Origin of the sequence: Exiguobacterium sp. s57, assembly GCF_018617685.1 — a bacterium.
Classification (GTDB): domain Bacteria; phylum Bacillota; class Bacilli; order Exiguobacteriales; family Exiguobacteriaceae; genus Exiguobacterium; species Exiguobacterium marinum.
Genome location: NZ_JACSKR010000002.1, coordinates 57672 through 288357 on the forward strand (window position 1 = coordinate 57672; position 230686 = coordinate 288357).

Below are 230686 nucleotides of genomic sequence, written 5' to 3' on the forward strand. Positions count from 1 at the left end.
CCGGGATTCGTGGTGGCTATGAGATGCTACCAAATCGCTTGTTGCCGCCCCTTCACCTCCGTGAACAAGAAGCCGTCGCCCTTTACCTTACGCTCAAATGGATGGAACAAATCTCCGACGTGCCATTCGGTGATATAAGAAATACGCTGTCCGACTGGTACGCGAACGAATTACCGCAAGACTTGGAGATGAAGATTCATCGCTTGGAACGAAACATCCTATGGCTCGGGAACAAACAGATTCCTAAGGCTCCGTTCACAAAAGACATCTATCAGGCGGTCGAACAAAGAAACCAGATTGAAGTGACGTATCGAACGACGAAAGGTCAACGCACGTTCACCATCGCACCGATTGGCATGGCACTCCTTGACTTGAAGTGGTACGTCTTCGGGCTCTCCGAACGAGGACTCCGTCAATATCGGGTTGATCGCATCGAAGCGGTACAATTGCTGGAAGAAACGTTTGAATCCGAAGACTTGGTGACATTACTACAGGCAAGTGACGAACGGGGCGGTGTGACCGTTCAACTCGAACTGACGCCACTCGGTCGTCGTTTACTTGAAGATGTATTACCCGATATCGAGGAGAAGAATGAGTGGGATGTACCTGAGGAAGAGCTGCCGTTTTTGTCGAGACAGCTATTGAAGGCTGGAGCGGAAGTTGAGGTGAAAGCGCCGAGTGCGTTGCGGGAGATGATGAAGGAGCATACAAAACGCCTTGCCGCATTATACGTATAAAGACTGAAATGGCCCAACCTTTGAGGTTGAGCCATTTGTCAATTTGCTTCATCCATTTCCTTGTGGATCCGTAACAATTCATTTTTGTATAGGTCAGAACGACCTCCAAAAATCGCTTGAATGTTGTTTTTCACTTTGACGACTCCCGCCGCCCCAAGTGCTTTTAATTCGTCTTCATCGATTTGAGAGACATCTCTCACTTCAACACGTAGTCGTGTGAAGCAAGCGTCGATATCGAGAATGTTCTCTCGGCCCCCAAGTGCCTCCTCAATCGCGAGTGCTGTCATTTGAATCGCTGACTGACCTGACTTTTTATCATTGTAATCTTTCCGTGTATACAGTTTCGCTTCTTGTCCACCTCGACCAGGTGTCGCCAAGTTCCACTTCTTGATGGCGAATGTAAAGATACTATAGTAAACGATGAAGAACCCAATGCCGACGACGATATTCATCCACCAACGCGGTGTTCCTGGTAAGACGTTCACTAAAATATAGTCAATCAACCCTGATCCTCCAGCCCAACCGATATGTGTATCGAGCGCATACATGAGCGCGAAGGAAATCCCCGTCAACACGCTATGGATGACATACAGGATTGGTGCCACGAATAAGAAAGTGAATTCAATCGGTTCTGTGATTCCTGTTAAAAAGGCTGTACCGGCTGCGGCAATCAACAACCCTCTTACAACGGGGCGTTTGTCCGGATCAGCCTGACGATACATCGCGAGCGCCGCCCCGAGTAAACCAAACATAATGATTGGGAACTTACCAGACATGAAGCGTCCCGACGTCACTTCAACACCCTCAGCAATCTGGGCGAGGAAAATATACTGATCACCGTTCACTACCGCATCACCGACCGTTGCTGTTCCACCGAGAGATGTCCACAGGAACGGGGCATACCAAATATGATGTAATCCTGTCGGAATCAATAACCGCTCCAACATTCCATATAACCCTACGTATGCAGGATTAGTCGCATCACTTGCGATGACATTTGCCATTGAAGTCAATGCCGATTGGATCGGTGGCCAAATGAGCATCATGACAAATCCAAGTAAAATGGAGAAGAAGACCATCACAATCCCGACAGAACGATCACCTGCAAAAAAACCTAAGACTTCTGGCGGATTGAACGTATGGAACTTTTTATATACCCAAACTGCGAGCAAACCGACCGCAATCCCTCCGAGCACACCGGTTTCAAGCGAAGGAATACCAAGTAACATCCCGTATTCCCCACTCTCAGCAGCCATTTCTGCCGTGATGCCGAGTGAGATCGAGATTGTCGTATTCATAATGACATATCCGACGAGTGCTGCGAGTGCGGCAATCCCTGATCCCCCTGACAAACCAACTGCGACCCCGATGGCAAAAATGATTGGTAAGTTCGCAAAGATGCTTAGACCGATTTGTAACATCCCAGCACTGATTGCTTCTACCGTTCCGTTCTGTAAAAAAGTCCAACTATCTGCTAAAGGGCCTGTGAGTGCTGCACCTAGTCCTAGCAAAATTCCGGCAGCCGGCAACAAAGCGACCGGTACCATGAGCGCTTTCCCGAACTTTTGAAAAACTCCAAACCATTGACTCATTCGATTCACTCCTCATCTTGTAAGCGTTATCAATCTAGACAATGAGAAAGGGGATTTTCTCCCCTCTCTAGTTACCGCATCGCTACTGTCTCACCCGATTTTAATTCTGGCCAGTACGTTCTGTTTTCTTCAATCAAATCATCTAAGATTCGACGAGCCACCGGTGCATCGACGACTGTACGATTGAGCGTGAGCGCTTGAAGTGCTTTTTCGTAGCTGTTCTCAAAATACGCATCGACGACGAGTTGTTCATACGCTAGTTGCCCTTCAATCATGCCTTTATAGAAACGTGGGATTTTCCCGACTGCGAATGATTTTGGACCACGATTTGTGAGCATCGCCGGTACTTCAACCATCGCATCGTCTGGTAAGTTCGAAATGATCCCGTCATTTTTCACCATGACGATGAAAATATCACCGTTATTGTAGGCTAACGATGCCGCAACTCGAATCATATAACAACCGTGAATATCGACTTCTAGGTGGACGTTCTCGAGCGAGTTGTCCGCAATGATTTGGTCACACATCGAGAAGACACGTTCTTGACGGCCGTTGATCACTTGTCGTGCCCGTGTGTTCGTGACGTCCTCTTTTTCTGCCATATCAGATGGATACAAGTAATATTGAAGGTACGTGTTCGGCAAGTACTCTGGGAAGTCTGTAAGCATCTTCTCGACTTGCTTGAACGTCTTGATCCACGACGGATCATTCGCAATCTCTGAATCTTCTGGAATGAAGCCGTCTTCTAAAATGGCACGTTTGATATCTTCCGTTAATTCATTTCCTTCTTTATCAAAGATGCCTGTAAACCAGCCAAAGTGATTCAGTCCGAAATATTCCGGGACGAGATCCCAAATCTCTTTACCTAGAATTTTCGCATAGCTCACCATAATTGCTGCCGGCATATCACAAATATTTAATATTTTTTGATCGTCCGGGTACGCACGTTTGAGCGCCTCGGCGACAATCGCAGCAGGGTTCGTATAGTTTAAGATCCAGCCATCCGGTGAGCCGGCGCGAATGTCAGAGATGAGTTCAATCATATCTCCGATCGAGCGCATCCCGTATGACATTCCGCCCGGTCCACACGTTTCTTGTCCCACCACGCCATGACGAAGCGGAATCTGTTCATCTTTTTCGCGCATCTCCAAGCCACCTGTCCGAATCTGAACGAAGAAGAAATCCTTATCTTTGAAGGCATATTCTTTGTCCGTCGTGTATTCGAACGACTCAAGTTCTGGATAATGCTCACGCAAGATGACTTCACTCGCTTTCGCGACACGTTCTTGACGTAATTCATCTGTATCGTAAAACGTGATGGAACGAAGTGGGAAGTGTGCTTTCTCCTCAATCAAACTCATGATCATGCCGATTGTGTACGTACTACCTCCACCGACGACGACGAGACGCTGTGGTTTTTTCATATGTGCGTTCCCCTTTCAATACATATCTAATTGATTACAATACAAATTTAATACATATTATTTAAACCGTCAACACCTTTTTGAAAACGTTTTATTTTTGTATACTATGAGTAATGAATGTATGAGATCAGGAGGTTATCCACATGAAAGCCAAATCTCCGCTATACCAGCGGATTGCTCAACAGATGCGCACGTTTATCGAGGCAGGCGATTGGGTTCCCGGTGAAGCGATTCCGACAGAAGCACAACTCGTCGAGGAATTCAAAGTAAGTCGAGTGACCGTTCGACAAGCCGTCAAACTACTTCAAGAGGAAGGTCTGCTTTGGAAACGACAAGGAAGTGGCACGTATGTACAATCCGAAAAGATTGAACATAATATGTACGAATTAAAAAGCTTCACTGAGGACATGAAACGGGAAGGAAAGGAAGTCACGAGTAAAGTACTCACTTTCACCGTTCAACCTCCGACTGAAAAAATAAGGGAAATACTCGAACTCGACGAAGATGCTCTCGTCTACTACATTCGCCGTCTACGCTTTGCGAACGGAGAGCCGCTCATTGTCGAAGATACGTATCTTCCGCTCCAATTGTTCCCGGATTTAACGTACGAGGTAATGACACGGTCGAAGTACGATTACATTGAAAACGTCAAGAACTTGAAGATTGCCGACAGTGTTCAAGAATTTATCCCGGTCTTACCGGCGAAAGAAATTGCTGAAATGCTTGAGGTGAGCGATCGAACGCCAATACTAAAAGTCGAACTTTATTCATTTCTCATGGACGGTAGTCGATTTGAGTTCACCGAAACCTATTTCAAGAGTGAAGAGTATCGTTTTATCATCCGAGCCGGTCGGAGACATGAAACCACAAACACCCAGTGAATCCGACGATTCACTGGGTGTTTTAAAATGCTAACTTATATACTTCAACATTTAACCTACAGACTTATGCTATTCCAGCTGCTTTACGGATTCGAATAGACGTTCAGTATTTTTAGAACTACTCGTCAGGTAAATGATTTCTAACAAGCTATTTTATGAACCGATTCGATGGAAAGATCGATTGCGACCAGTTCGTGGAAAAGTGGTCACTTCCCGCGAGGAAGAGGGATCGTCTCGTATGGGATTGCAGCCCTCGATTTCTTAGAACTTCTTCTTTACGTCATACAGGCCATTTCACGATTGTTTTTTCGCTTTTTTGGATAAGAAAACCCCTCAGATTCCTGAGGGGTCCAACATCACATATCCAAATCTGTGAACGCGAGCGGAACGAGCTCCCCGAGCGTCACTTCTTTCACATCGGCGTTGCCGTTTGTGAGGAGTACTTTGAAGTCAGGATCGCCGAACTCGACCATGACTTGGCGGCAGATGCTGCAAGGTGGCAAGAAGTCTTCCGTGTCACCAGACACGGCAACCGCTTCGAAGTCACCTTTTTTGTATCCTTGAGCGACTGCTGTGAAGATGGCTGTGCGCTCCGCACAGTTTGTTGCTCCGAACGAAACGTTCTCGACGTTGACGCCGTCGATGACCGTACCGTCCTTCATGAGAAGTGCCGCGCCGACGCGGAACTTCGAATATGGTGAATACGCATTGTCCTTCGATTGGCGTGCGCGTTCGACTAATTGTTGTTGGTTCATCTAAGTCATTCCTCTCGAATATCGAATGAACTGATGCCAGTCCCCATGCCTCTCATTTTTAGGCAGGATTTTTAGCATACACCCACCCCGAAGAGAAGTCAACGACTTTTTACAAACGCTTTCATGAACAAACAAAAAAAGAAGGAACTCTCGCTCCTTCTCCCCTCTGTTTCCCCTTTATACCAACTCAAGTTGCGCGACAGCCGCCTCTTCCGTTTCCGTCTGCACGTGATGACGACCGATTGGAATGACGGAAGGTGAACCGGATACCGGGTCACACATGACCGAGCAGCGAAGGTTGAAGACCCGATGGATCAAATCACACGTGATGACGTCCGACGGCTTCCCTTCTGCAATCAACTTCCCTTTATCGAGTGCGAAGATATAGTCCGCATAACGCGCCGACAAGTTGATATCGTGCAGCACCATGACGATCGTCGTCCCGTACTTCCGGTTCAAATCCGTCAACAAATCGAGAATTTCGACTTGGTACGTGATATCGAGATATGTCGTCGGTTCATCTAAAAAGAGGACGTCCGTCTGTTGGGCAAGTGCCATCGCAATCCAGACGCGTTGACGCTGTCCGCCTGACAACTCATCAATCGGACGGTCCGCGAACTCGGTGATGTTCATCATCTCCATCGCTTCAGCGACAGCCTCGTAATCGGCTTTCGTCCATCCCTTCAAGAATGATTGATGCGGATAACGACCGCGACCGACGAGATCGGCGACCGTGATCCCTTCCGGTACGACCGGGGACTGTGGCAACATCCCGAGGACACGCGCTAGCTTTTTCGGTGCCATCTTCGAGATCGGTTTATCGTAGAGCGTCACTTGACCGGCAATCGGTTTGATGAGGCGTGCCATCGTCTTCAGTAGCGTCGACTTCCCGCAACCGTTCGCACCGATGATGATGCTGATCTGATTGCTCGGAATTTCAAGGCTGATATCGTTCAAAATCATCTTGTCCTCGTATCCTGAGGTGAGATGTTCCACTTTCATAATGGATGCCATTTAGAAGTCCCCTTTCTGGTTCATCCGAATCAACAAGTATAAGAGATAAGGCGCGCCGATGATGCCGGTGATGACACCGACCGGATAACGTGCCATGAAGGCGAATTGTCCGACGAGGTCAGCCGCGAGCACTAAGATAATCCCGACAAGCGCCGCTGGGAGGATTCCCGCATGGTTCATTCCGACGAGACGTTTCGCGATGGGCCCTGCCAAAAAGGCGATAAAGGCGATTGGGCCCGTCGTCGCCGTCGCAAGCGCGAGCATGAACACTGCAGCAATGATGAGAAGCAACCGGGTCTGGTTCGTATTGATCCCGAGCCCTGTCGCCGCCATCTCCCCGAGCTCGAGCATTTCGAGCTGACGAGTGAGTAACAGGACAATCGGTAAACAGATGAGCACTGTTATGATTAAAGGCGGCAACTCCTCAAGTTTCGCCCCATTTAAACTTCCTGTCAACCACCGCATGGCCATCGCGACATCGTTTTGTCGACTGATGAGCAGTAAGTAATTGATGACCGCTGTCAGCATCGCCTGAATCCCAATCCCGACCAAGACGAGACGACCGATGGAAAACGCGGCACCTTTCGATAGAAAATAAATCACGAGCACGGTGACGAGCCCTCCGATAATCGAGGCAATCGAGATGATGGCCTCACTCGACTGAAGGACGACGATACAGAAGACAGCCGCCGCACTCGAACCGGTTGTGATCCCGATGACGTTCGGGTTGGCGAGCGGGTTACGGAGCATCGTTTGGAAAATCGTTCCCGCGACCCCGAATGCCGCTCCGGCGAAGACGCCGGCGAGCATACGCGGGAGACGAAGTACCTCTACGGCGAACGTCGCTCCTTTTACGTCTTCCCCGAGCAAGACGCGGATGACATCTTGAACGGGATAAATCGTATTACCCAACATGAGCATTAACCCGCTCAATAAAATCGCGATGACGGTCAAGATAAGCGTCATGCCAACATAACGACGGCGACGCTTCATCCGTCCTTGTCTGATTTGTTCAATCGCTGGTTGCATCATAGTCCTCGTACTTTCACTTTCATTGTCAATAGAATCAAGATCGGAGCCCCGATGAACGCCGTCACAATCCCGACCTCGAGCTCCCCCGGGCTTCCGAGCAAACGTCCGATGACGTCTGAGAAGGTCAGAATAATTGCACCGGCTAGAGCAGACATCGGCATGAGATAACGCTGATCCGGACCGAGCACGAGTCGAATCAAGTGCGGGGCGAGAAGTCCGATAAACCCAATCGGTCCGGCGAGCGCCGTCGCCGCCCCGCAAAGAATGACGCCTGCGAACGAGGAGGTCAGTTTCAGCGTCCCTGTCCGAACGCCGAGACTTTTCGCCATCTCTTCCCCGAGCGCGAGCGCGTTCAAGGAAGGCGCTGTTACGACCGCGATCACGAGACCGATCAATAAGAAAGGTAAAAACGTATAGATCGAATCGATGTTTCCCGCACCGACACTCCCGACTTGCCAAAAACGGAACTGGTCCATGACGTTCGAACGTGGGATCATGAGTGCCATGACGAGTGATGATAACGCCGCACTCGTCGCCGCACCTGCCAAGACGAGTTTGAGCGGAGTCGCCCCGCCTCGACCGAGCGAACCGATGCCAAAGACGAAGATGGCCGTCAACAGCGCCCCGACGAGCGCGAACCAGATGAACGCACTCGCTGTCGAGATGTTAAAAAACGCGATGCCGATGACGACGGCGAGCGCAGCTCCTGTGTTGACCCCGAGAATGCTCGGGTCAGCGATCGGGTTACGCGTCACAGACTGCATGAGCGCCCCCGCCACACCGAGTGCCGCCCCGCACATGAAACTGAAGATTGTTCGGACGACCCGCTCTCGGACGATGTCCGCTTCATACGACTGAACAGCCGGGCGAAATAAACCGTCCAGCAGTTCATTCCACCCGACTGTCCGTGAGCCGAAGGCAAGGGATGCCAAAATGCACAGCACCGTCAATACGAGCGTCCCGATGAGAAGAAGTGGAAAGTGTTTTGGCGTGTGCATCTGTTTGATTTGTGATTGCATCATTTTACTTTCGCAAGGGCATCCGATACGCGTGAGACGTACTCATCAATCGTATATTCGATTGAGAGTGGCGTCGGTGTTCCAGCCGCTGCGAGTGGTGTGTTGTCTTCGATCAAGACGACCGAACCACGCTCGATGGCTGGTACTTTACTGTAGAGCGGGTCTGCTTGAAGCGCCTTCAACGTGTCTTCATTTCCGTAAGTGACGAAGATGTCGACGTCATTCAAGATGTCGGCGTTCTCTTTACTGAGTTCAAGATAGAAGCTATCTGCTTTTTCCGCTTCATCTAAAATGTTTTGTGGATACTCCATACCGAGCTCTTCAATGAAAGCACCTCTAGGGTCACCCGTTGTGTAAATATAGAATTTTGAAAGGTCTTCCGCGCTCATCGAAACGAAAGCGGCTTTTTTACCGGCAATCTCAGAAACGGCTGTCGCCTTGTCTGTAATCAACTGCTCCGTGTCTTTAATCAATTGTTCGCCTTCTTCACCAAGTCCCATCGCGAGTGAGTCATAGCGAACCATGTCTTGCCATGATGTGACCCAAGGTGTCTCTTTGTAAGCGACGACCGGTGCGATTTGGCTGAGCGTGTCATAATCTTCTTGCGTGATGCCTGAGTAGGCCGCTAAGATGACGTCCGGATTTGAATCGGCAATTGCTTCAAAGTCTAATCCATCTGTATCTTGATAGATGTTCGGGTTCTCTTCCCCGAGCGCTTTCAACTTCTCAGCTGTCCATGGAAGCATGCCGCTGTCATCTTGGACACCGTAGTTCGCAGCCGAGAGTCCGACCGGTACAACGTCGAGCGCAAGTGCGACGTCATGGTTCCCCCATGAAATCGTAGCGACACGCTCTGGCTTTTCTTCGATGACCGTCTCACCGAATGCATGCTCAATCGTGATCGGATAACCTTCTGCCGATTCCTCTGTACCTTCATTCGTGGAAGCGTTCTCAGCTTCTTCTGAACCACAACCGGCTAAAATGAGTGCAAACGCCGAAGCGAAGACGAACATATGTAACCACTTCTTCATTGTCTTGTTCACGTTATTTTCTCCTTTTCGAACTTCTCTGTATTTTGTCGATACTGATAATCATTATCATTTATGAGTATAGACGTGCATCTAAGTCATGTCAACCGCTATTCGGCAAAGAAATATGAAAAAACCTGTCTTTTTAGGACAGGTTGATTACAACTCCCGATGGCGTCGCATGACATCAGCAATCGGTTCATCTTGTTTTTCAAGCTCTGATACAATCCGTTCATGATCCATATCATTTCGATTTTGACTTAATTTGAACGTCGCCTGCACGTCAGTGATCTCAATCCGAAATCCGACGACACCGTGCATTTGTCGCTTTACCGGTTCTGATAATGTATCCCAACGCACTGCATGCTCACGTTCCCCTTCATGCTCGTGAAGTAATCCTGCTAGTTCCTCAACCAACTCGTTTTCATTGAGAATCGTCGCACGCCCATACACGTGTACGGCTTGATAATTCCAAGTCGATACGTCTTCGTGCCCGTACCAGGATGCTGATACGTATGCGTCCGGTCCTTGGAAGATGACGAGGACCGTCTGTTCTTCAATCGTTCGCCACTGTGGATTCGCTTTTGACACGTGAGTCGTCAGTTGACCGTTCACCTCGTCAAATCGTAAAGGAACGTGCGTCGCAATCGGTTTGTCCCCGTCATGCGTGACGATGGTACCGAATGGATGGGCATGGAGAAACGCATGGATGTCTTTTTGGTTACTTGCGATATACTGTTTAGGGATGTACATTAAATTCCTCCTATCTTGTTAGCTGGCTTACAAACAAACTGAGCATGACATGTTAGGATAAAAACCTCACTAAAATTAAAACGCGAGGAGGAACACCATTGTCTACACTTTTAAATTTACGCGACAAGGTCCCTGACTTCAATTTACCAGATGTATCTGGAAACACATTCTCTCTTTCAGACTCGATTGAGCAACACGACGGATGGCATCTTATTATATTCTTCCGCGGTGCCTGGTGTCCGGTCTGTGTCCAAGACTTAAAAGAACTTGAAAGCCAACAAGGCTATTTCCAAAATAAAGACATTCGTCTCGTGACGATTTCGACCGATAAGATAAAAGATTTGAAAAAAATGGTCGACGACAACGCACTTAATTTCCCTGTCCTTCAAGATGAGTCACTCGATACGCTCCTCAATTATGGCGTGCACTACCATGGGGCCGATGCGCCATATCACGACCATGGCGAACATGGAGAACCTGCTTATTATCTCATTGATGAGAGCGGACAATTGTTGTATCAACAAATCCAGACAAGCCCGTTCGGTAGACCGACCGCAACTGAACTCCGAAAAATTATCCAGTATATTCAAAAAAATCTTAAATGAGAAAGTGGCGCCAGTATGGCGTCATTTTTTTCTTGATTGTAAGACTGGTTACAGAATTATCGAATCATACACGATACCCTTATCTTATCAAATCAGACGAAATGAAGAAGATGAAACGGTATGTGGTCAACAGCGTTATCAGTGGAGTAATTGGCTGGATTTTGTTCGGGCTATTTATGCAGATAATCGGTATGGGGACAAATCGTGCGAATGTATTTACACCTGATCAGCTAATGAACCTCGGGACACATCTCTTCTTCTCAATTGTCTTGGCCATCGTTTTTAAATTACGCACCGAAAAACAAGTCGCACCAAAAGCAGCCGTGCGCTAATGGAGGAAAGCACATGAAGATTACAACGGAGCAACAATTCGAACAACTTATTTCATCTAACCAGTACACAATCGTCAAGTTCTATACGGACTGGTGTCCAGACTGCAGACGGCTAGACGCCTTTATGCCAGACATCACATCGATACTTGGTGATGTTCTGGTGCATACTTTGAACAAAGACGAATTAGCCACCCTATCTGAACGCGAACAAGTGATAGGGATTCCGAGCCTTCTCGTTTACAAAAACGGTGAAAAAATTGGACATCTTCATAGTGCAAACGCAAAGACACCAGGAGAAGTCACCGAGTTCCTTTCGGCATACGTCACATCATAATAAAAGGGAGCCATTCGCTCCCTCTTTGTTTATTTCATTGACTCCAGCTTGTCCCACAGCAATTTTCCGGAGAAAACCCGAGTTTCATAAATGAGAGTTGGTAGCACAAATTCACGGGTCAGACTACGAAGTTCTTCGATATAGCACGGGTACTCGAATAAATTTTTTTCGATGAAAGAAATACCTAGCTGTTGTAAACGGTGTTTGACGAAGTGTGAACGAGAACAACCGTCAATGGTATAAAGTTGAATCATAAGGCTCCCCCCTTTTTTTTATTTTATCGTTTACAATGAATTTAAACCGTAAGACAGATTACAAGAAAGAAGTGACATAGATGGATAAATTAACATTACTCTCTCACATCAGTCTCTTCGAAGAGCTCCCGATGCAGGAATTAAAAGTAATCGATGCGATGAGCCAGATGCGTCCTGTCAAAAAAGGGAAAATCATCGTGGCACCGGACGCTCCGTTTCCCGCACTCTTCTTGTTGAAAGAAGGACAAGTCCGCCTCTATCGAATGAATCAACACGGAAAACAATTCACTGTAGACATCTTGACGAGCGGAAATATTTTCGGCGAAACGGCGACGCTAGCGTTGACCGATGACGACTTGTACGCCGAGGCGATGACGGATACATATTTGTGCACAATTAGTGTTGAAGAGTTCGAACAGTTCATCGAGAAAAATCCAAAAATCGCCTTAAAACTGATTAACATCCTCTCCGAACGACTAAAAGACGTATACGCGCTCAGTGAAAAAATTGCCCTGACCGACGTGAAATACCGCATCCTTTATCTCCTCCTAAAATTGAGCGAGAAAAGTGGCGAGCGGAAAAAAGAGTGGCAGACAATCAATATTAAACTGACTCATGCCGATATCGCCGCCATGGTCGGGACAACACGTGAAACGACGAGTGTCATTATGTCTAACTTGAAGAAAGAAGGGTATATCAAAAAAGGACTGCGACTATCCATTCACGCAGACAAAGTGAAACAGGCGCTACAAGACCTTTAGGAGGAAATTTGATGAAACCCACAATTAAAGCAATCGTCTTTGACGTATACGGCACATTATTCGACGTCCATTCCGTGAAGGACGCCTGTGAACAAGAGTTCCCTGAAAAAGGAGCAGCTATCAGTCAAGTGTGGCGAACGAAACAACTTGAGTATTTCTTTTGGCGGCACATGATGGGACGGTATGAAGATTTCGATACAGTGACCCGGGACGCACTCCGTTACGCGCTCGACGTGCATGATGCAAAAGCGACGGATGAAATCGAACAACATCTGATTGCATCGTATGCGCACCTCACCCCGTATGAGGAGGTCGAGTCGGTCCTAAAAGAGCTGCATGACGTGAAGACCGTCATCCTTTCGAACGGGACAGACGAGATGCTCGAGGTATTGCTTCAAAACGCCGGACTTACCGACTATTTCGATGAAGTCGTCAGCGTCGACGGCATCAAACAACCAAAACCAACGCCAGCCGCCTATATGCATTGGTTCAAGACGTCCGGTCTTCGTCGTGACGAGGTGCTCTTCTTATCGTCGAACGGATGGGACATCGCCGGGGCGAAAAACTTCGGCTTCCATGCGGCCTGGATCAATCGAAACGAGTTGCCGTTCGAAGCGTTCGATGTGGAGCCGGATGAAATCTATGAAGCTTTGAATGGAATTCTGGAATGGGTGTAACCAGCTTCGCTCGAAATATGAGAAAATAAAGAAAACATGACCGAAACGAGGGAGACACATGGCACATCGCATCTACACGACAAGCTTTGCGAGCGTCTATCCACACTACGTCGAAAAAGCCGAACGAAAAGGACGAACGAAGGAAGAGGTCGACTCGATCATCGAGTGGTTGACGGGATATGACGAGACCGGACTCGAGCGTCAACTTGCGGACGAAGTAGATTTCGATACGTTCTTCGCTTCGGCACCACACCTAAATGAAGACCGTACCCTCATCAAAGGCGTCGTTTGTGGTGTACGTGTCGAAAACGTCGAAGAGCCACTCATGCGCGAGATTCGTTACTTGGATAAACTCATCGATGAGTTGGCGAGGGGCAAGAAAATGGAGAAGATCTTACGAGGAGGCGAATCATGATGGACGTGACGACACTCGTGGACGAGGCACGACTTGATTCTTTCATTCATCTGATTGAGGTCATCGATGAGCATCTACCAGAAGGGTTTGAAAAGACGACCGATGGACATGGGATTCATTACGTCGTCCCACTCGACACATATCCATCCGGGTATCATGTCACACCTCATACTTCCTTACCATTCATCAGTGTAATCGCTCAAAACGTCATATCGGACTCTATCATATGGGCATTTACTCCGATCCTGAATTGCTCGCTTGGTTCAAACAGGAGTATGCGAATCGCGTCCCGACAAAGCTCGATATGGGCAAAAGCTGTATTCGCTTCAATAACGTGAAACGGATCCCGTTTGACTTGGTCGGGGAACTCGTCGAGAAGATGACTGTTGAGGAATGGATTCAGCGCTACGAAGGAAGCCGAGACTAACGCTTCGGTTTTTTCGCACATTCGTATTCTTTCATGAGCTGAGTTTACGGTATGCTTAGAAAAAAGGAGGGACGCCTCATGCCACGTTGGCTAAAAATCACTTTGTTTTTACTCGTATTCGGCACGTTGTTTTATATCACTCATTTCCATTATGAGTTGCGTCCGTCTGACATCCGGGACATCGTCTTATCATTTGGATTTTGGGGTCCACTCTTCTTTATTTTTCTTTATGCCATCGGGCCGGTCGCCTTTTTACCGACATCTGTGCTGTCACTTGGAGCCGGTCTCGCGTTCGGCGTATGGCCAGGAGTCCTCTATATCATCATCGGTGCGACCGCTGCTGCGACGACCGGTTACGTTATGGGGCGCTTTTTCGGCCGCTCGGTTATCAATGTTGACCGTTATCCGTGGTCGGAGAAGCTGTTCACCCAGATGGTACGCCGCGGTTTCTTATATGTGTTCGTCTTACGACTGATCCCCCTCGTCAGTTTTGACTTACTCAGCTACGCCGGCGGAATCTCACGCGTCCGTTTCCGTGCCTTCGTCCCGGCGACCGTGCTCGGCATGATTCCGGGGACGTTCGCTTATAGTTTTCTTGGGGCAAGCCTCGCTTCAGGTAGTGTCACCACGATTTTTATCGCCGCGCTCGTCTTCACCGGGTTGATTGTTGTCACATATATCTTCCGTGAGCCTGTTAAAAAGTGGCTTGGGTTGAATTGAAAACTCATGAAAAGGAGCATCATGCTCTTTTTTTGTGCCGTGAACGTGTAAATAGAATAAACTTCTGTGAACTTCTTCCGATATGTATAGAGCTACAACAAATGAAAACGAGAATGTGAGGAAAGAAACATGAGTTTTACGAAACGAAATCAGTTGATGTTGTTGACGACGTTATTGATTGTAATGACGTCGGTTGTCGTCCATGTGCTTCACCGTTTCACGGAATTTGCTTATACGTATACGATTTTACGAAACGGCGCAGATGACTATGTGTATTCAAGTGTGACGTGGGTGCTCTTCGCACTCCCACTCATCTTCTTCGGAATGATGCTCGTCAGCCTAAAAAGAGAAGGTAAGACGTTCCCGTATTGGATAATGCTCACGCTCACCTTCGCGAGCATCTCGACGGTAGCCGGTGGACAAGGACTCGTTGAATATCACTTCTCGATTTTTGTCGTCTTGGCGATTTTGTCGTTCATGCGTCGAATCGACTTGATTTTATATAGTGCAGGCATCTTCGCAGTCCAACATTTGGCGGGATACTTTTTATTCCCGGCACTCATCTGCGGGACGAGTGATTATCCGTTTAGCTTATTGCTCGTCCACGCTGTATACTTGATTTTGCTCAGTGCCGTACTCGTCGCCCAGATTCATTTCCGCAACAAGGAAACGGAACGTGTCGAGGCGCACGAACAGGAGACGCGACAGTTATTGCGACAAGCGATTCAAGACGTCAGTTCCCTCGTTCAGTCTTTGAATAATCACGCGGAAGAACTCGAATCGGCTGCCAACCAGTCACTTGAATCTGGTGAACAGATCGCCATCACTGTCGACCCGATTGTCGCGCACGCCTCGTCTCAACAAGCTTCCATGGTGCAAGGGGCTGATGAAATTCAATCGATTCGTTCCCTGACAGCACTCATCCAGGAACGGATGGCGCAAACGGCAGCAGCCTCTTCCCGCATCGCCAAAGACGCCCTCTCTGGGAATACGGATATGCGTCTCATGGAAGAAAAAGTACATGAAATCATCACGGAATCCGAGCAACTCAAGCAGATCGTCGCAACGATGATAAATCGTTCCTCTGAAATCCAAGGCATCTTGCAGCAAGTCGGCTCAATCAGTGAACAGACGAATATGCTCGCATTGAACGCATCCATTGAAGCGGCTCGTGCCGGAGAAGCTGGTCGTGGCTTTGCCGTCGTCGCTTCTGAAGTTGGGAAGCTCGCCGCCCAGTCACGTGAATACGCATCCGAGATGACCCGTGTCCTCGGTGGATTGATGGATGATACGACGGTCGTGTCGAAATCGGCTCACCTTTTCAAACAAGCAACAGAGAACTGTCAAACCGTCACGAATGACGTGACGGCCGTCTTCGGTCGCCTCACTGAAGACGTGTCAGAAATCGATGCACAAATCGCGTCGATTCAAGAAACGAGACAACTCGTGACCACGCAGATGGAGACGCTTGAAACACGCCTCGAATCAACGAAACACGCTTCAAGCGAACTGCAACAACAGATTCATCACGTGGCCGCCGCAACGGAAGAACAGGTCGCCGTCCAAAAAGAGCTCAGTTCGATGTCAGACCGTCTTGCCATCACGGCGAACGTACTTGAAGATGTGACGACACAACTCGAAGATCACGCATCACGCACGTAATACAAATGCCCTCGACCAAGCGGTCGGGGGCATTTGTATTATCGGTCGAGTAATTGACGAATTCCTTCTTGAAGCGGTGTGACCGGACGTCCGAGAACCGGTTCAAAGTCGCTCTCGTGAATCTCGAGCGTTCCTTGACGGATGCTTCGTTGAATGCCAGCAAGAAGTGCGACCAGGTCATCGGGCATCCCTGCCCCACGCATCGTCTCTTCGTATGCCTCGAGGCTCAGCTCTTGCATCATCACTTCACGGCCTAACACTTCACTGAGTGCGTCTACAAGATCTTGCTGGGTATGAAGTGGTCCAGACAATTCATAGACAGCACTCTCCTGCTGTTCTTTCAACAGGACATTCGCCGCAGCTTCTGCATAATCTTGTTGCAGTGCCCAACCGACTTTCCCGTCCCGGGCCGCCGTGATCCATGGGGCTCCATCAAGTACAGCTTGCATACTCGACAACTCGTTCTCTAAGTACCAGTTGTTCCGTAAGAACGCGTAAGGTATCCCTGATTCCACGATTGCTTCCTCGGTGACGACGTGTGGAGGTGCCATCAAGTTCTCACTGTCTGTCGCATCGGCGAGACTCGTGTAGGCGATGAATGAAACACCAGCCCGTTTTGCCGCCTCGACCGCGTTCGTATGTTGACGAATCCGCGTGTCGTTATCACCATCTGCCGAGATAATCAACAGACGCTCGACACCTTTGAACGCTTCATCGAGTGTGTCCGGCTGATCGAAGTCACCATGTCGCACATCGACCCCGCGCTCTTTGAGTGAAGCGGCTTTCTCTGGATTCCGTACACTGACAGCTAGATCACTCGTATCAATTGATTTGAGTAGCTCCTCCACAATTTTTGAACCTAGTTTACCCGTTGCTCCGGTGACTAAGTATTTCATGCGGCCATCCCCTTTCTCATGCTTCAGAATATATTCCCGTTCTCTACATGCAATTAACTCGATAACAAAATAACACTTTACTTCAAGTTCATATGAACTTAAATTAATGATATAAAGGTTCGCATGAACTTAAAAGGAGGAATTGTTGTTGACCCTACTTATCGGGTTTTTACTCATCGTCATCTTTATGCTCGCGCTTGACCTCGGGGTGTTTCACCGCAAGGCACACGAAGTCTCGCTCCGCGAGGCGTGGACATGGACGTTCGTCTGGATTGGATTTGCTTTTGTTTTTGGAGGATGGTTATTCTACACGCAAGGCAGTACGGCCGCGACGGAATATGCGAGCGTCTATTTCATCGAGAAGGCACTCGCGATCGATAACGTGTTCGTCTTCTCACTCGTTTTCGCCTATTTCGCCATCCCGCTCAAGTATCAGCACAAAGTGTTGTTCTGGGGGATTCTCGGAGCGATTCTTTTCCGCGCCGTCTTCATCGTCGCTGGGGTATCGTTGTTAGAAAACTTCGGTTGGGTCTACTACGTGTTCGGAGCGTTCCTCGTCTATACGGGTTGGGTGATGTATAAAAATATCGGGAAAGACGAGTCGCTCGAGGAGAACAAGACGATTCGTTGGCTCGAGCGACGCCTTCCGATCACACAAGACATCTCGTCTGGAAAGTTCACGAAACGCATCAACGGGAAGTTGTTCTTCACGCCGCTTTTCATCGCGCTCATTTTCATCGAGTTGTCGGATATCGTCTTCGCTGTCGATTCAGTCGCCGCGAGCTTCGCGTATTCGCGTGACCCGTATATCATCTTCTATGCGAATATCATGGCGATTCTTGGACTTCGTAGTCTCTACTTCGTTCTCGCCAACTTGATCGATCGCTTCTATTACTTGAAGCACGGCCTCAGTTTCATGCTCGTCTTTATCGGGGCGAAGATGATTTTAGGTGATGTGTACAAGATGCCGATCTGGATGTCGCTCGGAACAATCGTTCTCGTCATCTTGATTAGCGTTCTCTATAGTTTCTACAAAACGAAACCTAGTTCGGCCAAACACGTATAATGAATCAATCGATCCATTTCGTCGGTGTTCTTTCTTTGAAATTCTCGGGTAATCATTGAGGTGCACAACTACAGAAAAGGGGATTCACTATGTTTGATCGGATTGGCCTCATGAGTATCGGTCTCGTCTTCGGGATCATCCTCATCTTACTCTTCAACAACTTATTCGGATTAGTGTTCGGTGTCGTTCTTGGCGCGAGCCTCATCGTTGCCAACCAATTCGGACGAAACAAACGAACAACGATCCACTAACCAAAAAGCACGCTCCCCCATCGATTGGGGAGCGCGTGCTTTTGCGTCAAAACATCGTATATGGATTGATACTGTTGGCAGGAGCTGAACTGCTATATACATAGCTGTTCCGGTGTACTTCGAAATGGAGATGGTTCCCGAACGAGTTGCCGGTATTTCCGACGGCTCCGATTGTCGCCCCTTTTGTGACCGTCTGTCCATTGACGACATGGAGGCGGTCGAGGTGTGCGTATACCGTGATGTAGGTTTGGCCATTTAACTGATGGGTCATCATGATGTGATTCCCGTACGCCCCGTAGTTTCGGGAGACAATGACTTGTCCAGACGCGGCTGCCACGACCGGTGTTCCTCTTGGAGCAGCCAAGTCGATGCCGTTATGGAACGTATAACCGTACTGCCCGCTCGCAGGACCATACTTTTGTGTCAACGTCCCTTTTGTCGGGATGATCATTTTTGCAGTCGATGTCGTTGAAAGCGTGGAGACACTATACTTCTTCACATATGTACTCGATACGTAGCGGGATGTCCCGTTGAAATTGATTTTCGTCCATCCCCCGCCCACGCCGAGATATTTGAACGACTGTCCCAACTTCGCGCTACCGACAATCTTATACGTCGTGCCCGGACCCGAACGGACGTTTAAACTGTTGGTCGTGACTTTGACATAATACGTGGTCGCCGCTTCAGCAGGGGTACTGGCTGGAGTGAAGATTACCATGGTGAGTAAGACTGCACAGAAGAGGGAGAGCATCTTTCGTTTCATGTTATGGTAAATCCTTTCAATTATGTATTTAAATTTTTTTATTTTTTATATTATCTTGATGAAAAAATTTTACCACCAAAACGAACCGACAAATATGTCATTTATATTTCAAATAAAGGAAAACAAATTCTAACTTAATTCCCTTATTTTTCCTTAAGACAAAAAACATACACAGCCGATCGGCTGTGTATGTCTGTTAATCTTGATTCTCTTCTGCGTTCTCTTCCTCATCCTCTAAATCTTTAATCAACTGCTTCATCTCTTCGATTTCACGGCGCTGTGCCTTGATGATTTCTTCCGACAGTTCTTTGACGCGCGGGTCTTCAATTTCAGCGCGTTCACTTGTCAAGATGGCAATCGAGTGGTGCGGGATCATCGCTTTCATCCAACTGACATCATCGACGGTCGTCTGGCTCCTAACGAGCCAGAGTGAGGCACTGAAGACGAGGGCGCTGACACCTAGAATGATAAAGTTAAGGGTTTTATTCTTATACATTCCCCACATGAAAAGAAGCATGACGAATGCCATGACTGATCCCATGATGAGTGCCATATATAACCTGGTCTGACTAAAGAAGATATGATTGATTTGAAAGACGTTCAAATACATGAGCCAATACATCAGGAATGTCGAGACTGCAATCATAATTCCAAATTTACCGTACGATTTCATTTCGTTCACCCTTTCTTAAGTTATGTGTGTAGAAATAGTTTTACCTACCTGTATTAAACTCAAACCTAAATATTCTTATGCTTGATGTGTTCTTCTAAACTTTCACTTCTTTTTCACAAACGTCGGGTACACTAGTGAAATTGAGATTATGCAAAGAAGGGGAACGACAATGCAAGAGCTGACGTTACGTGACGTATTGGCAACACTGGATTCTGTCTTATCTTGGTCGTATCTCGACCGTCCTGAAGAGATGGCGATTCGCGGCATCGGAACGACACCAGAAAAAACAAAAAAAACTTTTTTATATGTATGCAAACGTCCAATTAATGAACGGGGTGTCGATTTAGTGAAGGCAGCCATTCGGAACGGGGCAGTCGCCATTGTCACGGATCGCCCGATTGACGCGAGAGTGCCCGTCATTTACTGTCGAGACGTCGCACGCGCATGTGAACAACTACAGACTCTTTTTGCCACGGAAGGAAATCACGCGAAGCACGCGGAACGATAATAATAGGAGTAAAGAAAGGAGGAGTACAAGATGAAGATTCTCATTGTAGACGATGAAGAAAAGATGAGACATTTGATTCGTCTGTTTCTTGAGGGTGACGGGTACTCTTGCATCGAGGCGAGCGATGCTCGTTCCGCACTCGACAAAATCGAAGAGCGTCCGGATCTCGTCCTTTTAGATATTATGATGCCAGAAGTAGATGGGATCTCACTTTGTCGTCAGTTAAAAACGATGGACCCGGCATTACCTGTCGTCTTATTGACGGCACGTTCAGACAATGAAACGACCATCCAGGGATTAGATGCCGGAGCGGATGATTACGTCACCAAACCGTTCGATGGGAACGTGCTCCTCGCCCGTATTCGCGCCGTCTTACGTCGGACCCGTGTCGTCAACATCCAATACGGACCACTTCGTTACGATGAGGAGAGCGGACGCGTTTTGTATGAAGAACAAGAGATTGTCCTCACACCGAAAGCGACGGCCATCTTGAAACTGTTCCTTCAGCACCCGAATCGACTCTTCAATCGCCTAGATTTATTTGATCTCGTCTGGCCCTACTCTGCAGAATCCGACCCTCGCACAGTTGATGCGCATATTCGTATGATTCGAGAAAAGTTAGGAGATGCAGGATTTCCGATTGATGATTATTTAAAGACGGTATGGGGACGTGGATATCGATGGACCGAGGAGCGTTCCGGATGAAGCGAAGTCGTAACAGTCTACCGTTTCGCATCAGCCTCGTCTTTCTCCTATCAACCCTATTGATTGAAGGTGTGTTGTTTCTTCTCCTCTATCACACGCTTCTCGGCGAACGCGTTGTAGAAGAAATCAATCGCCTCGAATCTCGGGCCGAGAGCCATGCGAGCGTATTAGCAATGAATTTTTCCGAAGAGACGATTGATCATGTAGCGACCATGGAAAGTGAGACCGATACGAAAGTCGCCATCACTGATCCCACGCATCATCTTCTTCAGACTTCACGCTTCTTTCCCCAAGTCCTTGCCGATACAGTCGATTCTAAAAAACAAACTGGTCCCTTCGACGACACGACTGTCCTAGAGGACGACTGGGAAAACGAACCGTATTTGAGCGTTCGTACGCCAATCACAGATGATACCGACAGACGGTATGGATACGTCTATATGTTTTTACCGACCGAAATCATTCATGGAATTAGCCATCGGCTCCAGTGGCGATTCCTATATATCACGGCGATCGCGCTCGTAACGACCGTCTTGACGTTCATCCTCTTGAGTCGATTGATTTCAAAACCAATTCAATCATTGAAACAAGCAACGGAGAACGTATTGACAAACCCAGACGATTTACAGTTACCGACGAATCGTGTCGACGAAATCGGTGAATTAGCGCGTGCCATCGAATCGATGTCAGTGGAACTATCAAGACTACGGCGGGAACGTCGTCAGTTTTTATCCGACCTATCGCATGAAATCAAGACCCCTCTCACTTACTTGAGGGGTTACGCCGAAATCGCTTCGAAAGAAAGCACGCCCGAATCATTACGCAAACAGTCGATTCAAACGATTTTAGATGAGAGCCGGTCGCTCACAGAGCTCGTCGAAAATGCGTTTCAATTGGCACAGCTCGATGAAAACACATTCTTGTTGCACCGAGAAGAAGTGACCGTCACGACGTTTTGTGCGGACTTACGTCGAATGCTCGATACGATGTTCCGGATGACGACGATTCACTTCGATGCTGCACCGAACACGGGACAACAAGACATCCCTCTTACATTGGATCGGCACCGGATGCTCCAAGTCTTCCGCTCCATCGCCCATAATGCGATTGAACATAGTGAGGCCTCTCATGTCTCCCTACGCTCAAACGTCACGGACACTCACCTGATCCTGACCATTACAGACAATGGGAAAGGCATTCCTGAAAAAGATTTACCTCACATTTTTGACCGCCTGTATCGTGTGGAAAAATCACGGTCCCGACAGACCGGTGGCAGTGGACTCGGACTCGCCATCGCTGACCAAATCGTCAACCGTCACGGCGGAGAATTGACAGTCACGTCTGACGCATCGGGCACTTCTTTCACCATCATGCTTCCACTCGACAAAAAGACGCCTATCCTTTAATGGAAAGGCGTCTTTTGATCAGTTGAGCTCACCTTTGTCGAGGCGCATCTCCCATTCCCCGTCTGTAAACTCATATACGCTGTTATCCGATGTGACGAGCAACATGCGCTCCTCTTTGACTGCCAATTTGATTGGCACAGCATCCGCTTGAAGCTTTGGAAGGTTGAACGTCTCTGTCGACTCATCGTCTAAGTTGAAACGAACCCCTTCGAAAGAACCATCTGTCTGTCGTACGTAGGCCAACTGCCCCTCATCCGCTCCGACCGTGACAACTTGTTCTGCTTCAACAAGTGGCTCGAACGAATCTCCAGAGTCATTCGAAACGAGGATGCCGGACGGCCCGTACAAGAAGACGCGCTCCGCATCCGTCGCATCGGCGACGATACCTGCCACTTGCGCTTCCTCTATTCCTTGCACCTGCATCGGTTCAAATGAGCTCCCACCATCGATGGAACGATAAAATCCCGGTTCTAGCTCCGAGGTCGCTTCTTCCAGATAAACGTAGAGTGTACCTGTGGCATAACCGGCGCTCATATAGTGAAAATCTGCCTCGCCTTCAAGCGACCGACTCTCGAGTACCACCCCATGATTTTTTCCATGCATGACCCCAAGTGGATTTTTGAAATCTGTCCGACGATCGGGGTGACCGCTCGCATAAAATCCATCCTCGACGACTTCAAACCCCATATAGTCATGGCGATTTGTCGGAAGCGTATACCAACCGTCTTCTCGATATTCCATCAACCCGGCATGAGTTGCGATGACAGGACGTTCGTCGTCTTGCCAAAATCCTGCCCCGTGGATGTGGGAGACCATTTCATCCGCTCCCACGCGTTGCCACATGTCCTGTGTCGCTGTCGTTTCGTTTTCTGATTGATTTGTATCCGATGGTTCCTCTTCTGCTCCACACGCCGACAAGAGCAGGGGAGTCAGTAATAGTGATAGCATAAACGTTCGTTTCATCTCAATCCCTCCATCATTAGCATCCCATCTAGCATACGTGCTAAAGATGAAAAACTTGTTAAATCTTCAAAAGTCGAGCGTTGATAGCGACAATGACAGTACTTAGACTCATCAAAACGGCACCGATGGCTGGTGATAGGATAATACCTATTGGCGCCAACACGCCCGCAGCGAGTGGGATGGCGACGATGTTGTAACCAGCGGCCCACCACAAGTTTTGAATCATCTTCCGATACGTGTTTTGTGAAAGTTCCAAAATCGATAGGACATCTTTCGGATTGCTGCGGACGAGGACGATGTCTGCCGTCTCGACAGCAACGTCTGTCCCGCTCCCGATTGCGATTCCGACATCAGCTTGCGCTAAGGCCGGGGCATCATTGATCCCATCTCCGACCATCGCTACTTTGCTGCCATCTTTCTGGACGTCTTTTACCTGGTTCGCCTTGTCGTCTGGCAATACTTCGGCATACACGTCATCGATACCGAGCTGACCCGCGACCCAATGCGCGACCTTCTCGTTGTCCCCCGTCAACATGATGGAGCGGATGCCTTTTTCACGAAGGGCCTCGACGGTCTCCTTCGCCTCTTCCCTTACTAGATCGGCCATCGCAATCATACCGACCCATTCACCGTCCTTCAGGACAAAGACGACGGTTTTGCCTTCTTCCGATAATCGCGTGAACGTTTCTTCATCGATTTGAATATGTTGATCACGGATATGACGTGGACTGACGACTTGTATGTGCGCACCGTCAACAGTTCCTTCTAATCCGATACCTGTCATGGAGCCAAAATGATCTACAGCGTAGAGCTTCAACTCCCGTTTTTCTATTTCTCTCAATACTCCTTGTGCGAGTGGATGTTGCGACTCACGCTCAACCGATCCTGCAAGTTGTAACACGTCTTCTTCCGTATAAGACGAGCTCGCCTGTACGTCCGTGACGCCGAAATTCCCTTCCGTCAACGTACCGGTCTTATCAAAGATGACGGCATCGAGTCGACGTGCTTCTTCAAATTGGGTCCGATTACGGATGAGAAGACCTTGTTTCGCCGATAGCGCTGTCGAAACTGCGACGACGAGCGGTGTCGCCAGTCCGAGTGCATGCGGACACGAGATGACCATGACCGTCACCATCCGTTCGACCGCCGTCCCTACCGAGTAGCCGAGCATGAACCAGATGGTGAATGTGATGACTCCAGCAGCAATCGCGATGTAGAACAAATATTTCGCCGCACGGTTTGCCAAGTTTTGAGCCCGTGACTTCGATTTTTGTGCCTCACTCACCAATTCAATCACTTTTGACAAGTACGTACTTTCTCCCGTACCGATCGTTTCAATCGTCAAACTCCCTTCTTGGTTGATGGAACCTGCGATGACGTCCTCACCTTCGGACTTTTCGACCGGGACCGATTCACCTGTCAACATCGACTCATCGATTGTCGTCTGCCCTTTGATAATCTTCCCGTCTACCGGAACCTGTTCCCCTGGTTTGACGAGAATCCGATCTCCTTCTTTAAGCTCAGAGATCGGGACGTCTTCCGTCTCTTCCCCGTTGATGCGATGCGCCTCGTTCGGTAACAGTTGGACGAGTTGCTCCAACGCATTTGACGCCCCCATGACCGAACGCATTTCAATCCAGTGACCGAGTAGCATGATCACAATCAGTGAAGCGAGTTCCCAAAAGAAGTCATGTCCACTTCCGTATCCAAAGACGACAGCGGCACTATAGAAGTAAGCGACACTGATTGCCAAGCCGATCAGCATCATCATACCCGGGCTACGATCCCGCAGCTCATCCACACTCCCTTTTAAGAATGGCCATCCACCGTATACATACACAATCGTCGCTAAGACAAACAAGATTGTTTTTTCAAATGGAAAATCAAGTTCAAATCGAAGCCATTCTTGAATCATATCCGACAACAGGAGGATCGGAATCATCAAACCGAGCGAAACAAAAAAGCGCCGTTTAAAGTCTTCAATCATATGTTCATGTCCATGTCCTCCGTGATGAGAATCATGACTCTCTTCATGGCGTTCATGATGTTCGTGATGTTCATGCTCCATTATTCATCCTCTCCTTTATACGGATGATATACCCCTAAGCGGTATATCAATAAACGAATTTGGGCTTTCATGTTTCTTTCACAATTAAGTGGTAAAACAAAGTAAGGACTGAATAATAAAGGAGTGTTATAGGATGAAATCAAAAGGAATATGGTTCCTATTAACGGGGATATTGATCGGGATCATTCTAGTTCTACTGTTCGTCTTATTCAATGGAAGATGGAACATGAACAATATGAATCATATGTGGGGCGACAATTCAACGTTTGAACAGATGGATGATAATATGATGGGCAACGATGTAATGACAGGAAATGGCGGACCGATGGGACACGGAACGACGCAAGCAATCGAGGCATCTGACGAACCGGAACAATCGCTTCCGATTCCCTCCCCCTTGAAACCAGACCGCGTCACGGACAGTACCGTCTATTATACGGTAGTAGCAGATGAAGGAACGTCACGGTTCTTTCAAAATGGAAAATCGACAGAAACGCTTGGATATAACGGGAACTTACTCGGACCGATGCTCGAGCTCCCAAAAGGAAAGACGGTCGTGATTGATACAATCAACCGATTGGATGAACCGACAACGTTCCACTGGCACGGTCTTGTTATCCCTGCCGAAATGGACGGAGGGCCGCATCAAGCTGTAGCAGCGGGTGACCGTGCGCAAGTTCGACTCGATATCGACCAAGAGCCGAGTACGCTTTGGTTTCACCCCCATCCGATGGGCGCAACAGCTGAACAAGTTTACAAAGGGCTCGCCGGTCTTCTTTATGTGACCGACGATGCACAGAGTGGTCTCCCGAATGACTATGGTGTCGACGACATCCCGCTTATCGTACAGGATCGGCTCTTCACAAAAGATGGTGAACTTGACTACGATGCTCATATGAACGTCGACGGGACGACGGGCGATACGATTCTTGCGAACGGAGCCATTAATACAACGTTTGATGTCCAGACCGAAACGCTCCGAGTCCGCCTTGTCAATGGTTCGAACGCGCGCGATTTTGACTTTACACTATCGAACGGGGAAAACATGACGCAAATCGTGGCAGACGGCGGGCTGTTGGAACAACCGGTTTCTTTGAAGACCATCTCGTTGACACCAGGTGAACGGGCCGAAGTGTTGATTGATTTTTCAGAAATAGAAGATGATGTCGCCTTAGAGGCTGATGGAGTATCTTTCACTACGTTTCGTGTTGGTGAACTCGACAAAACGTCCATCGATATACCAACGAGCAAGAAAACACTGACTCCAGTGAATACGAAAACAGACCGTCAGCTCACCTTGTTCGGGATGGGGAACATGGTGTCCATCAATGGCGATACGTATGATCCAGACCGAATCGATATAAAAGTGAAACAAGGGGACACAGAGATATGGGAAATCGAGAACAAACCAGACATGATGGGCGGGATGACGCATCCCTTCCACATTCACGGTGTCCAGTTCCGAATCATCAGTCGAGATGGCAACCCACCAGCCGATTATGAGAAAGGTTGGAAAGACACGGTAGCCGTCGCTCCTGATGAACGGGTAAAAATTGAACTTACCTTCACCGAAACCGGCACGTTCATGTATCATTGCCACATCCTCGAGCATGAAGAGAACGGGATGATGGGACAATTAAATGTGACCGAATGACCTAATACCTCTCCGTTCACTCAACGGAGAGGTATTTTGCATGTCCGTCCCAATTTCGGTACGTTTCTGTTAGGACTATCGCCTGTATAGGGATTCCTGCTCAAATGTCGTATACTAGTTGTGAACGACTGTACAAATGATTGCGAGGAGGTAGGTTGATGCGCCGATTTCGTAGGGTAGTACAAAAGCGATCCGCTCGTCAAAAACAGGAACGTCACACGTTCTCCATCGCTTCCGTTGTGGAAGAAGTGCAGGATGCGATGTGTTATATCGATTTTTCGAAACACCGTCTTTATACGAATCACCTGCTTCGTCACTGGTGCCCTTCGATGATGACACAATCGTTCACTTCCATGGAAACGTTAACTCGTTTCCTCTATACAGTTTTTGAAGAGCATGGAGCAGATATGGCGCAAGTTGCGCACATGATTCAAGAATTGCTCGAGTGCGAGACCGAGACATGGCCAAGCATGACGTCACGACGCGTTCGGTTTGATGACCGGACGCTATACCTGATCTTCAACTTCACCCGAACACCAAGAGGCGTCTTCATCATGTGGCGTGACCAAACCGAAACCGTTCGCTTTGAAGAACGAAGAAACGCGTTTATCGCTGAACTGTCCCATGACTTCCGTACCCCTCTGACTGCCATTCATGGCTATACTGAATTGTTGATGAACAATCATGATGGTAATGAAAAAACGTCCAAAATGTTGCGACATGTCAAAGAAGAGGCAGAGCGGTTAGATCGACTCGTCGATAACTTCCTCGATTATCAAAAAATTGATTATTCGGCAGAACAACTGACCGTCACAACCTTTCCCCTTCTTCCTTTGCTTAAAGACATCACGGAGAGTTATCAGGCCATGTCACCAAATCATGAAGTGACTTACACTGCTCCTCCCATCCATATTCAAGCAGACGAAGAAAAACTGAAACAAATGCTCCATAATCTGATTGGAAATGCGATTAAATACTCCCCTGAAGGAGGAACTGTGCACACACAGGTCGAGGATCAGGCAGGTATCGTCACCTTATCCGTCTCTGACACAGGAATCGGAATTCCAGCGGATGCACTTCCATATGTCTTTGATGAATACTATCGTGTCGATTCGAAAGCCCATCACACCATTAAAGGAACAGGGCTCGGTCTACGTATTTGTAAGCGGATTGCCGAGGCCCATGGTTGGGGAATCCATGCGGACTCCGTTTATGAAGAAGGTACGACATTCACGATTGAATTGCATGCACGTCACGCATCTTCTTATGTTCGTACGCCACCATACGCGAAAAGGTTCGACTGATACTTTTGACCAGCCGAACCTTTTTCATGCGACTTCTTTCACTGGAATGTCACACTCCACCTGTGCCGCCCGCATCGCGCGTGCCCGCTTATGGAACAAGAAGAGCAGCGTCAGCGTCCCGAGTGTCGAGATGACGTACGGCAGGACCCCATCGAGCTCGAAGCCGATCGGCGCCGTCAAGATGTAGAACCAGACCGCATACAACATGAACGTCCCCGGAAGGAGCGCGATGTAGTGGTTGCGTCCTTTGATATAGAGATACATCGCCCCGACGAAGAGCGCGATGACCGCCGTCGTCTGGTTCGCCCAGTTGAAGTACTGCCAGAGCATCTGGAAATCCATGTTCGTGAGCACGTATGAGATCGCGAAGAGTGGGAGCGCGATCCAGAGGCGTGACGAGAACTTCTTCTGTGCGATCGACAAGTAGTCCGCGATGATCATCCGAGCGCTACGGAACGCCGTGTCGCCTGACGTGATCGGCAAGACGATGACACCGAGGATCGCGAGCGTCCCGCCGATACTGCCGAGCATGAGCGTCGCCACCTCCTGGACGACGAGTGCCGGCGTCCCTGAATTGATGAGCCCGAGCAATTCGCCCGGCTCGAAGATGGCCATCGCCGCCCCGGCCCAGACCATCGCGATGACCGCCTCGGCGATCATCATGCCGTAGAAGATGGAGCGGCCGTTGCTCTCTTTCATCGTCGTCCGCGAGATGATCGGCGACTGTGTCGCATGGAAACCGGAGAGCGCCCCGCACGAGATCGTGAAGAAGAGAAGCGGCCAGATCGGCAGGCCGTCCGGGTGCATGTTCGTCAATGTCATCTCCGGGATCTTGTAGCCCTGTGCGAACAGGCTGACCGCGATCCCGATGGCGCTGACGACAAGGAGCGCCCCGAAGAACGGGTAGATGCGTCCGATGATCTTATCGACCGGCAGGAGCGTCGCCAAGATATAGTAGGCGAACACGCCGAAGATGACGAACATGAGCGTCGAGGCGTCCCCGTCGAACAAGTTGTTGATCATGTTGCTCGGCGACGTGACGAACACCGTCCCGACGAGTAAGAGAAGTAAAAGTGCGAACCCGTTGACGACATGTCGGAGCGAGCGCCCGAGGAACTTCTCCGCGAGCTGCGGCAAGTGTGCCCCGTTGTTCCGCAGGGAGATCATCCCGGTCAGATAGTCGTGCACCGCCCCGGCAAAGATCGACCCGAACACGATCCAAAGGAAGGCGACCGGTCCATAGAGCGCCCCCATGATCGGCCCGAAGATCGGTCCGACGCCGGCGATGTTGAGCAATTGAATCATCGAGTTCCGTTTCTTGCCCATTGGCACGTAGTCGATGCCGTCCCGGGAAGCGTAGGCGGGCGTCGTCCGCTCCTCCTTGATGCCGAACGTCTTCTCGACGTAGCGACCGTATACGAGATAGCCAAGTAATAATATTCCTAAAGCAATGAAAAATGTAATCATGTAGGATGCCTCCATTAACGAATGAATTGATTTATTGTGAATAATATCACATAAACAATATAGCAAGAGTTTTTCCCTTTGAATAGACAGATTGTTCATTTTTTCACATGTTTATTTATCTGTTCATTATTTGGACAAACCTCATGGTTGAGCCATTTTCATGAAAGCGTTCTCGGAATTGCATGAAGGATTGCATTTGCGGGAATAAGGATGGCAGGACAAAGAAAGGGTGACAAATCATGAAACAACGTGGATACTTATCGATTCCGGTCGCTGTTGTGTTCGCTGTCGTCTTCGGTCTTACACTCGACAACTGGTGGCTCGGGATTGGGATTGGCATCGCCATGTTCTTCGCGTTTCGAGGTACGAAGAAAAAAGCGTGAAGACCATATGATTTTTGCACATCTTACGATTGACATTATTTTGCAGACTGCTACGGTTAACGTATAGTCTATGAAAAAGGTCGTGAAAGAATGACGCTCACTGTTCTATTGCTCAATGCCTGTGTCGCATTCACCGGGTTTTATGTGATTTCAAAAATTTATCACTCTTCTCTATTTAATTCACAGCGTCTCCGTGGCTTCATCATCGGTTTGATGGCAGGTGCGCTAGGTCTTTTTTTAATGTATAACGCCGTTGAAGCCAATGACACAGTTCGTGTAGATTTACGTCACCTACCACTCGTCTTACTCGCTTTTTACGGAGCCCGGTCTCCATTGTTGATTGCCACACTTGTTATCGCGAGTACGCGTTTCTTGTTTGGAGTGACCGAGCAGGCTGTGATTGCCTTTATCGCGACGTTCATCGTCAGCATCGGCATGCTTTGGATTCACCGACTTTTGTTAGAACGCCTCTTCCTGCAAAGCATCTTCTTAAATATATGGGCGCTCTTTATCATCTCCATCGCCATATTCATCAATATGGGATGGGGTCCTGCTTTTGTCTCCCTCGTTTTGACCATTTGGATGGTCGGCATGCTCGTCGGGCTGCTCTCGAGTACGCTCACGATTGATTTAGAGAAGACGACTCGACGCGCGCTCGAGTATAAGCAATCTTCCGAACGAGACCACTTGACCGGATTGTTCAATCGTCGAGTTTGGGATCGTTATACCGCCACACTTGGAGAAGAAGATCGTACCTACAACGTCCTCGCTCTCGACATCGATCATTTCAAACAAGTGAACGATACATATGGTCACGGTAATGGTGATCTCGTCTTGCAACAGTTTGCTGACATCCTTAAGGTGGAGACACGTGCCCACGATACGGTCGCTCGCATCGGCGGAGAAGAATTCGTCATCTTGATGTACGACTTGACCCCAAAAAAAGTGGATAAAGTGGCTAATCGCATTCGGGAACGAATTGCCACTGAAGTATTTTATTTAAATAACTTTCCTCCGATTCAAATCACTACATCTGTAGGTGTCGCCCATGGTACCGCCCTTTCCATCAAGCGTATGGTCGACCTTGCGGATTCAGCGCTCTATCAAGCGAAGAACGAAGGACGCAATCAAGTCGTCGTCTCGACTTATGAAACACCAGAACCAATCATGACATGAATGAACCCAGCTCCCTCTATTGAAGGAGCTGGGTTTTCGGTTTGCTTATTTCACGAACCGTTCGACTTCATCCGTCATGATGGCTGAAACCGGAAACGGAGGTAGGTCCTTCACGTTGTTGATTGTGTAGAGACGTGCCTCAAGTGACGTGTGCCTCATGTCTTCCCATGCAGTTGAACCGATAAACTCAACCTGAGCGTGAATCGCCTCGGCCCGAATCGTTTCAGCAAACGAGACGATGTCCGATTCTCCTGTGAGCGTCAAGACCGCAAGACGTGCGTGGGGCGCCACATCCCGCATTCGGACGAGCGTCTCCCGATTGAATGAGGAGAAGACAACTCGATTAGTCAGCTGAAACTCGTTGACGGCGAGCCAAGCGAGGCGTTCGATGCCCGGATAGTCTAGTCGATCCGTCTTCAGTTCAATGTTCAGCGTGACGTTGCTCCGTTCAATCAATCCGAGCACCTCTTCTAACGTCGGGATACGTTCGTACCCGTCAATCTTCAATTGACGTAGCTCCTGAAGTGCCATGTCTTTTACCCATCCGGTCCCGTCTGTCGTCCGGTCGACGGTCTCGTCATGAATGACGACGAGGCGACCGTCCTTTGATAACTGTACGTCCAGCTCGATTCCGTCCACATACGGGAGAGCCGCCTCGAACGCCGACAGCGTATTTTCCGGGTAATTGGCGCTATATCCACGATGTGCGTAAATCAACATGTCACTGCCCCAAGGTGGAAGTCGTCTCGTCAGCCGCACGCTTCAATGCCTCTTCGACCGACACGCCTTGATACAAACTTTCCATCGCGTTGACGACGCTTTGACGTGATTGCGGGAATGTCGAGATGAGCGCACCTTGTGTCGCCGGTGACGCCTTCGTCTCACTGAGTTGGTCGACCGTCACTTTGAGCTGTGGATATTTCGCCCACATCTCTTTCACGACTGGTTCGTTGTACGCTTCAGGATTGATGGCGAAGTATCCTGTATCGACATGCCACTGCGCTTGTGCTTCCGTTGATGACACATGCTTCATGAACTCCCATGCACCTTCTTTCGTTTCGTCAGCAATCCCGTCACCCATCCAGAGTGAAGCCCCTCCAATGACGACACCTTGACGATCTGCTTCATTCGGTACTGGTAAATACGATGCGCCGATTTCAAAGTCTGCGTTGTCCGCAACGGTCCGGATTCCTGCTGACGAATCAAGATACATGGCGACTTTTCCAGATTGGAATGCCGCACGCATATCGTCCCAGTTCTGACCGACGTTTAGGAACGTCTCCTCATCGTACATCTCTTTAATGAGGTTGAACGCATTCTGACCTTCTTCCCCGTCGAACACCGCCTTCGTCGGCTCATCGCTTCGTCCGTTATCGTTGTCGACGTACAGCCCACCTTGTGCAGCCACGAGCTGTTCAAAGAACCAACCATAGTTGAGCATCGTGAAGCCGGTCTGACCGTCCGTCGTCAACTTCTTCGCCGCCTCTTTCAACTCGTCATACGTCCGTGGCGCCTTCTCAGGGTCGAGCCCTGCTTTTTCAAACGCCTCCTTGTTATAGATGAGGACCGGTGTTGATGAGTTGAACGGCATCGAGTATTGTTTGCCATCGACCTGATAGTAACTCAAGATATTCTCTTCCCACACACTCGTGTCAAAGTCCTCTTTGTCGATGAACTCCTGAACTGGTGTAATCTTGTTCGAGTCGATCATGTATTTCGTCCCGACCTCAAACGTCTGCATGATGGCAGGCGCGTCTTCCGAGCCGGCGACCGCATTGAACTTCGTCAGCGCTTCCTCGTACGTTCCTTGAAAGATTGGCTTCACTTCATAGTCGTCTTGCGAAGCATTGAACGCATCGACCTGACTGTTTAATGCTGTCTCCAAGTCACCGCTCATCGCGTGCCAAAAGACGACCTCTGTCTTTCCTTCTTCCGTCGTCGCCGCGACCGGCGCCGCTTCTTCACTTCCACATGCCCCGAGTAGTAACACCGAACTTGCCAACCCTGCGAATAATCCAAGCTTTTTCATTTGTCATGTCCCCCTATTATTTGATTGCGCCTTGCGTCAACCCTTCTTGCAAGTGCTTTTGTCCTGCGAATAACAATAAAAGTGTCGGAATGATAATCAAGATGACCGCCGCCATGACGACGCCCCAGTCCGAGGCGACCTCGTTCGACTGCATCTGCTTGATTCCGATTTGGACCGTCCTCGCCTGTTCCGTGTTCGTGACGAGAAGCGGCCATAAGTACATATTCCAAGTCGTTAAAAAGCTATACACTGACAATGTGACGAGCGGCGTCTTCGAGACCGGCAAGACGACGTTCCAAAAGAAACGGAAGCGACTGATTCCGGCAATTTGGGACGCTTCGTACATCTCATATGGAATCGTTTTAAACTGTTGCCGAAGTAAGAACGTCCCGAATGCAAGTGCGAAGAACGGCACAGACAGTCCCCAGACGCTATTCAGCCAGCCGAGCGACTGGATTGTCAAAAAGTTTGGCACCATCGTCGCTTCCCACGGCACCATCATCGTCGCCAGGAAGAGCATGAAGATGAGCCCTTTTCCTTTGAAGTCGATGAAAACAAAGGCGAACGCCGCTAGACTCGACAAGATGACCTGTCCGACCATCACGAGGAGCGCGACGATCAAACTGTTGAGCAGGTATGTCGTCATCGGGATGCGCTCGAACGCGGCCACATAGTTTTCAAATGAAGGCTCACGTGGAAGCAGATGTCCTTGGAGCACTTCCTTTCCGTCCATCAGACTGATCGAGAATGCGTACCCGATTGGAAACAGCATGACGGCGGCACTCAAGATGAGTAAGACATATACGCCTACATTCCGTAATCTCATTGGTAATGCACCTTCCTTTCGACCAGTTTGAACTGGAGCCATGTCAACAGAAGGACGGCAATAAACAAGAGCACGGCCTGGGCACTGGCACTCCCGACGTTGTAGTTGATGAACGCATCTTTATAGATAGCATAGACGATGACGTTCGTCGCATTCGTCGGTCCGCCTTTCGTCAACAAATCAATCTGCCCGAACGTCTGGAAGGCGTTGATGAGTGAGATGATGCTGACGAAGAAGAGTGTCGGCGACAACATTGGGATCGTGATGGCGCGAAGTTGTGTCCAGTAACTTGTCCCGGCGATGTCCGCACTCTCGTATAGCGTTCGGTCAATGTTTTGCAGACCTCCGAGCAGAATCAAGAACGTGAAGCCGATGTTCATCCAGACGGTCGCGAGCGACACGGAAAGAAGCGCATATTGTGGATCAAGGAGCCACTGGACGCCACTTGCCCCCACCGCCTCGAGGAACCGATTGAAAATGCCAATCGACGGATTGTACATGAACATCCAAATGACCGATGATGCTGCGACGCTCATCCCCATCGTCGCCGAAAAAGCCGTTCGGAAGATGCCGATTCCTTTCAAGTTCTCATTGGCGAGGAGTGCGAGACCGAGCGCAACGAGAATCGTGAGCGGGACCGTCAAGAGAACGAATCCAACCGTCGCCTGAATGCTTTGCCAAAATGCCGCACTCGTGAACAGATTGCTGTAGTGCCCCACTCCGACAAATTCGAGTGGTGTCCCTTGTGTGTCGGTTCGGAAAAAACTTAAATAAATCGTTCGCAGAAGCGGGTAGACAAGGAAGACACCAAACAAGACGATAGACGGAGACAAGTACAACAATCCGCTCGCTGCGTCCGACAGTCGCGTGCGGACTTTCTCTCTCGGTAAGGCGACCGTCATTGGAACACCTCCAACGCCTCAAACAGTTTCGGTTGCCTTGGCTCAATTCGTTGCCCGGTCGCATCAAATAACGACATCTGTTTCGGGTCCACGTAACACGCCATTTTTTCTCCGACAGTGAGCGGCCATTGTCCTGGCCATTTCGCCAGCCATTCATTGCCACCGACATCGAAGGCAAGAATCGTCTCGGTCCCGAGTACTTCGATGTTTTTCAACTCTGCATAAAACGTCACGTCTTCGTCTGCCGGTTTGATTTGTTCCGGACGTACGCCGAGCGTCGCCTCTGACATTTCTGTCAATGCGTTCGGATGGAACAGACGTCCGTCCGCTGCCATCCACCCTCTCTCTTGTCGGGTGACCTCTACTAAGTTCATCGGGGGCGATCCGATAAACGAGGCGACGAACGTGTTCGCTGGTTTATTGTATAGGTCGAGCGGCTTTCCGACTTGTTGTACCTCCCCTTCATTGATAAGCATGATGCGGTCCGCCATCGTCATCGCTTCGACTTGGTCGTGGGTGACGTAAATCATCGTCAGCCCTAATTTTCGCTGCAGCTGACGAATCTCTGAACGCATCTTCGCCCGTAGTTTCGCATCCAAGTTCGAGAGCGGCTCATCCATCAGGCAAATCGGTGCCTCTGTCACGATCGCTCGTGCCAACGCGACCCGTTGCCTCTGACCACCTGAGAGCTCGCGCGGCTTCCGTTTCATATAATCGGTGAGTCCAAGTGTCTCGGCCGCCTGTAGGCACCGCTCTCGCTGCTCGAGTTTCGTCAGTCCTTTCGTATGTAGACCGAACGTAATATTTTTCTCAACCGTCATATGTGGGTAGAGAGCGTAGTTTTGAAACACCATCGACAAGTGACGCTCACTCGGCTTCATCCCGTTTGCCGCCACGCCGTCGATACGAAGTGTGCCGCTCGTGATCGATTCGAGCCCGGCGATCATCCGAAGCATCGTACTCTTCCCGCAGCCGGAAGGACCTACGAGTGCGAAGAACTCCCCCGCTTCAATCGTCACATCAATCCCTCGAATGACTTCCGTCTCTCCGAATGATTTTGCCAATTGTTGTAGTTGTATTGATTTCATGCTAATTCCTCCTTTCGACTTTGTGCGTGCCAAAGTCGTTCATCCCCAGTCGATACGGCGAATGCCCCGTGATCGAGGGCGCGATGCACGTCAATCGGTTGACGAATCATACCACCCGTCACAATCGGAAAGGAGACTTCCTGGGAAATCTTTTCGACGACACTCGGAATCAAACCGGGCATCAGTTCGATCGCATCCGGTTGTTGTGCCTCGGCGAGCTTGAGCCCGCTCGCGACCGCATCCGAGTCGACGAGAAACAGTCGTTGTACCGTCAACAGTCCCGCCCGCTTCGCATGCTGAAGGACCGACGCTTTCGTCGTGACAATCCCGTCGGCGCCGACACGTTTGGCGAGGTAATCGATGCCATCCCGGTCGAGGCTAATTCCATTGATTCGCTCGGCATGGAGGAAGACCGTTCGATTCTCTCGCTTTAAGTGCGCCACATAGCGGTCGAGCGTGCTGAGCGTTCCCATCATGAGAAACGTCGTCGTCACATCCGTTTTTAAAAACGCTTCGATTTGTTTCGGACTCTTGATGGAGGCAATCATCCGTTCTTGTCCGATTCGTGCAATCGCTTCATTCACTTGGATCATCCTTTCTTGAAAAAAAGGACCAACAGAAACGACACGTCATCGACGTACGGGCTTCTGTTGGTCTCTCAAAGGTTCTACCGGTAACTATTCACTTGGAGTGAGGGGGTCTCACAGCTCCTATCGTAACGAACGATTGTAAAGCTACCATAAAGGAATCGCTAAGTTTCATGAAGGAAACGTAAAAAAACCGATTCACGGGGAATCGGTCAACGTCTGTTCAGCTTTCACTAAGATCTCGGCTTTCACGTCATTGTCCCGCCCTTGCCAATTGCGGACCATCATCTTCATCCGCTGATTTTTCGAGAATCGTTTCTCGTGACGATCAATGAAGCGCCAGTAGAGGGCGTTGAACGGACAAGCATCGTCCTCGGTCGTATGTTTCGGGTTATATGGGCAATCTCCACAGTAATCACTCATTCGGTCGATATACTTCCCAGAGGCAACATATGGTTTCGTGGCAAGTTTCCCGCCGTCCGCATGGAGGGCCATCCCGAGCACGTTCGGTAAGACGACCCAGTCATAGGCATCGATATACATCTCATTGAACCAGTCGCTCGTCTGTTTCGGTGAGATTTCAAACAACGTCGCGTAGTTTCCGAGCACCATCAATCGCTGAATGTGATGGTTGTGGGCATGTGCCACAACTGGCTTTAGACTTTGATGCAGACAGTTCAAGTCCGTCTTCGCGTCCCAAAAGAAGGACGGTAAGTCGCGTTCATGCTTGAACGTGTTCACTTCTTCATAGCCCGGCATGACGGCGAGGTAGACGGCGCGCATATATTCCCGCCAACCGAGGATTTGGCGGACGAATCCTTCAATCGATGACAAGGGAGCATCTGCCTCACAAGCCGCCTCGACGACTTCATGTGGCGTCAACAGACCGATGTTGATGGCAGCCGACAATAGGCTGTGTGACATCTCCGGTTCATCTGCCATCATCGCATCTTGATACGGACCGAACGTCTCGAGCCGCTCTTTCACGAATCGATTCAGTGCCCGTCTCGCCTCGGTGTGTGTGACCGGCCAGTGAAACGGTTTCACCTTCCCCGGGTGATCCGAGAATGTCGACTCGACCTTTTCGATGACGTCTTTCGTGATCGCGTCGGGGCGGAAATGGATAGCGGACGGAAACGACAGTCCTTCTTTCGGTGGTTTTCGATTTTCTGCGTCAAACGACCACTTCCCGCCACGCGGCTTCCCGTCTTCGAGCAAGATATCGAACCGTTTCCGCATCAGACGATAAAAACGATCCATCCGCCACGGCTCATTCCCGAGTGTCTCGGTCGCTTCATCTTTCGATAAATAGAAGAGCGGGACATCCGTATGTTCGACAAGGTGATGTTTCTTACCGAACTGTTTCAGTTTTTTCGCCATCGGTTCGTCCGTGACGGCAGTGACATGAATTTCGTCCGGATTGTACTGTTTCACATGATTGTCCCATGCCTCTTGGAATGAATCCGCCTCGTGATAATCTATGGTATACCCTTTGTCACGTAACTCTTCCGCAAAGTGTCGCATCGCCGAGAAGATGAGGACGAGCTTTTGTTTATGGTACGGACGCCATGTCGCGCGTGATGTCGCCTCAATCATGACGATGACGTCATCTTCTTGTATATCCTTCAGCATCGCAAGCTCGTGCGAGAGTTGGTTGCCGAGTATCCAAAATGAACGCATGTTGTTGACTCCTTTGTCTCATCGATATGCTACAATCGAGCTACTCTTGAAATGAGGTGACAGATGCTCTCGTAAGTATTCAAAAACTGGGTGGACAGCCAATACGAAAATCCACGCGGTCCCGTCGAAAATATATCGGGGAAAAGACGGTGCGCCAACACCGCATCGAAGTCGAGTGGACAATCGAACAGCTACAGATGTATCCAAACACCACCGTGCTCGAGCTCGGATGTGGGGCTGGTGATGCAATGGCGACGATTCTTCAAAAGCGGGAGGATGTGAATGTGATTGGCTTCAACCGCTCGAAGTCGCTCATCGCTTCTGTCGAGAAACGTAATGCTACGTCCATCCAAAGGGGACGAGCTCGCTTGATTATCGTACGATCGCAGTTACGGGACGCAAACCGAATTCTTAATCAGTACCCGTTTTTTAGTCACAAAAGACGCCCCGCTCTTTATTCATCATAAAGAACAGGACGTCATTTGTGTGTGTTGAATCGGTCGACGATTTGTAATGACCTTAGTCAACGATTCCTGCTGCCGTAAAGTCATATCGAATTCTTGTACCAGCAGTACCCGCTATCGCTCCTTTTAAAGAAGAGATATCTGTAATAACCGCTTCACGTTCAGAGTCGTCTTGAATAAATTGAAGAGCCGCTTCTACCTTTGGCAACATACTCCCTGCCATAAAATGATTCTCTTCAATCAACTGTTCAAGTTTTGAAGTGGTCACTTCTTCTAACTTTTCCTGGTTAGGTTGGTTGAAGTGAAGACATACGTTAGGGACACCCGTGATAATCATGAGATGTGTCGCTTGAATTGATTGAGCCAACTGCGCTGCCGCAAAATCTTTATCGATGACCGCTTCCACTCCATGTAGCATATATTGTTCTCTAACGACAGGAACTCCACCACCTCCAGCGGCAATGACGAGATGACCGGCACGGAGTAAATCTTGAATGACTGGTGCTTCCACGATTTGAACCGGTTTTGGACTCGCTACCACTTTTCGATATCCTCTTCCTGCATCCTCGACCACCACCTCACCTCGAGCTCGCATATGTGATGCTTCCATTTCATTGTAGAAAGGACCAATCGGTTTGGTTGGTTGGGTAAATGCCTGATCTGAAGCCTCCACTTCTGATTGAGTGATCATCGTGACGACTTGACGCTCCATTCCGCGACGAGATAACTCATTTCTCAGTAACTGTTGGAACCAATATCCAATCATTCCTTGAGTCATTGCACCACATGTTCCCAAATCCATCGCCGGTGTTTTTTCCGAATCCGCGATTTGTTGTTGAATCAGTATCGCACCGATTTGTGGTCCATTGCCATGACTCAAAACAACTTCGTGCCCTTCTTCGATTAAATCAGCAATGTGACGTACCGTTTCAGTAATTGCTTTACGTTGTGCGGCCGCAGAACCGTCATCTGTTAAAATGGCATTCCCGCCAAGGGCAATCACAATTCGTTTTTTCATCTAACCATGTCCTCCATTTCATATTTCAAGGCTAAATAGATTCCTAACGCCGTATCTTGGCCTGATGAGCTACCAAACTCAATCAGTCGTTCCCAATCACTCTGCCAGTCGGAAGGTGATCGTGTTAAAAGTGCCGTGATTAGTCGGTTCAGTTCGTTCGTATATTCCCCACGTAGTGCTGCTTCATAATATGCGACTGAACTTCGGGTCGTTCGATATTTGGCGCTTGATACATAGTCCACCTGCCATCCCATCGGTCGCCCTAACACTTCACATACTGCCATATAGCCAACAATCACATCGTCACCACTCGGGGTTAACCCTTTTCCGTAACCGATAAGTTGCTTCCCTTTTTCCTGACCAATGTTCGACAAATAATCATATAACGGCTGTTCTTTTTCTCGATAAGCTCGACTCCAATCGTGTCCAAGTTTTTTTAGAAATCGATTCATCTCTTCGATATTTCTTTCGAATTGAACAGGATCGGGCTTGATTCGCTCTACTTTCATTCTCATCACTTGGTTCGGATAAACTGTCACACCAGTCGAAATATGATGGATGGTCGCTCCCGTCCCAACAAGTAAACAATCGCCTACTCTCCATTTCAATTGATCCACCGTCTTCATATGGATACCGAATGGCGCGTATCCATTCTTTGTCGTTCCAATATAGAGTAGGTTTGCGCCTGCTCGGATATTGTAGCCCGTTTGAAAGACGGCTTCGACTTGAAGAGGATGAAATGCATCATGCAAGAGAGAGGCAGCATACGAGCTGTATACCGCCCCAATTTGAATCATGCGTGCTGAACCAACCCTAATTTTTCAGCATATGCTTCAAGCGCCTTTTCGAAGCAAGCGAGCGGTGCTCGCACGGTACCTGCACCAACTTGTCCGATTCCTGGGTTTTTATGCGCAATGCCTGTATTGATGATTGGTGTGATTCCAGTTTCCACAACTTTTCGAATATCGATTCCTACGCAAGCTCCTTGGAAGTCCCAAGATGGAATGCTTAAGTTTGAATTGTGCCGATCGCAAATTTCAATCATCTCTTCACTAATCGCTTGGGCCTCACTGGCTCCTGCCCGACCTAAGAAACGAGTGACACCGGGCGCGGCTACCATCGCCATTCCCCCGACACCATATGTTTCAGTAATCGCACTGTCTCCGATATCTGGGTTGGCATCGTCTTGGCTATATCCTGTAAAGAATAAACCTTCTGGTGTATTCACCGGAGCTGTAAACCATTCGTCCCCCATACCACTGATTCGAATACCGAACTCTTTTCCGTTTCGCGTCATCGCCGTCACAATCGTGCCTGCCTCATGCTGACGCGCCTCGTCTAGTACGGCTTTACATGTCGCCATCATCACGTTCAAGAAAAATTGGTCGGTGTCCGCAAGGAACTGTAAAACATCTCGACGTTCCGTATCTTCAATCTCTGCCAGCATTAAATATGGCGCTAATTCTTTCAATAAGAGAACAGAAGCTGCAATATTTCGTTGATGGAACTCATCGCCCATCGTGATCGCTTTTGAGATGATGACGTTTAGATTGACACCTTCACCTGTTTCTTTTAATGTTTTTGAAAGAACTGGACCGAGTACGTCTTTCATCCAATGTAAACGTGAAATGACCTCATCGTCGTTTGCACCAAATCGCATCACTTTACCGATTCCTTCATTCATCGTGCAATACGCTTTGGCGCTGCCGTTACGGTTTTCAACGACGAGAACGGGCATGTGTCCCGATGTGATCCCTCCCATTGGACCAACGGCATTGACATGATGACAAGGTGTAAATGTCACTTCTCCCCGTTCAAGCATCTGTTCCGCTTCTTCATAATCATCTGTCCATTGTTCGAATATGACAGCCCCGATGGCTGCCCCTTTCATCGGTCCCGTCATCTCGTGATAAGCAATCGGCGGACCAGCGTGTAATAATACTTTATCTTTTAAAATCGGGATGACCGTGTGGGCCGGAACGACATCCGTCAAAAATGGCTGACCATTTAAAATGGTTTGTACGACTTTTTCATTTGCTTCTTGAATCATAGCTCCGATACTCATTTGTTTTCCTCCTCAAGACATGAGCGCGAGTAAGCGCTGAAGATGTGGTTTTCCGCCTGCAGTCGGTTGCCAGTTGTATTGCACACTTTGCCCTCCCTCATTCGTTACTGCGTCTGCGAATGAGCGAAGTCCTAAGTTAATCACTTTTGGTGCACGTAACAGCTGTTGAATGGCTTCCGACGACTCCACTTGCGGTGTATTCCGTTCAATCGACGGCATTGTTTTCTCCTCGAATTTTGGTACAGGTTTTCCAATCATATGAAGGGCGTACTCAACAGCTGCGACATTACTCTCGGCGACAAAGATACCCGCTGATTCAAAAAGTTGTTTTTGAGCACTATAACGTTGTGGATCTTGCTCGGTACCACATACGTTGACGATGACATGAACGTTTGGTCGTGACGTCTGTAGTGCTTGTAACGTTGGAAGCAATGCGCCAGCCATATTTTCATGAGAACCGTATCCGAGAACATTATCTAATAGGAGTACGATCGAATCGTCCGTATCGCAGTAGCGATTAATAAAATCGATGCGCGTTGATGGATCAATCATTGGATGCGGTTTACCTTGGGTATAGACGTCATCTCCTAAATCGATGACGACATTTCCTTCATAATCGAATGAGAATCCGTCACGATGTTCTCGGTCTGCCTCTACGCTAAACGAGAGCGCAAGCAAATCAGCAGTTTCCGCAGCTAACGTTCCGCCTGAGAACAGTCCGACAATCCGTGTCGCTTCGTTTGAGACCTGCTCCATTCGTTTCCGTTCAGTCGTCGACTTTCCAAGTGCCAGTAATGCTGCTTCTTCTGATGTATCTGCGTAAATCACGTGATGTTTTGGTGCGAGACCATGTTCACCGACAAAGAAAGCCACGACCGGTTTTGTCACCTGTTGAAGAAGCTGTTCAATCTCTTCTCGCACTTTCTTAGCAGGTGGTTTCGAAATCACGACAATCGTATCTGTCGACGCATCTTGTTCGAGGGCTCGTATACCCGCCTTCATCGAAATTCCACCAATCTCCGTAGACAGGTCACGTCCTCCCGTTCCAATGGCATGCGATACGCCACCACCGAGACGATCAATCAACGTCGCCACTTCTTGAATCCCTGTTCCGGAAGCACCCACAATACCGACACGCCCTGTTTGAACGACGTTCGTGAACGCCAGAGGGATTCCCGCAAGTGAGGCAGTCCCACAGTCTGGACCCATGACCAACAATCCATTTTGATCAGCAAATTGTTTTAATTCGCGTTCGACTTCAACGGGAACGTTGTCACTGAAAATATGAACATTCAGTCCTTGATTGAGCGCCTTTCTTGCCTCGTATTCTACATATTGTCCAGGAATCGACAATAAAGCCAAGTTCGCATCGGGCAACTCTTCCAAAGCACCTTTCCAAGAACGAGCTTCTTGTTTATCTCCTGAATCTTGTTTCGTTTGATTGTTCAAGAAGTCGTGAATGGCGGTCAATAGTCGCTCTGTCTGATCTGTTTCTGAATCTACAACGATACACATATCCTGAGGTGTCGCTGTTTCTAATTCACTTGTGTAAAAACCTGTACTTTTGAAAATATCAAGGTTCGCTGGCGTTCCCATCATGATTGAGACTTTATTGATTCCTTCAAGACTCGAGACATGATTGGACAACACCATGAGTGTCACCGAATCTTGGTACGTATTTTCTTGAATGATTGTGGTTAACATACGCTTCTCTCCTTACGCTTCCGTCGGATTGACGGTTTCTTTTGTGAACAACATGGCAATCATCCCGATGACGAGAAGGACAGCTGCCAGATAAAAGCCTGTTTGCATCGACCCAGACTGGTCAACCAAGTAACCGGTGATATACGGTGCAAGAATCGATGAGGTCATTCCGACAAAGTTATAGACACCAAATACGGTTCCATATACTTTTTTCGGTGCGTTATTCGCTACGAATGAAAGAAGGACTGGGTCAAGTGCTAACTTTCCAGTCAACCCGTACAAGATAAGCGCCGCAAACAAAAGCGGTGTACTTTCTACGAATACGACGGCGAATATCGAAGCAATCGATAGAGGAACGAGCACAAATACGAGCGGCTTCTTCTTGCCCATTTTGTCTGACAAGTATCCAATCAACAGTGCCCCTGGGATTGAAGCCCATGGAACGAGAGATGAGATAAATCCAACATCACTTCCTTGGAACCCACGTTCGACTTGCAAGTACTGTGGTAGCCACGTGAGAATCATGAAGAAGCCGTAAAGTGAACAAAATACCATAATGAACGTTGCAAGTAAGTTTCGATTTTTAAACAAGCTCATGATAGAGAAATCTGATTTTTCTGCTGTTGCCTCTACACGCTCTGGACGTTTTTCTTTGATGACAAACCAGATTAAGACCCCGGTTAAAATTGTCGGGATTGTCATGAAGTAAAACGGCGTACGCCAACTCATTCCAAGTTCGAGCGTCAAATAACTTGATGAGATGTAACCGAGCGAAATACCGAGTGCCATACCACTGTTGATAATAGCTGTTCCGATAGTCAAAAATTGCTTTGGAATGGCTTCAGATGACAGGGCATATTGCGGACCGTAATACGTTCCTTCGCCAAGTCCTGTGATTGCTCGGGCAATCATGAACAAGAGAAATGTTGTAGCGAATCCAGTAATTCCGGTAAATAATCCGAAAAGAATGAAGCCTGGCACTAAAATACGTTTCCGTCCAAACTTATCGCCAAGTGAACCAGAAGGGATTTGGGCGATGGCGTACGTGAGGAAAAAGACACTGTTAATCAAACCGAGCTGAGCGTTATTCAACCCGAACTCTTGAGCCAAGTTCGGCATGACCGGATTCAGGATGGTCCGGTCCGCATACATAAACATCCAACCTAGGAAAAAGACGGCGACGACTTTCCACCAATACGGGATGCGCTCTCGCTTGGGCTCCAAGACGGGTTGAGAAACTGGGGATGTACTCATTGGGTTACTTCCTTTCTATTTTTGATATCGCTTACATTTATACTTTACGTCTCACTCCATAAGAAACGCATAAATAGAATGAGGGTCTTCGTAACAATTCCATAAAAAAACGCCCGAAGGCGCTTATGAGAGTAAGGCGTAGCCGATACCAGGATACGTCTTTAGTTGATTCGCCGCTTCTGTTGCCCCGGCAGCTTTCAATTTTTTTCGGATTCGACCAATGGTAACTCTCAAATATTCGACCTCTTCTCCGTATTCAGGTCCCCATACCGATTGCAAGAGCTCTCGATGTTGAACGACTTGATCTAGATGCTTGCCCAATTCGGATAATAAGGAGAATTCGTTTTGAGTCAACTTGACTTCCTCCCCTCGGTGAAACACTCTATTTCGTAAACGATCTATCTCAACACCTTTAATGTGAACAGTCATTTCCAGTACTTCTTCGGCAACGGATCTCCGAAGCACCGCTTTGACTCGTGCAAACAATTCTTCAAGTGCAAATGGTTTGGTCAAATAATCATCTGCCCCTAAGTTCAATCCATCTACTTTATCTTTGGATTGACTTCGAGCTGTCAACAAAATAACAGGGATATCCGACACGGTACGTAGACGACGCAGCACTTCAAATCCGTCCATTCGAGGCATCATAATATCGAGTAAGACCAAATCAAACTGATTCCGTTCAATTTCCTCTAAAAACTGACTACCGTCGATATATTGTTTCACTTCATAACCAAGCGAAAGTAAATTTGCCGCCACAAAACGTGCGATTTTCTTTTCATCCTCAACTATGGCAATTGTCGGCATTGCTTAGTCCTCCCCTTTTGGCATTGTTAGAAAGAATCGGGTTCCATGACCTAACTCACTCTCGACTCGAATATTCCCACCGTGGGCTTCAATGATTCCTTTGCAAATTGCTAACCCGAGACCGGTCCCGCCTTTTCGTCTCGTTGATTTCATTTCTACTTGATAAAAGCGATCAAAAATCCGATTTACATGATCGTGACGAATGCCAATCCCTTGATCTTCAATGACGAGTTGCCAAGACTCGTTTGTCTCTTCTGTCAGAATCTGAATCTTGGGTGAACCGTCACTGTATCGAACCGCATTCGTCAATAAATTGACGAGTACTTGCCGAAATCGATTAAAATCGACTTCGACTACGGTTGGTCCATTCCATTCGTACGTTGTATATTCTTCAATTTGCAGCTCTTTTATGATGGCTTTTACATAAGGGATGAACAAGACCGCTTCAAGTTCAACAGGAAAGTTTCCAGATTCAATTTTAGTGATGTCTAACCAGTCATCAATAAGTTGACGGATTCGTTGCGCATCTTCTTGGATCCCTTGTAACAATTCAGTTCGGAACGAGCTATCCCATGAGACGTCGGTCCTCATCAACGTTTCGATGCTTCCACGAATGTTTGTGAGCGGTGTTTTAAATTCATGAGATGCTAGTGAAATTAAATTATCCTTTAATTGATCGATTTCTACTTCACGAGTGACGTCGCGCACGATGTATCCTTGTCCGATAGTGTCGGATGAGCCAATCACTGAAAACGGTTGTACGTGGAAGATTTGATCGTCAATAAATAATCTAGAGATGTCTTTCTCATCACCATAGAGCTTCATAACCGTATCCCAATCCTCCACTTGATCAGATTGAGATAACTCGAAATTCAGCTCCATAAAGCGGTTCACATACTCAATTTCTCCACTTTCATTTAACACGATTACACCTTCGGACATACTACTTAATGTCGCATTCCACAAGGCGTTCTGTTTTGTCGTCTCATCGACCAACACTTTATTATCGAGAAGGATGGAAAAAGCATCACTAAGTGTGTGTAAAAAAATTTCTTCTCGCTTAGAGATGGTTTGATCGGCTGTTAATCCGACCAATAACATGCCACCTGCACGTCCTCCAAAATATAAATGGTTCGTATAAAACCGATAACCTTTTTGCTGTGCATCTAAAAATTCACACAAGCTCTCTTGTGATAAGATTGCGTCTTTTGAAATGACTTGATTCGGCAAGGAGACAAACAAAGGATATGGCAAAATAGATGCCATATCTTGTAATGTACTTTGTACAAGTGAAATGATGTTCGGCGCATGACGAAACGATGTCATAAATTGATTGAGCGCCTTTAGCTCTAAGTTATTTTGTTCTAATTCTTTCGTTCGGCGAGATACCTTTTCTTCTAATGCCTCATTCAATTGACGTAAATTTTCTTGGCTCTCCCGAACATGTTCGGCCATATGTTCAAAACGTTTAGCCAATTCAATGATCTCTTTCGGGGCACGAATGGATTGCAAGTGCCTAACGACGTGAGAGGGTTCGTTGTGTTCAACGAGCAGTTCGGTTTGATTCATAAAATCCGCAAGCGAACGATTTAGTTTACGGGAAAGTATAGAGCCTAGGATAAACATAATGGTCGCAATCATTAAAAATAACAATGTGTTTGGAATAATTGTTTTTATAACAGAAGCCACTACACTTTCCACCGGACGAGCAATCCAAACCGTCCATCCATACTCGGGTACCACTTCATATGTGACAAATTGAGACTGCTGTTTTTCTTCATCAAAAACTCGCCAAACATTTCCCCACATTCGCTCTCCATGCTCATCCGGATTCATCGTAACCGCTTTCACTTCTTTAGACGGGTATGTGTTTGGATGGAACACAATCTGATCTCGATCATCCACGACTACCGGAAATTGTTCTTGATTAAAATTGTTGGCAATCAAGGTCTCTCCAATCCCTTCTAAACTTAAGGCACCTAATATGTAACCTGACATATCATCTTCTTCGGAGAATATCGGTGTTGCAATGACAATCAAAGGTTTTTGGCTACCTCCACGTCCTTGGAATACATGAGAGACGTATGTGTCTCTCGTCATTTGAAGTTGTTTGAAGTAAAAACGATTACTAAAATCAAGCCCGATATTAGACTGTCCGTCCCCATTTACTTTCGGTGAAAAAGCGATGGTACGTCCGCCCTCATCAGCGATATATAAATTCTCAAAGCGTGGATTGTGCGTTTTAATATGATCAATCATCTCCTGTTCAACAGCTACAGATGAACCTGTTGAACGAAGGGTTTCGACATTGTCTGCAGTCGTTTGAATAACTTGTCTACTTTGCTCAATGTAATCATACACAATCGACTGCATTTGTTTCGTGGCCACTTCCTGTTGTACAAACTCTTCTTTCACACCTTGTATGGTATCGAATAAATAGATAACTAAAGAAAAGAAACCTGAGACAATAATGAGTAAAATAAAATCAAATAACAATCTCCCCCGAAATGTTTCTCGCATACGACGGACTCGTTTCATTCTTTTCACCACCCTATAAAAAAGATTAGCACGCTTTATATTTTTTTAAGTTGCTCCTTCATATTTTTTATGTTTTTGTTATGACGGTGTTGTGACGGATTATGCTATTCCTGCTGTATCCTTTACTCAAATACAGCAGGAAAAAGCGGTCTAGATATCTGAATTCTAGACCGCTTCATAATTTGTCATATGTTTTTCAAGCTCTGTACTGGCAATGTTCTCTTTTCGGACTCTCACTTAAGGTGCAAATCAATCGAAAGTCTATATATATCTTTCCAAAAAACTTATGAACTCTTCAAACTGGAAGCGAGTGCCTCATCAAACCGTGCGGTAATTTGATGCGGGCGAGTAATCGCTCCACCTACGACGACAGCATATGTTCCTAAATTCACACAACGCTTCGCCATCTCAGGTGTCAAAATATTCCCTTCTGCGATAACCGGTCGAGACACGTGGTGTAACACATCTTTTAGAAACTTGAAATCATCATGGTAGAGGAGAGATCCGTTTGTCTCTTTTGTATATCCATGTAGCGTTGTCGAAATATAGTCAAAACCAAGACGATCCGCTTCGATACAATCGTTGAGTGTTGCACAATCCGCCATGATTGCCTGTTTCGGATAAATCGAACGAATGGCATGCACCAACTCTTGAAGCGTCACCCCGTTCGGTCGGAGGCGTTGTGTCGCATCGAGGGCGATTACGTCCACGCCGACTTCAATCAACTCTTCGACTTCTTTCATCGTTGCCGTGATAAAAACGTCACTGTCTTCATAGTCACGTTTGACGATGCCGATAATCGGAACAGCGACCTGTTTTTTAATTTCTTGAATATCTTTCGCTGAATTGGCCCGAATTCCTTTGGCGCCACCTTGAACGGCCGCGATGGCCATCCGTCCCATAATGAACTCACTATGGAGCGGTTCATCTTCTAAAGCCTGGCACGAAACAATCAATCCAGTCGGTAATGTTGTCATACTGATTATTCACTTCTTTCTTTTAAACGATCAAGCGCTTTAAGCGTTCGCATATAGTGCGCTTTTAATGCTTCATTCGTCTCCATCAATGTTTTCGTCACCGCATCCGCCGTAAAGAGAAGCGGGAGTTGGGTATTAATCAAGAATGCCTCTCCTGACGCACCGGCGGTCAACAAACGATAGTCGGCAAGCTCGGCAAGTGGCGAATGCTGATATCCGACGAACGCGACTGTCGTACAGCCCGATTCTTTTGCGAGTTGAACGGCTTGGACGACTTCTCGACTTTCTCCACTGTTTGAGAAAGCAATGACCAAATCTTCTGCAGTGACAATCGACGCGTCCATGACCATGCTATGACTATCAAAAGCCGTAGTTGCCAACAGTCCCATCCGTCTCAACCTGTATTCCATCTCTTGAGCAACCAGTCCAGCGTTGCCCAATCCATACAAATGGATGGAACGGCTCGAAGTAATTTCCTTACAAATAGCGAGCAACTCGTCTTGATCAATCAAATGAGCGGTTGTCTGAATCAATTCAATATATGATCGCTGCATCGGTTCGAGCGAAGTTGTTTGGGGCAAATTCGTTTCCGTCAACGTCTTTTGCATCATGAGCTTCAGTGAACTATAACTTCCCACTCCGATTTTTTTGCAAAACCGCGTGATGGTTCCTGGAGAAGTCGTAATCGCATTTGCTAAATCGGTAATGTTCATTTCGATTGCCTCATTCATGTTTGCCATCAGATAATCCGCAATCTTTTTCTCACTGTCTGTCATTTCTGAATACACGTGCTTCATTTGCTCCCACACGGTTCTTCCCTCCAACACATTTGTTATTCGCCCCGGCCTAACGCCTCTTGGACTTCATTCTTAATAATTGTAACAGAAGGACCGTAGATTACCTGAATCCCATTCCCTTTTTGAACCACCCCGTGCGCGCCTGTCTCTTTCAACAAGTCTTCACGGACATGTTGATTGTCGTTAACGGTAACGCGGAGGCGTGTCGCGCAGCAATCGACCGTCTCAATATTGTCATCGCCACCTAGTGCCGCAATGATGGCTGTTGTACGACCTGATGCTGCGATGTCTGCCGTCTTCGCTACCTCATCCGAGCGTCCTGGTGTCATGAAGTTGAACTTCGTGATTAGGAAGCGGAACGTAACGTAGTAGAGCAAGAACCAGAAGGCACCGATGACCGGTACGAGCATCCAGTTCGTCTTGTCATTCCCTTGTAAAACCCCGAATAAAATAAAGTCGATGAATCCTCCGGAAAACGTTTGACCAATTGTAATCTCAAAGATGTGAGCCATCATAAAGGCAAGTCCATCAAAGATGGCATGGACCAAATAGAGGACTGGCGCCACGAATAAGAACGCGAATTCGAGCGGTTCCGTGATTCCCGTCAAGAACGATGTGAGTGCGGCAGAAAACAAGAGACCGAATACGACTTTCTTTTGCTCTGGTTTGGCACAGTGATACATCGCAAGCGCTGCACCGAGAAGACCAAACATCATCGTGATGAATCGTCCAGACATGAAACGCGCTGTCCCCTCATAGAACTGTGTCGTATTTGGATCAGCCAATTGTGCGAAGAAAATCTTTTGTGTTCCTTCAATCAATGTACCGTCGATGACCATTGAGCCCCCGAGTCCAGTAGTCCAAAACGGAATGTAGAAAATATGGTGCAACCCGAATGGCCCAAGCATCCTTAGGACGAACCCATAGATGAACGTTCCAATATAACCTGTTTTCTCAACGATACCACCTAGTGAGAAAATCCCATTCTGTACCGTCGGCCAAATGAAATAGAGTCCAATCCCAACACCAATCGCCACGAATGATGTAATAATCGGCACAAAGCGTGATCCGCTGAAGAAGCCGAGAAACTGTGGAAGTACTTGCTTGTTATAGCGGTTATGCAAGAGTGCCGTGACAATCCCAATCAATATCCCGCCAAACACACCGGTTTCGAGTGTTTGGATTCCAAGTGCCATTCCTTGACCGGCACTTGCTAAGTTCGTTTCCATCAACTCTCCTGTAATCTGAAGCATAGCGTTGATGGTCGCATTCATAATCAAATAACCAAGCATTGCCGCCAAACCGGCCGTTCCTTTATCAGACTTCGCAAGTCCAACAGCGACACCGATAGCAAATAATACAGCCAAGTTCGCAAATACAATCGAACCTGCGGCTGCCATAATCGTGAACAGATGTTGCAACCAGTCGATGTCAAGAAACGGATATGCTTGTACCGTATTTGGGTTAGACAATGCGCCCCCAATCCCTAACAATAGTCCTGCTGCCGGTAAGACAGCAATCGGCAACATGAACGATTTCCCGAATTGTTGCGCTCGTTCAAAGAGACGTGACATGAATAATTCCTCCTTAAAATCATTTTCACCTGAATCATAATACGAAAAATATTTTAATGCAAGCGTTTACGGTAAAAAAGATTTTAAAAAAGAGTGACCACTTTGGGCCACTCAAGATTATCCCCGACTCTTCCGCGTCAACGTCAATCCACCAAATCCACTAATCACGGCGATGTAAAATCCTAAATCGTAAAACCAGCCCGTGTTATTCACTTCATAAACACGGTACGTATCATTGAATAACCCTAAGATAAGTGAGATCGGTGCAATCCATCCATGCCAAATGCCCCAGAAAAAACCTGCCGGGTCTGTCGTGTACGTTCCATCACCCGGTACACAGCCTCCAAGCAATGTGACGAGCGTCAACATAATGAGTATGATACCAAATCGTTTCATCGTCCATCCCTCCTGTTATGTGTATTCCCGTTTCTCGAAAAAAAGCACTGACAAACGTCAGCGCCAAAGTTGAACCGTGTTCGCAAACTCGATATCGGTCGAGAGTTCACCGTCCAGCGCATGAATATCGAAGTCTTCCCCGTCGAGCCACTTTTGGAAGTCGAAGATGAACGGGTCGCGGTCCCCGCCGAGCGCAAACCATGTCTCGAGTGTTTCCGGGAAATAGGCGGCCGTGTGAATCGTCCCGGCCCAACTTTTATAAAGTTCAGAGAAGACTCCTTTATCGGAGTCGTTCATGAGACGAAACGCGCTTTCCGCATCTTGAATCAAGTGTTGCACCACTTTGATTTCCATCATGCGACGCGTGGAATCATCAAGGTGGTAGCGATTCTCATGTTGCAATAGTTCGAAATGATTCGTGCAGATATTTGATTCGCGGACTTGAATGTCACGGGGCGTCGCCTCAATCACACGTGTTTTCGACGACTTGTCATGAACGACGTACGTAAATGAGCCGCGATGCGGAATCTCTTTTAATAAGTCGACCGCTTCTTCCACCGTCGCGCATGTTTCGAGAATGATGCGTCCGATCATCTGACAGACGAAGCCGTCTCCAGGTCGACGACGATTGATGAAGTTATAGCCCATGGCGAGTCCTTTTTCATTCATCCCGTCCATCCGACCCGTAATGCGAGAGACCGGTCCGATGACTGCATATCCATCATCGGGCTGAAAGACGTTGTAACGTCCGTCATACGTCATTGGATGGTAGTCGTAATTGCGGACGAGAAAGTTATCTCCCGTCAGAATCGAACATCCGCTGATTGGATTATTGACGCGGAAATGCCCGAAATGAAGCAGTGTATCATTGAGTGATAATTTTAGCTCATCTTGGAGGCCAATCAACTCTTCCCAAATCTTTGGAGCGAACTCCTCAAAAGCAGCCCTCGCCTCTGTGGCATCAATCTCAAATCGGGGGACACGTAGTTTCCATTGATCCGTCCGATTCTCAAGCAATTGACTTCGCTTTATATATTTACCTTGAAATCGACCGAAATCATAATGACTTCCACGAAATTGTGTCAGTTCACTAGAGAATTGTTGCATAAAAAAACCTCCTTTGCGCCCATTATAGCGGACACGCGAGAGGTCTGTCTGAAGTGAGACTGTTTACAACTTGAACTTCTGACTCATCTGTTGCATCGACTCTGCCGTACTTGACAAGTCTTTGACGAGACGGTTCATCGTCTCACTCGTCGCTGACATCTGTTCAGTTGATGCAGCCACTTCTTCATTCCCAGCCGTGCTCTCTTCCGAAATTGAAGCAATTTCGGACAACCCGTGTTGAATCTGGTCTTGATTCGTCTTCACTCGGTCTAGTTGACCACGCATCGATCCGGTCAACTGTTGCATATGACGGACACTCTGTTCGATTTCAGTGAAAGCATGCTTCGTCGATTCGAGTGTCGCTTTACCTTCCTCAGCCGCTGTCATGCTTTCTGTAAACGTTTCCCCGAGCGCAATCGAGTTTTGTTTGACGCTTCCGACAATCTCCGAAATCTCACTGACGGAATCAGCAACACTGTCGGACAGTTTACGAATCTCTGAAGCGACGACCGCAAATCCTTTTCCGTGCTCACCGGCACGAGCTGCTTCAATCGCCGCGTTCAGTGCGAGTAAATTCGTCTGTTGCGAGATTTGTCGAATCATCGTCACGAGTTCAGTCACCTCGTCGGCTTGTTGTTCAAAGTCTCGAACTTGTCCTTGTGACGTCTTCACCTGCGTATGGATATGTGTCATTTTGTCGACAGCACTTTCCATATAACTCAGACCGTCCATCGTCACCCGACTGACGACCTCTGCCTGTTCGCTCACTTGCTCTCCATCAGATGTCGTTTGCTCGACAAGCGTCGAAAATTCATTCATATGTCCATATAGACGCATCGTCAACACACTTTGGTTTTCGACACCACTCGCGATTTCTTCCATCGTATAGGCAATTTGTCGAGAGGCATCATTCACTTCTTCTGAGATGCCTGAGACGTTGCCGCTCTCGTCACGTACCGTCTGTGCCGACGTTTGAATACCGGAAATCAAATCTTTCAACATACGAGTCATTTTGTCCATCGATGCCGTGAGACGCTTAATTTCATCGTCCGATTTCAGATGAATTTTCTCGACCTCATTCGTTGCTGTCGCCAAATCACCTTCCGCAATTGAGGTCGCCACGCGCTCTAGCGATCGGAGCGGTCGCAACTTCCATCCAAGATAACGCCAAATAACGACGGCTGACACCACAAGTAAGATGAGGAAGCCGATGAGGATTGGGAGTAAACTCTCTTTCAATACTTCTCCCGTAATCGCTGCGACTTCGGTTGCAGCTTTATCGATGCCGAGTACACCAACGACCTCGCTACCGCGTTTGATTGGGATGAGCACAGTGACATACTCCCCGTATGCCGGATCATCGATGATATCGGTCGTGACGGTCTTTCCTTGAAATGCTGCCTCTACTCTTTCATACGTCAGCGCTGTGGTCGACGTCCCGATGTCCGCTGCATCTGCCGAATTCAAGCCATCCACGATGATTTGAACGTCTTCATCCTCTGTGGCAATCGTATACACATACATAGCTCCGATTTGTTGGCGATATGTATCTAGATATTCACGAAACTGTTCATATTGTTCATTTTTTGACGGATTCCCCAAAAAGGATGTATATGCATCTGCATCGAACTCCTCATTAATTCGTTCGCCGTCCTCAATCATCGTCGCATGAAGCGTGCTGAGTACGGAATGTTTCGTACTAAAATACTGAACGACCCCGAACGTGACGATGAGCAACGTGACGAAGACTAACATCGCTGCTAAAATGCGTGTCTGTAAAGATTGTGATTTCTGTTTCATCTCAATCTCCTCCATTCTGTCCTTACTCTTTGTATCGGATAGAACGCATCAATCTCCACAAAAAAACAGACGATTTTCGACAAAATCGTCTGTTTCTATTCAATATTTGTCGAATTGACAATTTCGAGCGGAATCGTGACTTCTGATTCGCCTTCCTCTACGAGATAGAAGAGCGGAAGTGTTTCCGATACGAAAAGTTCAGGGTCTACGTCTGTCTGATATTCATACGTTCGAATGTCTTCTTCCCGTTCTGCAATCAATTCACCAAACGGAATCGCAATCCGTTCCCCATCGACCTCATAACTCATGACAGTCGTCGGGTCGAGGCGACGATTTTCAAGCATCCGAATCGTAAAGAGCATCGTTGTACTATTCGTACGTTCGAGTGAAACGGCAATCGCATCGGATTGTCCGGCACGCTTCTCAATCATCGTCTCATCCACATTTTGTTCATAGACGACATTTTCTTCTTTCGACTCTTCCGTCTGTAGTTGCTGACAGCCCACAATCGTCATTAAGCCAACTAGTAACACAATTACTAAAGCACGCATCCCATTTCTCCTTACTTCAAGGCGAAAGTGAGTTCTGCTTCACAAGCAACTTCTCCATCTACCGTAGCCACGGCACGTCCTTTACCGATTGGGCCACGTATTTTCATGATTTCCACCTCAAGACGCAGCTGATCGCCCGGAACGACTTGACGTTTGAAACGACAGTTGTCAATCCCTGCGAAAAAGGCGAGCTTGCCTCGATTTGATTCGTCTTTCAACATCGCGAAAGCACCGACCTGTGCGAGTGCCTCAACAATCAAGACGCCTGGCATGACGTTATAGTCTGGGAAATGCCCGTTAAAGAACTCTTCGTTCGCCGTGACATTTTTTAATCCGACAGCACGCTTCTTTTCCTCGACTTCTAAAATTCGATCAATTAACAGAAACGGGTATCTGTGTGGAATTACTTCTTTGATTTGCTCAACTGTATACATCCATCCACCGCCTTTAAGAGGTTAGCCAAAAGTCGGTGATATGGCGCCATGTTTCGATGTCAAATACATCTTTCCAATCGCCTCCGCCAATGACGCTATATCCAATGATCGCTCCGAGTGCGAGCATCGCGATTGCCAACACTAAAACAACGAGTACACGCAGTAAGATCGGGAATCGACGATGATTCGACAATCGTGATCGCTTTTTCTGCTCTGTCTCTTGTTCCGGTGAACCTTTTTGTTCTTCCGAACTCGTTTGTTCATCGTTCGCCACGTCCAACCATCCTTTCAGCTAAAATGATTATATCATATTAGTACCTGGTATTAAAATGCATAGATTGCTACCTTTTTAGTGTACCCTATGCACAAATGTCGAACAAGCATCCTTCCCTGACAGAAGGTGAACGATTATTTCCTTTTCTTAAAAATATGCTACGCTTATGCTATTCAATGTCAGGAGGACTGTCTATGTGGAAAGAGTTTAAAAAATTTGCGATGCGAGGAAATGTCATCGATTTGGCGATCGCTGTCGTATTAGGTGCAGCGTTCACAGCCATCGTGAACTCGCTCGTCAACGATATTTTTATGCCGCTTCTCGGAATCATTATTGGAGGAATTGATTTTTCTAGTTTAAAAGTAAGCGTACTTGGCGTCGACGTCCTATACGGGAACTTCATTCAACAAATTGTATCTTTCGTCTTGATTGCCATTGCACTCTTCTTGATTGTAAAAGTCATCAACCGTCTGCAACGTGAGAAGGAAGTCGAAGAGGCCGCTGCCCCGATTCCTACGATAGAAGAACAATTGTTGACAGAAATTCGTGATCTTTTGAAAGAACGTTCCCAGTGAACACGAAAGCGCCTTGACTATTGTCGAGGCGCTTTTTCAATGACGTGACGTACACGTCGTACTGCATTTGTCAGCAACGGGGCCGCTTTCCATATCGCTTCTTCTAACGTCATAACCCGTGACACGATCGGAAAAATCGCAACGATGCCGGATTCCACATGAGAGGTATAATCGGATTGTCCCGTGAAGACGAGTGTCGGCACCTCATACGTATGTGCGAGACGGGCCAATCCATAAGGTGCCTTTCCTTCAAGACTTTGCGCATCAAACTTTCCTTCTCCTGTGATGAGCCAATCTGCCTCTTTCAACAGTTCTTCCATCTTAGACCACTTGACTACTTCTTCGATGCCTTTCATGTATGTTGCACCGAGCTGTAAGAAGGCAAACCCGATGCCTCCAGCTGCCCCTCCTCCCTGCCATATTCTCATATCCTGTTCAAAACAATTCGCATAGCTTTCAAGGATTTCGTCATATCGGATTACTTCATCTGCTGCCAATCCTTTCTGAGGACCGAACACATGCGCTGCCCCGTTCTCTCCAATCAGCGGATTACGCACATCGGAGGCGATTCGCCACTCGACGTTGCATACTCTCGGATCGAGCCGTGACCAATCCATCGATGCTACCTCATGAAGCTGATGCGGGATAGTAGATAACACTGACCCGAACGTATCAAAAAAGCGAACACCCAGCGCCTCAAGCAACCCTTTCCCACCATCAATCGTTCCGCTCCCGCCAAGCCCAACGGTGATCACGCTTGCTCCACGGTCTAGTGCTTGAACAATCTGATGTCCAACTCCAATTGAACTGTAGCGCCACGGGTCGACATGCGAGAGAAGTGTCAAACCTGTCGTTTCTGCCACTTTGATGACCGCATGTTTCGTCGACGGTTCGAAACCAAATCGAGCGGTACGTTCTACTCCATCCAAACATGGGACGACCTCTTCCACGACCGTCGCATCTTCGTGTGTCGTGAACCAGGCATCAAGAAATCCCTCACCTCCGTCCGAAATCGGAATAGCGATCACTTCATGCCCATCGAGTGCATGCATGACGGCTTGATTGGCTTCCATACTCGAAAGTGAGCCTTTGAATGAGTCCATCGCAACCACGATTCGCATCTGTTGACCCTCCTGTTCTTTCAGTTATATAAAAACCGCTCCTCGGTATGAGAAGCGGTATGCGTTATGGACGCAATGCTGTGACAAGTCCCATCATTTGATCACTCATCGACATGGCCCGTGAGTTCATTTGATACGCACGTTGTGTAATGGTCATGTCGGTCATCTCTTTCGTCAAATCAACGTTCGATGACTCGAGTGTCCCTTCAATCAATAAATTTCCGAGCGGACGATCGACTTCGGTCTCCAAATCCGCTGCGAACACGTTATCCCCAAGCGGTCTTAATTCCGATGTATTGCGGACTTCCACGATGTCGAGACGTCCAAATTCTTGTTCCACTCCGTTCATGCTTGCGACGACTACGCCATCTTGGCGAATACGCTGATTCGTCGCATCGTTCGGCATCGTAATCGGATTGCCGTCATCTCCAAGAAGCGGGTTTCCGTTCACATCGACAAGTGTCGTCTCGTCACCAACTGACAGTTGCATATTCCCACTGCGTGTCACACCGACGCCATTCGGTGTGTCCACAACGAAAAATTGACGGTTCGCCTTTAAGAAGACGTCCAAACCGCGATCTGTCGTACGTACTTGTCCGATATTGAATTGTTGTGTGATGTCGGCGACATGTCCACCAACGCCAATTCGAATCCCATTCGGCGTATCACGGCCAATTTCAAATTCCGGACGCGGTTGGTTATTGTATGCCTGTGACAACAAGGAAGCAAACTGTCCCTGCTGCCGCTTGAACCCGACCGTATCGACGTTCGCAATGTTATGACCTGTCACATCCAATTGACGTTGTAGTTGGGACAGGGAGTTAACCGAATTATAAATAGACTGCATGGTTCTCCTCCTTAACGAACACGAGCGATTTCGATTGCCCGCTCGGCACTTTTATCATACGCCTGGACGACTTTTTGATTGGCTTCAAACTGACGATACGTCATCATAAGATCTGCCATCGTCTGATCGAGATTGACGTTCGCTTCTTCAATAAATCCTTGCAATACCTCTACTTGTGCAAGAGCGGGCGCATCACCCGTCACACGCCAGTCATTTCCGACTTGTTCAAGCGTCGTCAAGTCATCGATTTGATAGGCACCAAGTGTCGCCACGTTTTGTCCAAGCGATGTGATGACACCATCTTTTCCTACTTGGAACTCACTTGATGGCAGTTGGATCCGTTCTCCTTCATCAGAAAGGATATATCCGCCGTCCGCAGAGCGAAGGAACAATGCCTCGTCAATCGAGAAGCGTCCGTTTGTCGTGTACAATGTTTCCTCGCCCTGTTCGACTGCAAACATCGGAGCTCCCGTGAAATCAGTAGGTGCCTTTAAATAAAGGTCTGTCGGGCTACCGGATTCTGTGATACTTCCAGCCGAGAAACGGGGCATCGTTTCTTGAAGATAGACACCCATCGAAAGAGTTCCTACCTCTCCTTTCACACGCGACTTCCCGTTATCTGGGTTACTGACTTGCGCGAGTAACATCTCCGGAAACGATCGGACCACGCCGTCAGACGCCTTGAAGCCCGGTGTTCGGACATTACCAAGGTTATTGCTCAAAATCTCTTGTTGGCGTTGCAGGGCATTCATCGCTCCCGCTGCTGTATATAATCCGCGTAACATAATCGTCTTCCTTTCATCCTATAACATGATTCACTCTCTATATCGTACCAAACGAGCGTGACATTCACCGTTTTTTCAAAAAAAGTTCATCCCAAAAATCAGGATGAGCTTTCTTCGTTGACGTGGTCGACCATCGGTAACTCAACCATCATCGTTGTACCTTTTCCAATTTGAGAGCGAACGGCAATCGTACCACCGTGCAGTTGAACGATTTCTTTACAAATGGATAGACCTAAACCGGTTCCGCCGATTCGTTTACTCTCTTCCGATGAAGAACGGTAAAACTTATCGAAAATCCGATCCGCGTCTTCGTCAGAAAGTCCAAGTCCTTCATCTGTGATGGCGATTTGAATCGTGTCTTGCTCACACGTTACATCAACCGTTACATCCCCACCGTTTGGTGAATATTTTATAGAATTGTTCAAGATGTTCGAGAATACTTGACGCAACTGCGCCGGGTCGCCCCCCACAAAAAGGGATTCGTCACAGTTAAAGTGGAAGAAGTGATGCTCCGTTGAACCAGCATGAATCTCGAGGATATCGGACAGCAGTTCAAATAAACTTTCGACTTGAAATTCCGGTGTTCCCATTCCCGCCTCCATTTTTTGTACGTCTAACAAATCACTCACGAGCCGTTCGAGCCGTTTTGTTTCACTCGTAATCATCTCTAAATATCGAGTTCGCTTCTCTTCTTTTAATTTACGATTTTTCAGAAGTTCTGAAAATCCAAGAATTGATGTGAGTGGTGTCCGTAACTCATGGGATACCGTCGCCACGAGCTCTGTCTTCAGACGATTGATTTCTGTTTCCTGGGTAATATCTCGTGATACGAAAATCACGCCGACCCGTTCGTTATTCAAATCAATCGGTTCTGCGTACATCCGAATCGTCTTCTGCCCATCAAGCATCGAATACGTGTATGTTTCCTCGAACACACCTTCTTCTTTCGCACGCTTAGTGAAGCGATTCAGTTCCTCTGGATTATCAAGTTGATTCATAAACATCGGGTAATGCATCGCGATTGGATATAAGCTCCCCCGCCCCTGTGATGGAATCGGGTGTTCATATAAGTCAAAGAGCGCGCTGTTCGCAAAACGTTCGTTCGTTGAAAGTTCTGTGTATACAATCGAGTCCCGCATCGTGTGCAAAATACGGGCGGTCTTCTCACGTTCTAAGTCGACTTGGCTTTGTTGATTTTGAAGTGAGGTTGCCATTTCATTAAATGCCTTCGATAACTGTCCGACTTCGTTTTTCAACGGTTTGATTGGAATAAGGGTCGCATTCGGATTACTCGAGAGTCGTTCACTGTTGACCATCAGTGTTTGCAATTGATTTGTCAGTCTTAAAATATACGGTTGTAAGCCGACGAATAACAAGAAGAGTGCCCCGAGTAAAATCAAGAGCCACATCCATTGTGCTTTCACTAACTGTTTCGACAGCGAGTCTCGTAATTCACTTTCTTGAAAATCGAGATTTTGTCGATAATCGGTAAAGACCGACTCCATATCGACGATACTCGCACTCATATCAGCGGCACTAGTTGAATTCAGTTTAAATCGCGTCTGGGTGGACGTCTCATTTTTCGGCATGAACTGCCCGACCGTGCGCATTTGTAGGAATGATTCATCCACTTCCCCTGCTTGCTTCGCTATCACATACTGCTCGAGCGCCGGCATGACGCGCGTCGTATAAATAGAAAAGAGGAGGCGCGCATCTTCAGCAAACTGTACTTCTTCTTCATTTTTTGCTTGTGTCTCGAACCAGATCGTTTGCTCATTGATATTCGTCTGAGCTGTTCGTACTTCTTCTAATAGAGCACTTTCTCCAAGAAGCACGTGACCTCTTAACTCGTATTGCATCGATTGCCATGTCTCAAATAAATCTGTTGCGCGTGCACGTTGCTCACTGATCCGTTCCAATTGAACGGTCGTTTGCTGAATCGATTGTTGTGTATAAAAATAAGTCCCAACCGATGTGAACGTCACTAAAGCAATCAATATATAAAAAATCGTTATCACTTGTCGACTAATGCGTTGTTCAATCCAACGTTTCATGGAATGCCTTCTTCCTTTACTCCTAGAGTGTCTCATTCCGTATGGTGAATGACCTTTTTCTGTTCAAATAAAAAAAATTCAGGTACGATGATGAGACGGAGAGCTACTATAAAAATTCATCCGCCTAATAGTAAGAATAACGCAGTGTCCTCACAAGAAACTCACAAAGAATGAAGGGGATGTGCGCATGACTCGTATTCGAATGACGTTTATCTTCATCCTTGTGAAGTTAATTGGGGGCAGTCTCACTTTATTGATTCGACATCAATCGATTAATTCAATCGTCCCAGTTAACTGTTACATCAAATCAAACCACACACTTCCTCTACAATACGTTTGGAAACGCGATTGCACTTTGCTATACATCACCACCCGATGCCGCTCCTCTACTTAGTCACCTGAGCACCTCCATGGCGCAACATTCGACTTAACCTTTACTTTTAATTGCGATTACTAAAACAGGAAAGGACGAATCACTTAGATGCGTACGATTTTAATTGAAGATGAACATCATATTTTAGGGATGATGGAGCGGATTATAAAAGAGGAGCCGTCTCTTGAGTGGATTGGTTCGTTCCAAAGTCCGGTTCAAGCTCTCACTTTTATTCAAAAGCACCCGGTAGACCTTGTCTTTTTAGATATCGAGATGCCTGAAATGACCGGGCTTGAGCTTGCCACCTATTTGCCTGAACGGACGCAGATCGTCTTTACAACGGCCCATCAACAGTATGCAGTCGAAGCATTCAATCTTCATGCGACACATTACTTGTTGAAGCCAATCACTGAGCAGATGATTCATAATGTCATTCCACGTATCATCCAGCGCTATGAGACAATTCAACAAAAGAACCTCCATCAATCTTGTCGCATACAATTCTTGGATCGTTTTTCGGTACGAACACAAGATGGAAACCTTGTGAAGTGGCCAACGCAAAAAACGGAGGAGTTATTCGCTTATTTGGTCTATCATCGTAAACAGGTCGTTAATAAATGGGTGCTTGCTGAAACACTTTATCCGGACATCGATGAACCACAACGCGCCTTACACAACGTATACAACACCATTTATCGATTGAAGAAGACGTTAGCTGAACATGAACTCGATATTATTGTCAATACGATAAATAATGGCTATTCCATCGAACTTGGTGATACCTGTGCATGTGATTATTATGATTGGATTGATGCGACTGAATCTACGATTTCAAAAACGGACTTGAAAAATCGCTTGTTTGTCGACAAAGACTATACGTGGCACTAAGAAAAGGCATCTCGCAAAAAGCAAGATGCCTTTTTGTATTAGCGTCCCGTGAAACCACCATCCACATGAAGATGTTGTCCGTTCACCCATGCCCCGTCTCTCCCCATCAAGAAAGAAACAAAAAGAGCTGTATCTTCAGGCGTTCCCACTCGCTTGTACGGAAACAATGGCAGCAGGTGTTCGCGAAGTTCGTCGTTAATCCACCCTGTATCTGTCGGACCCGGATCGAGCGCATTCACCGAAATGCCGTACTTTCCTAATCCGTTCGCCAATGCAGGTGTAATGGCAATCAAAGCGCCTTTCGTTGCAATGTAGGCTAGGTTGTCTGCATCCGCCCCTCCCGATACAAAAAACAGGACTCGACCATCTTGATGTCCCGCTTGTTTATAGCGTTCAATAAACGCAAATGTGAGCCCAAGTACCCCTTCGTTATTCACTATGTAATGCTTTCTCAAGACCGCAGTCTCAAAGTTCTCGACATTGACGTGACGCTCATATGTGGCGTTATGAATCAATCTGCTCGGTACACCAAGTTTAGCCTCGATTCGATCGAGTAGACCGAGTTCGTCTCCTGAAGCCAAATCGTAAGCCTCGTGCTCGACACGGGCACCTCTCTCGGTCAATTCTTTAACCAATCGTTCGATAAAACCTCTTTCTTCTCCGATACCTTCTGAAGCGTCAAACAAACTCCAGTGTGTCAAGTACAAGTCATGTCCTTCAGAGGCAAGTTTTCGCGCAATCGCAGCTCCGATCCCTTGATTACGGCTGACTCCCGTGATAAGCGTAAGTGGTTTGTTCATGATGTCCTCCGTTTTTATTGGTTTATTCCGTTCAGTTCTTTAGTAAATCGGTGCCATCATGATTCCCCTCTCTTGAATTATTGATTTCATTATATACAATTTTATCCAGAGATAGGCAATGAAGAAACATTTTATGAACGAAAAACTCGTCTACCTAAACAAACAAGCGACCGCTCGCGCGGTCGCTTCGTCATTTATTTCAATCGATCTAAGTTCTCGAGCATGATGCCTGTCCCGTGCGCGACACTGAGTGTCGGCTCCTCGGCCATCATGACTGGAAGCATCACTCGCTCTGCTACGAGTTGGTCAAGGCCGTGAAGGAGTGATCCTCCACCTGTCATGATGATGCCACGGTCAATAATATCAGCTGCGAGTTCTGGTGGTGTCTGTTCTAACACCCGCTTCGTCGCTTCGACGATTTCATTGGCTGATTCAGCCATTGCTTCGCGAAGTTCCTCCGACGTGATGGTCACCGTACGTGGCAATCCACGTACCATGTCACGTCCACGAATATCCATCGTTTCGTTACGCCCACCTGGGAATACGGTTGCAATTTCTTTCTTTATTTGCTCGGCTGTACGCTCCCCGATGATGAGCTTATGCTTTTCTTTGATGGCGCGAAGGATGTCCGTATCGAAACGGTCCCCGGCAATCTTGATTGTTTCACCGCAGACGATATCTCCCATCGAGAGGATGGCGACGTCTGTCGTCCCACCACCGATATCGATGATCATGTGACCGACTGGCTTCCAAATATCCATGCCTGAACCGACGGCTGCCGCTTTCGGTTCTACGGCAAGAAAGACCTCTTTCGCTCCTGCTTTCTCAGCTGCCTCGCGAATCGCTTTTTCTTCGACCGGTGTGACGTTCGCAGGTGTACAAATCAACATACGAATGCCTCCGAAGAAGCCTCGGACTTGAATTTTATCGATGAAGTGACGGAGCATTTCTTCTGTAGTGGCGAAATCGGCGATGACTCCATCACGGAGAGGACGAATCGCTACGATATCACCAGGTGTACGACCAACCATCTCATACGCTTCTGAACCGACTGCTAGTACTTTCCCTGTAGAACGTTTCATCGCAACGACTGAAGGCTCGTCTAAGACGATTCCTTTCCCTTTGACGTGAATGACAACATTTGCTGTCCCTAAATCAATCCCGATATCTTTTGAAAACATGATGTGTAGGTTCCTCCGTTCGTTTCTTCATTGAAAAGAGCGAGAAGAGTCTCTCCTCGCCCTCTATTTCGTGTTCGTCTCTTAGTTCTGAACCATTTCTTCAGCAGCTTCGACAGTCCCTTCAATACGCTCGATGTCTGCACCGAGTGCTTGAAGTTTCTTGTGGAAGTCGACGTATCCACGGTCGATATGATATAAATCACCAACGCGAGTCTCTTTTTCTGCGATGAGACCTGCGAGAATAAGTGATGCTCCAGCACGAAGGTCAGTTGCAACGACCTCTGCTCCTTGAAGGCCTACGCCTCCTTTGACGATTGCTGAACGTCCTTCAATCTTAATATCCGCATTCATGCGACGGAACTCTTCCACGTGCATGAAACGATTCTCGAACACCGTTTCCGTAATGACAGATGTGCCACCTGCTTTCAAGACGAGTGCCATCATTTGCGATTGCATGTCTGTCGGGAATCCAGGGTGTGGCATTGTCTTCACATCAACCGGCTTCAACTCATCCGGTGCTGAGACACGCATGCCTTCAGCAGTATCCTCGAAACGAACACCCATCTCTTCCATTTTTGAAATGAGTGGACGAAGATGTTCACGTTCTGCGCCGATGACTTCGATGTCACTTCCTGTAATCGCGCCGGCGACGAGGAATGTACCTGCTTCGATGCGATCAGGAATGATTGAGTGCTCTGCGCCGCGGAGTGCTTCCACACCTTCGATGCGAATCGTTTCTGTACCTGCACCGCGTACGTGTGCGCCCATTCCGTTCAAGAAGTTCGCAAGGTCTACGATTTCAGGTTCTTTTGCAACGTTCTCGATGATGGTTGTGCCTTCTGCGAGCACAGCGGCCATCATGATGTTCTCAGTCGCACCAACAGATGGGAAGTCCAAGTAAATCTTAGCACCCTGAAGGCGACATTCTACAGAGGCTTCTACGAATCCGTTCCCGATGACCGTCTTCGCACCCATCGCTTCGAATCCTTTTAAATGGAGGTCAATTGGACGTGAGCCGATCGAGCATCCGCCTGGCATCGCTACACGAGCATGACCAAGACGAGCGAGAAGAGGTCCCATGACGAGGATTGAAGCACGCATCTTACGGACGTACTCAAGCGGTGCTTCATCTTTGATGTTTCCCGACGCATCGACAGTTACTTCATTCTTTTCTTCATTGAACGATACCTCTGCACCGAGGTGACGAAGTACTTTATTAATCGTGTACACGTCAGCAAGACGTGGTACATTTTGTAAGATTGACTTTCCTTCGCTAGCTAATAGAGTGGCAACCAATGTTTTAAGTACGGCGTTTTTTGCTCCCTCAACGCGTACAGTACCTGACAGTTTACGTCCTCCACGGACTACAATCAAATCCTTCATATCTCTCTTTGTCCTCCAACTTCGTTGTTTTTTTATATAATGCGTCGTGATCCGTTTCCGGATGTGATGATGTCGATTATTAGAATGGTTTGTAAAACGTGATGGTTTTTCATTTCACAAAAAATGAAATAAATAAATGCAAACGAAATGAAAACGCATCATGTCAGACGAATTTATCCTACATGATAATCATATAGGAGTCGTTACAGCAGGATTACAGTTTGTTAAATATTGTGCGACTACTGTATAGGTGCGAGCGCCTGCGCCAATCGGATATACTCCAAAAAGAACTGGGCAATCAGTGAACCGAAGACGACAGCTACGAGAACACGCAAAACTGCTGCTTGCGGACTCTTCACTTGATTGAGCAACTTATCCCATTTGACGGGTAAGAGCGCCCACCAAGCGACGTAAATCGCTATAACGTAAATCGCTAGCGAAAATACGGTATTGATCATCGACGATTCCCCTCTTTTCTAAAATTCGTACCATTTTTAATCATATCATGTCATGTTAGAGAAAAAAAGACTCAGTGTCTCAAGCTTCGAGCGGTTTGAACCATTCGACCAACTCACTTTCTCTACAAGCACACCAAAAAGGACGTCATCAGCAGTAAGGTCTTACTACATTAATTGACGCCCCTCATATATTTCAAACATCATTTATCGGATTCGTCAAGGCTACGTGACCAACGAATTGCTTCGACATAATATTGAGACCAATCTGAATTTGTGTTATGAATAGGAATTGTCAACTTTTCATAGGCGATGACTTCTTCGAGTAACACTCGTAACCCATTCTGTTCCCCAAGGAGCGCAGCCTTCACAAAAGGCGCTACCGGCAACTCCACAATCAACGCTTGCATCGATTCATCCAAAATGACATCGAGTGATGAGAAAATCCCGGTAATAAACGCATCAAACGGTGATACATCATCTAATGTATCCTCTGCAATCAATTCCATCATCTTGCCACGAATAACGCTCTGTTTAATTAATTCTTTTGACTCAGACGTTTGCATCTCCCGAAGTAACATCAAATACGACCACCGCTTCAACTCATCCAATCCGATTCGCGCGACGGCTTGTTCGATCGATTGAATCGTGCGACGACCTTTTTGATACACCGTATTGACCGTACGGAGCATCTTATAGGATAAGTCGACACTTCGCTCGATTTGCGCTGAAATGCGCTGGAAACTCGGTTCCGGACGATCGAGCTCTTTTAACATTTTAATGAGCGTATGACGTAACGGATGAACTTCAGCCCCGTGAACAACAATCGGACGACTGAAGAAGTAGCCTTGAAACATTTTATAACCTAATCGTTTCGCAATCTCGTACTCTGCCGGTGTCTCGATTTTTTCCGCTAAAAATTCAACCCGATGTCCAAGTGCATCAATCAATTTTTGTTGTTGATCCACTGGTGTCGCTTGATAATCGATTTTGATGATGTCGGCCAATCCAATCAATGGCCGATACTTCTCCTCAAACACGAAATCATCAAGTGCAATCGTATACCCTTGACGTCTCAATGAACGAAGAGCATGTAAAACTTTTTCAGTCGGTTCGACATGTTCGAGCACTTCAATGACGAGTGATTGACGAGGTAGCAGTGACGGCACTTCTCCTTCAATCAGCGTCTGAGGAAAGTTGATAAATGCACGTGTCCCCTCCGTCAACTCCCGAAAATTAAAGACGAGATATGCGTTATGGATGACATCGGCCGTCGCTAACGAATCATCGACATTTTCAAAGATATTATTTTCGCTGCGGCGATATAACAATTCATAGCCGCAAACACGTAATTGTTGATCAAAAATCGGTTGTCGCGCAACGTAAACTTTCATCTTTTAATCTCCTTTGCAATCATTCCCACTCTTATTATCGGTCTTCTCCTATATATTTTATACTAGTCATGTCATTTAGAAGCACGACAAAAGACCCATCTTTTACACGAACCAAAAAAACTCCCACACTTTCGTGTGAGAGTCATGATTATTCATTGATATCGCGAATGCTCAAGCGGTTGATCGCTTTTTTAAGCGCAAGCTCCGCACGACGGAATTCGAGTTCTGAGAGCTTTGAGTCTTGAAGACGACGCTCGGCCCGAACTTTCGCCGCAGAAGCGCGGTCATAGTCAATCTTATCCGCCATTTCGGCTGTTTCAGCTAAGATCGTCACCGTATCGGGACGAACTTCCATGAAACCACCGCTGATTGCGATCAGCGTGCGTCCACCATCTTCGTGGCGCAGTTTGAGGACTGAGACGTCGAGTGGTGTCACCATCGGGATGTGCTTCGGTAAAATACCAAGCTCACCAGTGACCGATTTGGCGATGACCATTCGTGCGTCCCCTTCAAAGGCTGCACCATCTGGGGTGACGACGTTGACGTGAACAGTATTCATCGTCTAGTTTCCCCCTTCCGCGTAGGTCTTAGACCAACGTCTTCGCTTTTTCGATGACGTCTTCGATTGGACCGACGAGACGGAATGCATCTTCAGGGAGATCATCGTGTTTACCTTCGAGGATCTCTTTGAAGCCACGAACTGTCTCTTTGACTGGTACGTACGAACCTTTTTGGCCTGTAAACTGCTCAGCCACGTGGAAGTTTTGTGATAAGAAGAACTGAATACGACGTGCACGGTGAACCGTGAGTTTATCGTCTTCAGACAACTCGTCCATCCCAAGGATTGCGATGATGTCTTGAAGTTCTTTATAGCGTTGAAGCGTCTGCTGCACGTCACGTGCTACCGCATAATGCTCTTTTCCGACGATGTCAGGTGAAAGGGCACGTGATGTTGAAGCGAGTGGGTCAACGGCTGGGTAAATCCCCATCTCTGAAAGACGACGCTCAAGGTTCGTTGTTGCATCAAGGTGAGCGAACGTTGTCGCTGGAGCCGGGTCCGTATAGTCATCGGCCGGTACATATACCGCTTGAATCGATGTAACTGATCCTTTGGCAGTCGATGTAATCCGTTCTTGAAGCATACCCATTTCAGTAGCAAGTGTCGGCTGGTAACCTACCGCCGATGGCATACGTCCGAGAAGGGCCGAAACTTCCGAACCTGCTTGTGTGAAACGGAAAATGTTATCGACGAAGAGAAGAACGTCTTGTCCCTGCTCGTCACGGAAGTATTCCGCCATTGTCAAACCAGTCAAGGCAACACGAAGACGTGCGCCTGGTGGTTCGTTCATCTGCCCGAATACCATCGCTGTTTGCTTGATAACTCCTGAGTCCGTCATCTCGTGGAACAAGTCATTTCCTTCACGTGTACGCTCACCGACTCCTGCGAATACAGAAATCCCGCTGTGCTCTTGCGCGATGTTGTTGATGAGTTCCTGGATGAGGACGGTCTTCCCTACACCGGCACCACCGAAGAGTCCGATTTTACCACCTTTGATGTATGGTGCGAGAAGGTCGACGACTTTGATCCCTGTTTCAAGGATTTCAACTTTCGTTGACAATTCGTCGAATGTTGGCGCTTGACGGTGAATCGGTGCACGAAGCACGTCAGCTGCCACTTCTTTATCATCGATTGGGTTACCAAGAACGTTGAAGACACGTCCAAGTGTCATTTCTCCAACCGGTACCGAAATCGGTGAGCCTAAGTCAAGTACTTCCATACCGCGGCGAACGCCGTCAGTTGAGTCCATCGCAATCGTACGGACCGTGTCGTCACCAAGGTGAACAGCTACTTCGAGCGTCAAGTCGACACTAACATCTTCAGCCGTCGCTGCCACGTGAGTGACTTTGAGAGCATTGTAGATGTTCGGTAAGTGGTTGTCGAACTTCACGTCGATAACTGGGCCCATGACTGCGACTACGCGGCCTTTCATGCCGTATTCGTTCATCGTGTTAGCCTCCTACAATCTAGAGGGCGCGCGCTTATTCCAGCGCCGCCGCACCTCCGACAATCTCTGTGATTTCTTGTGTGATCGCTGCTTGACGCGCGCGGTTGAATTTGAGTTTGAGTCCGCGAATGAGCTCATCCGCATTATCCGTCGCATTCGACATCGCCGTCATCCGGGCTGCGTGCTCTGATACTTTCGCATCGAGCAATGCGCCGTAGATGAGTCCTTCCGCATAACGTGGGAGGAGCGCCGCTAAGATCGTTTCTTCTTCTGGTTCGTATTCATACATCACATTGGATGCGGACTGTTCGATATCCCCGAGCGGGAGCAATTGTTGAATCTTCACTTCTTGGCTGATGACCGAGATGAATGAGTTGAAGCAGAGCTTCAATTCATCAATCTCGCTCTCGCTGAAGGCACCAACCGTCTGCTTGACGATTTCTGTGACTTCAACAAAAGTTGGTTGGTCGTTTAGCCCTGTCATCGCGCTATACACCGGAATGTTGCGTGACTTGAAGAACTGGACACCGACTTTTCCGATTACATAAAGACGATACTCATCTGTTGATGCGTGCTTGTCTTTCAGTTCACGGTACACGTCACGCAAGACACTGGCGTTATATCCGCCTGCGAGTCCACGGTCTGACGTGATGACGATATAACCAGTCCGTTTGACGGGACGTACTTGAAGCATCGGGTGTGTCGCGCCTGATGTACCACCGGCGATCGACGAGATGACTTCTTCCAACTTTTCCATGTACGGTTTGAAGTTGGCGTTGTTCCCTTGGGCCCGGTTCAACTTCGACGCCGACACCATGTTCATCGCTTTCGTGATTTGCTTCGTGCTTTGGGTCGAGGTGATCCGCATCTGGATCTCACGTAATGATGCCATTTCGATTCACCACCTTAATAGACGCTCGTCACCGGATTAAACCGATGGCGAGAACGTCTTTTTGAATTCCGTAATTGCATCGACCATTGCCTCGTCTGAAGGAAGGTTTCCTGTCTGACGGATTTCACGGCAGAGGTCTTTACGGTTTTGGTCGAGCCATGCGTTCATTTCTGTTTCAAAACGACGAATGTCTTCGACTGGGATGTCATCGAGATGACCTTTCGTGAGTGCGTAGATGATGATAACTTGCTTGTCTACTGAAAGCGGTTCGTTCAAGTCTTGTTTCAAGACTTCAACCGTACGCTGACCACGGTTCAACTTTGCTTGCGTCGCTTTATCGAGATCTGACCCGAACTGTGCGAACGCTTCAAGCTCACGGTATGATGCGAGGTCAAGACGAAGTGTACCAGCAACTTTCTTCATCGCCTTCACCTGAGCCGAACCACCAACACGTGATACTGAAAGACCGGCGTTAATCGCTGGACGTACCCCAGAGAAGAAGAGGTCCGACTGAAGGAAAATCTGACCATCCGTGATCGAAATAACGTTTGTCGGAATATATGCTGAGATATCCGATGCTTGTGTCTCGATGAACGGAAGTGCTGTCAATGAACCACCGCCGAGTTCGTCGTTCAACTTCGCCGCACGCTCAAGAAGGCGTGAGTGGAGGTAGAAGACATCCCCTGGGTAGGCTTCGCGGCCTGGAGGACGGCGGAGAAGTAGCGAGAGCTCACGGTAAGCTGCCGCTTGTTTCGAGAGATCATCATATACGACGAGGACGTGTTGTCCACGGTCCATGAAGTACTCACCCATCGATACCCCTGCGAATGGTGCGAGGTAAAGAAGTGGTGCCGGCTGTGATGCCGATGCCGAAACAACGATTGTATAGTCGAGCGCGCCGTTTTGACGAAGCGTCTCTACTACGCCACGTACAGTCGATTCTTTCTGACCGATAGCAACGTAAATACAAATCATATTTTCTTCTTTTTGGTTGATGATTGTATCGATCGCAACCGATGTTTTACCTGTTTGACGGTCACCGATGATGAGCTCACGCTGACCACGACCGATTGGAACGAGGGCGTCAATCGCCTTAATTCCTGTTTGAAGTGGTTCGTGAACTGATTTACGTGCCATAACGCCATAAGCTTTACGCTCAATCGGGTTATAGTTGTCGGTCACGATTGGTCCTTGACCATCGATTGGTTGTCCGAGCGGGTTCACGACACGTCCGAGGAGTGCTTCACCAACTGGAACTTCCATGATGCGACCTGTACGTTTGACAGAGTCGCCTTCTTTGATGCCTTTGTAGTCGCCAAGGATGATAATCCCGACGTTACCTTCTTCTAAATTTTGCGCCAAGCCCATTACGCCGTTAGAGAACTCTACGAGTTCCCCCGCCATAACGTTATCGAGTCCGTGTGCACGAGCGATACCGTCACCTACTTGAATGACTGTACCTGTCTCACTGACTTCGATTTCAGAACCGTACGAAGCGATTCGTTCTTTTAGCAGGGCGCTGATTTCTTCAGCTTTGATTGTCATTGAATTCACCCCTATTTCTTACGCATTCAACAATTCACGCTCAAGGCGTGTAAGTTTCGTTTCGATCGTATCATCGTACGTCGTGTATCCGACCTGGACACGGAGTCCACCGATGACTTCTTCATCGACGACGTTCTTCAATTGGAGCGTCTTCCCAAGCTTCTCTCCAAAGACGAGTTCGACGTCTTTCAAGTCTGTTGCCGACAACGGGTAGGCGCTTGTGACAATACCCTCTGCAATCCCACGGTAGTCGTTGATGAAATCGCGGACGTAACGTGGCAATGCGCGAACCTCTGCCGCACGGTCGTTCTCGACCATGACGAGAAGTGTGTTCACGACAATCGCCGTCATATCACCAAAGCTGTCTTTTAAAAGTTGTGCAAGCTCGCTGTCACTGACTGCCGGATTTGTTAAGAGATCCATGAGTTCAGGAGTCGCGTGGAGCACTTCATCGAGCAGACGCACTTCCGCTTCGACTTGGTCGAGCGTGCCTTGTTCCCGCGCTAAGTCGAAGAGCGCTTTGGCATAGCGTTTTGCTAATGATGCGTTCATCAGTTCGCACCTTTCGCTTTAGACAGGAAGTCTGTGACGAGGGCACGTTGTTTCGCTTCATCGCCTTTAAGGTCTGATTGAAGGACGTGGCGCGCTGCCGAGAGCGCCTGTGTGACGACTTCGGTTTGAAGGGATTGTTTCGCAAGCTCACGCTCGCGCTCAATCGCTTTCTCTGCCTCGATTTTAATTTGTTCGGATTCCAAACGCGCCTGCTCCACCAAGCGTGCTTGTTCCGCTTCTGCTTGTCGACGGCTTGCATCGAGCATTTCTTTTGACTCTGTACGTGCCGCACTAAGTGCATCACGTTGTTCGACGACATAGTTTTCCGCATCTTTGCGGCTCTTTTCAGCGAGTTCAATTTCGTTCGCTACATACTCTTCACGCTGTCTCATCATTCCAAGGAGTGGTCCCCAAGCAAATTTCTTCAACAGGGCCAAGAGTACGAGGAATGTGAAAATTGTAAAGATCATATCCAGAATGCGGAGGCCTTCGCCGCCAGCACCAGCTGCAATCATCATCGTATCCATGCATACCCTCCTCTTGACTAAATAAGTGAGGGAGACGTGCTCCCTCTTATGCTATTCTCGTTAACTCGAAATCAAGAGTTGAGGAGAAGGAAACCGACAGCCACACCGATGATTGGGAGGGCCTCAACCAAACCGATACCGATGAACATCGTTTGACGAAGTTCGTTTTTAAGTTCTGGTTGACGTGCTTGTCCTTGTACTGTTCCGTATACGATCAAACCGTTACCGATACCAGCTGCGAGTGCTCCAAGTCCGATAACAAGTGCTGTTGCGAGAAGATTGAGTTGTTCCATTGTGTATATTCCTCCTAAAAGTTAAGTAAATAATTTGATTGTAACGCTTTGGCGAGATGTCCGAATTAATGTTCGGCCGAAGCTTTGTGCCCGATGTACACCATTGCAAGCGTCAGGAAAATGTAGGATTGGATAACCCCGATAAAGATTGAAAAACCTTGCCATAGAATCATTGGGAAGACCGCAAAGATTGCGCCGAGTGGGTTAAGTGCTCCTTCGGCTGTAATCGCGAGTCCCAAGATGATGGTAATCATGATTTCACCGGCAAAGATGTTACCGTATAGACGCAAACCGAGCGTCAACGTGTTTGCAAACTCCTCAATCAATTTGATCGGAAGCAAGAACCAGACTGGTTTCACGAACTCCGCCGAATAGTGTTTCAACCCGTGTAGCTTCACCCCATAATAGTGCGACATTGCAACGACGAGTGTCGACAACGCCAATGTTACGTAAGGATCGGCCGTCGGTGAGTTGAACCACAGATAGTGTCCGGAAATGACGTTAAACGGTAGACCCATCAAGTTTGAGAAGAGAATGAACAAAATCAACGTCATCCCAAATCCGATAAAGCGGCCACCTGTCTTCCAGTCCATCGCACTTGCGATGATTCCACGTACGAACTCTGCGAAGAATTCCATGAAGTTTTGTTTGCCAGTCGGCTTCATAGCCAAACGTCTTGTCCCCCAGATGGCGAATGCGAAGACGAGTAAAGCTGCTATTAGCACTGTAATGACGTTCGTCCAGCTCCCGTATAACGTATAGTCCCCAAAGTGCAGAGAATATGTGGGAAACTCATGACCCATTAATATTCACCTCTTTTCCTGCTGAGCTGGGCAAGTGTAAACTCGCCAAATTGTATGATGTGGCCGGCGATTAGACCAGTTACCACCGCGATGACGGACACCCGATCCTCGTAGAGAAGACCGACTATCACTGCTAACGCACCGACCGCCATTCTTGAAACGGTCCCATGCGACTTTGGTCGTCGTCCATGCTCGATGACGTCATACATGCGAATGACGCTTCGATTCTGCATATGTAGAATAATGAGACTTCCGACCCCGCCGATGAACAACCCGAGAAATACGGTTTTATACATCGGGATGATGAGGGCGCCAATCAACAAAATCGCAAACCAGACGGTAAACCATTTCGTATAACGCTTCATCAATTCTTTCTGTGCTTTTCTGTCTGCTTGAATCGTATTCATTCGTCCTCTCCTGTCAATAAACTCCGAAGGGTGAGAACTAGCGCCGTAATCCCGAACACGAGTCCGAGGATAATCGACACATTCCAACCAAACGTGCCCCAAAATTCACGTCTTTCGCCGTACTGTCCGACGAGATAACCAATGACGATCGGTCCGGCAAGTGCTGTCGAGATTTGTGAAGCGAGCGAGGCGTAGGATAGATAACGATTGTCTTTTTTCGCCATCTGAATCCTCCTTTCGATCATTACGTGATCCTCTGTTCTTCACTAATTCACACTCGCGTGACCATCAAAAGTCACACAAGTTCAGAGTAATAGAAATGGCATAAGAAGTCAATGGATTTCACAATTATAAAAGCGCTTTAAATCAAGTCATATCAATAGTTTTACGCACTTCATAAACTAAATTAAAATCATCAAATTTCAAGAAAGTATGAAGAAATGGTGAAATAAAAATGTTTACTTTATAACATTTCATATTACGAATCAGATGAAGAATAGTTCAGTTATACCTTCACGTTTTGGAAATTACAATGCCAAACGACTTACGTTCACAAAAGGTTTTGAAACAAACGCTTCCCTGATTTTGAAATCGTTTACATCTTCCTGTATCAGTATACCGATTATCTTTTTGTCGTGTCGAGGGCTTAAGGATAATTTATAGTGACAAACCTCACGCTAATTTCCATTTGTATAATCACCCGAACCCCCATCCCATTAATCTAGAATGATTGGACAACAACAGTTCGCATGGTCACGGTTGCAATGTAAGCGCCACCAAATATGTGTCTTTTTTGTGACTTTCTTAACTGATGCTCGCATTTAATTTTAAAGGATCTGAAGAATGGATAGTGTGAACCGATTAGGCGAGGAGTTCGGTACGATATCATCTTCAAGGATTCGATATAGGATTTGTCTTTGTTGAACAAAAGACAATATATTTCCCCGCTTTGTTCGATTTTCAAACGTTTTTTTCAAAAATAATGTTTACAATCATCTAATAAAGGGCAAATTGATATAAGGTTATGTGAAAATAATTATTGAGAAGGGTGAATGCATGATTGAGTTTAAACAAGTGAAGAAAATGTTCAAGAGTACGACCGTCTTGAAAGAGATGAGCCTCACCATCAACAAAGGTGAACTCGTCGTCTTCATCGGCCCGTCTGGCTGTGGAAAGACGACATCGCTCAAAATGATTAACCGATTGATCGAGCCAACAGAAGGTACGATCATCGTCAACGGGCAAGACACTCGGAAAATGGATTCTATCGAGCTCCGACGTCAGATGGGATATGTCATTCAACAAACCGGCCTCTTTCCGCACATGACGATTCGCGAGAACATCCAATTGATTGCTAGCATTGAGGGACACGCTGAGCAAGAAATGGATGCGCGCACCGAACACCTACTCCGCATGGTCGGCCTTGAACCAGATCAATTTATCGATCGCTACCCAAGCGAGTTGAGCGGCGGTCAACAACAACGTATCGGATTTGCCCGCGCCCTTATGAACGATCCTGAAGTCATTTTAATGGATGAACCGTTCAGTGCCCTCGACCCTGTGACCCGGAATGACCTGCAAGAAGAGCTGTTCAACCTACAAGAAGAAGTGAAAAAGACGATTGTATTCGTTACCCATGATATGGATGAGGCGATCAAGCTAGCCGATCGTATTTGTATTATGCGCGATGGAGAAATCGTTCAGTTCGATACCCCGGAGCAAATACTCCGGAATCCACAAGATGAATACGTCGAGTCGTTCATCGGGAAGAATCGAATTTGGAACAGCCCTGAATTTATTAAGGCGAAAGACATCATGATTACCGACCCGGTATCAATCAGTGGGAAACGGACCGTGCTTCAAGCAATTGAAATCATGCGTTCACGTAAAGTTGATAGCCTTTTGATTACAGATCGTGACAGCACACTTCAAGGACTCATCAAATTGAAAGATGTCCACGGCATTCAAGACAAGACGAAGCGTCTCGAGGAAGTCATGAACGTGAATTATGCTTTTGTTTCAATTGAGGACTCACTCCTCGACATTCTAGACGTCATGAACACGAGCGACCAAGGTTATCTCCCCGTCGTCGACGGTTCGACGCTTCACGGTTTGATTACACGCAGTAGTTTGCTTTCCGTCCTCAGTGAGCAATTCATGCAAGAGGAGGGAACACTATGAACGCCATTCAATCGTTTTTCAATTACTTCGCGAGCAATACAAACCAAATCGGAACGCTCTTGCTTGAACACTTACAACTGACGGTGTTCGCTGTCTCGCTTGCAGTCCTATTAGGGGTACCACTCGGAATTCTTATCTTACGGATTCCGCGACTTGCGAAACCGATTCTCGGTCTGACAAGTGTTGTCCAAGCCGTACCAAGTTTAGCGCTCCTCGGTTTCCTTATCCCGTTCATCGGCATCGGGTCAACACCGGCTATCATCATGGTCGTCTTGTACTCGCTTCTCCCGATTGTAAAGAACACGTACACAGGACTATCGAGCATTCCAGGTGACACGCTCGAGTCGGCCAAAGGAATCGGCCTGACCGACCGCCAGATTTTAAGTAAAATTCAACTCCCGCTCGCACTCCCAATCATCATGGCTGGGATTCGCATTTCGGCCGTCACGGCCGTCGGTCTTATGACCATCTCCGCGTTCGTCGGGGCCGGTGGTCTCGGTTATCTCGTCTTCGCCGGAATTCAGACCGTCGATAACAACCAAATTCTTGCTGGTGCCATCCCAGCCGGTCTACTCGCACTGTTAATCGACTTCATCGTCAGTCGTATCGAGTACAAGGTCGCACCGAACGGCATCGTCCTCGCAGATGGCCGGATGAAGAAGAAGACACATCGTTCGGCGAAGAAAGTCACGAAGCCACTCATCGTCCTCGCAACGGTGTTCACCCTTCTCCTCGTCGGTTCAATTTACGCTTTCACCCGTGAAGACGATACGATTGTCGTCGGCTCGAAAAACTTCACCGAACAACTGATTCTCGGTAACATGGTCGCGGACTTGATTGAAGACCGGACTAATCTCGATGTGAAACGTCAATTGAACCTCGGTGGAACTCAGGTCGCCTTCAGCGCCCTTCGGACCGGCGAAATTGATACGTACGTCGAATATACAGGCACGCTGTTCGTCGACGTATTGAAACAAGATGTCGAGAACGACCCGGACGTCGTCTACGACAAAGTCGTGACACAAGTAAACGAGCGCTTTGACATCCGTACGCTCGACCCAATCGGCTTCAATAACACGTACGCTATCGCCGTCAAACAAGAAGATGTCGACACGTATGATTTAAAAACCGTCTCCGACCTCGCCGCAGTGAGTGACGAACTCGTATTCGGACCAACGATTGAATTCTCGAATCGGGAAGACGGATATCTCGGCTTGAAAGAAACATATCCGTTCAACTTCCAAGACGTAAAACCAGTCGACGGCGGACTGCGCTATACAGCCCTCATGAACAATGAGAGCAATGCCATTGACAGCTTCTCGACCGACGGCTTGCTCAAACGCTTCGACTTGACCGTCCTCGAGGACGACAAACAATTCTTCCCACCTTATTACGCAGTACCGATCGTCAGTGAAGAGACGCTCGCCGAGCACCCTGAGCTCGCAGACGTATTGAACTTACTCAGCGGGAAAATTACGGACGAGACGATGCAAGAACTCAACTACCTTGCCGACGTCGAAAAACAACGTCCAGAAAAAGTTGCTCGCGACTTCCTCATTCAAGAAGGATTGATTGAACAATAAGTAGACCAAAAAGGCGACATCCCGTTTGAACCGAACTGAACCGGGAATGTCGTCTTTTCATGTATCAATTTTATCCAACATTCGTCTTCCATCCACTTGATACAAGCGTCTCCCACTAAATGACCATACGTATCGTTGTAAACCTTAGACACATCGATGTCGAGCATCAGAAACGCGATACTTTTCTGTTTCTCACTCCGACATCGGCCCCCACTCACGGTCTCTTTCTTCTTTTAAATTGAGTCCTGCGTTCACATCACGGTCGTGGTGGATGCCACAATTCGGGCAGGTCCACTCGTGCAGACCGAGGATCCCGTTTTGGAAAAGTTTCGATATCCTGTTCGACAATCAAGGAGACGAAGTACTTGCCTGACGCGTTGCGGCGGATCGTCGCGCTCAGGATGCGTCCCTCGACCCGTCTCGAATTGACGAACCGCACCCATTTCAGCTTCGGGAGCTTGAGCCGGTCACCGACGATCGAGACCTCGGGGAGCTAGGACTTCCCCCTGGATGTTCGCCGTGTAGGACTGGACGAGGTTCCGCTTCGACTTGAAGCGGGGATGAATCGCCTAATTTTAGATAAAAAAGAGGATCCTTAGGACCCTCTCATCAGATTCAAGATTATTTTGTACCAAACAAACGGTCACCCGCATCCCCAAGTCCAGGAACGATATAACCGTGATCATTTAACTTTTCATCGAGTGCCGCGAGATAAATCTCCACATCCGGATGTTCTGCTTGCACACGTTCTACGCCTTCCGGTGCTGCACAAAGACAAGCCAACTTGATGGACTTCGCTCCGTGCTTTTTAAGTGAAGCGATAGCATCGGCAGCCGAACCGCCTGTTGCGAGCATCGGATCGACGACGATGAAGTCGCGTTCCGTCACGTCTGTCGGAAGTTTCAAGTAGTATTCATGTGGCTCAAGTGTTTCTGGATCGCGATAGAGACCGATGTGACCGACTTTTACGTTCGGCATCATTTTGAGGAACCCATCCACCATACCAAGTCCTGCACGTAAAATTGGGACGATTCCCAATTTCTTGCCGGCAATCATTTTTTGAGTCGAAACAGAGACCGGTGTCTCGATTTCTACGTCTGTCAGGGGTAGGCTGCGCGTGATTTCGTATGCCATAAGTGAAGAAACTTCGTCGACGAGTTCACGGAACTGCTTCGTCCCCGTCTCGACTTTACGCATAATCGTCATTTTGTGCTGAATCAAAGGATGGTCATAAACATGTACTTTTCCCATCTTGCTTCACTCCTCTCTCATTCTCTCTCGAGCATTGTACCCTAACTCTCTAGAGATGGGTAGAGTCAACTTCTATTTTGTCAAAGGTCAGACACCCTCACGGTTGATTGACTTTGAAATAGTCATTCGAAGGTAATTCATATGACCTGGACGTTTTTTCGTCGACCAAGTAAAGTTCCGTTTCCGTTTTCCACACGTCAAATGACTGTTCCGTCAATTCTTCATACAGGTGTAACTGTCCGGTCTGAACGGCTGTAGTCGGCATCTCTCGCATCTTTACGTGAAACAGCTCGTCAAACAATTCTTGGGTCTTCGGTCCGTCTAACCAAATGGTATTTTCGTCCGATTCGAAAACGGCCAACCTTGTCTCTCCGTCGGCCGGGCGTGACGACATTTTATTTGTCACCGGGCGACGGACATGACCCCAGATCTCAAGGACAGTGCCGTATGTTTTCGACAGTGCCAATGAAGTCTGTTTCGCCACATCTCCCTCAATCGGTTGATCTGATAAAATAATTCGCTTCATCAGTTCACGATGATCCCCTTCGAGAGAAAGCCCCTCTTCTTTTGTATCAATTTTCATATAAGGAGCCTCATACATACTCGGAAGAACGAGTTGTCTTGGCGATGACTCTTCTCCAAACCGAAGTGCGACCCGATTATCGGCTCGCCTCGTCAAAAAGACATACCCTTCATTTTCTCCACTTTTAAACGGGAAGAGTTTCGGCTCGATAATCGGGTCGAGTGTGCGTCCATTCCTGACGGTCTCGAACGTCACATAAATCGCTCCCGTATCTGGTGTCGTGTAGCGAAAAGCCGAATTCGAAATAACCTCTTCATGACTGTCATTCAGGTTGAATACATTAACGATTTGTTTGATGTCGTCGACGCGTTCGAATTCAATCGTCGAAACCACGTCTGACTCTCGAAAGTAGTCTTCGTCGAGCGCTTCAAATTCTTGAATCGGTTTTACGGAAAAAGTTCGCTCCATCAGTTGATTGCTGTTCGAACAAGTGATATATCGCTTATTCCCTGTCGCAAAGTACTTTACGGTTTTAGATCCGAGTACTTCATATAAAGGGTGATGGAATGTTACTTCTGCCACCTTAGCTCTTCGCTTCGGTAAGACATCGGTCGGTTGACGCTCGCAATATGTAAGAATTTGTTTTTTTGTTTGTTCTGATAATGACATCTCAGGTTCTTGCTCGACTCGATAGGAAGACAGAGGACGTAGTTCAATCGCATTCAACGTCTCGGAACCACATCCACTCAACAAGATACAACTGAGAAAGATTCCCCAACACACTCGCATTGATGTCCCCTCCCATTCCCAATTAGGTGAAAAACCCCTAAATTTTTCTTGTACATCATAACATATAACCTATTTTTGTGATGATTTCAGAATTATTACGTTTCTGATGATGCCCCTAAAGCAATTCCATCCTTTTTCTGACTTAACGTCTAGCAACCAAAAAAGAACTAATCGATCAAAAGAGATTAGTTCTTTTCAGTCATTCCATCAGTCGTATTCTCGCTCATCTTTAGATGAATCATCTTGCTCATACTGGTCGTCCTCTGATTCACGATCTACTTCAATGACTGCTTCCTCTCGATTCAATTCAAGTTTGACGAAGTCTCCGACTCGCGGTGTGTCGTCATCAATTTCAGCACGTGCAGCTAGTGGATACGCTTTATCGGTTCCATCGATATTAATCGTAACTTCTTGACTCGTGAGTTTGACGAGTGTGCCGTAAACGTACCCATCATCGTCGCCACTCTCACGGTCCACTTCTTTCACTTCATCATTTCGATTCAATTCGAGCTTGACCCGGTCCCCAACTCGCGGCGTGTCATCGTCGATTTCATGTGTGGTTGCTAAACGGTATGTGGATTCTTTTCCATTGAAGCTAATGGTGACATCCTCTTTCGACAACTTCACGAGTGTACCGTACAGTGCATAGTCGTCCCCATCCTCCACTTGTGATGATGAATCATCTGATGCGTTACTCGAGTCATCCGGTGTAGCGGAATCACTTGAGTTGTCCGCTGATGGATTACCGCTCGTTTGGTTGATTGCTTGTGGCTCGATGACCGTGTCCGTCTGATTACCACTAACATAAAATCCAATCCCTACAATTGCCATGACGCCAAGTAAAGCTCCGATGATCCAGCCGATGCGTTTCATGTTATTTCCTCCTCGTTGTGTTCCGTTCTTCTTATTTTCATCATAAGCTTTGTGCGTGAGAGAGCATTTAAGGCTTCATTAAAATTTGATGAGAAAATAAGGAGCATTCATCATCGAGTCAGGAAAAATACACTACCATCGGGATCATTCGATATACTTCCAATCGTCCATTCATTCAAGTTCGCCACTTCTTTCGCAATCGCAAGACCGAGACCGCTTCCACTTCGATCTCGTGCTTCATCCAATCGATAAAATCGGTCGAACAGACGATTTCTTATTTCATCTGAAAGGATTGGTCCTCTATCACGTACTTCAATCCGATCACTCTTCAAATGAAGAGTCGTCTCCTCTGCATACTTCAAACTATTATCAATCAAAATGACAAGAATCCGTTGTAACGACTCACGATGACCAAACCAACTGCCCGTCGCTTCGATGGGGAGGTGGACGCCGTGCGACCGTAAAAAACGTTCCGTTAACGATTCCCCGAGTTCAGCTAAATCGATTTCTTCTCGGTCGACCTGATCGAGTGCCGTGAATCGATTCAATTCGAGCATGGGTTCAATCAAGTCATTTCGCATTTTTCGTGACTCCGTCAAAATATGATCAATTGCTTCGTTGCGCACACCCTCATCTTCTTGTCCCCATCGTTGTAATAACTTCGCATAGCCTTCGATGACGGTCAACGGTGTTTTAAGTTCATGTGAAACATCGGCGACGAAACGGCGTTGTTGCTCCATCGTTCCTTCGACCCGCTCGATCATATGATTGAATCCGTGCGAGAGTGTCGTCACTTCATCCTTTCTGTCATCCACTTCGATCGTCTCTAACTTCCCGGATTTGGTGATGCGTTCCATCGTGTCTGTCAATCGTCGTAACGGTGACAAGCCTTGACGTAAAATCCACCACGTTCCAAAGAATGTCGATATGACTGCAAGGAAAAACATGACAAGAAATATGGTTGCGAGTGCTTGAATCGTGTTGCTCACGGCCCGATCTTGAAAGCCGAACGCTAAGCCGTCGGTCGTTGCGACCACAAACCAGTCATCAATAAGTGCCGGCTCGCCATAATTGATGGGGAATGTCGTCCCATTCGGTACCTCTCCACCGATGATTCCCCACTCTCCGCTTTCTTGGCGTTCCAATACGACACTATCCTTATGGAGCGATAATACGGCATCACTATTCCGGACATCTTCTTCTAAAATATTCAGTGCTTGCAGTAACACGTCAAAGCGCGAATCCACAATCTCTTGACGGGCAACGAACCATGTCACACCAAACGAGATGAAAAGGAGAATCAACATGAATCCTGTCATCGCCCATGCGATTTTTGTTCGTAACATCGGTCACTCACCACGCTTCAACATATAGCCGACACCGCGGACCGTTTGAATCCAGGAACCTGTCAATTTTTTTCGAACATAGCGGACATATACATCCACGACGTTCGTATCACCGAAATAATCAAATCCCCATACTTGTTCGACGAGTTGATCACGTGTCAGCACACGCTCAGGATGTTCTAAAAAGAAAACCAATAGATCAAATTCGCGACGTGTCAAATCGACTTTATTTCCTTCACAATATACTTCATGCCGATTCACATCGATCGTTAATGTCTCATATGTTAACACTAGTTCAGAATGGTCTTGATGAACGAGCTGACGCATGCGCAAAAAAGCTCGAATCCGGGCAAGCACTTCTTCTATTTCAAACGGTTTCGTGATGTAGTCGTCTGCACCGAGGTCGAGACCGCTCACTTTATCGTAGCGATCTCCTCGAGCTGTCACCATCAGAACCGGCACCAGAGGTCGCTCTTCTTTCAGACGACGGACCACCTCAAGTCCACTCATCTGAGGCAACATAATATCGAGTAAGACGAGGTCGATGTCATCGGCAAGCGCCCTCTCCAGACCACCACGACCGTCCGTGGCCACGACGACGGCATATCCCGCATGCTTCAACTCCAGCTCTAACAATCGTGCAATCTTCAAATCATCTTCTACGACGAGAATCGTCTGCATCCCGCTCACTCCTTTGAAAAAAACGCCGAGCGACTCGCTCGACGTATTGTTATTCATTTCCCGAAATCAATCAGCAAAAAACAGACGAACTCCTTCTGGAATCGCTTGCTCGACCCGTCTTTCTAACTCATCTTCCCATTCATCCCACGTCGTATCGACTTGATCGATCTGCTGTTCGACTTCCATCGCCGCCAGCGATAGTTGTGTCAAGCTAGATTGGCCGGGGGAAGTGAAGAATAAGAATCCGGCAAGTCCGATTCCTATAAGTCCGATTGCGAAAAGCGTTGTTCCAATAGTTTTCATTACACGTTTCATGCACGCATCCCTCCTACTCAAATCATACGACAAGAAAACGAGAAATCGTGGTGGCCTTCATTAGAATTCTATGAGAAAAGGCGCCGCTCACGCAGCACCTTACTCTTCGAGCACGGACTTCGCAATCGGTGCCCAATATGTCCCTTCCATTTCTGAAACGGTCGTCAACGTATCGCGATAAGCGGGATCATTTGCCTTTTTCTCGGCAATCCCTTTCATCCATAAAACATCCGCTTTGTAACCGGATTCCGGATAAGAATCGACATAATTTGCATAATCAGTAATTTCTGCTTGTCCTAACTTATTGTCGACGAGAAGTCGATAAAATCCGACTGCTTGTTCTTGACCAGCTTTCGCTTTACCACCCAATAGTCGATCAGCTTTTTCGTACTGCTTGTCTTGAACGAGCGCTTCAACTTCGGTCAGCGGGACAATATTCGTCGAAACGGCCGGCGCTTCTTCTGTTGACTCAGTCGGTTTCTGCTCGTCCGAATCTTGAAGTTTCTCATTCTCTTCTTCGAGTCGCGCGACTTCCGCTTCTAACTCCTCAAGGCGTTCCGCGAGCGCCTCCTCCTCGGTCACCGTCTCCATGACGACTTGGTCCGATTCGTCCGGTGTAACGACTGGTGGTTCAGCATCTGGCCAAAATGCGAGCACGCCCGCCGCGAGACCGACGACGAGTGGAAGCCCCAGCCATTTCTTATCAAACTTGAATACTTGTCGCCATTCGGCTAAATCCGAATGTTGGATGACAGCCGACGAGAACGAACGAAAGCGGCGCTTGGCCGCTTTTTTCCCGTTCGCCTTCACTTCTAGCGCAAGACCTAGTCGATGGAAAGCAGCAGGCACTTTCATCCCGAGGAGCGGCACGATGCGTTCACTCGCTTCTTCATAATAGCCATGATCGAGGAGTGTCGTGATGACCTCAAACTCACTGGCGACAAGACGGAAAGAAGGGTCGTATTCCCCTTTACGAGCCAACCATTCCGTCATATCAAACAATGGGAGTTCGGCCAGCTCTCGTTCTGCTAGTGTCCGGATATCCATTGACTCAGCCTCGTTCAGGATAGAGTGGGAACTTCGCAGTTAACGTTCGCACGTCTTGAAGTGCTTCTGCGAGTACCGACTCGTCTTCATGATGTTTGAGCACACGACCAATTAAACGTGCTACTTCTTTCATATCCTCTTGTTTGAAACCGCGTGTCGTCATCGCCGCCGTTCCAAGACGAACACCGCTTGTGACGAATGGTGATGCCGGGTCGAACGGAATCGTGTTTTTATTAACCGTGATCCCCGCTGCATCAAGTGCGTGCTCCGCTGCTTTTCCCGTGATGTCGATGCCGCGAAGGTCGACGAGTAAGAGATGGTTGTCCGTTCCGCCCGATACGATTCGGAGTCCCTCTTCTTCAAGACCTGCCGCAAGGGCTTGCGCATTGGCGATGACTTGACGCTGGTAATCCTTGAATTCCGGTTGGAGTGCCTCACCGAATGCGACCGCTTTCGCTGCGATGACGTGCATAAGTGGTCCTCCTTGGATACCTGGGAAGATTGACTTGTCGATTGCTTTGGCGAACTCTTCTTTACAAAGAATCATCCCGCCCCGTGGCCCACGAAGTGTCTTGTGTGTCGTCGTCGTGACGAAATGCGCATGCTCGACTGGGTTCGGGTGCAGACCCGCCGCCACGAGCCCGGCGATGTGCGCCATATCGACCATGAGGTAAGCATCCACACTATCCGCGATCTCGCGGAACTTCGCAAAATCGATTGTGCGTGGATAAGCCGAAGCCCCTGCCACAATCAATTTTGGCTTGTGTTCTTTCGCGAGCGCTGCGACAACGTCATAGTCAATGTGTTCTGTCTCTTTGTCTACACCGTATTCGACGAAGTTGTATTGGATACCCGAGAAGTTGACCGGGCTACCGTGCGTCAAATGACCGCCATGAGAAAGATTCATCCCGAGCACCGTGTCTCCTGCTTCAAGCACCGTAAAATAAACCGCCATATTCGCTTGCGCACCAGAGTGTGGTTGTACGTTCGCATGTTCTGCACCGAACAATGCTTTCGCACGGTCGCGCGCCAAGTTTTCCGCAACGTCGACAAATTCACAGCCGCCATAGTAACGGCGTCCCGGATATCCTTCGGCATATTTGTTCGTCAATACGCCTCCTTGCGCTTCCATGACCGCTTCTGAAACAAAGTTTTCTGAGGCGATGAGTTCGATGTTGTCGCGTTGACGACCGAGCTCGTGTTGCATTGCCTCAAACAATTCCGCATCCTGCACTTTTAACTTCGTCGTGTTTACCATGTGAAGCCCCCCTCTAAATGTCTAAAAATCAACATCCCCATCGTACCATACGCTTGTTTTTTTGGGTATCGCTATAATCTGACGGAAAGTTGGGTATCATTAGAAAGAATGCAACTGTGAGGAGGTCACTTATGATTGAGACAAAAGAAATGACGATTACACCGTTCGAACGTAAACGAACAGTCCGAATTTACACGCCTGCTGACTATGAGACATCGGAAAAACAGTATCCGGTCCTCTACATGCATGACGGACAGAACTGCTTTAATGACGAGGACGCGAGCTACAAGATGAGCTGGCGCGTAAGTGAATATCTGAACGACTCGAAGCGCGACTTAATTGTCGTTGCGATTGATAGTGCGCCAGGCGAACAACGACTTGATGAGTATGGACCATGGGAAAATCCCTTCATCGGGGAAAGTTTGCTCGGACGAGACATCGTACTCGGAGGGCAAGGTTCAGCCTATATCGAATACATCGCTCAGGAATTGAAACCTCAAATCGATGCCGACTATCGGACCATCCCGGAAGAAACGGCGATGATGGGCAGTTCGATGGGTGGGCTTATCTCCGTGTACGCAGCGTGTGTATATCCAGACATCTTCAAGCGGGTCGCTTCCCTGTCGTCCGCGTTTTGGTTCAACCAAACGGAGCTGGAACAATTGATTGAAGCGAGCGACGTGAAGGGCGTCGAGCGTCTTTACTTAGACGTCGGCGCCAAAGAAGTTGAGGAACCGATGGAGAGCGGTCCGACGAACGAGATGTATCGCGAATCGAGCGAACGCGTGTATAACTTGTTAAAGGACAAGGTCGAACACATCCGTTTCGAAGTGATTGAAGAAGGCGTCCATAACGAACTTGCCTGGCGCGAGCGCTTCCCGATGGTCGTGTCGTATTTATTCGGTGAAGAATTATAATCACAAAAAAGCATCGCATCCGGTCGAAAAAACCGAATGCGATGCTTTTCATTTGTTTGGATATTGAGCCCGTGGCCCACCAATCAGTTTCGGTCTCGTAATCGCGAACGTGACGTACGCCTCCCCGAGATGCTTCGATGATAGTCGGACCGGAATGGCGACCGGCTTCAAATGCATCCCAATCAATGTCGAGCCGATATCAATTCCAGCATCTGCTTGAATCGATTCGACGACACACGGCTCATCGAAGATTGCATAAGCTTTCTCTGACATCGCTCCGCCGGCCGCGCGGACCGGGACGACTGTCACTTCAGTGAGGCCGAACTGTTTAAGTGTCCGGCGCTCAACGGTGAGGGCACGATTGATGTGCTCGCACCCTTGAAACGCCAGATGGACACCCGTCTTTTCTCTAAATTCAAGGAAGGCTTCCATCAACTCACTTGCGACGTCGATGGACCCCGCCTTGCCGATTTTTTTGCCAAGGACTTCACTTGTGGAGCACCCGATGACGAGAATACGCTCATCATGTAACGGAAACAGTCCGTTTAGCTCCGTTAATAATCCGAGAAGTTCCGTCTTCATCAGGCTCACTTCGATTCGTAAGCGCTCATCTTGCCGACACGATTTGAATGGCGACCGCCTTCAAAGTTCGTATCGAGCCACGTCGTCACCAAGTCGAGAGCAAGCCCAGGTCCGATGACACGCTCTCCCATCGTCATGATGTTCGAGTCGTTATGCTGACGTGTCGCTTTCGCGCTGAATGAATCATGGACGAGTGCCGCACGAATCCCTTTGACTTTGTTCGCCGCAATCCCGATTCCGATTCCTGTACCGCAAATCAAGATCCCACGATCGAACTCACCAGCCGCGACAGCTTCAGCGACCGGGATGGCTACGTCTGGGTAGTCAATCGATTCGGCTGAGTGGGTCCCGAAATCTTTATACTCATGTCCAAGCTCTTCAAGCAAGGCTACAATTTCTTTTTTTAAGTTGAATCCGCCGTGATCGGCGCCAATTGCAATTTTCATTCGTTCATTCCCCCGTCTTCTTTGGTAGGCGTCTCGGTGGTTTCGTCACCTTTGACCCATCATTCGTTAATTTTAACACAAGTCGATTCACGAGTGGCTCAAGTTCATTTCGCACTTGGCGATAGACATTCATCGAGCCGCCAAACGGGTCGTTGATGTCTCGTTCAAGTCCTGTTACGAATTCATAGAGCGTGTACGTCCGCTCCCCTAAATCCGGGTATGTATCCCGGATTTGTTCACGGTGCGCACGCGTCATCGTCAAGATGATGTCCGCCCAGTTTCCTAACACCTCATCAAACGTTTGCGTGACATGATCGAGTTCAATCCCACGTTCTCTGAGAACTTGCAGTGCATTTTCAGAAGCATCGAATCCTTGCATCGTCCGTAGACCGGCAGAACGAATATCAAATTCATCTCCTGTCATTTTCGAACGGAGCAAGGCCATCGCCATCGGGCTTCGGCACGTGTTGCCACTACATATGAATAATACGCGTTTCATTGACATCGCGTGTCCTCCTCTATGTCTTTAGGCATCTTTCGTCGGTTGCACGACCTTCCCTCCGGACGCTTTGTATAAGCGGTTATAGACGGCTAACGCGACCCCGACCGGTTCAATCTTGTTCACATAAATCTCTTCGACATCTGTCTCATCAAATCGACGAAGGGCATCGTATAAACGTTGCGCCGCCACTTCCATCGAGGTACCGAGAAAAAAGGTAACTTCTGCCAATGTCGGCTCTTCATCAAATACGAGTGCACCGATACGCCGCCCCACTCGCTGACGCTCTTCGATGACACGCTCTAAATCTTCACGTGTGCCATCGACCAAAAAGACGGGCGCTGTCGGGGCATAATGCGTATATTTCATTCCCGGTGACTTTGGTGCGGCTTCTTCGTCACTTAAGTTGGCATCTAAAGCGACCGATCCAATGACGGCTTCGATTTCTTCTCGCGTCACACCACCAGGTCGTAAAATCGTCACCATGTCACCCGTACAATCGATGACGGTTGACTCGACACCGATTCCAGTTGGACCCCCATCAACAATCCCTGCGATTCGCCCGGCCAAATCATCAGCCACATGTTGAGCGGTGGTCGGCGAGGGGCGCCCAGAACGATTCGCACTTGGAGCCGCAAGTCCTAAACCCGACTCACGAATCAACTCAAGTGCTGCCGAATGGTTCGGCATCCGTAATCCGATGGAATCGAGGCCCGCGGTCACTAGCGAAGAGGCTCGGCCGTTTGAAGGCAAGATGATTGTCAAAGCGCCTGGCCAAAACACATCCATTAAGCGTTTGGCAACGGGAGGGATCGAATCGACGAACATTTTCGCTTGTTCGATTGAAGCAATATGGACGATGAGTGGGTTATCCGACGGACGACCTTTCGCCTCAAAAATCTTGCGAATCGCCATATCATTCATGGCGTCCCCCGCGAGACCATAAACGGTTTCTGTCGGCATGGCGATGATTTCACCCGCTTGAAGAAGACGTACCCCCTCTTCAACCTCATTCGATTTAATCCATTTCGTTTCCATACGCAATCCCTTCCCTTACGGCATAGACGATACGGTCCTTACCGTTTATATCTTTTAAAATACCCGTTTCTGCTTCAGGATAACGTTCAGACAGCAATGATTTCACATCTTGTCCTTGGTTATACCCGATTTCAAACGCAATCAATTGCCAATCGGCACGTAAGACGCGCACTGATTCCGAAATGAGTTGACGATACATATCAAGTCCGTCCGCGCCTCCAAAGAGGGCTAGATGCGGCTCGTAGGCGACAACGGTCTCATCTAGCAGCACTTCCGCTTCGATATAAGGCGGATTCGAGACGAGAATACGAATCGACCGATCGGCGATTGGAGCGAGCCCGTCTCCTTCATAAAAACGAATATTCGCACCGAGCGCTTCCGCATTTCGTTTCGCGACCACTATCGCTTCCGGGGAAATATCGACCGTTTGTACCCGGATACCGAGTTCTAAACTAAGCGTGATCGCAATCGCTCCACTCCCCGTCCCGACATCCACGATTTCATCGTCCGTTACGTGACGAATTTGACCGAGCACCCAGTCAATCAATTCTTCTGTTTCTGGCCTCGGAATCAAGACGTTGCGATTCACTTCGAAAGAACGCCCGTAAAACGGCGCTCGTCCAATCACATGTTGTACCGGTTCCCCGATCAACATACGCTCAACGCCTTCCTCAAATCGTGTCGCCTCATCTTCCGACAGTTCATCCGACAGGCGGACGAGGAGACCAGTCCGATCAACGCGAAGCACGTGCATGAGCCACCACTCGGCAGCCGCGTGGTCGCGCCCGGCTTCTGAAAGCCGTTTTTCTGTCTGTTTGAGTAGCGCGGCGACACGCATCATTCTGCATCCTCCATGAGACGTGCCTGTTCATCCATGATGAGTGCGTCGATGATGTCTTCTAGTTCACCCGCTAACACACGGTCTAACTTTTGGAGCGTTAAACCGATGCGATGGTCTGTGACACGACTTTGCGGGAAGTTATATGTGCGAATCCGCTCTGAGCGGTCACCTGTCCCGACAGCGGATTTCCGCTGTGCCGACAGTTCTTCCATATGCTCGCTCTGCATCTTGTCATACAGGCGTGCCCGAAGGACCTTCATCGCCTTGTCTTTATTTTTATGCTGCGACTTCTCATCCTGACAAGACACGACGAGGCCTGACGGGATGTGTGTCAAACGAACGGCAGACTGCGTCGTGTTGACTGACTGTCCACCTGGACCTGACGAGGTGAACGTATCGACACGCACATCTTTCATATCGATATGGACCTCGACATCTTCCGCTTCAGGTAAGACAGCGACCGTTGCCGTAGACGTATGGATTCGTCCACCCGATTCCGTAGACGGGACCCGTTGCACACGATGTGCCCCATTCTCAAACTTAAGTTTTGAGTAGGCACCAGCCCCATTGATCATGAACGTGACTTCTTTAAATCCGCCGAGTTCGGTATAGTTTGCATCAATCAATTCAACTTTCCAATTTTGACGTTCAGCGAATCGTGTGTACATCTTATAAAGATCTCCTGCGAAAAGGGCCGCTTCGTCTCCACCTGCCGCACCTCGGACTTCGACGATAACGTTTTTGTCATCGTTCGGGTCTTTTGGAAGTAACAAAATCCGTAACTTCGCTTCTAACTCTTTTACTTCCGGTTCTAAAAGCTGCATCTCTTCTTTTGCAAGTTCACGCATCTCGGCATCGAGCGTCCGGTCTTCGAGCATCGACTTTGCTTCCTTGAAGGCCTCACTCTTACCCTTATACTGCCGATACATCTGTACCGTCTCTTCTAACTGTGCTTGCTCTTTCGAATATTGTCTCAACTTCGTCGAGTCACTGAGCACCTCAGGGTCGGCGAGCATCTCATTCAATTGCATATAACGATCTTCTAATACACTTAAACGGTCAAACATGATGATCCGTCCTTTCTCCGTCAAATCAAACTCTATCTATTATAGCAAAAAAACGGACCGCCGAGGGCGGTCCGTCGATTCATCAGTCTACCACCGTATGGCGGACCGGACGTGGTTTATTCGGCACATCATGACAATGACGGCACCTCGGCTCATACGATTCTGAAGCTCCGACTAAGATGACCGGATCTTCATAACGAGCCGGTTTCCCGTCAATCAAACGCTGTGTCCGCGAAGCAGGTGCCCCGCAAGACAGGCAGATCGCCTGCAGTTTCGTCACAAACTCGGCACGGGACAACAGTTCAGGCATCATCGTGAACGGTTCACCACGAAAGTCCATATCGAGCCCTGCACAAATAACGCGTTTGTCCTCGTTCGCGAGCTGTTCGATGACATCAACGATGCCTTCATCAAAGAATTGCACCTCATCAATCGCGATGACTTGTGTTTCTTCACGTACGGCATCGTATAAGTCCTGGCTCGATGCGACAGGTACTGCCACGACCGAGTTGCCCATGTGTGAGACGACGTTCTCTTCATGATACCGGTCGTCGATTGCTGGTTTGAACACTTGGACCGGAATCTTTCCATAGTGAGCGCGGCGGACACGGCGAATCAATTCCTCCGACTTCCCTGAAAACATACTCCCACAAATCACTTCAATCCAACCATATCGGTTCGTCACATGCATCATTATTCTTCGCCCTCTCCATCGATAATCGCTTTCCGATTATACCTATCTTTCGAGTTGAGGAAAAGGGTTGACTTCTCTCAATTCCCATTAGCCGTGGACAAGTCCTTTATTCGTCGGCATTCGCTTCTTTTTGCTCATCAATTAATTTCAATTTGCGTGCGAGCGGTCGAATCGTGAGACCGTGCAACGTTACGGAAATGAAGACGAGTCCGAGGGTGAGCGGTAACATTTGCTTCGCATCTTCAATCCCAAGATGCGCGACCTCTTCGGCAAAGAATCCAGCAACCGTCATCGCCACGATACCACGTGGTGCAATCCAACCGATAAACCCTCGTTCCGCAAGCGGTAAGCCCCCACCGATCGTGGAAAAATAAATTGCTACCGGACGTACTAAGAAAAGGATGCCGGCAATCGTCAATAGAAGTGGCCATTGGAAAATATTCAATAGTTCCTCTCGGGACAGCGATGCCGTCAATAAAATGAATACAGATGAGATGAGCAAGATCGAAATATCTTCTTTAAATGATTGCAGTTCTTCAATAATTTCTTCATCCCGATGCTTCGTGTTGGCCATCGTCATCCCCATTGCCGTCACGGCAAGAAGCCCGACTTCGTGCATCATAAGCTCACTCAGTGAGAATAAGACGAGGACGGCCGTCAATGTGACCGAGGCACGAAGGTAACGCGGCACTTTTTCAGCGACAAACCACCCCATCAAGAGATGACCAAACAAGTAACCGAGTCCAATCCCTACGATACAAGCACCTGCAAAGAGGAGTTGCATCCATAAATCCATTCCTTCATATACGATGTAGCCAAGTCGTACGACGAAGAGACCAAGTAGCGCACCGACAGGATCCACGATAATTCCTTCCCACTTCAGAATCGCACCGACCCGATCTTTCAAATGCGCTTGGCGCAATAACGGAATAACAACGGTCGGTCCCGTCACGACGAAGAGCGCCCCCATGGTCCAAGCGACCACCCAATGCAATCCACCGACATATTGGATGAGTAGCGACGACCCGACAAACGACAAGGCAACCCCGACTGTAACGATTCGCACAATCGACCGACGGAACTGATTGATTTCGCTGAAATGAAGCCCGAGACTTCCTTCAAATAAGATAATGGCAACCGCAAACGATATGATAGGACTATATAGATCCCCTAATAATTCACGTGGGTCGAACAGGCCAAGAATCGGACCTGCCAATACTCCGGCGAGTGTCATAATGATGATTGCTGGGATTTGATAGCGCCATGCCAACCATTGTGACATGATACCGACTCCGATTAACAAGCTGATACTGATGAGTATAAATTCCATAAAGGCCCCCTCATGACATTCTTTCGTCTCTTTACCCGCGTTATTGTAACAAAAAACCGCCAAGGGCAATCCCTAGGCGGTGAGCATACAACTTTACGATTAACGTTGATATTTCTTGTTGAAGCGCTCGATACGACCATCTGCAGATGCGAATTTCTGGCGACCTGTGTAGAACGGGTGCGAATCAGAAGATACATCGACACGGATGAGTGGGTACTCGTTTCCATCTTCCATCGTGATTGTCTCGTTAGAGTAACGAGTTGAACCAGTGATGAATTTGAATTCTGTCGTCGAGTCCATGAATACGACTTTACGGTATTCTGGGTGGATTCCTTGTTTCATTGCTTTTCAACTCCTTCGGCCCTAAGTATTCTTTCAACCTAGAGAAAGTTCACTAGAATATAATATCACCCAACTATAGGATTTACAAGTCTGATTTCGTTTTTTTCACTGGTCGTCTTTTTTTCTTATCTGCCTCAAGCGCAGCGAAAAAATCGAGGTTCGTTTTTGTCTCACGAACGCGACGTAAGAACTGTTCAACGAAGTCTGGAGACTCGTTCATCGTGCGACGAATCGTCCATAGTGAATCGAGTTCGTCCTTCCCAAGCAACAACTCTTCTTTCCGTGTACCCGATCGACGAATATCAATCGCCGGGAAGATGCGACGTTCAGCTAGTTTCCGGTCTAGATGAAGTTCCATGTTCCCAGTCCCTTTGAATTCTTCATAGATGACGTCATCCATTCGTGAACCGGTCTCAACGAGTGCCGTGGCAAGAATCGTCAAACTTCCTCCATCTTCGATATTTCGAGCTGCGCCGAAGAATTTTTTCGGTTTATGGAAAGCCGCCGGATCAATCCCCCCAGATAGTGTCCGCCCACTCGGCGGGACAGAAAGGTTATACGCACGAGTGAGACGAGTGATGGAGTCGAGTAAAATGACCACGTTTTTCTTATGTTCAACGAGACGCATCGCCCGTTCAAGTACGAGTTCCGAGATTCGTGCATGGTTTTCCGGTGTCTCATCAAATGTCGAGAACGCTACGTCCGCACCCGGTACCGACCGTTGGATGTCAGTCACTTCCTCTGGTCGTTCATCAATCAAGAGAATAATCAGTTCGACGTTCGGATGGTTCGTCGTGATTGAATTCGCAATTTCCTTTAAGAGTGAGGTTTTACCGGCTTTTGGTGGCGCCACAATCAAACCACGTTGTCCGAACCCAACTGGTGCAATCATATCCATGACGCGAACGGAAAGATGCTTCGGTTCCGTCTCGAGCGCCATTTGCTGTTCAGGATAAATCGGTGTCAGCGCCGGGAAATAATCACGCGAACGTGTCGAGTCCGTCGACTCACCATTGACCGCTTCTACACTCAACAACCCTTGAAAGCGTTCATTCTCTTTCGGCTTACGGACTTTCCCCGTGACAAGATCTCCGTTTCGAAGATTAAAGCGACGGATTTGTGAGGCGGCGATGTAAATGTCTTCGGAAGATTGGGAGTAATTGATTGGTCGGAGGAATCCGAAACCGCCGTCATTTTGGGACTGTGGGTTCGGTGGTATGATTTCTAAAATACCTTCGAGGAAATACAAATCTTTTGATTCTGCCTGTGACTTCAAGATACGAAACGTGAGTTCACGTTTCCGTGCTTCTCGAAAATTTGGTACTTTCACTTCTTTGGCGATCTCATATAGTTCTTTTAACGTCTTCGTTTCTAGTTCACGAAGCGTATAATTCTTTGCCGGTTCTGTCTGTTGACTCATTCAAGTCACCTATCTTTCTACATTTCATTACAAGAAGTATTCGAGTTTATGCAAACTTTTCATTTAGGTTCTGCCATCATCTAACCATATTTTGTCCGTGCCGTCACTGTGCAAAAATCACCTTTTGTTCAACCGTTTCCCTCTTGTACAAATCCTTACACAGTAAATGATGGTTTTGTAACAAAATAAGTGCTATATCCACATATTGTTTCATTTCCATTACAAGAAAACGCTTTTTTGACTTGTGATTGAAAAATGCTATCGGTCTTGCGCATGATATAGTTTATTTGCACAGGAAACCGGGTATATCTCGCAACTTGTGCTCTACCTAATAATATTACTCGATTCTGTCATATAGCCACATATTGATTTTAAAAAACGGAGGGATTTACACAATGTTAAAGCGTATTGCATCTATCGTCGTCGCTGCCACTGTTGCTTTCTCGGGTCTCATGTTCTCAACAGGAGAACAAGCAGAAGCCGCAACAGGAACTTTTGCCTACTCGAAAGTTAACGGTTTGAACATCCGTACTGCCCCGTCACTTACGTCATCGAAGGTTGTCGCGAAGATGGATAAAGGTCAACGCTATACATACCTTGGTAAATCCGGTTCGTTCTATAAGATCAACTACAAAGGTACACACCGTTACATCTCAGCATCTTCAACGTACACATACTTGAAGCCGAGAACATCAACTACAACGACGACAGTTTCAACGTCATCATCAAGCAAACGTGCGAAACTCGTTGCTGAGTCGAAAAAATACCTCGGTACTCCTTACCGTTACGGTGGAACAACGACTGCCGGATTTGACTGCTCAGGCTACACTGGACATGTTTACAAGAAAGCAATCGGCAAAACACTCCCACGTTCTTCACGCCAGCAATATTCAAGCGCGAAGAAAATCTCGAAGTCATCGATTCAAGCTGGTGACCTCGTCTTCTTCTCACATTCAGGTGGGACGATCCAACACGTCGGGATGGCGCTTAGCAAAACACAAATGATCAACTCAGAAACAGGCGGCGTAAAATACGCGAGCTTCACTTCTGGATACTGGGCACCACGTTACGTTGGCGCTGGATCATATCTCTAATACAACAGTAACACGACTCGGTTCATCGGAACCGAGTCGTTTTTTATATTTTCACATGTTCCATCAAATATTGCGAATCTTTCAGCACTGAGAACGTCCCATCCGTCTCTAATACGACCGCTTCGACTTGATCAACAGGAGTCCCACTTGCACGAATCGCCTGAACGACTTCCATTTCTAATATTCGCTCCCTTTTTAAATACTCGTGTAGATAGTCTCCTCTATAGAACAGTAAAGTCGGCTCTGATTTAATCATTTTGTTCACTGTTGAATAACGCTTCGATAATTTCGCCAATATATATTGTAAGGCGACCAGTGTGCCAAACGCGGTCAACCCAGCGATTAAAGAAGTTTGTTGACTCGTCAAGGTCGTCGCTAAGATTGATCCTAATGCAACCGTCACGATAAAATCGAACGCATTCATTTTTGCCAACGTTCTTTTTCCGGAAATACGCAACATCAGAATGATTGAGATATACGCCCCAACCCCAGTCAAGACAATACGGATGATTGTCGATAGCTGTTCCATCTAACTCCTCCCTTATTTTTGTTTCAGCGCCCCTCTCGCATTTGTTGCTGCAAAGACAATCATGAGTACACTCATCGTGCCAGCGACCGCAAGTCCTGCTGACAAGGCACCCCAATCAATCTCAGGTTGAGTCAGAACCGCCCGCATCCCTTCGAAAATATACGTCGTTGGATTGAATGTGGCGGCCACTTTCAGCCATTCCGCTTCAATCAACTCTTTCGGAACGAACGTGGTCGATAAGAAGATGAGTGGGAAGAACAAAAGTGTACCGGCCTGTGCTGCTTGCGCATTCCTCGTCTTCAGTGCAACACCGACAGAATACCCGGCGAACCCAAGTCCAAACCCGATGGCGAGTAGTACCGTGAAAAAGAATCCAACTGCCCCGACAGGAATCGTGAGACCAAGTAGAAAAGCGACAGCAAAGATAAGTAATGTTTGGACGAACAGTTGCAACATGCCAGCAATCATTGGTCCGAGCACGATGGCCGTCCGAGTCGCAGGCGTTAACAGTAGCCTTGCGAAATAACCGCTTTCGATATCACGAACGAGCGCTTGCCCCGTCCCGCCTGCCCCACCGACTGCACCCGAAACAATCGATACCGGCAAGATGAAGTTCAAATAATCACTTCCCTCGAATTGTGGAAGAGAGGCCACACTCGATAAGCCACTCGTATAGACGAGTAAAAAAAATACAGAAATAATCAAGTTCGGAATAAATGAAAACGGATTTCGAATCGTCGTCAATAAACTCCGCTTTGTGAATAACCATGTCTCAGTCCACATGAATCTCGCCCCCTTCATACGACTCTCCCGTTACCTTTAAAAAGACGTCATCGAGCGACGGTTGTTTCACGGTCAGACGTTCAGGTTGAAGTCGCTGTTCATCTAACGCACGAACAATCTCAGTCAACGTGACGTCGCGCAACTCGAAAGACACATGTGCCCCATCCGCAATTGTATCAAATAACGTCGCAGCAGCTGCTGCATCCGATTCGCTTGAAAAGTCCATTGCGATTGTCTCATCACCGACAAGTTGCTTCAACTCATCAGCCGTCCCTTCACTGACGATTTGACCGTGATTGATGATGGCGATTCGGTCAGCCAATTCATCGGCTTCCTCTAAGTACTGAGTCGTTAAAAATATTGTCGTTCCAAACTCTTGGTTCAATCGTCTTACTTCGTTCCATATCTCGATTCGACTTGCCGGATCGAGACCTGTCGTCGGTTCATCTAAAAACAACACCGTCGGTCGATGAACGAGCGTGAGTGCCAAATCGAGACGTCGCCGCATCCCTCCGGAATACGTACCACTTCGTCGATCTGCGGCATCCGTCAAAGACACGACTTTTAACAACTCATCTGCACGACGTCGTGCCTCCTCATTCGACATTTTGAATAAACGACCTTGTAAGACGAGCAGTTCACGCCCGGTCAACACTTTGTCAATGCCTGTCTCCTGTAAAGCGACTCCTATGGAAAGTCGAACATCTTTTTCTTGTTTGACGATATCAAATCCATTGACCCGAGCAGATCCTGACGTTGGACGAACAAGCGTCGTCAACATCTGCACCATCGTCGACTTTCCGGCACCGTTCGGCCCTAAGAACGCAAAGATTTCTCCTTCGTTTACAGAAAATGAAACATGATCTACAGCGGGAACATCTTTATATGTTTTCACGAGCCCTTCTACTTCAATCACCACACCCACCTCCTCACTATCCATTCCCGTTTTTAGATGTTTCATCACAAAAAAAGCCGCGGACGTTTGCACGTCCACGACTTCGCGTTATTCTGGCTTCATGACCATTTTTGGTTTTTTCTTGAGAGAGTGGTTCCCTTCAACAAAACGCACCGTACCAGACTTCGCACGCATAACAACTGAATGTGTCTGTCCACCTTGTGATGTGAATTGTACCCCACGCAACAATTCACCGTCCGTGACACCAGTCGCCGCAAAGATACAATCTTCACCTTTCACTAAATCATTTAGGAGTAGGATTCGATCCGTGTCTTCGATGCCCATGTCATGACAACGCTGTTTTTGAGCTTCATCTTCTGGAAGCAAACGTCCTTGGAAGTCTCCTCCTAAACATTTCATCGCGACCGCTGCAATGACGCCTTCTGGTGCCCCACCTGAACCAAGTAACAAGTCGACACCTGTTTTCGCGAAAGCCGTATTGATGGCTGCGGCGACATCCCCGTCTGGAATCAGTTTAATTCGCGCCCCAGTCGTCCGAACGCGTTGGATGATTTCTTCGTGTCGATCCCGATGCAAAATCGTCACGACGACATCTTCCACGTTTTTCTTCTTCGCTTTTGCCACAATCTCAATATTTTCTTCAATCGAGTTGTCGAGGCTGACGAGACCTGCAGCTTCCGGTCCCACCGCGATTTTATCCATATACATGTCCGGTGCATGAAGTAGATCCCCCGCATCCGCAACCGCGAGGACTGCGAGCGCCCCCCACGTCCCTGTGGAGACGATGTTCGTGCCTTCTAAAGGATCGACTGCGACATCAAGACGCGAACCATAACCATTCCCGACCTTTTCTCCGATATAGAGCATCGGCGCTTCGTCCATTTCACCTTCCCCGATGACGACAATCCCCTTCATCGGAATCGTATCAAAGACATCTCGCATGGCTGTTGTCGCTGCATCATCTGCCTCGACCTTCAAACCTCGTCCCATCCAACGGGCTGAAGCAAGTGCCGCTGCTTCTGTCACCCGAACCAGTTCCATCGATAAACTTCTTTCCACCCGAAATCTCCCCTTTATGCCTCAGTGTGTTCTTCTAGCCAAACGAGCGCACCGAGTTGTTTTAATTTGCCGACGAAGTCGACATATGAATCATTTAATCGTTCTGCATGCAGTAGTGTGGATTCTCCTGATGCTTGAAGTGCCGACAAGACAAGTGCCGCAGCACTCCTTGCGTCTGTACACTCCATCTCTGCGTTCGCAAGTTGGTTTCCCCCACGAATCACAGCCGACGCGTCTTCAAGTGTGATTTGTGCATTCATTCGACGCATCTCCGCGATATGTCGGAAGCGCTGGGCATACAATTTATCTGTGACAATGCTCGTGCCGTCCGCTTTCAACAAAGCCGCTGACATGATTGGCTGCAAATCACTCGGATACCCCGCATAATGAAACACACGAATATCCGTCGGCACAAATTCATTGGCGGTAACGGTGATTGACTCCTCACCGACTTCCACATTTGCACCAAAATCCAATAGTTTTTGTATGACACCCTCAAGATGTGTTGGAATGATTGATTGTACGGTCACACTACCAGATACGGCACCGAACATCATGAATGTTCCTGCCTCGAGGCGATCTGGAATCAATGTATGTGTACATCCGTGTAGCCGTTCAACCCCTTTGATGCGAATCTCATCTGTCCCTGCTCCGCTCACATGTGCCCCCATCGATGTCAACATCGTCGCTAAATCAACGACTTCAGGGTCACAGGCTGCATTTTCAATGACCGTTGTCCCTTTCGCTAAGACCGCAGCAAGCATCGCGCTTACAGTTGCCCCAAATGACCGTAAATCCAAATAAATTCGATTCCCGACGAGTTCTTCGACTCGGACATGATACAAACCAGATTCATTCTCAACGTGTATTCCGAGCCGTTCTAGTGCTTTCACATGCAGATCAATCGGTCGTGGACCAATCGCGTATCCTCCAGGTAGCCCAACTGCTCCTTTTCCGAAACGAGCGGCGAAGACACCAAGTAAATAGACAGCGGCACGAACTTTCCTCGTCTCGGAACCGAGAAGGGGCATCGCAACCGCTTCATTCGAATGAATGGTCACCTGCTCGCCATCGTGCTCCACTCGAACCCCTAGCTCTGTCAACAGATTGACCATCACTTCTACATCTTCAATCATCGGGACGTTTTCAATCGTCACCGACTCTTCCGTGAGAAGTGCAGCCACAAGGCAAGGAAGAGCGCTCTGTTTCGCTCCGCTAATCTCGACGGTTCCTTCTAGTTTTTGCTGCCCAACGATATGGAGAATTTCCACGCTGATCAAAACCTTTCTACGACGGACTTATTTGGATTGAGCGTTGTTCCAATCCGCTAAGAACTGCTCAATACCTTTGTCTGTGAGCGGATGATTCATCATCTGTTCGATGATTTTGTATGGTACTGTCGCAATGTCAGCCCCAAGGAGTGCGGCTTTCGTCACGTGAATCGGGTGACGTACAGATGCCGCGATAATCTCTGTCTCGATGCCATGAATCGCAAAGATGTTCGCAATCGTCTCGACTAAATCGAGTCCATCCTGTCCGATATCATCTAATCGTCCGATGAATGGAGAAACATACGAAGCTCCGGCACGCGCTGCGAGTAACGCCTGATTCGCATTAAAGATGAGCGTGACGTTCGTTTTGATCCCGAGCTCTTTGAACTGTTTCACTGCTTCCATTCCCGCTGAAGTCATCGGTACTTTTACTGTAATATTCGGCGCAATAGCGGCAAGTTCCTTTCCTTCTTCCACCATACCCGATGCATCGAGTGCAATAACTTCAGCGCTGACCGAGAGATCCCCGACGATCTCACAGATTTCACGAAGTCTTGTATGGAAATCGACACCTTCTTTGGCAACGAGCGATGGATTCGTCGTCACGCCTCCGATGACGCCCATCTGATGGGCCTTTTTAATGTCTTCCACATTCGCTGTGTCAATAAAAAAACGCATATGTGTGTCCTCCTCAAGTTGTGATCGCTTACAATCTCTATTATGAGGAAAGACTTGGCGAATTACTACACCCTTTGTTAGATTCGGAACGAGACGACAGAGAGAATATAAAAAGTCGGTCCTCATAGAGAACCGACTTGGTCAAACAGGATTATGCTTGGTTGCTTGAACCAAACTCACGCATCTTACCAGTAACGACGTTGTAGATCGCTTCAATACCAGGTCCGATGATTTTACGTGGGTCATATACTTTTGCATCAGCAGCAACTTTCTCACGTACGGCACGAGTCCACTCTTGCTGGCACTCTGTGTTAACGTTAATCTTGCTGTGTCCGAGCTCGATTGCTTTTTTGATTTGGTGCTCAGGAATTCCTGATCCACCGTGAAGAACGAGTGGAGTTTGAGTCGCTTCTGCGATTTCTTCCATCTCTTTGAAGCCGAGGTTTGGCTCGCCTGCGTATTCTCCGTGTACAGAACCGAGTGCTGCAGCAAGTGCATCCACTTTCGCTTCTTTGACGACACGTACGCACTCATCAAGATCAGCGTATTGTACACCACCGACTACGCCATCTTCTTCGCCGCCAACTGTACCGACTTCTGCCTCAACAGAAGCACCTTTAGCGTGCGCGTACTCGACAACTTGCTTCGTCATTTCGACGTTTTCGTCGATCGGATGGTGTGAACCGTCGATCATGACTGATGTGAAGCCAGCGTCGATCGCTGCTTTACACTTATCGAATGAAGAACCATGGTCAAGGTGGATTGCAACTGGAACAGTGATGCTGTAGTCGTGCATGAGACCTTCAACCATTTTGACAACTGTAGTGAAGCCACCCATGTATTTCGCTGCACCTTCTGATACACCGAGGATTACTGGTGATTTCTCGTCTTCCGCAGCGCGAAGAATCGCTTGCGTCCACTCGAGGTTGTTAATGTTGAATTGGCCGACTGCATACTTGCCTTCGAATGCTTTATTAAGCATTTCTGTCATTGATACTAATGGCATAATGACATCCTCCTGTCTGTTCGCTATTATACACGTTTAGGGAAAGTACCCCCGTGCAATTCGTTCCCATTATAACACACCGTAAAACATGTGCCTATGCTATTCGGGCATAGAAATGGCTCGGCGCAAGCGTTTACATATGTCATCTTCGTGACGAAATGTCAGATTTTCAAGACTTCCTTCACTTTTTCAATCATCCCGTATATATCAAACGGTTTTTCGAACTGCGCGATTATTCCAAGTCGACGTACTTCTTCAATCACCGCTTCTTCTCCAAACGCCGTCATAATCATTACAGGCGTTTCCAACTTCTCTTCGCGCATTCTTCGCAACACTTCATGCCCAAGCATTCGAGGCATGTTCATATCGAGCAAGACTAGGTCGTATCGTTCCCGCTCTAAAAATTCCCAGGCGCTGATGCCGTCTTGTGCCGAGTCCACATCTACACCCATGTTTGTGAACACTTGCGCGAGCATCGTACGAATACCATCCTGGTCATCCGCAATCAACATCCGTGACATGCATGTCCCTTCTTTCATTCATCGTTTTCCATAATCAAACAATTTAACCATACCAAACTCATCTTTTTTTCGCGATGCCTATCTTTTGAAATCAAGGGAACGATGACTCGGATGTATCTTCTTGTTTCTCCTTTAACTGTTGTGGTACCTCTAAATCACTCACTCGTTCATAGTCGGTCACTTCAGGATTCTCCTCTTTCACGAACACTTTCAGATAGTCACCTTCCGCGAGTAGTGAAGAGCTTGTAATGGCTAACGGTCGCTTTTTCCCATCCGCATCGTATCCAATCAGGTCATAGCGATAACCATCAGAGACTTTTGTCGCCACTTCAGCATTAGGTACTTTGACATAATAAACGTCCGCCAGTAGACGATTCGGGTCGACATAGCGCCAACCAATCACTAATAAAACGCCGATCAACAATACGGCGATGAGATTTCGCTTCATAAAAAGTTCTCCTTCGATATAAGAATCACTACTTATGTAGGTATACCGTTATTCCGAAGTCATGAAACCATTCCACAAAAAGAGGTTCATCCTGTTTAGAATGAACCTCTCGGGCGCTACGTTAAACTTTAGGATTCGACTGTCACCGGAACGACTGCGATTTCAATCTCCTTCTCGACCTCTTCACGTTCTTCTTTCAAACGCGCATCTGACCATTTGAAGATGTCAGCCATCGCATGAAGCACGCCGTCTTTGTATTGATGAACGAAATCGATATCAAAGAACATTGCGCCTGTTCGACGAATCAAGAAGTCGATAGCGCGAACGACTGACTCTTCCTCGATTCCGTAAACCAACTGCGCGTAGACGATTTCAGGAAGCTCATATGCGTTCGAATCCATCCGCTCGATGACACGATCAATATTTGATCCGTATAGACGAACGAGTTCTTCCGCGTGGTTTGCGTCTAGACCATGATTTTGAAGTTCTTTCGTTTTCTTCTCGAGGAAATCGTTGAAGCCTTTCGACCCGCCGACATGACCACCTGACATTGGCATATGCTTCGTCCGACTCGCCAAGTAAACGACACCGTCCTCTTCTTTCAATAATTTAGCGACGAGGTCGACGACCGTTTCTGACATCTTCCGATACCCTGTCAATTTACCACCGGCAATCGTGATCAAGCCACTGTCTGACTGCCAAATTTCATCTTTACGTGAAATTTCAGAAGGGTCTTTTCCTTCCTCATAAATCAACGGACGAATACCTGCCCAGCTCGACTCTACATCATCCGCCGTGACATTGACGTCAGGGAACATATAGTGAATGGCTTCTAAAATATAATCACGGTCTTCCGTCGTCATGCGTGGATGCGCTTTGTTTTTATCGAAGAACGTATCTGTTGTTCCGACGTATGCTTTATTTCCGCGCGGAATCGCGAAGACCATCCGCCCGTCTGGTGTATCGAAATAAATCGCTTGTTTGAGCGGGAATTTCGATTGATCGATGACCAAGTGAATCCCTTTTGTGAGGCGAAGTTGTTTCCCTTTCTTCGAGTTATCCTCTTCTCGTAATTCATCGACCCACGGGCCCGTCGCATTGATGACTTTCTTCGCATATACGTCATACGTCGACCCGTCAATCTGGTCCTCGACGTGTACACCGGCCACTTTACCGTTCTCATAGATCAATCCAGTTACTTTTGCATAGTTCATAAGAAGCGCACCGTGATTCGCCGCTTCTTTTGCCACTTCAATTGTCATTCGAGCATCATCCGTCCGATACTCTACGTAATAGCCGCCTCCGACCAAATCATCTTTTTTCACGAGTGGTGCTTTTTTGATGACCTCATCTGGCTTAAGCATCATGCGACGCTCTGCACGCTTCACTCCTGCGAGGAAGTCATACACCATAAGTCCAATTGCTGTCGAGAACGGACCGAACGTGCCTCCCTTGTGCATCGGTAAGAGCATTTGCTCCGGTGTCGTGACGTGTGGGCCGTTCTCATATACGATGGCCCGTTCTTTCCCGACTTCTGCGACAAGCGCCACTTCAAATTGTTTCAAATAGCGGAGTCCCCCATGAACAAGTTTCGTCGAACGACTTGACGTCCCCGCCGCAAAGTCTTGCATTTCGAGCACAGCCGTCTTCATCCCACGCGACGATGCATCAAGCGCAATCCCAGCACCTGTGATGCCGCCTCCGACAACAAGAACATCATGACGCTCATTTGTCAGTTGCTCATATCGTTTTGATCGTTCTTTCGCTGAGAAATTTTTGATTTCCATCTTATTCCCTCCTATAGTAAATACGGCTCATTGAGATGACTAGAAAAAGAGACCACAACAAAAACAAGGCTTCCCCCTTCTGTTATGGTCTCTCTATTGTCTCGAACCGAATATCAACTTTTCTCCTGTATTATACCCTATTCTTTTCAGTTCAATCATCTCTTGCGCTTAATCAATCTGTAATGTGTTGATTCACAAGCATCCGACTCGCATTTTTTAGTTGAGAAGCTTAGACTTCAAGGTACCATGTTGAAGGAGGATTTCAGATGAAACGTATGTTACAACCTTTTCAGTTTAAAAATGGCGTCGAACTACCGAACCGCCTCGTGTTGGCTCCGATGACACATTATTCGTCAGAACCAACCGGGGAAGTTTCCGAGCACGAGCTCGCTTACTATCGGAAGCGGGCGCAAAGCGTCGGGCTTGCCATCACGGCTTGCGCTTACGTAACAGAAGACGGGAAAGGGTTCCCGAACGCATTCGGGGCCAATGACGACAAATTCATCCCAGGTCTCCGCCAATTGGCAGAAAGTTTAAAAGCAGAAGGCGCAAAAGCCATCCTTCAAATTTTCCACGCCGGGCGTATGTCACCACCTGAACTCGTCCCGAACGAACAACCTGTGAGTGCAAGTGCCGTCGCACCTGTTCGAGAAGGCGCTGTCACACCGCGCGCTCTCGAAACATCAGAAGTCGAAGTTATTATCGAGGCGTTCGGCGAAGCGACACGTCGTGCCATCGAAGCCGGGTTTGACGGAGTCGAGATTCACGGGGCAAACACATACTTGATTCAACAATTCTTCTCACCGCATTCGAATCGCCGTGAAGATCGCTTCGGTGGTGATGTTCATGGACGTTTGACGTTCCCACGCGAAGTCATTCGTCGTGTCAAAGAAGCAGCTGCAGATGCAGAGAACTTCTTAGTCGGTTATCGCTTCTCACCAGAAGAAATCGAAGAACCAGGAATCACACTTGACGACACGGATGTGTTGCTCGATATGATTTTAGAAGAAGGTGTGGATTATATTCACGCTTCTCTTTGGAACTTCAATACAGCCTCTATGCGTGACGAAAACGTCATGGAACGTTCGATTGACCGCATCGCCAAACGCATCAATGGTGCCATCCCACTCATCGGAGTCGGACAACTCCAACGTCCTGCTCAAGTCGAAGATGCACTCGACGTTGTCGATTTCGCCGCGCTCGGTCGTGAACTCATCATCGACCCTGAATGGCTCGAAAAAGTGAAGACGGACCGTGAAGATGACATCGAGACAGAACTCGACTTGGATAAACAAGCCGAACTTGCTGTCCCGGCTCCACTTTGGAATGCGATCACGACTCGTGCCGGTTGGTTCCCGATTAAAGATCAAAAAGTAAAATAATGCAAAGCACCGCGGATTCTTTTTTCATCCGCGGTGCTTTTATGTCATCCATTCTTCCCGTAACATGCCCATCCGAATCGAATCGTATCGCTTCCCGTTCACGACACGAACTTGGCGAATACGTCCTTCGAGTTGCATTCCTACTTTTTCAGCGACCCGCATCATACGCTCATTCCCAGACCATGTCGTCAAGCCGACACGGGCGACAGGTAACGTCTCAAATAGATGTTCAATCCATAAACGTAGGGTACGCGTCCCGACGCCGCGATTCCAGCGATTGGACTGATGCAATATGATGCCCATCTCGAGCCATTCTCGCCCAGCATCTTCGAAATAGTAAGAAACGGTCCCACATACGGTCCCATCCACTTCAATGACCCACATGTCTTCTTTTTTGATGAGTGACTGTTCGATTTGCTGGAATTCTTCATAAGACATCGCCTTGTGTTCGAAGTAAGGCGCGTCCCACTGTTTCCACTCCGGTGCCGCATCTCGATAAATCAATTCCCATAGTCGTGATAAGTCTCGCCCTTCAATCGGTCGAATAACCACTTCTTGATCTTGTCGCATCTTGTCTTCCTCTCTATATAAAGCTTTATCAAATATTATTCGTGTGTCCCGTTCGAATCCCCTTTTTTTCGTTTGCGCCAAATGAACGCGAGGATTAAGACGATCAAACTCGCCATGACGGAAGCGATGGCGATTGGACTCGAATCCGTCATAAACAATTGTCCGATGGAGACAGAGTAGGCAAGCCCGAACGATGTGACGAGTTTCGCGCCGAACGCGATGCCCGCGAAACGCGGGAACGGCACGCGGCTAAACCCGGCGGCGAGACAAATGACCTCGTCCGGTAAAATCGGAATAATGAACAAGACGAGCAAGATGCCAAGGCCATACTTCTCGACATATCGATCGTACGTCTTCAACTTCTCCTCATCGACCCAGCGGATGATTCGCTCTCGGCCGAATCGTGCCAATCCATACATGACGAAGATACCAAGCGTGGTCGCAATACTCCCAACCAAAGCGGCACGAAATGGACCGAGCGCCACACTCCCAATCGGCACACTGACCGCTTCTGGGACCGGTAAGGCGATTGGCTGTAGAAAGCTGAATGCCGCGAACACCCAAATCGCCTGACGCTCATACTGTTCTAATAGACGATCCAGTCCATACGTATCGTATAAGACGAGTCCAAATGATACGTAATAGACGAACACGAAGATTAAAAAAAGAGAAAATGTGATTTTCCACATCTGCTTCAAGATGACATTCGAGCCGTCGCGTATCGCTCGAAGTAGCCCGACCGAGAGCGCGAGCAAGACAATGCCCGTCCACCCTAGTTGGTACGGCAATAAGAGGGAAGGTAAGACGACGAATGGCAACAGACTGAGCGCGACAAGTCCAAATCCATATCCAAGATAAATCGAATGTCGTTCTTTCATGAGCCATCACCCTCTCTCCCCGTTCTACTTCTAGTGTACCCAGAAAGTGAAGGTGATGTATCCTGCCAAGGACGTCTTGCACCTCATGCTTTTGATGTAGAAAAGCCACGATTCATTTCGAATCGTGGCTTTCAATCACTTATTCTCCAAGTGATGCTTGGATGAAATCATGGAATAGACGTTGTGGGCGTTCTGGACGCGAAATCAACTCTGGGTGGAACTGTGATGCCACGAACCACTTGTGTTCTGGGATCTCAATGATTTCTACGAGACGACCGTCCGGGCTCGTACCTGAGAACTTGAAGCCTTCTGCTTCAAACGCTTCACGGTACTCGTTATTGAACTCATAACGGTGACGGTGACGCTCGTATACGAGTTCTTGGTCGTATGCCGCGTGTGCTTTCGTCCCTTTTTCGAGTTTACATGGGTAGAGTCCGAGACGGAGTGTGCCGCCAATGTCTTCGATGTCCTTTTGCTCTGGAAGAAGGTCGATAATCGGATACGGTGTCGATGGGTCGATTTCAGCCGTATGTGCACCGTCCAACTTCAAGACGTTACGGGCAAACTCGACCGTCGCAAGTTGCATCCCGAGACAAATCCCGAAGAATGGAACGTTGTTTTCACGTGCGAAACGTGTCGCTTCGATTTTCCCTTCGATTCCACGCTCACCAAATCCACCTGGGATGAGGATACCGTCTGCATCACCAAGGATGTCCGAGACGTTTTCAGCCGTCACGTCCTCTGCGTTGACCCAGTCAATGTCGATATCTGCATTGAACGCATAACCCGCATGCTTGAGCGATTCTGCGACCGAGATATAGGCATCACGCAATTCGACATATTTTCCGACGAGTGCGATTTTCACTTTCTTCTCAAGATGCGTGACCGTGTGAACGAGTTCTTTCCATGCCGTCATATCCGCAGCCGGTGTGTTGAAGCCGAAATAGTCGTTGACGAGTTGGTCCATCCCTTGTTTTTGAAGGTTGAGTGGTACTTCATAAAGCGTCGATGCGTCTTGCGCCTCGATGACTGCTTCTTTACGCGTATCACAGAAGAGCGCAATTTTCTCACGCATGTCTTCCGGAATATCATGCTCCGTGCGGAGGACGATGATGTCTGGCTGAATCCCGTAGCTGCGAAGTTCTTTGACGCTATGTTGTGTCGGTTTTGTTTTCATTTCGCCTGCCGCGCGAAGGTAAGGAACGAGTGTACAGTGGACGTACATGACGTTCTCTTTGCCGATATCATTTTTCACTTGGCGAATCGCTTCGATGAACGGAAGGGATTCGATATCCCCCACTGTTCCACCGATTTCTGTGATGACGACATCGGCGTTCGTTTCGCGTCCCGCACGGAAGACACGATCTTTGATTTCGTTCGTGATATGCGGAATGACTTGAACCGTTCCGCCGTTATAGTCTCCACGACGCTCTTTCTTCAAGACAGTCGAATAAATGCGCCCTGATGTGACGTTCGCGTTTTGCGACAAGTTGATGTCGATGAAACGCTCATAGTGTCCGAGGTCAAGGTCAGTCTCCGCACCATCATCTGTGACGAATACTTCTCCGTGTTGATACGGGCTCATCGTACCTGGGTCGATGTTGATATATGGGTCAAACTTTTGAATCGTCACGTTGAGTCCACGATTTTTGAGTAGACGTGCGAGTGAAGCTGCCGTGATCCCTTTACCGAGCGAAGAAACTACCCCGCCTGTTACGAAAATGTACTTTGTCATGTTTCTTTCTCCTCTCTTAAATACCAACCGTCGGGAAACGAAAAAACAAAAAAAGCAAAAGTGCCCCCGTGAATGGAGGACACTTTTGCTGCATCGTTACGTGCTAAACTAGCCCATGACTAATTTACGCCAGAGACGATACAGTCGTCAAGATATTATTTTTTCTTTTTTTCATGTTGTTCAAAATCATTAAAAAAGAAAAAGAGACACGCCTAGCCGGGCCCAATGCCCGGCTTTTTGCGGTCTCTTATAAATCATCCTCGTCTTCGAGATCGAGGTCGTCGTCCAAATCATCATCCTTGAAGTCATCTAGGCCATCAACTTTTTCTTGTTCGCCCGCATCGTCAAATTCAGTTGAATCGTAATCTTCAACTTTTGCGAATACATCCAAGTCATCTTCGATGTCGACGATACCTTCGTCTGCCTCTTCGAACTCTTCTTCGAATTCGTCAAGTTCACCACGTTGACGTGCTTCGATGACGAGATCTTCATCCGACTTGTCGAATGGATACCATACGCGAAGCGCCCAGCGGTTTGCACCTAAGTTGACGAACAACCCGTCGATGTTCAAATCGGTGTAAAGTTGTGCGATTTTCTCGAGTTCTTCCTCTTCACTCGCAAACGTATAATTTTGCTTGATTTTTTCGCGAATCTCATCAAAAGAAACAGGCTGCTCGCCAGTTTCTTGGAGAAGTTCATAAACGAAATCAATCAACGATTTATTCATTAAAGGACACTCCTTTTCCGTCACTAGTTAAACATCACTCCTCATTATAAACAAAAGCGATATGAAAAAGCTAGAGGAAATTATGAATCGTTCGATGTCTCCGTTTTGATTCGGAACCAGTACAGACTAATCAATCCGATATTAAACACCCATGTCACCCCTAAGACACCCACCATCCACGCTCGCGGAATCTGGAACGACAACTCCTCGTTGACCGTTTGACCGACGTACAATCCATATCCGAGCAATCCGACCATCAAAAATGAATACGCCACGACCATGCCGAATCGTTTCCACAACTGTAGCAGTAAAGACGCGAACTCTTGGTTTTCCCCATACTGATCAAACAAATACGTATGACTGACACTCGAATACATCGTCTGCGTATAGCCACTGACAAATAGTACTGGGATGAACGCAAGAGGCTCGATAAATCCTAGGAAAAAGATGAGGGAGGACACGAGTAACAGGAGGTATGGATGGCGCGCGAAATCAAACAGGCGACTAAACAAAATCCAACCGATAACACCGGCTAAGAATGGGACGAACACATAAAAAATCAACACTTGAAACGAATACAAGGCAAGACTCACAAAAACGGCACCAATCAACGTCCATCCGCCAAACAATCCGATAACAAACGATAATAACTGAACCTGTCGAGTACGGCTTGCTGTGATAAATTGTCGGATACGCTTTTGAAACAACAGCCATCCGACATAGACCAACAAAATAATCATCAAGCTAAATACTTCGACATAACCACGCGCCCCTTCTAGGAGACTGAGAAGTCGACTAATCAATGTGAAGACCGTGACTGCGATGAAAGCGCGGAGAAAGGAACGCGTTCCAAACTGCCACGTTGCTGATTTTTGGAGGGGTAATTTCCTCACGAATAGCCACGGTAGAATCAAACTCACTAAGAATAGGGCGACGGCAAGATTGTACGACTGCGTCAACGCATACGAGAACACCGCAATCCAACCGACTAACATAAGAACCAACGGCCACGAACTACCACCCTCATCTTTTGATTCCGTCTCAGTTTTCGGCTTCAATTCATTCAATTGTGATAAAATCGTCGTCATGATGGAGCCAACTCCAATCGAGCCGACTCCGACTAAAAACGCACTCCATTCAATTGCGCTGTCAAAGGGAAGTACAAAACAAATGAGACCGACGACGAGCACAGATAAGGCAATTAAAAACGTGTCTTTTGAACCGCGTCGACCGATGACATACACCCACAGTAAAAGACCTGACATACTGGCCACATAAAAAATTAAAAATGGAATGAGACGTCCGACACCTTCTTCGACCGCCATGATGGATAAGAACAAAATCTGTGGAAGAATTTGACTACTTAGGGCACTTACAATCGTCAACAGGATCACTATGTTTTTCATAAGTCCACCCCTCACTGAAACTGGAATATTCTACTCCTCATTTTTCCTTTCCCAGTTCTATTCGTCCAAGAACCTGTTTCGCAACACATTGACTTCTTAGTTTCTTCATATTTCTGCCGATATAGAAGAGAACGCCACTTTAGATATGAAATAGAAGGAGAATAAAAATATGGCATTTTTTCGTAAGACAACTTCAAAAGATTTCGTCGCTTCCGAAGGATTTCCTGAGATTCACACAATCGCTAAACCAGCCGACTCGAGCTTAAACGGGCGCGCACACTATATGGGATATACATCATCTCAAGTGAAACGGCTACAAGACATGGCTCCACTCGTCGAGTCCGTCCTAGACGAGGTACTCGAAAATGTACTCGACCACTTAATGCTTCAACCAGAGATGGTTCAAATTGCGAATGGCTCGTCGACACGAGAACGTTTAAAAAATGTATTTGCTGCTTATTTCCGTAGTCTGTTAACCGGGAACATCGATGAAAAATTTTTAGCAATGCGGAAGCGAATGGGACAAACCCATCATCACTTTTCAGTCCCCGTTGTCTGGTTCTTGGCAACATACTCGGCGTTTAACACCTTGCTCATCCCGAAAGTGGTCGAAACGTATCAACACGATCCGGCCATTCTGACCGAATCCCTTTTGGCTCTGTCACACGCGATGAACTTGGACGCTCAAATCGTTACCGAACAATATGTGAACGCCCGTCTCGATGAGCTTGAGTCTGCGAACCAATCCCGTGCCGCTCTATTAAGTGACGTGTCACGCGTCAGTACAGAAGTGGCGACGACAATGGAGCATACAGGGCAAGCTATGTCCGATACAAGCAATCGCGCTCATCAAGTCTTGGCAGAGACGGAACAAACAGAAAAGATGAGTCGCCACTTGATGACGTTGACTCATACAAATGGAGAACAAATCGAACAGATGGAAGCTGACTTCAAACAGTCGGCTACCTATGTCGATACCTCACTCGATCGAATAACAGCTTTGAAGGACGGTTCTCAAGATATCGTCAGCATGACGCGAAGCATCGAACAAATTGCCAATCAAACCAACTTACTCGCCTTGAACGCTTCGATTGAAGCGGCCCGTGCAGGTGAACACGGCAAAGGGTTCGCCGTCGTCGCCACCGAAGTACGCACACTCGCGGAGAACGCGAAACAACTGAGCAGTCAAATCAATGCGCTCATTCATGAGAATGAGGCGAACATCGCGGCTCTCCTCGATCAAATGGGTCACATGCATCGGACGAACGATGAAGCGATGCGTCAACTAAACGCCGTCAAAGTTGGGTTTTCGACCGTCCAAGAAGAGATGGGACAATACGTCCTTTCTTTCGAACGAAACAAACAAGACCTCGGGCAGATGGTCGAAACCATTTCATCCATCAACGAGACGACACAAGGGTTATCTCACTTGACCTCCTCTCTTTTATCTACTTCCGAAATGCAGTAAACAAATAAGGCACGGTCCGCGGACCGTGCCTTCCTGTATTATTGGACAACCGGTTCTGGGATCTCGATGGCTTTCAGCGAACGATCGAGCAATTCGACGACGTCGAACGTGCCGACCGTCTCATCGACTTCCTTCGCTTTCGTTCCATCTGACAACATCGTCAAGCAGTACGGACACGCCGAACCGATGACGGTCGGTTTCGTCTCAAGTAACTGCTCCGTTCGAGCCACGTTGACACGTGTCCCGACTTTTTCTTCCTGCCACATGAGACCACCACCCGCTCCACAGCACATACCGTTTTCACGGTTACGCGTCGCTTCAACGAGTTCGACACCAGGAATCCGCTCGAGGACGAACCGCGGTGCATCGTATATGCCGTTGTAACGACCGAGATAGCAAGAATCATGGTAGACGACACGCTCATTCACTTGAAGATCCGGCTGGATTCGACCTGTATCGAGCAGCTCGGCGAGCAACTCCGTATGGTGATACACTTTCACATCAGTCAAACCGAAGTCTGGATACTCATTTTTGAACGTGTTGTACGCGTGTGGGTCGACCGTGACGATTTTCGTCACCCCATACTTCTCAAACAGTTTAATGTTCGCTTCGGCGAGTTCTTGGAAGAGTAACTCATTCCCGATACGGCGTGGTGTATCCCCTGAGTTTTTTTCTTCATTTCCGAGAATGGCGAATGAGACGCCAGCCTTGTTCAAGACGCTCGCAAAGCTTTGCGCGACTTTTTGGCTACGGCTGTCGTAAGAACCCATCGCGCCGACCCAGAAGAGGTATTCGAATTCTTCACCTGCTTTTTTCTTCTCCTTCGCCGTCGGGATGACGAGCTCTGTATCCTTGCGCCAGTTCTCGCGTTCTTTTCGGTTCATCCCCCATGGGTTTCCTTGACGCTCGATGTTTGCGACCGTTCGCTGTGCCTCAGGGTCCATCTTCCCTTCCATCATGACGAGGTAGCGACGAAGGTCAATGATTTTATCGACGTGCTCGTTCATGACCGGACATTGGTCTTCACAATTACGGCATGTCGTACACGCCCAGATTTCTTCTTCTGTGATGACGTTGCCGATCAATTCGTCTGCGACGAGCATATGACCGTCTTGCGCCGCTGCTGCGATTTCAGCACCTTGCGTGTTTTGGAACATGAGTGCCGGTGCCCAAGGTGATTTTCTCGTGACCGCTGCACCTTTCATATTCATATGGTCGCGAAGTTTGACAATCAAGTCCATCGGCGACAACATCTTCCCAGTTCCGGTTGCCGGACATACATTCGTACAACGTCCGCACTCGACACAAGCGTACAAATCGACGAGTTGTTTTTGGTTGAAGTCTTCGATTTTATTAACCCCGAACACAATCTCTTCATCTGACTCTTCTGCTTCTTCCATCGCCGAAAAATCAACGGGCGCTAAGCGTCCGACTTTATGGGTACGACCAAGCCAGACATTGAGCGTCCCAGCAATCAAGTGAGCGTGTTTGCCTTGCGGGATGTAGACCATGAAGCTGAGCAAGAACAACAAGTGCATCCACCAAAAGACGACGAACAACGCGAATGCGACTGATCCTGGTACCCAAGCAAACGCTGAACCGATGAGTGTCGCGACCGGTTCGCCCCACATCGGAAGCTCTTCTTTATAGACGAGGTAAAACCCGTTCCCGAACAAGACGGAAACCATCAGCCCGCCAATGAAGATGAGGGCGAGACCCGCTAAAAAGTTTCGTTTCAAGCGTACGAGCTTCTCGACGTAACGACGGTAGAACCCCCAAACGACCGCGACGAGAATCATGAGCATGACGATTTCTTGCATGAACGTAAAGATTGGATAGAGCGGACCGAGCGGGATGTGTGGGAAACGTGTTCCGACCGCTAGTCCTTTCCAAATAAAATCAATCGCCCCAAATTGGACGAGGATGAAGCCATAAAACATCATGACGTGAATTGCGCCACTCTTCTTATCTTTTAACAATTTCTTTTGACCGAACACGTTGATCATGACCTGTTCGAGTCGTTCTTTGTTCGTTTGGTTCCATTCTGCCTTCTTCCCCAGCTTGATGAACGTATAGCGCTGGTGAACCAGCGTAGCAAATAAATACACACCATAGCCGAAGACGAGCAAGAATAGAATCCAGTTGACGATTAAAAATGTAGACATCCCCAAAACTCCCCCTTATGAAAACGGATTCAATCTTGAATTCAGTATATCAAATGATGAATGAACAGTCATTCATTTTTGCGAAGTTCTCATCAGAAGTTTAGAAGATGTTTCAAAATAAGGAGTAAGCCGCCATAACTGAACACGGCCAAAACGAACGTGCGAAAGTGTAAATTCCGGTCGGACGGGAGTTCAAATTTCACGATGTTGAGAATCATCGCCCCGGCCACAAACGCAAAACAGAGCGCTTCGACGTGCGCGGCCAAGTCAATCCATCGTGAAACGAAACCTCCGAGTAAAATTCCACCGCTCAACAAGTAGCGTCCTTGTCGCATATAGCGTTCCCCGTAATGGCGGTTCAAGTCATGACCGAGCGCCAAGAAGTGGACCCCGAGAGCCGTCGCATAGAAGCTTCTCGCGACGAACGTCACGGAGTCCGCCGTCACCACATACGCTGAAAAGGTCATATATGTCGTGAGTAGTGTCACCTGTAGCCAATACGAGACAGCCCGGTCGACCGCCTCATCTTGGAAGTGAGGAGTTCGAACGAATCGCATGGTGCCATAAAATATTGTGAACCCGGTGAGACTGACGATGTAAATCTCGGAAGGTAAGGCCAAATTCAGCCAGTCGACACGAAGCGTGTCCTGGCGTTTATTCAGCGACGGCAAGAGATACATGAAGAAGTACGTGATGGCGACCCCACTCGAGAATGAGAACCATTTTTTCGAAGGAACGGTCTCTTCCCGGAACAAATAGATGCCGAAGAAATTAATCAACATCAAATAGATGATGATCCAGTTCGCCATCTCGTCTTCACCCTTTCAAGTCAATCCAAAACCGCTCGACAATCGTCCCATCTTCTTCCGTGTATGGTGTATCCGCAACGCCACCATTGTTTAAAATGACTTGACGTGAAGCAATATTCGTCCGGTTGCACGTGATGAGTGCACGCTCGATGCCGAGCTCTTTCACTTTTTCAAGCGCAAGTTGCAGTTGGATTGTGGCGAGTCCACGCCCGCGTGCGCTCGGTTTCACCCCATACCCGACATGCCCGCCAATCTTCAAGAGCGATTCGTTCAGCTCATGACGAATGTTCGTCGCGCCAAGAAGCTCCTCCCCGTCCGTGAGCCAATACGTTGTACTCGGGACCCAGCCTTCCTCAATATGTTCACGTAACTCTTTCTGGCGTAACGTGTTGACGTATGCCTCGAAGTCCGTCGTCTCACGGTCGACTGAGGTCGGGACGATTCGTTCATCGCGCTCATGCCATTCCTGTAAAAACGCCAGAATCTGTTCTTTTTGTTCGACAGATGTTTTGATTAGTCTTAACATCACAATTCCCCCTTTATTCCTTTCCATTCACGTTCTCTATTTGATTTCCATGTTCCTTCATCTTAGAGAATGCTCACTCGAAATAAAATGGACGTTCTGATTGGATATTGTCCCCCTTTTAGGCATGAAAAAAAGCGCCATCTTGTTCAGATGACACTTTTCGTAGACTCATGCTTCGAGTCCGAGACGCTGCGGCATATGCGGAGCGAGTTGTCTCGCCTCTTCCAATCGACCGGCCTCGACGAGCGTATGGAAATGTAAAAACTGTTCATGCGATGCATCACTGATGGCCGCCAAATAATCGACGTACCGATCGTAGACCGCTTTGTCTTCAGGGCGTGCCTCAATGAGTGCGATATACAGGCGAACCGTATCCTCACCGTAAAGAAGAGGGAACTCGTCGTTCAATTGAAGCAGTTTATCGATCGAATTGACATCGACTCCGTTCTCCTGGTCGTAATGCACGATGACTTGTTCAGCATGGTCTTCGAGACGACCACGCCACTCTTCATACTCTTCTTCGTTCGTCTCGAGCATCTCGAACCAATCTTCATTTAACATCTCTTCAATCTTGTTTACACGTTCTGTAAAATTCATTCGTTCTCTCCTCCTTCAAACGTCCATGTGACGTGTACTTCATATATACCCACGTTTTCTTCATTCATGGACAATTCGTATACGAACGTACACGACTCTTCGGACACGTCGAGGCGCGATGTCGTCGTGGCCATCGTCATCGACATATATGCATTCTTGTATAGGCTTTGCGTGAAGCGCCCTTCGATGAATGAATGGTTCATCTCAATCGGTCCTTTGCAGATGAGCGCCAACCGTTCTGGTGTGTACTTGATTGTCGTCGGGACTGGTCCGTCCTCTTGTTGCTGGTCAAACATGAGAATAAATCCAGTCTTCAATGGATAGTATAATCCATCCATCGTTAACTCAATCGCTTCTGGAATATCACTCATCCGTGTTGTTTGCTGGACACGCACGCGAAGTGGTTCAATCGCCATGCTCATCCCCCTTTCCGTCAACTCATCGTACCACATCTTCCACATATCGTTCTATTGACATTGCTTCGTCTTCACGTAGACAAAGTGATTCATCCACTCATCGTTTTCATAGATGAATCCTTCTCTTGTGCACTCGTACGACATTCCGACACGCTCTGTGAAATGGATGGATGCTTCATTGTCAAGATTGATATGTGTCTCGATACGCTAGAAAGACAACTCCAGAAAAAGACCGCAGGCAATGATGTGCCCGCGGTCTCCCTATGAAAAGTCAAAAGGTTAGCTTACTTTATACACACGGCCTTCGAATGGTTTCAAATGAAGGAGTGTTGATTCAACATCGCCTTCAATCGGCATATTGCTCAAGACGACATCTTTCGCACGAAGTGTTTGATCCATGTCAAACATTGTCTCTTTCGCCGTCAAGTTCGTGACGACGAGGTATTGCGTCTCCCCGAGCGTACGCGTATAAGCATACACTTCCGAGTGATCCGGTAAGACGACGTCATACGAACCGTATACAAACGTCTCGTCACCTTTGCGAAGTTGAATCATCTCTTTATAGAAGTTGAAGATCGAGTCCTCGTCTTCAAGCTGCGATTCGACGTTGATGTCTGTATAGTTCGGATTGATTCCGAACCACGGCTTCTCCGCGAACGTGAACCCGGCATTCGGAGCATCACTCCACTGCATCGGTGTACGCGTGTTGTCGCGTGACGAATTCCACGTGATGCGCATCATTTCGTCATGGCTCTTCCCTTGTTCGACGCCGATATAGTAGCGATTGCGTGTCGCGATGTCATCGTATTGGTCAATCGACTCAAATTTGACGTTCGTCATCCCGATTTCTTGACCTTGATAGATAAACGGCGTCCCTTGCATGAGGAAGTACATCATCGCAATCGATTTTGCGCTCTCTTTCCAGTAACGCTCATCGTCTCCCCATTTTGAGACGGTACGCGTTTGGTCATGGTTTTCGACGTAAAGCGCGTTCCATCCGTCGGCTTCAAGTCCTTTTTGCCATTTCGTCAACACGTTCTTCAAGTGGACGACATCGAGTTTCGAATCGGCATTTTCACTCCATAGGTCCATGTGTTCGAATTGGAAGACCATGTTCATCTTCCCTTCTTTTTCACCGACCCAAAGGTGCGCATCGTCAGGGGATACACCGTTCGCTTCACCGACTGTCATGATGTCATGTTTATTGAACGTCTCGTCACGAAGCTCTTCTAAATAGTCGTGAATTCCGTCCACGTTCATGTGCATCTCGAACGACGGTACAAAGTCGAGGTCGTTCGGGTTTGGCAAGTCGGCGAACGTCGGATTCTTGCGAATGTGGCTGATTGCATCGACACGGAATCCGTCGATCCCTTTTTCGAGCCACCAGTTGATCATATCGTATACCGCTGTACGCATCTCAGCGTTTTCCCAGTTGAGGTCCGGCTGTTTCTTCGAGAAGACATGCAAGTAGTATTGCTCCGTCGTCTCATCGAATTCCCAAGCCGACCCGCCGAAAATCGATTCCCAGTTGTTCGGCTTCGATCCATCCAGCTTCCCATCGCGCCAAATGTACCAGTCTCGCTTCGGATTGTCTTTTGAGCTCTTCGATTCAACGAACCACGGGTGCTCATCCGACGTATGATTGACGACGAGGTCGAGCAACAGTTTCATATCGCGCTGATGCACTTCGTCCAACAAGCGGTCAAAGTCTTCCATCGTACCGAATTCGTCCATGATGTCTTGGTAGTCACTAATGTCATAGCCGTTGTCATCGTTTGGTGACTTATACATCGGACAAATCCAGATGACGTCAATGCCGAGGTCTTTCAAATAGTCGAGCTTATCAATGATTCCTTGGATGTCTCCGATTCCGTCTCCGTTCGCGTCGTAAAAACTGCGCGGATAAATCTGATAGGCGACGGCTTCTTTCCACCAGTTGCGTTTAAGCGTCTTTGTTTGTGTTTGTTGTTCTCGTTGTAAAAGTTGCATGTGATCTAGATACTCCTTATCCCAAAACTCACTGCTCTTCATATATAATCATCTTATCCGTGCTGTGAACTTTATATCATTAGCGCAATCGTTTGCACGTTGCAATAAATTTATCTTACCAAAAAACATTCAATGATACAAAGATGTTTCATCAGCATACTTAACGTGTACCCTACACGATTTTGAAAAGAAATGAAAGCGAGGTGTTTTATCATGTTTCGACCTGCTACACTTCGGGATTTCCCAGCAATCGATCACTTAATTCTGAAGAAAGCGAAAGAGTTTCAAGTCGCCGGGAAGTCACAATGGGTCAAGTATTTAGAGCCGAGCCGCTCGGATTATGTACGACACGATTTAACGAAAGGGTCCGTGTTTGTATATGAACGTGACGCGCAAGTGGTCGGTTCGGTCAGTCTCATCCCACCGACCGATTGGGACCATAACCTATGGGAAAAACCGGACGATGCCGTTTACTTGCATCGACTCGTCACGGACTCAAGTTTAAAGGGTGAGCGGATTGGAGAGAAGTTAATGGAATATGCGCTCTCCCATTCACCCTCAACGATTCGGTTAGACTGTGTTGCAGACAACACCTTCTTGAACGGGTACTATCCTCAGTTCGGTTTCCGTTACATCGGGGAACGGAACGGATTTTCGTTATTTGAAAAACGGGCTTGACCTTGACGTGACGTCAACGTTTACGCTGAAGCTAAGGAGGTGAAGGGATGTACACCATCCAACAACTCGCGGCACTCGCAGGGACGACGACACGAACGCTTCGACACTATGACGCGATTGGTCTTCTCGTTCCCGCTCGCGATGATAACGGTTACCGGCGTTACATGTCGAGCGACGCAGAACGGTTGCAACTTATCTTATTCTACCGAACACTCGATGTCCCCCTCGATCAAATCAGACAATTGCTTGATTCGACGACGTTCGACCGAGTCGAGGTGTTGAGTGAGCATATTGAGGCGTTACGACAGAAAGCGGCTTATTTTGCGAAGTTGGCGGAGACCGCTGAAGCGACCCTCACCTCACTAAAAGGAGGGATCCCGATGGAAGACAAATCATTGTTCAACGGATTGTCTTATGAAGAGATTCAAGCACATGAGGCAAAGCATCAAGATGAGGTAAAAGAGCGGTGGGGGGACAGTTCAGCTTACAAAACCACACAAGAACGGGCGGCGAAGCGCTCGAAAACGGACTGGGAGCGCATGAATCAGATGCAACTCGATTTGATTGCGCCACTCGTCGACCTGTTCCGTTCACAAGTCGCAATCGAGGATGAACGGGTTCAATCGATTGTCAGAGACAATCATTTGTTCATCGACACACACTTTTACGATTGTTCGCTCGACATGTTCAGTGGACTCGGACAGATGTATGTGGCGGATGAACGATTCACTGAATTTTATGACCGCTTCGAGCCAGGTCTTGCTGCCTATTACAACGAAGCCATCCAATATTATTGTATCGTCAACAGTTAAGTCCAAGCCTCAGGCTTGGACTTTGATTTGTCGGTGGTCTGTTTTCATACTATCCATCGTTTCGATGTGTCGACGTAACATCGGTAAGACCGTTGTCAATTGTAGGTAAGGATATGTGGCAAAATTGTCGGTCCCACCTTTATAGATGACCACTCGCTCGAGAACCCGCCATCCTTGTGTGGTCCATTGTTCAAGCGTCGTCTCACAGAACGAAGGCTGATGTTGAATCGCCCAATATGCTTGTAGCTGTCCTTCCGCCATTGATGGACGTATCGTGAGAATCGGACACGGCAATTGATTCAATCGACTCGGCTCAATCGGCCCTGTCTCATGGACAACAATTAACTCTGGGGCAAGTTTTTCAAGCCACATCATCGTCTTATCATCGTTCAATGATGACACATGAATGATATGGTGGGGTGGAATCGATAGATCATTTAGCGGATACCGTTTTCTCACTTCTTGAATACGCTTTTGACTCGTCCAACGCATAAACGGTGTCGCCCACCGAATGTATTGATGGATAAGCCATTCCTTGAGAGACTGCGGTCGATGTTCGGTTGGCCCATCTTCTTGAATGACATGTGTTACTCCCAAATTACGGATAGCATGATATACAAAAACAGACGTATGATGATCACTAATCATGAGCACAATGGGTCTAGTCATCTCCACATCCCTCCACACTTATCGCTTTCGATCCGTCACTTCTTGAATCCCAAGTTCATATAGAGCCCGCTTCCATGAACCAAAACGTCTTGACACTTTTGCCACACTCGGTTTATGAAATTGTTTCGCCCATTTTTGATAAGTAATCGCATTGAACGGGGTTAACACCCGATAGGCCTCATACAACGCTTGCACCATCTCCGCTTTCTCTTTCGCGGGTTGTACCGTGAAATGTTCTTCTTCTAAATGTTCGACCGCCTTTACAGCGAGACTCCATGACCCAAAGTGGGTAATAATATCACCTAATGAAGGGACGTTCCGACCAGCTGCCCATTGTTGATATTGACTGCTCGTTAACTTTCCTCCTTGTATCGATGCGAGCCGAAGCGCTTGTATAAAATCATGAGATTCATAACGCCTTGGTTCTAACAACCCTGACGCTTTCAAGGCACTTGTCCACGTCCCGTATACTTTCAAAATGTCTAGAAACGTGGGGGCGTCTCGATTTTGGCTCCATCGTTGATATTGTGTCACCGTGAGGGAGGGAGTCAGAGATGCAGCAGTTTGAAGCGCTTGAATGATCTCTGCTTCCTTCGTCATATATGTTCCTCCTTACACGCTTTTTTCTTTTATGAAAGAACGTGTATCAAGCACGGTTTGAATCACTTTTTGCTGTTCTCCAATCGTCATATTGGAGCTCGACGGTAAACAAATCCCGTTTTCAAATAATCGACGGCTGACATCTTCTCCATCGACTGTGACATATTCAGCATCTCGGTAGAGCGGCTGTAAATGCATTGGTTTCCACACAGGTCGTGATTCAATACCAGCCCCTGTTAAGTGTTGAATCAATTGATCGCGACTGACGACGTCTCGACCAAGTTGCATCGCAGTCAGCCAACGATTCGCACGCGAATACGGAACCTCTTGTTGGTACGTGACATCCATTTCTGAAAACATGCGTTCATATCGTTTAAAGACATTGCGTCGCGCACGTACCCGCTGTTCGATGACCTCTAACTGTCCACGACCGATACCTGCCGAGACATTACTTAAACGGTAGTTATAACCTACTTCCTCATGCTCATAGTGCAACTCATTCTCCCTTGCTTGTGTTGCGAGTTTTAACGCATGTTGACGTTGACTGTCAGAGCCGAGCAGTAGCATCCCTCCGCCTGATGTTGTGATAATTTTATTACCATTGAATGAATAAAAACCGATGTCTCCAATCGTACCGGTCATTAGACCTTGCCACGTTGAACCGAGTGACTCTGCGGCATCTTCAATCAACGGGACCTCAAATTCCTTACAAATTTGACGAATCTCACCGATTTTTGCGACCACCCCATATAGATGAACAACGATGACTGCTTTAGGTAATCGCCCTTTCGTAGCAGCTTGAACGAGTGCTTTCCGCAAAGCCTCCGGAGACATGTTCCACGTCTTATCTTCTGAGTCAATGAAGACCGGTGTTGCTCCGACGTAAAGGATTGGATTGACCGAAGCGACAAAAGTGAGTGTCTGACAAAAGACGAGATCGTTCTTCTCTATCCCGAGCGTCATCAAGGCAAGATGTAGCGCCGCCGTACCGGAGCTAGTTGCCAACATATGCGTATGATCGGTGTACTTTCCAAGTTCGTCTTCAAATGCGTTGACGTTCGGACCGAGTGGCGCAATCCAATTACTCGAGAACGCCTCCTCTACATAGATCATTTCTCGACCGGACATGTGCGGCTTTGATAATAGAATATTCATGTGCTCATGTCCTCCTTCATCATCGTTTGATAGGTGTCGTACCATTCAATCAATTCCTTCAACCCTTCATATAAGGATGTCTGAGGGTTAAAACCAGTCATAGCTTCTAGCGTAGGCAAATCTACTTCGTGAAACACTTGATCACGAACCGGAAGCGTCAGGTTTACCGGATGATGCATCAAATATCCAACTTCAGTTAATAACGTTTGAACATGGACATAGTCGGAAGCGTTAATTCGAAACTGCCCAACGAGAGTCAAATCTGATTGAATGAGCCGTAGAACTCGAACGACTGTTTCAACCACATCATCGATATAAGAAGCTTTCACGATATCCGTTGCATAGTAACCAACCATACGATGACCTTGATCAATAGCGAGCACTGCTTTTGAGAACAACGTAGTCGAATCGTCCCAAGGGCCGTAAACATCTTCTGTCACGAGGTGCAGTGCCGACGAGGAATGTCGTGTATCTTCGATTGGAAGGTCGAAAGTGATGAACGATGGGGCGGACACCCTATTTTTTTGACTTCTGATCAATTGCTTCACCTGTTCAAAGCGTTCCATCTCCCTCCCTGTATAAACACTTGAAGGTCCTCCACATAAGATGACGTGATTTGGCTCATACATCGTCATGACTTGACGCATATTCGGCCTGTGTGAGGTATCTGTTCGAATGAGATGAAACATTGGGTGAGACAATACGTAGAGTCGTTGCTTTGAGAGTTGATGTTTCGCTTGTCCTTCGTCATCGATCCCGATTACTTCGTAACCTTCTTTTAATAGACGTCGAGCAATATGAAATCCTTTAAACGTTGACACACCGACCACCATGACACGATTACTCATTGCACTCCCCCCTTTAATTTCCATCGGCGACGCGGATCCGCACTTGCTGGGCTGGGATGAATTCAAATCCACTTGCAAAGATTCGTTGCAAATCTCCATCAATATCATCGCTGTTCGCAACAAAAAGTAAGGCATCAGTCAGTGCTGCACTATTGTCTCTAAAGTGTTCGACTAACCGCAAAATAGGAGTCGCTGATGTGAATGGACGCGTGCAACCGACAAAGATTTTAGGGAAAATATTTGCCTCTGGGTCCAGTTCATTGGTAGCCAGTAACTCTTCGTATAATTTTTCGCCTGGACGGATGCCCGTCACTTCAATCGGAATTTGATCGGTGGTAAATCCACTGAGTTCAATCATTTTCTTGGCCAAGTCGATGATTTTTACCGGATTGCCCATATCAAGCACGAAAATTTCACCGCCTCGTGACAACACACTCGCTTGAATAACGAGTCGACTCGCCTCAGGAATCGTCATAAAGTAGCGTGTCATCTCTGGGTCGGTTACGGTGACAGGACCGCCTCGTACAATTTGCTCTTTAAAAAGTGGGACGACGGACCCACGACTACCGAGTACGTTACCAAACCGAACGACCGCGAAGATCGTCTCGCTCGATCGTGATTTTTCTTGAACAATCATTTCTGCGATCCGCTTTGTCGACCCCATGACGTTCGTTGGATTCACCGCCTTGTCGGTTGAAACCATCACGAATCGATCAACTCGATATTTGGAGGCAACATCAACCATATTTTTCGTTCCATACACGTTGTTTTTGACGGCTTCTAACGGATTGTCTTGCATTAATGGGACGTGTTTATGAGCCGCTGCATGGTACACAATTTCAGGACGATACGTCTGAAAAACATACTCGAGGCGCTCTATGTCCTGCACGTCTCCGATGACCGGATGAAGCTTCGTCTCAAGTCCAAGACCGCTCAATTCTTTTTCGATTAAATAAATACTGTTTTCACCATGTCCGAGAAGAATCATCTCGGCAGGTTTGAACTTGATCAATTGACGGCAAAGTTCTGAGCCGATTGAACCCCCAGCTCCAGTCACTAGAACGGTTGCGCCTTCTACATGTTTCGAGATACCAGAAATATCGAGTTGGACGGGTTCACGTCCCAGCAAGTCTTCAATCTTCACTTCGCGGATTTCGTTGATTGAAACATTTCCAGTCGCAAGTTCCGATATCATCGGTAAAGCGTGGGATTCAACGCCTGTCTTCTCAATTCGTTTTAACAACTCGATTCGTCTTGTGTACGACAAGCTAGGAATCGAGAGAATCACAACTTCAATTCCTTGATCTTCGATGATTCGTTCTAATTCATCTGTCGTTCCAAGAATCGGAACACCATGAACGTATAACGACTCAAGCATCGAATCGTCATCGAGTATGCCTACTACGTGAAGTACTGTTGTTCGATACTCCTTCAATTCACGCACGATGAGTTGACCTGAGTTCCCGGCCCCGATGATGAGTGTTTTTCGACCTTTGGGAGAAGCATGTAGTTTAAACGTATGCAGAACATGGTTTCGTGCTAATACACGAGTAAACAGAATGAAGTTAAACGCAAGCAAGCCTTGAACGGCAATCATTACCCCAAGTCCGCGCCCAAATTGAATTTGATTGTAAGCGAATAAAATCAAGTCACTGCTAATCAACGCAATCGTCACTTGTTTCATTTCATGAATGGATGCGTAACGCCAATCGATTCGGTGAATTTTCAAAAGCATTCCGACGAACATAAAACTGATCATCTTGATGGATACCATCAGCATCAAATCGTAATTCGTTGCCGTATAAGGCATCACTCTCGAGAACAAAATATCAAACGTCATGTATAACACGATTGAAACGATTACAATGTCGACACAGAAAAATAGTAAGTTTCTACGATTTCTCCGATATACGCTAACGAGTGTAGCCATCGTTTACTGCACCTCCAAATGTCTAAGTTGTTTGGTCTTGTTGGGTCATGGATCGTGCGAAGAATACGTTGATGATAGTAAACTACCCGAGTCGTTGTAACAAATTTAAGGATAATTCGAGCTTTTTGTTATTAATGAAATCGCTGTAACAAATAAGTTTACAAAGTTATTCTCACTATTTCATTCACATAATGAATAATTTCCCACCTAACGGGAATGGAAAGAATAAACCAAATAAAATTGGGTGTTGTTGACAACTGTGTTTTGATTGAAAAGGAGGTACATGCAACGCATCGCTGTTCACTTCTGTACGACCGTTCTGACAACATACATGTTCATTCACACCAAGAGACCTTCTAAGACGCCTGCTAGCGTCCCTACAAAAGGAGAGACACCAAGATGAAAAAATGGACACGACCTCAAATCGTACAAGCTTTGCAACTCGCTGCCCAAGAATACTCAGAACTCGATTCCAAACAATACAGTGTTTGGTCACATGACAAAAATGTTCCTTCCCTTTCTACCGTCATTCACCAATTCGGATCGTGGCGTGAAGCTCTCGTTGCCGCACAAATAAAGCTCTCGTTCCATTATTATTCAGACGAAGATATTCTACTCGCATTAAACAAAGCTGCAGAAGAACTCACTCTGTTCACGAGTCAAACGTACCGAGAATGGTCAAAAGTGACGCGTTCTCCTTCCCTCACACTTATCAGTAGTCGTTTTGGTTCATGGTCGAATGCACTTCGAGAGGCCAAACTTCAAACGACGGCCGCTAAAAATAGTGAAGAACGAATCATTCAAGCCTTGATTGAAGCGTCTGAAGAGCTCGAACGCTTAACGTCACAACACTATGCAGTGTGGGCACAAGAACGTGGCTATCCGACAGTCGCCACAATTGCCCGGAAGTACGGTTCTTGGAGCTATGCACTTTTCGTGTTGGACATCGCTCCACCAAAAAGAAAATGGGATGAAGAGGATGTCATTGAAGCGTTGCGTCTTGCGAAAAAAGAATTATCCCACTTCAGTATCCTCCATTACCGAAAATGGGCTGAAGGACGGAACGTGCCGAGTACGTCTACGATTAATGTCCTATTCGGAAGCTGGACTGCCGCTCTCAAATGCATGGAGACACAAAAGATTACGCAATAATCCAAGATGAGACATGAAAAAGCGCCGACTAATAAGTCAGCGCTTTTTCATGTGACGATTGCGATATACATTGGTATTCCGATTAATAAGTTGAACGGGAAGGTGATCGCGAGAGACAAGGTCAAATAGAAGGATGGTTTCGCTTCTGGGACCGAGGCTTGCAGCATCGCTGGAGCAGCAATGTATGACCCACTCGCCGCAAGTGTCATCAGAAGAATCGTCCCTCCATCGGACAGACCAGCGACTCCTGCTGCGACAAAGCCGACAAGTGCTCCAATCAACGGGAAGAGTATTCCCATGATGACGAACTTCAGTCCGTACGTCGACACCGTCTTTAACTGTTGTCCGACTTTGACGCCTAACCCTAATAAAAAGAGGAGCAACACCCCTGGAAACAAGTCTACAAAGAATGGCTTGAGCGGAGTTGCGTCTGGTGTCACGAGTCCTACGACAAGACCTGCAAGCATCAACAGAATACTCTTTGAGAATAAGCTATCCCGTAGCACAGACAATGAGTTTGTTTTGCTGGATGTCGCCGTGATGCCCAAAACTTGTATCTGATTATATAGCAGTAACGCTACAATCAAACCTGGGATTTCGAGGACAACGACCAGTGTCGTCATGAACGGCTCATATCCAATCCCGAGTCGCTCAAGTTGCGTCGATGCAGCCACATATGTCACGAGTGAAACGGAACCGAACGTCGCAGCCATCGCAATTCGTTCATGGAATGAAAAGTTGAGCATTCCTCCGACGAAAAACGCGAGAATCGGCAGTGAAATTCCAATCAAAAGCGTCACGGTCAGCGGTAACGCAATCTCCTCAAAAGATACCGAGGCGAGTCCCATGCCACCCTTTAGCCCAATGGCGAGTAGTAAGTAAATGTTTAGCGTCGTGCTCAGCGAATCGGGAATCTTGAGATTTGATTTTCCGACTGCGGCGATGACCCCCGTCACAAACAGAAGCACCGGGGCGCTCGTCAATAAAAATAAAAACAATTCCATACGTCTTCCTCCTTGGCGACAAAAAAGCGCACACCTAAATAGGCGTGCGCTGTATGCCGACGGCTCGAACAATCGCTCCGTCAGGCCGACAACTGTCGGTTATTAAATTGGTCAGTAGCTCCGTAACAAGATTTCGAACAGCACGCTTCATGATGACTCGTCCAGTCGCTCCTATATACGTCTCTGACTCTCATTTTAAAAAGTCATGTTCCCGTTGTCAATCGGTTTGATCCCAAGGCGCGTCCAAACGAAACACAATCAGACGCTCTCCCGTTTTCGTACTGATGTCCGTATGGAGAGAGACGATCGAGCGACCAAGTACTTGCTCGACGATGGACTCGAGTTGAGTGCGTCCCGCTTCGACAAGATTGTTGCGGTATTTCTTTAATTGTTCGCGACCTGACGACTTGGTGGCCAAATCATACTCGGCCGGCGTCAACACCCCTTGGAGTGTGACGATGGCGAGGTCTCGAAGCAGGTCTGCCTTACACGTCAATGATCCGCGACCCAGGTATTCTTTCTCCCATTGGGTGATGCGGGCGCTCAGTTCCATTTCCAGCTGACCTTTTTTCCGCATTTACTTCACGAATCCAATCATCATCTCGCGAAGAATCTTAGCCGCCGCGATGGCCGTCATATCCGACTGATCATATGCCGGTGATACTTCGACAAGGTCCGCTCCGATGATGTCGAGGTCCGCATTTGCGATGGCGTGTACCGCTTCTAACAATTCTTTCGTCGAGATGCCACCGATTTCTTGTGTGCCCGTACCTGGTGCTGCCGATGGATCTAAGACATCGATATCGATGGTGACATATACTTTTTTCCCAGCGAGTGTCGGCAAGACGCGCTTGAGTGGCTCGATCACCTCAAACTGGTGCATATTGTAGCCAACTTCACGTGCCCATTCGAACTCTTCTTTCATCCCTGAACGAATCCCGAACGAGTAACAGTTCGATGGTCCAATCAAGTTTGCCGCCTTTTTAAGTGGGGTCGAGTGCGAGAGTGGCTCGCCTTCATACTCATCCCGAAGGTCCGTATGCGCATCCAAGTGGATGATGACGAAGTCGTCACCATATACGTCGTGCATCGCTTTGATAATCGGCCATGTGACGAGGTGTTCGCCACCCATTCCGAGTGGGAACTTGCCCGCCTTGACGACATCTTTGACGAATGCTTCGATGAGGTCGAGCGACTTTGGTGCGTTCCCGAACGGAAGTGGGATGTCTCCTGCGTCGTACACCGCAGCATCAGCCAAGTCACCGTCTAAATACGGGCTGTATTCTTCAAGGCCGATCGACACTTCACGAATCCGGTTCGGACCGAAACGCGAGCCCGGACGGAAACTAACCGTCCAGTCCATCGGCATCCCGTAAAGAACGGTCTTCGCCTCTGTCACCTCTGGGAGACTGGCGATAAACACTTTACCTGAGTATGCTTCATCGAAACGTTTGATCATTTTGTCAAATCCTCCACGAATTTTGGAAGGACGAATGCTGCATTATGAAGCTTCGGTGTATAGTATTTTGTTTCGATGTCATGGAAACGCTCCGCTGATACTTGTTCAGGGTCGTACTTCTTCGAACCGATTGTGAACGTCCACATGCCGCTCGGGTACGTTGGAACATTTGCCGTGTACAATTTCGTAATCGGGAAGATTTCCTTCACGTCACGTTGAACCGTTTGGATGAGTTCTGGCGTGAACCATGGGTTATCCGTTTGTGCGACAAAGATGCCATCCTCTTTGAGCGCCTTCGAAATCCCTGCATAGAACCCTTTTGTGAAGAGGTTCGCTGCTGGTCCGACCGGTTCTGTCGAGTCGACCATGATGACGTCGTACTCGTTTTCAGACTTAGCGATATGCATGAACCCGTCACCGACGATGACTTCCACGCGAGGGTTATCCAGTTCCCCTGCGATATTTGGTAAGTATTTCTTCGAATATTCAATGACTTTTCCGTCGATATCAACGAGAACAGCTTTTTCCACTGATGGGTGTTTCATAATTTCACGAATAACACCGCCGTCTCCCCCACCGACAACCAGTACATGTTTCGGATTCGGGTGTGTAAAGAGTGGGACGTGTGCGACCATCTCGTGATAGACGAATTCGTCCTTATCCGTCGTCATGACCATCCCGTCAAGTAACAACATCGTTCCGAACTCGTCCGTTTCGACCATTTCTAGTCGTTGAAACTCCGTTTGTTCGCTCTCATAAACGTGGTTTACACGGAACGTGATTCCGTAATCTTCTGTTTGGTGCTCCGTAAACCATAATTTTAATTTTTGGTCCATCGATAGAACCCCTTTCTGTTCAAAAAGTTGTTCGTATGCGAGTGGCGTTTTGAGGCGCTTCTTATTCATACGATAGGAAGTATACAAAACCTGTACCCATTTTGCACGATTTTTTTGCGAAATGTATCTTGAATGTGAGTTTTTTGTGAGACGTAGCCGATATACTGAATGAACTAATTTTGAATGGAAAGGTGGAATACTATGTGGTCACCCTGTGCTTCCTGTAACACAACGGTTCCTTTAATTTCTCAAGGGGAACTCATCACAAAAACGAAAGAATATTCTTATACATCATTCGAAGAATTAGATGCACTTCTGATGCACGTTGAGGGTACCGTATACTGTGTCGACAATCAATCGAACAGTCAAACGCCTCCACTCGAGGTCGAGGTGTTACGCGATCAACTCGCGCATCGTCATATCATTGATCAAATTCAGCACGGAACGTTTGAGAGCCACCTTCAACCGATTATCTTCCTCGATTCTAAGGAAACGTTCGGGTATGAGGCACTTCTCCGTAGTGGTGCTTCTATTTCACCCGGTGACCTATTCCGAACGGCCAACCGGTTTGGGTTGCATTCGAAGCTCGATCAACGTGCTCGCGCCGAGGCGATTAAAGCGACGTTCGAAGCCGTAGCTCCACATCAAAAGACGTTTATCAACTTTTTACCATCGACGATTTATAATCCGGACTATTGTTTACAACATACGTTCGATATCATCGATCGATATGGACTCAGCCCAGACCGCTTTATATTCGAAGTCGTAGAGACGGAGAAAGTACATGACGTCGATCATCTTCAACACGTTTTTTCAACGTATAAACAACGGGGGATGAAAGTCGCATTAGATGATGTCGGTGCAGGTTTCTCTACCATCGATATGTTGAAACGACTCGAACCAGACTATGTCAAAATCGACCGCTCTTATATTTCATTTTGTGATGAAGATGCCGAGAAGCGGTCCTTCCTCAAAAAAGTACGAGCTTTGACCAATTCGATGGGAATCACGCTTCTTGCCGAGGGCATAGAACGTCTAGAGGAGGCAGATGTCTGTCGTGAGCTCGGATTCGATTTGGCACAAGGGTATTTCTTTGGAAAACCGGCACCTGCGAATAAGCACACCTTTGAAATTGCATAAGTAAACTTCTTAACGAGGAGTGTAGGCATCGACCTTGTCGAAACCCTGCACTCTTTTTCGTTTTTCTATGATGAGTAAATGCCTGCCGCCCATTCCTTCCTCTTTATTTCATTAATTTTTAGGTTTCGGTCAGAGGTGTTCAGGAGATAGCATAATTATAGAAGATTGATGCGGGCGAAAGAGGTGAGTATGTAGATGAAATCATGGATTGTCAGTGGCTATGCGATTGTACTCGGAATTATCATCGGCTTAGTGAGTTGGCTCTTCTTATCCGTCGTCTATAAAGGGATTCATTTTGTATGGCATACGGTCCCTGAACAATTTGATGTTCGGTTGTATCTATTCCTCGTCCCGGTCCTCGCCGGGGTGTTGATCGGTCTTTTGCAACACCGTTATGGTCGGATGCCGCGCCTCATGCCAGAAGTACTAGAAGAACGGAAAGGGACCGGCCGTATTGACTACCGCTTGATCGGGTTCACGACATTGACCGCTTTACTCGTCCTCATCGGAGGGGCAAGTTTAGGACCTGAAGCGGCACTCGTCGGCATCGTCGGGGGGCTCACGACATGGTTCTCAGAGCGCATCCGCTACGTGCGCCAAGAATTAGGTGAATTACAAGAAGTCGGTCATGCGGTCGTTCTCGGGATTGTCTTCAACGCGCCACTCTTCGGCGCGATTGCGGCTGAGGAAACTGAGCGAAAGAAACAACCGATGCTGAACCTTCTTGCTACACTCGCTGGAATCGGAACGTTCTATCTACTCAATCAACTCGACGAACGCCCACCGTTTATCATTAAATTCCCAGCGATTGAAAGCGTCCAAATCGATTGGTCAATTTTATTGATTGTCCTTGGCGGTATGATTCTCGGATGGCTCTACTTAGTCAGTGAACATACATTAATGCGACTTTTTTCAAACATTCCTATTTTATTGCTCACTACGCTTGGCGGCATCGGAATCGGGGGAATGGCTCTCCTCTATCCAGACTTACTCTTCTCTGGTGAAGAAACAATCCTTGAGTACGTAGATGAGTGGCAACTCATCCCGCTATACACACTTCTCCTTTACAGTGTGTTAAAACTGCTCTTTACGGCATTCTGCCTAGCTACCGGTTGGCGTGGCGGTCATATATACCCACTTCTTTTTTCTTCGTTCACCCTTGGCTATTTTTTCAGCCTCTTATTTGAGATTGATATGACGTTTTCCGTCGTCCTCACGACGAGTGCCTTACTTGCGACAGCTATGCGACAACCGTTGGCGATTATCGTACTACTCGTACTTTTTTTCCCACCGAATAGTTGGCTTTATATATTTGCGGTCGTAGCAATCGTTTCCAAAATTCCATTGCCGTCATTTATGCACTCTCCAGTGAAAGCTTGATTTTAGAAATAGGAAAAAGGGGAATAGATGAATAGTTATGCAGTCTCTCGAAAGGAGGAACGGTTGTGAGCGAATACGAAATGGCCATTGAAAACCTAATTGACGCAGTTAGCTCAGATTGGATTAGCATTATTCTAGCTATTTTAGTCGTGATTATGGGGATTGTCGTCTTCGTTTATGTCGTCATGACAATCGTCGACATGTTTTTATCCAAAGATATCGTCTGGGGAATCGTTGAAGTCATCGCTCTATTCGTCGGACTAGCCGTGTTATTGTCCGTCTTCTATTACTGGAATCGGAATCGGACAAAAGCACAGTTCGGTCTCTTCCTCGTCTTGTTCTCTCTCGCAGTGAATGTGTACTTCTTTGTCCGTTACGCGGATGAAATCAACGCTGTTCTGAACAGCGTGTACTAAAAACGAGGGGATGCATCCCCTCGTTTTCATCGTTTCTGGAAAGGTGGTGTTTCGTTTGAAACGTCGTGTCATCCAATTGATGATTATGGTCATCAGTGTCATTTTGCTAGTCAGTCTCTTTTTTTGGCTGGATATCCTTATACCTGTTTTAATCGGCATCGCCATCGTCGCACCGCTTGTCGTCGGTTGGCAGATTCTATTTGACCAAGTACAGCCCCAAGGAAAGCTCGCCTGGTTACTTACCGTGTTCTTCATCCCGTTCATCGGTGTGTTGGCGTGGGTCATGTTCGGACGCACTCCACGTCGTCATCGACGCTTTAAACGGACGTCATCTGAAATTCGGATGCTAAGACAAGCAATCGAGAGCGAAAAAATTGAGACCTCACCTGAGATCGTGTCCGCCTATCCGTTGACACGAACACTCGAAAAGTTAGGTGCGACCGGTGCGAACGGACATACCTCGACGAAGCTTCTCGTCAATGGTGAATCGAAATTTGAGACTTTGTTAGAAGTCATCAACAATGCAACAGATCATATTCATATTCAGTACTATCTATTTCGAACGGATGAGATTTCTTTGAAAGTCCGAGATGCACTCATCCAAAAATCAAATGAAGACGTGACCGTTCGTTTTTTGTATGACGGACTCGGTAGTCAAGAAATCGGAGAAGACTTCATTCAACCGTTACGTGAATCACGCGTTCACGTCCAGGCGTTCGACCCGGTCTTGCACCCTTATCTCGTCTTCAACGCGAACTTCCGAAATCACCAAAAACTGATTGTCGTGGACGGTCAAATCGCTTTGACCGGTGGATTAAACGTAGGAGACGAATATCTCGGTAAAAATGAGAAGCTAGGCTTTTGGCGAGATACCCATTTACACCTTGAGGGACCACTCGTCCGAGAACTCCAACAGCTCTTCGTTGAGAATTGGTTATATGCGGGTCAAGGTACGATGGATGAGACATGGGACTTGTTCGCAGACGAAGAACATCTATCTCGGTATTTTGTGAATGAACCGAAAGGACAAAACGGCGCGACGCAACTTCTCGTCACGTCACCCGGGAAAGATGTCACGATTCGTGATGGACTCATGCGCTTGCTCATGGAGGCTAAAGAGTCCATCTGGCTCACGACCCCTTATCTCGTTCCACCACCTGAACTGTTGGCGATTCTCGAGGTCGCCGGTCGTAGCGGGATTGATGTAAGAATCGTCGTACCGGGGAAAGGCGATGAATGGTTCAGTTTTCATGCTTCCGAATATTATTTCGAACAGCTGATTAAGCGAAACATTAAAATTTATAAATATAATCGACATTTCATCCATGCGAAAACGCTTCTAATTGATGGCAAGGTTGCCCTTGTCGGATCGGCCAACTTTGATTTTCGAAGCATGTTTCTCAACCATGAGATGACGATTGCCCAATTCGATACGACATCCATACAAGAGCTTCACGACACCTTTTTAAAGGATTTTGAAGAATCGATTTTGATTGACTGGACCATGTTACGAAAAAAGACGACGAGGAAACGTTTCGTCGAGGCGTTTTGTCATATCTTTTCGCCACTCCTTTGACGCATTCGCCAAACGAGGTATGAAACGGCAACGAGTCCGACGAGGAATAATTGCCATCCGATTGTCAACTGCATCGCAGCTGTCACGGCAAGTCCTTCGATGATCAAAGCGGGCACTTTTCCAATCGTACTCGCGACCGCGAACGATGTGAGTGTCATACGACTGAACGCTGCCGATAACGTAACAAGACCAGACGGGACGAACGGCATGAAACGCATCCCGAGAACGAGAAACCATGCTTCGGCTCCACCAGACTCTCGGAGGCGTCGAAATCTGCTACCACTCGGGGATGTATAACGGTGTAGTGCTTTTCGGTAAAGAATGAAGCTCACGATGGCGCCGATCGCCTCCCCGATAATCGATACGAAAATACCCGGTACGAGACCGAGGACGCTAATATTGATGGCTGTTAGAAAAGCACTCGGTAGGACACCGGCGACCGCGATCACACTATTCAGTAAAATACTGATAATCAAAAATAAAGGGAGCGGGAGCAATTCCCATTCCATAACGATCACTCTTTCTATGCACAAAATAAGGACCATGACATGTCGTCATGGTCCTTCACTATATCATAGTGATGAAGAAGACGTTGCGCCTGTTTCATCCCACGAGTCTTCGTCGACTGGTGGTAAATGTTTTTCTTCCAATTTCGAAACGACGACCGCACATGCCGCATCCCCCGTGATGTTGACTGATGTGCGAAGCATATCGAGAATACGGTCGACCCCGATAATGAGGGCGATTCCCTCTACCGGTAAGTTGACCGACTGAAGGACGAGGGCAAGCATGACGAGCCCGACTCCTGGCACACCTGCTGTCCCGATGGATGCGAGGACCGCTGTGATGACGACCGTCAACAACTGAGTCATCGTTAAATCAGAAGCAAATACTTGTGCGATGAAAATCGTCGCAACCCCTTGCATGATTGCCGTCCCGTCCATGTTGACCGTTGCCCCGAGTGGTTGCACGAATGAAGAAATTGAACGCGGGACACCAAGTTTTCTTTGTGCCACTTCCATAGAAACAGGAAGGGTCGCGTTTGATGAAGACGTCGAGAAGGCGAACGTCATCGCTTCATAGAAGTTTTTGAAGAAGAATACAGGACTCATCTTCCCGATGAAGTAAACGGCTGCTCCGTATACAATGGTTGCATGTAAGAATAGCGTCAAGACGACGGCAATCATATACCATGCCATCGCAACGACCGCATCGAGACCGATGCCTCCAATCGCAGAAGCAATCAATGCGAAAGCGCCGTATGGTGCGAGCTTCATGACAAGATGAATCAAATACATCATGATACGATCACCTTGTTTGATGAATTGACGCCACGTCTTCGCCTTATCCCCGAGAGCAATTAATGCAAATCCAATCAATGCCGCAAAGACGATGATTTGAAGCATGTTTCCTTCAGCGAGTGCCGTAATCGGATTTGTCGGAATCATATTGACGAATGTCTGTACGATATTTGACGATTCCTCGGTCGCTGTTGATTCAAATTCAAGACCTGTTGTTTGGAAGTCCCCACGCTCCCCTGGCTGTAAGACAGATGCGACACCCATCGCTAACATGATGGCGAGTGCTGTCGTCGTCAAAAAGAATAAAATCGATTTCGTCCCGACTCGGCCTAACTCTTTCGGATCCCCGAGACCCATGACACCTAAAATAATCGAGAAGAAGACAATCGGTACGACTAACATTTTAATCAAATTCAAGAAAATCGTTCCAACCGGAGATAAAATATATGGATTCACAGTTTCATAAATATTATCCGGCAATCCCGCCAATCCTAGACCAACTACAACACCTAGCGCGAGACCGATTAAGATTTTTTTCGTTTCGCTCATCGTATCACCCTTTCTTTTTTTCACAATGTAGTCAGTATATCATAATACTGAATTTTCATACAATTACAAATGAATATCTCTTCAGTTACAAAATTCCCTTTTAATACCAAAAAGTCGAAACAAAAAAGATTGGAGACGAAAATTCGTCCAATCTTTTTACTCAGCGCTTAAGCGCTCGAGCTCTGCATGAAGTTCAGTCGACTGTTCCCAAATCTCGGGGCGATGTTCCTGTAAGAAATTTGCTAATACGTCTCGGGACGGAGCGTCCATCATCTCGATTAAAATCCGACCCTTCAACGACTTGTCCATCTGATTGACGTGATATGGCAATAATTTATAGCCGCGTCTCGCTTCTAAGTCAACCAACATATCACATGCTGCAATTCCACCGTAGTAAAAGCCTTCTGGTTTTCGACCGACTGTGACCCACACAATCCAGTACAGTTTCCCGTTCGGTACCGCCTCCCGGTCCGTCAAAAACTTAATGCGTTTCTCAATGGCAGACTTCGCATGCATTGCGCCCATGTCGATTGTCGCTGTGCCCGTCTCGACATCGATAATCACCGGGGACATGTTATTTAAACTAAGCGAACCGACACCAAAACCACCATGCCCGTCCGTTGCATCGTCTGAAATAATATTAAAATTAATGTCTTTCATGTTCCACCCTCCCTCTCTACTGTACACAATGATATAGGATTGTGGCAATCATGACTCACACCCAGTCGATTTGAAAGCGTCCGCCTGGACCGATTTGTTGAATCAGTGAACGGTCTTCTTCGATGACTCTTCCGATGACATTGACTCGTTCATCTGCCGATAAATTCTGCTTCGTCACTTGTAATTCTCCTGCATATCGACCGTAACGTTCATTGTCGATCGTGATACTACCACTCAGCCTTTCTTCTGTGTATCGCGGTCGAATCCGTTGATTTCCGGGTCTGCCGTAAGCACGAGACTCAACGGAACGAAGGACATCACGGGCAGGGTCCATCCGATTCGTGTGACGGGTCGGAAGAGAATCATCACGATCCCGTGCAGTCGCTCGAAGGACGATGATTCCCTCATCGTACGCCTGAAACTGTCGCATCGTCGTATCTGATACATACGGGTCGCCAATCAAGATCCGATCGACTGTCGTTTGCAAATCGACATAACACGAAAAAGGAGACTTGTAACGATGCGCTTCGAGTGTCGGTAACGTCTCATGAAGGGGACCACGCAACCGCTCTTCTCCCGGGATGAACGCTTGTATCTTGATTCCTTTTGACCGGAGCCAAAGGTTTTTTTCATCAAACCACGTACGCTCGAGCCCTGTTTCCGGACGAGGATAAAAATTATGCCACGCTTCTACGCGTTCTCGTTGTAATCCGTGCCGAAGCATCTCTTCGAGTTCTTTTTCTGTGAGCGTACTCGCATTCAATGCAACCATCATCTGTTTCGATAAAGCAGCGACTTGTTTCGGCGTAACGCCATAATCGACTCGTAATCCCGTGATGCCCCAATCTAAAAGCATATGCGCATCGTCCCAGTCCTTGCCGAGCGCCTGTAAAGAAGGCGGGGCAATATCTGCTACGAGTTCCATATCGAGGCGTCTTGCCAACGCACCTAACTGCTGGAGTCGTTCCGTATAGGTTGTCGGGTCGTCTTCTGGAATATGAAGCGACGTGAAGATGCTCGTAAACCCTACCTCTCGCATACGTTCCATCCAATCAATTAATTCAGGTGACAGTTCCTCGCTCAAGTAAATTGAAATCCCTCTCATACCTATCACTCCTTACCAAAAGTAGAGAAAAAGATGACTCGCTTCTGAGCCATCTTTGTTTATTAGATCCCGTCCGCCATCTCTTCTTTAAAGCCGAAGAAATACGTGAATAAAAAGCCTGCCGTATATGAAATCAATAGTCCTGCAATGTACGTCAAATACATGCCGTTATCAATCAATGGTGTGAGCGATAGACCGGATACACCAATTCCGAGCGCCGCTGTCTGCATGGTCGCTTGGAATGCCCCACCGACCGCGGCCCCGAGACACGCCGTCAAGAAGGGACGTCCGAGCGGGAGCGTAACCCCGTAAAGAAGTGGTTCGCCGATTCCGAGGAACCCGACCGGGATGGCTCCTTTGATAATATTACGCAGGCGCGGGTTGCGTGTCTTCACAAAGATCGCAAGTGCTGCACCGACTTGACCCGCACCGGCCATCGCCAATATCGGAAGGAGTGCTGTCGTCCCGACCGTATTCAACAGTTCCAAATGAATCGGCGTCAATCCGTGGTGTAACCCGACCATGACGAGTGGTAAGAAGAATCCGGCAAGTACTGCTCCCGCTACCGGCCCCCCGACTTCAAGCGTCGCATTGATGCCTCGCATGATGCCGTCTGATAATAATCCTGCGACTGGCATGATGGCATAAAGGGCAGTAAATCCAACGATTAGGACAGTAAAGAGTGGTGTAAAGATAATATCAATCGATACCGGCATGAAGCGACGAATGTGCTTCTCGATATAAGTCATGAGCCAACCGGCAAAAATAACACCGAACAGCCCTCCACGCCCGACAACGAGTGGTTCCCCATAAATAACGATATCCGCGAGGAGCGGGTTGAATAGAATTCCCCCGGCAATTGCCCCGAGTACCGGCGTTCCCCCAAACTCTTTTGCTGTATTCCACCCGACAAGGATGGCCAAGTACGCAAAAACTGTACTCCCGAGCACGAGCAGAATTTGCATCCACGTCTCTGTTCGGTCGACACCGGCATTGACAGCGAAGTTCGCCGCACCGTTAATAATCCCCGAAGCGACAAGTCCAGGAATGAGCGGAATGAAGATGTTTCCGAGGCGACGAAGGAATCGTTTGAACGGTGACTTTTGCTTCTCCTTCACCTTCTGGCGTTCAACAGCCGCACGTTCCTCTAACGTTAAGTTCGCATCCACCGACTCTTCCCCAATCGCTAATCCCGTTTCATGGCTCATATAGTCCGCGACCCGATTGACGGTACCCGGACCGACAACAATCTGCAACGTCTCATCATCGATGACTCCCATGACGCCGTCAATCCTCTTCAATGCGTCAAGATCTGCTTTCGTCGCATCTTTCAACGTCAACCTTACACGTGTCATACAGTGCGCGAGTTGACGGATGTTCTCTTTACCCCCGACATGTGCGAGGATGTCCCGTGCTAATACCTCTTCTTTCTTCACCTTGAATTCCCCCTTATAGCGCCTCACGGACGAATCCGTTCGCACTCTCTAATCGTTTGATAGCCTCTTCATAAGAGACGTCCGCTAAAATCATGACGATTGCTGTTTTGACGTGGCCTTTGGATGACACAAAATAACGCGCGGCCGTCTCCATGTCGACCCCTGTCGCTTCTGCAATCATCCTCTTGGCACGCATTTCTAGCTTTTCATTCGTCGGCTTCACGTCGACCATCAAGTTTTGATACACTTTCCCTACTCCAATCATCGACGTCGTCGATATCATGTTGAGGACAAGTTTTTGAGCCGTTCCTGCCTTCAATCTCGTCGAACCTGTCAACACTTCCGGTCCGGTCTCCACTTCAATCGGATAATTCGCATGTCGGCTGATGACGGCATCGCGATTGCATGAAATCGCAGCCGTTATCGCACCGATTTCACGTGCGTAGTCGAGACCCCCGACCACGTATGGTGTCCGACCACTCGCCGCAATCCCAATGACCGTATCGTCCGCTGACAATTGAAGCGCTTTCAAATCTTGAACCGCCAATTCCTTACTGTCTTCTGCTCCCTCGACGGCTTTAACGAGCGCACGTTCGCCACCTGCAATCAGTCCGATGACTTGGTTCGGTGACACACCGAACGTCGGCACACACTCTGCAGCGTCTAAAATACCGAGTCGCCCACTCGTACCCGCTCCGATGTAAATCAAGCGACCGCCTTTACGAAAGGAAGCGATGACCTGCTCTACAACTTGCGCGATGACCGGGAGTTGTTCTTGAATCACTTGAGGGACTTTTTGATCCTCTGCATTCATAATCGTCAATCGTTCCTCAATCGACATCTCGTCCAGTTGCATCGTTCGTTCATTCCGTCTTTCTGTAGCCAATTTATCTAGCATCGCCACCATCCTTTCTTCTCTATGATTTCATCGTACTATATTGAAACTTAAAGTCAATTTATAATTTAATTTTTATGAAATTTAATTTCAAATGAGATTCAAAAGAAAACTCACTCCAATCGAATGAGTTGTTTCTTCAGGACGTGAACGCGCACGTCTTTATTCGTGACCGAATCCTTTTCGTATTCATAGCCGTTCCGTTCCCAAAATCGGCGGGCTCTCTCATTATGAGGAAGCACTCCTAACCGAAACTCTGTTTGATATGGACGCATATATTGATTTTCCAACTGTTCATACAACGTTTGCGCCAGACCTGTCCCGTGAAGCGACTCATCGACGACGAACAAACCGAGCCAAAGCGAGCCATCTACCGGGTGTTTTTTTAAGAGGTCTGCGATTGCTATGATTCGCTCTCCTTCGCGAAAAATCAGGCTCATTGTCCCTTCTTCTTCAAAATCCGCCACGTTCTCGTCACGAAACATCTCGATTGTCTGTTCATTCAATCTTGCGAATGTACGTTGGCTCATCAAAAAGTCTTCCAACTCTTGACGATCTTCAGCCGTATATAGTCGAATCATCGGCGCAACTTCACCATCTCATCTCGTGCTTCCGCATAGCGATCGATCAACCCTTCTCCCTTACGGTGAAGGAGACCCATGTATAACGTATCGACAATCGTCAACTGCGTCATCCGTGAGGCGATGCTCGCGATTCGGAAGTCGCTCTCGACATTCGGTGTGCAAAGTCGCACGTCCGCTTCCCGATAAAGTGGTGACTTGTCCAAGTTCGTGATGGCGATGACGGGCACACGTTTCTTCTTGGCGAAACGAACAAGTTCGAGCACATCTTTCGTACGTCCCGACGTGCTGATGGCGACGAACACGTCTGATTTTCCTAAATGCGGAATCAGCGACAACATATAATGAAAATCCGGTGATGTCATGGCTGCATATCCCAGTTTCGTAAACTTATATTGCGCATCAATCGCCGCAGTCGAAGATCCGCCGACGCCATAAAAGATGACACGGTTTGCACGTGCGAACAAATCCACCGCATGCTCGAGTTCTCGTTTGTCCATCGCTTCGGCGCATGCTTCGATCGCCGCTTTATTGACGTGAATGACTTTTTGAAACGAGTCGTACGGGGTATCTTTTTGCTGAAGGACATTGAAATCTGTCAATGTCGTCTCCGTGACGGCCAGGTCTTTCACGAGCGCGAGTTTAAATGCTTTAAAACTATCAATCCCGATTACTCTAGCGAAGCGAACGATACTCGCCTCAGACACATCCGTCTTTTGGGCAAGCTCTTTCGTGGTCATATTTGGAATGAGCGTTGAATGCGACAAAATGTAGTCCGCAATTTTCTTTTCAACCGCTGTCATATCGTCTTTTGCTAAATCAATTTTCGTAAGTAAGGATTCCATCGGGTCATCCCCTTCCTGCAACTGTTGTTCTTTTATGATAGCGGATTCTTTCCTCATATTCCAATCGGTTAAGAAGGTCGAGCGTTCGCCCGGCCTATAAGTCGTTCGTAGTGAACGTATCCCCACCTTGAATGGTTCCGTTCTCAAATCCTCTTTCGAACCATCGCATCCGCTGTTCAGAAGTACCATGCGTGAACGAGTCCGGTGTCACGTATCCACGCGCCTGACGTTGTAACGTGTCATCCCCAATCTGATGCGCGGCATTCATCGCCTCTTCGACGTCTCCAGCTTCAAGATACCCTAATCCTTGTGCATGATGGGCCCATACGCCCGCGTAGTAGTCTGCCTGTAATTCAAAACGCACGAGATAACGGTTGAATTCCGTTTCACTCATCTCGTTACGAAGCGGCATGATTTCTCCTGTCGCCCCGAGGAGTGTCTGCACATGATGCCCGACCTCATGGGCGACGACGTATGCCATCGCAAAGTCACCGGGTGCATTGAAACGTTGGCTCAATTCATCATAAAAACTCAAATCGATATATAGTTTTTGGTCGCCGGGACAATAGAACGGACCAACGGCCGACCCGGCAATACCACAAGCGGATTCGACTTGTCCTGAAAATAGGACGAGCGTCGGCTCTTCATATGTCATCCCATTTTTAGCGAATATGTCTGTCCACACTTCTTCCGTATCTTTTAAAACGACCGCTACGAAGTCCGCCATCTCCTCTTCACGAGCCGTTCCCGTATACGTTCCCTCCGATTGAGGTTCCCCTATTCCGATGTTGTTGACGAGATCCGTCGGACTGCCTCCGTTCAATAACGTAAAGACGATGACGAGAATCAATCCGAGACCACCCCCGACCCCGGCAATCCCTTTTCCTCCGATGCTCCGTCCCCGTCGGTCCTCGACGTTACGGCTCTGTTGTCTTCCTTTCCACTTCATCTTCATTCCTCCTACATTCGCTCTGTCTTGTTACATACCCGAAATATATAAAAAATGAGCGCCTGCTTTGAGGTAGATGAGAATTTTACTTTTCTCAGCGAACGGGATTCACTACAATATAAGAGACTTCAGCAAAGGAGGAATGACCCATGCCTTACGTAACGGTAAAAATGCTTCCGGGCCGTACCGTGGAACAGAAACGTGCGTTGATCGAAAAGGTGACGGATGCCGTCTCCGAGACGACGAACGCCCCGAAAGAGAACATCACCGTCTTCATCGAAGAGATGGATGCGACACATTACGGACAAGCCGGTGTGATGCACGCGGATAAGAAATAAGTGACGAACGGACTCCTGACATGGAGTCCGTTCGTCATGTCCACCTCAGCACCTAGTCAACTATGTACACGTTGGACGTCTTGAATCTTCGTGTGTAATCCAATTAGAACATCTTCAATAAAATCGTCGACCTCTTCAGGAGACATATACATATATTCATGTTGCGGGTTATATGGATGTGACTGATAAAAAGATGTGATGTTTTGAATTTGTTGTGCTGTCTGTCCTTGAGGGAAAAACGGTAAGACGTCTTCGAACGAGTCAATGTGACAGAAATCCGTCCAAAAGATATGATTCGGATGGTTTGCCAAGTACTCAAAGTCAATCCCGTACCAGTCCGTCTTGACTAAGCGGGTATAGTCTGGTGTCCCGACGATTGCCTTTACAATCGGTTCTTCTTTTTTCGCACGAGTTAACCGCACCCAATATTCGTCTGTTACCAGATGAAAGTAGTAACCGACTAAATAAGACCATTCAGCGCTCGTATGTCGTTCGGGGTCATCCAAATACGTCTCTTTGAACAGGTCAGACGAGATTCCGTTCTTCGTTTTGAAATGCGTGATCGTTTTTGGTGGTTCAGGACGTCCATCTGCTCCGACCAGTCCACAATCCGGACCGATATTTCCTACTAAAAAAGATATGCGATCAAACGAGGAATTCGTTTTCAGAATCTTCTCCGCTATTCGAAAATGTGTTACCCATGTCGCCAATTTTATCCCTCCACTTTTATATTCAGTCTTCCCGATTCACGTCGAACCGTTCGCTCGGAACAGTCGGCTTGATCAAGTGACGTGTCGCTCGCCAGATGTGATAGCCGATACGGTCGAGCCAGAGCAATACTTGTACTTTTTGTATCGTCAGGTCCATCTCCAGTTGATTCGCTGCCGTCTCTTCTAACAGTTCCGAACGATGTGCTTTCCGATACTCCGCCAGTTGTTTCGAGGCCTGTTTCCACAGCTTTGAATCCTCCGGTGGCGTATGATGATTCAGTTGATTCACAAGGTCAAGCTCATGTAACACAAGTTCTCGTGCTACTAAAAAGTCGGTGTCCCGAAGTACGTGGACCGGTTCGATTTCCCGCAAGACGTATAACCAGCGTTCCAGGTGGTCAATCGTGTGCAAGAGAGATAAATGTTGACCATAATCATTTCGCTTTCCATCATCCTCAAGACGTATCGTGCTCAAAAAGAAACGAACGTCGCTCAACGTCTTGTCGACGAGGATCAATTCATCTTCACGTAGTCGCCCTTCACGGACGAGCAACTCGGTCTCGTTCCCTAAATAACGCTCGATTTCAAGTAAAGAACGTCGTGCCGCTTCCAAAGCGACTGTCGGGAGTTGAGACATATTATTGTCCAGCAGATGCGTCAATTTTTCTGACCGACTCGGAATCCACTTCAGTAATCGACGTGCGAACGTTTGATAAAAAGGCAGGAACAAGATCACACCCAGTAGATGGAATGTCGTATGGAATAAAGCGAGGCGCAACAAATCGTTCCAGTTGAACCAATCGGCCACTCGATTGACGACCTCGAAGAGAACGGGAAATGTCAACCACCCCATGAGGACAATCGACACATGGTAGATGGCATGAGCCAACACGATGCGCCGCGCCGATTTCCATCCACCAATCGAACCGAGTGCCACGACAAGGCTCGTTCCAGCACTCTGACCGAGCACCAAATAAGCAGCCTGTGGGAGTGAAATCGCCACTGTCGCAAGGGCCGTCATCGTTAACACGAGTCCAATCGTCGACGACTGAAGGATGGCGGTCATCATGAACCCGATTCCAATCAGAACTACCTGATGCAGAATAGTCATTTCACCGACCGAGCCAAACGAGAACGTGACGACATCCCCCATTGCTTCTTGAAGTGTTCCAATTCCAACAAAAATCAACCCGATGCTGACGAGAAACAATCCAATACGGCGAAGGCGCGGACGGGAGAGACGAAACACCATCCCGATTCCAATGAGCGGTAGAAACAACTGGCGCACGTCTAAATTGTAGCCAAGGACGGCAATAATCCACCCTGTCGTCGCACTCCCTACATTGGCTCCAATGACGAGCGGTAACGATTGTGTGAACGTGAGGAGCCCTGCACTCACAAATCCAATCGTCATCAACGTAGTGACCGAAGAAGATTGGAATAAGGCTGTTAACATAGCACCAAGTGTCGCACCTGACAAATAGCCATCGGTGAATTGATTCAAGTGATGACGTAGTCGTGTACCCGCCCATTTTTTGAGCGTGTCTGTGAGTAGTGTCATGCCGAGTAAAAATATCCCGATTCCGCCAATCAGTGTCGCAATCTCCATCGTGTCACGCTCCTTTGCGTGCTTATTCGTCTTTTAATGTCGACAAAATCCACGATTTCTCGTTGGCATAATCCTTCAAGTTCAACAACACATCTTCCGGATAATAAATCTTTTCATCCGACTGTCTCGAGTTCAAAATCGACTGGACGAGCATCGACACTTCTGAAATCTCTTTCCGCTCACCGTCATTCATCTGAAGATAAATCCCTTCATACTTTCCTTGGCCTTTATACAAGTCATATGGCAATTGACTTAACTGATCTTCAAGCAAATAATATTTCGACGGTAACCCGATTGTTTCCATCGTCTGACGGAGACGTTCCATATGACGGTCACGGTTCGCTTCCGGGAAGTTTTTATATTTCAATAAACGACGATTCACGAACCGACTGGACAGATCGGCCAAAATCGAGTCTTCCTCATCCATCCACTCTTGGAAATAAAAGTAGACGACCGTTTCATCCAACTTCAAATATTGTTCGAGCGTCATCACTTTTCGTTCAAAAATTGGCAAGAAGTGCTTCGGGGTCAGGTTGAAGGCATAGCCACTTTCATACAGTTCCTGTGCTCGCTCAAGAATCGCTTTCAAGAGAAGGTCGCTCGAACGTGTCGCCGGATGAAGGTACACTTGCCAATACATCTGATAGCGACGCATGATGTAATCTTCAATCGTGTGCATCCCCGACTGCTTGACGACGACTTGATCTTCATCTGGACGCAAGACGCGCAACATGCGCTCTAAATCAAATTTCCCGTAGCTGACACCTGCGAAGTGCGCATCTCTTAGCAAGTAGTCCATCCGGTCGACATCGAGTTGCGAACTGAGTATGTTGACAATTAGACGATTCGGGTGCGTCTTGTTGATGATCGAGGCCACTTCTTCCGCAAATCCGACACCCATCTCGGATAACACTTTGTTAACTTCGGTATCCCCTAAAATGATTCGTTCGGTCCATACTTCATGGCGAACGGAAAAGACGTGTTCGAATGCGTGCGAGAACGGCCCGTGCCCAACGTCATGTAAGAGTGCCGCTGCTAACAACAACTCACGGTCTCGGTCGTTCCATTCTGGGTACTGTTGGAACTGATCGATTAACTGGCGTGCGATTTCGTATACACCGAGCGAGTGATGAAATCGTGTGTGCTCTGCGCCGTGGAACGTCAAAAAGGACGTTCCGAGTTGCTTGATGCGACGCAAGCGCTGAAACTCTTTCGTGTTGATCAGCTCCCAAATAAGATGATCGTAGACGTAAATATAACGGTGTACCGGGTCTTTAAACACTTTTGATCCAGATAGTTGTCCTCGTGACGAGTACATGACATGCCCTCCTACGTTTCGTTATGTTCTAGATTCGACTTCAAACGAATCGTTCCCTCCGTGCTATAATGAGAAGGAAAATTATTTGTGAAAAGGAATTAAGTATATGATCCATCCATTATTAAAACAACCGAGTTATCGTGTGATCGACCAATCGAGCCTTGGCACGATGTTTCAAGCGGAACAATCGTTCGCAACTGACGATACGTTATGTGCTTCAACCCAACAATCAGGCGCTGTCTTGCGCGTATGGGTGCACACGAATACGATTGTACTCGGAATCCAAGATGCAAGGTTGCCTCATTTAAAAGATGGGGTCCGGTATTTGCACGAGCGCGGCTTTCGACCGGTCGTCCGTAACTCGGGCGGACTCGCCGTCGTGTTAGACGAGGATGTCCTGAACTTATCTTTAATCTTACCCGAGAATGACGGGATTCAAATCGACAGCGGCTATGAGGCCATGACCTCCCTTATCCAACAGATGTTCCAAGATGTCACGAGCGACATCGTCCCAGGTGAAGTCGTCGGCTCGTACTGTCCGGGAAGTTTCGACTTGTCGATTGACGGGAAAAAATTCGCCGGTATTTCGCAACGACGCGTCCGTGGCGGTGTCGCCGTTCAAATTTACTTGAGCGTCAGACAGAGCGGGAGCGAACGTGCCGAAATCATTCGAGACTTTTATGATTTGGCGATCCAAGAGGAAGCCACCAAGTTCACGTACCCTACCATTGTACCGGAAACGATGGCTTCGCTAGAAGACTTGCTCGGCATTCCCCTCACGGTTCAAGATGTTCTTACACGGGCCTACCGCGTCCTTTCCACTGTCAGCACGCTCCAAAACGCGTCACTGACAGCTGAAGAACAAACGACACTCGTGAGCCAGCTCGAACGGATGTGGAAACGGAATGAACCGCTACGCGAGATTGAACAACAATTAACAGAGGAGTGATTCATCCAATGTTTAAACTGATCACAGACACCGGAGCCGATTTGACACACGATCAAATCATCGAATACGGTCTTGAGATTTTACCGCTCGGTGTCATCATCGACAACGAAGAGTTTTTAGACGGGGAAACGATTCAACCGAAAGACGTGTACGATGCGATGCGTCAAGGCAAGACGCCGAAGACGTTCCAAATCGAGGCGTCACGTATTGAACATTGCTTCCGTCAGCATCTCGAGGCGGGACTGCCGTTCTTATATCTCGCCTTCTCAGGTGAACTTTCTGGTACCTATCAAACCGCCGTCATGGTCGGTGAGATGCTGAAGGAGGAGTATCCAGACAGCACATTCAAGATCCTCGATACTCGAACCGCTTCAGTCGGACAGGCGTTATTCGTCAAGACAGTCGCAGAGTACAGTCAAGAGCACACGTACGGAGAAACAGTTGCGTATGCTGCTTCGCTCGTCGGAAAGATTCGCCACTTGTTCACGGTCGAATCGCTCGAATATTTGATGCGGGGCGGACGTGTCTCGAAAGCGAGTGCCTTCATCGGTGACTTGTTGACGATTTTACCGTTATTGACGGTCGAGGACGGCAAGCTCGTCCCGATTGAAAAAGTACGCGGTCATAAGAAAGTCATGCGTCGCATGGTCGAATGGACCGTTGAATCGAAGCCGCTCGTCGAGAACGGGGACCTTTTCATCGGTCATGGTGACGACCTAGAAAAAGCCGAACAGTTCGAGAAGATGGTCTGCGAACATCTCGAACCGAAGCACATCACGAAGACACTTGTCGGCTCTGCCATCGGTGCCCACACCGGTCCAGGTCTACTCGTCATCGCCTATTTCGAAGCATGAAAAAATGAGCTCTCCCGATTTTCGGGCGAGCTCATTTTCGTTTAGCGATTCCAGTTTTTAAATCCATCACCAAACTGCGCATAGTTCTCGTCTTGGAATACACCGTCCACAAATTTTGGTACATCTACCGGCAACTTCCCTTGCGGCTTCACTTCACCGAAGATGGCACGAATGCCTGCCGGTAAGTTCGGTCCTGCCGACTTCAAGTTACCCGCTTCCGAGTCTGGTCCGTTCGGATCGCCTTTGAATCCATAGATCAATAGCTGCGCCGGTGCTTCTAGCTGAACGGCAATATCATATGGATTACGCAAACTGAGTAAGACCGACTTCTTCCCTGTCTCGTTGGCGTAACGGAACACTTCGGCCGGTACATAATGATCGGCTGACGTCGGCTTTAATTTGACGCTGTTGTTCACGTTTGAACCGACGATGATATAGTCAGCCGCCTCAACTTGTTGCCTTAGTGCCGGATTTCGATCTAGATGTGGCGTCGATGCTGAATAGTTGGCCGTGATGACGTTCACGTCTTTCATATTCCCCGCATTCTTTTCTAGTGACTTAATCGTTTTCATCATGCTGTCTGTCTGGTCTTTCGTTGGTGACAAGACGAGCACCGTGTCCCCTTTTTTCGGTTTGAACGGGAGCGTCTTATTCTCATTCTTCACAAGAGTCACAGCCGCTTCCGCGATTTCACGCTCTTTCACTTTATGTTCTGCGCTTCCTACGACAGTATTTGCTTCCGCAAGCTTCGCCTCGAGCGTAGTCGAGTTCATCGTTTCTCCCCAGATGCCCCGTTCTGCCTTGAGTTTTAAAATCCGTTCAACCGATTCATCGATGGTCGCCTCCGACAAACGTCCATCGTTCACTGCCGCGATGACTTCCTCAAAGATCGCCTCGAGTTTGATCACGTCCGCCTCCGAACGTAAAATCGTCGGCATGAGCGCAATATCGACACCTGCTTCAAACGTCTTGATGACCGCTTCCGCTTCCGTGAAGTTGTCTGCGATAGCCTGCATGTTGAGCGCATCGGTCACAACGATTCCTTCATATTCGAGTTCCTCACGGAGCACTCCCGTAATGACATCGTCCGAGAGCGTCGCCGGAAGCGGGAACGTGCCACGATCTGACTCGACGACCTCGTCTTCAATCTGCGGCATCCCGATATGTGCTGTCATAATCATATCGATGTCTTCCATGATGGCACGTTTGAACGGTAGCAGTTCCAGTCCGCGCAACTCGTCGAGCGTTTTGTCGACAATCGGTAATCCGTAATGGGAGTCGACGGCTGTATCTCCATGACCTGGGAAATGCTTCGCCGTTGCCGCTACGCCTTGGTCTTGAATGCCTTTCGTCATCGCTGATCCAAGTTCGCCGACCAGGTCAGGATCGCTCGAGAAGGAACGGACCCCGATGACTGGATTCCCTGGGTTATTGTTGACGTCTAACACTGGTCCGAAGTTCACGTTTACCCCGAGTGCGTGTAATTCAGAACCGATGATTTCCCCTGCATCATAGGCATATTGACTGTTTCGAGTCGCTCCAAGCGCCATATTCCCCGGTAAATTCGTTCCCGTCCCAAGGCGTGTCACAATCCCACCTTCTTGGTCGATTGTGACGAATAACGGAATATCATTGCTGGCATCTTGTTTCACGACTTCTTGCAGGTCATGAACGAGTTTCGTCGTCTGTTCCGTCTCTTTCACGTTTTCCGCGAATAAAATGACGCCCCCAAGGTCAAATCGATCGATGACTCGCGCAACTTCCGGTGCAAGTTCCGTATGGTTCGCCCCGTTCCATAGTCGGAAGTCCGGCATGATCATCTGTCCGATTTTTTGAACGAGTGTCATCGATTCCAATTTCGTGCTGACACGCTGATCAATCGACATGGTCGGTGTCCCTTCCGCCACGACCGCGTCCGCTGCCGGAACCGATGAGACGAGCAACGCCGTCGTCAATCCGAGTGTTGCCGTCCAATTTAATGCCTTGTTCATGTTCCCACTCCCCTTAGTCAAATTTGGCTGACCCCCCAAACGAAAAGGCATGGAGGAAGAAGCGTTGCCTCATCAACGCTCGTTCACCCCATGCCTGATCGCATCAGTTACATTTGGTTCTTATTCAGGTGGTCAACAACAGTATAGCAACTCCACTTTTCAGAAACAATCGCCCTAGTGAAAGCGTAACCATTTTGAAACAATGTTTCTGTTTTGATACACAGAAAACTGTATTGGTAAAACCAATAATTTCTCTGGTTCGTTTTTGATTCTTTTTTTGGTAAACTCAATTCGTTACAGGTTAACTTAAAAAAAGGGGGAGTTTTTTGTGGCAAGAGGGGAACTGAAACGCAAGCCGGAATGGTTAAAGATTAAATTGAACACGAATGAAACATATACCGGCTTAAAAAACATGATGCGTGAGAAAAATCTACATACGGTATGTGAGGAGGCGAAATGTCCGAACATCCATGAATGTTGGGCGGTACGTCGGACCGCGACTTTCATGATTTTAGGAAGTATTTGTACACGCGCCTGCCGCTTTTGCGCCGTCACGACAGGTAAACCGAACGAGCTTGATTGGGAAGAACCGAAGCGTGTCGCCGAATCCGTACGACTCATGAACTTGAAGCATGTCGTCATCACGGCCGTCGCGCGTGACGACTTGAACGATTACGGGGCTACCGTCTTCGCGGAAACGGTTCGTGCCGTCCGCGCCATGAACCCGGAAACATCGATTGAGGTGCTCCCGTCAGACATGATGGGTGACTTCTCTGCCTTGCAGACGTTGATTGATGCGGGTCCTGACATCATGAACCATAACTTAGAGACCGTTCGTCGCCTCACACCGAGAGTCCGTGCCAAAGCAACGTATGACCGGACCCTCGAGTTCTTGAAGCGTTCGAAAGAACTGAATCCGGAGATCCCTACGAAATCATCAATCATGGTCGGACTCGGAGAAACGAAAGAAGAGTTGATTGAAGCGATGGACGACCTTCGCGCGCACAACGTTGATATTTTGACGCTCGGTCAATATTTACAGCCGACGAAGAAACATCTCGAGGTCGAACGTTACTATCATCCAAACGAGTTCGCCGAGTTGAAAGAAATCGCACTAGCAAAAGGATTCTCACATTGTGAGGCAGGTCCGCTCGTCCGTTCTTCTTACCATGCGGACGAACAAGTACACAAGGCACGTCGCCACACGATGTTGCCAATCGATTAACAGAAAGAAGAGAGATTATGACTGGTACGACGTGGCACTTACTTAGAACTGAATCCACTTCACCGGCTGAGAACATGGCGATTGACGAAGCCATCGCCAATTGGGTCGCGAAGGGAGAACTCAAACCGACGCTCCGTTTTTATTCATGGGCACCTCATGCGATCAGCGTCGGACGTTTCCAGCGGGCGACACGTGACTTGGACCGCGAGGCGCTCACGAAGAACAATATCCCAGTCGTTCGGCGACTAACCGGGGGACGGGCCGTGTTACACGCGGATGAACTAACATATAGCGTCATCTTGCCCGAGTCGACACCGGCTCTTCCGACGAATATCATCGAGAGCTATCGATTACTCACGGAGGGTGTCCGCCGCGGTTATCATGAGCTCGGTGTACCGGCCGAGTTTTCGGTGCCGTTGACGGAAGAGGACCGTGAGGCGCTCCGCAAACCAAAATCAGCCGTTTGCTTCGATGCCGCCTCGTATTACGAGCTTGCCGTCGACGGGAAGAAGATTGCGGGTAGCGCACAGGTACGTCATCAAGGGGCCGTGCTTCAACATGGATCGATCCCGCTTTCTGTCGACGATGAGGTGTTGTTCGACTGCTTCACGATGGAGGAGCACGAAAAACTTGAAGCCAAAAACCGCTTCAGCGAAAAAGCCGTCGCCTTGAATGACACGTTACAGCGCTTCGTCTCCTTTGACGAAGTAGCAGCCGCATTTGAGACCGGCTTCAAAGACGCGTTCTCCTTGACGTTCGAACCACTCGTCTTTACGACAGAACAGCGAGCTGAGATCGATTTGCTCGTGAAGAAGTATGAGAGTGACGAATGGGTCTGGAAACGCTAAAAAGATTGTCCCTTTTTTACGGGGACAATCTTTTTTCATGCCACATTCGTTCGGCGCAACAGATGGCGCACATCCCGGAACGTGACGAATGTTTTATTGTTTTCATCATATAACTTGTAACGTAACGACTTCAGGCTTGAAAATAACCCGATTGTCGTTGCTCGCTGTAATGGTGGTGTCGACGTATGTGCCTTCTCTAAATGATAGTTCGGCACTCGTGGACTCAAATGGTGAACGTGATGGAAGCCGATGTTCCCCGTCACCCATTGAAGCACTTTCGGCAATTCGTAATACGAGCTTCCTTCAATAGCCGCCTTTACGTAATCCCATTCCTGTTCATCTTCAAAGTAGGAATCTTCGAACGTGTGCTGAACATAGAATAACCAAATTCCGAGCACGCCGGCGATGAACATTGTCGTCCCTTGTACGATAAGGAACGCTTGCCAACCAATCAGATAAATGAGCGCGCTATATAAGACGACGAGAGAAATATTGATGATATACGTATTTTGGCGTTCTTTTTTACGGGCATCTTTTCGATTGAAACGACTCGTCACGAGAATGAGCCAAAGTGGTCCAAGACCGAACATAACGAGCGGATGACGATATAGGCGATACTTTAGACGAGTCCATTTTGACGCTTCGATATACTCCTCAATCGTCATGACCCAGATGTCGCCGACGCCCCGTTTATCCAAATTCCCACTCGACGCATGATGAATCGCATGCTCGCGTTTCCACTTCTCGTAAGGAAACAACGTCAAAACACCGGTAATCGTTCCGACGATGGCGTTTGCCTTCTTATTCTTAAAGAACGAACCGTGTGTACAGTCATGGAAGATGATGAACATCCGCACGACAAATCCTGCTGCAATTAACGTGAACGGTAATGTCAGGAAAATGGAGACACTCAGTAGTTGATACGCCAAAAACCATGAAACGAGAAACGGTAAAATCGTATTGATCATCTGCCGCACACTAATCCGAATATCGGACTTTTCAAACGGCGAGACGTGCTTTCTTAATTGGGCAATCTTTTCTTTACTCATCACGACCTCCTTGAACTCAACAGCGTCACAACGCAAAAATATAGATAAAACCAACAACCGACGTTGTTCAATGTGAATTCATGAATTGGAAGTAGTCCCTATCAAGAATTAACACTAGGTCATTATATCACGTATAAATAACGTATGGTGAACATTCAGAAAAAAAGACTTGTCCCCTATCTCTAGAGGCAAGTCTACCTAATTTATTGTTGCGTATAAATCGAGACGGACCCACCATTGACGAAGAACTCACCCCAACCGTCCGCATTGATCATCACGAGACGCCCGTTATTGCCGGTCATGTCTTTCCATACTTCTCCCGCGTTCTGCTTTCCGACATACATCCATTTCGACCCGCCCGGTCCGTCCGACAAAATCGTCGCAAGTCCCGACTTCGCACGGTCTGTCACCCCTTCGCGCGTCCACCCGATGACGTCTTGATGATTGATGTAATCATGCTGCGTGCCATAGGCAAAGTCTTTACGTGCTTTCAAAATCGGCTGAAGCGACCCTGACATGTTCGGGATTTCACGGTTTGTCGTCCCCTTCGTTCCGTAATAATCCCCGTAGAAGAGCGTTGGATACCCTTGATCACGCGTCATGATTGTCGCATAGGCGAGCGGTTTAAACCAATTGGCGACTGTTGACTCAAGTGATTGCCCTGGTTGTGAGTCATGGTTGTCGACAATCGTCACGGCGAGTGTTGGATGCTGCTCGACGACCGTTCCTTTTAGAATGTTGCGCATATCATAGTAACCGCCGCCGTTCCCTGCCGCTTGGAAGTTGTAGTGGAGCGGCACATCGAACACCGAGTGGGTATATCCCGTCTTCGCCAAGTAATCATTGATGGCTCCCAGGTCATTCTTCCAATACTCCGCAACCGTGAACATCTCTTTTCCGGTTGCCTGACGGACACTTGTCACCCATTCCTTTAAATACGAATGGTTGATATGTTTGACCGCATCGAGACGGAATCCATCGAGACCGAGCGAATCGGCGTACCATTTCCCCCAGTTTTTCATTTCCTGTCGTACTTCTGGATGTTCAAAATCGACATCGGCGTACATCAAGTAGTCATAGTTCCCGTTCTCACCGGATACTTCACTGTCCCATGCTTTACCGGTACTCTTAAATTTATAAATCCGGCTCAAGCTTCGTGACTGATCCCAGTCGGTCCCGTCAAAGTGATACCAACGCCACTTGAACGGCGAGTATGTATTGTTCCGTCCCGCGAAATTGAATCCGGTCCAGGCGGAAATCGAATATGCTCCCGACGTCTCCTGATTCCGATTGGAAGGATTGACCTCGACAGCTTGAACGGACTCGGTATAATCCGCTCCGCCCTTATGGTTCATGACGACATCTCCGTACACGCCGATTCCTTTTCCGCGTAAGTTCGAGATCGCCGACTGTAGCTGCGCTTTCGTTCCATACTTCGTCCGAGTCGTCCCTTTTTGATTGAATTCCCCAAGGTCATACAAATCGTACGCCCCGTATCCGACATCATTTTGTGACGTCCCTTTATACGCTGGCGGGATCCAAACGGTCGAGACCCCAATGTCTTTCAAGTGCTGCGAATCGTTCGAGAGACGGTTCCAATGCAGTCCGTCGTTCGGGACATACCATTCAAAGTATTGCATCATCGTACCGTTCTGCGGAGTTGCCGCTTGTGCGACCGGTTGCCCCAAAAGAAGGGCAATCGATGTCACCCCAGCCAGGACGGCAGCTCCCTGTCGTTTCTTCAACATCCTTCATTCCTCCTCAATTAATTAATGAAAGCGTTTGCATTAATCATTGTGAAGGATTTTGATTTTGTTGCATAGACCGATGTCCAAAAATAGTTCTCTCTAACTAACTATTTTTCATTCGAATAGTTCAGTTGAACGAAACAAAGACGGATGGCTTGTGCCATCCGCCTATTCATCCTTGACGGCTTATTCGTTTTCGCTTGAATCGGTAGCCGATGTACGGTAGTCCTGTAAATATGAGACCGATTGTCACGAGTAGTTGAACGCCAATCAATATCATTTCGACTACGGTCGGCCAATCAAACTGAAACAAGGAAAAGAGCGCAATCCATAATATACCTAGGATGAGCGCAGCCCGTCCCATCTGACGTTCCATGTCATGATATTTCTCCTCTGTTGTTTCGATATCCGAGTAAATCGGCTTAGCATCTCGATCCCCTTTGAAAATATGAATCTCATCCCCGGTCGATGTGACATGTTGCCACCCACTCGACGCAAACAGGTCAAAGTAGTCTTCATCTGGACGAGTTCGATAATCCAAACTATATTGAACGTCTTCCGGTTCCCCTTCGACAAGCGTATATCCTAAAGGGGCAAACTTTTTCAAATGCCAACCCTTCGCCGCCATTCGCTCCAATTTCCGCATCTCACGCTCTTCGGCAAACGCTAGTCCCCAGCTCGACATATACTTCTGTCTCATCGTGATCCCTCCATATCTAAAATGGCACAGGCATCTTCGACCATCGCCTGTCGTCTTTTCACATCATCTGCCAGAATCGAACGCCCTTTACGCGTAATCTGATAGTTCTTTTTCTTTCCGTCTCCGTCCATCGGTTCAATCAATTCGGCGTTCAACAACTTTTTGATGATTGTATACATCGAAGCCGGACCAATTTGCATTCGCCCTCGCGTAGTCTCTTCGACAAATTGCATGACCAAATAGCCATGACGCGGCGTCGTGAGCGCCAATAAGATGTAAAACATACTATCCGTCAGTTCCCCTAACTCCAAGGAGTCCGTTCGCGGCATCTCCCCACCTCCTATATCATTAAATGATACATCTCTTACATTCAATATATATCGTTAAATGATATATGTCAATAAATGATATAAAAAAGTCGCACCCATTTAGGTATGCGACTTCTGTGTGGATTGATTTAGCTTGTGACGTAATCCAAATCATGCAAAATATACGCCAGGAAGAAGATCATGCTTGGATTCTCATAACGCATCTGCACTTTACGGAGCTGCTCGCGATACGTGACCTCATACTCGGCCCCGTTCATCTTCCGCTCCATGTTCATCTTGATGAGTGCATCGAGTTTGTCCATCATATCGACAAGCATTCCTTCATACGTATCATCTTTCGAGTCGGCCATATATCTCCGGAATGCCGGTTGCATATACTCAGGCAACAGTCCAAGCAGACGTTCACTTTCCGCCCGTTCGTACGCCTCAAACGCAGCCCCTGTCTCTTGCGTCGAATGTTTGACTGGACCGAGCACGTCGCCTGTCACCCCTTCCACTAAGTCGTGACAGAGAAGACGGGCCACGAGTTCGGCGACATCGACATCGACGTCGTACTTCTCACGCTCTAAGAGCCCACTGAACATACCGAGTGCAGCCGCGCGGAAACCGTGAATCGCATCGTTGTCGTCAATCGTGTTGAAGCGACCTTTCCAACGACGCACACTATCCATCCGCATGACGTTCTCGATGAACCGTAACACATCCGTCTCTGCCTCGACCTGGTCGAACAGCCAGCGAACCGAATCAATCGGATGATGACGGAGTGCAGCTTTCATCTCTTCTAATTTGTCATCGAAATGTGGAGAACCGTGCGCGACTTCCCGTCGCACGAACAGCATCGCATCGAATGAATCGATTCCGTCGACGATTCGTCCTTCAAATGAGTCATCCTCCGCCTCGACAACGAAGCGATGAAAGTGAGGACGTAGCGACTGCGAGAGCAACTCGACAAGACCGAGGCTCGCTGTCCGCTCCATCCGCTCGATGTGACCAATCAACGTCGGTTCTTTTTTCGTCCGGTGCATAATCGGGCCCGTCTGCACTTCATTCATGTCGTGGAAAATAGCTTTCCCGAGCAAATCGAGCAAGTCGACTTCACGCCCGTTCTCTTTCTCCACGTAAGCCGCGATCAAGCTGAAGACCGCGACACGAAAACTGTGACTTGCAGCATTGTCATGATAATGCGGGGCATATTCGTCCCATCGTTGCACGTTTTGCATGCGTGTCATCTTTCGGATAAACGTTCCGTTATGCATGATTTCACTCCTTACGATAATCGTTCAAATACTTCGTCGTGACAGACGACGTAGAGCATGTCTGTATCTTGGAGCGGTAAGTCGAGCATCGTCGCCACATCCAATCGGTCATTGACCGCGATGAGCGTCACTCCGGATTCAAGTAGCGCCTTGTTCGCCTCGCGTATGTTTTGCCACTCGGCTTTCGGTTTCAACGCTTGAATGTTCCCACCCGACTGCTTACTTAATAATTGACGGAAAATGGTCGTTGTCCCTGGTTGTAATGTCGCTTTCGCCATCAAGAGCGAGACCGAGTCGTTCGCTAAAATAAAGTCGTCGACACGGACGTGTTTAAATTTCGAGATATTCCGTTCCTCGCACACCTCCACGACCGTGTGTAAATCGACTTTGTAATCGTGTGATAATGCCTCAACCGCTGATGCAATCAATAACGACTTCCCATCAGCGAGTAATGTCTCCGTGATTCGTGCATCCGCAAAAATGGCGATTCGTCGAGCTTTCAAGACGTTTGCCTGCATCAACACCGCTTCATCCGAGGCGTCTCCTGATACGAAATGTACTTGATCGTGCACATACGGCTCCTCAATCAATTGATCGATTAAGACAATCTCCGCTTTCGGTTCATAGTTGAGCACTTCATCGATTGCTTTTTTCGTCTTCGGGGACCATCCGATATATACATAATGTCCTTCTCCACGATACACTAGTCTTCCCTCCCGTTTTAATCGTTGAAACGTCGCTCCGACTTCAACTAGTTTTCCAATCAATGCCCCGATAATCCCAATCCCGAATAGGAACAAGAAAATCCCGAGCCATCGCCCCGCCACGGAAGACGGATAAAAATCTCCATATCCAACGGTCGTCAATGTCGTCATCGTCCACCAGAACGAGTCGAACAATGACCCGAACGTCTCCGGTTCAAATAAATAACCGAGCACAGTCCCGACGACGATGATACCAACCGAGGCCAGAATCACGTTCAAAAATGATAATTTCGCTAATCCTTTCCATACACGAAATAAGATATGCACTGTTTCCCCCTCCTTCTCTCTTATATACTAAACGTATCCAAGGAAAGATTCACGAAACCATTTTGACATTCACCCCGTATAAAAAGAAAAAAGGAAGGACTGAATTATGAATTCAATCGTATTAGAGTATCGTCTCTATAAAAATGAATTATCGTTCGAACCACTATACCATTACACGTCTCTCGGATTAGACGAAGTGCTCGCCCGTCGCGAATGTGAGTTTTTCGTCAAAGACGGCATGACATACAAACAACGCTCGTCCGCCCTAGAAGGCGATCAATACTTTTTGATTTACGTCGATCGCTACACTGAAGGACCGATGGACAAACAAGAAACGAGCGAGATTAAAGTCGAAATCCGTACACTCGACGACCGCTTTGACAACCCGTTGCTCGAAGCCTATTACGTCGATCGTCACCTCGATGCACTCGCCATGCTCGGGAGTCAATACTTGTACGTCGCCAATAAAGAGTACGAACGCGATTCAGCAGAAACAGATGAAGATCGTGGTGTGTATGTCATATATGTCACACCGACCGGTTATACATTGGAGGAATCAACATGAAGACAAGTAAGAAAATTTTAAGCGGACTTTCTGCTGCGGTATTAACGACCTCTCTCGCCGCATGTGGAGATGATAACTATAACGAAGCCGCGCTCCCGGAAGAGCCGACCGGCTACGAATGTGACGATTGGGACTGGGATGATGTGACAGAATCATATTATTGTGACGACGATCGTTCCCCCCATTTCGGGAGTTACTTTTTACTCGGTAGCTTGTTCCGTTCAAAAAGTGCACTGAAAAACTCTTCGACCTATAAATCATATAAATCAAATGGTGGTGCGACCGGCGCCGTGTCGAACGGCTCAAATTCAGGATCGTCAAAATCTGGACTCGGGAGCGGCTCTAAAGGTGGATTCGGCGGATGACGCGTGACGAACTTTACAGTCAAGTCCCTTATTTTTGGCCCGATTTAAACGATGAAGAATATGCCCTATACGACTGTTTCGAAATGACCGCCTCGCAGGTAGAGTCCGTCCGGGAGGCGACCGGGGCGGTTGATTCGATTTTTCGGAAGACGAATCAACTGTTGCGCTCGCTACCTGACGAGACGCTCCGACTGCTCGGCTATCCCGAATCGAGCCTGCCGTTCTTACGGGAGAAGACAATTCCGCAGGAGACAATCATCGGTCGCTACGACTGGATCATGAAGGACGGCCAACTCAAATTGATGGAGTTCAACTCAGATACACCGACGTTCATTAAAGAACTGTTTGACGTGAACGGCGTGGTCGCTTCCGAATTCGATCTCCTCGATCCGAACAAGGAAGCCACCGCTCAGTTAAAAACCGAGTTGCGGAAGGCCATCGTTGCCGCATGGAAACGACTCGGACGAGAAGGCACACCAAAAATCGTCTTCACGGCTCATGATGACAACATCGAAGACAAATGGACGGCTCGCTTCCTGCAAGAAACGCTCGATTTACCGTCTGAATTTGTGTCACTTCATGCTTTGCTCGTCGACGAAAACGGTATCTATACACCATCGGGTGAACGAATCGATATCTTGTACCGTCAAACATATCCGATTGAACATCTCGTAGACGATCACGCACCGGACGGAGACTTGATTGGCATTCGGTTGCTCGAACTCAATCAACAAAAACACGTATCGCTTCTCAACCCGCTCTCAGCTTTCCTCATGCAATCGAAAGGCGTACAGGCCCTGATTTGGGAGTTATATGAGACCGAGACACTGTTCGATGAAGCTGAGCGCGACATCATCGACACATATTTTTTACCAACTTACTTAGAAGACGCACCGTTTCTCGGCGAATCGAACTACGTCAAAAAACCGGCATTCGGACGTGAAGGGGACTCCGTCATCTTGTACACGAAAGAAGGCAAACCGTTTCACCGAGAATTACTACAAACGTATGCGGAAGAGACGGCCGTGTACCAACAGTTCATCGAACTTCCGACTCGGATGACGACGACCGTCAAGGGCCTTGTCGAGACACATTACATGATCGGATGTTTCTGTTTGAATGGACACCCATCCGCACTCGGCGTTCGCGCCGGTAGCATGATCACGAACAACCATTCGTACTACTTAGCCGTTGGCACACCTACACAAAAGGAGACAAACTCATGACATTCATCACACTCGATTCAATTTTAAGCTTCCTCGCCCACCTCGGGACAGGATTCGGTCTCATTCTCGCCGGACTCATCATCTTCGCATTGACGACCAAATATTCGGAACGTAAGTTAATCAAAGAAGGCAACATGGCCGTCGCTTTAAAGCTTTGGGGGAAAGCGCTCGGACTCGCCATCGTCATCTACACGGTTTGGGCGAACAGCGTCAACTTGCTCGATGCGTTCATCTGGGGACTCGTCGGCATCGCTGCCCAAGTATTGGCGTTTTGGACGTTTGAATACGTCCTTACACCAGGCGTGAACTTAGAAAAAGAAGTCGAGAACGGCAACATGGCCATCGGGTTCAGTTTGTTCGCCGCATCACTCGTCGTCGGCATCATCGTCGCCGCGAGCTTGACGTACTAATTCAAACACCCCATGCACGCATTCGCGAGGCATGGGGTGTTTATGTTTATAAAAGACAGGAGGAAAAATCATGTCCAAGGGAATCACCTTACTCACGATCGTCTCCGGTCTCATCGTCGTGGCAATCGCAGTCGGTGTCGGACTTTACACGTACACTAACATTCAGGCCGGCAACTCATACGAAAATGCCGAAAAAGAAATGAATCGTTATATGACGATAAACGACTGGTATAGTTTTGAAGTTCATAACAGAGAACAGTCCATTCTCTCTTTTTACACAAACGAAGATCGCTCCGTCATCGGTCTAGCCGAGATTGATATCACGACAGGAAACTTAGGGTCTGTCACTAAAGAAATAGAACCGAATCAGTCTTTTGATTTCGTCACCCTTCAAGTTGAAAACAAGGAGTACATCGGTGTCCATCTAAAAGAACGCCCGGAAGATGTCGTCTATTTACGGTTAAACGGTGACGATGTCTCAAAAGATTTTCTCGTCAACGATCCCGAAAACGAAAGCTACACCATGACATATGTCATTGAAACAACAAAACCGTTAGATGGTTCGTGGTCACTTGAAACGTTGGATGACAACAAACAAGTCATACATTTAAGTGAACTCACGGAATAATCCTTCTCGCCATATTATGAATCAAGACGACTGGAAAAGTCGTCTTTTTTAGTTGGTCGCAAGAACTCCAGACGGCCCGAAAAATTCATATCGCGCCTGAGGAATGACACGGACGACCGTCTCCATCATCGCATTCGGCCCACACGTGTAGACATCATGCCCTTCGACATCAAGTGCCTCGAGCTGCGTCGTACTCATACAACCCGATACGTCATCCACATGTGTCATGAGATGAAGCCCTTCTTTCACAAGTTCATCGAGTTCGTCTCCGAGTGGACGAAGGTCCATACTCCGAACTGCGTGCAATAACGTGACAGAACGTCCTTGACGAAGTGCCGTCTTCGCCATATTGAAGAGGGGCGTAATTCCGATACCTCCTGCGATGAGTGTGAGCGGACGGTCTGATGCTTCAAGGATGAATTCTCCTGCCGGTGCGCTCATCGGGACTTCTGTTCCGACCATCTGTTCATGAAGCCAGTTTGAGACGAGTCCCTCCGCTTTCGGCGCAATCCAATATCCGTTTTCTGTCGTGTCGATGACGCTATATTGGCGGTGGTGCAAGATGTCTTCACCAGCGATTCGCGCTTGAACCGAGATGTATTGTCCTGGGATGGCTGTGCCAATAACTCCATCTTTTGCGACGAGACGGAATCGCTTCACTTCCGTTGTGTCTTCTATGATTTCTTCGATGACGAACGGTTTGAATCCGACCCATGGCGCGTCATCATACATCTGTTTCTCAAGTGAGATAAAGACATCGGCAATCACACCATACGCTTTTGCCCATGCATCGATGATATCAGGTGTTGCAGCTTCACCGAGCACGTCTTGAATCGCCGCAAGCAAGTTTTCACCGACAATCGGATAGTGTTCCGGGCGGATGTTCAAACTTTTATGTTTATGAAGTGCTGGTTGGATGGCAGGAAGAATCGCTTCGAGTCGATCGATATGAAGCGCTGCCGCATAGACCGCGTTCGCGAGCGCTTCCGGCTGGCGTCCTCGTTTTTGGTTCGTATGGTTGAAGAAGTGACGCACTTCTGGATTTTGTTCAAACATTCGTTGATAAAAATGCTTCGTAATCGTCACACCATGTTCTTTCAAAACTGGTGCCGTCGCCTTTACAATCTCAATCGTTTGTTGATCTAACATGTGAATTTCCCCCTTTTGTTTCGTACACGTTCATTATGTGAGTCAAGTCACTTTAAAGCAATATATTAAATACTTGTTTAAAGTAGATTTCACGCTTTTGACTTATTTTCGCCATCACCCTTTCACATTTGTTCGAATCGCACTTTTAGGAATTGTCTTGTACAATGAAACGAGAGGTGATGATGGATGAGACTCACGCAAACGTGTGACTACGCACTGCGAACATTGATGTATAGCGCCACATTTTCACATCGACTCGTCACGATTCAAGAAGTGGCGGACCAATATAACATCTCCAAAAACCATGTCATGAAGGTCGTTTACGAGCTCGGCAAGCATGGCTATTTGGAGTCGGTGCGTGGTCGCGGCGGTGGATTCCGTCTCGCTCGCCCGATGGAAGAAATCAACGTGGGCGAGGTGGTTCGGTCGATGGAACCGCTCGAACTCGTGGAGTGCTTCGGGGAAGGCCGATGCGTGATCGCACCGGCCTGTGACTTAAGAAGTGTGTTGAACGAGGCAATGCTGGCGTTCTTTCATGTGCTCGACCGTTACACGATTGCGGATCTCGTCGCGAATCGAACGAACGAACTCGCCCTGCTATTGGGCGTACAAAAACCGATGGACTGAAAAAGTCCGTCGGTTTTTTATTTGTCTCTGCTTTCAGGACTCATCGCCACCAAAATTTCATCATTTTTTTCACATATAGTTCTGGGGACGTTTGATGAATGAAATCTTCAAAACATTCATTCAGGTTATTTTCTAACTCTTCATCGAGTTCGTTTCCATCTTCGTCATACAATTCAAAATGTGTATATTTCCAATCGTTATACGCATCAAACAATAAGTCGTGGTAGCATTGCCAATGCTTACCGAAATTTGATGTGAATGTTGGCACCCATCGATTGATATAAATGTTGTGTAGCAACTCTTCGAATTTGGATGAGTACCAATGGTCATTTCCGAGCTTGTTAACTAAGTCTTGAAATGTTTCCAGCGTCATCGGTTCAACCTCACCAGAATAGTCATAACTCACTTTATTGAACTGATAAGGATGCGGAAACGCCTCTTCTGTTTTTGTCCATTGATGAGGAGGATATTGCTCGATAATTTTACCTAGCAATCTGGCAATCACAAGATTGACTGCTTGCGTATCCAATTCATTCACCTCATTACAGTTATGAATTTCCATTCGATTACAACTTCTCTAGTCTCGATTCGATTTCCGCTCGTCTCGACTCTAGAAACGGTGGTAAGGCCAGTCGCTCTCCAAGTGCTTCGATTGATTCATCCGTCGCGAATCCGGGTTCATCTGTCGCCAGTTCCACTAAGATCCCACTCGGTTCGCGGAAATAAATCGACTGGAAATAATAGCGGTCAATAAGACCAGAGTGACTGATGCCATGTGCGTCAAGCTTCTCAATCCATTTCGCCATATCGCCTGTTTCTTCCACTCGAATCGCCACGTGATGCACACTCCCCCTCCCTGGTCGTTCCGATGCCAAATCCGGTCGATCGACGAGATGAATCTCTGTCGCCACGCCACCCGCTCCCGTCTCAAAGACGCGCACGTCGTGACCATCCCAATCAAATGTCGTCACGTATCGATAGCCAAGCACTTCTGTCAGCACCCGTGCCGTCTTTTCAATCCGCCGTACCGTCCACTCACTAAATCCGAGACCAAAGATGCCGACATCTGTTGGTACAGGGCCCTTTTCCCAAGGTGTTCCGTTCCCTCCTTCCACAAGACAGAGACGTTGACCCTCATGATCTTCAAACGCGAGCGTCGGTCTCCCTTGAACCGATTCGACGTCCCCGTATGTCACATCGAACGTGTCGAAACGCTCCTGCCAATATGTAAGAGCCCCTTCTGGTACCCGTAGCGCGGTTCGAGAAATACTGTTTGACCCCCGATACGTCTGCCCGAGAAACGGGAGCTCAAAGAACGTCAAATCTGTTCCAGGCGTCCCCGTTTCGTCCGCATAGAATAAGTGATACATCGATGGATCATCCTGGTTAACCGTCTTTTTGACGAGTCGCATCCCTAGTACTTCCGTATAAAATCGTAAGTTCTTTTTGGCATCCCCGGTCATCGCTGACACATGATGTTGTCCACTAATCACCTTCACCAACCATCTCCCCTTTCGACTATATCGCTATTGTAGCACCTCTAAGTAAGTAAAGTCTTCTTTACATTATGTTAAGTTTGTTTTACACTTTTAGTATAAATCAGAAAAGAGGTGGCGCCATGCCATTGGTCAACCGCGTGAAAGAACTGCGTGCCCGGCACCAGTTAACTCAAGGCGATCTTGCTGAAAAGGTCGGCGTGACGAGACAGACGATTATCTCGCTCGAGAAAGGCAGTTACACGCCGTCTCTCATGCTGGCGATGCACATCGCAAGAGTGTTCAAGGAACCGGTCGAATCTATATTCACAATCGAGGAGGAAACAAAATGAAACATGTCGTCGTTCAATCTATTTCAAGCATCATCCTGTATGTCCTGATGGCTTTTCTGTTCAGTTCATTTTTGTCTGATATTTCAACCATCATTGAATCAGATTCATTCATCGTCGAATTCAATCTGCTTCCACTCTTGTTGCTCATTGGCTTTTTTATCGTTTGGACAATCTATTCGTTTAACACACGACCAAACAAACAGCTGAACTTTGCTCAATGGTCTGTCCGCATGACCGAGTTCAGTGAAGTCGATGAACGTGAACAAATCATCACTGCGAAAGCGACAAAAGCTGCCTATGTCTCGTTTAGTATTTCGGTCCCCATTCTTATGGGATCGTTCATGTTCTATCCACTATTTGAAGACGCACTCCCTACTTATCCAATCTACGCACTCGCCTCAACGCTCATCATCGCGACATTCGTCTATATGGTGACTTGGATCCGCGCTTATACACGTTAAGGAATTCGACAAGAGTTCCTTTTTTTATGTCCATTTTTTATCGAATCCCATCTCCTAATTGCTAATCATTTCACCCTGTGTTTATATATAACTAAATGGTTATATAAATAATTAAAGGAGTCTTGCTTTGTGAAAACCGTCGATTTGACGACCGGAAACGTACAGCGTGTCATCCTCACGCTTGCCCTCCCGCTCGTCGGCAGTTCATTGTTACAGTTTACGTATAGTCTCGTCGATATGTTTTGGGTAGGCGCACTAGGAAGTGATGCCGTCGCAAGTGTCGGTGCGGCCAGTTTTTATATCATGCTCGGACAGGCGATTCAATCGTTGATTGTCGTTGGCGCCGGCATTAAAGTGTCACAAGCTGTCGGGAAACGTGACCTGAAATTCATCCAGCGCTATGTTCGGGCCGGAAAGCGTCTAAATCTAGCACTCGGTCTCTCGTATGCCTCATTACTGATTTTTTTTGGTCATTCGTTGATCGGCTTTTTGAATATGAACGCACCAACCGTCGAGCGTCTCGCGTATGGATATTTGCTCGTCAGTGCGCCGATGCTTATTTTTTCTTTCTTCAACTTGCTGTTCGCCCGTCTATTCAGTGCCTATGGCAATACGACAACAGCGATGCGAATCAATGCGACAGGCGTCATACTCAACATGGTTCTCTCACCGATCTTCATTTATCCACTTCAACTCGGCGTCCTTGGAGCAGCTCTTGCGACACTTGTCGCCAACGTCGTCATGTTCGGGTTCTTCTGGCGTCGCGCCCGTTCATTGTTCAATTGGGATGAAGTCATTCAGCCGACTCGAACCGACTATAAAGAAATCTTTCGTCTCGGATTTCCGATGGCGACCCAACGGATTTTGTTCACCGTCATCAGCATTTTCCTTGCTCGCATGATTGGTTCGTATGGGACTGAAGCGATTGCAGCACAACGGATCGGGCTTCAAATCGAATCGATCGCATATATGATGATCGGTGGACTGAATGGAGCAATGGCTAGCTATACCGGTCAAAATATCGGGGCTCAAAAAGTGGATCGTGTTTATGAAGGTTACCGTGTGACGACCCGACTCGGGATAGTCTATACGGGGCTCATCATGTTGTTATTTATAATCGTCCCGGATTTCCTCATCGGTTTATTCGTCGATGATGTTCGAACCATCGACATTGGGGCGAGCTACTTGCGAATTATCGGTATTTCTCTCGTTTTCTCTTCGATTGAAATGATTGGAAACGGCTACTTCTCAGGACTCGGATTACCGAAAATCCCTGCGACGATCTCGATCATTTTCACAGTGGCCCGTATCCCACTCGCATTGTTACTTGAGCCTTATCTCGGAATCGATGCCATCTGGTGGAGTATTGCCATCTCAAGTATCATCAAAGGGCTTGTCTCCGCCCTCTTTGTCCGACTAACGAAAAAGGAAGTGACTTCACTTGCAGAAGCAGTTTAATCAACTACCCCATCGTCTCATCACGAGCGGAAAGTTTGCCATCGAGCGGGAAATGTTGCGGGTCAAGTCAGACGGCACACTCGCTATTACGAAGCACCCAAAGTCACTCGGTCATAAGGCAACGCATCCATATATCACGACCGACTTCTCTGAAAGTCAAATCGAGCTCGTCACCCCGACGTTTCCGACGATTGAGGGGGCACATCACTTTTTAGAAACGCTTTATGATATCACTGCGCTAAACATAGGCGACGAACGCCTTTGGCCACAATCGATGCCATGCGCCTTACCGGAAGGCGGTATGATTCCACTAGCTGACTTTGGTGTGTCCGGACTCGAGGCTAGTCGTTACCGGGAGCATTTACTCCAAAAATATGGTGCGAAAAAACAACTCATTTCCGGAATTCATTTCAATTTTTCGTTTTCCGATGAGATGTTGTCCACACTATACGAAGGGTCTCCTGAGCAATATCGACACTTTAAAGATCACCTTTACTTGAAGCTGGTTCGCCAATATTTACGGATGCGTTGGCTCATCGTCTATTTGCTCGGCGCTACCCCGGCTGTTCATGCGAGTTATGAAGAACGATGTGTCAGCCAGATGCAAGCGCTCCATGAGGATACCTTTTCAAATAAACAAGCGTTGTCCTATCGGAATAGCGATTGTGGCTATACGAATGTCGAACCACTTTATCCAAACTATGGGACACTCTCAGCATATACAAATGATGTACGTCGATTCATTGCCAAAGGGGAGATTACACATCCAAACGAACTCTACTCCCCGATTCGATTGAAAACATCGAGAGGTGGCAACGACTTGGACAAGCTCGAGGCGAACGGTATCGACTACATCGAAATTCGCAATATTGATTTGAATCCGTTTGAAAAGACCGGGATCGCTCGTTCAGATTTACGGTTTCTTCATCTGTTTTTGCTCTACTTGACATTTACTGAGGAGACAACTTATTTCGATTGGCAGGCTGAAGCGTATAATAACCAACAACGTGTCGCCAAAGAAGGCATGTCTCCCACGAACACATTGACTCGAGATGGTGACGACGTACAACTACACACGTACGCGACAGAAATTCTCGACGCGATCGATGCGTTCGACACGAAATATGACCTCGGCTTCAAAGACGTCTTTCCCTCTCTACGAGAAAAAATTGATCACGTGGACATGACGTACGCTTCTCGATTGAAGACGATTATGACCGAGACGGGTTATAACGCGTGGTCTCTAGCCCAAGCCGAACACTTTTATGAGGACGCGTATGCAAATCGTTTTCGTGTACATGGTTATTCCGACCTTGAGTTGTCTACTCAAGTATTAATGAAATCTGCCATCAAACGGGGGTATCGTGTCGACGTCATCGATTGGTCCGATCAATTTATCCGCATTCACAACGGCAAATATGAGGAGTACGTCAAACAGGCAACAAAGACATCAAAAGACAATTATGTATCAGTCCTGATGATGGAAAACAAAACGGTAACGAAGTATGTACTCGCTGAACACGGAATTCGTGTCCCTGAAGGTGTAGAACTTCATAACGAATCTGATTTATCGCATGCATGGCACCTGTTTTCACATAAACCAATCGTCTTGAAACCGAAGTCCACGAACTTCGGCGTAGGCATTCATATTTTTAAAGACGGAACGACTTATGAGGAAGCTCTATCTGCATTTCAGTATGCGAGAACGTTTGACGATGTCGTTTTACTGGAGACGTTTTTACCTGGAAAAGAATATCGCTTCCTCGTCATCGGGAATGAAGTCGCCGGTATCCTCCATCGCGTCCCGGCAAACGTCACGGGGGACGGCGCCTCTACCATTCGCCAACTCGTTTCTACAAAAAACGAAGACCCCTTACGTGGAAAAGGATATAAGACACCACTCGAGAAAATTGAAATTGACGATATCGTCATCTCGTTTTTATATGCTCAAGGCAAGACACCGGACAGTATTCCAGCTCTCGGTGAGCGTGTCTTCTTGCGTGAAAACTCTAACATTAGTACAGGTGGCGACAGTATCGACTATACAGACCAAATTCCTGACGTCTATAAACACATTGCTGTCGATGCCGCTAAGTCGGTTGGCGCTACGATTTGCGGTGTCGATATGATGCTCCCATCTCTTAATGATGAGCACATTGAATACGGCATCATCGAGTTGAATTTTAATCCTGCCATCCATATCCATGCGTTCCCCTATGAGGGAAAAGAACGACCAATTGGCGAGATGTTGCTTGATTTGTTGTTTCAGGATTGAATACGTTTGTTTTGGAATATATGGATTGGGCATATCCAAATAGGAGCTCCGTGACGAAACTCGCTTCTTTTCCGAACTATTAGATGTATAGCAGATTCACCCTGAGAGGAGAATGAATCATGAGTACGGTTAAATCACATGTAGAGGGTACGACACTGATTACGGAACGTCTGTTCAAGGCACCACGACAACTCGTGTTTGAAGCATTCTCGACACCAGCTCATCTAGAGAAATGGTGGGGACCAACCGGATGGGACACGAAAGTATACAGTTTCGACTTCAAACCAGGCGGGATTTGGCATTACTGTATGACATGTGTCGATCAAAATCAAGGTGACTTCTACGGTATGGAGTCCTGGGGGAAATCCACCTTCATCGACATCGACCCCTACTTGCGAATCGTTTATACAGATGCGTTCTCTGATGCGGACGGTCATGTCAATCCAGATTTCCCTGTCATGACCATCACGAATGAATTTCTCGATACACCGAAAGGCACGCTATTCATTAGCCGCTCCGAATTCCCGAATGAAGAGGCTCTCCAACAAGTGGTTGATATGGGGGCCGTCGAAGGGTTCACATCCCAACTCGATCGTCTTGAAGCGATCGTGACACAGTAACGAGCAAGGCACCGACCTCGTAATAGAGACGGTGCCTGTTTTCGTTTAAAATAAAAAGTAGCTCACTACGAGGATCAGTGAAAAGATAAAGACCATCCCAATCGCCAAAGCAATGAGACTCATCTTCGCAGATTTGAATTGTTGCGTGTTAATCGTATGCACTTTTTTCAAATATGAACGGGTGCCTACAAGAATCGTGCTGATGCCGAACAAAATGGATAACATCCCGATTGCTGAAATCAATTGATGTTCTGCCCCACTTAAATTCTCGCTTCGATAATAATGAAAGTTCGTCACTAAAAACCCAATCCCGATCACGGTAATCGCAGTACGAATCCATGCCAAAAATGTCCGCTCGTTCGCTAAGTGTTGCTGGATATATTGAGAATCTATCGTTTTTTCTACTTCTAACTTCATTCTTTCAATCATCCTTCCATTTCAATCAAATGATTCTTCAGAGCATATTGCACAAGTTCATGACGATGCTTGATTTGCAATTTATTCATGACACGTGCTTTATGATTTTCAACTGTTTTGGGACTAATCCCTAATTTCTCTCCAATCTCATTATGGCTATAGCCGAGAGTCGACAATCGGACGATTTCTAGTTCACGACGCGTCAATAACGGATGATTATTCTTTTGAAAGACAATCTTTTCAATATAATCCTCGTTCAACGAAGTAGCATAATATCGTTTCCCGTCAAATACGTGTTTGATTCCTTCTTCTAGTTGAGAAGGATCACTATTTTTGGACATATAACCAGGGACGCCCAACTCGAGAGCACGTTTGATGTAAATCTCTTCATCGTGCATCGTCAGTAAGATCACTTTTACGGTGGGCACTTCCTCTGCGAGTGCTTTGACTGTCACAAAACCATCCAATCCATTCGGCATCGTGATATCAAGTAAAATGACATCAGGACGTGTCCGAAGCGCTTCTTGGATAGCTGCTGACCCTTCTGTCGCTTCCCCGACTACCCGAATGCGCTCATTCGTACGAAACATCAGTTTTAACCCACGACGTACAAGTTCATGATCATCGACAATTAATACATTAATCGGTTGCATAATAACCTCGCTCTCTCGGAACCGACACGGAAATTTGCGTCCCTTCCCCTACTGCTGTAACGATTTGAAACAAACCCTCAATCGTTTTCGCTCTCTCTTCCATATGACGTAACCCTAATCCTTTCGAGACGTTCAGCGCATCAAAACCTGCCCCGTCATCCCGGAATAACAATTCAACTCGCCCGTCACGCTCGATTACCTGACAATCCACAATTGTCGGATTCGCGTATTTCATTGTATTTACGAGTGCCTCTTGGACAATCCGATACAAATTAATCTCCACAAGAGAATCGCATCGTGTCGTCAGACGAATGTCTGTATGAAACGCTACGTTTGGATAACGGGTCGCAAAACTATCAAGCAATACTTGTAATGCGGATTCGAGTCCAAATTGATCAAGCTCAATCGGTCTTAATTGCTTCGAGTAATTTCTTACATAATCCATCAGGAGACTTACTTCAGATAGGACGGACGTCAAATATTCTTTTTTATCCGGGTCTGCGACGTCTGATTGGAGAGCGCTCAACGCAAGGGTGATACTAAAGAGCGATTGTCCGACACCGTCATGTAGTTCCTGAGCCAACCGGTCATGTTCTTCCTCTCGTGCATGAATCAATTCCCGAACCATCTTTTCTCTTAAAGCATGCGCTTCTCGGCGCTTTCGTTCTGTGAAATCTCGTAAAACGAGCAAATAATATATGGCTCCTGTTTTGGCATCATTTAGAATTCGAGCTGTATTCATCTCAACATCTACTAGTTTTCCGGAGTAAGTCGGCATTTCTGAAGAGAAGTATGGAGAACGTTCATGTTCAATTAAGTAACACCGTTCTTCACCTAAGCTCATTCTCCGTTTCTGACAAAAAGAACAATAAGGAACCGGTTCACCGACTTGCCATCCCGTCAATTGTTCGGCCGATTGGTTCATCGATATGATATTTCGGTCATGATCCATCACAATCACACCGTCTTTGAGTACGTCTAATATTTGATGTTCAAAGTCACGCAGTGTCAACGTCATCCCCCTCCGCACTCTTTCAGTTCTTATATCCATAATACCCCTATGGGTAAATAAACCCAAATGATGTACTTCACTTTCCCATGAAAAAAAGACGTGCACCGAGGCACGTCCGATTTCTTTTGAAAACCCTACTCATCACAATCCACTCATATTTAACGCTTGATTGTCCGTTCATTTAAGACATCAACAGTCGCTTGCACATATTTGAGTCCGTGTTGAACTGACGGTTCTTTAATCCATCGCATGAGTGAGAATAGCGTGATGTGGCGGTCATCCTGTTCCACACGACTTTGTACTTCCGCCCACATATCTCGTGTCCATTCAACCTTTTCTTTCGCTGGCACGGCATACTCCTCAATCCGTTGGCCAATCATTTCTTTCGTTTGTTCATCGTGGTATACATCTTGAACAAACGTGAACATGGACTCAAGTTGATTGGTCACCTGTAACAACATCGGTAATTTTTCAATCAGCTCTATAGCCGATTCAAGCGTTTCGATTTGTATGTTGGAATTGTCGATGACCGCGTCAACTTTTTCTTTCACCGTTTCATCTTTCATCGTCGCCATACCAAAATCAACAGCATCTTCCAAACGACGGAGAGACTGTTCGATTTTAGGTAGACGATCAATGAGTGCAATCAGTGCTTGCTCAACGTCGGGTCTTGTCAGTGCTGTTTCAACTGTTTGCTCTTCAAGTGCAGAACGTTCCATCACGATCCCTCCCTTCCTACATCGTCCCTTTCAACATGCCATTCCAATACATAATCGGTAAAAAGTCTTTTTTCAAAATATACATGCTCCGTCTTTCTTTTGCTTGATTGAACGGCATAGATTCTTGTGGAACTTTATCATAATCAAACTCTGCGAGAATTAATGAACCATAGCCCGTGACAATCGGACAAGAAGAATAACCATCATAAGAAGCAGTCGGTAAATGACCGTACATCACATCCAGTACGTTTCGCACGACGACGGGCGCTTGCTTTCGAATCGCTGCACCTGTCTTCGATGTGGGTAGGTTCGTACAATCACCTAACCCGAACACATTTTTAAATTGTTTATGTTGAAGTGTATGTTTGTCGACATCGACCCAACCACCGGATTCCGCCAATGAACTGTTCCGAATAAACGCCGGAGCTTGCATCGGTGGTGTGACATGAATCATGTCATAACTCATCTCAAACGATTCACCAGAATCTAAGTTTTCAAAAACCGCAATTTTTTCATCTGCTTTTATTTCCGTTAAATTAACCCGGAAATGCGTTTCAATCTGTTTTCGTTCGAGTACTTTCTCCAACGCATCCCGATACTTCGTAACATCGAAAATGGCGGGATTAGCCGAACCGAAGACCACTCGACTCGAATCACGAACTCCCGTCTTCGTTAAATACTCCTCAGCCAGATACATGATTTTTTGAGGGGCGCCCCCACATTTCACTGGAGAAGCCGGGTGCGTGAACAATGCAGTTCCACCTGTGAGCTTTTCGAGGGTATCCCATGTATAATCAACGTGTTCGTATGAGTAGTTACTGCAGACTCCTTTCGACCCAAGCGATTCTTTTAACCCTTTGATGCGCCCCCAGTCAATTTCAATACCTGGTGACACGACAAGAAAATCGTATTGAATCTTTCCGTGACTTGACGTTTCGACTTGATTGTTTTCAGGATCAAATGTCGTCACATGATCTTGTAACCACGCCGCCCCATCAGGAATGAGTGAATCCATCGTGCGGGCTGACTCCTCTTTTTTGACAATACCTGCTCCGACGAGTGTCCATAATGGTTGATAATAGTGAGTGGTTGCGGGATCAATCAGTAAAACCTCATCTCTTAAATGATGTTTCTCTCGAAGCAATCTGGCCGCGACACTGATTCCCCCAGTTCCTGCTCCTACAATCACAACACGATAATGTGTACGCATTGTATGCCTCTCCTTCCTTCTTGCTATGTTTTCTTTTTTGACAAAACAGTGAACTTCTATACAACTTAAGCATATTTGAAAGCGTATACATTTTATATAGGGGAAGTCCCTCAATTTCCTTATGAATCAACACTTGACGCAACATGACACATAATATCTTCAAACAAAATATCAATATTAAACGTTATCAGGGGTGATGAAAATCACACAGACAGCCATGTCTGTTATTGAGGGATTGCCCTCAATTATATCCAACCCTCTTGACCCCAATATACCCTATGGGGTATAAATTGATTATGTAATTTAAAGGAGGAGTTTTTTATCATGTCAAAACAAACCTATCACCCATTATATTTTTTATCTGCTCTTGGCAACGGCGGGCTCGCTGTGTCATTTTTTATGTACTTTATGTTCCTCATATCACACCCTGATTCTCCACTACCTCACTTCAATCATTTACGTGAAACGTTTGAGGGCGGAGGAATCCCAGCTATTCTTGTCGTTCTCGTTTCATTGGTCATTATTGGCTTCTCGGCAAATCACTTCCGTCTGCTTGCATGGAATATCCGTTCATTTCGTAAATTCAAGAAAAGCGATCGGTATTCCAAAGTGAAAGGAACTCCTGGAGAAGTAGCTGTCATGGCAGAACCACTCACCTATGCGATGAGTGTCAATGTACTGTTTATTCTAGGTGCTTTGTTTGTTCCAGGACTTTGGTCTAATGTTCAATCCTTACTACCTTTTGCCCTCATTGCCTTCTTAATCATTGGTGGATATGCATTTACTCGTTATGTTCAGTACATTGCATCGGTTATGGTGAGTGGTCAAGTTGACGTTGAAAATATGAACCAATTCGGACAATTCTTAGGTGCTTTTTCGTTCGTCATGGTCGCAGTGGGATTAGCTAGTCCTGCCGCTATGTCAAAAATCCAATGGGTTTCTGTCAGTGCGACAATCGCCTCTATATTTTTTATGACACTTGTATGGGGGATTATTTTATTTTTCGCCGGAATGAGTCTACGAGCCATCTTCAGTAAAGGCTTTGCAAAAGCGAGCGCACCGACTATTTGGTTACCTATCCCGATTCTCACCCTTACTGGTATTACATTCGTTCGATTGAACTCAATGGTGTCACATCGCTTGCTAGAGACTGAGGTCAATGCAGCCTTTATGCTGATTGTACTCGGGATATTATTTATGGGGAGCACCGCGGTTGGACTAATCGGATATAGTGTATTACGTCGACTTGATTACTTCAGAAATCAGCCAGAGGGGGGAGCAAGTTTTGGTCTCATTTGTCCAGGTGTCGCATATGTGGTACTCGGAATGTTCTTTGTTCATTGGGGACTCGTTCAAAACGGCTTCTTGACTGTACACACGTGGATGCATTATATCGCTTTATCACCTCTTGTGTTCATACAATTCAAAACGATTCAATGGGTCGTGAAGTTGTCTTCTTCGCATCTATCATCTGCCGCCGAAAAATCCACACTCAAAGTCGCATGACAAGAACGCTGAAGAGAAACATCTCTTCAGCGTTCTTTATATTTATTTAGAGTTGAATTGCCTAAATACATCATCGAGTTGATTAGAGGTTATATGACTGTAGACATCCCCGATGCTGATTTCCGTTGAACAGTATCCATCTTTTTCTACGAGATGCCCTGTAATGCCAACCCCGGTTTCTTGTTGGATGCGTACCATCCGCTCGCCCACTTTCTCTTCATCCCCTTGGAAATGTAAGTGGAACATATTCGTGACGGGGATGCGTGGTGTCGTCCACACTCCATCGATTTCATTAAAGCGTGCTGCCAACCGCACTGCATCGTCCCGATACCAGGTCATTTTGTCTTTTCGCAACTCATAATAATAATCCGAGGAAAGGATGTATGGATAAAGGCTGATCAAGTCACCGCCGTAACGTCGCTTCCATACTTTCGACGTCTCACAAAACGCCTTCGGTCCAGCAAGAATGGCACCGGCAATGCCACCAATTCCTTTATAGAACGAAACGTACACGCTATCGAAGAGCGCACATATCTCAGACGCTTCTTTCTCATAATACGGGAGCGATTCGAACAGTCGTGCTCCGTCTAGATGTAGATAAATCCGTTTGTCACGACAATGTTCGCTAATCGCTTCGAGTTCCTCGAACGTCGGCAATTCCCCTCCGATTTCCCGTTGTGGCAGTTCAAGCAACAGACAGGCGATGTCCGGCAACGCTTGAATCTCTTCTATGGTCATCAATCGATTTTCTTTTCCGACTAAAATAGGTTCGATATAATGCAACTCTTTCAAGCCGTCCTGCTCATGGATTTCAAGGTGACAGAGCGGATGGTATGCGACCTTGTTCTTCCCTGTCTCATCACACCAAATGCGTAACGCAATCTGTTGCGCCATCGTGCCGCTCGGAAAGAATACCGCCGACTCTTTCCCAAGAACTTGTGCCATCTTCTCTTCAAACTGTCGAATCGTTCTCCCCTGTCCATACTGATCACTCGGCTCATCTTCACGCACCTGTTCAAATGCGCGTTTCAATACACCGACTTCCCGTTTCCCGTGACCGCTCAATTGAACGTTCGTCTGTCGATACGTGTCTGCTAATCGCTCCATCCTTCCCCCTCCTCGACAAATAAACTCCCTGTCAGTATAACAGGGAGCCAAATACTCAGTCGCGAATCCGGACGATAAGTTTACCGCGCACTTTTCGCGTTTGTAGTTTTTCGAGACCTTCTTTCAATTGGTCGAAAGATAACACTTCTGTGACGAGGTCGTTCAGTTCACCCGCTTCAAGTAAGTGCATCAACTCTTCGGCCATATACGCCAAGTTGCGAATCGCATGTTCGTCCTCGCTCGCATGCGCTGCCCCGAGCGCCACCTCGTGAATCGAAGGGGATAATGTGAACCCTTTCATGTTCGTCATGTCTGGTGGACCGGCGATATAGGCGAGGTGTCCGCTAAACGCGAGACGATCTAAGTCGGCTGTCGCGACGTCACGACCGACCGTGTTTAAAATCAAGTCGACACCACGTCCATCCGTCTCTTCCATGATTCGTGCCGTCACGTCCTCGACGTTGTAATCGATTGCCACATCCGCACCAAGCGACTCTACCCATTCAACGTTCTCGGGAGATGCCGTCGTGAAGACCTTTAGCCCGAGGCGTTTTGCGAGCTGAATGGCAAAGCCACCAACACCACCTGCACCAGCGTGCACGAGAATCGTTTCTTTATTCCGTGTATTCAGTTTCTGCATGACCGCTTCATACGCTGTCATTCCAGCACATAAAATCGAGGCAGCCGCTTCGTCGCTCACACCTTCCGGAACGACCGCACATGCCCGGGCATCGACGACCGTATACTCAGCGAACCCTCCATATTTCGAAAGATCCGTATGCACGGCTACACGTGAACCGGTAATGATGTTGGCGATACTTGAACCGACCTCGACGACTTCACCGACAAGGTCGACACCGAGAATATGTGGATACGCCCAGTTCGGGTTCCCGTTTGAACCGACTTTGTAGTCGACCGGGTTTAAGGCGACCGCTTCGACACGAATCAACAGTTCCCCTGTTCCTGGTGTCGGTCGGTCGATTTCTCCAATATGCAGATGATCTAAACCGGGTTGGTCGAGTAGCCATGCTTTCATGTTTAGTAAGCTCCTTCCGAATACGTGAGTTCGTATGAGTGTGAATAAATTTCAACGAGGTTGCCGAATGGGTCTTCGCAGTACACCATGCGATACGGTTTTTCGCCTGGATAGTACTCACGAATCGGCATCCGTTGTTTCCCGCCATGGGCGACAATCTTCTCGACAAGTCCTTCAATGTCAGGGTCTTGTACACAATAGTGGAAAATCCCTGTCTTCCAAAACTCGAAGTTGTCTTCTGGTGTCTCGTTATTCGGGAACTCGAATAACTCGATTCCGATTCCGTCTCCTGTTGACATGTGGGCAATACGGAATTTGCCCCAGCCTGGTCCGAAGACGTCAGTACACATCACTCCGATTGGCGAATCATCTTCGACGACGTCTGATGGTGTCATGATGGTATACCATCCCATCACGTCCTCATAAAATGTAACGGCCTCGGCTACGCTCGGTACAGAAAGACCGATGTGTGAAAATGTTCTTGGATACGTCATGTTTCATCTACTCCTTTTTGTTTGCTCAATTTGGCGGATAACGATAAGATACTGTCATTGAAGCAAGAAAAAAAGTACGCACATTGAAGTAACTACCCGAAAGTGAGGCTCATTGAACATGACCACATCGTTCCCCGTCAACCGCGCACTCGAGATTATCGGCGGCAAATGGCGCCCTCAAGTGTATTGCACGCTTCAAGATGGACCGCTCCGTTTCTCTGATATTCAACGGGCGATTCCTGAGGTCAGCCGAAAAGTGTTGACCGACCAATTGCGTGAGCTTGAACAGCTCGGCATGGTTCGTCGTGTCGATTATTCGACGGAGAAGCACCTTCACGTCGAATATTCATTGACCGAAGACGCCCTCGGACTGCAACCCGCCATGAATGCCCTTTGTTCATGGGGAGAGTGCCACGATAATAAATAATCCCGGGCCATTTGGCCCGGGATTATTTATTATGAAGCGAACAGACTGATCAAATTCCCATCCGCATCGTACAGAATCGCGTAACGCTGTCCCCAAAACGCGTCCCATGGGGCTTTGTGTGACACATAGCCTTGTTCAAGGACCGAGTCATACAATGCATTAAGCGACTCACGGCTTTCACATAAGAAGGCAAGTTCGATCCGATGCCCGTCTGCCTGTTTCCATTCCCCGTATACCGATTCGGCCACTTCCACCGTATCGAACGCGAGACGCACGCCGCCTTCATCAATATCCACATGCGCTTCCCCATTCATCGCTTCCGGAATCTCAAACCCGAGTGCCCGATAAAAATCGAGCGACCGCTTCATATCCGTCACGACGATTCCGACCATGTCCAACTTGACTGCCATCCCATTCCCTCCTCTTCGTTTCATGATACGATTTGAGTGTAGCACGTCCATTTCAACCAGAGACGAGGAAATATCATGAATCATACGTTTCATCCACTCACACAAGACCAAGCCGAACAAATTGCCTTCGAGTGGCGCTATGAAGGTGAATATGCGTTTTACAATATGGACGCCGACGAGGAAGATCTCGCCTCATTTTTAGATGCGAAGGAACGGGGAGACACGACGTTCGCCATCCTTGAATCTGGCGAGCTTATCGGCTTTGTCACGTTACAATTCGAATCAACGGACACCGTTTCCATTGGTCTCGGCATGCGCCCTGATTTGACGGGGAGCGGCAACGGACATCGATTCCTCACTTCGATTCTAACTTGGATCGAGGCGACATATGGGACTCGTACAGTACGTCTCGCCGTCGCCACGTTCAACAAGCGAGCCATCCGGTTATATGAATCACTCGATTTCATCCCAGAAGAAACGTTCGTGCAGGAGACGAACGGCGGCGTGTATCCCTTTCTCTCGATGAAACGCCTACAAAAACCCCCTCCGAACATCTGAGGTTCGGAGGGGATTTATATACGATCTATCTAAACTCAGTGTTTGACCGCTGTCGGTTTCGATGAGAACCAGCCCCATAACGCAATCCCGACCATGACTGACCAGAAGAAAATCGTCCAAGCTGCCGAGTGGACGAATCCATCCGGGAGCCCCATGAATTCGAATGGTGTCCCGGCAATCAATTCTTTGAAACCTGGATGTTCAAGTACGAGGACCGTCAACTTGACCCCGACCCAACCGACGATGATAAAAGCGGCTGTTTCAAGTGTAGGACGTTGATGAAGCAACTTGACAAAAATCCGAGCCGCGAATCGCATCAAGACGACCCCGATGAGTCCACCCGTCAAGACGACAAAGAACTGACCTGAGTCAATCCCACCGATTTCCCCGAGACCGAGCGGTGGCAAGCTGACCGCGAGCGCAACCGCTGCCAAGATTGAGTCGACCGCAAAGGCGATATCCGCAAACTCAACTTTCGCGACAGTGAGCCAAAACTCTTTCTTCGAAACAGGTCGTTCTGTGACGGCCGTCTCTTCTTTCGCTTCTGCTGCCAAATCTTGCTGTGGCTCCATTTTTCTCGCCTTATACGTCATATACAGATGACGCGCACTCATTCCAATCAAGTATAGCGCACCGAGCGCTTGAACTTGCCATACGTTAATTAAGAACGAGATTAAGAACAATGCGATAAAGCGGAAGACGAACGCCCCGAGGAGTCCGTAGAACAATGCCTTCTTCTGCTCTGTACGTGGCAAATGCTTGACCATGACAGCCAAGACGAGCGCGTTGTCTGCAGATAACAAGCCTTCTAAACCGACGAGAACGACGACAATCCAGGCATACTGCAGGACTAACTGCCAATCCATAACAACATCTCCTTTTTTCTTTCAATTCCTTCATATTTAATAGTGATCTATTTTTTAAGTTCACAGGACCATTTTATTCCCGTTCACAAAGTAAATCAATCCTCTTTCTTCAATATCTGAAGGTTTTTTTAGGATTGCATATTCAAAACACGTTTTGAGAGCAAAATCATACCCGTTCAGCCATCATTTCGTGATAAAATCCTAACAAGAACGAGTGGTCGCTTGAACCGCTCTAAAAAAGGAGAATCCGATTATGTCTACAAGCCATGTCGCTTTACCTACTAAAGCAGAACGACATAAATTGTTCGGGTCGGTCCCACCGATTAAAGGAACAAAACCGACCGAGAAAGAACAGATGGTCGATTTACAAAATACACCGAAAAACTTCTTATTCGCTCTTGATAGTGTTGGAATTTCAAACGTGAAGCACCCTGTGAACGTCGAGACGTCAGAAGGGGTCCAGTCAACAGTTGCTACCTTCGAATTGACGACATCGCTCGTTCAAGATCGTAAAGGAATCAACATGTCCCGTTTGACGGAACAGCTCGATGCGTACCATCAACAAGGATGGACGGTATCAAACCGTTCGTTAATCGAGTTCGCACAAGAGCTCGCGGAGCGTATGGAGCAAACGGAAGGACAATTGACAATTCGTTACCCGTGGTTCTTCACGCGTAAAGCACCTGCGACAGGCCTCAGTGGTTTGATGAACGCAGATGTGATGCACCGCGTGACATATAACCTCGAAACGGGCGTCGCAAATGTGACAGTCGGTCTCGTCATCAATGTCACGACGCTTTGCCCATGTTCCAAAGAAATCAGTGAGTACAGCGCCCATAACCAACGTGGGTACATCACGATCGAAGCAGGTCTTGATGAGACGTCGATGGATGGGTTCGACTGGCGTGCAGCCCTTCTCGATGCGGCGGAGTCGAACGCCTCAGCGCCACTCCATCCGGTCCTTAAACGTCCGGATGAAAAACGTGCGACTGAAATCGCATACGAAAACCCACGTTTCGTAGAAGATATGGTCCGCTTGATTGCGGCTGACTTGTACGAGATGAAACAAGTCGTGAACTTCTTCGTGGAATGCCGTAACGAAGAGTCGATTCACCAACATGATGCCATCGCGTCAATCACATTTGACAAGCGCAACGACGCATAAGAAAATGCGGAACCTCTTTTAAAGAAGGTTCCGCATTTTCTATAGACTCACTACGAGTTCAATTGTCAGCAAGATGATGATGAGCATCACCCACACCGCCCAAACGAGTCGCCACTTCTCCCAATCAAACCGCTTCACCATTGCATAGACAGTGAGATACAGTGCGATGAGAAGAGGAACGACGACCCATGGATTCTCTAACATCACGCCTCGATGTCGCCATCCCAAGCGAGCATACCGCCCTCAACGTTTACGACTTTATATCCGTTTGACTCTAAGTGGTCACATGCCGTCACACTGCGGCCGCCCGAGCGACAAATGACGTGGTAGACGTTGTCCTGTGCTAACTTTTCTGTCACTTGCGGGAATTCAGACAATGGGTAGAGCGGTACGTTCGGGATATGCCCTGCGTCATATTCGTCTTGTTCGCGCACATCGATGATATGGAGCGACTCCCCGTTTTCTAGCTTTTCTCGTAATTCAGTTGCATGAATATTTTGCATACGTATTTCCCCTTTCAATATTGGATTCCTCTTTTATTTTACCTCAGCTACCACTCAAAAAAACATGAAAAAAGCACCCTTCTACCTAGAAGGATGCTCCCAACTTACGCTTCGTTGCGCTCGTCGATTGCTTGTGCTGCTGTGATGAGTGTCAATTTGTAGACATCCTCTTCGTTACAGCCACGTGATAAGTCATTTACTGGTTTATTGAGACCTTGAAGGATTGGACCGATCGCTTCGAATCCACCGAAACGTTGAACCATCTTGTAGCCAATGTTTCCTGCTTCAAGACTTGGGAAGACGAATACGTTCGCTTTACCCGCCACATCAGAACCTGGTGCTTTCTTCGCCGCTACGCTAGGGACGAATGCTGCATCGAATTGAAGTTCTCCATCGATTGGAAGGTTCGGTGATTTTTCTTTCGCAAGGCGTGTCGCTTCCACAACTTTCTCTGTTTCAGGTGACTTCGCAGAACCTTTTGTCGAGAAGCTAAGAAGGGCGACTTGTGGGTCGATCCCGAACGTCTTCGCTGTCGCTGCTGATAAAAATGCATTTTCTGCTAAGTCCGCTGCGTCTGGTGCGATGTTGATCGCACAGTCCGAGAAGACGTATTGCTCGTCGTCACGCACCATGATGAACACACCTGACGTCTTTTTGATGCCTGTTTGCATTTTGATGATTTGAAGTGCCGGACGTACCGTATCAGCTGTCGCGTGCATCGCGCCTGAGACAAGACCTTCTGCTTTCCCTGTATGAACGAGCATCGTTCCGAAGTAGTTCACGTCCGATGTGAGGAGTTCGCGCGCTTGTTCAGCCGTCGCTTTCCCTTTGCGACGCTCGACGAATGATTCGACGAGAACATCGATGTCTTCGTACGTCGCTGGATCGTATTGTGTTAAACCTGAGATGTCGAAACCATGTTTTGCCGCAACCGCTTCGACGTCTGCTTTCGCACCAACGACGATTGGTTCTACCATACCGTCCGTTTTCAATCGAACCGCAGCTCCAAGAACACGCTCATCGACGCCTTCTGGAAAGACGATCGTGGGACGAACCGGGCTGACTTTTTGCTTCAACGTTTCAAATAATTTCATAACGAATGAACCCCTTTTCTCAATTTACAGCATGACTGCTAATGGTTTTGCCATTGACTTGTGTCTTTACGCGATTTCAATTATACACAGTACCCTTTTCAAAATAAACTATTCTGCCCATTTCGTCATAAATCGCTTAGAATCAATCATTATATGAATAGAACAGTTTCTCCAAAGTGACTGATACAGCCATTTTTGTAGCCGTTTTCATGTTTCTGTCCTCTGTTCTTTACCCGTCATGAATCGTGATAACCCTCACAGTGCCTCAAAGTTGCCAGTCAGTGAAGCGTGTATGGTAAAATAGACGGCGAAGCCAAGTCCCGAAAGGAGATTTTTTATGTCAGAACGTCCAGTACCTACAACAGATACACAACATGCCGCCGCCACATTAGACGGATGGTATTCACTCCATGATTTCCGCAAGATCGATTGGGCTCGTTTGAAGCTCGTCGATGCCGAAAAGCGTCAACACATGATTGACGAATTCACAACATTCCTCGCTTCTCTCGATGAAATCGAAGCAAAAGGTGAAGGAAGTCACGCCTTCTACTCGATTCTCGGTCAAAAGGCAGACCTCGTCTTGATGGTGCTTCGCCCGACATTCAACGAACTTGAAGATGTTGAGCGTGCGTTCCGCAAAACAGCATTATACGACTATATGATTCCCTCATATTCATACGTGTCTGTCATCGAGCTCGGTATGTATCGTGGATCTGGAGATGGGGACCCGTACCAAAACCCACACATCCGCTCACGCCTCTATCCGACACTTCCAAAGGCTGCACACATTTGTTTCTACCCGATGAGCAAGGCTCGTCGTGACGGAGACAACTGGTACATGTTATCGATGGATGAACGGAAAGACCTCATGTATCGTCACAGCATGATCGGTCGTAGCTATGCCGGTAAGATTCAGCAATTCATCGGTGGGTCAACAGGATTCGATGCATGGGAATGGGGCGTCACGCTCTTCGCTGAAGATTCACTTCAATTTAAGAAAATCGTCTACGAGATGCGTTTCGATGAAGTGAGTGCAAAATACGGTGAGTTCGGTGACTTTTACGTCGGGAACATCTTACCGAAAGAAAATTTGAGCACATTCTTTAGCGTGTAAAAGGTTTACGCGTATAACACCTCGGGAATTAAGGATGATGTAAGCAAGTCATCCTAATCAACGAGGTGAACAACGATGCGCGTGTTTAAAGAAACCGATCGTGACACTGCGGAACGTTTGGATTCGTTCATCGAACGAATGGCACCGACAGCAGAATTAGTCCAACATCGATTTGAAGAGCAACTCAAACATACACAGCAAAAGGGTCAGGCGAGCGCCTGACCCTTATTTTGTCGTGGTGACGTGAAGTGCATCCCCTAAGAAAGTTGCCAATTCAAGCATTCCGTAACGTCCCGCTTTTGCTTCAGCATCGGAATTATAGTTCGTATTCGTATTGATGTCGTAGGCGTAGACGTTGCCGCCTTGGTCTCGAATGATCTCGATTCCGGCGATATCAATCGCATTCGCTTTCAAGAACTGTTCGAGCTTTGGAATGATCGGGTCATCGAACCCTTCGACGATTTCGAACTTCGCTGGCGGCGTCTCCCCGACCGGGCAGAACTGATCTTCAATCGAGCAAGCGTCTGCCGGGCAAAGTTCGAATCCTTCGGACGTATCGACACGGACCGCATAAACGAACTTTCCGCCGATGAATTCACAGCGGGTAATATACGGTTCTGGTGCTTCGATATACTGTTGAATGAGCGTGATGCCGTCAACCGAGTCCTCGAACGAGGGACCATATACATATTCTTTGAGTCCTTCGATTGTATGGAACAATTGGACCCCAAGTCCTTTCCCGGCACGATTATGTTTCGTGATGAACGGTGTCATGCCCAGCTTCTCAGCCGCCTCGATGATTTGCTTCTTACCAACTGCCGCAATCGTCTTCGGTACACGGATTCCTTCGCGTCGAAGCGCTGTATATTGATTGACCTTGCTCACTTCAAGACGAATGGCACGTGTGCCGTTGAACACGGTCCGGTCGTTCGCCTCTAACCAAGCGAGGACGCCTTCCGTCAATTCAGGGGCGTACCGATGCCCACGTGTGTGCGAAGAGGCGCTCATACGATTATAAAAGACACCTTCCGGGGGCGTTGCTTCGAGATCAATCGTCCCTTGGTCCAAGTGCCATAGTTCATAAGGTAACTGTAGTTCTTCTAAGCGGTGAACCAGGTGGTTCGTCCATTCTTCGTTCTCATGAATGACGTGAATTTTAGACATCATCATCCCTCCTTATATGATGTGTTTACTTTACCACATTCATAACACACAATTCCAATGTGCATGGTTTGTTTAATCTCAGATTCTGAAATATCAGACGATTTCATGGTACAATGAACTTAATAGTATTGTTTTTGAAAGGATGTGTTGTGTTTGCCCGTACCTGTTATAAGTACTGATGTACTCATTCTACTCTTCGGTCTACTCCTTGTAGCCGGTGTCATGGCGACGCGAATCTCGACCCGATTCGGCTTACCCGCCTTGATCTTGTTTATGGGGATCGGCATGATCATGGGAAGTGACATTACCGGTCTCATCTTCTTCGATGATTCAAATTTGGCACAGTTAATCGGAGTCGCCGCGTTAATTGTCATTTTGTTTGAAGGGGGTCTCCAGACGAAATGGACGTCGATGCGGAACGTTCTCGTTCCAGCCGCCTCACTTGCCACGTTTGGTGTCTTGATTACGACGACTGTCGTCGCCGTTGCCGTTCGTTTCGTATTTGGTTTCGATTGGATCGAATCTTTCCTATTCGGCGCGATTATTGGTTCGACCGATGCAGCGGCCGTCTTCGCCGCGTTCAAAGGAAAGAATATCTCACCGAAAGTCGGTGCGACACTCGAAGCCGAGTCCGGCACGAACGACCCGATGGCGATGTTTTTAACGATTCTCGCCCTCGACTTTATGTTGAAGCCCGAGACAACCATATGGGATGGCATTTGGATGTTCGTCCTTCAAATCGTTGTCGGAGCATTCATCGGCTTTTTACTCGGACAATTGTCTCGTCTCATGTTGAATCATTTGAAACTAGAATCGAGCGGACTACATGCAGTTCTGATGATTTCGATGGCATTCCTCACATACGGTGTCACGGCTTACTTTTTGGGGAGCGGACTACTCGCGGTCTATATCGCTGCGATGATTGTTGGCAACGCGGATACGGCGCACGAAGTGACCATCGTCCAGTTCTCAGAGGCACTTGCATGGATCATGCAGATTATCATGTTCGTCATCCTCGGATTGCTCGTCTTCCCTCGTCAACTCATCGAGCCCGACTTAATTTGGAAAGGTATACTTATTTCCTTTGTCCTTATGTTCGTTGCTCGCCCCATCGCCGTTTATTTATCGACACTCGGGATGGCGTTCACAAAAAAAGAGAAGTTCTTCATTTCTTGGGCCGGTCTAAAAGGAGCCGTACCAATCGTGCTCGCAACTTTCCCGTTAATCGCAGGAATTGATGACAGTCAACTTCTATTCAATGCGGTCTTCTTCGTTGTCGTGACCAGTGCCTTGATTCAAGGAACGACGTTGACTCCACTTGCCGAGAAGTTAGGGCTACTCGGTCCGGATAAAATCCGTTCCCCCTATACAATCGCCCTCGTTTCCAGCAAACAGTCCCAACATAAACTCGTTCCTTATGTCGTCACGGAGAGCTCCTCGATAATCGGCAAGACGCTAGCGGACATCACGCTCCCGCCGAACACCGTCGTAAACGCCATCGTCCGAAACGAATATTTGATTCCGCCGAACGGACAGACAGCTATCGAAGAAGGTGATCTCTTATACGTTCTCGCCTCGATGTACCGTCATGACCAACTCGACCAAAAGTTTGGGGAAGACGGTCTCGATCGAGTGGAATTATGAGTAAACAAATAACCGGTGCTTCATGCGAAGCGCCGGTTTTCTTATGCGTGTATTTGTTTTGCCGAACGAATCAACGTCTCGACGTCGCCCGTTCTCCCTTCATGAAGTGCCTCGACGATAAAGCTTCCGACGACGACACCGTCACATGCATTCCCAAGCGTCTGCACTTGTTCCGGACGATGTACCCCGAATCCTGCTAAGACGGGAACACGTGACTGCTCTGTCAATCGAGTCAAATGGGTGAGTAGCTCATCCGGGAACACATCAGTCTTCCCTGTTGTGCCTTTGAGTGTGACCGCATAGACGAATCCTTCAGCCTTCTCTAAGATGGATGCCGTCCGTGCCTCGCTGCTTGTCAACGTAACGAGTGGGATGACTGCGACTTCCTGGCGATCGACGTTCGAAAACATTTGAAGACTTTCTTCAAATGGAAGGTCTGGAATGATGACTCCGCTCACCCCACACTCATTCGCCCGGTCAAAGAACGGTTGGATCCCGAACCGAAACACCGGGTTCAAGTATGTCATCAAGACAATCGGCACAGTAAATCGATTATTTCCTTCTATTAAATGGTTCAACACCATTTCAAGCGTCACACCCGCTTCAAGAGCGCGCATTCCTGCCGCCTCAATGATCGGTCCATCGGCCACCGGATCAGAGAATGGGATTCCGAGTTCGATCGCCGTCGCCCCCATCTGTTCTAGCTCAACAATAGTCGGGATGAGTCGTTCTATCCCTCCGTCACCAGCCATAATATAAGGAACGAATGCCGCCCCTTCTCGCTCTCGAATCGCTGTCTCTAGTTTCATCGTGTTGCCACCTTCTCTCGGATTGTGTGGACGTCTTTGTCTCCGCGTCCAGATAAACAAATCACCAGTGTATCGTCTTCTCCCATCGTCTTCGCGAGCGTTTCTGCGTAAGCGAGAGCATGCGAAGACTCTAAGGCAGGTATGATTCCTTCTTGTCGACTGAGTGCGAGACATGCATCGAGTGCCTCATCGTCCGTGACGGCTGCGTAACGGACCCGTTCAATATCTTTCAAGAAGCTGTGCTCTGGTCCTACCCCTGGATAATCGAGTCCGGCTGAGATGGAATGTGCCTCCTCGATTTGACCCGCTGCGTCTTGCAACACATACATGAGTGACCCATGCAATACACCGACTTCTCCTTTTGTGAGTGTCGCCGCGTGTTTGTCCGTATCGATGCCGCTCCCTGCCGCCTCGACACCGTAGAGCGCGACCGACTCATCATTCAAAAACGGATAGAACATGCCCATCGCATTGCTCCCTCCACCGACACAGGCGACGACGGCATCTGGTAGCCGTCCTGTCTGCTCGAGGATTTGACGACGTGTCTCTGTCCCAATCACGCTTTGAAAATCACGAACCATCTGCGGGAACGGATGCGGTCCGAGAACGGAACCCATCACATAGTGCGTATCGTCTACGTGTTTGACCCAGTAACGAAGCGCTTCATTGACAGCATCTTTTAACGTGCGACTTCCAGATTTGACGGGAACGACCTTCGCTCCGAGCAATTCCATCCGAAACACGTTCAACGCTTGGCGCTCGACGTCGACCTCCCCCATAAAGATGGTACATTCCAGGTCGAGTAATGCACATACCGTCGCGGTCGCGACACCGTGCTGACCGGCCCCCGTCTCGGCGACGACTTTTTGTTTCCCCATCCGTTTCGCAAGGAGCGCTTGCCCAACCGTGTTGTTGATTTTATGGGCACCGGTATGGTTCAGATCCTCTCGTTTCAAATAGACGTTCGTTCCAAGACGACGACTTAGATTCGACGCATAATAGAGTGGCGTCTCACGTCCTACGTATTCACGTAATAAGGAAGAGAAGCGTTCTTGAAACTCAGGGTCTTGCTTCGCCTCTTCGTAAGCGGCCTCCAATTCTTCGACCGCCTGCATGAGTGTTTCCGGAATGTACTTTCCACCGTATTGTCCAAACTTTCCGTTCACTGGTTGTGCATACATCATAGTTCCTCCTTGGCGCGTTGAATGAACGCACGAATTTTTTTGATATCTTTTACACCGTCCGTCTCGACACCGCTCGAGATATCGACGCCGTCTGGTTGGATCGTTTGAATCGCTTGTCTCACATTGTCAGGAGATAGGCCGCCTGCTAGCCAAAATGGATGTTTCGGCCGGTCGATCGCGCCCCAGTCTAATACCTGTCCACTGCCCGGGGTCGGATGATCTATCAATCGCACATCCGCCGCCTCCTCGGTCGATGCATCGATAATTGGTAATCCGAAAGTGCGGAGTTGTTCCATTGACTGCGTCCGATGGTGAATTTGTAAATCCGTCAGTCCCACGTCCATCGCTTGCTCGATGTCTTCCATTGAAGGATTTAAAAACACACCAACGATTCGAACCGATTCGGGAATATAAGCTGCTAGCTCCTTCGCTCTGCTCACGTCGATTTGGCGGGAACTCGGTGCGAATACGAACCCGATGGCATCTGCTCCCGCTTCGACCGCCGCCTGGACCGCTTCCTCTGTCTTTAATCCACAGATTTTAACGAACATGTTTTCAACTCCTCGAGTAGCCGGGTCGGGTCTTCTTCACGCATGAGTGCTTCTCCGACGAGGATGGCACTTGCGCCGGCTTCTTTCAGACGCGCTGCCGCTTCGACGGTGCTGACCCCGCTCTCACTGACGAATGTGACGTCGGGATAGCGATTCATCAAATCGATTGATGTCTCAAGAGCGACCTCGAACGTTTTTAAGTCTCTGTTATTGATGCCGATCAACACGTCATCGAGTTCGAGTGCGATGTGTAACTCCGCTTCGTCATGTACTTCAACCAATACGTCGAGACCGATGGAGCGAGCGTATCGCGTCAGTTCATGGAGACGTGTCGGATGTAGGACCGCCACGATAAGAAGTGCAACACTCGCCCCGTAATGCTTCGCATAGTCGAGTTGCCGTTCATCGATGATAAAGTCCTTACAGAGCACCGGGATGGTGACAACATCGGCGACTTGTCGCAAATCGTCAAAGGACCCATTGAAATACATCGTGTCTGTCAATACCGAAATCATCGTCGCACCGGCTTGTTCATATTGACGGGCCCGTTCGGCGACATCGACCGTTTCCCGAATCATTCCTTTCGAAGGAGACGACCGTTTGATTTCAGAAATGATATGGAATCCCTCGCTCATTACATGTAATAGAGAGATCGGCTTCGTCACGGTGACATCGATGGGTTGCATGCCACTCACTTCTTCAATTTTCGTTCCGATGATTTTCTTTAAATAGCTCATGCCTCTACCTCCGTACGTTGTAAGTGTTGTAATACGCGTAACGCGTGCCCTTCATCGATACTGCGTTTCGCTTCTTTCACACCTTCTCGAAGCGTTGCGGTCGTGCCGTACGTGCAAAGGGCAAGTGCCGCATTCAATAAGACGACGTCTCGCGCCGGCCCTGACTTTCCGTTCAACACAGCGAGCAGCGTCGCGGCGTTCTCTTCCGGTGTGCCTCCGCGTAATGCTTCGAGCGGTGCCCGCATCAAGCCGACATCTCGTGGGTCGATCGCGTAACGCGCTGTCTGTTCCCCATCAAAGAAATACACGTCGTTCACACCGGCGAGACTCGCTTCATCGAGTCCGCCTGCACCGTGGACGACCATGCCGCGCTCCACGCCTAGATGTCGCATCGCGGTCGCCATCTTCTCCAGTAGTGATGGATGGTAGACACCGACAAGTTGTCGCTTCGGACGAAGTGGATTCGTCAACGGCCCGATTTGGTTGAAGATGGTCGCAGTTGCGAGGCGTTTACGGACCGGCATGACATGTTTCATAATCGGATGGACATGCTGGGCGAATAGGAAACTGAGGTTCGTCCGTTCCAAGTCTTCATGTACTTCCGCCGCCGTTTTCACAATCGGAACGTTCAATGCCTCGAGGACGTCCGCACTTCCCGACCGGCTCGACACACTTCGGTTGCCATGTTTCGCGACTGGTACTCCAAGGCCGGCCAAGACGAACGCAACGGTCGAGCTGATATTGAACGTATGCGCCCCGTCGCCGCCGGTGCCACAAACATCAAGAACGGATAAATCGCTTTGGGGGAACTGAGCTGCTTCTCGAATGTATGCCGCGAGTCCCGCCATCTCTTCAGCTGTTTCCCCGCGTTCTTTCATCGCCAGTAGCACTCGTTCGATTTGCGCTTCATCCGCTTGGAACATTTCACTTGCTGCCACTTTCATATCTGCTGTTGATAACGAGTTTGTCTCCAATTGTTGAATCATCTTCTCTTCCCCCTCTAAAAATGTGTATAAAAAAACTCCATACGACAATCGTCGTATGGAGGACGGTTCTAGACCGCGGTGCCACCTCTCGTTGATTCCAAAGAATCCACTCTCCGATGCAATCACATCGTATCCTGATAACGGGGGAAGCCGTCACGACCTACTTTCTTCAGTCGTGCTCTCATGAGCCCATTCACGCGGACGCCTCGGTCAGGATCTCACCATCCCTGACTCTCTGGACGAAACGTCTTCTCGCGCTACTCTTCTCAATCCTCGATTTGTGTTATTGAAACGAAAAAGGGGTTACCCGTCTCCTCATAGCCTACGCTACAAGAAGGACGAGTAACCCCGTGGTGCCACCTTCGTTGGTTCCGAAAAACCCACTTCACGGACAATCATCCGCTTCCCCGTGATAACGGTGGGTAACCCGCTAAAGCCTACTCAAAGTTCGGTTTAGAGCTCAGAAGTCCATTCGCGACGTCCTATATACTGATTCGCACCAACCATCAGCTCTCTGTCATACAGGATTCGTCGTTACTTCTCTTCGTCGACGCCTTTATTCGTTTCAGTTAAGTTAACTCGTACTATACAGGGCAGATGTTTCCGTGTCAAATAAAAAAATTATAAAACTTCGCCTCTATATGTGCACCCCGAAAACAAGGAACCTTCACCGGTTTTTCGAATTGACATTGTTTTTTTCTGTCTGCTATAGTCGTCCACAACAACATTTCACTCAGCTAAAGGAGAATCGATTTTGGAAACAAACAAACTAAAACGCGAGCTGTCCACCCGGCAACTTACGATGATTTCCCTCGGGAGCGCCATCGGAACCGGGCTCTTCCTCGGAAGCGGGCTTGCGATTCAAACAGCTGGCCCGAGCGTACTCGTCAGCTATGCCATCGGGGCGTTCATCGTCCTCTTACTGATGGGTGCACTCGCCGAAATGACGGTCGCCCATCCAACATCCGGATCATTCGGAACAATTGCCGAGCGCTATGTTCATCCACTCGCAGGCTTTCTCGTCCGTTACTCTTACTGGGTCGCAAATGTACTGGCTGTAGGGGTTGAGGTCAGTGCGATCGCCATCTATATGCGCTATTGGTTCCCTGATGTGAACGGGTTCATCTGGGTCGCCCTCTTCGGTGGACTACTCATTTACGTCAATGCCCGTCACGTTCACACGTTCGGGACGACTGAATACTGGTTATCCTTCATCAAAGTAACTGCCATTATCCTATTCATCGTCCTCGGTGCCGCTACATTGTTCGGCGAACCAGGATCACCGATTGAATCGATCACGACAGGAAACGAAGGATTCTTCGCTTTCGGATTTTACGGAATGTGGGTGACGATTTTCATCTCCCTCTTCAGCTTCCTCGGAACCGAACTCGTCGCCGTCACAGCAGGAGAAGCGAAAGACCCGGACCAGGCCGTACCACGCGCTTTACGTGCTACCGTGTTCCGTCTGACGTTCTTCTATGTCATCACGCTCGCCATCATGCTTATGCTCATCCCATGGCAGCAAGCGGGGATTGACCAAAGCCCGTTCGTACTTGTTATGGAACAGTTCGACGTCCCGTTCGCAGCCGGCATTCTCAACTTCGTGATTTTGATTGCTGCTTTGTCAGCGATGAACGCGCAACTCTATGCGTCGACACGCATGATGTACTCACTCGCCGAAGCCGGTGATGCACCGAAAGCGTTCAAAAAAATCAGCAAAAACGGCATCCCGATGTTCGCGCTACTTGTTTCAACGGGCGGAATCGTTTTGGCCGCTTTATTACAAGTGTTTATGGAATCGTCATATCCGTTCTTAATGGGCATCTCGATGTTCGGCGCCATTTTCACATGGTTCATGGTCTTCGTCTCTCATTTGTTCTTCCGTAAGAAATGGACGGGACGAAAGCTCCCTGTCCGCATGATTGGTTATCCGTTCCTTCCAATCCTCGGAGCCATCTTACTCCTCAGCCTCATGATCACGACATGGTTCACTGACTTCAATATTTTGTTGAAGTTCGGCATTCCATGGTTGATTGGGTTGACGGTTATCTATTACGTGCGTGAACAAATGCGTAAAAAACAAGATCGTCCAAGCGACATCGAGCAAGCCAACTAACGAGCATCCCTTCGCAATTAGCGAAGGGGTGTTTTTGTACGCACAAAAGCCCCTTTCGCAATCGAAAGGAGCTTTTTGTATAGGGCATCAGAAAAACTGACGCGGATTGACCGTGCTACCTGCGCTCGTTGCCGAGTATGAGTAGCCGCCTTTATGAATCTCAAAGTGCAAGTGCGGACCTGACGAGTTCCCTGTGTTTCCAAGCGTTCCGATGTTTGATCCTTGTGTCACACGCTGTCCTGAGCTGACAGATACCGAGTTCATGTGCGCATACACTGTCGTCCAAACTTGACCGTTGATGACGTGTGCAATCATGACGTGGTTCCCGTATGCGCCACCCCAACCTGCACGAATGACCGTACCTGTTGCCGATGCACGGATCGATGTCCCTGTAGGACCTGCAATATCTAAACCGTTATGGAACGTGTAGCCATACGCACCGCTCGCTGGACCCCATCCTTGTGAGTAGCGTCCTGAAGCCGGTTGAATGAACATCGAGCTAGATGGAGCTGGTGTCGACGTCGTCGGTGCAGGTTTTGGAGTTGGTTTCGGTGCCGGCGTTGGTGCTGGATCCGGTTTCGGCGCCGGTGCAGGTTTTGATGCCGATGTCGACGAAGTCGTATTGTTTGAAGACGACGAAGACGGGGTATTCGATTTATTGTCCTGCTTTTGTTGTGCAGCTTGTTGACGTGCCGCTTCTGCTTCTCGTTCTGCCTCTGCCTTACGAGCTGCCTCAGCTTGACGTGCAGCTTCTGCTTGGCGTGCTTCTTCTGCTTTACGTGCCGCCTCTTGACGAGCTGCTTCTTCAGCGCGACGACGAGCTTCCTCTTCTTCACGACGTTGTGCCTCGATTTCAGCCGCAATCGCCTGTTCTTGTGCCACTAACGTCGCTTCAATCTCTTGAAGGTCGAAGATTTGCGATTCGAACTTGATGTTTTTCTCTTCAAGTTCTTTAATACGTTTTTCACGTTGTTTCATTTTCTTCTCAAGTTCAGCTTGGCGAACCTCAAGTGCTTTTTGTTGTTCTAGAAGTGAAGCACGTTCTGCTTTCAAGTCAGCTTGTGCTTTTTTCAACGACCGTTGTGTCGCTTCATAGTCATCGAACAACTCTTGGTCACTACGTTGAATCGTTCCTGCCGTAATCATACGTGTGACGAGGTCAGAGAAGTTTTTCGAACCGAAGATGAACTCAGCCCAATTGATTGAACCGCCACCGTTCTTTTGCATCGTGGCCATACGTTCTTTCATCATTTCTTCTTGCGCCTTCATTTTTTCTTGATAGTCTTTAATGTCGGCTTCAAGATCCTCGATTTTCATCTCGGTACGTTTGATTTCTTGGCGCTTCATCGCAACATCATTGATGATGTCTTGCAATTGCGCGTCCATTTTATTGACTTCTGTCTGTACTTTTGAAATCTCTTCTTTGTTCACTTCAATCTTTGAAGACGTTTCCGACTGATTTTCCTTTACGCTATCGCGCTTTTCTTGCACTTTTTGTTGTTGTTCTTGCTTTTCTTTAATCGAGGTCGATGCATCCGCGACTGTATGTGTGCTAATCAGCATCACACCAAGCGTTAGCGTCGAGACTGTGCATTTCCAGTTCATGAATGGGGTACATCCTTTCTTAAATGACAAATCTGGGTACCAGTTAAACTACATATTTTTAAGCCGTTTCAGTATGTAACAAAAACGATCAATCAGTTGAGTTTCAACACGACTAATTATATCTAACTGCTAGATATTTTCCTGTTAAAGTTGTATTTCAATTTTATTACGCAAGAACAAAAGCGCCTATAACGAATATATGCAACTTATTATTTATCAATATCTTTTTTAATCGTCCGGTTTGACATCTTTCTGTAATGTTTTATGTAAATAGAAAATGGTTTACCCTATTTTCAAATAACAATTAAACTGATAATGCATAGGTTTTCCAATTTATGGGATGACCCTTCAAAAAAATCCATGCGTTTGCTTCATGAAAACATGAGCAAAGACATGGATTTTGAATACATATGTTACTTTTAAAGCTTCATCGCACCAATGATGACAAAAATCCAGGCTGCAATAAACAGGACTCCGCCAATCGGCGTCACGGCTCCTAGTTTCGTGATGCCAGTCAGTGCCATGACATATAAGCTTCCGGAGAAAAAGACAATCCCTGCAAACATGAGCCAGCCGGCAATGTTAAACTGGCTGATACTTACGCGCATGAGTAGTGCCGCAATCCCGATGATGCCGAGCGCATGAACCATGTGGTAGAGCACGCCCGTCTGCCAGTTCGCCAACATGTTTGGCGCCAATCTCTCTTTGAGCGCATGGGCACCAAACGCACCGAGTGCCACACCAAGTGCCATCAATCCGGCACCAATGATTAACAATATCTTCATTCTTGTTCCTCCCTATCTAACTTTTCGTGCTGGTAAATTCCACTTCCGATAGTAGGATATCACTCGAAGTGTTGCTACGACAATTAAAAGCGTATAGACGACAAGACCACCTTCAAGTTTAAAGTAATACGTAATGACCGCAATGAGAATTGCCCAAATCGCGTACACTTCAGACTGTAAAACGAGCGGCTTACGCCCGGCCAGTAAATCGCGGACGACTCCACCCCCAACCCCAGTCAGGACAGCCGCCGCAATCGCAGCGGAGAGAGGTAAATCGAGTTTGATTGCGACTTGAGCTCCCTGAAAGGCGAATGCGACGAGACCGATGGCATCGACAATGACGCCCCAGCGCTCCCAATGTGGCAATACGACACTCGGTAACAGGAAGATGAGGAGCGCAACAAGAAAACATAAAATAAATAAATCATTCTGTTGCCAAATCAAACTGACGGGGTTTCCTAATAGGACGTTTCGAATCGCACCGCCTCCAAAGGCCGTGATGAAAGCGAGCAGCCACACCCCAAAAATATCGTACTTTTCATCCATCGCAATGATGGCTCCGCTCGCCGCGAACGCAATCGTTCCGACGACGTTGAGCAATTCCCACTCCATGAACATCCCTTGCCCTTTCTTCAACGCATTGTATGGTAAAGTATAATTACAAAAAAATCAGGTCAGTCGAGCGACTGTCGTAAAGGATGTCGGTATTAATATGAAACGTATCGCTTTGTTCCGCATATGGATTATCGTCACCATGTTCGCCCGATTCATCATTCGCTTATACGCTTTTTCACGTAAACAACAACAAGGTGTAGCCACGACAGAAGAATACGAAGCACTCATGCTCAAGCTCGCGCGTGAGTATAAACGCAACGCCTTGCGGCTCGAGGGCTTGTTAATCAAACTCGGACAATTTTTGTCCATTCGTGCAGACTTGTTGCCACCGGCCGTCCTGAATGAGCTGTCTGAACTTGTCGACCGTGTCCCGACATCGGGTTGGGAGAAGTCGCGTGCGATTCTAGAGGCTGAATGGGGCGTTCCTTACTCGCAAGTCGTCAAAGACGTCGGAATCGACGCCGTCGCCTCGGCTTCTATAGGAGAAGTATACGGTGCCACCCTACTTGAAAACGGTAAACGGGTCGCGATCAAAATCCAACGTCCCAATATCGAAAAAATCATCCGTACCGACTTCCGTGCTATGCGGATTGTCACGTCGATGTTGAAGCGGACATCCCTCGCAAAATCGACCGACTTAGATAGCTTATATCGCCAAATGATTTTTGTCATCGGGGATGAACTAAATTTTCAAACCGAATTAAAAAACGCCTTATATTTCAAAGCCAAGTATGCTGATAATCCAGACGTCTATATCCCAGATTATCACGAGCATCTCTGTACGAATCGTGTCTTGACGATGGATTGGGTCGATGCAAGACGCATCACCGATCTCGCCTTCTTAAAAGAGAACGAGATTGATCGCTCCGCCCTAGCCGAACGACTGTTCACGCTCGCGGCCGAACAATTGTTGTTCGGTGGACAGTTCCATGCCGACCCCCACCCCGGAAATGTCCAAATTCGGGCAGACGGGACAATCATCCTGCTCGACTTCGGTATGGTCGGACAGACGACGGCGCAAGACATGGCGACGATTCGAAACATCTTACAGGCGTTCATCTCCCTCGACTATGACAGCATCGTCGATGGGTTAGAAGATTTACGTTTTCTCTTGCCTACGGCGAACAAACAAAACATTCGTCAAGCGCTAGAGAAAGCCGTCACCTTTTACTTAGAGACCGATATCGACACCGTTGATACAAGGTTGATCGAGAAAGTGTTACAAGACATTCAACTGCTCGTCAAAAACGAACCGATTCAACTCCCGGCAGAATTCGCCTTCTTCGGCCGAGCCGCCTCGACCTTACTTGGTATTCTGCAAATCTTAGATCCGAAAATCGACCTGTTCACACTCGGTAAACCGATTGTCATCGAATGGCTCGAGGAAGACGGGACGACGCTACAAAATCGTTATGTGAAGACCGGGATCAACTATGCGAAGAAATTGTTGAACGTTCCCCCGCTTCTCGACAACTACTTAAAAGAACCGACGCGAAAACGCCTGTCGGAGCAAGCGATGTTCCAACGAAACTTGGAATCAAAAGAACTCTTGCACCGCCAGACGTTCAATGCCATCGTTATGTTACTCGGTTTATTAGTCGGACTGCTGGGCTATATCCGACCAGATGAGTGGCTGTTTTGGTCAGGTGGCGTCGTCTCTATTTTGGCTTATTTCAATTGGAGGCGCCTCGGACGAAAGGTTCGTCACGTGGCACGTCAAGATTTTCGTGTATAAGCGAACCGTCACTTTTAGAAGTGGCGGTTTTTTGTTGAATCCACTGCGCGATATAAGAACCGACGTCACGCATCATACGAGGCGTCGTCCAGCCCATCGTCGACACTTGAATGACGTTCGCCCGTTTTAAGTAGTCACTCTCATATTGTACGAGATAGCCCTGATACGACAGTTGTCGTCCGAGCTCCATCGAGGACTGACCACACGGAACCGGAATCGTGATAATACCAGATGATTGGGTGGGACTCACCTCGATACATAGACCGTTCTCGTGGAGCGAGTTGATCAGAGCCACCATCTTCTCTTCATGCGATGCGACCTCTGCGTCCGTCAGTTCGTCTAACGAGACCGCCATCGCCGCAAGAAGCGGCTCTGATTGTGTGAAGGCAATCGGTTTGTAGAGTGACAAGTCCAGGTAGCGTGGTACATCTCGTAGCGCTTCCGCTCGCTCTTTCATCGCAACGAATGCGAGACCAGGGGCGTTCCGTAACGCCTTTCCTGAGGAGAAGATCACGTAGTCCGCAAAGGAATAGTCATAATCGAATGTCCCAACCGTACTGATCGCATCGATGGCGATGACACCGTTCCACGAATGAAGCGGTCCCAAGTCAATTAGAATTCCTAGGGATGTCTCACAATGAACGGTCCACACCCAGTCCGGAGCAATTCGATCAAGTTGAGAAACATCCCACTTTCCATCTTGGCCCACTCGAATGACATCAAACGAGCGGTCTACACGCCGGGCATGATCAATCAGTCGTTCTCCAAATTCGCCAGCGTTTAAAATCACGCCGTGCCCTTCCAAACGAGGCGCGACCGCATCATTTGCGACCGTCCCACTTCCGAGAAGTGTATAGATGTTAGGAAGTTTGACTCGTTCCGACAGTTTTTGTTGCACCGCTTCAAGTAGTCGTCCTGTCTCTTTCGAACGGTGCGGGCGTGGTTGCTTCGAGAGTCGTGCTCTCACACGTTCTGAACATTCAACGGGACCCGCGAGCAAACTTTTCGGTCGAAGCGTCGTCGCTGATTTGGATTCGTAAAAAGCATCCCTCGTTAACATCATCGGAACGTATCTCGCTTCTTTTGGACCGATTGGGTCAGCGAACGGCACGAACCCGAACCGATGATAAAGCATTTGTTCCCGTGTCGTTCCACTGATGACGATGCCATCGACCTCACGTTCTGTCGCGTCTTCGATGACCGCACGCATCAGTCCTGCGAACGTACGGTTGCGCCGATACGCCTTCTTCACGGCGAGGAGACGAATCTCGAGCCACTCTCCCTCAGGAATACTCACTCCCTTTTGTTCCAATGAAAACGGTCGCTCTTCTCGTAACGCACACATGGCAACGACTTCCCCGTTCACTTCCCCAATCCAATATGTATTTTCTTCGTGAAATCGGTCGACAAGTCGCCGCTCCGGATTCGGTGGATGTTGCGGAATCTCCTCGACGAATGTTTCGTAATTCAATCGATGAATCGCGTCAAAATCTGATACGTCGGCCTTTCGATATATAATCATTTCGTTTCCCCCTTTACATGATGATAGATAATCATAGCTGCGATGAGCACTGCCCATATGATGTCTCCAACACTTCCAAGCGCAGCGAGTGGAAGTAAGACGAGCATCACCAGTCCCGTCTCACGGGAATTACCTGTTCCTTTAATCAACAACAACAGAAAAAGGAGCCCCCCGATAAACCACCACGGGTCATACGCCCATATGATTCCAGAAAAAACGGCATATCCCTTCCCGCCCGCACGGATTCGCCAAAACGGATAAATATGACCGAGCGTGAGCGCGAACGCCGTCTGCCAAAAATACGGTCCGCTCACCTGTAAGACAAGAATCGTCTTGAGCACGTCGAATCCATACACGATGAGAAACGCCTTCACCCCTCCGATGCGATGCGCGTTGCGTGCACCGGTATTTTTCGAACCGGATGTTGCTAAATCATGTTCACTTAATAACCCATATAGCCTGCCTCCGAGCAGACTTCCGACTAGATAGCCGACAATGATAATCCACATCATATCCCCTCATTTTTTGGAAGTTTGTGTGCGTTTCAGAAAAACGGGTATCCTCTAATTAACTGTGCACTTTTTGGAAAGGGGAAATCAAGATGCGAGAAGAGAAAAACTACATTAACGGGGAATGGACTGAAACCGATCAAACAATCGAAGTACGCAATCCGGCGACAGGAAATGTGATGGCCGTCGTGACGAAAAGCGATACGAAAGAAGCGACACAAGCCGTCGATGCCGCGCATGAGTCACTCCGGGAATGGCAACAAAAGACCGCAGAAGAACGAGGCGAATTACTTAATGAGTGGCATCGTTTAATTGCAGAACATACGGAAGAGCTTGCCCGAACAATGGTCGAGGAACAAGGGAAACCGCTCAAAGAAGCAATTGGTGAAATCAACTACGCGAACGGATTCATCGACTGGTACGCAGCGGAAGGTCGCCGTGTGTATGGTGAGACGATTCCTGCCTCATCGAACCAAAAGCGCATCTTTGCCATCAAGCAACCGATCGGGGTCATCGCAGCCATCACCCCTTGGAACTTCCCGGCTGCCATGATCACGCGAAAAGTTGCCCCGGCACTCGCTGCAGGCTGCACGGTCGTTATAAAACCTGCATCAGCGACTCCACTGACTGCCATTGAACTCGTGAAATTAGCCGAGAAAGCAGGATTCCCAAAAGGGGTCATCAACTTGGTGACAGGACAAGCTTCCGACCTCGTCAAAGCGTGGCAACAAGATAAACGTGTCCGAAAATTGACGTTCACAGGCTCAACAGAGGTCGGAAAAATGCTTATGCGTGATGCGGCGGACACGATGAAAAAAATTTCACTCGAGCTAGGTGGGCACGCCCCGCTCATCGTCACGGCCAAGGCAGACTTAGATAAAGCCGTCCCGCAGGCAGTCGCGACCAAGTTCCGCAACGGCGGACAGACATGCGTCTGTGCCAACCGAATTTATGTAGAACGCGCTGTCGTCGATGATTTCTCGGAGCGTTTCATCAAAGAGGTCGAATCTTTAAAAGTTGGGAATGGGTTAGAGGAAGGTGTCGATATCGGACCACTCATCGATGACGATGCCCTTAGTAAGGTCGAAAAACATATCGAGGACGCCCAGATTCGTGGTGGTGAAGTATACGGTGGCGAAGTGTTAGACGGTTTATTCATTCGTCCTGCGGTCATCCGCTATGCGAATGAAGACATGCTCTGCATGAATGAGGAAACGTTCGGTCCGGTCGCACCGATTGCCACATTCGACTCCCTCGATGAAGTCATCAATCGGGCGAACAATACTCCGTTCGGGTTAGCTGCCTATCTCTTCACGCAAGATATCAATGAAGCGGTCTATTTAGCGGAATCGTTAGAGTACGGAATCGTCGGTGTGAATGACGGGCTCCCGTCAACACCTCAAGCGCCGTTCGGTGGATGGAAAGAGAGTGGACTCGGACGAGAAGGTGGCCATCACGGCATCGAGGAGTTTTTAGAAGTGAAATATATCTCACTTGGATTGTGAATCCAGGTATTCAAAAAGGCTTGTCGGCACGCGCGACAAGCCTTTTATTATCGATTGATCCATTCGACTAAATCGTTCGGCGATTTGATTACGTGATCCGCAAGCGCCCACTCTTCTTCATTGCCGAACCCGAATCCTGTTAAGACGACCGGGAAGTCGTGGGCGCGGGCCGCCTCTACATCTGACTTACGATCCCCGACCATGATATAGTCTCCCTCACCATGACGGACACGGTGTGCTGTAAGAATATCTGCCTTTTTTTCGCCGCCGACAGACTCCAAGCATTCAGGTGCAGTCATATATGGACGAATCTGTTGCGTATCTAATATCAGGTTCATGTAATGAACGCCGCAGTTACTCGCTGTCGTCAGCGTGTGGCCTTGCTCGTGAAGCGTCTCCAACATGTTACGAATTCCGTCAAATAAAACATTTTGTCCTTCTATTGCCTTCTCCAACGTCGTGTGACGCAACCTGCGAATGAGGTGAATCTCTTCAAGTGTCGCTTCAGGGATGACATGTTCCCAAAACGCGTTGCCTGCCAACCCATATCCAGAGCGGATAGCCTCTTCACTCGGTTTTGGAAGGTGCGGAAGTTCCTCGAGCGCATCATGAATCGCCTGTGTCATCGGTCCGGTTGTATCTACTAACGTGCCATCAATATCAAATAAAATAACTGCCATTGGATGTTCCCCTCTCTTTCACTCTCTCCCTACCGTAGCAGAATCCCCAAAAATGCAAAAGTGAAAACGTGGTGACAAAAAAGCGACTGAACGAATCTGTTCAGTCGCTTCAATCATCCTCGCCAAAAGTTCATTCCGCCTTTTACCGAATAGACGTCCGTGTATCCGGCACTCTTGAGCATCGCTGCGGCACGTTGGCTTCGCATCCCACTCTGACAGATGACGTAAACAGGACGTTCTTTTTCTTTCGGATATTTCGATTGCGCATTCCCGAATCCTGAAAGGGGGACATTTTTCGCTTGCTTGATGTGTCCGCCACGATATTCATGCGGTTCACGCACATCTAACAATTGAAGGTTTCGCTCTTCCGCGATTCTTCGCTTCAAGTCGTCTGTCGAAACCGTTTTGACGTTGTTACGACGACTCCACCAGAAATACACGAGTCCAATGACGACCGCTACAAAAAGAAAATCCAACATATTTACGCCTCCATTTAATTTCAATTCTTATACTCATTATACCCCCTAAGGTATTTAAGTCAATGAATGTGAATCAAGAAAAAACCACACGTAGGCTACGTGTGGTTCAAAAATCGAGCAATGAATCCGATTTGGGTTGCTCGTCTTCCTCCATCGGAATCCCAAGGAAAGCCGCCATCTGTCGATCGAGTGGTGGTTTCGTCTCATTCGCCGGTATCGTCGATTGTGTCGTGTCGACACTCTTCACACCTGACGTCTCTGCTAGAAGTAGTTCACAAAAGCCCATCAGCTTTGCTAAGTGACGCTTCTGTACTTCACCTGTTGACGATTCAACCTGTACCATCACCTGACGCATCTGGGCAATGACTTGTTGTTCTGTAATCATAGTCCGTACACATCCTTTACGCTACCATTTTGCAGGATTTCACCATCGATTCGCAAGTATTCTTAACGATTCCTTGTCTCAACCCATTTAAAAAAGGCGTCATAGTCAAAACGAACTTGATTCGCATAAAAGTTAGCCCATCTCGACAATTGGCGGATAAATAAAGATGGAGAATCACCAATCGCCGCGGTGATTCGTTCACTCGCCGTATAATCTAATACGTTTGAGGTCGCATCGGCCCGTGCGTGAATTTTCGCAGTGATTTGGGCTTGTACTTTTAACGTTTCAATGAGTGACGTTTCGTCTTTCATATGCTTCGCCTTTACTTTCCGCTTATACGGCGAACGTTGCCTTACATAATACTCTTTTCCATCAATCGTTAAATACCCAAGATATGGGTCACGACTGTGAACCATTGCCCGCTGCGCGGCAACGACACGCGCCCCTTCGTGCGACAATCCGTTCTCAAATAGCGGGTGCGTCGGCAGAAAGAGAGATGGGACGGCGGACTGCGCCTGTTTCATCTCTAAAATGACATCTTCATCGTGCTCCTTGTCCGCTCCTTCAATTAAAATATAGTAACGCTCTAGACCGATGGAAGCTGTACCGCTTTGTAGCTTGATGGCGATGTCTTTAATTTCATAATGATCCGCGTGATGACGATGTTCATCTGACAAAGAAGATAAATAATCTCCCCATCCTGCCACAATTCTCTCTCGCACATCCGATGAAAGTGGAATCAAATCCTCACTCGTAGAAAAGTAACGTTCTTCGTCCCGTACTTCCGTCCGTTCGGACATAAAATCATCTTTCTTTTTCTCCGCTTTTTTGATTACTTTTTTGACGGCTTTACACGTATTCTCTTTCGTAAACTGAATGTGTTCACTTTGACCTTTCGCATGTTTTTCAATCGCTCCCGCATATGACTCGGCAAAAGCTCGAATTGCCGCTTGACCATCAAATCCGGATTCAGCCGCAAATAAATCGACAGAAACCGCCATCCGCAACAAATCAAACAGATAGGAACCGATGTACGCCTCGTCAAAGTCGTTTACGTCATAAATGATTGTACCGGCACCGTCTTCAAATACACCGAAATTCTCAAAGTGTAAGTCTCCTTGAATAAACGTCGGGTAATCAGGGCCGGTATCAAATGCGATTGGAACTTTCGCAAAGTCGTAATAGAACAGGTGGGAGCTCCCTCGAAAAAACGAAAACGGGCTCGAACTCATCTTGTCATACTTTTCTTGTCTCGCCGTTTCAGATAGATGCCGAATCGACTGGTCATAAAAATCAAGGACGGTTCCGATCGTCTCACTTCGAATTTGTTGTTTGACGGCTGTGAACATACGACTCTCCCCTTCACTTGTTGAATAAGTGTCTATATTCCCCGTACCCGGCTTCTTCGAGCTCATCTACCGGAATGAATCGGAGAGCGGCTGAGTTGATGCAATACCGTAGACCGCCAAGTTCTTTCGGTCCATCATCAAACACATGTCCGAGATGGCTGTCCCCTTGTTTTGAACGAACTTCTGTTCGAACCATATGATGTGTCGTATCCATATTCAAATCGACTTGTTTCTCTTCGATTGGACGTGAGAAGCTTGGCCATCCACAATTGGATTGGAACTTATCTTGAGACGTAAAGAGTGGTGTTCCATCGATGATGTCGACGTACAGCCCTTCCCGTTCTTCATCCCAATATTCATTTTGAAACGGTGGTTCTGTTCCATTTTCTTGCGTCACTTTATATTGCATCGGTGTCAAGCGCTCACGGAGTGTCTGCTGAAGTTTCCGGTCGCTCCATGCTTCTTTTATGAATTTCGCACGCCCCGAACCGACACGATACATCTCATAGCGGAATGGATTTTTTTTATAGTAATCTTGATGATAGTCTTCCGCTTCCCAGAACGTTTTCGCCGGACGGATGTCAACTTCAATGGAACGGTCAAAACGACCTGAGTCTTCCACTTCCTGTTTCGAACGCTCTGCTGCAGCCCGTTGCTCATCTGAGTGATAGAAGATGGCCGGACGGTACGATTCGCCGCGATCATTGAATTGTCCCCCACCATCTGTCGGGTCGATTTGACGCCAATAGATGCGAAGCAACTCCTCGTAAGAGATGATTTTGGGGTCGAACGTAATCTCAATCGCCTCTAAGTGTCCTGTTGTTTCCGAACAGACCTGTTGATACGTCGGATTATCCACATGTCCACCCGTATATCCCGAGATGACACGTTCGACTCCCTCATATTTATGAAACGGTTTGACCATACACCAGAAACAGCCTCCCGCAAATGTAGCTATTGCCATGATAAATCCCTCCTTACTTTGTAGTGTACCCAAAAACGTCGCTAGACAACAAAAAACGAGAACCACAAAATGTGTTCTCGTTTCAGTCTTCTTCGACCTGATTCACATGACGCATCACTAAAAATAAAATGACTCCTACAATCGCAGCCCCTAAAAGCGTCAATACAATATTATCTCTGGCCGATAAAGTATAAAAGATCGCTAATCCAATCAAAATGAGCGCAATCGGAATAAACGCTCGTTTAAAATGATCCCAGTAACGCACGGACAGTCCTCCTTTTCTCTTATCATACCAAACTTTCGATTTTCGATAACGAAAGTTCTAAAAGATAAGGAATATCTCTTCGTATGAACAAGGGGTTTAGTGATATTGTCTTGAATAACCCTGAAGAGACTGACTTTTAGCCCGCATATTATTCTTATCTATTTCCAATAGGATACTATATACTATAACTAAATATTTCCATGCAGCATAAGGAGGAGCTTCGATGCTCACAATTATTAATGCGTTCTTCATCAACCTGTGTATCTTGTTTACGCTCTTCACAATTTCCTTTTTGCCGTTTCGCAATCGGCCTCGCTTAACACCACAATCTCCTTTGAAGGGGAGAGTCTTACTCGGGGTGCAAACTGGACTGATTGCTTTACTCCTATTAGGTAATTCGTTACCACTAGAAGGTGTGCTCATTGATTTACGCGCTATTCCAATCATGCTCGGTGTACTATTTGGCGGTTGGGTAAGCGGTGCTGTCGCTGGCATTATTTTATTAACAGGTCGGTTTTTTATCGTTTTATTGACAGACGGTTCCATGTTCGGGCTATATCTCGCCGTTGCGACAATGGTACTTCTCGTCGCATCTACCAGTATCCTTAGAAAGCGGATGGATAATACGCGTCCGACACTACTTATTTTTACAACAATCAGCATCGCTATCTTCGGGTCGGCAATTTACGCTGCGTTGCCACTTAATTTATTCTATCCTGTTTTGATTGTATATACACTAATGTCTTATGGCGGAGCTTGTGCCGCTTATCGACTGCTGCTCGAATTGCGTCGCCATTTCGAGAACGTTCAGCATCAACAACAACTAGCACGCACGGACGCACTCACCGGAATTGCCAACCGCAGGCTCTTGAACGAAGCCATGGCCAACTTGACCGTCGAGGCAGAAGAGTATGCGTTAATCTTGGTTGATATTGATCACTTCAAACGCGTGAATGATACGTACGGTCACGACGTCGGCGATGATGTCTTGCGCGAACTTGGCATGCTCCTCGTCAACGAAAGCAATGAGCGGCATTTAGTCGGTCGCTTCGGCGGCGAAGAATTTTTAATCGTCATGCCTCACGCCAATCGAGAAGAAGTGTCACAGCTTGCTGAATCTATTCGGGAAAAGGTTTCAACGTTCCCGTTCGATACGAGCGCTGGTACGCTACACATTACTGTTTCACTCGGCGCCTGCCATTCAAATGATATTGAAATCGATAGCGTGTTGAAACATGCGGATGAAGCATTATATCACGCAAAAGAGTCTGGTCGAAATCGTTTCATCCTTGCTTCTTAATGTGTCGAACGCTTCACACATGAACATATTTTCTCGCTTTACTTTCTCGAAATGAATCGTTACACTAGGCTAGACTTTGGTTCAGATTGGTACATCATGATTTATTCAGAAAAGGGGAAACAACGTTCATGTCAATTTTGTTATCTTTGTTTGGAATTATGTTTATCGGCTCGTTCGCGATTGACTATAAACGTGGTAAGACACTTCAACAATCAACGCTCGGGGGATTTCGTTCGATTCAACAAAACCTATGGATTTTCTTCCGTACGTCGCTTTCGATGATGATCGTCATAGGTCCACTCTTATTGATTTCAGGATTTGTGTTCTCCGAGTTAGTGGCATTCAACACCATTTCATCTTTCATCATCGCTGTACTCAGTATCGGCTTTGCTGAACGAATCGTCGGGATGACAGTGGCACCACTCATTCGTACATTTTGGCATCAGCGTGGTCGTCTCATGCCACTCTATCTAGATGCCTCTCTCTACGTGTTCTTATTATCCATTCTCGTATTAGAGTTTTTAATGAACATTCCCGGGATTGATCTTCAATCACCGTTCATCGCGCTATTCTATGCGTCCGCGCTCTTCTATACGAGATACTTGTTCAGTCTAATTCGGTTCACGGTTCAAAAAGGCGTCGCTTCGAACTGAACAGATGATTGATTTCCCATACATGTTTCCATGTGTGGGATTTTTTCTGTATTTCTTATTGACAATGAGAATCGTTATCAAATATACTCTAGTTGTAGCTTCCCACAAGCTTGACGTGCACGTTCCCCAAACACATCACGTCACGTGGATTCCCCTCCACGACACTCTTTTTGAAAGCATAGCGGCAACCCCCATTTGTTGCACCCATATTTGCCAAAAACAAGACGAGCAGCCCATCGACGGGGCTGCTCGTCTTTTCATTATGCGAACACTTCTTGTTCGATTTGTTTCAATTCATAGAACATGCCACGTTTCGTCATCAGCTCCTCGTATGAACCGACCTCGACAATCCGTCCAGCTTCCATGACGATGATTTGATCAAACGTCTCTAAACCCGTCAAACGGTGACTGACGAGGATGAGTGTGCCTGCTCCCGCTTGCTGTAACAGTTCAGAAAAGACATGGGCCTCCGTTCCTGCATCGAGTGCCGATGTCGGTTCATCGAGCAACCAGAGTAGCCCGTTTTTGAGAAGTGCCCGTGCGATGGCTAGACGTTGGCGTTCTCCACCTGACAAGTTTGCTCCTTTTTCAAGGACCGGTTCGTCTAGCAAGAATGACAACCGGACGCGCTCAAGCGCTACGTTCATCTCTTCATCTGTGAAGTCACCGGCTAACGCAAGATTTTCTCGTACGGTGCCGTAAAAGAAATGATTGTCTTGCAAGACGACGCTCGCATGACGCCAAATGGCTGTCTGTTTGACGTCGTTCAGGTTTTTGTCATCCAATCTTATCGTACCTTTTTCCGTTCGAACGAATGCTAACAATAGTTGAAGCAACGTTGATTTCCCGGATCCACTCGGTCCGACGATGACCGTCTTCGAACCGCTCGGGATGTGTAACGTCACCTCATCAATCACATCTCGATACGTATCTGGATAACGATAGCGAACCTCTTCGAAGGAAATCGACGGGGAAGCAGCGAAAGTCACGTCCTGTCGTTTCGCTTCAACCGCCTCAATCGCTTCACTCGGTTCTGTCACTTCAAACAAACGATCGGCTGCTTGCTTACTGTCTGCAAAGTGTCCTGGGAACACAGCCATCGGTGTCGTATTCTCAAACGCGGTGAGCGACATCATGATGAGCATTGCCAAGAATAAACCGTTCAAGTCTCCGTTTACCACCTGATACGCACCAATTGCCAATACGCCCCATGAGACGAGTAGTGAGGCTGCGACGACGAGCGACGAATTAAAAAATTGATTCGTCGCGTCTTTCCGCTCCGCCTCCATGTAACGTTCACTACGCGTGTAGACAGCTTGTTTCGTGCGATCGAGTTGGTGATGAAGTTTCAAATCCCGGTGCCCGTACAGCATCTCTGTTAATTGAATCGACACATCCCCACGTAACGCACGAATCGTCTCATCATGACGAGCGCGAATTCGAGCAAATCCGAGCGGAATCAAGAAGCCGGTGACGAGTACACCGAGTAAAATCCATAGACTGACCGCAAATGAGAAGAAAGTGATAAAGAAGATTGTACTTAAGAAGACGAGCACGAGTATGATTGGCGGATAAAATACACGGAGAAAGTAGTTTTGAAGACTCTCAACATCTCCGACGACGCGCGAAAGTAAATCCCCGCTCCGATATTTTGCGAAAATAGACGGAACGAGTGGTTCAAGTTGTCGATAAAACCGAACGCGTAACTCACTCAAAATCGTAAATGTCGCTCGGTGTGAAGCAAGGCGCTCTCGGTAACGACTTCCTGCTCGAATGACCCCGAACAGTTTAATCAAAACGACGGGTACCATGAGCGCATATAGGGGCGGGACGAGTCCTGCCCGCGAGACGAGGTATCCACTTGCCGCAAACAAAGCGACCGCCGCTAATCCGGCTGCGTATCCAAAGAAGATAGAGAGAAGAATATCTTTTTTCTCGCGCATCATCCATTTTGTGATTGTCCAAAGCGAGTTCATCGACTCACCCCTTTCTGAAGCGCAAATAGTTCCGCATACTCTGGGACAGCGAGCAATGCTTCATGAGTCCCTTCTGCGATTCGCTTCCCGTCATCCATAAACCAAATCGTATCCGCCTCTTTGATTGTATGCAGGCGATGTGCCACCGTGATCAACGTTGCATCTTTGGAAAGCTCATCGATGGAACGTCTGACGATTCGCTCTGTTTTCAAATCGAGACCGGTCGTCGGTTCATCAAACAGTAAGATCCCTGGTCGTTTAAAGAAGGCTCGAGCGAGTGCCAGACGTTGTCTTTCACCGCCGGATAACCCAAATCCACCTTCCCCAAGCTCCGTCCAGATCCCGTTCGGCAAGTGTGCAATCACCTCAGATAATCCAGCTGCCTCGACTGCTTCTTGTAATTCCCGCTCATCGGCCGCCTCACCTAAAGAAATATTGTCGGCGAGTGTCCCCGCAAATAGATACGGGTTTTGAGAGATATACGCAATGTTTCCATACCAGGCAGACTCACCAAACGTATGAAGTGGTTCGCCGTCTACGAGGACGCGTCCCGACTTCACTTGCAGGAGTCCGGAGATGACGTTGAGCACCGTCGTCTTCCCAGATCCGCTCGCACCGACTAAAGCGAGGTGGGTACCGGATGAAATGCGACCACTCAACGGCTGAAGCGCAAAGCGCCCGCCTGCATATTCGAACGATATGTCCTCGAGTTCAAGGTCTGGTGTCCGTGAATCAAGCGACTTCGTTCCCCATTGAGTACGATCATCCGGGGCGTCTAGCACCTCAAAGATTCGATCCGCCGCGCCCATACTGCCTCGACCCGTATGGAAGGCGCTGCCTAAATCTTTAATGGCCAAGTAATACTCCGGTGCCAACACCAAGATTAAAAAGCCTGAGAAGAACGTGAGATTCTCCCAAACGACCATCTGTAGTGCGACTTCTAGTGCCACAACCCCGGTGCTGAGCATGGAGATAAATTCGAGCATGAGACCGGACAAGAATGCTGTCTTCAACACAATCATTGTCGCATCCCGAAAATCGAGGCTGCTCTTCTCGATTGCAATTGCTTCCTGTTCGGTACGGTTATAAAGTTTCAGCGTCGTCAATCCTTGCAGAACATCCAAGAACTTTCCGGAAAATTGATTCATCTTTTCCATCTGTTCTTCGGATTTTTTCTGAGTCGCAATCCCGATGATGATGAAAAACAGCGGGATGAACGGTGCCGTCACCATCATGATGACACCCGAAATCCAGTGTTGGCTAAAAACGACGACCAAAATGAGGAGCGGGATGATCGATGTCTGGATGACTTGTGGCCAGTATTGACTGAAGTAAGCGTCCACCTCGTCAACGGCATCCATGAACACACTGACCTTCTTACCAGATTGACTGGTCAAGGACGATTCGACCGGACTCGTGGCATAGCGATCCAACAATTGAAAACGTAACGTCTGTTTCGCCTTCTCGGATAGGCTCGCACCGATTCGGCCAGATACATAACCGAAAAGCGCCCGTACTAACAGTGCAACAACGAGCCAAAGCAATGCCGGGATGACAGCTTCGAATGATTCATCTTTTAAGAAGATTCGGTCGACAATGTCGACGATTAAATACGCTTGTGCCAAAATGGAGAGTCCAATCATGACCGAAGATAATACGAGTCCGCTGATATGGCTTCTTTCGGCGAACGCAAGGGCTTGCAGTCGTTTCACTGCATTCATCCTTTCTCTATTTACAGTTCAATTCTTTGTGAGATTCATCACTAATTATACAATATGCCACGGTTTGAAGCGAATGCTCCGCTCGTTTGAGTATGTAAAAGACGCCCTCATTTGAGTGGCGTCAATCGATATCTTGCTCAAAATATTCTGGATGCCCGATGACGAGTTGGTGGGCATCGATACGAAGCACATCTTCTTTACGAAGTTTGGCTAAAATCGTTGAGACCGTCTCGCGGGACGTGCCGGACAAACGAGAAAGTTCAACCGCGGTGAAGGGACATCGGACACGCACGCCCTGTTCGTCGGGCTCCCCCAAATCTTCAATCAAAAAATGGAGCGTATTCAAGACGCGCTCTTTTGCACTCGGTGTGATAATCTCTTGGACACGCCGCTCATGTAAATCAAGAATACGGTTCATCTGCCCAATGATATAAAGCAACATACTCGACTGTGTGGACACGAACCGCTCGAAACGATCCGTCGGAATATAGATGACTTCAATATCCGTCATTGCCTCGGCAGTATGGCGATAGTCTTCCCCTGTGAACAAACCGTTGTAAGGAAAGAACTGTTTCGGTTTTACATAGTCGGCGTAATGATGTGTCGCATTCTCATTCATTCGTTCGAGCCTAATGTAACCACTCATCAAAAAATACACACGCTCCCGTGGGTCACCTTCCATGAATAACAGTTGCCCTTTCCGATAAGTCCTACAATAGACGTGCGGGATGAGCTGTTCAAGCGTCCGACTTGAACATGTCGCAAAAAGCGTTAACTGTCGTAAATCATCGATAGTCCATCTATGTCGCATGTGTATCTCCTCATTTCCAATCAGATCTCTTGCTTTCATTATAGATGATATACAATTGAAAACGCTTTCAAAATCCAACATTTTTCTGACATGACAAAAAGGGGTTTCCCCCCTTTTAGTCCAACATAAGTTCAAGTAGCGCGTCCTGCAAATCTCGATCGAGTTCTAACGCATGAAGATCAAACAACCATGCTTCGAGACGGGTCTTCGTTGTGGCCATCTGATACAGGCGATCTTTCAAGTCGTAGGCAATTTCCGCGCGGTCTAAAAACCGATAGAGACGGTCGAGTCGATGTGCGTTCTGCGTCACATCGACCGGAAGTGTCACGGTCTGTTCTTTCTTTAATTCACCGAATGGAATGTGTAACGTCTGTGTCTCTGCATCATAATCACCATCACCGACAACACCGCGGACAAGAATCGTCAACGTCCGTTTCGGCGGAACGAGAGTCAGGTCGCCCGACATCTCGATGTGTAGCGTACGTGCTTCCCAATCGAGCGTGAACGTCGTTTCGAGCGACGCCCCTGTTTCATAATCCCTACTTTCTCCGTCGTCCTCATACATCGTAAATGTATTTGAAGCACCTGGGAAGACGAGCACCTCTAATGCGCTCGGATTCCCCGTATCGTTTCCGTGCGGCTCGTGTGGCATCAGTGGGACGATAGCACCCGCTTTGGCGAAGACCGGTTGTTGATTGAGTCCACGGAACACACGAATCGTTTTATCTCCTTCATAGCGGTGTCCTGTGAAGAAATCGAACCATTCTCCCTTAGGTAACCACACATTCGCCGCGGCGACGTGGAGTTTTCGGTCCATCGGCGTGACGATCGGGGAGACGACGAGTTCACTTCCAAAATAAAATTGGTTCGCCACCTGATAAGCCGCTTCGTTGTCAGGATGCTCGATATACATCGGTAACACGAGCGGTAAGGCATCCGCATGATTACGATAGTTCATCGTATACAAGTACGGAATGAGTTGGTGGCGTAGTCGTAAAAATCGCTTCATCGACTGTTCGGCTTCTATACCGAAACGCCAAGGTTCTTTGCCGTTAAACGTGCTGAACGTTGAGTGTAGACGCATGATTGGACTGAACACCCCATACGCGACCCATCGTGCGGCGAGCTCATCATCTTTTTTACCACGATGATGTCCACCAATGTCATGACTCCACCAACCGTATCCAATGTTCGTCGCCGTTGCGGTAAAATACGGCTGGAAGGCGAGTGATGCCCACGAGATGATTGTGTCTCCCGAGAATCCGACCGGATAACGGTGACTTCCCGGGCCTGAATAACGAGAGAAAATGAGCGGCCGCTTGCCGTCACGGGCAATATCAACCGCATGGTAGTGATTTAGCATCCATAAAGGATCTAGCCCTTCCATCTTCGACGTCGAACCCTGTTGCCAGTCAATCCACCAAAAGTCAACGCCGTCCGCTTCATGCGGATGATGCATCTGTTCGAAGTACGCTTGAATGAATCGCTTGTCTGAAAAATCAAACGGGATTCGGTCTTCCGATGCCGGATCGATCCCCATCGCTTCAGCCATCGCCGCGTAGTCGTCTTCAAACGCACGTACCCCGTCTGCGGGATGCAGATTCAGCGTCACCATCATCCCTTCGTCTTTTAGCCATTTGAGGAAACGCTTCGGTTCAGGGAAGAGGTTTTTATTCCAGGAATACCCCGTCCAACCACTCCCGTACTCTTCAGGAATGTCTGTCACATGCCAGTCCATGTCGATAACACTGACTGAAAACGGTATGTCTTCTGATTTAAAGCGACGCATCAGCGCCTTATACTCTTGTTCGTCATACCGCCAGTAGCGACTCCACCAGTTCCCGAGCGCTTTACGAGGAAGCATCGGCGTCGGACCCGTCAACGTGTAAAAGTCTTGAAGTGCTTGTTTATAATTATGTCCGTATCCAAAGTAATAGATGTCATGAATTCCTTTTCGTCTCGGTTCGACGAATCGATCTTCCGTCATCAAAAAAGAGGATGAATCGTCAATGATCGCATACCCTTGTTTCGAAAGAATCCCTTCCTCTAATTCTGTCGCCCCGTCCACATGGTCGAGCGTCCGCGCCGTTCCTTTGAGTGTCCGTTCCGGACCGTTGAACATGTAGCGGCTATAATACGTACTAAAATTCCCTTTCACGTCCACATAGAGCGTATTCGGCGCGAACGGACCTTTCGTATAATATAAATGAACATGTTCCGTGATGATTTGAAGTTCCGTCTCATCTTCAACCACTCGGAAATTTGGCACATCAAATTCCCGATTCCACGCAACTTGGGTGGCGCGGTCTTCAAAGACACCGTCTTCCGCGTACTCCATTCGAATCAACTGACTCGTCAACACAGTAAAGCGATAGCAGCTTCCCTGCACGATCGCCTCTCTTTTTGCTTTTGGTTTCATCCATGACTGATACACATGATTTTCTTCAAATAGGCGCATACATACGAGCGTTTCCGCTCTCCGTCACTTCCTTCCTGAAATAAGTGCAAACGTTTACACTAAATATGATAGCAATCTCATTTTTGGCATACAACTTTCCTTCCCCTTGAATCTGGACAGAAAACAAAAAGTCGCAAACGTTTCACGTTTGCGACACATTCTTATTGTTGAAGAGAAGGGGCCAAGCGGACACGCGTACCGGCATCCCCATATATGGCCGCTAATGCTTGATCGAGCGAGGTGATAATGGCGACCCGGTTTGTACCCGACTCCGCGAACTGCAGGGCCGCTCTTACTTTTGGCAACATGCTACCCGGAGCGAACTGTCCTTCCGCGATGTATGTTTCTATTTGTTCCTTGGACGCCTCTTGGAGCGCCATCTCACTCGGCTTCCCAAAGTTGACATATACATGTTCGACCGCAGTCAAGATGAGAAGCGCGTCTGCATTGACGAGATCGGCTAGTTTCGCAGCAGCGAAATCTTTATCAATAACCGCCTCGATACCGACATATCCTTCAGGCGTCTCCATGACGGGAATGCCACCGCCACCGGAAGCGACGACGATGTGACCTGATTCGACGAGTGTTCGAATGACCGTGTGTTCAGCGATTTTCATCGGTACCGGACTCGGAACGACCCGGCGATACCCTCGTCCTGCATCCTCTTTAAACACGTATCCTGTCGTTCGTTCAAGGTGAAGTGCCTCTTCCTCTGTATAGAACGGACCGATTGGTTTAGTCGGATGGTGGAACGCACTATCGTTTGGGTCGACAACACTACGCGTGACAAGAGAGGCCACTTCGCGTTCAAGGCCACGTGCACGTAGCGCTTTCGTCAATGCATTTTCAAACCAATATCCAATCATCCCTTGCGTCATCGCTCCACATACGTCAAGGGGCATCGCTGGCGTTGCTGGACTATCTGAGGCGGCTTGTTGCAACATCAGATTCCCGACTTGCGGACCGTTCCCATGCGTGATGATGACGTCGACTCCTTCTGCGATGAGTGAGGCAAGAGATTCCGCTGTTGCCTCCACCGCTCGCATCTGTGCTTCAGCTGTAGCATCTTTCCCTTGTTGAATCGCATTACCACCCAAGGCGATGACCACACGTTTCTTTTTCATATCTATACCCCCGATCAGATGACTGAGATATTACCCGATAGTATGCGAATGACTGCGAAGATGGCCAGTGCGGTCAAAACCCCAGCGACCATCCACTCTATTTTCGTGAGTGATTTAATTCCATTTTCACGCTGCGCTTTCATGTAGAGAAGAGTGCCCGGTGCATATAAAAGTGTTGTGAGAAGCAAATAGTCAATTCCTGCGGCATAGATGAGCCACAGTCCGTAAATGGAGGCGACCAAACCAATCGTCAAATCGCGCATTCTCCGCTCACCTGCACTGTAGCCAATTCTATTTTTCGATACTTTTACTTGGTAAAATGCTGAGAACACGTACGGGATCAAAATAGCACTTGAAGCGAGTGAGAAGGCAAAGTTATACGCTGCATCTGAAATCAAGAACGTGAAGAGGAAAAGTTGGATCAACCCATTCGTCAACCAAAGTGCGTTGACTGGAGCCTGATTTTTGTTCTCTTTCGTGAACCATTTCGGGAAGACACCGTCTTTCGCAGCGACGAATGGGATTTCAGCCGCTAAAAGGGTCCACCCAAGCCACGCTCCTAGTACAGAGATAACTAGCCCTCCGTTGATGAGCATGGCTCCCCACGGCCCGACTGCAGACTCTAGCAGATAAGCCATCGCCGGTTGCGAGGCATTCGCCACGTTTTCGGGCGTCATGAGCCCAAGTGACATGACGGAAACAAGTAAATAGATGACGAGCGTTCCGAGTAACCCAATCACGGTTGCTTTCCCGACATCGGAACGTTTTCGAGCACGACCGGAAAGGACGACAGCCCCCTCGACACCGATGAATACCCATAAAGTCACAAGCATCGTTGAGACGACCTGGTCGCGGACGCTTCCCCATGAGAAGCCGCCTTGTCCCCAAAAATCGAAGGTGAAGTTTTCGAGATTGAAGAAGAACAAGCTAATCGTAATGAATGCAAAAATCGGAACGAGCTTGGCGATTGTCGTAACAATATTAATCATCGACGCCTCATGCACCCCTCGCAAGATGAGCGTATGCACAAGCCACAACATAATTGAAGCTCCGACAATCGAGGCAATGTTTTGCCCGCCTTCAAAAATCGGGAAGAAATAACCGACCGAACTGAACAATAGTGTGGCATACGCCACGTTGCCGAGCCAAGCAGATAACCAATATCCCCATGCCGAGTTAAATCCGACGAATGATCCGAATCCGGCTCGTGCATAGCTGTAAACACCGCCATCCAAGTCAGGACGACGATTCGTCAAATTTTGAAAACTGAGACCGAGCGCAATAATCCCGATTCCGGTGATAACCCACCCGATCAAAATGGCACCCGCGTTCGCACCTCGAGCCAAATCTGCTGCCAGGTTAAAGGCACCACCGCCAATCATCGATCCGACGACAAGTGCCGTCAACGCTCCAAGACCTAACCGCTTATCTTGCTTGTCAGGATGTACTCCAGCCGAACCACCTGAGTCATGCTCCACTTTCGTAGACATTCTACTCATCCCTTTCGCTTATTATGAAACGGGAGGGGGATTTCCCCTCGCCGTCAACGTTCAAGCCATTCGCGTGTCTCTGTGAGCGTTGCTGCCATCACCGCCTTGATCGTATGCATTCGGTTTTCAGCTTCATCAAATACGAACGAGTGACGACTCCGGAACACCTCATCTGTCACTTCCATCTCCGTCAATCCATACTGTTCATGAATCGCCCGACCAACTTCCGTTTCTAAGTCGTGGAATGCTGGAAGACAATGCAAGAACATGATATCTGAATTGCCACTCGTCTGAAGCATGTCCATGTTCACTTGATACGGTCGTAACAGCTCAATCCGTTCAGCGAAGGCCGCTTCCTCGCCCATCGACACCCATACGTCTGTATAGACGACGTCCGCGTGATCCATCGCTTCCTCGATACTCTCCGTTAAAGTAATCACAGCACCTGTTTCAGCTGCGACTGATTTGGCATAATCGACAATTTCGTCAGACGGCCAAAGTGATTTCGGTGCGCAAATACGCATATCCATCCCTACTTTTGCGCCGCCGATCAAGAGGGTGTTGCCCATGTTATTTCGTCCATCACCGACATACACAAACTTGATTCCGGCCAATTCTCCTTTTTGCTCTTTCACTGTCAAAAAGTCAGCTAAGATTTGTGTCGGATGATAAAGATCGGTCAAACCGTTCCAAACAGGTACACCCGCATCTTTAGCAAGACCCTTGACCGTCTCATGGGCAAACCCGCGAAACTGAATCCCGTCAAACATACGACCGAGAACAATGGCCGTATCACGTACTGATTCTTTCTTCCCGAACTGGATGTCGTTCTTACCTAAATATTCCGGATGCATCCCTAAGTCAATTGCGGCGACTGTGAAGGCACACCGTGTCCGAGTCGATGGTTTTTCAAAGAGAAGGGCGATATTTTTACCTTCACATATCCGATGTGGGATACCTTGTTTTTTTTGACGCTTGAATGCAGCAGACAAATCGATCAAATAATTGATTTCTTCACCAGAAAATTCGTTTAGTGATAAAAAGTGACGACCTTTCAAATCAAAATTGAACGTTGTAGACATACTGCTTCCTCCTTATCAAATTTAGATGTCTTGTCGAATAATTGGACAACTCATGCAACGTGGACCTCCACGTCCACGTGATAGTTCACTCGACATGATTTCGATCACTTCAACGCCTTCTTTACGGAGCAGTTCATTTGAGACGTAGTTTCGGTCATATGTGACCACGACACCTGGAGCAATCGCGAGCGTGTTTGACCCATCGTTCCACTGTTCACGTGCTGCCGCAATCGGGTCGCCTCCCCCACAAGGAATCAAGGTTACTTCCTGTAATCCGAGGACGTCTTTTAATACTTTTAACAAATCAGTGTGTTGTGCGATTTGAAGTTCACCTTCTGCATTTAAGGAAAGTTCAAAAATATTCATTTTGCCTTCCGGACCTTGGATGAACGGATGGATGGTGAACTTATCATGATCGACCATTGTAAAGACGGTATCTAAGTGCATAAACGCACGTGATTTTGGAATTTCGATGGCGATTACTTTTTTGAAGCTGTCTCCATGCTTGAGTAAGTTGAGGGCGACACGTTCAATTCCTTGTGCGGTCGTACGTTCAGAGATTCCGATAGCGACAACTTCTTTCGACAAGACGAGTTCGTCTCCGCCTTCCATCGCAAATCGATAGTCGCGGTCCGACCAAATCGGAACATCATGTTTCGCAAAGCGTGGGTGATAGCGCATAATATACTGCGTGAAGAGTGATTCACGGCGACGTGCCGGCTCTTTCATTCGGTTAATAGAAAGTCCATGTCCGATCGCTGCGGCAGGATCTCGTGTGAAATAGAGGTTTGGCATTGGATCCAAAAAGAAGGGGTACGTATCTTCAATCATTTCGTGCAGGTGGCGGCGTTTTTCCGGCTTGATTTCTGATTTCCGGATACCGGCCATCACCGTTTCAATCAGCATTTCGTTATCAAAATCCAGTAGATACTCTTTTAATGTTTCGTAAGAGCCGTTGATATTTGATTTAGACTCGGATAAGATATCCGCGACAAACTTTTCGCGCACACCAGGGAGCGATAGCGTCTCAGCCATTAGTTTTTCAAGATAGAGGACTTCCACACCACGATTTTGGAGCGCACTCGCAAAATAGTCGTGCTCTTTTTGAATGACCGGCAAATGGGGAATATCATCGAACAAGAGTCGCTCTAAATATTCCGGTGTGAGATTTTCTAATTCTCGACCTGGCCTTTTCAGTAATACCGTTTTTAATTCTCCAATTTCTGAATACACATGAATCGGATGTTTCAGCGTCGTATCTTGTGAAATCGGTTGATTTGTCATTGAGATCATCTCGCTTCCTCCTTGTGATTCGGGTGTTTAACTACCCTTACCTTATCACTTTACCAAATTTGTGAATGTCTAATCCGGCACTTCACCTGTTATTGATTCCACATATGTATGAATAAATCTTCACATTTGTGAATGAACAAACAATGCATAAAAAATCATTGTTATGGCAATGGGAAATATGATGTATGGACGATGTATATAATCGCTCTAAAAATGTTAAAAAAATTATTCAAAGAAAAATAGTATGAAAAATGTTAAAGATCAGGATGTGACGACATGAAGGTAGAAGAAACGGAACAAAAGCAACATCAAGCAGAGCTTCGTGTATTGATTCAGAAGGGGGACCCAATCGACTTTCGGGATTTATACCTCTCCCTTCACCCGGGTGAACAAGCCGACCTTTTTATCGAACTCGACCAGAATGAACGTACATTTGTGTATCGGGTCATTTCCCCCGAAGTATTCACCGACTTATTCGAAAAGTTGACGTTAGATGAACAGTGCATGTTCATCCAAGAAACACCCCAACCGTATGCTGTTCGTATCTTAAATAAGATGTATTCAGATAACGCAGCCGATTTGATGCATGAACTACCCGATTCATTCATGGATACGCTCTTTGAACAGATGGATGATATCGAGGAGCAAGAAGTAAGAGATTTGATGCAATATCCGGAAGAGACGGCTGGTTCTATTATGACGACTGAGTTTGTCGTTCTCCAAGCCGACAAGACGGTCGGACAGACACTTGCAGAATTACGTGAACTCGGACCTGACGCTGAGACGATTTATTATCTATACGTCGTCGACCACACGCATCAACTTGTTGGCGTCGTCTCATTACGAGATTTGATCGTTGCGCCGCTCGATGCAAAAATTGAGGATATCATGGGTTTTCGTGTCATCTCGGCAAACGTCATGACAGACCAGGAACACTTGGCCCGTATCGTACAGAAGTATGATTTGTTGGCACTCCCGGTCATCGACGACCACCAGAAACTACTCGGCATCATCACGGTAGATGATGTATTAGACGTCATCGAGCGTGAAACGACGGAAGACTTTGAAGAACTATCCGCGGCGAAAGGGTCTTCTGATATCAACATGAGTCCGTTTGAGGCAGCAAAAAAACGCGCCCCGTGGATTGTCAGTCTCATGTTTCTTGGCATGATTACCGCCTCGACAATCGGCAGCTTTGAAGATACGCTCGAGACGATCGTGTTACTTGCCGTCTTCATGCCACTTGTCATGGGATCCGCCGGGAACGCGGCTACCCAGTCGCTTGTCGTCGCTGTTCGGTCGATTGCGCTCGGTACGATTAATCGTAAGAACGTCATGAAGATGATTCGACGCGAGTTCGGGACCGGCATCCTGTTAGGAATCGCTTGTATGATTGTCATTTTCGGCGTCATCACTCTTCTATATGGCAACATGCTCATCGGCTTTATTGTTGGGATTTCGATTTTCGCCGCGCTCAGTGTCGCCACGATGATTGGTACAATCGTTCCACTTCTGATTAACCGATTGAAATTAGATCCCGCTGTCGCATCCGGACCATTTATTACGACGTTGATGGACAATCTAGGGCTCATCATCTATTTCACGGTCGCGACATCTATGCTTCAGTTTTTATAACGCTCGATTCCTCGAGCGTTTTTTCTACTTCCTCAAAACTAGATGAATAATTTCCAACTCGTTCGGGTATCACTTACAAATACATATAAACAAAAGTAAAGATTGAGGGGATTCTATGACGTTTCAACAAGTACTCTACATACTCGTGACCGGCGCCTTGTTCATGGGGCTCGTTGCCTACGTCTCATATCGAATGACGAAAGGAAAAGTCGAAAGTGCCGATGATTACTTTTTGGCCGGTCGTGGACTGACAGGCGTCTTCATCGCGGGATCGCTCCTCTTGACCAACCTGTCAGCAGAACAATTAATTGGCTTGAATGGTCAATCCTTTGCCGGCAATATGTCTGCGATGGCATGGGAAGTCACAGCTGGAATCGCCGCCATCATCATGGCGCTCTTTTTGTTACCACGATTTCTCGGCATCGGAATTTCGACAATACCTGAATTTTTAAGTCAACGCTACGACGAGGATGTTCGTCGATTGACCGTGCTCTTGTTTTTATTAGGCTATATGTGCGTAACAATTCCATCTATGCTATATTCCGGTGGATTGGCAGTTCTCCAACTGTTCGATGTACCTACTCTGCTCGGTGTCAGCTTTGAACAATCCCTTTGGTTAGTCATTTGGTTCATCGGCATCATCGGAGGCATCTATGCTATTTTTGGAGGACTTCGAGCGGTCGCTGTATCCGATACGTTGAACGGGATCGGTCTCATCATCATTGGTTTCCTCGTCCCGACGCTCGGTTTTCTCGCGTTAGGTGACGGAAATTTATTAGACGGAATGAAGACGATTGTCACGACGAATCCTGAAAAGTTGAACGCGATTGGTTCAGCCAATGATTCGGTACCTTTTCTCTCCATATTCACAGGAATGATTTTTGCGAACTTGTTCTACTGGGCACTCAATCAATATGTCATTCAACGAGCGCTTGGCGCAAAAAACTTGGCTGAAGGTCAAAAAGGAGTACTTTTTACCGGGTATCTGAAGTTACTTGTTCCAATCTTCATGCTGCTACCTGGCGTCATTGCATTTCATCTGTACGGAACAAACATCGAAAAGGTCGATCTTGCTTATCCGAGCTTGATTGCCGAGCTGTTGCCAATGTGGCTCATGGGCTTTTTCCTTGCCGTCTTGCTTGGAGCCGTATTCAGCTCGTTTAACTCGCTCTTGAATAGTATTGCGACGCTCTTTGTCCTCGATATTTATAAACCAAAATTTAAACCGGATGCCTCTGACCAAGATTTGATTCGCGTCAGTAAATGGTTCGGGACGTTCGTAGCACTTGTTTCTTTCTTTGTCGCCCCGAACCTCATGTATGCGCCAGACGGCTTGTGGGACTTGATCCGTCGCTTCACCGGCTTCTTCAATATCCCGATTCTCGTCATCGTTTTAATCGGGATGCTCGTTAAACGTGTTCCTCCAATCGCTGCGAAGACCGTCGTCTTTTTCCACGTCATCGCTTACTATTTCCTCGTGTGGGGAACGAAGCAATGGTTCGGTGTTGAAATCGGCATCAACTTCATCCACATTTACGGAATCCTCTTCGTCATCGAGACGGGAATCATGCTCGTATTTGCGCGTGTACGACCAATGCTTCAAGCGAATCCAATTCGAATCGAACTCGGTCGCGTCAAACCGTGGCGTCACGCATTGTCGACATCTATTTTGCTTGTCGCTTCAATGGTATTCGTCTATCTCGTTTTCTCACCGGTTGGTCTCGCATATGCAGACGGGATTGTGTCAGGATGGTTCGCCCCGTTGACAATTGGACTCGTTATCCTGACGACGATTCTCGTTTGGGCTTCTTACCGATACGGAAATTCTCGTTATGAACGCTATTTGAACAAGCTAAGTGAAGAACCGGCTGAGATAGAAGAAGCCAGCAGCTAAAAAACAGACCTTCTTGAACTAAACGTCAAGAAGGTCTGTTTTTTGTTGTCGCTTCTGTTCATATATCGCATCATCCGCACGTTGCCAAAATTCCTCAATCGTTTCCGGACAAGATGACCATGCCAATCCGATTGCAACGGAAATCGATTCTTTTTGACAAGCCGCTTCAATTTGGCAAACCATTCGTTCACATGCGTCTTCAGGCATCATCTCAAGAAACAAGACGAACTCATCTCCTCCTAAACGGTAAACGGATGACTCAATGCTTTGAAGGATTGTACCGACGCGTTTCAATTTATTTGGTAAATGTTGTTTTGAATATTGAGTAAACTCATAAGAGGATATGATACTCGTGCTATAGTCGAACTATACAAAACGACTCAACACTTGGAGGTTCCTTTGCAAAATTTCACGCATCTATCGTTGAACGAAACATTTTCTGGTGTTTATTCTGTCACGAGTCCGACAGAATCCATTCATCACTCTTTCGGCTACGCCAACCGCTCAGAACAGATTCAAAATGAATTGACGACACGATTCGGAATTGCTTCTGGCTGTAAGTTGTTTACGGCAATCGCCATTTGTCAGTTGGTCGAACAAGGTCAACTGTCTTTTTCCACTTCACTTGATTCGTTTCAAACATTCGACTTACCAAACATATTGCCACAAGTCACCATTCATCAACTGTTGACTCATACGTCGGGTATCCCTGACTATTTTGATGAGTCCATCTCTGATGATTTCGAAGCATTATGGCGCGATGTTCCGATGTATCGTCTTCAACAGTTACGTGATTTTTTACCACTATTTCAACAAAAATTCATGAAAGATGAACCGGGGTCTCGATTCTCCTACAACAATGCGGGGTATATCCTGTTAGGGTTGATTGTGGAAGACGTGACCGGGCAATCTTTCACCGACTATATCGAACAATCGATTTTTCAGCCTGCCGGTATGATTGATTCCGGATACTTCTCGCTTGATGCCTTACCTGCCCAGACGGCGCTCGGTTATATCGACCACTCGAACGGCACGTGGCGCACAAACCAATATGCGATTCCAATCAAGGGCAGCGCAGATGGTGGCGCATATGTCACCGTTCAAGATATGGGCCGGTTTTGGGAAGCTCTTTTCTCACATCGTCTTCTTGACTCGTCTTCAACGTCCGTCCTCCTCACTCCGCATGTGACCGTCAATGACCGTGGCGAGTGTTATGGATACGGGGTTTGGATTCAACGTCATGCGACGGAGGAGATTTATAAGTATCATGTGATGGGGTATGATCCCGGCGTCAGTTTCCATTCTGGATACTACCCGAAAACCGCTACCATATCGGTTGTTTGTTCAAATCAATCAGATGGTTCGTTTGACGTGATGAAACAAATTGAAGCACAGATTGGAGAGCGGATTGAATGAACATTCGTGCATATGTCTCGTCAGATTTTGAACACATCCAGCAACTCAATCGTGATGAAGGTTGGACCCAACTCGTCGAGCGGAATGAACTGACCCGTGAGGCATGGAAACAATCAAACGTCACCTATGTCATGGAGTCTGAGAACGGGGAGATTGTCGCTTATTTGCGTGGATTGACCGATACGACAGTCACCTTGTTCGTCTGCGAATTATTGGTCGCTCCCGCGTATCGAAAACGTGGGCTCGGCGAACAGTTGCTCCAACATATCCATGCACTACACCCAACAACGCGCATCGAACTGTTGGCGAATCAACTCTCTCACACATATTACGAAAAGTTACGGTTCCGACCGTTTCATGGTTTTCGGAAAACCATTCACGAATAGGAGGAATGTATATGAAACTTGCTCTCGTCACGGGTGCATCGCGTGGTCTCGGCCGTGCCATCTCCCAAGAACTCCAATCTCGAGGTTATGAAGTTGTCGGTCTCTCGCGTTCACAGGCAGAGGAGGTTACCTATCAACAGCTGTCAGTCGACCTTTCAAACGTCTCTGGAATCAATTCAGCCATCGAAGAAATCACTCCGCTGCTAGAAACGGCTGATTCAATCCTTCTTGTTCAAAATGCAGCATGGATCGAACCGATTCATCGCGTCGGACAATTAGATGGTGATAAAGTGACCGCTCATGTCCATGCCAATCTGCTTGCGCCGATGCTATTGGCGAATGCGGTCCTCGCTTTCGATAAGCCGACTGAGTTAATTCATGTGACGTCTGGCGCCGCTAAACGTCCGATTTCAGGCTGGAGCGCTTACTGTGGCACGAAAGCAGCCCTCGACCATTTTACAAATACGTTAGCACTAGAACTGGAAGGAACACCGCATTGCGCAGCTCTATTCAATCCAGGTGTGATGGATACATCGATGCAGACCGAAATTCGTTCTTCTTCAGAAGACGCATTCGCCGACCTTGAACAATTCCGTTCATACGAGACGGAAGGGCGACTCCGATCTCCGGAGACGGTTGCTCGCGTTTTCGCAGAACAATTGATTGACCGCTCTCTTGAGAACGGCAAAACCTATTCGATTTATGACTTAATTAAATAATTTACCAGGTTAAAAATAGAACCACCCTTCTCTAGTTAAACCGTCTACACTACATGCATAGACACGTGAAAGGGTGGAGCGTATGAAAACAATTGCCGGAGGATTACTGCTATTTGGTCTGTTCAGCTTAGCGATGTCGTTCACAATGATTGGGGATACCGCAATCGTTGGAGCGATGGTAAGCGGGGTTTCTATTTTATGCAGCGTCGGGTTATTATTCGGAGCGACCGAATTAAGTCGTATTCGTCATGACTTGCTTCACGACAAAAAAACGTCTTTCCCATCTGAATGAGGGAAAGACGTTTTTGATTCAATCTTCTTCGTATTCATCTAATAAATCATCGACATCGTATTCTTCGAAGTCGTCTTCGTCGATAAAGATATCGCGATCGTTCACAACGTGAATTGGGCCATTGGCCACGTCGATGCGAATCGTCCACGCCCAAGGAATGCGTAACCGGTTATAGACCCCTGTCCAGAATTCCATCGATTCTTGCTCATACTGTTCAAATTCTGTCAGGAGTTCTTTGAACGAAACACCCGATAACTGGAAGTTTGAATCCTGGAGCCGTTGAAGCGCATGATGTTTCGCTTCTAACTCGGCTGCCCGAACCATTTCTTCAGCGGTCGCCATCTCTAGGATCGTCCCGTCTGGTGGGAGAATATCGTATACGTTAAACAATTCGCCTTCTTCTACTTCTACATCATCAAACTCATAGTCATCGTGCCGCATACTACATTCCTCCTTACGCAATTTGAATCTTCTTTATTGTACCACTCTCTACCCGATTCCCCCTAAAGAATCGTGCATATATTTTATTTCGCACGGGAAAGATAGGTAGAGTGAAGATATCCAAAGGAAAAGAGGTTACACAGATGAATGAATCATTCCAAGCACTCGTGCTCGACCAACAGGATAACCACCTTCATGCCGAAGTAAAAGATGTCAAATCCGACGTGCTCCCAAAAGAAGAAGATGGGAACGTCTTAGTCGAAGTCCACTATTCTGCGTTGAACTATAAAGACGCACTCGGATTAACGAATTCAGGTAAAATCGTGAACCATTACCCATTCATCCCTGGATGTGAATTCGTCGGAAAAGTAGTCGAATCGGACCATCTCGACATTAAAGTCGGAGATGAAGTCATCGCCACTGGTTTTGGAATTGGCGAACGTCACTTCGGTGGTTTCAGTCAATATGCCCAAGTCCCGGGAAACTGGCTCGTCAAATTACCGAAGGGGATGACTATGCGCGATGCCATCGCTATCGGGACACCAGGGCTGACGGCGATGTTATCGATTGATGCACTCGAGCACGCCGATGTCCGTCCTGGGGAAGAGGTACTCGTCACGGGGGCGACAGGTGGTGTCGGGAGTTTCGCCATTACGTTACTTCGCCGTCTTGGCTATCACGTCGTCGCCTCGACTGGTAAAACAGATTCACCTTACTTGCGTTCACTTGGTGTCGAGACCATCATCAATCGTAGCGAATTAGAAGGATCTGTTCGTCCACTCGCCAAACAGCGTTTTGATGCCGCCATCGATTCAGTTGGCGGAAATACACTCGCTAATATCTTGAGTCAAATCAGGTATGAAGGTGCTGTTGCCGCATGCGGTCTCGTGGGAGGAACCGATTTGCCGACGAGCGTTTACCCGTTCATCTTACGAGGGGTGAAACTAATTGGAATCGATTCAGTCATGCAACCAATGACACGCCGTATGAACGCATGGGAACGTCTTGAAGAACTCATCGACACGAAAGTGTTGAACGACATGATTCATGAGATTCCGCTACACGATGTCCCACGTCACGCCGAAGCGATGATGCGAGGAGAGTTGAGCGGTCGCACCGTCGTCCGCCTTCGTTAATCGAACAAAAAAGAGGCTGAATCGATCGTGTCGATTCAGCCTCTTTTCTCTCTATTCTCAATGGTAGTGGAATCAGATGGTAAATCCGGCCGGTGCATCTTTCACGACGACGAGCACTTTCCCTTTGTCTAATTTCTCTTCTAGTCGTTCTGACTCTTCTTTCGAAAAGCCAAGTTCTTGAAACTGTGCACGAAG

At 47.7% G+C, this 230686-nt stretch carries 241 protein-coding genes, 1 pseudogene and 2 other annotated features (2 of these 244 only partly in view); of the genes and pseudogenes, 71 read left to right on the forward strand and 171 right to left on the reverse strand.

Annotation, left to right across the window (positions count from 1 at the left end; translation table 11 throughout):
* A protein-coding gene (locus KNO98_RS06635) for a helix-turn-helix transcriptional regulator (protein ID WP_214700059.1) crosses the window boundary here: on the forward strand, window positions 1–737 show its 3' portion. 154 nt of this gene lie to the left of the window's left edge; only the last 737 of its 891 coding nucleotides appear in the window; its start codon lies off the left edge, out of view; it ends in the stop codon at window positions 735–737.
* Window positions 738–775: 38 nt separating this feature from the next.
* Here KNO98_RS06635 and KNO98_RS06640 read toward each other — a convergent pair whose 3' ends face one another.
* Both KNO98_RS06640 and KNO98_RS06645 read right to left on the reverse strand, forming a co-directional pair.
* On the reverse strand, window positions 776–2329 hold the full coding sequence (locus KNO98_RS06640) for a PTS transporter subunit EIIC (protein WP_214700061.1): 1554 nt from the start codon (window positions 2327–2329) through the stop codon (window positions 776–778).
* A gap of 71 nt (window positions 2330–2400) precedes the next feature.
* Window positions 2401–3753, reverse strand: a complete 1353-nt coding sequence (locus KNO98_RS06645; RefSeq protein WP_214700063.1) for a 6-phospho-alpha-glucosidase — start codon at window positions 3751–3753, stop codon at window positions 2401–2403.
* Between the two features lie 143 nt (window positions 3754–3896).
* Here KNO98_RS06645 and KNO98_RS06650 point away from each other — a divergent pair, with 143 nt between their 5' ends.
* The gene (locus tag KNO98_RS06650) at window positions 3897–4634 is read left to right on the forward strand and encodes a GntR family transcriptional regulator (RefSeq protein ID WP_214700065.1); all 738 of its coding nucleotides are present in this window, start codon (window positions 3897–3899) and stop codon (window positions 4632–4634) included.
* A 356-nt stretch (window positions 4635–4990) separates the two neighbouring features.
* Here the strand turns inward: KNO98_RS06650 and KNO98_RS06655 are convergent, their stop codons facing one another.
* From KNO98_RS06655 to KNO98_RS06680, 6 genes are all read right to left on the reverse strand, one after another.
* Window positions 4991–5389 (reverse strand): cytidine deaminase, encoded by a 399-nt coding sequence (locus KNO98_RS06655; RefSeq protein ID WP_214700067.1) that lies wholly within the window; start codon window positions 5387–5389, stop codon window positions 4991–4993.
* Between the two features lie 177 nt (window positions 5390–5566).
* Window positions 5567–6403: an ABC transporter ATP-binding protein gene (locus KNO98_RS06660; protein WP_214700069.1), complete on the reverse strand. Its 837-nt coding sequence runs from the start codon at window positions 6401–6403 to the stop codon at window positions 5567–5569.
* Window positions 6404–7432: a FecCD family ABC transporter permease gene (locus tag KNO98_RS06665; protein ID WP_371742761.1), complete on the reverse strand. Its 1029-nt coding sequence runs from the start codon at window positions 7430–7432 to the stop codon at window positions 6404–6406.
* Window positions 7432–8457: a FecCD family ABC transporter permease gene (locus tag KNO98_RS06670; RefSeq protein WP_214700073.1), complete on the reverse strand. Its 1026-nt coding sequence runs from the start codon at window positions 8455–8457 to the stop codon at window positions 7432–7434. Before KNO98_RS06670 ends, KNO98_RS06665 begins: the two co-directional genes overlap by 1 nt.
* Entirely contained in the window at window positions 8454–9485 is a 1032-nt protein-coding gene (locus tag KNO98_RS06675) for an iron-siderophore ABC transporter substrate-binding protein (RefSeq protein ID WP_214700458.1), read from the reverse strand. Before KNO98_RS06675 ends, KNO98_RS06670 begins: the two co-directional genes overlap by 4 nt.
* 156 nt (window positions 9486–9641) lie before the next feature.
* Window positions 9642–10235, reverse strand: a complete 594-nt coding sequence (locus KNO98_RS06680; protein WP_214700075.1) for an FMN-binding negative transcriptional regulator — start codon at window positions 10233–10235, stop codon at window positions 9642–9644.
* A 98-nt stretch (window positions 10236–10333) separates the two neighbouring features.
* Between KNO98_RS06680 and KNO98_RS06685 the strand changes: the two genes are divergently transcribed.
* The 3 genes from KNO98_RS06685 to KNO98_RS06695 all read left to right on the forward strand — a co-directional run bounded on the left by KNO98_RS06685 (window position 10334) and on the right by KNO98_RS06695 (window position 11506).
* On the forward strand, window positions 10334–10840 hold the full coding sequence (locus KNO98_RS06685) for a peroxiredoxin family protein (protein WP_214700077.1): 507 nt from the start codon (window positions 10334–10336) through the stop codon (window positions 10838–10840).
* 110 nt (window positions 10841–10950) lie between these two features.
* Window positions 10951–11172, forward strand: a complete 222-nt coding sequence (locus KNO98_RS06690) for a hypothetical protein (RefSeq protein ID WP_214700079.1) — start codon at window positions 10951–10953, stop codon at window positions 11170–11172.
* A complete protein-coding gene (locus tag KNO98_RS06695) occupies window positions 11105–11506 on the forward strand; it encodes a thioredoxin family protein (protein WP_214700081.1) in 402 nt (133 codons plus the stop codon). The genes KNO98_RS06690 and KNO98_RS06695 overlap by 68 nt, the downstream gene beginning before the upstream one ends.
* Window positions 11507–11535: 29 nt before the next feature.
* Here KNO98_RS06695 and KNO98_RS06700 read toward each other — a convergent pair whose 3' ends face one another.
* The gene (locus KNO98_RS06700; RefSeq protein ID WP_214700083.1) at window positions 11536–11760 is read right to left on the reverse strand and encodes a glutaredoxin domain-containing protein; all 225 of its coding nucleotides are present in this window, start codon (window positions 11758–11760) and stop codon (window positions 11536–11538) included.
* An 80-nt stretch (window positions 11761–11840) separates the two neighbouring features.
* Here KNO98_RS06700 and KNO98_RS06705 point away from each other — a divergent pair, with 80 nt between their 5' ends.
* The 6 genes from KNO98_RS06705 (at window position 11841) to KNO98_RS06730 (ending at window position 16422) form a co-directional block, all read left to right on the forward strand.
* Window positions 11841–12521 (forward strand): Crp/Fnr family transcriptional regulator, encoded by a 681-nt coding sequence (locus KNO98_RS06705; protein ID WP_214700085.1) that lies wholly within the window; start codon window positions 11841–11843, stop codon window positions 12519–12521.
* 11 nt (window positions 12522–12532) lie between these two features.
* Window positions 12533–13198: a haloacid dehalogenase type II gene (locus KNO98_RS06710; RefSeq protein WP_214700087.1), complete on the forward strand. Its 666-nt coding sequence runs from the start codon at window positions 12533–12535 to the stop codon at window positions 13196–13198.
* Between the two features lie 58 nt (window positions 13199–13256).
* Window positions 13257–13613: a DUF2200 domain-containing protein gene (locus tag KNO98_RS06715; protein WP_214700089.1), complete on the forward strand. Its 357-nt coding sequence runs from the start codon at window positions 13257–13259 to the stop codon at window positions 13611–13613.
* Window positions 13614–13839: 226 nt separating this feature from the next.
* Complete coding sequence (locus tag KNO98_RS14820) at window positions 13840–14040, forward strand: DUF1801 domain-containing protein (protein ID WP_371742763.1); 201 nt, start codon at window positions 13840–13842, stop codon at window positions 14038–14040.
* A gap of 78 nt (window positions 14041–14118) precedes the next feature.
* A complete protein-coding gene (locus KNO98_RS06725) occupies window positions 14119–14760 on the forward strand; it encodes a TVP38/TMEM64 family protein (protein WP_214700091.1) in 642 nt (213 codons plus the stop codon).
* 129 nt (window positions 14761–14889) lie between these two features.
* Window positions 14890–16422 carry a methyl-accepting chemotaxis protein gene (locus KNO98_RS06730; protein ID WP_214700093.1) on the forward strand — a complete coding sequence of 511 codons (1533 nt, stop codon included), beginning with the start codon at window positions 14890–14892 and terminating at the stop codon, window positions 16420–16422.
* A gap of 38 nt (window positions 16423–16460) precedes the next feature.
* On the opposite strand, the gene KNO98_RS06735 is transcribed toward KNO98_RS06730, so the two are convergent.
* Complete coding sequence (locus KNO98_RS06735) at window positions 16461–17318, reverse strand: SDR family oxidoreductase (protein WP_214700095.1); 858 nt, start codon at window positions 17316–17318, stop codon at window positions 16461–16463.
* A gap of 148 nt (window positions 17319–17466) precedes the next feature.
* Between KNO98_RS06735 and KNO98_RS06740 the strand changes: the two genes are divergently transcribed.
* On the forward strand, window positions 17467–18384 hold the full coding sequence (locus tag KNO98_RS06740; protein ID WP_214700097.1) for a TerC family protein: 918 nt from the start codon (window positions 17467–17469) through the stop codon (window positions 18382–18384).
* Window positions 18385–18473: 89 nt separating this feature from the next.
* The gene (locus KNO98_RS06745; protein ID WP_214700099.1) at window positions 18474–18635 is read left to right on the forward strand and encodes a hypothetical protein; all 162 of its coding nucleotides are present in this window, start codon (window positions 18474–18476) and stop codon (window positions 18633–18635) included.
* Window positions 18636–18681: 46 nt separating this feature from the next.
* Here the strand turns inward: KNO98_RS06745 and KNO98_RS06750 are convergent, their stop codons facing one another.
* Both KNO98_RS06750 and KNO98_RS06755 read right to left on the reverse strand, forming a co-directional pair.
* A complete protein-coding gene (locus tag KNO98_RS06750) occupies window positions 18682–19398 on the reverse strand; it encodes a peptidoglycan DD-metalloendopeptidase family protein (protein WP_214700101.1) in 717 nt (238 codons plus the stop codon).
* Between the two features lie 196 nt (window positions 19399–19594).
* On the reverse strand, window positions 19595–20071 hold the full coding sequence (locus KNO98_RS06755) for a DUF305 domain-containing protein (RefSeq protein WP_026825149.1): 477 nt from the start codon (window positions 20069–20071) through the stop codon (window positions 19595–19597).
* A gap of 169 nt (window positions 20072–20240) precedes the next feature.
* Here KNO98_RS06755 and KNO98_RS06760 point away from each other — a divergent pair, with 169 nt between their 5' ends.
* The 3 genes from KNO98_RS06760 to KNO98_RS06770 are packed head-to-tail and all read left to right on the forward strand — an operon-like array spanning window position 20241 to window position 22690.
* Entirely contained in the window at window positions 20241–20579 is a 339-nt protein-coding gene (locus KNO98_RS06760) for a hypothetical protein (RefSeq protein ID WP_026825148.1), read from the forward strand.
* Window positions 20580–20609: 30 nt separating this feature from the next.
* Window positions 20610–21284, forward strand: coding sequence for a response regulator transcription factor (locus KNO98_RS06765; RefSeq protein WP_026825147.1), 675 nt, complete (start codon window positions 20610–20612; stop codon window positions 21282–21284).
* A complete protein-coding gene (locus KNO98_RS06770) occupies window positions 21281–22690 on the forward strand; it encodes a sensor histidine kinase (protein ID WP_214700104.1) in 1410 nt (469 codons plus the stop codon). Before KNO98_RS06765 ends, KNO98_RS06770 begins: the two co-directional genes overlap by 4 nt.
* A gap of 18 nt (window positions 22691–22708) precedes the next feature.
* Here KNO98_RS06770 and KNO98_RS06775 read toward each other — a convergent pair whose 3' ends face one another.
* On the reverse strand, window positions 22709–23653 hold the full coding sequence (locus KNO98_RS06775; RefSeq protein WP_214700106.1) for a F510_1955 family glycosylhydrolase: 945 nt from the start codon (window positions 23651–23653) through the stop codon (window positions 22709–22711).
* A gap of 58 nt (window positions 23654–23711) precedes the next feature.
* Window positions 23712–25721, reverse strand: coding sequence for a heavy metal translocating P-type ATPase (locus KNO98_RS06780; protein WP_251129515.1), 2010 nt, complete (start codon window positions 25719–25721; stop codon window positions 23712–23714).
* 133 nt (window positions 25722–25854) lie between these two features.
* On the opposite strand from KNO98_RS06780, the gene KNO98_RS06785 reads away from it, so the two are divergent.
* Window positions 25855–27375 carry a multicopper oxidase family protein gene (locus KNO98_RS06785; RefSeq protein WP_251129988.1) on the forward strand — a complete coding sequence of 507 codons (1521 nt, stop codon included), beginning with the start codon at window positions 25855–25857 and terminating at the stop codon, window positions 27373–27375.
* A gap of 158 nt (window positions 27376–27533) precedes the next feature.
* On the forward strand, window positions 27534–28679 hold the full coding sequence (locus tag KNO98_RS06790; RefSeq protein WP_214700108.1) for a sensor histidine kinase: 1146 nt from the start codon (window positions 27534–27536) through the stop codon (window positions 28677–28679).
* A 24-nt stretch (window positions 28680–28703) separates the two neighbouring features.
* Here the strand turns inward: KNO98_RS06790 and KNO98_RS06795 are convergent, their stop codons facing one another.
* A complete protein-coding gene (locus KNO98_RS06795; protein WP_214700109.1) occupies window positions 28704–30146 on the reverse strand; it encodes a carbon starvation CstA family protein in 1443 nt (480 codons plus the stop codon).
* A gap of 239 nt (window positions 30147–30385) precedes the next feature.
* Between KNO98_RS06795 and KNO98_RS06800 the strand changes: the two genes are divergently transcribed.
* Both KNO98_RS06800 and KNO98_RS06805 read left to right on the forward strand, forming a co-directional pair.
* Window positions 30386–30529, forward strand: a complete 144-nt coding sequence (locus KNO98_RS06800) for a hypothetical protein (RefSeq protein ID WP_026825140.1) — start codon at window positions 30386–30388, stop codon at window positions 30527–30529.
* Between the two features lie 90 nt (window positions 30530–30619).
* Entirely contained in the window at window positions 30620–31705 is a 1086-nt protein-coding gene (locus KNO98_RS06805; RefSeq protein WP_214700111.1) for a GGDEF domain-containing protein, read from the forward strand.
* Between the two features lie 45 nt (window positions 31706–31750).
* On the opposite strand, the gene KNO98_RS06810 is transcribed toward KNO98_RS06805, so the two are convergent.
* The 7 genes from KNO98_RS06810 to KNO98_RS06840 all read right to left on the reverse strand — a co-directional run bounded on the left by KNO98_RS06810 (window position 31751) and on the right by KNO98_RS06840 (window position 38817).
* Window positions 31751–32464 (reverse strand): glycerophosphodiester phosphodiesterase, encoded by a 714-nt coding sequence (locus tag KNO98_RS06810; RefSeq protein WP_214700113.1) that lies wholly within the window; start codon window positions 32462–32464, stop codon window positions 31751–31753.
* Complete coding sequence (locus KNO98_RS06815; RefSeq protein ID WP_026825128.1) at window positions 32427–33734, reverse strand: ABC transporter substrate-binding protein; 1308 nt, start codon at window positions 33732–33734, stop codon at window positions 32427–32429. Before KNO98_RS06815 ends, KNO98_RS06810 begins: the two co-directional genes overlap by 38 nt.
* A gap of 16 nt (window positions 33735–33750) precedes the next feature.
* On the reverse strand, window positions 33751–34560 hold the full coding sequence (locus KNO98_RS06820; protein WP_214700115.1) for a carbohydrate ABC transporter permease: 810 nt from the start codon (window positions 34558–34560) through the stop codon (window positions 33751–33753).
* Entirely contained in the window at window positions 34557–35462 is a 906-nt protein-coding gene (locus KNO98_RS06825) for a carbohydrate ABC transporter permease (RefSeq protein WP_214700117.1), read from the reverse strand. The genes KNO98_RS06820 and KNO98_RS06825 overlap by 4 nt, the downstream gene beginning before the upstream one ends.
* A complete protein-coding gene (locus tag KNO98_RS06830) occupies window positions 35459–36550 on the reverse strand; it encodes an ABC transporter ATP-binding protein (RefSeq protein WP_214700119.1) in 1092 nt (363 codons plus the stop codon). The genes KNO98_RS06825 and KNO98_RS06830 overlap by 4 nt, the downstream gene beginning before the upstream one ends.
* Window positions 36547–37134, reverse strand: a complete 588-nt coding sequence (locus KNO98_RS06835; RefSeq protein WP_371742764.1) for a glycerol-3-phosphate responsive antiterminator — start codon at window positions 37132–37134, stop codon at window positions 36547–36549. Before KNO98_RS06835 ends, KNO98_RS06830 begins: the two co-directional genes overlap by 4 nt.
* A 201-nt stretch (window positions 37135–37335) precedes the next feature.
* Window positions 37336–38817 carry a cryptochrome/photolyase family protein gene (locus KNO98_RS06840; RefSeq protein ID WP_214700123.1) on the reverse strand — a complete coding sequence of 494 codons (1482 nt, stop codon included), beginning with the start codon at window positions 38815–38817 and terminating at the stop codon, window positions 37336–37338.
* Window positions 38818–38966: 149 nt separating this feature from the next.
* Here KNO98_RS06840 and KNO98_RS06845 point away from each other — a divergent pair, with 149 nt between their 5' ends.
* A complete protein-coding gene (locus KNO98_RS06845) occupies window positions 38967–39284 on the forward strand; it encodes an SAM-dependent methyltransferase (RefSeq protein ID WP_214700125.1) in 318 nt (105 codons plus the stop codon).
* A 52-nt stretch (window positions 39285–39336) separates the two neighbouring features.
* Here the strand turns inward: KNO98_RS06845 and arcC (KNO98_RS06850) are convergent, their stop codons facing one another.
* The 16 genes from arcC (KNO98_RS06850) to KNO98_RS06925 form a co-directional block, all read right to left on the reverse strand.
* Complete coding sequence (gene arcC, locus KNO98_RS06850; RefSeq protein ID WP_214700127.1) at window positions 39337–40299, reverse strand: carbamate kinase; 963 nt, start codon at window positions 40297–40299, stop codon at window positions 39337–39339.
* Window positions 40296–41096, reverse strand: coding sequence for an oxamate carbamoyltransferase subunit AllH family protein (locus KNO98_RS06855; RefSeq protein WP_026825121.1), 801 nt, complete (start codon window positions 41094–41096; stop codon window positions 40296–40298). Before KNO98_RS06855 ends, arcC (KNO98_RS06850) begins: the two co-directional genes overlap by 4 nt.
* Window positions 41093–42364 (reverse strand): YlbE family protein, encoded by a 1272-nt coding sequence (locus KNO98_RS06860; protein WP_026825120.1) that lies wholly within the window; start codon window positions 42362–42364, stop codon window positions 41093–41095. The genes KNO98_RS06855 and KNO98_RS06860 overlap by 4 nt, the downstream gene beginning before the upstream one ends.
* Before the next feature lie 12 nt (window positions 42365–42376).
* Window positions 42377–44068, reverse strand: coding sequence for an acyl-CoA synthetase FdrA (gene fdrA / locus KNO98_RS06865; RefSeq protein ID WP_214700129.1), 1692 nt, complete (start codon window positions 44066–44068; stop codon window positions 42377–42379).
* A gap of 12 nt (window positions 44069–44080) precedes the next feature.
* Window positions 44081–45322, reverse strand: a complete 1242-nt coding sequence (locus KNO98_RS06870; protein WP_214700131.1) for an MFS transporter — start codon at window positions 45320–45322, stop codon at window positions 44081–44083.
* 123 nt (window positions 45323–45445) lie between these two features.
* Complete coding sequence (locus tag KNO98_RS06875; RefSeq protein ID WP_026825117.1) at window positions 45446–46129, reverse strand: response regulator transcription factor; 684 nt, start codon at window positions 46127–46129, stop codon at window positions 45446–45448.
* A 3-nt stretch (window positions 46130–46132) separates the two neighbouring features.
* Window positions 46133–48667, reverse strand: coding sequence for an ATP-binding protein (locus tag KNO98_RS06880; RefSeq protein ID WP_214700133.1), 2535 nt, complete (start codon window positions 48665–48667; stop codon window positions 46133–46135).
* 284 nt (window positions 48668–48951) lie between these two features.
* Window positions 48952–49644, reverse strand: coding sequence for an N-acetylmannosamine-6-phosphate 2-epimerase (locus tag KNO98_RS06885; RefSeq protein ID WP_214700135.1), 693 nt, complete (start codon window positions 49642–49644; stop codon window positions 48952–48954).
* A gap of 5 nt (window positions 49645–49649) precedes the next feature.
* Complete coding sequence (locus tag KNO98_RS06890; protein ID WP_026825114.1) at window positions 49650–50453, reverse strand: MurR/RpiR family transcriptional regulator; 804 nt, start codon at window positions 50451–50453, stop codon at window positions 49650–49652.
* A gap of 23 nt (window positions 50454–50476) precedes the next feature.
* Window positions 50477–52015, reverse strand: a complete 1539-nt coding sequence (locus KNO98_RS06895; RefSeq protein WP_026825113.1) for a maltose/glucose-specific PTS transporter subunit IIC — start codon at window positions 52013–52015, stop codon at window positions 50477–50479.
* Between the two features lie 117 nt (window positions 52016–52132).
* Entirely contained in the window at window positions 52133–52411 is a 279-nt protein-coding gene (locus KNO98_RS06900; protein WP_012727334.1) for a hypothetical protein, read from the reverse strand.
* Window positions 52412–52468: 57 nt separating this feature from the next.
* Entirely contained in the window at window positions 52469–53518 is a 1050-nt protein-coding gene (locus tag KNO98_RS06905; RefSeq protein ID WP_214700137.1) for a C45 family autoproteolytic acyltransferase/hydrolase, read from the reverse strand.
* 63 nt (window positions 53519–53581) lie between these two features.
* Complete coding sequence (locus KNO98_RS06910; RefSeq protein WP_214700139.1) at window positions 53582–55318, reverse strand: methyl-accepting chemotaxis protein; 1737 nt, start codon at window positions 55316–55318, stop codon at window positions 53582–53584.
* Window positions 55319–55413: 95 nt separating this feature from the next.
* The gene (locus KNO98_RS06915) at window positions 55414–55869 is read right to left on the reverse strand and encodes a hypothetical protein (protein ID WP_214700141.1); all 456 of its coding nucleotides are present in this window, start codon (window positions 55867–55869) and stop codon (window positions 55414–55416) included.
* Between the two features lie 11 nt (window positions 55870–55880).
* Window positions 55881–56303, reverse strand: a complete 423-nt coding sequence (gene fabZ, locus KNO98_RS06920) for a 3-hydroxyacyl-ACP dehydratase FabZ (RefSeq protein ID WP_026825108.1) — start codon at window positions 56301–56303, stop codon at window positions 55881–55883.
* Window positions 56304–56316: 13 nt separating this feature from the next.
* Entirely contained in the window at window positions 56317–56577 is a 261-nt protein-coding gene (locus KNO98_RS06925) for a DNA-directed RNA polymerase subunit beta (protein ID WP_026825107.1), read from the reverse strand.
* 194 nt (window positions 56578–56771) lie between these two features.
* Between KNO98_RS06925 and mscL the strand changes: the two genes are divergently transcribed.
* On the forward strand, window positions 56772–57152 hold the full coding sequence (gene mscL, locus KNO98_RS06930) for a large conductance mechanosensitive channel protein MscL (protein ID WP_214700143.1): 381 nt from the start codon (window positions 56772–56774) through the stop codon (window positions 57150–57152).
* Between the two features lie 17 nt (window positions 57153–57169).
* Here mscL and KNO98_RS06935 read toward each other — a convergent pair whose 3' ends face one another.
* The 4 genes from KNO98_RS06935 to KNO98_RS06950 form a co-directional block, all read right to left on the reverse strand.
* Window positions 57170–58273: a glycerate kinase family protein gene (locus KNO98_RS06935; RefSeq protein WP_214700145.1), complete on the reverse strand. Its 1104-nt coding sequence runs from the start codon at window positions 58271–58273 to the stop codon at window positions 57170–57172.
* 64 nt (window positions 58274–58337) lie between these two features.
* Window positions 58338–59120 (reverse strand): flagellar hook-basal body protein, encoded by a 783-nt coding sequence (locus KNO98_RS06940; RefSeq protein WP_214700147.1) that lies wholly within the window; start codon window positions 59118–59120, stop codon window positions 58338–58340.
* 11 nt (window positions 59121–59131) lie between these two features.
* A complete protein-coding gene (locus tag KNO98_RS06945) occupies window positions 59132–59905 on the reverse strand; it encodes a flagellar hook-basal body protein (RefSeq protein WP_214700149.1) in 774 nt (257 codons plus the stop codon).
* A 98-nt stretch (window positions 59906–60003) separates the two neighbouring features.
* Window positions 60004–61959 (reverse strand): ATP-binding protein, encoded by a 1956-nt coding sequence (locus tag KNO98_RS06950; RefSeq protein ID WP_214700151.1) that lies wholly within the window; start codon window positions 61957–61959, stop codon window positions 60004–60006.
* 481 nt (window positions 61960–62440) lie between these two features.
* Here KNO98_RS06950 and KNO98_RS06955 point away from each other — a divergent pair, with 481 nt between their 5' ends.
* Window positions 62441–63220, forward strand: coding sequence for a response regulator (locus KNO98_RS06955; RefSeq protein WP_214700153.1), 780 nt, complete (start codon window positions 62441–62443; stop codon window positions 63218–63220).
* Between the two features lie 38 nt (window positions 63221–63258).
* Here the strand turns inward: KNO98_RS06955 and KNO98_RS06960 are convergent, their stop codons facing one another.
* The 15 genes from KNO98_RS06960 to KNO98_RS07030 form a co-directional block, all read right to left on the reverse strand.
* Entirely contained in the window at window positions 63259–64020 is a 762-nt protein-coding gene (locus KNO98_RS06960; protein WP_214700155.1) for an SDR family oxidoreductase, read from the reverse strand.
* A 194-nt stretch (window positions 64021–64214) separates the two neighbouring features.
* Complete coding sequence (mreB, locus tag KNO98_RS06965; protein ID WP_214700157.1) at window positions 64215–65201, reverse strand: rod shape-determining protein; 987 nt, start codon at window positions 65199–65201, stop codon at window positions 64215–64217.
* An 81-nt stretch (window positions 65202–65282) separates the two neighbouring features.
* Window positions 65283–66584, reverse strand: a complete 1302-nt coding sequence (murA, locus tag KNO98_RS06970; RefSeq protein WP_214700159.1) for a UDP-N-acetylglucosamine 1-carboxyvinyltransferase — start codon at window positions 66582–66584, stop codon at window positions 65283–65285.
* A gap of 239 nt (window positions 66585–66823) precedes the next feature.
* The gene (locus KNO98_RS06975; protein WP_084483563.1) at window positions 66824–67042 is read right to left on the reverse strand and encodes a DUF1146 family protein; all 219 of its coding nucleotides are present in this window, start codon (window positions 67040–67042) and stop codon (window positions 66824–66826) included.
* 200 nt (window positions 67043–67242) lie between these two features.
* The gene (locus KNO98_RS06980) at window positions 67243–68433 is read right to left on the reverse strand and encodes an EAL and HDOD domain-containing protein (RefSeq protein ID WP_214700161.1); all 1191 of its coding nucleotides are present in this window, start codon (window positions 68431–68433) and stop codon (window positions 67243–67245) included.
* Window positions 68434–68581: 148 nt separating this feature from the next.
* A complete protein-coding gene (locus KNO98_RS06985) occupies window positions 68582–68992 on the reverse strand; it encodes a F0F1 ATP synthase subunit epsilon (RefSeq protein WP_026825095.1) in 411 nt (136 codons plus the stop codon).
* Window positions 68993–69020: 28 nt separating this feature from the next.
* Window positions 69021–70424, reverse strand: a complete 1404-nt coding sequence (atpD, locus tag KNO98_RS06990) for a F0F1 ATP synthase subunit beta (protein ID WP_371742778.1) — start codon at window positions 70422–70424, stop codon at window positions 69021–69023.
* Window positions 70425–70473: 49 nt separating this feature from the next.
* Window positions 70474–71331 (reverse strand): ATP synthase F1 subunit gamma, encoded by an 858-nt coding sequence (atpG, locus tag KNO98_RS06995; RefSeq protein WP_026825093.1) that lies wholly within the window; start codon window positions 71329–71331, stop codon window positions 70474–70476.
* A 36-nt stretch (window positions 71332–71367) separates the two neighbouring features.
* Complete coding sequence (atpA, locus tag KNO98_RS07000) at window positions 71368–72876, reverse strand: F0F1 ATP synthase subunit alpha (protein ID WP_026825092.1); 1509 nt, start codon at window positions 72874–72876, stop codon at window positions 71368–71370.
* Window positions 72877–72894: 18 nt separating this feature from the next.
* Window positions 72895–73428, reverse strand: a complete 534-nt coding sequence (locus KNO98_RS07005) for a F0F1 ATP synthase subunit delta (protein ID WP_214700163.1) — start codon at window positions 73426–73428, stop codon at window positions 72895–72897.
* Window positions 73428–73955 carry a F0F1 ATP synthase subunit B gene (atpF, locus tag KNO98_RS07010; protein ID WP_026825090.1) on the reverse strand — a complete coding sequence of 176 codons (528 nt, stop codon included), beginning with the start codon at window positions 73953–73955 and terminating at the stop codon, window positions 73428–73430. Before atpF ends, KNO98_RS07005 begins: the two co-directional genes overlap by 1 nt.
* Window positions 73956–74026: 71 nt before the next feature.
* The gene (atpE, locus tag KNO98_RS07015) at window positions 74027–74248 is read right to left on the reverse strand and encodes a F0F1 ATP synthase subunit C (protein WP_012727360.1); all 222 of its coding nucleotides are present in this window, start codon (window positions 74246–74248) and stop codon (window positions 74027–74029) included.
* A gap of 65 nt (window positions 74249–74313) precedes the next feature.
* A complete protein-coding gene (gene atpB, locus KNO98_RS07020; RefSeq protein ID WP_026825089.1) occupies window positions 74314–75051 on the reverse strand; it encodes a F0F1 ATP synthase subunit A in 738 nt (245 codons plus the stop codon).
* On the reverse strand, window positions 75051–75458 hold the full coding sequence (locus tag KNO98_RS07025; RefSeq protein ID WP_214700165.1) for an ATP synthase subunit I: 408 nt from the start codon (window positions 75456–75458) through the stop codon (window positions 75051–75053). Before KNO98_RS07025 ends, atpB begins: the two co-directional genes overlap by 1 nt.
* On the reverse strand, window positions 75455–75682 hold the full coding sequence (locus KNO98_RS07030; RefSeq protein ID WP_026825087.1) for a hypothetical protein: 228 nt from the start codon (window positions 75680–75682) through the stop codon (window positions 75455–75457). The genes KNO98_RS07025 and KNO98_RS07030 overlap by 4 nt, the downstream gene beginning before the upstream one ends.
* 832 nt (window positions 75683–76514) lie before the next feature.
* Between KNO98_RS07030 and KNO98_RS07035 the strand changes: the two genes are divergently transcribed.
* Window positions 76515–77639 (forward strand): ABC transporter ATP-binding protein, encoded by a 1125-nt coding sequence (locus tag KNO98_RS07035; protein WP_214700167.1) that lies wholly within the window; start codon window positions 76515–76517, stop codon window positions 77637–77639.
* Entirely contained in the window at window positions 77636–79222 is a 1587-nt protein-coding gene (locus KNO98_RS07040; RefSeq protein WP_214700169.1) for an ABC transporter permease/substrate-binding protein, read from the forward strand. Before KNO98_RS07035 ends, KNO98_RS07040 begins: the two co-directional genes overlap by 4 nt.
* Here the strand turns inward: KNO98_RS07040 and KNO98_RS07045 are convergent.
* The 11 genes and pseudogenes from KNO98_RS07045 to glyA all read right to left on the reverse strand — a co-directional run bounded on the left by KNO98_RS07045 (window position 79198) and on the right by glyA (window position 87305).
* Entirely contained in the window at window positions 79198–79440 is a 243-nt protein-coding gene (locus KNO98_RS07045) for a diguanylate cyclase (RefSeq protein ID WP_353047748.1), read from the reverse strand. The genes KNO98_RS07040 and KNO98_RS07045 overlap by 25 nt on opposite strands.
* Complete coding sequence (locus KNO98_RS14825; RefSeq protein WP_214700171.1) at window positions 79415–79570, reverse strand: zinc ribbon domain-containing protein; 156 nt, start codon at window positions 79568–79570, stop codon at window positions 79415–79417. Before KNO98_RS14825 ends, KNO98_RS07045 begins: the two co-directional genes overlap by 26 nt.
* Window positions 79539–79782 (reverse strand): annotated as a pseudogene (locus tag KNO98_RS14700) (IS200/IS605 family element RNA-guided endonuclease TnpB); the annotation flags it as partial. The pseudogene KNO98_RS14700 and the gene KNO98_RS14825, both read right to left, overlap by 32 nt.
* A gap of 61 nt (window positions 79783–79843) precedes the next feature.
* On the reverse strand, window positions 79844–80473 hold the full coding sequence (gene upp, locus KNO98_RS07055; protein ID WP_026825086.1) for a uracil phosphoribosyltransferase: 630 nt from the start codon (window positions 80471–80473) through the stop codon (window positions 79844–79846).
* Window positions 80474–80570: 97 nt separating this feature from the next.
* Entirely contained in the window at window positions 80571–81785 is a 1215-nt protein-coding gene (locus KNO98_RS07060) for a hypothetical protein (RefSeq protein WP_214700173.1), read from the reverse strand.
* Between the two features lie 207 nt (window positions 81786–81992).
* Window positions 81993–82658: a hypothetical protein gene (locus KNO98_RS07065; protein ID WP_214700175.1), complete on the reverse strand. Its 666-nt coding sequence runs from the start codon at window positions 82656–82658 to the stop codon at window positions 81993–81995.
* A 110-nt stretch (window positions 82659–82768) separates the two neighbouring features.
* Window positions 82769–84004 (reverse strand): sensor histidine kinase, encoded by a 1236-nt coding sequence (locus KNO98_RS07070; RefSeq protein ID WP_214700176.1) that lies wholly within the window; start codon window positions 84002–84004, stop codon window positions 82769–82771.
* Window positions 84005–84007: 3 nt separating this feature from the next.
* Window positions 84008–84685 (reverse strand): response regulator transcription factor, encoded by a 678-nt coding sequence (locus KNO98_RS07075; protein ID WP_214700178.1) that lies wholly within the window; start codon window positions 84683–84685, stop codon window positions 84008–84010.
* 66 nt (window positions 84686–84751) lie between these two features.
* The gene (locus KNO98_RS07080) at window positions 84752–85000 is read right to left on the reverse strand and encodes a hypothetical protein (RefSeq protein ID WP_026825081.1); all 249 of its coding nucleotides are present in this window, start codon (window positions 84998–85000) and stop codon (window positions 84752–84754) included.
* A gap of 99 nt (window positions 85001–85099) precedes the next feature.
* On the reverse strand, window positions 85100–86047 hold the full coding sequence (locus KNO98_RS07085; RefSeq protein ID WP_214700180.1) for a hypothetical protein: 948 nt from the start codon (window positions 86045–86047) through the stop codon (window positions 85100–85102).
* Window positions 86048–86051: 4 nt separating this feature from the next.
* Window positions 86052–87305, reverse strand: a complete 1254-nt coding sequence (gene glyA / locus KNO98_RS07090; protein ID WP_026825079.1) for a serine hydroxymethyltransferase — start codon at window positions 87303–87305, stop codon at window positions 86052–86054.
* 131 nt (window positions 87306–87436) lie between these two features.
* Here glyA and KNO98_RS07095 point away from each other — a divergent pair, with 131 nt between their 5' ends.
* A complete protein-coding gene (locus tag KNO98_RS07095) occupies window positions 87437–88222 on the forward strand; it encodes an alpha/beta hydrolase (protein WP_214700182.1) in 786 nt (261 codons plus the stop codon).
* Between the two features lie 48 nt (window positions 88223–88270).
* Here KNO98_RS07095 and KNO98_RS07100 read toward each other — a convergent pair whose 3' ends face one another.
* The 10 genes from KNO98_RS07100 to rho form a co-directional block, all read right to left on the reverse strand.
* Window positions 88271–88804, reverse strand: coding sequence for a TIGR01440 family protein (locus tag KNO98_RS07100; RefSeq protein ID WP_152538869.1), 534 nt, complete (start codon window positions 88802–88804; stop codon window positions 88271–88273).
* Window positions 88805–88809: 5 nt separating this feature from the next.
* Window positions 88810–89250: a ribose 5-phosphate isomerase B gene (gene rpiB, locus KNO98_RS07105; protein WP_026825076.1), complete on the reverse strand. Its 441-nt coding sequence runs from the start codon at window positions 89248–89250 to the stop codon at window positions 88810–88812.
* A gap of 4 nt (window positions 89251–89254) precedes the next feature.
* Window positions 89255–89755 carry a low molecular weight protein arginine phosphatase gene (locus tag KNO98_RS07110; protein ID WP_034770840.1) on the reverse strand — a complete coding sequence of 167 codons (501 nt, stop codon included), beginning with the start codon at window positions 89753–89755 and terminating at the stop codon, window positions 89255–89257.
* Between the two features lie 21 nt (window positions 89756–89776).
* On the reverse strand, window positions 89777–90787 hold the full coding sequence (locus tag KNO98_RS07115; protein ID WP_214700184.1) for an L-threonylcarbamoyladenylate synthase: 1011 nt from the start codon (window positions 90785–90787) through the stop codon (window positions 89777–89779).
* A complete protein-coding gene (prmC, locus tag KNO98_RS07120; RefSeq protein WP_214700465.1) occupies window positions 90768–91625 on the reverse strand; it encodes a peptide chain release factor N(5)-glutamine methyltransferase in 858 nt (285 codons plus the stop codon). Before prmC ends, KNO98_RS07115 begins: the two co-directional genes overlap by 20 nt.
* The gene (gene prfA / locus KNO98_RS07125; RefSeq protein WP_026825074.1) at window positions 91625–92695 is read right to left on the reverse strand and encodes a peptide chain release factor 1; all 1071 of its coding nucleotides are present in this window, start codon (window positions 92693–92695) and stop codon (window positions 91625–91627) included. Before prfA ends, prmC begins: the two co-directional genes overlap by 1 nt.
* An 82-nt stretch (window positions 92696–92777) precedes the next feature.
* On the reverse strand, window positions 92778–93389 hold the full coding sequence (locus KNO98_RS07130) for a thymidine kinase (protein WP_026825073.1): 612 nt from the start codon (window positions 93387–93389) through the stop codon (window positions 92778–92780).
* Between the two features lie 106 nt (window positions 93390–93495).
* Window positions 93496–94719 carry a cation:proton antiporter gene (locus KNO98_RS07135; protein ID WP_034770839.1) on the reverse strand — a complete coding sequence of 408 codons (1224 nt, stop codon included), beginning with the start codon at window positions 94717–94719 and terminating at the stop codon, window positions 93496–93498.
* 99 nt (window positions 94720–94818) lie between these two features.
* The gene (locus KNO98_RS07140) at window positions 94819–95061 is read right to left on the reverse strand and encodes a type B 50S ribosomal protein L31 (RefSeq protein WP_012727387.1); all 243 of its coding nucleotides are present in this window, start codon (window positions 95059–95061) and stop codon (window positions 94819–94821) included.
* A gap of 82 nt (window positions 95062–95143) precedes the next feature.
* Window positions 95144–96481 carry a transcription termination factor Rho gene (rho, locus tag KNO98_RS07145; protein ID WP_026825072.1) on the reverse strand — a complete coding sequence of 446 codons (1338 nt, stop codon included), beginning with the start codon at window positions 96479–96481 and terminating at the stop codon, window positions 95144–95146.
* A gap of 395 nt (window positions 96482–96876) precedes the next feature.
* Here rho and KNO98_RS07150 point away from each other — a divergent pair, with 395 nt between their 5' ends.
* Window positions 96877–97575, forward strand: coding sequence for a C40 family peptidase (locus tag KNO98_RS07150; protein WP_214700186.1), 699 nt, complete (start codon window positions 96877–96879; stop codon window positions 97573–97575).
* A 43-nt stretch (window positions 97576–97618) separates the two neighbouring features.
* On the opposite strand, the gene KNO98_RS07155 is transcribed toward KNO98_RS07150, so the two are convergent.
* The 10 genes from KNO98_RS07155 to KNO98_RS07200 all read right to left on the reverse strand — a co-directional run bounded on the left by KNO98_RS07155 (window position 97619) and on the right by KNO98_RS07200 (window position 106573).
* The gene (locus KNO98_RS07155; protein WP_026825070.1) at window positions 97619–98104 is read right to left on the reverse strand and encodes a DUF421 domain-containing protein; all 486 of its coding nucleotides are present in this window, start codon (window positions 98102–98104) and stop codon (window positions 97619–97621) included.
* Between the two features lie 12 nt (window positions 98105–98116).
* A complete protein-coding gene (locus tag KNO98_RS07160; RefSeq protein WP_214700188.1) occupies window positions 98117–98887 on the reverse strand; it encodes an ABC transporter permease in 771 nt (256 codons plus the stop codon).
* The gene (locus tag KNO98_RS07165) at window positions 98877–99803 is read right to left on the reverse strand and encodes an ATP-binding cassette domain-containing protein (RefSeq protein ID WP_214700190.1); all 927 of its coding nucleotides are present in this window, start codon (window positions 99801–99803) and stop codon (window positions 98877–98879) included. The genes KNO98_RS07160 and KNO98_RS07165 overlap by 11 nt, the downstream gene beginning before the upstream one ends.
* Window positions 99804–99890: 87 nt before the next feature.
* Window positions 99891–100862 (reverse strand): class II fructose-bisphosphatase, encoded by a 972-nt coding sequence (glpX, locus tag KNO98_RS07170; RefSeq protein WP_026825067.1) that lies wholly within the window; start codon window positions 100860–100862, stop codon window positions 99891–99893.
* 14 nt (window positions 100863–100876) lie between these two features.
* Entirely contained in the window at window positions 100877–102133 is a 1257-nt protein-coding gene (murA, locus tag KNO98_RS07175) for a UDP-N-acetylglucosamine 1-carboxyvinyltransferase (protein WP_214700192.1), read from the reverse strand.
* Window positions 102134–102160: 27 nt separating this feature from the next.
* Window positions 102161–102811 (reverse strand): fructose-6-phosphate aldolase, encoded by a 651-nt coding sequence (gene fsa, locus KNO98_RS07180; protein ID WP_214700194.1) that lies wholly within the window; start codon window positions 102809–102811, stop codon window positions 102161–102163.
* 151 nt (window positions 102812–102962) lie between these two features.
* On the reverse strand, window positions 102963–103817 hold the full coding sequence (gene fba / locus KNO98_RS07185) for a class II fructose-1,6-bisphosphate aldolase (protein WP_026825064.1): 855 nt from the start codon (window positions 103815–103817) through the stop codon (window positions 102963–102965).
* Window positions 103818–103978: 161 nt separating this feature from the next.
* Window positions 103979–104338: a response regulator gene (locus tag KNO98_RS07190; RefSeq protein ID WP_026825063.1), complete on the reverse strand. Its 360-nt coding sequence runs from the start codon at window positions 104336–104338 to the stop codon at window positions 103979–103981.
* A gap of 91 nt (window positions 104339–104429) precedes the next feature.
* Window positions 104430–104786 carry a YxeA family protein gene (locus KNO98_RS07195; RefSeq protein ID WP_214700196.1) on the reverse strand — a complete coding sequence of 119 codons (357 nt, stop codon included), beginning with the start codon at window positions 104784–104786 and terminating at the stop codon, window positions 104430–104432.
* A gap of 128 nt (window positions 104787–104914) precedes the next feature.
* Window positions 104915–106573, reverse strand: coding sequence for a glycerol-3-phosphate dehydrogenase/oxidase (locus KNO98_RS07200; protein WP_026825061.1), 1659 nt, complete (start codon window positions 106571–106573; stop codon window positions 104915–104917).
* Window positions 106574–106839: 266 nt separating this feature from the next.
* Between KNO98_RS07200 and KNO98_RS07205 the strand changes: the two genes are divergently transcribed.
* Entirely contained in the window at window positions 106840–107955 is a 1116-nt protein-coding gene (locus KNO98_RS07205; RefSeq protein WP_214700198.1) for an NADH-dependent flavin oxidoreductase, read from the forward strand.
* Between the two features lie 39 nt (window positions 107956–107994).
* Here the strand turns inward: KNO98_RS07205 and KNO98_RS07210 are convergent, their stop codons facing one another.
* The 5 genes from KNO98_RS07210 to KNO98_RS07230 all read right to left on the reverse strand — a co-directional run bounded on the left by KNO98_RS07210 (window position 107995) and on the right by KNO98_RS07230 (window position 113271).
* Entirely contained in the window at window positions 107995–108525 is a 531-nt protein-coding gene (locus tag KNO98_RS07210) for a GNAT family N-acetyltransferase (protein WP_026825059.1), read from the reverse strand.
* Between the two features lie 35 nt (window positions 108526–108560).
* Complete coding sequence (locus tag KNO98_RS07215; RefSeq protein ID WP_214700200.1) at window positions 108561–109403, reverse strand: TVP38/TMEM64 family protein; 843 nt, start codon at window positions 109401–109403, stop codon at window positions 108561–108563.
* 139 nt (window positions 109404–109542) lie between these two features.
* Window positions 109543–111138: a CTP synthase gene (locus KNO98_RS07220; RefSeq protein ID WP_214700202.1), complete on the reverse strand. Its 1596-nt coding sequence runs from the start codon at window positions 111136–111138 to the stop codon at window positions 109543–109545.
* Window positions 111139–111385: 247 nt separating this feature from the next.
* On the reverse strand, window positions 111386–111865 hold the full coding sequence (gene rpoE / locus KNO98_RS07225; protein WP_026825056.1) for a DNA-directed RNA polymerase subunit delta: 480 nt from the start codon (window positions 111863–111865) through the stop codon (window positions 111386–111388).
* 80 nt (window positions 111866–111945) lie between these two features.
* Entirely contained in the window at window positions 111946–113271 is a 1326-nt protein-coding gene (locus KNO98_RS07230; RefSeq protein WP_214700204.1) for a hypothetical protein, read from the reverse strand.
* Window positions 113272–113440: 169 nt separating this feature from the next.
* Here KNO98_RS07230 and KNO98_RS07235 point away from each other — a divergent pair, with 169 nt between their 5' ends.
* Complete coding sequence (locus KNO98_RS07235) at window positions 113441–114739, forward strand: globin-coupled sensor protein (RefSeq protein WP_214700206.1); 1299 nt, start codon at window positions 113441–113443, stop codon at window positions 114737–114739.
* A gap of 38 nt (window positions 114740–114777) precedes the next feature.
* Here the strand turns inward: KNO98_RS07235 and KNO98_RS07240 are convergent, their stop codons facing one another.
* The 6 genes from KNO98_RS07240 to KNO98_RS07265 form a co-directional block, all read right to left on the reverse strand.
* The gene (locus KNO98_RS07240) at window positions 114778–116904 is read right to left on the reverse strand and encodes a heterodisulfide reductase-related iron-sulfur binding cluster (protein WP_214700208.1); all 2127 of its coding nucleotides are present in this window, start codon (window positions 116902–116904) and stop codon (window positions 114778–114780) included.
* Between the two features lie 92 nt (window positions 116905–116996).
* On the reverse strand, window positions 116997–117713 hold the full coding sequence (locus tag KNO98_RS07245; RefSeq protein ID WP_214700210.1) for a hypothetical protein: 717 nt from the start codon (window positions 117711–117713) through the stop codon (window positions 116997–116999).
* 7 nt (window positions 117714–117720) lie between these two features.
* The gene (locus KNO98_RS07250) at window positions 117721–118239 is read right to left on the reverse strand and encodes a GNAT family N-acetyltransferase (RefSeq protein ID WP_214700212.1); all 519 of its coding nucleotides are present in this window, start codon (window positions 118237–118239) and stop codon (window positions 117721–117723) included.
* 168 nt (window positions 118240–118407) lie between these two features.
* Entirely contained in the window at window positions 118408–118836 is a 429-nt protein-coding gene (locus KNO98_RS07255) for a hypothetical protein (protein ID WP_214700213.1), read from the reverse strand.
* Window positions 118833–119252, reverse strand: a complete 420-nt coding sequence (locus KNO98_RS07260) for a YwiB family protein (RefSeq protein WP_026825049.1) — start codon at window positions 119250–119252, stop codon at window positions 118833–118835. Before KNO98_RS07260 ends, KNO98_RS07255 begins: the two co-directional genes overlap by 4 nt.
* 279 nt (window positions 119253–119531) lie before the next feature.
* Complete coding sequence (locus tag KNO98_RS07265) at window positions 119532–121241, reverse strand: glycoside hydrolase family 13 protein (RefSeq protein WP_214700215.1); 1710 nt, start codon at window positions 121239–121241, stop codon at window positions 119532–119534.
* A 213-nt stretch (window positions 121242–121454) separates the two neighbouring features.
* On the opposite strand from KNO98_RS07265, the gene KNO98_RS07270 reads away from it, so the two are divergent.
* Window positions 121455–121919, forward strand: a complete 465-nt coding sequence (locus KNO98_RS07270) for a GNAT family N-acetyltransferase (protein ID WP_214700217.1) — start codon at window positions 121455–121457, stop codon at window positions 121917–121919.
* A 47-nt stretch (window positions 121920–121966) separates the two neighbouring features.
* The gene (locus KNO98_RS07275) at window positions 121967–122731 is read left to right on the forward strand and encodes a MerR family transcriptional regulator (protein ID WP_214700219.1); all 765 of its coding nucleotides are present in this window, start codon (window positions 121967–121969) and stop codon (window positions 122729–122731) included.
* Window positions 122732–122740: 9 nt separating this feature from the next.
* Here KNO98_RS07275 and KNO98_RS07280 read toward each other — a convergent pair whose 3' ends face one another.
* The 5 genes from KNO98_RS07280 to KNO98_RS07300 are packed head-to-tail and all read right to left on the reverse strand — an operon-like array spanning window position 122741 to window position 127933.
* Window positions 122741–123400: a hypothetical protein gene (locus tag KNO98_RS07280; RefSeq protein ID WP_214700221.1), complete on the reverse strand. Its 660-nt coding sequence runs from the start codon at window positions 123398–123400 to the stop codon at window positions 122741–122743.
* 18 nt (window positions 123401–123418) lie between these two features.
* The gene (locus KNO98_RS07285) at window positions 123419–124000 is read right to left on the reverse strand and encodes a hypothetical protein (RefSeq protein ID WP_026825044.1); all 582 of its coding nucleotides are present in this window, start codon (window positions 123998–124000) and stop codon (window positions 123419–123421) included.
* 12 nt (window positions 124001–124012) lie between these two features.
* Window positions 124013–125155 (reverse strand): aminotransferase class I/II-fold pyridoxal phosphate-dependent enzyme, encoded by a 1143-nt coding sequence (locus KNO98_RS07290; protein WP_214700223.1) that lies wholly within the window; start codon window positions 125153–125155, stop codon window positions 124013–124015.
* Entirely contained in the window at window positions 125152–126003 is an 852-nt protein-coding gene (locus KNO98_RS07295) for an NAD-dependent epimerase/dehydratase family protein (RefSeq protein WP_214700225.1), read from the reverse strand. Before KNO98_RS07295 ends, KNO98_RS07290 begins: the two co-directional genes overlap by 4 nt.
* A gap of 13 nt (window positions 126004–126016) precedes the next feature.
* Complete coding sequence (locus tag KNO98_RS07300; protein ID WP_214700227.1) at window positions 126017–127933, reverse strand: polysaccharide biosynthesis protein; 1917 nt, start codon at window positions 127931–127933, stop codon at window positions 126017–126019.
* Between the two features lie 399 nt (window positions 127934–128332).
* On the opposite strand from KNO98_RS07300, the gene KNO98_RS07305 reads away from it, so the two are divergent.
* Window positions 128333–129085 (forward strand): homing endonuclease associated repeat-containing protein, encoded by a 753-nt coding sequence (locus tag KNO98_RS07305; protein WP_214700229.1) that lies wholly within the window; start codon window positions 128333–128335, stop codon window positions 129083–129085.
* Window positions 129086–129132: 47 nt separating this feature from the next.
* On the opposite strand, the gene KNO98_RS07310 is transcribed toward KNO98_RS07305, so the two are convergent.
* The 4 genes from KNO98_RS07310 to speE form a co-directional block, all read right to left on the reverse strand.
* Window positions 129133–130089 (reverse strand): sodium-dependent bicarbonate transport family permease, encoded by a 957-nt coding sequence (locus KNO98_RS07310; RefSeq protein ID WP_214700231.1) that lies wholly within the window; start codon window positions 130087–130089, stop codon window positions 129133–129135.
* A 217-nt stretch (window positions 130090–130306) separates the two neighbouring features.
* The gene (locus KNO98_RS07315; protein WP_026825038.1) at window positions 130307–130666 is read right to left on the reverse strand and encodes a Na-translocating system protein MpsC family protein; all 360 of its coding nucleotides are present in this window, start codon (window positions 130664–130666) and stop codon (window positions 130307–130309) included.
* Entirely contained in the window at window positions 130667–131548 is an 882-nt protein-coding gene (gene speB / locus KNO98_RS07320; RefSeq protein ID WP_214694652.1) for an agmatinase, read from the reverse strand.
* Window positions 131545–132384, reverse strand: a complete 840-nt coding sequence (gene speE, locus KNO98_RS07325; RefSeq protein ID WP_012727429.1) for a polyamine aminopropyltransferase — start codon at window positions 132382–132384, stop codon at window positions 131545–131547. The genes speB and speE overlap by 4 nt, the downstream gene beginning before the upstream one ends.
* A 201-nt stretch (window positions 132385–132585) precedes the next feature.
* On the opposite strand from speE, the gene KNO98_RS07330 reads away from it, so the two are divergent.
* The 4 genes from KNO98_RS07330 to cls all read left to right on the forward strand — a co-directional run bounded on the left by KNO98_RS07330 (window position 132586) and on the right by cls (window position 136896).
* The gene (locus KNO98_RS07330) at window positions 132586–133524 is read left to right on the forward strand and encodes an EAL domain-containing protein (RefSeq protein WP_214700233.1); all 939 of its coding nucleotides are present in this window, start codon (window positions 132586–132588) and stop codon (window positions 133522–133524) included.
* Window positions 133525–133719: 195 nt separating this feature from the next.
* A complete protein-coding gene (locus KNO98_RS07335; protein WP_214700235.1) occupies window positions 133720–134904 on the forward strand; it encodes a chloride channel protein in 1185 nt (394 codons plus the stop codon).
* A 65-nt stretch (window positions 134905–134969) separates the two neighbouring features.
* Window positions 134970–135320 (forward strand): hypothetical protein, encoded by a 351-nt coding sequence (locus tag KNO98_RS07340; protein ID WP_026825034.1) that lies wholly within the window; start codon window positions 134970–134972, stop codon window positions 135318–135320.
* Between the two features lie 46 nt (window positions 135321–135366).
* Window positions 135367–136896, forward strand: a complete 1530-nt coding sequence (gene cls, locus KNO98_RS07345; RefSeq protein WP_371742769.1) for a cardiolipin synthase — start codon at window positions 135367–135369, stop codon at window positions 136894–136896.
* Here cls and KNO98_RS07350 read toward each other — a convergent pair.
* The 9 genes from KNO98_RS07350 to ypfJ all read right to left on the reverse strand — a co-directional run bounded on the left by KNO98_RS07350 (window position 136872) and on the right by ypfJ (window position 145217).
* Window positions 136872–137405 (reverse strand): TVP38/TMEM64 family protein, encoded by a 534-nt coding sequence (locus KNO98_RS07350; RefSeq protein ID WP_251129990.1) that lies wholly within the window; start codon window positions 137403–137405, stop codon window positions 136872–136874. The genes cls and KNO98_RS07350 overlap by 25 nt on opposite strands.
* 63 nt (window positions 137406–137468) lie before the next feature.
* Window positions 137469–138746: a dicarboxylate/amino acid:cation symporter gene (locus KNO98_RS07355; RefSeq protein ID WP_214700239.1), complete on the reverse strand. Its 1278-nt coding sequence runs from the start codon at window positions 138744–138746 to the stop codon at window positions 137469–137471.
* A 156-nt stretch (window positions 138747–138902) separates the two neighbouring features.
* Window positions 138903–139406, reverse strand: coding sequence for a YwhD family protein (locus tag KNO98_RS07360; RefSeq protein ID WP_214700241.1), 504 nt, complete (start codon window positions 139404–139406; stop codon window positions 138903–138905).
* A 55-nt stretch (window positions 139407–139461) separates the two neighbouring features.
* Entirely contained in the window at window positions 139462–140511 is a 1050-nt protein-coding gene (locus KNO98_RS07365; RefSeq protein ID WP_214700243.1) for a DUF871 domain-containing protein, read from the reverse strand.
* 62 nt (window positions 140512–140573) lie between these two features.
* On the reverse strand, window positions 140574–141947 hold the full coding sequence (locus tag KNO98_RS07370) for a PTS transporter subunit EIIC (protein ID WP_214700244.1): 1374 nt from the start codon (window positions 141945–141947) through the stop codon (window positions 140574–140576).
* Between the two features lie 13 nt (window positions 141948–141960).
* A complete protein-coding gene (gene murQ, locus KNO98_RS07375; RefSeq protein WP_214700246.1) occupies window positions 141961–142854 on the reverse strand; it encodes an N-acetylmuramic acid 6-phosphate etherase in 894 nt (297 codons plus the stop codon).
* Between the two features lie 101 nt (window positions 142855–142955).
* Window positions 142956–143423 carry a GNAT family N-acetyltransferase gene (locus KNO98_RS07380; protein WP_214700248.1) on the reverse strand — a complete coding sequence of 156 codons (468 nt, stop codon included), beginning with the start codon at window positions 143421–143423 and terminating at the stop codon, window positions 142956–142958.
* Window positions 143420–144268: a MurR/RpiR family transcriptional regulator gene (locus tag KNO98_RS07385; protein WP_214700250.1), complete on the reverse strand. Its 849-nt coding sequence runs from the start codon at window positions 144266–144268 to the stop codon at window positions 143420–143422. Before KNO98_RS07385 ends, KNO98_RS07380 begins: the two co-directional genes overlap by 4 nt.
* 94 nt (window positions 144269–144362) lie before the next feature.
* Window positions 144363–145217 carry a KPN_02809 family neutral zinc metallopeptidase gene (gene ypfJ / locus KNO98_RS07390; protein WP_214700252.1) on the reverse strand — a complete coding sequence of 285 codons (855 nt, stop codon included), beginning with the start codon at window positions 145215–145217 and terminating at the stop codon, window positions 144363–144365.
* Window positions 145218–145366: 149 nt separating this feature from the next.
* Here ypfJ and KNO98_RS07395 point away from each other — a divergent pair, with 149 nt between their 5' ends.
* Complete coding sequence (locus KNO98_RS07395) at window positions 145367–145555, forward strand: 2-hydroxymuconate tautomerase (RefSeq protein ID WP_012727443.1); 189 nt, start codon at window positions 145367–145369, stop codon at window positions 145553–145555.
* Between the two features lie 56 nt (window positions 145556–145611).
* On the opposite strand, the gene KNO98_RS07400 is transcribed toward KNO98_RS07395, so the two are convergent.
* From KNO98_RS07400 to KNO98_RS07410, 3 genes are read right to left on the reverse strand one after another with little or no spacing between them, the layout of a single operon-like run.
* Entirely contained in the window at window positions 145612–146265 is a 654-nt protein-coding gene (locus KNO98_RS07400; RefSeq protein ID WP_214700254.1) for a hypothetical protein, read from the reverse strand.
* 22 nt (window positions 146266–146287) lie between these two features.
* Window positions 146288–147874 carry a Na/Pi cotransporter family protein gene (locus KNO98_RS07405; protein ID WP_214700256.1) on the reverse strand — a complete coding sequence of 529 codons (1587 nt, stop codon included), beginning with the start codon at window positions 147872–147874 and terminating at the stop codon, window positions 146288–146290.
* Window positions 147875–147896: 22 nt separating this feature from the next.
* Entirely contained in the window at window positions 147897–149192 is a 1296-nt protein-coding gene (locus tag KNO98_RS07410; RefSeq protein ID WP_214700258.1) for an HD domain-containing protein, read from the reverse strand.
* 106 nt (window positions 149193–149298) lie between these two features.
* Between KNO98_RS07410 and KNO98_RS07415 the strand changes: the two genes are divergently transcribed.
* On the forward strand, window positions 149299–150141 hold the full coding sequence (locus tag KNO98_RS07415; protein WP_214700260.1) for a lipoate--protein ligase family protein: 843 nt from the start codon (window positions 149299–149301) through the stop codon (window positions 150139–150141).
* 8 nt (window positions 150142–150149) lie between these two features.
* Window positions 150150–150995 carry a DegV family protein gene (locus KNO98_RS07420; RefSeq protein ID WP_214700262.1) on the forward strand — a complete coding sequence of 282 codons (846 nt, stop codon included), beginning with the start codon at window positions 150150–150152 and terminating at the stop codon, window positions 150993–150995.
* A gap of 41 nt (window positions 150996–151036) precedes the next feature.
* Here the strand turns inward: KNO98_RS07420 and KNO98_RS07425 are convergent, their stop codons facing one another.
* The gene (locus KNO98_RS07425; RefSeq protein WP_214700264.1) at window positions 151037–152986 is read right to left on the reverse strand and encodes a glycoside hydrolase family 3 protein; all 1950 of its coding nucleotides are present in this window, start codon (window positions 152984–152986) and stop codon (window positions 151037–151039) included.
* A gap of 328 nt (window positions 152987–153314) precedes the next feature.
* Here KNO98_RS07425 and lipA point away from each other — a divergent pair, with 328 nt between their 5' ends.
* Both lipA and KNO98_RS07435 read left to right on the forward strand, forming a co-directional pair.
* Complete coding sequence (gene lipA / locus KNO98_RS07430) at window positions 153315–154211, forward strand: lipoyl synthase (protein WP_214700266.1); 897 nt, start codon at window positions 153315–153317, stop codon at window positions 154209–154211.
* A gap of 17 nt (window positions 154212–154228) precedes the next feature.
* Window positions 154229–155059: a lipoate--protein ligase family protein gene (locus KNO98_RS07435; protein ID WP_026825017.1), complete on the forward strand. Its 831-nt coding sequence runs from the start codon at window positions 154229–154231 to the stop codon at window positions 155057–155059.
* Window positions 155060–155094: 35 nt separating this feature from the next.
* On the opposite strand, the gene desA is transcribed toward KNO98_RS07435, so the two are convergent.
* From desA to KNO98_RS07465, 6 genes are all read right to left on the reverse strand, one after another.
* Window positions 155095–156108 carry a Delta(5) desaturase DesA gene (desA, locus tag KNO98_RS07440; protein WP_214700268.1) on the reverse strand — a complete coding sequence of 338 codons (1014 nt, stop codon included), beginning with the start codon at window positions 156106–156108 and terminating at the stop codon, window positions 155095–155097.
* A gap of 203 nt (window positions 156109–156311) precedes the next feature.
* Window positions 156312–157856 carry an alpha-amylase gene (gene amyS, locus KNO98_RS07445; RefSeq protein WP_214700270.1) on the reverse strand — a complete coding sequence of 515 codons (1545 nt, stop codon included), beginning with the start codon at window positions 157854–157856 and terminating at the stop codon, window positions 156312–156314.
* A gap of 172 nt (window positions 157857–158028) precedes the next feature.
* Complete coding sequence (locus tag KNO98_RS07450) at window positions 158029–158556, reverse strand: DUF2812 domain-containing protein (protein WP_214700272.1); 528 nt, start codon at window positions 158554–158556, stop codon at window positions 158029–158031.
* Window positions 158553–158885, reverse strand: a complete 333-nt coding sequence (locus KNO98_RS07455) for a PadR family transcriptional regulator (RefSeq protein ID WP_214700274.1) — start codon at window positions 158883–158885, stop codon at window positions 158553–158555. The genes KNO98_RS07450 and KNO98_RS07455 overlap by 4 nt, the downstream gene beginning before the upstream one ends.
* A 128-nt stretch (window positions 158886–159013) precedes the next feature.
* Window positions 159014–160141, reverse strand: a complete 1128-nt coding sequence (locus KNO98_RS07460) for a YfbR-like 5'-deoxynucleotidase (RefSeq protein ID WP_078147724.1) — start codon at window positions 160139–160141, stop codon at window positions 159014–159016.
* Between the two features lie 11 nt (window positions 160142–160152).
* On the reverse strand, window positions 160153–161172 hold the full coding sequence (locus KNO98_RS07465; RefSeq protein ID WP_214700276.1) for an ion channel: 1020 nt from the start codon (window positions 161170–161172) through the stop codon (window positions 160153–160155).
* Window positions 161173–161278: 106 nt separating this feature from the next.
* Here KNO98_RS07465 and KNO98_RS07470 point away from each other — a divergent pair, with 106 nt between their 5' ends.
* The 5 genes from KNO98_RS07470 (at window position 161279) to KNO98_RS07490 (ending at window position 164366) form a co-directional block, all read left to right on the forward strand.
* On the forward strand, window positions 161279–161737 hold the full coding sequence (locus tag KNO98_RS07470; RefSeq protein WP_026825010.1) for a hypothetical protein: 459 nt from the start codon (window positions 161279–161281) through the stop codon (window positions 161735–161737).
* Window positions 161734–162102: a hypothetical protein gene (locus tag KNO98_RS07475; protein WP_214700278.1), complete on the forward strand. Its 369-nt coding sequence runs from the start codon at window positions 161734–161736 to the stop codon at window positions 162100–162102. Before KNO98_RS07470 ends, KNO98_RS07475 begins: the two co-directional genes overlap by 4 nt.
* Window positions 162099–163328, forward strand: a complete 1230-nt coding sequence (locus KNO98_RS07480) for a glutathionylspermidine synthase family protein (RefSeq protein ID WP_214700280.1) — start codon at window positions 162099–162101, stop codon at window positions 163326–163328. The genes KNO98_RS07475 and KNO98_RS07480 overlap by 4 nt, the downstream gene beginning before the upstream one ends.
* Entirely contained in the window at window positions 163325–163738 is a 414-nt protein-coding gene (locus tag KNO98_RS07485) for a DUF350 domain-containing protein (RefSeq protein WP_034770831.1), read from the forward strand. The genes KNO98_RS07480 and KNO98_RS07485 overlap by 4 nt, the downstream gene beginning before the upstream one ends.
* A gap of 70 nt (window positions 163739–163808) precedes the next feature.
* Window positions 163809–164366 (forward strand): hypothetical protein, encoded by a 558-nt coding sequence (locus tag KNO98_RS07490; protein ID WP_214700282.1) that lies wholly within the window; start codon window positions 163809–163811, stop codon window positions 164364–164366.
* Window positions 164367–164414: 48 nt separating this feature from the next.
* Here the strand turns inward: KNO98_RS07490 and KNO98_RS07495 are convergent, their stop codons facing one another.
* Entirely contained in the window at window positions 164415–165515 is a 1101-nt protein-coding gene (locus KNO98_RS07495) for a globin domain-containing protein (protein ID WP_214700284.1), read from the reverse strand.
* Between the two features lie 186 nt (window positions 165516–165701).
* On the opposite strand from KNO98_RS07495, the gene KNO98_RS07500 reads away from it, so the two are divergent.
* Window positions 165702–166142, forward strand: a complete 441-nt coding sequence (locus KNO98_RS07500) for an RrF2 family transcriptional regulator (RefSeq protein ID WP_214700286.1) — start codon at window positions 165702–165704, stop codon at window positions 166140–166142.
* A 40-nt stretch (window positions 166143–166182) separates the two neighbouring features.
* On the opposite strand, the gene KNO98_RS07505 is transcribed toward KNO98_RS07500, so the two are convergent.
* Both KNO98_RS07505 and KNO98_RS07510 read right to left on the reverse strand, forming a co-directional pair.
* Window positions 166183–166671 (reverse strand): hypothetical protein, encoded by a 489-nt coding sequence (locus KNO98_RS07505; protein ID WP_214700288.1) that lies wholly within the window; start codon window positions 166669–166671, stop codon window positions 166183–166185.
* A gap of 37 nt (window positions 166672–166708) precedes the next feature.
* Complete coding sequence (locus tag KNO98_RS07510) at window positions 166709–167641, reverse strand: ring-cleaving dioxygenase (RefSeq protein WP_214700290.1); 933 nt, start codon at window positions 167639–167641, stop codon at window positions 166709–166711.
* A gap of 119 nt (window positions 167642–167760) precedes the next feature.
* Between KNO98_RS07510 and KNO98_RS07515 the strand changes: the two genes are divergently transcribed.
* From KNO98_RS07515 to KNO98_RS07535, 5 genes are all read left to right on the forward strand, one after another.
* The gene (locus KNO98_RS07515) at window positions 167761–167970 is read left to right on the forward strand and encodes a helix-turn-helix transcriptional regulator (protein WP_026825002.1); all 210 of its coding nucleotides are present in this window, start codon (window positions 167761–167763) and stop codon (window positions 167968–167970) included.
* The gene (locus KNO98_RS07520) at window positions 167967–168431 is read left to right on the forward strand and encodes a hypothetical protein (protein WP_026825001.1); all 465 of its coding nucleotides are present in this window, start codon (window positions 167967–167969) and stop codon (window positions 168429–168431) included. The genes KNO98_RS07515 and KNO98_RS07520 overlap by 4 nt, the downstream gene beginning before the upstream one ends.
* 129 nt (window positions 168432–168560) lie before the next feature.
* Entirely contained in the window at window positions 168561–169889 is a 1329-nt protein-coding gene (locus KNO98_RS07525) for an MATE family efflux transporter (protein ID WP_214700292.1), read from the forward strand.
* On the forward strand, window positions 169873–172164 hold the full coding sequence (gshAB, locus tag KNO98_RS07530; protein ID WP_214700294.1) for a bifunctional glutamate--cysteine ligase GshA/glutathione synthetase GshB: 2292 nt from the start codon (window positions 169873–169875) through the stop codon (window positions 172162–172164). The genes KNO98_RS07525 and gshAB overlap by 17 nt, the downstream gene beginning before the upstream one ends.
* 119 nt (window positions 172165–172283) lie before the next feature.
* Window positions 172284–172784, forward strand: a complete 501-nt coding sequence (locus KNO98_RS07535) for an SRPBCC family protein (RefSeq protein ID WP_214700296.1) — start codon at window positions 172284–172286, stop codon at window positions 172782–172784.
* A 45-nt stretch (window positions 172785–172829) separates the two neighbouring features.
* On the opposite strand, the gene KNO98_RS07540 is transcribed toward KNO98_RS07535, so the two are convergent.
* The 5 genes from KNO98_RS07540 to KNO98_RS07560 form a co-directional block, all read right to left on the reverse strand.
* Window positions 172830–173201 carry a YidH family protein gene (locus KNO98_RS07540; RefSeq protein ID WP_034770829.1) on the reverse strand — a complete coding sequence of 124 codons (372 nt, stop codon included), beginning with the start codon at window positions 173199–173201 and terminating at the stop codon, window positions 172830–172832.
* A gap of 8 nt (window positions 173202–173209) precedes the next feature.
* Window positions 173210–173854: a response regulator gene (locus tag KNO98_RS07545; RefSeq protein ID WP_034770826.1), complete on the reverse strand. Its 645-nt coding sequence runs from the start codon at window positions 173852–173854 to the stop codon at window positions 173210–173212.
* Window positions 173841–174872 carry a PAS domain-containing sensor histidine kinase gene (locus KNO98_RS07550; protein ID WP_214700298.1) on the reverse strand — a complete coding sequence of 344 codons (1032 nt, stop codon included), beginning with the start codon at window positions 174870–174872 and terminating at the stop codon, window positions 173841–173843. Before KNO98_RS07550 ends, KNO98_RS07545 begins: the two co-directional genes overlap by 14 nt.
* 152 nt (window positions 174873–175024) lie before the next feature.
* Window positions 175025–175585, reverse strand: coding sequence for a hypothetical protein (locus KNO98_RS07555; RefSeq protein WP_214700300.1), 561 nt, complete (start codon window positions 175583–175585; stop codon window positions 175025–175027).
* A gap of 16 nt (window positions 175586–175601) precedes the next feature.
* A complete protein-coding gene (locus KNO98_RS07560) occupies window positions 175602–176795 on the reverse strand; it encodes an FAD/NAD(P)-binding oxidoreductase (protein WP_214700302.1) in 1194 nt (397 codons plus the stop codon).
* 324 nt (window positions 176796–177119) lie between these two features.
* On the opposite strand from KNO98_RS07560, the gene KNO98_RS07565 reads away from it, so the two are divergent.
* Window positions 177120–178301: a TsoY family (seleno)protein gene (locus tag KNO98_RS07565; RefSeq protein WP_214700304.1), complete on the forward strand. Its 1182-nt coding sequence runs from the start codon at window positions 177120–177122 to the stop codon at window positions 178299–178301.
* Window positions 178302–178343: 42 nt separating this feature from the next.
* Here KNO98_RS07565 and KNO98_RS07570 read toward each other — a convergent pair whose 3' ends face one another.
* Genes KNO98_RS07570 through KNO98_RS07580 form a run of 3 tightly spaced genes read right to left on the reverse strand, consistent with a single transcriptional unit; the run spans window position 178344 to window position 180938 of the window.
* Window positions 178344–179408, reverse strand: coding sequence for a threonine aldolase family protein (locus KNO98_RS07570; protein ID WP_214700306.1), 1065 nt, complete (start codon window positions 179406–179408; stop codon window positions 178344–178346).
* A gap of 55 nt (window positions 179409–179463) precedes the next feature.
* The gene (locus KNO98_RS07575) at window positions 179464–180444 is read right to left on the reverse strand and encodes a zinc-binding dehydrogenase (RefSeq protein ID WP_214700308.1); all 981 of its coding nucleotides are present in this window, start codon (window positions 180442–180444) and stop codon (window positions 179464–179466) included.
* 2 nt (window positions 180445–180446) lie between these two features.
* Window positions 180447–180938 (reverse strand): lactoylglutathione lyase family protein, encoded by a 492-nt coding sequence (locus tag KNO98_RS07580; RefSeq protein WP_026824989.1) that lies wholly within the window; start codon window positions 180936–180938, stop codon window positions 180447–180449.
* A gap of 118 nt (window positions 180939–181056) precedes the next feature.
* Here KNO98_RS07580 and KNO98_RS07585 point away from each other — a divergent pair, with 118 nt between their 5' ends.
* Window positions 181057–181365: a winged helix-turn-helix transcriptional regulator gene (locus tag KNO98_RS07585; protein WP_214700310.1), complete on the forward strand. Its 309-nt coding sequence runs from the start codon at window positions 181057–181059 to the stop codon at window positions 181363–181365.
* Window positions 181366–181394: 29 nt separating this feature from the next.
* Here the strand turns inward: KNO98_RS07585 and KNO98_RS07590 are convergent, their stop codons facing one another.
* Window positions 181395–181775, reverse strand: coding sequence for a VOC family protein (locus tag KNO98_RS07590; protein ID WP_214700312.1), 381 nt, complete (start codon window positions 181773–181775; stop codon window positions 181395–181397).
* A 75-nt stretch (window positions 181776–181850) separates the two neighbouring features.
* Between KNO98_RS07590 and KNO98_RS07595 the strand changes: the two genes are divergently transcribed.
* Window positions 181851–182333, forward strand: a complete 483-nt coding sequence (locus tag KNO98_RS07595; RefSeq protein WP_214700314.1) for a GNAT family N-acetyltransferase — start codon at window positions 181851–181853, stop codon at window positions 182331–182333.
* 35 nt (window positions 182334–182368) lie between these two features.
* Here KNO98_RS07595 and KNO98_RS07600 read toward each other — a convergent pair whose 3' ends face one another.
* Window positions 182369–183199: a TerC family protein gene (locus KNO98_RS07600; protein WP_026824985.1), complete on the reverse strand. Its 831-nt coding sequence runs from the start codon at window positions 183197–183199 to the stop codon at window positions 182369–182371.
* Between the two features lie 253 nt (window positions 183200–183452).
* Here KNO98_RS07600 and folE2 point away from each other — a divergent pair, with 253 nt between their 5' ends.
* Window positions 183453–184364 (forward strand): GTP cyclohydrolase FolE2, encoded by a 912-nt coding sequence (gene folE2 / locus KNO98_RS07605; RefSeq protein ID WP_214700316.1) that lies wholly within the window; start codon window positions 183453–183455, stop codon window positions 184362–184364.
* Between the two features lie 39 nt (window positions 184365–184403).
* Here the strand turns inward: folE2 and KNO98_RS07610 are convergent, their stop codons facing one another.
* From KNO98_RS07610 to pta, 3 genes are all read right to left on the reverse strand, one after another.
* Window positions 184404–184592 (reverse strand): hypothetical protein, encoded by a 189-nt coding sequence (locus KNO98_RS07610; RefSeq protein WP_214700469.1) that lies wholly within the window; start codon window positions 184590–184592, stop codon window positions 184404–184406.
* Entirely contained in the window at window positions 184568–184867 is a 300-nt protein-coding gene (locus KNO98_RS07615; RefSeq protein WP_026824982.1) for a rhodanese-like domain-containing protein, read from the reverse strand. Before KNO98_RS07615 ends, KNO98_RS07610 begins: the two co-directional genes overlap by 25 nt.
* Before the next feature lie 104 nt (window positions 184868–184971).
* Window positions 184972–185961, reverse strand: coding sequence for a phosphate acetyltransferase (gene pta, locus KNO98_RS07620; RefSeq protein WP_026824981.1), 990 nt, complete (start codon window positions 185959–185961; stop codon window positions 184972–184974).
* A gap of 337 nt (window positions 185962–186298) precedes the next feature.
* Here pta and hemQ point away from each other — a divergent pair, with 337 nt between their 5' ends.
* Window positions 186299–187075: a hydrogen peroxide-dependent heme synthase gene (gene hemQ / locus KNO98_RS07625; protein ID WP_214700318.1), complete on the forward strand. Its 777-nt coding sequence runs from the start codon at window positions 186299–186301 to the stop codon at window positions 187073–187075.
* Between the two features lie 75 nt (window positions 187076–187150).
* Window positions 187151–187297 carry a hypothetical protein gene (locus tag KNO98_RS07630; protein WP_012727492.1) on the forward strand — a complete coding sequence of 49 codons (147 nt, stop codon included), beginning with the start codon at window positions 187151–187153 and terminating at the stop codon, window positions 187295–187297.
* 3 nt (window positions 187298–187300) lie between these two features.
* On the opposite strand, the gene KNO98_RS07635 is transcribed toward KNO98_RS07630, so the two are convergent.
* Window positions 187301–188239, reverse strand: coding sequence for an ATP-grasp domain-containing protein (locus KNO98_RS07635; RefSeq protein WP_214700320.1), 939 nt, complete (start codon window positions 188237–188239; stop codon window positions 187301–187303).
* Window positions 188240–188392: 153 nt separating this feature from the next.
* Here KNO98_RS07635 and KNO98_RS07640 point away from each other — a divergent pair, with 153 nt between their 5' ends.
* A complete protein-coding gene (locus KNO98_RS07640) occupies window positions 188393–189883 on the forward strand; it encodes a potassium/proton antiporter (RefSeq protein ID WP_214700322.1) in 1491 nt (496 codons plus the stop codon).
* Between the two features lie 41 nt (window positions 189884–189924).
* Here KNO98_RS07640 and trpA read toward each other — a convergent pair whose 3' ends face one another.
* The 5 genes from trpA to trpD are packed head-to-tail and all read right to left on the reverse strand — an operon-like array spanning window position 189925 to window position 194150.
* Window positions 189925–190692, reverse strand: a complete 768-nt coding sequence (gene trpA / locus KNO98_RS07645) for a tryptophan synthase subunit alpha (protein ID WP_214700324.1) — start codon at window positions 190690–190692, stop codon at window positions 189925–189927.
* Complete coding sequence (gene trpB, locus KNO98_RS07650; protein ID WP_026824976.1) at window positions 190689–191876, reverse strand: tryptophan synthase subunit beta; 1188 nt, start codon at window positions 191874–191876, stop codon at window positions 190689–190691. The genes trpA and trpB overlap by 4 nt, the downstream gene beginning before the upstream one ends.
* The gene (locus KNO98_RS07655) at window positions 191873–192427 is read right to left on the reverse strand and encodes a phosphoribosylanthranilate isomerase (protein WP_214700326.1); all 555 of its coding nucleotides are present in this window, start codon (window positions 192425–192427) and stop codon (window positions 191873–191875) included. The genes trpB and KNO98_RS07655 overlap by 4 nt, the downstream gene beginning before the upstream one ends.
* Entirely contained in the window at window positions 192403–193164 is a 762-nt protein-coding gene (gene trpC / locus KNO98_RS07660; protein WP_214700328.1) for an indole-3-glycerol phosphate synthase TrpC, read from the reverse strand. The genes KNO98_RS07655 and trpC overlap by 25 nt, the downstream gene beginning before the upstream one ends.
* Complete coding sequence (gene trpD, locus KNO98_RS07665; RefSeq protein ID WP_034770824.1) at window positions 193161–194150, reverse strand: anthranilate phosphoribosyltransferase; 990 nt, start codon at window positions 194148–194150, stop codon at window positions 193161–193163. The genes trpC and trpD overlap by 4 nt, the downstream gene beginning before the upstream one ends.
* Window positions 194151–194205: 55 nt before the next feature.
* Window positions 194206–194433 (reverse strand) — a binding site (T-box leader).
* Between the two features lie 48 nt (window positions 194434–194481).
* Window positions 194482–194710, reverse strand: a binding site (T-box leader).
* 242 nt (window positions 194711–194952) lie between these two features.
* Here trpD and KNO98_RS07670 point away from each other — a divergent pair.
* Entirely contained in the window at window positions 194953–196266 is a 1314-nt protein-coding gene (locus KNO98_RS07670) for an amino acid permease (RefSeq protein ID WP_251129540.1), read from the forward strand.
* Window positions 196267–196353: 87 nt separating this feature from the next.
* On the opposite strand, the gene KNO98_RS07675 is transcribed toward KNO98_RS07670, so the two are convergent.
* From KNO98_RS07675 to KNO98_RS07685, 3 genes are all read right to left on the reverse strand, one after another.
* Window positions 196354–197871 (reverse strand): murein hydrolase activator EnvC family protein, encoded by a 1518-nt coding sequence (locus KNO98_RS07675; protein WP_214700332.1) that lies wholly within the window; start codon window positions 197869–197871, stop codon window positions 196354–196356.
* 419 nt (window positions 197872–198290) lie between these two features.
* Window positions 198291–198656, reverse strand: a complete 366-nt coding sequence (locus tag KNO98_RS07680; RefSeq protein ID WP_214700334.1) for a DUF423 domain-containing protein — start codon at window positions 198654–198656, stop codon at window positions 198291–198293.
* Between the two features lie 12 nt (window positions 198657–198668).
* Window positions 198669–199274 (reverse strand): trimeric intracellular cation channel family protein, encoded by a 606-nt coding sequence (locus tag KNO98_RS07685; RefSeq protein WP_034770820.1) that lies wholly within the window; start codon window positions 199272–199274, stop codon window positions 198669–198671.
* A 94-nt stretch (window positions 199275–199368) separates the two neighbouring features.
* On the opposite strand from KNO98_RS07685, the gene KNO98_RS07690 reads away from it, so the two are divergent.
* Window positions 199369–201006, forward strand: coding sequence for an ABC1 kinase family protein (locus KNO98_RS07690; protein ID WP_214700336.1), 1638 nt, complete (start codon window positions 199369–199371; stop codon window positions 201004–201006).
* On the opposite strand, the gene KNO98_RS07695 is transcribed toward KNO98_RS07690, so the two are convergent.
* Both KNO98_RS07695 and KNO98_RS07700 read right to left on the reverse strand, forming a co-directional pair.
* Complete coding sequence (locus KNO98_RS07695; RefSeq protein WP_214700338.1) at window positions 200945–202528, reverse strand: GNAT family N-acetyltransferase; 1584 nt, start codon at window positions 202526–202528, stop codon at window positions 200945–200947. The two genes, KNO98_RS07690 and KNO98_RS07695, sit on opposite strands and share 62 nt — an antisense overlap.
* A complete protein-coding gene (locus tag KNO98_RS07700) occupies window positions 202525–203037 on the reverse strand; it encodes a glycerol-3-phosphate acyltransferase (protein WP_214700340.1) in 513 nt (170 codons plus the stop codon). The genes KNO98_RS07695 and KNO98_RS07700 overlap by 4 nt, the downstream gene beginning before the upstream one ends.
* Window positions 203038–203129: 92 nt before the next feature.
* Here KNO98_RS07700 and KNO98_RS07705 point away from each other — a divergent pair, with 92 nt between their 5' ends.
* Window positions 203130–204542: an NAD-dependent succinate-semialdehyde dehydrogenase gene (locus tag KNO98_RS07705; RefSeq protein WP_026824965.1), complete on the forward strand. Its 1413-nt coding sequence runs from the start codon at window positions 203130–203132 to the stop codon at window positions 204540–204542.
* 47 nt (window positions 204543–204589) lie between these two features.
* Here KNO98_RS07705 and KNO98_RS07710 read toward each other — a convergent pair whose 3' ends face one another.
* The 6 genes from KNO98_RS07710 to KNO98_RS07735 form a co-directional block, all read right to left on the reverse strand.
* Window positions 204590–205222, reverse strand: a complete 633-nt coding sequence (locus KNO98_RS07710; protein ID WP_214700342.1) for an HAD family hydrolase — start codon at window positions 205220–205222, stop codon at window positions 204590–204592.
* Between the two features lie 113 nt (window positions 205223–205335).
* The gene (locus tag KNO98_RS07715) at window positions 205336–205701 is read right to left on the reverse strand and encodes a rhodanese-like domain-containing protein (RefSeq protein ID WP_034770819.1); all 366 of its coding nucleotides are present in this window, start codon (window positions 205699–205701) and stop codon (window positions 205336–205338) included.
* A 106-nt stretch (window positions 205702–205807) separates the two neighbouring features.
* Window positions 205808–206086: a DUF5327 family protein gene (locus KNO98_RS07720; protein ID WP_026824962.1), complete on the reverse strand. Its 279-nt coding sequence runs from the start codon at window positions 206084–206086 to the stop codon at window positions 205808–205810.
* Between the two features lie 62 nt (window positions 206087–206148).
* Complete coding sequence (locus tag KNO98_RS07725) at window positions 206149–207435, reverse strand: DUF2252 domain-containing protein (protein ID WP_214700344.1); 1287 nt, start codon at window positions 207433–207435, stop codon at window positions 206149–206151.
* A gap of 13 nt (window positions 207436–207448) precedes the next feature.
* On the reverse strand, window positions 207449–208399 hold the full coding sequence (msrA, locus tag KNO98_RS07730) for a peptide-methionine (S)-S-oxide reductase MsrA (protein WP_214700346.1): 951 nt from the start codon (window positions 208397–208399) through the stop codon (window positions 207449–207451).
* Between the two features lie 82 nt (window positions 208400–208481).
* Entirely contained in the window at window positions 208482–208664 is a 183-nt protein-coding gene (locus KNO98_RS07735; RefSeq protein ID WP_026824959.1) for a hypothetical protein, read from the reverse strand.
* 223 nt (window positions 208665–208887) lie between these two features.
* Between KNO98_RS07735 and KNO98_RS07740 the strand changes: the two genes are divergently transcribed.
* Entirely contained in the window at window positions 208888–209964 is a 1077-nt protein-coding gene (locus tag KNO98_RS07740) for a diguanylate cyclase (RefSeq protein ID WP_214700348.1), read from the forward strand.
* Window positions 209965–210092: 128 nt separating this feature from the next.
* A complete protein-coding gene (locus KNO98_RS07745) occupies window positions 210093–210617 on the forward strand; it encodes a hypothetical protein (RefSeq protein WP_214700350.1) in 525 nt (174 codons plus the stop codon).
* Between the two features lie 260 nt (window positions 210618–210877).
* On the opposite strand, the gene cydC is transcribed toward KNO98_RS07745, so the two are convergent.
* The 8 genes from cydC to arcA all read right to left on the reverse strand — a co-directional run bounded on the left by cydC (window position 210878) and on the right by arcA (window position 222530).
* Entirely contained in the window at window positions 210878–212593 is a 1716-nt protein-coding gene (gene cydC, locus KNO98_RS07750; RefSeq protein ID WP_214700352.1) for a thiol reductant ABC exporter subunit CydC, read from the reverse strand.
* Window positions 212590–214314, reverse strand: coding sequence for a thiol reductant ABC exporter subunit CydD (gene cydD / locus KNO98_RS07755; RefSeq protein WP_214700353.1), 1725 nt, complete (start codon window positions 214312–214314; stop codon window positions 212590–212592). Before cydD ends, cydC begins: the two co-directional genes overlap by 4 nt.
* 121 nt (window positions 214315–214435) lie before the next feature.
* A complete protein-coding gene (locus KNO98_RS07760) occupies window positions 214436–215125 on the reverse strand; it encodes a Crp/Fnr family transcriptional regulator (RefSeq protein ID WP_026824954.1) in 690 nt (229 codons plus the stop codon).
* 115 nt (window positions 215126–215240) lie between these two features.
* Window positions 215241–217583 carry a glycoside hydrolase family 31 protein gene (locus tag KNO98_RS07765; RefSeq protein WP_214700355.1) on the reverse strand — a complete coding sequence of 781 codons (2343 nt, stop codon included), beginning with the start codon at window positions 217581–217583 and terminating at the stop codon, window positions 215241–215243.
* Window positions 217584–217744: 161 nt separating this feature from the next.
* The gene (arcC, locus tag KNO98_RS07770) at window positions 217745–218707 is read right to left on the reverse strand and encodes a carbamate kinase (RefSeq protein ID WP_026824952.1); all 963 of its coding nucleotides are present in this window, start codon (window positions 218705–218707) and stop codon (window positions 217745–217747) included.
* 14 nt (window positions 218708–218721) lie between these two features.
* Window positions 218722–220197, reverse strand: coding sequence for an arginine-ornithine antiporter (gene arcD, locus KNO98_RS07775; RefSeq protein ID WP_034770817.1), 1476 nt, complete (start codon window positions 220195–220197; stop codon window positions 218722–218724).
* A gap of 53 nt (window positions 220198–220250) precedes the next feature.
* Window positions 220251–221279 carry an ornithine carbamoyltransferase gene (gene argF, locus KNO98_RS07780; protein WP_214700357.1) on the reverse strand — a complete coding sequence of 343 codons (1029 nt, stop codon included), beginning with the start codon at window positions 221277–221279 and terminating at the stop codon, window positions 220251–220253.
* A gap of 21 nt (window positions 221280–221300) precedes the next feature.
* Window positions 221301–222530 (reverse strand): arginine deiminase, encoded by a 1230-nt coding sequence (gene arcA / locus KNO98_RS07785; RefSeq protein ID WP_026824949.1) that lies wholly within the window; start codon window positions 222528–222530, stop codon window positions 221301–221303.
* A gap of 318 nt (window positions 222531–222848) precedes the next feature.
* On the opposite strand from arcA, the gene mgtE reads away from it, so the two are divergent.
* Window positions 222849–224207 (forward strand): magnesium transporter, encoded by a 1359-nt coding sequence (gene mgtE / locus KNO98_RS07790; RefSeq protein ID WP_214700359.1) that lies wholly within the window; start codon window positions 222849–222851, stop codon window positions 224205–224207.
* A gap of 115 nt (window positions 224208–224322) precedes the next feature.
* Window positions 224323–226101, forward strand: a complete 1779-nt coding sequence (locus tag KNO98_RS07795) for a solute:sodium symporter family transporter (protein WP_214700361.1) — start codon at window positions 224323–224325, stop codon at window positions 226099–226101.
* A gap of 18 nt (window positions 226102–226119) precedes the next feature.
* Here the strand turns inward: KNO98_RS07795 and KNO98_RS07800 are convergent, their stop codons facing one another.
* Window positions 226120–226395, reverse strand: a complete 276-nt coding sequence (locus KNO98_RS07800) for a diguanylate cyclase domain-containing protein (protein ID WP_214700363.1) — start codon at window positions 226393–226395, stop codon at window positions 226120–226122.
* 105 nt (window positions 226396–226500) lie between these two features.
* Here KNO98_RS07800 and KNO98_RS07805 point away from each other — a divergent pair, with 105 nt between their 5' ends.
* From KNO98_RS07805 to KNO98_RS07820, 4 genes are all read left to right on the forward strand, one after another.
* Window positions 226501–227517 (forward strand): serine hydrolase domain-containing protein, encoded by a 1017-nt coding sequence (locus tag KNO98_RS07805; RefSeq protein WP_214700365.1) that lies wholly within the window; start codon window positions 226501–226503, stop codon window positions 227515–227517.
* Window positions 227514–227903: a GNAT family N-acetyltransferase gene (locus KNO98_RS07810; RefSeq protein WP_026824945.1), complete on the forward strand. Its 390-nt coding sequence runs from the start codon at window positions 227514–227516 to the stop codon at window positions 227901–227903. Before KNO98_RS07805 ends, KNO98_RS07810 begins: the two co-directional genes overlap by 4 nt.
* Before the next feature lie 11 nt (window positions 227904–227914).
* Window positions 227915–228622 carry an SDR family NAD(P)-dependent oxidoreductase gene (locus KNO98_RS07815; protein WP_026824944.1) on the forward strand — a complete coding sequence of 236 codons (708 nt, stop codon included), beginning with the start codon at window positions 227915–227917 and terminating at the stop codon, window positions 228620–228622.
* An 82-nt stretch (window positions 228623–228704) separates the two neighbouring features.
* The gene (locus tag KNO98_RS07820; RefSeq protein ID WP_026824943.1) at window positions 228705–228914 is read left to right on the forward strand and encodes a hypothetical protein; all 210 of its coding nucleotides are present in this window, start codon (window positions 228705–228707) and stop codon (window positions 228912–228914) included.
* 18 nt (window positions 228915–228932) lie between these two features.
* Here the strand turns inward: KNO98_RS07820 and KNO98_RS07825 are convergent, their stop codons facing one another.
* On the reverse strand, window positions 228933–229355 hold the full coding sequence (locus tag KNO98_RS07825; RefSeq protein ID WP_051545936.1) for a hypothetical protein: 423 nt from the start codon (window positions 229353–229355) through the stop codon (window positions 228933–228935).
* Between the two features lie 143 nt (window positions 229356–229498).
* On the opposite strand from KNO98_RS07825, the gene KNO98_RS07830 reads away from it, so the two are divergent.
* Window positions 229499–230491: an MDR family oxidoreductase gene (locus KNO98_RS07830; protein WP_214700367.1), complete on the forward strand. Its 993-nt coding sequence runs from the start codon at window positions 229499–229501 to the stop codon at window positions 230489–230491.
* Window positions 230492–230563: 72 nt separating this feature from the next.
* Here the strand turns inward: KNO98_RS07830 and KNO98_RS07835 are convergent, their stop codons facing one another.
* A protein-coding gene (locus tag KNO98_RS07835; RefSeq protein ID WP_214700369.1) for a YflT domain-containing protein crosses the window boundary here: on the reverse strand, window positions 230564–230686 show its 3' end. The gene runs 222 nt beyond the window's last position; 123 of the gene's 345 nt are visible here — the last part of the coding sequence; its start codon lies off the right edge, out of view — the gene reads right to left on this strand; its stop codon occupies window positions 230564–230566.

Coding starts and splice junctions, on each gene's coding strand:
- KNO98_RS06640 (WP_214700061.1), bottom strand. CDS start 2,329: ATGAGTCAATGGTTTGGAGTTTTTCAAAAGTTCGGGAAAGCGCTCATG.
- KNO98_RS06645 (WP_214700063.1), bottom strand. CDS start 3,753: ATGAAAAAACCACAGCGTCTCGTCGTCGTCGGTGGAGGTAGTACGTAC.
- KNO98_RS06650 (WP_214700065.1), top strand. CDS start 3,897: ATGAAAGCCAAATCTCCGCTATACCAGCGGATTGCTCAACAGATGCGC.
- KNO98_RS06655 (WP_214700067.1), bottom strand. CDS start 5,389: ATGAACCAACAACAATTAGTCGAACGCGCACGCCAATCGAAGGACAAT.
- KNO98_RS06660 (WP_214700069.1), bottom strand. CDS start 6,403: ATGGCATCCATTATGAAAGTGGAACATCTCACCTCAGGATACGAGGAC.
- KNO98_RS06665 (WP_371742761.1), bottom strand. CDS start 7,432: ATGCAACCAGCGATTGAACAAATCAGACAAGGACGGATGAAGCGTCGC.
- KNO98_RS06670 (WP_214700073.1), bottom strand. CDS start 8,457: ATGATGCAATCACAAATCAAACAGATGCACACGCCAAAACACTTTCCA.
- KNO98_RS06675 (WP_214700458.1), bottom strand. CDS start 9,485: ATGAAGAAGTGGTTACATATGTTCGTCTTCGCTTCGGCGTTTGCACTC.
- KNO98_RS06680 (WP_214700075.1), bottom strand. CDS start 10,235: ATGTACATCCCTAAACAGTATATCGCAAGTAACCAAAAAGACATCCAT.
- KNO98_RS06690 (WP_214700079.1), top strand. CDS start 10,951: ATGAAACGGTATGTGGTCAACAGCGTTATCAGTGGAGTAATTGGCTGG.
- KNO98_RS06700 (WP_214700083.1), bottom strand. CDS start 11,760: ATGATTCAACTTTATACCATTGACGGTTGTTCTCGTTCACACTTCGTC.
- KNO98_RS06705 (WP_214700085.1), top strand. CDS start 11,841: ATGGATAAATTAACATTACTCTCTCACATCAGTCTCTTCGAAGAGCTC.
- KNO98_RS06710 (WP_214700087.1), top strand. CDS start 12,533: ATGAAACCCACAATTAAAGCAATCGTCTTTGACGTATACGGCACATTA.
- KNO98_RS06715 (WP_214700089.1), top strand. CDS start 13,257: ATGGCACATCGCATCTACACGACAAGCTTTGCGAGCGTCTATCCACAC.
- KNO98_RS14820 (WP_371742763.1), top strand. CDS start 13,840: ATGGGCATTTACTCCGATCCTGAATTGCTCGCTTGGTTCAAACAGGAG.
- KNO98_RS06725 (WP_214700091.1), top strand. CDS start 14,119: ATGCCACGTTGGCTAAAAATCACTTTGTTTTTACTCGTATTCGGCACG.
- KNO98_RS06730 (WP_214700093.1), top strand. CDS start 14,890: ATGAGTTTTACGAAACGAAATCAGTTGATGTTGTTGACGACGTTATTG.
- KNO98_RS06735 (WP_214700095.1), bottom strand. CDS start 17,318: ATGAAATACTTAGTCACCGGAGCAACGGGTAAACTAGGTTCAAAAATT.
- KNO98_RS06745 (WP_214700099.1), top strand. CDS start 18,474: ATGTTTGATCGGATTGGCCTCATGAGTATCGGTCTCGTCTTCGGGATC.
- KNO98_RS06750 (WP_214700101.1), bottom strand. CDS start 19,398: ATGAAACGAAAGATGCTCTCCCTCTTCTGTGCAGTCTTACTCACCATG.
- KNO98_RS06755 (WP_026825149.1), bottom strand. CDS start 20,071: ATGAAATCGTACGGTAAATTTGGAATTATGATTGCAGTCTCGACATTC.
- KNO98_RS06760 (WP_026825148.1), top strand. CDS start 20,241: ATGCAAGAGCTGACGTTACGTGACGTATTGGCAACACTGGATTCTGTC.
- KNO98_RS06765 (WP_026825147.1), top strand. CDS start 20,610: ATGAAGATTCTCATTGTAGACGATGAAGAAAAGATGAGACATTTGATT.
- KNO98_RS06770 (WP_214700104.1), top strand. CDS start 21,281: ATGAAGCGAAGTCGTAACAGTCTACCGTTTCGCATCAGCCTCGTCTTT.
- KNO98_RS06775 (WP_214700106.1), bottom strand. CDS start 23,653: ATGAAACGAACGTTTATGCTATCACTATTACTGACTCCCCTGCTCTTG.
- KNO98_RS06780 (WP_251129515.1), bottom strand. CDS start 25,721: ATGGAGCATGAACATCACGAACATCATGAACGCCATGAAGAGAGTCAT.
- KNO98_RS06785 (WP_251129988.1), top strand. CDS start 25,855: ATGAAATCAAAAGGAATATGGTTCCTATTAACGGGGATATTGATCGGG.
- KNO98_RS06790 (WP_214700108.1), top strand. CDS start 27,534: ATGCGCCGATTTCGTAGGGTAGTACAAAAGCGATCCGCTCGTCAAAAA.
- KNO98_RS06795 (WP_214700109.1), bottom strand. CDS start 30,146: ATGATTACATTTTTCATTGCTTTAGGAATATTATTACTTGGCTATCTC.
- KNO98_RS06800 (WP_026825140.1), top strand. CDS start 30,386: ATGAAACAACGTGGATACTTATCGATTCCGGTCGCTGTTGTGTTCGCT.
- KNO98_RS06805 (WP_214700111.1), top strand. CDS start 30,620: ATGACGCTCACTGTTCTATTGCTCAATGCCTGTGTCGCATTCACCGGG.
- KNO98_RS06815 (WP_026825128.1), bottom strand. CDS start 33,734: ATGAAAAAGCTTGGATTATTCGCAGGGTTGGCAAGTTCGGTGTTACTA.
- KNO98_RS06820 (WP_214700115.1), bottom strand. CDS start 34,560: ATGAGATTACGGAATGTAGGCGTATATGTCTTACTCATCTTGAGTGCC.
- KNO98_RS06825 (WP_214700117.1), bottom strand. CDS start 35,462: ATGACGGTCGCCTTACCGAGAGAGAAAGTCCGCACGCGACTGTCGGAC.
- KNO98_RS06830 (WP_214700119.1), bottom strand. CDS start 36,550: ATGAAATCAATACAACTACAACAATTGGCAAAATCATTCGGAGAGACG.
- KNO98_RS06840 (WP_214700123.1), bottom strand. CDS start 38,817: ATGCGTTCATTTTGGATACTCGGCAACCAACTCTCGCACGAGCTTGCG.
- arcC (WP_214700127.1), bottom strand. CDS start 40,299: ATGAAAAAACGAATTGTGATTGCCCTTGGCGGGAATGCCATTTTAACA.
- KNO98_RS06855 (WP_026825121.1), bottom strand. CDS start 41,096: ATGATTCAAATTGGGGCGGTATACAGCTCGTATGCTGCCTCTCTCTTG.
- KNO98_RS06860 (WP_026825120.1), bottom strand. CDS start 42,364: ATGAGTATCGGAGCTATGATTCAAGAAGCAAATGAAAAAGTCGTACAA.
- fdrA (WP_214700129.1), bottom strand. CDS start 44,068: ATGTTAACCACAATCATTCAAGAAAATACGTACCAAGATTCGGTGACA.
- KNO98_RS06870 (WP_214700131.1), bottom strand. CDS start 45,322: ATGAGTACATCCCCAGTTTCTCAACCCGTCTTGGAGCCCAAGCGAGAG.
- KNO98_RS06875 (WP_026825117.1), bottom strand. CDS start 46,129: ATGCCGACAATTGCCATAGTTGAGGATGAAAAGAAAATCGCACGTTTT.
- KNO98_RS06880 (WP_214700133.1), bottom strand. CDS start 48,667: ATGAAACGAGTCCGTCGTATGCGAGAAACATTTCGGGGGAGATTGTTA.
- KNO98_RS06885 (WP_214700135.1), bottom strand. CDS start 49,644: ATGACAACATTACCGACTGGATTGATTGTTTCGTGCCAGGCTTTAGAA.
- KNO98_RS06895 (WP_026825113.1), bottom strand. CDS start 52,015: ATGTCACGTCTCTTTGAACGAGCGCAACAATTCGGGAAATCGTTCATG.
- KNO98_RS06900 (WP_012727334.1), bottom strand. CDS start 52,411: ATGAAACGATTTGGTATCATACTCATTATGTTGACGCTCGTCACATTG.
- KNO98_RS06905 (WP_214700137.1), bottom strand. CDS start 53,518: ATGCAACAATTCTCTAGTGAACTGACACAATTTCGTGGAAGTCATTAT.
- KNO98_RS06910 (WP_214700139.1), bottom strand. CDS start 55,318: ATGAAACAGAAATCACAATCTTTACAGACACGCATTTTAGCAGCGATG.
- KNO98_RS06915 (WP_214700141.1), bottom strand. CDS start 55,869: ATGCGTGCTTTAGTAATTGTGTTACTAGTTGGCTTAATGACGATTGTG.
- fabZ (WP_026825108.1), bottom strand. CDS start 56,303: ATGTATACAGTTGAGCAAATCAAAGAAGTAATTCCACACAGATACCCG.
- mscL (WP_214700143.1), top strand. CDS start 56,772: ATGTGGAAAGAGTTTAAAAAATTTGCGATGCGAGGAAATGTCATCGAT.
- KNO98_RS06935 (WP_214700145.1), bottom strand. CDS start 58,273: ATGCGAATCGTGGTTGCGATGGACTCATTCAAAGGCTCACTTTCGAGT.
- KNO98_RS06940 (WP_214700147.1), bottom strand. CDS start 59,120: ATGCAGTCTATTTATAATTCGGTTAACTCCCTGTCCCAACTACAACGT.
- KNO98_RS06945 (WP_214700149.1), bottom strand. CDS start 59,905: ATGTTACGCGGATTATATACAGCAGCGGGAGCGATGAATGCCCTGCAA.
- KNO98_RS06950 (WP_214700151.1), bottom strand. CDS start 61,959: ATGAAACGTTGGATTGAACAACGCATTAGTCGACAAGTGATAACGATT.
- KNO98_RS06955 (WP_214700153.1), top strand. CDS start 62,441: ATGCGTACGATTTTAATTGAAGATGAACATCATATTTTAGGGATGATG.
- KNO98_RS06960 (WP_214700155.1), bottom strand. CDS start 64,020: ATGAACAAACCACTTACGCTTATCACGGGAGTCAGCCGTAATCAAGGG.
- mreB (WP_214700157.1), bottom strand. CDS start 65,201: ATGTTTTCAAAAGATATCGGGATTGATTTAGGGACAGCAAATGTTGTC.
- murA (WP_214700159.1), bottom strand. CDS start 66,584: ATGAAGGATTTGATTGTAGTCCGTGGAGGACGTAAACTGTCAGGTACT.
- KNO98_RS06975 (WP_084483563.1), bottom strand. CDS start 67,042: ATGATCAATACCGTATTTTCGCTAGCGATTTACGTTATAGCGATTTAC.
- KNO98_RS06980 (WP_214700161.1), bottom strand. CDS start 68,433: ATGAAAGTTTACGTTGCGCGACAACCGATTTTTGATCAACAATTACGT.
- KNO98_RS06985 (WP_026825095.1), bottom strand. CDS start 68,992: ATGAATACTGTTCACGTCAACGTCGTCACCCCAGATGGTGCAGCCTTT.
- atpD (WP_371742778.1), bottom strand. CDS start 70,424: ATGAAAGGCCGCGTAGTCGCAGTCATGGGCCCAGTTATCGACGTGAAG.
- atpG (WP_026825093.1), bottom strand. CDS start 71,331: ATGGCATCATTACGTGAGATCCAGATGCGGATCACCTCGACCCAAAGC.
- atpA (WP_026825092.1), bottom strand. CDS start 72,876: ATGACAATCAAAGCTGAAGAAATCAGCGCCCTGCTAAAAGAACGAATC.
- KNO98_RS07005 (WP_214700163.1), bottom strand. CDS start 73,428: ATGAACGCATCATTAGCAAAACGCTATGCCAAAGCGCTCTTCGACTTA.
- atpF (WP_026825090.1), bottom strand. CDS start 73,955: ATGGATACGATGATGATTGCAGCTGGTGCTGGCGGCGAAGGCCTCCGC.
- atpE (WP_012727360.1), bottom strand. CDS start 74,248: ATGGAACAACTCAATCTTCTCGCAACAGCACTTGTTATCGGACTTGGA.
- atpB (WP_026825089.1), bottom strand. CDS start 75,051: ATGGGTCATGAGTTTCCCACATATTCTCTGCACTTTGGGGACTATACG.
- KNO98_RS07025 (WP_214700165.1), bottom strand. CDS start 75,458: ATGAATACGATTCAAGCAGACAGAAAAGCACAGAAAGAATTGATGAAG.
- KNO98_RS07030 (WP_026825087.1), bottom strand. CDS start 75,682: ATGGCGAAAAAAGACAATCGTTATCTATCCTACGCCTCGCTCGCTTCA.
- KNO98_RS07035 (WP_214700167.1), top strand. CDS start 76,515: ATGATTGAGTTTAAACAAGTGAAGAAAATGTTCAAGAGTACGACCGTC.
- KNO98_RS07040 (WP_214700169.1), top strand. CDS start 77,636: ATGAACGCCATTCAATCGTTTTTCAATTACTTCGCGAGCAATACAAAC.
- upp (WP_026825086.1), bottom strand. CDS start 80,473: ATGGGAAAAGTACATGTTTATGACCATCCTTTGATTCAGCACAAAATG.
- KNO98_RS07060 (WP_214700173.1), bottom strand. CDS start 81,785: ATGCGAGTGTGTTGGGGAATCTTTCTCAGTTGTATCTTGTTGAGTGGA.
- KNO98_RS07065 (WP_214700175.1), bottom strand. CDS start 82,658: ATGAAACGCATCGGCTGGATCATCGGAGCTTTACTTGGCGTCATGGCA.
- KNO98_RS07070 (WP_214700176.1), bottom strand. CDS start 84,004: ATGTTACGAACAAAAATCGCATGGGCGATGACAGGATTCATGTTGATT.
- KNO98_RS07075 (WP_214700178.1), bottom strand. CDS start 84,685: ATGCAGACGATTCTCGTCGTAGAAGATGATTTGAAGATTGCACGATTG.
- KNO98_RS07080 (WP_026825081.1), bottom strand. CDS start 85,000: ATGAAACGTGTAATGAAAACTATTGGAACAACGCTTTTCGCAATCGGA.
- KNO98_RS07085 (WP_214700180.1), bottom strand. CDS start 86,047: ATGGATATCCGGACACTAGCAGAACGAGAGCTGGCCGAACTCCCATTG.
- glyA (WP_026825079.1), bottom strand. CDS start 87,305: ATGGTAAACACGACGAAGTTAAAAGTGCAGGATGCGGAATTGTTTGAG.
- KNO98_RS07095 (WP_214700182.1), top strand. CDS start 87,437: ATGATTGAGACAAAAGAAATGACGATTACACCGTTCGAACGTAAACGA.
- KNO98_RS07100 (WP_152538869.1), bottom strand. CDS start 88,804: ATGAAGACGGAACTTCTCGGATTATTAACGGAGCTAAACGGACTGTTT.
- rpiB (WP_026825076.1), bottom strand. CDS start 89,250: ATGAAAATTGCAATTGGCGCCGATCACGGCGGATTCAACTTAAAAAAA.
- KNO98_RS07110 (WP_034770840.1), bottom strand. CDS start 89,755: ATGTCAATGAAACGCGTATTATTCATATGTAGTGGCAACACGTGCCGA.
- KNO98_RS07115 (WP_214700184.1), bottom strand. CDS start 90,787: ATGGAAACGAAATGGATTAAATCGAATGAGGTTGAAGAGGGGGTACGT.
- prmC (WP_214700465.1), bottom strand. CDS start 91,625: ATGCGTGTCGCCGCGCTACTCAAACAGACAGAAAAACGGCTTTCAGAA.
- prfA (WP_026825074.1), bottom strand. CDS start 92,695: ATGTTTGACCGTTTAAGTGTATTAGAAGATCGTTATATGCAATTGAAT.
- KNO98_RS07130 (WP_026825073.1), bottom strand. CDS start 93,389: ATGATGCATGTGACGAACCGATATGGTTGGATTGAAGTGATTTGTGGG.
- KNO98_RS07135 (WP_034770839.1), bottom strand. CDS start 94,719: ATGGAATTTATACTCATCAGTATCAGCTTGTTAATCGGAGTCGGTATC.
- KNO98_RS07140 (WP_012727387.1), bottom strand. CDS start 95,061: ATGAAACAAGGAATCCACCCAGAATACCGTAAAGTCGTATTCATGGAC.
- rho (WP_026825072.1), bottom strand. CDS start 96,481: ATGAGTCAACAGACAGAACCGGCAAAGAATTATACGCTTCGTGAACTA.
- KNO98_RS07150 (WP_214700186.1), top strand. CDS start 96,877: ATGTTAAAGCGTATTGCATCTATCGTCGTCGCTGCCACTGTTGCTTTC.
- KNO98_RS07155 (WP_026825070.1), bottom strand. CDS start 98,104: ATGGAACAGCTATCGACAATCATCCGTATTGTCTTGACTGGGGTTGGG.
- KNO98_RS07160 (WP_214700188.1), bottom strand. CDS start 98,887: ATGTGGACTGAGACATGGTTATTCACAAAGCGGAGTTTATTGACGACG.
- fsa (WP_214700194.1), bottom strand. CDS start 102,811: ATGCGTTTTTTTATTGACACAGCGAATGTGGAAGACATTAAAAAGGCC.
- fba (WP_026825064.1), bottom strand. CDS start 103,817: ATGCCATTAGTATCAATGACAGAAATGCTTAATAAAGCATTCGAAGGC.
- KNO98_RS07190 (WP_026825063.1), bottom strand. CDS start 104,338: ATGTCACGGATGTTGATTGCGGATGACCAGGATGGTATTCGTACGATG.
- KNO98_RS07195 (WP_214700196.1), bottom strand. CDS start 104,786: ATGAAGCGAAATCTCATCGCCGTATTGTTGATCGGCGTTTTATTAGTG.
- KNO98_RS07200 (WP_026825061.1), bottom strand. CDS start 106,573: ATGGAAATCAAAAATTTCTCAGCGAAAGAACGATCAAAACGATATGAG.
- KNO98_RS07205 (WP_214700198.1), top strand. CDS start 106,840: ATGAAACGTATGTTACAACCTTTTCAGTTTAAAAATGGCGTCGAACTA.
- KNO98_RS07210 (WP_026825059.1), bottom strand. CDS start 108,525: ATGCGACAAGATCAAGAAGTGGTTATTCGACCGATTGAAGGGCGAGAC.
- KNO98_RS07215 (WP_214700200.1), bottom strand. CDS start 109,403: ATGAAAGAACGACATTCGATTTATCTTGGATATGGATTTGGACTTGTC.
- KNO98_RS07220 (WP_214700202.1), bottom strand. CDS start 111,138: ATGACAAAGTACATTTTCGTAACAGGCGGGGTAGTTTCTTCGCTCGGT.
- rpoE (WP_026825056.1), bottom strand. CDS start 111,865: ATGAATAAATCGTTGATTGATTTCGTTTATGAACTTCTCCAAGAAACT.
- KNO98_RS07230 (WP_214700204.1), bottom strand. CDS start 113,271: ATGAAAAACATAGTGATCCTGTTGACGATTGTAAGTGCCCTAAGTAGT.
- KNO98_RS07235 (WP_214700206.1), top strand. CDS start 113,441: ATGGCATTTTTTCGTAAGACAACTTCAAAAGATTTCGTCGCTTCCGAA.
- KNO98_RS07240 (WP_214700208.1), bottom strand. CDS start 116,904: ATGTCTACATTTTTAATCGTCAACTGGATTCTATTCTTGCTCGTCTTC.
- KNO98_RS07245 (WP_214700210.1), bottom strand. CDS start 117,713: ATGGCGAACTGGATCATCATCTATTTGATGTTGATTAATTTCTTCGGC.
- KNO98_RS07250 (WP_214700212.1), bottom strand. CDS start 118,239: ATGTTAAGACTAATCAAAACATCTGTCGAACAAAAAGAACAGATTCTG.
- KNO98_RS07255 (WP_214700213.1), bottom strand. CDS start 118,836: ATGAATTTTACAGAACGTGTAAACAAGATTGAAGAGATGTTAAATGAA.
- KNO98_RS07260 (WP_026825049.1), bottom strand. CDS start 119,252: ATGGCGATTGAACCACTTCGCGTGCGTGTCCAGCAAACAACACGGATG.
- KNO98_RS07265 (WP_214700215.1), bottom strand. CDS start 121,241: ATGCAACTTTTACAACGAGAACAACAAACACAAACAAAGACGCTTAAA.
- KNO98_RS07270 (WP_214700217.1), top strand. CDS start 121,455: ATGTTTCGACCTGCTACACTTCGGGATTTCCCAGCAATCGATCACTTA.
- KNO98_RS07275 (WP_214700219.1), top strand. CDS start 121,967: ATGTACACCATCCAACAACTCGCGGCACTCGCAGGGACGACGACACGA.
- KNO98_RS07280 (WP_214700221.1), bottom strand. CDS start 123,400: ATGACTAGACCCATTGTGCTCATGATTAGTGATCATCATACGTCTGTT.
- KNO98_RS07285 (WP_026825044.1), bottom strand. CDS start 124,000: ATGACGAAGGAAGCAGAGATCATTCAAGCGCTTCAAACTGCTGCATCT.
- KNO98_RS07290 (WP_214700223.1), bottom strand. CDS start 125,155: ATGAATATTCTATTATCAAAGCCGCACATGTCCGGTCGAGAAATGATC.
- KNO98_RS07295 (WP_214700225.1), bottom strand. CDS start 126,003: ATGAGTAATCGTGTCATGGTGGTCGGTGTGTCAACGTTTAAAGGATTT.
- KNO98_RS07300 (WP_214700227.1), bottom strand. CDS start 127,933: ATGGCTACACTCGTTAGCGTATATCGGAGAAATCGTAGAAACTTACTA.
- KNO98_RS07305 (WP_214700229.1), top strand. CDS start 128,333: ATGAAAAAATGGACACGACCTCAAATCGTACAAGCTTTGCAACTCGCT.
- KNO98_RS07310 (WP_214700231.1), bottom strand. CDS start 130,089: ATGGAATTGTTTTTATTTTTATTGACGAGCGCCCCGGTGCTTCTGTTT.
- KNO98_RS07315 (WP_026825038.1), bottom strand. CDS start 130,666: ATGCGGAAAAAAGGTCAGCTGGAAATGGAACTGAGCGCCCGCATCACC.
- speB (WP_214694652.1), bottom strand. CDS start 131,548: ATGATCAAACGTTTCGATGAAGCATACTCAGGTAAAGTGTTTATCGCC.
- speE (WP_012727429.1), bottom strand. CDS start 132,384: ATGGACCAAAAATTAAAATTATGGTTTACGGAGCACCAAACAGAAGAT.
- KNO98_RS07330 (WP_214700233.1), top strand. CDS start 132,586: ATGTGGTCACCCTGTGCTTCCTGTAACACAACGGTTCCTTTAATTTCT.
- KNO98_RS07335 (WP_214700235.1), top strand. CDS start 133,720: ATGAAATCATGGATTGTCAGTGGCTATGCGATTGTACTCGGAATTATC.
- KNO98_RS07350 (WP_251129990.1), bottom strand. CDS start 137,405: ATGGAATGGGAATTGCTCCCGCTCCCTTTATTTTTGATTATCAGTATT.
- KNO98_RS07355 (WP_214700239.1), bottom strand. CDS start 138,746: ATGAGCGAAACGAAAAAAATCTTAATCGGTCTCGCGCTAGGTGTTGTA.
- KNO98_RS07360 (WP_214700241.1), bottom strand. CDS start 139,406: ATGAAAGACATTAATTTTAATATTATTTCAGACGATGCAACGGACGGG.
- KNO98_RS07365 (WP_214700243.1), bottom strand. CDS start 140,511: ATGAGAGGGATTTCAATTTACTTGAGCGAGGAACTGTCACCTGAATTA.
- murQ (WP_214700246.1), bottom strand. CDS start 142,854: ATGGTGGCGATGCTAGATAAATTGGCTACAGAAAGACGGAATGAACGA.
- KNO98_RS07380 (WP_214700248.1), bottom strand. CDS start 143,423: ATGATTCGACTATATACGGCTGAAGATCGTCAAGAGTTGGAAGACTTT.
- KNO98_RS07385 (WP_214700250.1), bottom strand. CDS start 144,268: ATGGAATCCTTACTTACGAAAATTGATTTAGCAAAAGACGATATGACA.
- ypfJ (WP_214700252.1), bottom strand. CDS start 145,217: ATGAAGTGGAAAGGAAGACAACAGAGCCGTAACGTCGAGGACCGACGG.
- KNO98_RS07395 (WP_012727443.1), top strand. CDS start 145,367: ATGCCTTACGTAACGGTAAAAATGCTTCCGGGCCGTACCGTGGAACAG.
- KNO98_RS07405 (WP_214700256.1), bottom strand. CDS start 147,874: ATGGAGATTGCGACACTGATTGGCGGAATCGGGATATTTTTACTCGGC.
- KNO98_RS07410 (WP_214700258.1), bottom strand. CDS start 149,192: ATGTACTCGTCACGAGGACAACTATCTGGATCAAAAGTGTTTAAAGAC.
- KNO98_RS07415 (WP_214700260.1), top strand. CDS start 149,299: ATGATCCATCCATTATTAAAACAACCGAGTTATCGTGTGATCGACCAA.
- KNO98_RS07420 (WP_214700262.1), top strand. CDS start 150,150: ATGTTTAAACTGATCACAGACACCGGAGCCGATTTGACACACGATCAA.
- KNO98_RS07425 (WP_214700264.1), bottom strand. CDS start 152,986: ATGAACAAGGCATTAAATTGGACGGCAACACTCGGATTGACGACGGCG.
- KNO98_RS07435 (WP_026825017.1), top strand. CDS start 154,229: ATGACTGGTACGACGTGGCACTTACTTAGAACTGAATCCACTTCACCG.
- desA (WP_214700268.1), bottom strand. CDS start 156,108: ATGAGTAAAGAAAAGATTGCCCAATTAAGAAAGCACGTCTCGCCGTTT.
- amyS (WP_214700270.1), bottom strand. CDS start 157,856: ATGTTGAAGAAACGACAGGGAGCTGCCGTCCTGGCTGGGGTGACATCG.
- KNO98_RS07450 (WP_214700272.1), bottom strand. CDS start 158,556: ATGAGACAGAAGTATATGTCGAGCTGGGGACTAGCGTTTGCCGAAGAG.
- KNO98_RS07455 (WP_214700274.1), bottom strand. CDS start 158,885: ATGCCGCGAACGGACTCCTTGGAGTTAGGGGAACTGACGGATAGTATG.
- KNO98_RS07460 (WP_078147724.1), bottom strand. CDS start 160,141: ATGCATAACGGAACGTTTATCCGAAAGATGACACGCATGCAAAACGTG.
- KNO98_RS07470 (WP_026825010.1), top strand. CDS start 161,279: ATGAATTCAATCGTATTAGAGTATCGTCTCTATAAAAATGAATTATCG.
- KNO98_RS07475 (WP_214700278.1), top strand. CDS start 161,734: ATGAAGACAAGTAAGAAAATTTTAAGCGGACTTTCTGCTGCGGTATTA.
- KNO98_RS07480 (WP_214700280.1), top strand. CDS start 162,099: ATGACGCGTGACGAACTTTACAGTCAAGTCCCTTATTTTTGGCCCGAT.
- KNO98_RS07485 (WP_034770831.1), top strand. CDS start 163,325: ATGACATTCATCACACTCGATTCAATTTTAAGCTTCCTCGCCCACCTC.
- KNO98_RS07490 (WP_214700282.1), top strand. CDS start 163,809: ATGTCCAAGGGAATCACCTTACTCACGATCGTCTCCGGTCTCATCGTC.
- KNO98_RS07495 (WP_214700284.1), bottom strand. CDS start 165,515: ATGTTAGATCAACAAACGATTGAGATTGTAAAGGCGACGGCACCAGTT.
- KNO98_RS07500 (WP_214700286.1), top strand. CDS start 165,702: ATGAGACTCACGCAAACGTGTGACTACGCACTGCGAACATTGATGTAT.
- KNO98_RS07515 (WP_026825002.1), top strand. CDS start 167,761: ATGCCATTGGTCAACCGCGTGAAAGAACTGCGTGCCCGGCACCAGTTA.
- KNO98_RS07520 (WP_026825001.1), top strand. CDS start 167,967: ATGAAACATGTCGTCGTTCAATCTATTTCAAGCATCATCCTGTATGTC.
- KNO98_RS07535 (WP_214700296.1), top strand. CDS start 172,284: ATGAGTACGGTTAAATCACATGTAGAGGGTACGACACTGATTACGGAA.
- KNO98_RS07540 (WP_034770829.1), bottom strand. CDS start 173,201: ATGAAGTTAGAAGTAGAAAAAACGATAGATTCTCAATATATCCAGCAA.
- KNO98_RS07545 (WP_034770826.1), bottom strand. CDS start 173,854: ATGCAACCGATTAATGTATTAATTGTCGATGATCATGAACTTGTACGT.
- KNO98_RS07550 (WP_214700298.1), bottom strand. CDS start 174,872: ATGACGTTGACACTGCGTGACTTTGAACATCAAATATTAGACGTACTC.
- KNO98_RS07555 (WP_214700300.1), bottom strand. CDS start 175,585: ATGGAACGTTCTGCACTTGAAGAGCAAACAGTTGAAACAGCACTGACA.
- KNO98_RS07560 (WP_214700302.1), bottom strand. CDS start 176,795: ATGCGTACACATTATCGTGTTGTGATTGTAGGAGCAGGAACTGGGGGA.
- KNO98_RS07565 (WP_214700304.1), top strand. CDS start 177,120: ATGTCAAAACAAACCTATCACCCATTATATTTTTTATCTGCTCTTGGC.
- KNO98_RS07570 (WP_214700306.1), bottom strand. CDS start 179,408: ATGGAGCGATTAGCAGACACGTATCGACAGACGAACGTTCAATTGAGC.
- KNO98_RS07575 (WP_214700308.1), bottom strand. CDS start 180,444: ATGAAAGCATGGCTACTCGACCAACCCGGTTTAGATCATCTGCATATT.
- KNO98_RS07580 (WP_026824989.1), bottom strand. CDS start 180,938: ATGACGTATCCAAGAACATTTTCACACATCGGTCTTTCTGTACCGAGC.
- KNO98_RS07585 (WP_214700310.1), top strand. CDS start 181,057: ATGACCACATCGTTCCCCGTCAACCGCGCACTCGAGATTATCGGCGGC.
- KNO98_RS07590 (WP_214700312.1), bottom strand. CDS start 181,775: ATGGCAGTCAAGTTGGACATGGTCGGAATCGTCGTGACGGATATGAAG.
- KNO98_RS07595 (WP_214700314.1), top strand. CDS start 181,851: ATGAATCATACGTTTCATCCACTCACACAAGACCAAGCCGAACAAATT.
- KNO98_RS07600 (WP_026824985.1), bottom strand. CDS start 183,199: ATGGATTGGCAGTTAGTCCTGCAGTATGCCTGGATTGTCGTCGTTCTC.
- folE2 (WP_214700316.1), top strand. CDS start 183,453: ATGTCTACAAGCCATGTCGCTTTACCTACTAAAGCAGAACGACATAAA.
- KNO98_RS07615 (WP_026824982.1), bottom strand. CDS start 184,867: ATGCAAAATATTCATGCAACTGAATTACGAGAAAAGCTAGAAAACGGG.
- pta (WP_026824981.1), bottom strand. CDS start 185,961: ATGAAATTATTTGAAACGTTGAAGCAAAAAGTCAGCCCGGTTCGTCCC.
- hemQ (WP_214700318.1), top strand. CDS start 186,299: ATGTCAGAACGTCCAGTACCTACAACAGATACACAACATGCCGCCGCC.
- KNO98_RS07630 (WP_012727492.1), top strand. CDS start 187,151: ATGCGCGTGTTTAAAGAAACCGATCGTGACACTGCGGAACGTTTGGAT.
- KNO98_RS07635 (WP_214700320.1), bottom strand. CDS start 188,239: ATGTCTAAAATTCACGTCATTCATGAGAACGAAGAATGGACGAACCAC.
- trpA (WP_214700324.1), bottom strand. CDS start 190,692: ATGAAACTAGAGACAGCGATTCGAGAGCGAGAAGGGGCGGCATTCGTT.
- trpB (WP_026824976.1), bottom strand. CDS start 191,876: ATGATGTATGCACAACCAGTGAACGGAAAGTTTGGACAATACGGTGGA.
- KNO98_RS07655 (WP_214700326.1), bottom strand. CDS start 192,427: ATGTTCGTTAAAATCTGTGGATTAAAGACAGAGGAAGCGGTCCAGGCG.
- trpC (WP_214700328.1), bottom strand. CDS start 193,164: ATGAGCTATTTAAAGAAAATCATCGGAACGAAAATTGAAGAAGTGAGT.
- trpD (WP_034770824.1), bottom strand. CDS start 194,150: ATGATTCAACAATTGGAGACAAACTCGTTATCAACAGCAGATATGAAA.
- KNO98_RS07670 (WP_251129540.1), top strand. CDS start 194,953: ATGATTTCCCTCGGGAGCGCCATCGGAACCGGGCTCTTCCTCGGAAGC.
- KNO98_RS07675 (WP_214700332.1), bottom strand. CDS start 197,871: ATGAACTGGAAATGCACAGTCTCGACGCTAACGCTTGGTGTGATGCTG.
- KNO98_RS07680 (WP_214700334.1), bottom strand. CDS start 198,656: ATGAAGATATTGTTAATCATTGGTGCCGGATTGATGGCACTTGGTGTG.
- KNO98_RS07685 (WP_034770820.1), bottom strand. CDS start 199,274: ATGTTCATGGAGTGGGAATTGCTCAACGTCGTCGGAACGATTGCGTTC.
- KNO98_RS07690 (WP_214700336.1), top strand. CDS start 199,369: ATGAAACGTATCGCTTTGTTCCGCATATGGATTATCGTCACCATGTTC.
- KNO98_RS07695 (WP_214700338.1), bottom strand. CDS start 202,528: ATGATTATATATCGAAAGGCCGACGTATCAGATTTTGACGCGATTCAT.
- KNO98_RS07700 (WP_214700340.1), bottom strand. CDS start 203,037: ATGTGGATTATCATTGTCGGCTATCTAGTCGGAAGTCTGCTCGGAGGC.
- KNO98_RS07705 (WP_026824965.1), top strand. CDS start 203,130: ATGCGAGAAGAGAAAAACTACATTAACGGGGAATGGACTGAAACCGAT.
- KNO98_RS07710 (WP_214700342.1), bottom strand. CDS start 205,222: ATGGCAGTTATTTTATTTGATATTGATGGCACGTTAGTAGATACAACC.
- KNO98_RS07715 (WP_034770819.1), bottom strand. CDS start 205,701: ATGTTGGATTTTCTTTTTGTAGCGGTCGTCATTGGACTCGTGTATTTC.
- KNO98_RS07720 (WP_026824962.1), bottom strand. CDS start 206,086: ATGATTACAGAACAACAAGTCATTGCCCAGATGCGTCAGGTGATGGTA.
- KNO98_RS07725 (WP_214700344.1), bottom strand. CDS start 207,435: ATGTTCACAGCCGTCAAACAACAAATTCGAAGTGAGACGATCGGAACC.
- msrA (WP_214700346.1), bottom strand. CDS start 208,399: ATGGCAATAGCTACATTTGCGGGAGGCTGTTTCTGGTGTATGGTCAAA.
- KNO98_RS07740 (WP_214700348.1), top strand. CDS start 208,888: ATGCTCACAATTATTAATGCGTTCTTCATCAACCTGTGTATCTTGTTT.
- KNO98_RS07745 (WP_214700350.1), top strand. CDS start 210,093: ATGTCAATTTTGTTATCTTTGTTTGGAATTATGTTTATCGGCTCGTTC.
- cydC (WP_214700352.1), bottom strand. CDS start 212,593: ATGAACTCGCTTTGGACAATCACAAAATGGATGATGCGCGAGAAAAAA.
- cydD (WP_214700353.1), bottom strand. CDS start 214,314: ATGAATGCAGTGAAACGACTGCAAGCCCTTGCGTTCGCCGAAAGAAGC.
- KNO98_RS07760 (WP_026824954.1), bottom strand. CDS start 215,125: ATGCGACATAGATGGACTATCGATGATTTACGACAGTTAACGCTTTTT.
- KNO98_RS07765 (WP_214700355.1), bottom strand. CDS start 217,583: ATGCGCCTATTTGAAGAAAATCATGTGTATCAGTCATGGATGAAACCA.
- arcC (WP_026824952.1), bottom strand. CDS start 218,707: ATGAAAAAGAAACGTGTGGTCATCGCCTTGGGTGGTAATGCGATTCAA.
- arcD (WP_034770817.1), bottom strand. CDS start 220,197: ATGTCTACGAAAGTGGAGCATGACTCAGGTGGTTCGGCTGGAGTACAT.
- argF (WP_214700357.1), bottom strand. CDS start 221,279: ATGTCTACAACGTTCAATTTTGATTTGAAAGGTCGTCACTTTTTATCA.
- mgtE (WP_214700359.1), top strand. CDS start 222,849: ATGAAGGTAGAAGAAACGGAACAAAAGCAACATCAAGCAGAGCTTCGT.
- KNO98_RS07795 (WP_214700361.1), top strand. CDS start 224,323: ATGACGTTTCAACAAGTACTCTACATACTCGTGACCGGCGCCTTGTTC.
- KNO98_RS07810 (WP_026824945.1), top strand. CDS start 227,514: ATGAACATTCGTGCATATGTCTCGTCAGATTTTGAACACATCCAGCAA.
- KNO98_RS07815 (WP_026824944.1), top strand. CDS start 227,915: ATGAAACTTGCTCTCGTCACGGGTGCATCGCGTGGTCTCGGCCGTGCC.
- KNO98_RS07820 (WP_026824943.1), top strand. CDS start 228,705: ATGAAAACAATTGCCGGAGGATTACTGCTATTTGGTCTGTTCAGCTTA.
- KNO98_RS07825 (WP_051545936.1), bottom strand. CDS start 229,355: ATGCGGCACGATGACTATGAGTTTGATGATGTAGAAGTAGAAGAAGGC.
- KNO98_RS07830 (WP_214700367.1), top strand. CDS start 229,499: ATGAATGAATCATTCCAAGCACTCGTGCTCGACCAACAGGATAACCAC.